Below are 228,256 nucleotides of genomic sequence, written 5' to 3'. Positions count from 1 at the left end.
CGGCGCGCTGGTCTCAAACAGTTCGCCCGGCAAGTCCTGAATCAGCACCTCCTGCCCGGCGGCCATCACCGTCAGCCAGCGGCAGGTATTCTCCAGCTGGCGCACGTTGCCCGGCCACGGCAGGCGGGTCAGCGCCGCCTCGGTTTCCGGGTGGAGGTTTTTCGCCTCCACGCCCAGCTCCTTGGCCGCGTCTTGCAGGAAGTAGCGCGCCAACCGTGGAATGTCCTCACGGCGCTCGCGCAGCGGTGGCAGATGGACACGGATGACGTTCAGGCGGTGGAACAGGTCATCACGGAACTTGCCCTCCTGCACGCGCAGCTCTAGGTTCTGGTGAGTGGCGGCGATGATGCGCACATCCACCTTGACCGGCGCATAGCCGCCGACCCGGTAAAATTGGCCATCTGCCAGCACGCGCAGCAAGCGGGTCTGCACATCCAGCGGCATATCGCCAATCTCATCGAGGAACAGGGTGCCGCCGTCCGCCTGTTCGAACCGCCCCTGGCGGATCTGGTTGGCACCGGTAAATGCCCCTTTCTCATGGCCAAACAGCTCGGACTCAATCAGATCCTTCGGGATGGCAGCCATGTTCAGCGCGATAAAGGGCGCCTTGGCGCGCGGGCTGTGGCGGTGTAGCGCGTGGGCCACCAGCTCTTTGCCGGTGCCGGACTCCCCGTTGATCAGCACGCTGATGGAGGAGCGCGACAGCCGGCCAATAATGCGGAAGACATCCTGCATCGCTGGCGCTTCGCCGATGATGTCGGCGGTCGGGCCACTGACCGGCTGGCTGCGCGGCGGTTGCTGCTGCTCCTGGTAGTGGCTGATGGCGCGCTCTACCAGCGCCACCGCCTCGTCGATGTCAAAGGGCTTGGGCAGGTAATCAAACGCCCCCTGCTGGTAGGCGCTGACCGCCGCGTCCAGGTCAGAGTGGGCGGTCATGATGATCACCGGCAGCATCGGGTGGCGCTGTTTAATCTGCTTTAGCAGCGCCAGCCCATCCATTCCCGGCATCCGAATATCTGACAGCAACACGTCAGGGGTTTGAGTGGCAATAGCATCCAGCACCTCACTGCCACTCTCAAAGGTGGAGCAGCTCAGGCCCGCCCCGGTGAGTGCACGTTCCAGCACCCAGCGGATGGAGCTATCATCATCGACGATCCAGACTATCCCTCGTTGCATAGCAAACCTCACTGGCGAATAGGCAGGTAAACCGAAAATTCGGTATGGCCCGGCCAACTGTTAAATTCAATTTTCCCTGAATTCTGATCGATCAGATTCCGTGCAATGGACAGGCCCAGGCCCGTCCCTCCTTCCCGGCCGCTCACCATGGGATAGAACAGCGTATCCTGCAACAGTGAGGGCACGCCCGGCCCGTCATCCTCAATATCGATCCGCGCGGCCAGACGATAACGTACGCCGTGCAGCGTGATCTGGAAGGCGGTGCGGGTTCTGATGGTAATGGTGCCACCCTGTTCACCCAGCGCCTGCAAGGCATTGCGGGTGATGTTCAGCAGCACCTGTTCAATCTGATCCGGATCGTGCGCCAGTTCCGGCAGGCTCGGGTCATAATCCTTGACCAGCGTGACATTCGCGGGTTTCTCCAGCGACACCAATTGGCAGACCCGTTCGGCCACCTGGTGGATGCTCTGGGTAATGTGCTGCCCGGGCCGCTGTGGCCCCAGCAGGCGATCCACCAGATTGCGCAGGCGGTCAGCCTGCTCAATGATCACCTTGGTGTACTCATTCAGCATCGGGTCGGGCAGCGCCTTTGACAGGAGCTGTGCCGCGCCGCGCAAACCGCCGAGGGGGTTTTTAATCTCATGGGCCAGCCCGCGCACCAGATCGCGCGCGGCGACCTGTTGGGCGTGCTGCAACTGCTCCTGGCTCAGGCGGCGGAGGTTATCCATCGGTGCCAGTTCCAGCAGAATAAATCCTTCCGGCAACGCCTGTGCGGTCAGGGAGAAGATGTGCGCGCGCCCATCCACCACCAGTGTCACTTCGTTGTCGGTAAAACCTTGCCCGGCATTGAGGCTCTCGCGCATCAGTCCGATATTCAGCGAAAAGTAGCCCAGCAGTTCGGGGAGGGGGGTGCCAAACAGCTTGCGCGAGCTTTGCGCCAGCAATTGCTGCGCGGCCGGGTTGGCATAGTGAACGGCGAGCTCCTCGTCCAGCAGCAGGATGCTGTTGATCAGGGAGTTCAGGATCTGCCCAGCATCGGGCAGCTTGCCAGTTGCCATAAAGCAGTCTCCTGCACCAGAGTGGTGCGAATTATCTGTCCTGGCGGTAATTATTACCGATTAGCGGAATATTGTAGGCAAGAGCGTGGAGAAAAAAGCCCATCCGAAGATGGGCTGAAAGTTTCCACGGCAACAAAAAATCGTCTGACCTGGGCGATTACACGCTGTAGTAGAGTTCGAACTCAACCGGGTGCGGCGTCATGCGCACGCGGTCCATCTCTTCTTTGCGCAGCGCGATGTAGGCATCGATGGAGTCATCGGTGAATACGCCGCCACGGGTCAGGAACTCGCGGTCTGCATCCAGGCAGGCCAGCGCTTCTTCCAGGGAACCGGCCACTTTTGGAATTTCTGCTTCTTCTTCCGGCGGCAGGTCATAGAGGTTTTTGTCCATCGCATCGCCCGGGTGGATCTTGTTGATGACGCCATCAAGGCCAGCCATCAGCAGGGCAGCGAACGCCAGGTACGGGTTGGCAGCCGGATCCGGGAAGCGGGCTTCAATGCGGCGCGCTTTCGGGCTTGCCACCACCGGGATACGGATGGAGGCGGAGCGGTTACGGGCGGAGTAAGCCAGCATGACCGGTGCTTCATAACCCGGGACCAGACGCTTATAGGAGTTGGTGGTCGGGTTGGCGTAGGCGTTGATCGCTTTCGCGTGTTTGATGATGCCGCCGATGTAGAACAGCGCCATTTCAGACAGGCCGCCGTACTTGTCGCCCGCAAACAGGTTGTTGCCGTTTTTGGACAGCGACATGTGGCAGTGCATACCGGAGCCGTTGTCACCGAACATCGGTTTCGGCATGAAGGTCGCGGTCTTGCCGAATGCGTGGGCCACGTTGTGTACCACGTATTTGTAGATCTGGATCTCGTCCGCTTTCTTGGTCATGGTGTTGAAGCGGGTTGCCACTTCGTTCTGACCGGCGGTCGCCACTTCGTGGTGGTGCGCTTCAACCACCAGGCCCATCTCTTCCATGGTCAGACACATGGTGGAGCGCAGGTCCTGGGAGGAGTCAACCGGCGGAACCGGGAAGTAGCCGCCTTTCACGGCCGGACGGTGGCCTTTGTTGCCGCCTTCGTATTTGGTGGAGGAGTTCCAGGCGCCTTCGATGTCATCGATGGCCACGTGGGAGCCGGCGATGCTGCTGCCGAAACGCACGTCGTCAAACAGGAAGAACTCCGGCTCTGGCCCGAACAGCACGGTGTCGGCGATGCCAGAGGAGCGCAGGAACTCTTCGGCGCGCTTGGCAATGGAACGCGGGTCGCGGTCATAGCCCTGCATGGTGCCCGGCTCAAGAATGTCGCAGCGAATAATCAGGGTTGACTCTTCGTAGAACGGGTCAAGCACCGCGGTGCTGGCATCCGGCATCAGCACCATGTCGGATTCGTTGATGCCTTTCCAGCCGCCGATGGAAGAACCATCAAACATTTTGCCTTCTTCGAAGAAGTCAGCGTTTACCTGGTGGGCAGGAATAGTGACGTGCTGCTCTTTACCTTTGGTATCAGTGAAACGCAGGTCAACGAATTTCACTTCATGCTCATTCAGCATCGTCAAAACATGTTCAGCGGACATACTAGTTTCTCCCGGATTTTTTTGTCGTCGTGGAACGAATTCCCGTTGCAGAGTAGCGGCTCGCCTTTTGCCAGGCGTTTCACCCTGATTCGCTTTTCGCTCTGTGTAGATATAAGCGAGAAGTGTGCCAACTTTTCGAAGCGCTGATTTATCCCTCTTTTCGTGCCTTTACTCCCCCACCAGTATGCACCAGTATGGGATTTTTGCACCAAAAAGGTGCGTACGGGCGAAAAGTGTGCGCTGTTTTGGTGCGCAAAAGGGCGAATTTGTAAACATTGCACCGTGAAAGGGATCACAAACTAACCGGAGTCATGTTGTTTTACGTTGTGCGATGTGATCTTGTTTAGAACCTCGATTAATACGTGTACAATAGCGCGCTATTTCTAATGCCTGAGGCAAAGCTGTGATCGAAAATTTGCGTAACATCGCCATTATTGCGCACGTTGACCATGGGAAGACCACCCTGGTTGATAAGTTGCTGCAACAGTCCGGTACTTTCGACGAACGTACTGAAGCAACCGAGCGTGTAATGGACTCCAACGATTTGGAGAAAGAGCGTGGGATTACCATCCTCGCAAAAAACACCGCCATTAACTGGAATGACTACCGCATCAACATCGTGGATACCCCAGGGCACGCCGACTTCGGCGGCGAGGTAGAGCGTGTGATGTCCATGGTAGACTCGGTGCTGCTGGTTGTTGACGCAATGGATGGCCCGATGCCGCAGACCCGTTTCGTGACCAAGAAGGCTTTCGCCAACGGTCTGAAACCTATCGTGGTCATCAACAAAGTTGACCGCCCGGGCGCGCGTCCGGACTGGGTTGTCGATCAGGTGTTCGACCTGTTCGTTAACCTGGATGCGACTGACGAGCAGCTCGACTTCCCGGTGATCTATGCTTCTGCGCTGCAGGGCATCGCGGGCACCGACCACAATGACATGGCGGAAGACATGACCCCGCTGTATCAGGCGATCGTTGACCACGTTTCTGCACCGAGCGTTGATCTTGACGGCCCGCTGCAGATGCAGATCTCCCAGCTGGACTACAACAACTACCTGGGCGTAATCGGCATCGGCCGCATCAAGCGCGGTAAAGTGAAGCCGAACCAGCAGGTTACGGTTATCGACAGCGAAGGCAAAACCCGTAACGGTAAAGTCGGTAAAGTACTGGGCCACCTGGGCCTGGAGCGTATCGACACCCAACTGGCTGAAGCTGGCGACATCGTTGCTATCACCGGCCTGGGCGAGCTGAACATCTCCGACACCATCTGCGACCCGCAGAGCGTGGAAGCGCTGCCAGCGCTGAGCGTGGATGAGCCGACCGTGACCATGTACTTCAACGTCAACACCTCGCCGTTCTGCGGTAAAGAAGGTAAGTACGTCACTTCCCGTCAGATTCTTGAGCGTCTGAACAAAGAGCTGGTGCACAACGTGGCACTGCGCGTGGAAGAGACCGAAGACGCTGACGCGTTCCGCGTTTCCGGCCGTGGCGAACTGCACCTGTCGGTGCTGATCGAAAACATGCGTCGTGAAGGCTTCGAGATGGCCGTATCCCGTCCGAAGGTTATCTACCGCAAAATCGACGGCCGCACGCAAGAGCCGTTCGAGAACGTGACGCTGGACATCGAAGAGCAGCACCAGGGTTCTGTGATGCAGGCGATGGGTGAGCGTAAGGGCGACGTCAAGGACATGATCCCTGACGGCAAGGGCCGTATCCGTCTGGATTACCTGATCCCGGCACGTGGCCTGATCGGCTTCCGTACCGAGTTCATGACCATGACCTCCGGTACTGGTTTGCTCTACTCCACCTTCAGCCACTACGACGACGTGCGTCCGGGTGAAATCGGCCAGCGCCAGAACGGCGTGCTGATCTCCAACGGCCAGGGCAAGGCAGTGGCATTCGCCCTGTTCAGCCTGCAGGATCGCGGCAAGCTGTTCCTGGGCCACGGTGCGGAAGTGTACGAAGGCCAGATCATCGGTATTCACTCCCGTTCCAACGACCTGACCGTGAACTGCCTGACCGGTAAGAAACTGACCAACATGCGTGCGTCCGGTACGGACGAAGCAACGGTTCTGGTTCCGCCGATCAAGATGTCCCTGGAGCAAGCTCTGGAGTTCATCGATGACGACGAACTGGTGGAAGTGACCCCAACCTCCATCCGTATCCGTAAGCGTCACCTGACCGAGAACGACCGTAAGCGTGCAAGCCGCGGCCCGAAAGAGGGTTAATCCTCCGCCGCCTCGCTGCATGAGACAAAAAGGACGCCTTAGGGCGTCCTTTTTTTATGCCCGTACTTCCCGTCTGGGATCTTTCCTGCATTTCCGTCCGCCTTTCACCCTGTTCAGGGCTAAATTTTCCCGCTACAGTGGAAAACCGCATCGCAAAATCAGGAGTGTGCCATGTTGTATATCTTTGATTTAGGGAATGTGATTGTTGATATCGACTTCCGGCGTGTACTGGGCGTGTGGAGCAACCTGAGCGGCGTGCCGCTGGCCGCCCTGAGCGCCGGATTCACCCAAGGGGATGCCTTCCACCGCCATGAGCGCGGCGAGATCAGTGATGAGGAGTTCGCCGCGCTGCTGTGTGACGAGCTGGGCATCGCGCTGAGCTATGAGCAATTCTCCGCCGGTTGGCAGGAGGTATTCGTTGGCCTGCGCAAAGAGGTGATCGCCATCATGCAGCGCCTGCGCCAGCAGGGGCACCGGGTAGTGGTGCTCTCTAACACCAACCGGCTGCACAGCACCTACTGGCCGGAACAGTACCCGGAGGTGCGCGCTGCCGCGGATGCCATCTACCTGTCGCAGGAGTTGGGTATGCGCAAGCCGGAGCCGCGTATCTACCAGCATGTGCTGCAACAGGAGGGGGTGAAGCCCGATCAGGCGGTCTTCTTTGATGACTCGCTGGACAATGTCGAGGGCGCGCGGGCATTAGGCATCGAAGGGGTGCTGGTGACCGACAGCCATACCGTGCCGGCCTACTTCTCCTGAGGCAGGGCCGGAAGGAGTCTGATTGCTTATGGTGAAGCTGACCTTTAGACCGGAGCGCACGCTGGCAATCTTCCGTTTCAGCGTGCGCTACCTGAAAATCCTGGTAAAGCGCGTCGACCACGACGGCCTGACCCTGCTGGCCGGCCACCTGGCCTATGTCTCGCTGCTGTCGCTGGTGCCGCTGGTTACCGTCGCCTTCTCCCTGCTCTCCATCTTTCCGGTCTTCTCGCAAATCAGCGCGCAGGTGCGGGGCTTTATCTTCAGCAACTTCATGCCAGCGGCCGGCAATAACCTTCAGCGCTATCTGGAGCAGTTTATGTCGAACACCAGCCAGATGACTGCTGTCGGCACCTGTGGGCTGATTGTCACCTCGCTGCTGTTGATTGCCGCCGTGGACAGCGTGCTGAACAAAATCTGGCGCAGCCAGAACAAACGGCCCTTCGTCTACTCCTTTGCCGTCTACTGGATGGTGCTGACGCTGGGGCCGCTGCTGGTGGGCGCCAGCGTGGCAATCAGCTCCTACCTGCTCTCGCTGAACTGGGCCAATACCCACGGGCTGCACAGCATGGTGGATCAGCTGTTGCGCGTGCTGCCGCTGCTGCTCTCCTGGATCTCCTTCTGGCTGCTCTACAGTCTGGTGCCGACGGTGCGCGTGCCGATGCGCGATGCGCTGGCCGGCGCGCTGGTGGCCGGGATACTGTTCGAGCTGAGCAAAAAGTTGTTCGCCCTCTACATCACGCTGTTTCCCTCCTACCAGTTGATCTATGGTGTCCTGGCAGTAATCCCGATATTGTTCCTATGGGTTTATGTCGGCTGGTGTATCGTGTTGCTGGGGGCGGAGATCACGGTCTCGCTCGGCGAGTACCGTACCCAACGCCGCCAGCGCCGTGCCGAAGCCATCGTCGCCAGATATGAGAGAAAAGAGCAATGATTGCATTGATTCAACGGGTACTGCAGGCCAGCGTCACGGTAGAGGGCGAGGTGTGCGGGGAGATTGGGCCGGGCCTGCTGGTGCTGCTGGGAGTGGAGCAGGGGGATGACGAGCAGAAAGCGACGCGCCTCTGTGAGCGGGTGCTGGGCTACCGCATTTTCAGCGATGAGAATGACAAAATGAACCTCAACGTCCAGCAGGCGGGTGGCAGCGTGCTGGTGGTGTCGCAGTTCACGCTGGCGGCAGATACGCAAAAAGGGATGCGCCCAAGCTTTTCGCGCGGAGCGGTGCCTGATGAAGCCAAACGGCTTTATGACTACTTTACCGGCCAGTGCCGGGAGCGCGGCATCGCCACGGAAACCGGCCGCTTCGCCGCCGACATGAAAGTGTCGCTGGTCAACGATGGGCCAGTGACCTTCTGGTTGCAGGTGTAGCCGGAAGCGTGCAAACCGGGCGCGGTGTCGGTGCTGACTGACCCATTCAACGAGAGACTTTTATGTATCACCTGCGAGTACCTGTGACTGAACAGGAGCTGAAAGCCTACTACCAGTTCCGCTGGGAGATGCTGCGCAAGCCGCTGCGCCAGCCCCTGGGATCGGAGAAAGATGCCTATGACGCCATGGCCCACCATCAGATGGTGGTGGATGAGCATGGCAAAACCGTCGCCATTGGCCGGCTCTACATCAATGCCGACAATGAGGCAGCCATCCGCTTTCTGGCGGTCGATCCGGCGGTGCAGGGCAAAGGGCTGGGCACACTGGTAGCGATGACGCTGGAGTCCGTGGCGCGCCAGGAGGGGGTTAAGCGGGTGGTGTGCAGCGCCCGTGAGGATGCCGTGGAGTTCTTCGCCAAATTGGGCTTCGTTAACCAAGGGGAGATTTTCGCCCCGCAGACCACGCCGGTGCGCCACTTCTTGATGATTAAACCGGTCGTGACGCTGGATGACATCCTGCACCGTCCTGACTGGTGCGGCCAACTCCAGCAGGCGTGGTATGAGCACATCCCGCTGAGCGAAAAGATGGGTGTGCGTATCAGCCAGTACACCGGCCAGCGCTTCGTCACCACCATGCCGGAGACCGGCAACCAGAACCCACACCACACGCTGTTCGCTGGCAGTCTCTTCTCGCTGGCGACCCTGACCGGCTGGGGGCTGATCTGGCTGCTGCTGCGCGAGCGCCACCTCGGCGGCACCATCATTCTGGCGGATGCCCACATCCGCTATAGCAAACCAGTGACCGGCCGTCCGCGGGCGGTGGCCGATCTCAGTTCCATCAGCGGCGACCTCGACCGGCTGGCGCGCGGCCGCAAGGCGCGGGTGCAGTTGGAGGTGGCGCTGTATGGCGATGAGGAGAAGGGTGCGGTGTTTGATGGCACCTACATTGTGCTGCCTGCGATGCCCTACGAACCGTTGGAGAAGGGCGGCTCCGAGCTGCGTGCCGAGTAGCACGGCGTTGGAAGGAGAACGGGTGGCCAAGGCCACCCGTTTTTTTTGCGCGTTTTAGGGCTGCGGGGAGGGCGCAGAAGGCGCGCTCTCCGTCGGGGCGGGCGTGGCTGGCTTAGGCGCGACCGGCGCGGCGATCACCTCGCCATTCGCCATCTCCTGCGTCACCTGCTGGCCTTCGGCATTGGTGGCGGTCAGGCGGCCCGTCAGGCCGTTTTTCAACGGGCTTCCGGCTGCCAGTTGCCCCTGCAACTGCACGCTCAGGGCACCACTGCCGTTGAGTGGCTGCACCGGCCAGCCCCAGTTCTGCACCAGCGGCAACGGCACGCCGCGCCCGGTCAGGGTGAGGCTGAAGGGACGCTGCGGCTGTTGACCGACGGTCGCCGTCGACTCCAGCAACCCCTCTTGGGTAAAGGCGCTCAACTCCGTGACGGCAATCTGGTTGTCATCGGCCGTCAGGGTCAGCGATGGGCGGCGCACGTCAATCTTATTGAAGGTGGCATCACTGGCGTTCAGGGTCAGCTTGCCGCCCCAGATGCCCCATTGGTGGTCGCGCGCCAGCACCAGATCCGTGCCGATGCCATCCACGGCGGTAATCTGGAACGGAAAGTCCGGCGTCACATCAATGATCAGGTTACGGTTGGCGGTCAGCTTGCTGACGCCGACCCCAGAGAGCCACGACGGCAGCGGCTGCATCCAGCGCTCGCGCCAGTTGGCAGGTAGGGTGTACTCCAGTGCCGCCACCACCAGTTCGTCCAGTTGCAGGCGCTGGTCGGCGCGCGCCCAGTGGCCGCTGGTGCGCAGCAGGCCGTTCTGCCAGCGGGTGCTGAGCTGCTTGAGGGTGATGCCCTGACTATCGAAAGCCAGATCGACAATCGGGTCGGTGAAGTGCAGATCGCCGTTGATCAGGTCGCTGGCATTAAAGGCGAGCGAGCCATCGTCGCTCTGCCAGTTGCCGTGATCGAAGGTGATCTCCTGCAACGTCAGGTCAAGGTCGTTGAAGGCCCAGTCCGGCCCCTGCACGCGCGCGTCAATTACATCCAGCCGTTTCAGGGTCATTTTCGGCAGCGCCTGAAAATCCTGCCAGAAGGTGGCGAGGGTATGCGGCGATTGCAGGCGGATATTGCTTAGGCGCAGGGCGTTGATGTTCCAGTTGCCCTCAGCGTCACGGCTGGCATTGGCGGTGAGTTGGCCGCGGGCGAAATCCGCGCCGACGGTATTCAGCAGCAACCGGTTTTGCTGGATACGCCCCTGAATTAGCACCTGCGAGGCGGGCATGTCGTTCAGCGTCAATGCACCGGCGCTCAACTGGAACTCGGCATCGTTACCCAGCGGCTGTGCAGCAGTAGGACGCCACGGGGTGACGCCCGCGTTGACCTGTTGGGCAGCGATGGCAAGGCGATCGACGTTGGCGTTCAGCCGCATATTGCTTAGCTGCAACAGATCCGCCTCCACCGGCAGTGCGCGTTGCCCACTGCCGAGGTTGAGGCTACCGTTGCGCAGCGTCAGGCGCTCAAAGTGGCCGGGCTGGGAGAGCTGGTGCCAATTAAACGCCACGCTCACTTCACCAGCGTCCAGCAGCGCGGGCTGGTTCGCCGGTGTCAGCCGCACATCATGCAGGGTCAGCGCCATGGGAGAGGACCACTCATGGTCAATCTTGCCAATCGCCAGCCGGTAATCACTGTTGGCGCTGATCCAGCGGCTGACCCAGCCGGCTGCCCACGGAGTCTGTAACACCAGATACCCTATCACCACGATCAGCACACACAGTAACAGCACGGTTGCCAGCACTTTCCCGAGAAATTTCATCGCTCTCACTACCCCTTACTCGTAAAGTAACCCTGTTTATGCCGCAATCAGCCCGCTATCACAATAGATAGGGCCAACACATTCCATAAAAAACGGCCAGTGTGTGATCACACTGGCCGCGGCAGGACAGGGGGAAAGGCGTTACTTCTCTTGCGGGAAGACCAGGTTCAGCACGATGGCGGTGATGCCACCGGCGGCGATGCCGGAAGAGAGCAGGTTCTTCACCCAGTCCGGGGCGAATTGCAGGATCAGCGGCTGCTGGGAGACGCCCAATCCTACGGCCAGCGACAGGGCAATAATCATGATCGCCCGGCGGTTTAGTGGCTCGCGCGACACAATGCGCACCCCGGAGGCGGCGATGGTGCCGAACATCACGATGGTCGCGCCGCCCAACACCGGCTCAGGGATGTGCTGCACCAGCGCACTGACGCCAGGGAACAGGCCGAGCACCACCAGCATCAGTGCCACCACAAAACCGACGTAGCGGCTGGCCACGCCGGTCAACTGGATCACGCCGTTGTTCTGGCCAAAGCAGGAGTTGGGGAAGGTGTTGAACACCGCCGAGATCAACGAGTTCAGGCCATTCGCCAGCACGCCGCCCTTGATGCGCTTCATGTAGAGCGGGCCAGCGACCGGCTGCTCCGAGACGTCAGAGGTGGCGGTGATGTCGCCGATGGTCTCCAGCGAGGTCACCATAAAGATCAGCATCAGCGGTAGCAGCAGGTTCCAGTCAAAGCCCAGCCCATAGTAGAGCGGCGTCGGCAGCATGATCCAGCTCTGCGAGGTGGCCCCGGCGGTGACGGGCAGCATATCCAGCGCCCAGGCCAGCAGGTAGCCGACCGCCATGGCGATCACCAGCGAGGCGACGCGCAGGTAGGGATTGCGCTGGCGATTCAGCACAATGATCACCACCAGCACCGAGGCGGCCAGCAGCAGGTTTTTCGGCGCGCCGAAGGTGTGATCGGCCATCGCGCCGTAGCCGCCGCCGATGGAGGTCAGTCCCACCTGAATCAGGGAGAGGCCAATGATCATCACCACAATGCCGGAGACCAGCGGGGTGATGATGCGGCGCGCCAGATGCAGGAAGCGCGACAGCACAATCTCAGTACAGGAGGCGACCATCAGCGTGCCGAACAGCGCCGCCATCATGGTCGGCACATCCGCACCACCGTTTTTCAACGCCATGCCGCCCATGATCAACGGGCTGACGAAGTTAAAGCTGGTGCCCTGAATGGAGAGCAGCCCAGACCCCACCGGCCCCCAGGTCTTGATTTGCAGGATGGAAGCCAGACCGGAGGCGAACAGCGACATGCTAATGATGTGCTGGGTGTCCTGCGCGGGCAGGCCGAGTGCCTGACAAATCAGCAGTGCCGGGGTGATCACCGCCACGAACATCGCCAGCAGATGCTGGCAGGCGGCAAACAGGGTTTGCGGCAGCGGCGGGCGATCCTCCAGGCGGTAGATCAATTCACTATTGTGGGGAGTGGCGGCAGTGCCAGACTCCCGCTCGGCGGTGTGTACGCTCATATCAGGGTTCCCGGGGCGGCAAAGGGGGCATTTTAATGAGCCTGCCAGCCCAAAAGCAAACGTTTGCGAATGCAGTCGATAAATTCTTTCACGCCCAGACGTGCCGCGCCGTTACGCTTAACCTTGCCTTTAGTAAGGTTTTGGGTTTTTAATTCGGATCGCCCGCCCCGCACAAGGGATTGGCATAAAAATAACCAATTGATCTTTTATATATTTTTATATTTTTTGGGGTGTTTTTATGATTGAACTCGATAACTTCGGCACGCTGGTCGCCGCAACACTGGTGCTGCTGCTGGGGCGCAAGTGCGTCCAGCGCATTCCCCTATTTAATCGCTACACCATCCCGGAGCCAGTGGCCGGTGGCCTGCTGGTGGCGCTGGGCCTGCTGCTGGTGAAGCAACTTTCCGGCTGGGAGATCCGTTTTGATGACACCATGAAAGAGCCACTGATGCTGGCCTTCTTCGCCACCATCGGCCTGAATGCGGATATCGGCAGCCTGCGTCAGGGTGGCCGCTCGCTGGTCGCCTTCCTGTTTGTGGTGGTGGGGCTGCTGGTGCTGCAAAACGTAATCGGCCTTGGGCTGGCCAGCATGATGGGGCTGAACCCGCTGACTGGCCTGCTCTCCGGCTCCATTACCCTGTCAGGCGGCCACGGCACTGGCGCGGCGTGGGGCAAGATGTTCAGTGAGCACTATGGGTTTAGCAGCGCCACTGAGGTGGCGATGGCCTGCGCCACCTTTGGTTTAGTGTTGGGGGGCTTGGTCGGCGGGCCAGTGGCGCGCTATCTGGTCAGGCACTCAATGACTCCGGAGGGGCGCCCAGAAGATCTGGAAACGCCCAGCGCCTTCGAGAAACCGCTGACCGGCCGGCTGATTACGCCGCTGGTGCTGATTGAAACCATCGCCATGATCGCCATCTGCCTCTCGGCTGGCAGTTTTCTGTCTGGGAAACTGCATGGCACCGCCTTCGAGCTGCCGACCTTTGTCTGCGTGCTGTTTGTCGGCGTAGTGCTCAGCAATATCTTGTCCGCCTCGGGCCTCTACCGGGTCTTTGACCGCGCGGTGTCGGTCGTCGGCAACGTCAGTTTGTCACTGTTTTTGGCGATGGCCTTAATGGGGCTAAAACTCTGGGAGCTGTCAGCGCTGGCACTGCCGATGTTGGTGATCCTGGCGGCGCAGACGCTGGCGATGGCGCTATATGCGGTGTTTGTGACCTACCGGGTGATGGGGGCGAACTACGATGCGGCGGTACTGGCGGCGGGGCATTGCGGGTTTGGGCTGGGGGCGACCCCCACGGCCATCGCCAATATGCAGGCGATCACCGGGCGTTTCGGCCCCTCCCATCTCGCCTTCTTGATTGTGCCGATGGTTGGGGCGTTCTTTATGGATATCGTCAACGCGCTGGTGATTAAGCTGTTCCTGCTGCTTCCAGCGTTCGCCCTGTAGAAGGCGTGTCAGGCATTGGTGTAGCGGGTGCGCTCCGGCAGCCAGCGCTCAATCAGCGCCCGGGCATGTTCCGGGTAGCGCTGGTGGATATGGCGTGCCACCCGCTGCACTTCTGGAATCATCGCCTGATCGCGTAGCAGATCGGCAACGCGGAACTCGGCGCTGCCGGTCTGGCGGGTGCCGAGCAACTCGCCCGGCCCACGGATCTCCAGATCCTGCTGGGCAATCACAAAGCCGTCATTGCTGTCACGTAGTACCTGAAGCCGCCGCTGCGCCGTTTTGCTCAGCGGCGTTTTGTAGAGCAGCACGCAGTGGGAAGCCACTGCGCCACGCCCGACGCGGCCACGCAACTGGTGAAGCTGCGCCAGCCCCAGCCGCTCCGGGTTTTCAATGATCATCAGGCTGGCGTTCGGTACATCCACGCCAACTTCAATCACCGTGGTGGCCACCAGCAACTGGATCTCCCCCTGCTTGAATGACTGCATCACCGCCTGCTTCTCCTGCGGTTTCATGCGGCCATGCACCAGCCCGATGTTCAGGCCGGGCAGCGCCTCCTTCAGCCCCTGCCAGGTCGCTTCCGCCGCCTGTGCCTCGAGCATGTCGGACTCCTCAATCAGGGTGCAGACCCAATAGGCCTGCCGCCCCTCCTGCTCGCAGGCATTTTTTACCCGCTGAATGATCTCCTCACGGCGGCTATCGGGAATCGCGACGGTGGTCACCGGGGTACGGCCCGGCGGCAGCTCATCAATCACAGAGGTGTCGAGATCGGCGTAGGCGGTCATCGCCAGCGTGCGCGGAATGGGGGTGGCGGTCATGATTAACTGGTGTGCGTGATAGCCCTGCACCAGCCCCTTCTCCCACAGCGCCAGCCGCTGGTGGACGCCAAAACGGTGCTGCTCATCGATGATCACCAGCGCCAGTCCGTTGAACTGTACCTGCTCCTGGAAGATGGCGTGGGTGCCGACCACCATGGAGACCTGGCCGCTGGCAATCGCCTCCTGCTGCGCCTGACGCGCCTTGCCCTTCTGTTTGCCGGCCAGCCAACCAACCTGGATGCCAAGCGGTTCAAACCATTGGCGGAAGTTATTGGCATGCTGCTCCGCCAGCAGTTCGGTTGGTGCCATCAGCCCCACCTGCTTGCCTTGGGCGATCACTTGCAATGCCGCCAGCGCCGCCACCAGCGTCTTGCCGGAGCCAACGTCGCCCTGCACCAGCCGCATCATTGGGAAGCCTTTCGCCAGATCCTGCTCAATCTCAGCCACTACCCGACGCTGTGCGCCGGTTGGCTGGAAGGGCAGGGAGGCGAGGAAACGGCCGGTCAGTTCAGTGTCATGGGGAATCGGCAGCGCCTGATAACTCTGGGTGCCGGCGCGCACATCCAGCATACTGAGGTTATGCGCCAGCAACTCCTCCATGATTAAGCGACGCTGTGCCGGGTGGCGCCCCTTCTCCAGATCCTCCAGCCGCACATCCGGTGGTGGGCGGTGCAAGAGATGCAGCGCCTGTGGCAGCGAGATCATGCCGCGCCGCAACTCCTCCGGTAGCAGCTCCTCAATGGGCACGGTATCCAGCAAATCGAGTGCCTGATCGGTCAGCTTGCGCAGCGTGGCCTGTCGAACTCCCTCGGTCGCCGGATAGACCGGCGTCAGGGACTCTTCCACCACCACCTCGCTGTGGTCGCCCTGTAGGCGATACTCCGGGTGGATGATCTCCGCGCCATGATGCCCACGCTTAATCTCACCATAGGCGGTGACGCGGCGGCCGGTGGCCAGGCTGTTTTTCATCGCGGCATTGAAGTTGAAGAAGCGCAGGGTAAGGACGCCGGTGCCGTCGCTGATCTGGCAGGTCATCATGCGCCGGCGGCCAAAACTGACATCCGTGCGCAACACTTCACCCTCTACCGTGGCGAAGATGCCCGGCAGAAGGTCATTGATTGGATAGAGGTGGGTGCGGTCTTCATAACGCAGCGGCAATTGCAGCAGCAGATCCTGAATGGTCTCCAGACCAAGCTTTGCTAGCTTGCCCGCCTGGCTGGCCCCAACCCCGGACAGTGACGTTAACGGAATGGCATCCAGCAGGCGTCCTTTCATTTAGCGCTCCATGGCTTGCATGGCGGCCCACCAGGTAGGCTCCGCCACAATCTGGCCTTGATCATCAATATGCGGGCGCGGCAGCCCTTTGCGCTTCGCGACATTCGCCAGCACCGGGTAGCCGCCCTCAAACAGCAGCCGTTGCTGCTCCTCATCATCGAGCATACAGGCATCACGGTAGTACATGCCGGCGTTTTGCCGCTGGCGCTGGGCTTCATATAGGATCAGCGCCGAGGCGACCGAGACGTTCAACGACTGCACCATGCCAGCCATCGGGATAATGATGTCCTGATCGGCCAGCGCCAGCGCCTCAGCGGTGATGCCGGTTTTCTCCTGCCCGAGCAGGATGCAGGTGGGCCGGGTGTAGTCGATCTCGCGGAAATCTACCGCCTTGTCAGAGAGATGGGTGGCGAGCACCTGCATCCCCTGCTGTTTCATGGCGCTGACCGCGTCAACGATGGTCTTATGGGTTTTGACCTGCACCCAGCTGTTGCTACCGGCCGCGGAGGAGACCAGGGTGCGCATACGGTTGGTGGGCCACACCGCATGAATTTGGTGGACGCCAACCGCATCGGCCGTGCGGATCACGGCCGAGACATTGTGGGGCTTGTGCACCTGCTCCATACATACCGTGAGATCCGGTTGTCTGGCAGTCAGCATTTCGCGGATTCGCGCGTAACGTTGTGGAGTCATCAGCCTTAGTTTCTGTTTCGGTTCACTCTGATCACATCCGGCATAATACGAATCTTACGCATTACGTTCGCCAGATGAATACGATCGCGCACGGTCAGGCGGATAAAGGTACTGTAGACCCGGCCATCGCGCTCTTCGGTGCTCAGGCTCTGGATGTTGGACTCCGCCGCGTTAATCGCCGCGGTCAGGTTGGCCAGCGCCCCCTGATGGTTGAACATGTCCACCTTGATTTCGGTGATGAACTCCTGATCCAGCCCATGGTCATCCCACTCCACCGCCATGAACTTCTCAGGCTCTTTCTGGTAGCCGCGGATGTTGCGGCAGGACTCATGGTGGATCACCAGACCCTTGCCGGGGCTGACGTGCGCGATAATTGGGTCGCCAGGGATCGGGCGGCAGCACTTGGCGAACGTGATCAGCACGCCATCTGCGCCTTTGATGGGCAAGTTGCGCATCCCGGAGGAGCCGATGGTGGCGTGATCGCCGAGCAGGTTGGTCGCGACTACTACGCTCATGGCGTTGCCGAGACCAATCTCCGCCAGCAGGTCATCCACGCTCGCCAATCTCATCCGGTCCAGCTCGCGCTGGATGTTCTCTTGCGGAATGTCCGCCAGCTTGCGGCCATTGCCAAACGCATGGTTCAGCAAACGACGGCCCAGCGACACCGAGTCATCACGCTTCAGGTTTTTCAGCATCTGGCGAATCTTGGCGCGCGCTTTGGAACTCACGACAAAGTTCAGCCAGGCGGCGTTTGGCCGTGCGCCCGGTGCGGTGATGATCTCCACCGTCTGGCCGCTGGTCAGCGGCTGCGAGAGCGGATAGGGCTGGCGATCGACGCGCGCGCCGACGCAGGCGTGGCCAATGTCAGTGTGAACCGCATAGGCGAAGTCAACCGGCGTGGCACCGGCCGGCAGTTCCACGATGCGCCCTTCCGGCGTAAAGACATAGATCTCATCCGGGAAGAGATCGGATTTCACGCTCTCGATGAATTCAAATGAGCTGCCGGCGCTCTGTTGCAGCTCCAGCAGGCTCTGCATCCAGCGCTGCGCACGAACCTGCGCCGTGGTGGTGCCGGACTCGCCATGCTCTTTATAAGCCCAGTGGGCGGCCACCCCCATCTCTGCCATCTGGTCCATATCCTCGGTGCGGATCTGGATCTCCACCGGCACGCCGTGCGGGCCGATAAGGGAGGTGTGCAGGGATTGATAGCCGTTGGCCTTGGGAATGGCGATGTAATCTTTGACCCTGCCCGGACGCGGCTTGTACAGGCTGTGCGCCTGACCCAGTACGCGGTAGCAGGTATCGACCTCTTTCACGATGACGCGGAACGCGTAGATATCCATGATGGAGTGGAAGCGCTGCTCTTTCAGGTGCATCTTGCAGTAGATCGAGTAGAGGTGCTTCTCACGTCCGCTGACCCGGCACTCAATGCCTGCCTCAGTCAGCCGTCCCTCAATCTCCGAGAGGATTTTCTGGATCATCTCTTTACGGTTGCCGCGGGCAGCTTTCACTACCTCTTTAATCACGCGGTAACGGTTGGGATAGAGGGCCTCAAAACCCAGCTCTTCCAGCTCGGTTTTCAGGTGATGGATACCCAGGCGGTGCGCCAGCGGGCTGTAGATCTCGAGCGTCTCGCGTGCAATGCGGCGGCGCTTGTCCGGCCGCAGCGAGCCAAGGGTACGCATATTGTGCGTACGGTCGGCCAGCTTGATCAAGATGACGCGGATATCCTGCACCATCGCCATGATCATTTTGCGGAAGTTTTCCGCCTGCGCTTCTTTCTTGTCACGGAATTTCAGCTTATCCAGCTTGGAGACGCCCTCAACCAGCTCAGCGACGCTTTTGCCGAACAACTGCTCCATATCTTGATAGGTCGCAGGTGTATCTTCGATGACGTCATGCAGCAGGGCCGCCATCAGCGTTTCGTGGTCGAGGCGCATCTCCGCCAGAATGCAGGCGACCGCCACAGGGTGAGTGATATAGGGCTCACCGCTGGAGCGGGTCTGACCTTCATGCGCGTCGCGCGCAACGAGGTATGCCTGTTTGAGGCGCTTGATCTGCTCCTCAGGCAGGTATTTTTGAATCAGCAGATTCAGGCTTTCAAACAGGTACAAGGTCTTTTTAAACTCTAATTAACGGCGGCCTTCAGCAATGGCGGTCACAGCCTGGATCTCGGCGGCTTCCTGCTCTTGCTGTTCCTGACGATCGCGCACATCGAGGATCTGGTTGTTGATCAGACCTTCTTCGATTTCACGCAGAGCGATAACGGTGTACTTATCGTTCTCTTCCGGAACCAGAGGATCCTTGCCGCCAACTTGCATCTGGCGTGCGCGACGAGCAGCGACCAACACCAGGTCAAAACGGTTACCAATTTTCTCTACAGCGTCTTGAACAGTTACGCGTGCCATATAAGTGCTACTCCACAGGTGACGAAATGACTGGGCATGATACTGAAAGTGACTTCAGTCTGCCAATAATTTGGTGATTAAAGCGTCATACTTGAGCTTTTGGCGGCCCAGACGCAGACGTTCCGCGCGAATGATGGTTTTTAAATCCAGCAGCGCCAGATCAAAGTCATCATTCACGATCAGGTAGTCGTACTCGGCGTAGTGGTTCATCTCTGCCACGGCTTGCGCCATGCGCTTGGCGATGACCTCTTCGCTGTCCTGGTTGCGGCCACGCAGACGGCGGTCCAGCTCATCCTTCGACGGAGGCAGGATAAAGATGCTGCGCGAGGCGGGCATCTTTTCGCGGATCTGCTTGGCGCCCTGCCAGTCGATATCCAGGAACACATCGACACCGGTTTTCAGCACCTTCTCAATGGCGGCACGGGAGGTGCCATAGTAGTTGCCAAACACCTGCGCATGTTCAAGAAAGTCCTCTTTCTCAATCATGTCGCAGAACTCAGCCTCTGACACAAAGTAGTAGTGCTCACCATGATTCTCACCTGGGCGCTTGGCGCGCGTGGTGTGGGAGATGGAGACTTGCGTGTCATAGAGCGGTTGCGTTTTCAGCAAAGCCTGAATCAGGCTGGATTTCCCTGCGCCGCTCGGTGCAGAGACAATGTATAACGTGCCTTGAGCCATAGATGATGTTTCAGCTGTAACGGTTGATATGTCGATGCGGAAGAGAACTTCTCCGCACAGTATACACGGCTACCCGCCTGGATGCAGCGTTCGCGTTTATTTCACCTGAAATTCAGCGCCTAAGCCATCTATTTCACCGATTGTTCGCGGAAGATTCCAAAGAAAATCTTTGCGTTGCAACCCCGCGTTTTTCCTTTCGATCCCGCTTCCAGAATCACGTTTTGCCCCTCGAATTTCCTCTTCTGGCGCGCTTAACTGCCGCCCAAAAAAGGAGGAGTTATGCGTGCACTCATTATCGTGGTGGGGCTGCTTCTATCAGGTTGCTCCCCAGCCTTGGCCTCAACCTCATGCCCAGACTGGGGCGCGTTGCGCCTGAAGCAGGAGATCGCGGCGCTGGCGCAGCGGCTGGAGGCGTGCGACCGGGCCTACTACCAACAGGGCGTCAGCCTGATGGAGGACGCACTCTACGACCAGCTACGCGCCACCCTCGGCCAGTGGCAGATGTGCGCGGGTGCGATAGCCGAGGAGCCGCTCCTGCCCGCCGGCAAGGTGGCCCACCCCGTTGCCCAGACTGGCCTGAAAAAGCTGGGCGATGAACGTGCGCTCGCTACCTGGATGGCGGGCAAAGGGCCGCTCTGGATCCAACCCAAGGTGGATGGCGTCGCGGTGACCCTGACCTACCGGACTGGGCGGCTCGCTTCAGCAATTAGCCGCGGCAATGGCCGGGTCGGGGAGGAGTGGACTGACGCGGTGCGGCAGATAACGTCGCTGCCAACGGTGCTGCCGAAGGAGAGCCGCTGGCAGGATGTGACCCTACAGGGGGAGTTGTTCCTGAAGATGAACGGTCATCAACAGAAACAGCAGGGCGGGCTGAATGCCCGCAACCGGGCCGCTGGCCTGTTGATGCGTCGTCAGCCCTCACCGGCATTGGATCAGCTTGGGCTGTTTGTCTGGGAGTGGCCGGACGGCCCCTCAGGGATGGCGGAGCGCCTTCAGGCCCTGACCATGCTCGGTTTCCCGCTGACAGCGCGCTACACCCTGCCGGTGACCACGCTGGCAGAGGTCGCTGCCCAGCGTGAGCGCTGGTTCAATGCGCCACTGCCGTTTGTCACGGATGGCGTAGTGGTGCGTGAAGAACAGAGTCCGGCAGGCAAGTTCTGGCGCAATACCCCGGCAAGCTGGGCGGTGGCTTGGAAATATGCCCCGGCGCAGCGGGTGGCGGAGGTAGAGAGCATCACTTTCACCGTTGGCCGCACCGGTAAAATTGCTCCGGTGCTGAACCTGCGTCCGATGAAACTGGATGATAAATGGGTGCGGCGCGTCAATGTCGGATCTGTGGAGCGGTTGAGGGCATGGGAGATTGCCGAGGGCGACCGCGTGGTGATCTCGCTGGCCGGTCAGGGCATTCCAAGGCTGGAGGAGGTGGCCTGGCGGGTGAAAGAGCGCAAGCCCATCGACTACCCTGACGCCAGCCAGTTTGATACGTTCAGTTGCCTGACCCTTACCCCAACCTGCCATTCACAGTTTTTGGCACGGCTGGTCTGGCTGGGTGGGCCGCAGGGCGTGCAGGTCAGCGGCATCGGGCCACAAGGCTGGCGTACATTAATCACGCAGGGCGGGCTGGACACCCTGACCGGCTGGCTCGCCTTCTCCTTGCCCCAGTTACAGGAGAAAATGGGCATTAGCCTGAAACAGGCGGAGAAGCTCTACGCCAGCCTGCAACTGGCGCGGCAGAAGGGCTTGAAACCGTGGCTAAGCGGGCTGGGCGTTCCGCCTTACGCCCTTGCAACGCTGAAAGATGAGCCGTGGCCGGTTATCCAGCAGCGCAGTGAGCAGCAGTGGAGCCAGTATGCTGGCATTGGTGCCAAGCGCGCGGCGCAACTGTGGGCGCTACTGCACCACCCAGCCATGCAGCGCATCGTTGACGACCTGCAACGCGGGCAGGTGCCTGCCTTTATGCCTGCGCACTCCAACAGTGGCGCGTAGCCGACCCCTGTAGAAAACCATCGGGCTGCTATGCTTTTCCCATTCATGGAGATAAGAGGCAGAACAGATGGTTGATCAAACACGTGTTGTTGTAGTGACGGGCGGAACGGCCGGCGTGGGTCGTGCCACTGCACGCCATTTTGCACAGAAGGGGTATCAAGTGGCGGTGCTTGCCCGCAGCGAGGAGGGGCTACAGGAGACCGTGACTGAATTGGAGGCTTTTGGCCACAAGGCGCTGGGGTTGCCAGTAGATGTCGCGGACGCCGAGCAGGTGGAGCAGGCCGCCGAGCTGATTGAGCAGACGCTGGGGCCGATTGAGGTCTGGGTGAACGTGGCGATGAACACCGTAGTGGCGCCCGTGGTGGAGACCACGGCGGAGGAGTACAAACGTGTCACCGAGGTGACCTATCTGGGGGCGGTGAACGGCACGCTGGCCGCGCTGAAACGGATGCGCGCCCGCAACCGTGGCACCATTGTGCAGACTGGCTCGGCGCTGGCCTACCGCTCCATCCCGCTGCAATCTGCCTATTGCGCGGCGAAGGCTGCCATTCGCGGCTTCACCGACTCACTGCGTAGCGAGCTGATCCATGACAAGAGCCGCATCCGCCTGAGCATGGTGCAACTGCCCGGCATCAACACCCCGCAGTTTGAGTGGTCGCGCAACAAATTGGATCACCGGGTGCAGCCAGTACCGCCCATCTACCAGCCCGAGGTGGCCGCCAGGGCAATCTTTGACGCCGCCCAGCGCGCGCCGCGCGAAATCTGGCTGGGCAAGGCGACGCTGCAATCCATCGTCGGCAATATGTTCTTCCCCGGCCTGTTGGATAAATTGCTAGCGAAACAGGCTTACAGCGGCCAAATGACCGAGGAGCCGGAAGATCAGGCTCGCCCGGACTACCTCTATGAGCCGGTGGACAATTTGCACCGCACCCACGGCCGCTTTAATGAAAATGCCAAACAGCGCGCCATTTCCGTCGACTCCAATCTGTTTGGCGTCGCCGCCGTCACTTTGCTCGGTGTCGGCATCGCCGCCCTGACCTGTGGCCGCAAACGCCGCCGCTGAGGCAATAAAAAAGCCCGCCTAAGGCGGGCTTCTTATTCACTGCGTCTTTCTTGGGGATCACTCAATATTCTGGATCTGCTCACGCATCTGCTCGATCAGCACCTTCAGCTCGATGGCGGAGGTGGTGACGTCGGCATTGATCGATTTTGATGCCAGGGTGTTCGACTCGCGGTTGAACTCCTGCATCATGAAGTCGAGGCGGCGGCCTACCGCTTCCTCTTTCTTCAGGATTTTGTGTGTCTCTTTCACGTGCGCTTCCAAGCGGTCCAGCTCTTCCGCCACGTCCACACGCTGTGCCATCAGCACCAGCTCCTGCTCCAGGCGGTTGTTTTCCAGTTGGACTTCCGCCTCTTCCAGTTTGCTGACCAGACGCTCGCGCTGCCATTGCAGGATGTTGGGCATCTGGGCGCGCACTTTGGTCACTTCGGCACTGACGCCGTTCAGGCGCTGCTCAATCAGGGCCTTCAGGGCGGCACCTTCGCTCTCGCGGGCGGCGATGAAATCATCCAGCGCGCCGTCCAGTGCTTTCAGCAGTTCAGCGCTGATGGCATCGAGATCCTGCTCCTCAGCGGACATCACGCCCGGCCAGCGCAGGATATCCATCGGGTTGATCTCGCCCTCGTCACTCTGCATCTTGACCCAATTGGCGGCTTCCACCAGCTGTTTGGCCAGCTTCTCGTTCAGCACCATGCTGCTCTGGGCGCTGGGGTCCAGCTCAAAGCGCAGGTTGCATTCGATTTTGCCGCGGGTCAGGCGTGCGCGGATACGTTCTCGAATGACAGGCTCCAGCCCGCGGAACTGCTCCGGCAGGCGGATGTAGGTCTCCAGATAGCGCTGGTTCACGGAACGAAGTTCCCAGGCGGCGCTGCCCCAGTTACCCTTGGTCTCACGCCGGGCGTAGGCGGTCATGCTGCGGATCATATGTGCGTTCCCATAAATGTAAAGATGGGGGGATTATAGCCGTGGCCCATCGCTCATGATAGGCATTACCTCGCGAAGCCCGTATAATGCGCAGCCAACTAAGATTTGCTAGCCGGAGATCAATCCATGCGTCCAGCAGGCCGTAATGCACAACAGGTGCGCCCCGTCATCCTTACCCGCCACTACACAAAACATGCCGAAGGTTCGGTACTGGTGGAGTTTGGTGAGACCAAAGTGCTGTGCACTGCCACTGTCGAAGAGGGCGTGCCACGCTTCCTGAAGGGTCAGGGCCAGGGTTGGATCACCGCCGAATATGGCATGTTGCCGCGCTCTACCCATACCCGTAACCCGCGTGAAGCGGCCAAGGGCAAGCAGGGCGGCCGTACGCTGGAGATCCAGCGCCTGATCGCCCGCTCCCTGCGCGCGGCGGTCGATTTGAAAAAACTGGGTGAGTTCACCATCACCCTGGACTGCGACGTGTTGCAGGCCGATGGCGGCACCCGTACCGCGTCCATTACCGGTGCCTGCGTGGCGCTGGCCGACGCGCTGAATGCGCTGGTGGCCGCTGGCAAGCTGAAAGCCAACCCGATGAAGGGCATGGTTGCCGCGGTGTCTGTGGGTATCGTGAAGGGTGAGGCGCTCTGCGATCTGGAATATGTGGAAGACTCCGCCGCAGAAACCGACATGAACGTCGTGATGACGGAAGATGGCCGCATGATCGAGGTGCAGGGCACCGCCGAGGGCGAGCCATTCAGCCATGAGGAGCTGCTCTCCCTGCTGGCGCTGGCGCGCGGAGGGATCGAAACCATTTTCGAGGCGCAGAAAGCGGCGCTGGGACAATAAATTTTTTAAGGCGACGATAAGTCGCCTTTTTTATGGGCCAATGGCCGGTACATGTGATCAGGAATTAACGAGGAGAGATCGATGAAAGCCTACCAGCGCAAGTTTATTGAGTTCGCGCTTAACAAGCAGGTATTGAAGTTCGGCGAATTTACCCTGAAATCGGGCCGCACCAGCCCCTACTTCTTTAACGCCGGCCTGTTCAATACCGGGCGCGATTTGGCGCTGTTGGGGCGTTTCTACGCGGAGGCGCTGGTGGACTCCGGCATCGAGTTCGATCTGCTGTTCGGCCCAGCCTATAAAGGCATCCCGATTGCCACCACCACGGCGATCGCGCTGTCAGAGCACCATGAGCGCGACGTGCCTTACTGCTTCAACCGCAAAGAGGCCAAGGATCATGGCGAGGGTGGTTCGCTGGTGGGCAGCCCGTTGCAGGGCCGGGTGATGCTGGTGGACGATGTGATCACCGCTGGCACTGCTATCCGTGAGTCGATGGAGATCATCGGCGCCCAGGGTGCCTCACTGGCAGGTGTGCTCATCTCCCTCGACCGTCAGGAGCGTGGCCGCGCCGAACTCTCCGCCATTCAGGAAGTGGAGCGCGACTACCAGTGCCACGTCATCTCCATCATTACCCTGCAAGATCTGGTCACCTATCTGGAAGAGAAGCCTGAAATGGCTGACCACCTGGCAGCGGTGCGTGCCTATCGCCAACAGTATGGCGTATAACGGCGGCAAATAAAAAAGGGCCATCAGGCCCTTTTTTATTGCAGTTGGCTGGCAATCAGCGGCCAACGGGTCTCGAAATCCTGCGTCGGACGGTAACGGAACTCCGAACGGACATAGCGGGAGAGCATCCCCTCGCAAAGCGCCAGAATCTGGCTCACCAACAGCGCCTCATCACTGCTGAAGGCCGTGCCCTCGCGCAATTTGCGCTCGCGCAGCACCTGACGCAGCTGGGTCTCAATGCGCTCAAACAGCTGGTTGATACGTCCCTGCAACCGATCCTGCTCAAACATCAGCGCGTGGCCAGTCATGATGCGGGTCAATCCTGGGTTACGTTCAGCAAAACCCAAAATTAAGAGCAAAATCAGACGAAGCCGATTAAATGTCTCTTTCTCATCCTGCAAAATGAGGTTGATGCGGCTCATCAGGGTATCTTCGATGAACTCGATCAGGCTATCGAACATTTTGGTTTTGCTGGGAAAGTGCCGGTAAAGCGCGGCTTCTGACACGCCGACAGTCGCGGCCAGCTTGGCGGTGGTGATGCGCTGGCTGCCATCGCTCGACTCCAGCATGTGGGCCAGTGCCTGCAATATCTCTTCGCGCCGGTTCCTTTTACTCTCTCTTGCTGCCATATCCTGATAGACCCTTGCTAACAACGGCGTAATAAACGAAAACCCACACCCGCGCCGGCTGGTGGGAAAAACCAGCGGCTTCGTAAAAACGACGAGTGCGAGTGGAGAAGTGTTTAGGTAAGGATCTGTGCAATATCGCGGTCGCCCGCGATGTTGAACAGGTTCTTATTGGCGTCCTGAATGTCCGAAACCGCCTTCGCCCCGCACACTGCTGTCAAACGACTCAACCAGATTGAACTCCGCCTGAACCACCGGCACAAACACCATCTGCGCCACGCGCTCGCCTGGCTCAATGGTGAAGGCGGTCTGGCTGCGGTTCCATACCGATACCATCAGCTGGCCCTGATAGTCAGAATCAATCAGGCCCACCAGATTGCCCAGCACCACGCCATGCTTATGGCCGAGGCCGGAGCGCGGCAGGATAACCGCCGCCAGCGAGGCATCAGCGATATGGATCGCCAGCCCGGTCGGCAACAGGGTGGTCTGGCCCGGTGCCAGCTCAATCGGGGCGTCCAGGCAGGCGCGCAGATCCAGGCCGGCAGAGCCGGAGGTCGCGTAGGCGGGCAGGGGGAACACGTCGCCAATGCGCGGATCAAGAATCTTTACGTCGATTTTTTTCATCATAACGGCTGACAATCTCGTCTAGTAAACGTTGGCCAAGGAGTGCCTTGTCGCTGTGCGGAAGACGCGTCTCCCCGTGCGGCCAGAAGAGGTGCAAGGCATTGGTATCGCTGTTGAAACCATGCCCGGCAAGTGAAACATCATTAGCGCAAATGAGGTCGAGATTTTTGCGGATCAATTTTTGCCGCGCGTATTCTTCCACATTCTGGGTTTCGGCGGCAAATCCGACGACAAAGGGCCGCTGCTCCGCCATCGCGGCCACGCCAGCCACGATATCCGGGTTCTTCACCATCTTGAGGGTCAGTTCGTCGCCAGACTGTTTCTTGATCTTCTCCGGCTCAATGTGCGCGGCCCGGTAATCTGCGACGGCGGCGCAGCCAATGAAAATCTGCTGTGTGGCGGCGCGCGCCATCACGGCCTGCTCCATCTCCAGCGCGCTGGTGACATCAATACGTGTCACACCGGCGGGTGTCGGCAGCGTGACCGGGCCAGAGACCAGTGTCACCTGTGCGCCGCGCGCCGCCGCCGCTGCCGCAATGGCGAAGCCCATTTTGCCTGAGCTGTGGTTGGTGATGAAACGGACGGGATCCAGCGCCTCGTGGGTCGGCCCGGCGGTGATCATTACCTTCAGGTGTTGCAGATCCTTGACAGCACTGAAGTGCTGTACGGCGCGCTCGACGATCTCCAGCGGATCCAGCATCCGGCCCGGCCCCACGTCGCCGCACGCCTGACTGCCGCTGTCTGGCCCCCACAGCATCACGCCGCGTCCGGCCAGCGTTGCCAGGTTAGCCTGCGTGGCTGCGGCACGGTACATCTGCTGGTTCATCGCGGGCGCGGCGGCCAGCGGGGCTGGCGTCGCCAGACAGACGGTGGTCAGCAGGTCATTGGCCATGCCGGCGGCCACGCGGGCCAGCAAATCGGCTGTGGCTGGTGCCATGATCACCAAATCGGCCCACTTGCCCAGCTCAATATGCCCCATCGCCGCCTCGGCAGCGGGATCAAGTAGATTGTCAGAGACCGGGTAGCCTGAGACTGCCTGCAGGCTCAGCGGGGTGATGAACGCCTTAGCCCCCTCGGTCAGCACCACCCGCACCTCTGCCCCACGGTCACGCAAGCGGCGCACCAGTTCAGGGGATTTATAGGCCGCGATGCCGCCGCTGACGCCAAGCACAATATGTTTACCGGAGAGTCCAGCCATCATGATTGTCCGATTTCTAACCATTCGAGCGCGCATTTTAGCATAACCGCCGCGCAGAACCGCTATGCCAGCGATGCCGCTGGCGGCAAAGTAAAAGTCTGGGAAGCCCTTCCCAAAACCGGCGCGATGCCGTCGCTTTTCCTCGCGCCATCGCTATGATGGCCGCCGGAGCACGCCAGAGGGAGAGGGCAATGGTATGGGGCGAGGGGCTGCGGCCGCGGGAGAAGCTGCTGAAATATGGCGCCGAGGTGCTGACAGACAACGAGTTGTTGATGATTTTTCTGCGGACGGGTTACCGTGGGGTGCCTGTCGCGGCGCTGGCGCAGCGGTTGCTGGATGAGTTTGGCTCACTGGCGGCACTGCTGGGGGCAGATTACCGTTCGCTGGCTGCCTGTGCGGGCATTGGCGAGGCCAAGTATGCCCAGCTCAGCGCCATTTTAGAACTGGCGCGCCGTGGTTCCATTCACCATCTGATGCGAGAGGACGCGCTGCAATCGCCCAAGGTGGTCAGGGAGTACCTGCAAAATTTGCTGAATGGCCGCGAACGGGAAATTTTTCTTGTTCTGTTTCTCGACAATCAACACCGGCTGATTCGCCATGAGGAGATGTTTGCTGGTACTATTGACAATGTCGAAGTCCATCCACGGGAAATTGTGCGCGAGGCGATAAAGGCGAATGCAGCCGCATTAATCCTTGCTCATAATCATCCGTCGGGTAAGGCTGAACCCAGCCAGGCCGACAGAATAATAACCGAACAGGTGATAAAAGCCTGCCAATTGCTGGAAATCCGCGTGCTGGACCATCTGGTAATCGGCAACGGCGAATCGGTCTCTTTTGCCGAGCGCGGGTGGATTTGAGGGCATTTTTTCGCGATCCTTCGGGATCTTTAGCTGTTCGGGACTTGAGCACATACGCTTCAGAGCGTATACTACGCCACCTTTGAGAATCTTGGGTTTGGCGTTAAGAGCCTATCTCAGCAGGTTTCGAACCTGATGAGGGTTTTTACACCTGATGATGACGAGTCTTCCCGGTGAAATTTGCTGAGATGGGCTCTAAAGCCTGACGAGGCGGCCAAATCCTATACGAAGCTCGAGCTGATTTGATTTTTGGAGAATAGACATGTCCCGAGTCTGCCAAGTTACTGGCAAGCGCCCGGTGAGCGGTAACAACCGTTCCCACGCAATGAACGCGACCAAACGCCGTTTTCTGCCGAACCTGCACTCTCACCGTTTTTGGGTTGAGGGCGAGAAGCGCTTTGTAACTCTGCGTGTATCTGCTAAAGGTATGCGTGTAATTGATAAGAAGGGTATCGAAGCGGTCCTGGCCGATCTGCGTGCCCGCGGTGAGAAGTATTAAGGAACTGAATCATGGCTAAAGGTGTTCGCGAGAAGATCAAGCTGGTTTCTTCTGCTGGTACTGGTCACTTCTATACCACCACGAAGAACAAGCGTACTAAGCCGGAAAAACTGGAACTGAAGAAATTCGATCCAGTTGTCCGTCAACACGTGATCTACAAAGAAGCTAAAATTAAATAATTTTAGTGGATTAATGAAAAACCCGGCTTTGGCCGGGTTTTTTGTTTTTATGAGGCCGCCACGGGCAGCGCCTGTGAGGGCGGCGCTTATCAGTTCAGTAAAAAGGGAGAGTCCATGCCTGAATTACCTGAAGTTGAAACCAGCCGCCGTGGTATTGAACCCTACCTGGCCGGCCACACCATTCTCCATGCCGTGGTACGCAACGGCCGCCTGCGCTGGCCGGTCTCCGACGAGATCCAAGCCCTCAGTGACCAACCGGTGCTCAGCGTGCAGCGCCGCGCCAAATACCTGCTGATTGAGCTGACGCGCGGTTGGATTATCGTCCACCTCGGCATGTCTGGCAGCCTGCGCGTTTTGCCGGAAGAGAGCGAGCCGGGCAAGCATGACCATGTCGATCTGGTGATGGACAGCGGCCACGTGCTGCGTTACACCGACCCACGCCGTTTTGGCGCCTGGCTATGGTGTGAAGATCTGGCGACCAGCAATGTGCTTGCCCACCTCGGGCCGGAGCCGCTGGATGATGCCTTCTCTACCGATTACCTGTTTGAAAAATCACGCAATAAGCGCACGTTGGTCAAACCCTGGTTGATGGACAATAAACTGGTGGTGGGCGTGGGGAATATCTATGCCAGCGAGTCGCTGTTTATGGCAGGTATTGCGCCAGACCGCGCGGCAGGTTCCCTGACGCAGGGCGAAGCGGCGTTGCTGGTAACCACCATTAAGGCAGTGTTGCAGCGATCGATTGAGCAGGGCGGCACCACGCTGCGTGACTTCCTGCAAAGCGACGGCAAGCCGGGCTATTTTGCCCAGGAGTTGCAGGTCTATGGCCGCGCCGGGGAGCCGTGCCGGGTGTGCGGCGGGCTGATTGAGTCTGCCCGCCACGGCCAGCGCAGCACCTTCTTCTGCCCGCGCTGCCAGCGTTAGTCAGGCGAGCTTCTGCGCCAGGGCATTGGCGATCGGCGCGGTCACGAATGGCGTAATGTCGCCGCCGTGGCGCGCCACCTCTTTGACCAGCGAGGAAGAGAGGAATGACCACTGCTCGGAGGGCATCAGGAAAACGCTCTCCAGCGTCGGCATCAAATGGCGGTTCATGGCCGCCAGCTGCTTCTCATACTCGAAATCGGTTACCGCCCGCAGGCCCCGGATCAGGATGGTGGCCTGCTGCTCATTGGCGAAGTGCGCCATTAAATTACTGAAACCGATCACCTCAACCTTTGGCAGGTGGGCCGTGGCCTGCTTCGCCAGTGCCACGCGCTCCTCCAGTGAGAAGAGCGGCTTTTTGCTGGGGTTGGCGGCAATCGCCAGCACCACCTGATCAAACATCAACGACGCACGGGCCAGCAGATCGAGGTGGCCGTTGGTCAGCGGATCAAAAGTACCGGGATAAATCGCTTTGGTGCTCATGGTCACTCGCCTGTTGGTTGGGTGTGGTGCAGCGCCCAGAGGGTCGCATACTTATTGAAGGTGTATTGTGCGTTGACCACCGCCAGTAGGAAACCCTGTTTCCCATCCAAAAAGCCGGCGCGCAGCAGCCAGGTCTTGCAGAAGGCGCCGGCCGTATGGCTCAGGATGGAGAAGAAACCGCAGCGCTTCCCTTGGCTGTAACGCTGTTGCGCCCAGTCGCGGGCGTAGCCGAGCTGCTTCTGCTGGAAGGTGTAGAGGTCACGGCAGGTCAGGTGCAACAGGTCGCCCGGCAGCGCCACGATGCGTGCGCCCTGCGTCTCCAGCGACTCATGCACCAGATGATCGTTGTACTGGTAGCGGCGCGCCTCGTAGAGGCGGTTGACGCGATCGGGATACCAGCCGCTGTGGCGCATAAAGCGGCCGAGGAACAGGTTACGGCGGCCAAGGCTGTAGACCGTGTTCTCCTGCGGCGCGTGCAGCACCTGCTCAATGGCCTGCCGCAATGGCGCACTGACGCGCTCATCCGCATCGATCATCAGGATGTAATCGCCGGTAGCGTAGGATTGCGCGCGTTGGCGTTGCTTGCCGAAGCCTTCCCACGTCTCGTGCTGGTAGACTTTGGCCCCCGCCTGCCGCGCGATGTCAGCGGTGGCATCGTGGCTGCCGGCGTCAAGCAGGACAATCTCATCGGCCCAGGCCACGGAGCGCAAGCACTCCGGCAGCAGTTCGGCCTCATTTTTGGCAATCAACACGACGGAGAGGCGTTTTCTGGCGCTCATCAATGGCTCCGTGGCGGCAGGTAAGGCTCAAGCAGTTGCAGCACTCGGTGCAGCGCGCCTTGGTTCTGGTGCAGCACTTCCACCGCATGGCGGCCGTAGTAGAGGCGGTAATCCTCATCGGTCAGCAGCGTAGTGATCTCTTTGACCAGTGAGTTGGCATCGGACACGGTAATCAGGCCATCGGCCGAACTCAGCTTGTTGCAGATGTCTGTGAAGTTGAAGGTGTGCGGCCCCATCAACACCGGAATGGCGTGCGCCGCTGCTTCCAGTGGGTTATGGCCACCGCGCTCCACCAGACTGCCGCCCACGAACGCCAGATCGGCAATGCCGTAGAGCAGCATCAGCTCGCCCATGGTGTCGCCGATGACCACTTGGGTATCGACGTTCGGGATGGCGCCGCTGCTACGCGAGGTAAAGGGCATACCGGCTTTCTGGGTCAGCTCTTTCGCGGTGTCAAAACGCTCCGGGTGGCGCGGCACCAGAATCAGCAACAGGTTAGGGAACTGGGTGAGCAGCTGGCGGTGAGCCTGCAACAGCACGCTCTCCTCGCCCTCATGGGTGCTGGTGGCGATCCACACCGGACGGTGCGGCGCCCACTGGCGGCGCAGGGAGACGGCGCGTGCGGCCAGCTCCGGCGTCACGGAGATATCAAACTTTAAACTGCCGGTAACGGCCAGTTGGGAGCGTTTCAGCCCAAGTTCGATAAAGCGCTCGCCATCCTCTTGGTTCTGCGCGGCAATCAGGGTGATGCGGCGCAGCAGCGTCTTCATAAAGCCGCCAATCTTCTGGTAGCCGGCGGCCGAACGCGCGGAGAGGCGGGCATTGGCGATCACCAGTGGGATCTCGCGCTGATGCAGGGCATTAATCAGGTTGGGCCACAACTCAGTCTCCATCACAATCACCAGCTTGGGGCTGACACTGTTCAGGAAGCGGTTGACCGCGCCGGGCAGATCGTAGGGCAGGTAGACGTGGTGCACATCCTTACCAAAAGCAGATTGCACTCGTTCTGAACCTGTCGGGGTCATGGTGGTCACAGTTATCGGCAGCGAGGGATAACGATGGCGCAGGGCGCGTACCAGCGGGATGGCCGCCAGTGTCTCACCGACTGAGACGGAGTGCAGCATGATGCCGCCGGGTGCGACTTTCCCCTCGCAGAAGCCATAGCGTTCTGCCCAGCGTTTACGGTAGGCCGGCGCTTTGCGGCTGCGCAACAGCAGGCGGATCCAGATGAGCGGTTGGATGAGGTAGAGTAATACCTGATATAAACGCAGCAACATTCTTTCAAATTCATTTATATGGGGTAGCGCGAATAGTATCATACCTGCCGACGAAAGGCGCTATCTCGCGCGAAGCGGCACTGTTCTGGGGCAGGCGAAAACTTTTCGCCCACGGGGTTACAATGAAAAATATATTGATTATCAGGCGTGATAATATCGGCGACCTGGTGTGCACCACACCATTAATTGAGGGAGTGAAAACCACCTATCCCCATGCCAATACCTATTTGCTGATCAATTCTGTCAGCAAGGATGTGGTAAAAAATAATCCTCATGTCGATCATCTTTTTATCTATAAAAAGGCCAAACACCGCGATAAAAACCAGACGGCGCTGGGCGTATATCTCGAGCGCTTTGCGATTATCATGAAATTGCGCCGGGTTAAGTTCGATGCGGTGATCCTGGCTAACCCCACCCCCTGTAAATATAGTCTGCAACTGGCACGGATGGTCGGCGCGAAAAATATCATCGGTGCGGATTTGGGGCGCAAGGAAATACGCCGTCCGTTCCGCAAAACGGATTTCAGCGGCAAACATCAGGTTGAGCATACGTTCAGCTACCTGAAAGCGCTCAGTGACACGCCGCCGCCGATTCCGGCGGTCAAGGTCTACCCAACCGCCGAGGAGCGCAGCCTGGCGGCGCAGCGCAAAACGGCCCTGTTGCCCGCAGCTGAAACGATTTATGGCGTGCATATCAGTAGCCGCAGCCCAAAACGGCGCTGGCCGGTGGAGCACTATGCGGAGATCATTAACCGCCTGCTGCAACAGCCCAATGCTGGTGTCCTGATATTCTGGTCACCGCAGGGCACCCTGTCGCCTGATGATATTGGCGATCAATCGCGAGCCGATCAGCTCATTCAGCGCTGTGACTCTGACCGCGTAGCGCTCTACCCTACGGCGTCAGTACGGGAATTAATTGGCGGTTTTGAGCTGTGTGATTTAATTCTCTGTAGCGATGGTGGACAAATGCACCTGGCCTCCGCGCTGGGGAAAAAAACCGTGGTCTTCTTCGGCGATACCAATAAAGAGCGCTGGCACCCTTGGTCTGGGGAATACCATATTCTTCAGGGGGAGTCAGGGGAGTGCAAGGATATTGGCGTGGAAGAGGTCTGGCAGGCGATTAAATCGGTTAAAGGTTGAAAGCAGGGCGGGGAAACCCGCCCTCTCTATTTACTCATTGACCAGTGATAAATAGCGCTGGCAGATGGCGCGGATGCCATATTTTTGCAGCGCCTCCTCGCGGATAGGGAGCGGCTGTAAAAAGCCCTCGCGCATCTTCTCCGCCAGTGAATGCTCATTCAACTCTGCCAGCCCGCGCGCCATGCCGGTGCTCTCTAAAATCTCATGCGGGCCGCCTGGGCAGTCGGTGCTGACCACGGGTGTGCCGCAGATCAGCGACTCCACCAACACGTTGCCGAAGCCCTCATTGTCAGAACTGAGCACCAGCAAAGCGGCATGCTTAATCAACGGGAAAGGGTTGGCCTGAAAGCCCATAAACACCACGCGATCGGCGATGCCAAGGGAGTCGGCCAGCGTTTTGAGTGCTGCCGTGCGCGTCTCGCTGCCGGTGCCTACCAGCATCAGCGGAGCCTGAAGGCCCGAGAGGGCATACGCCTTCAGCAGCCGATCATGGCGCTTCTGCTCGTGGAAGCGCCCGACGTGCACCAGATAGGGCTTGCCCGCCCACTCGCACGGCGCAGCGGCCAGCTGGCGGATGGCGTTGATATCAAACGGGTTATTGATCACCTTGCTCGCTTTGAGCTTCATCCCCATCTGTGTGATCAAATCATCAGCCACCGCCTGTGAGACAGAGACAACATTTTGATTACGATAGATACGCACCATCTTCCGTTGCTTTAGCCAGCGATCCAGACCGGTACGGCTGCCCAGATAGGTGTTGGAGAGCACGCCGTGGACGCAGAACCAGAGGCGATCGGGGCGCAACTCCCGGCTGCGGCGTGCGATGCGGTCGGTTTTATGCAGGTTGGAGATGGCGAGGTCGAAGCGGCCACGCTGCTTCTCCGCCGCCCGGATGGCGCGATCAAGCATCGCGGCGCGGCGTGACAGCTCGGTCAGCTTGCGCCACGGTGCACGGCTGTGGTCAGCCAGCACCTGATAGTGGACATTCGCTGGCAGGGCATAGTCACAGACATCGCGCAGGGAGAAGACCGTCACGTCGTGGCCCATCTGCTGCATCCCTTCGGCCAGCGTCAGTACCACCTTTTCAGCCCCGCCGCCGGCGAGGCCATCAATCATCATCAGTACGCGCATCTCAGTCCAGGAGCCTCGTGTAGAGTGAAATCAGTTGGGATGACAGGGCGGCCGGGGTGGCGGGCAGTATCTGTTGCCGTGCCGCCGCGCCCATCTCAGACCCCAGCGCGCTGGCGGGCAGGGCGCGGATCGCCGTGCGCAGTGCTGGCACATCCAGCGCGTCGCAGACAAAGCCATTCTCCCCCTGGCGGATAAACTCCGCGCCGCCGCAGGTGGTGCTGGTGATCACCGGCAGGCCGCAGGCCATCGCCTCAAGAATGACGTTCGGGAAGGGATCGTAGAGCGTTGGCAGTAGCAACGCATCCGCTGCCTGATAGAAGGGCAACGTCTGCTGCTGCACGCCAAGGAAGCGCAGGCGATGCAGGCAGCCAAGGGATTGCGCCAGCGCTTGATAGCGTTTCTCATCCTTATCCTTGCCGACCACCAGCAGGTAGCTGTCAGTGCCAGCCAGCGCCTCAATGGCAGCCGCCAGCCCTTTGCGCTCAAAGCCAGAGCCGACGAAGATCAAGCAGTGCGCGGTTGCCGGGATCGCGAGTTTCTGCCGCAACGCCAGCCGGGCCGCCTCTTCTGCCGGTACGAACCGCTGGCTGTCGATGGCGTTGTAGATCACGGTAATTTTCTCCGGCGGCACGCCAAAGTCCGCCACGATCTCTTGCTTAATCATCTCGGCGTTGCAGATCACCGCCTTCAGCTCTGGCGCGGCGTACATGGCGCGCTCTGCCGCCATCACGTAACGGTGGTAGCGATCCGCGAGCAGCAGCTTGCCACGCCAGGCGGGCAGCAGGCGGGCGCGTTGCTGCAACCAACGGTGGTGCACGCCGTCACCGGCGCGGTAGATGTCACAGCCAGCAATGCGCTCATGGCTCTGCACCAGATCAAACTTTTCCCGTTGCCACAGGGCGCGGGCGGCCTCGGCAAAGCCACGCTCGCGGCTGATGCGCCCCCACTTGTGCGGGTTACAGAGGTGAATATGCCACTCCGGGCGCGTCTCACCCTGCCACTCGCGGGTGATCACGTTCAAATCGAGGTTCTGGTTCTCCAGCGCCTCCAGGGCGCGGGCGACAAAACGTTCTGCACCGCCATCCGGGCGGTATTTTTGGCGTACGATCGCCAAACGAAAAGAGGTCATAGCAGTTCCCGCGCGGTGTGGATCACCACGTCTGTCGGAATAAGGTTCAGGTAGCGCTCATCGGTACGGGTATCGATCGCGTCCGGGTCGGGCAGCGTACCGTAATCGCCGGCCCAGATCACCTTGCCCTTGGCCTGCCATGGCCGCCAGAAGGTCAGTTTGGAGGGGCCGAACAGGGCGATGCAGGGGGTGCCAAGCGCCGCGGCCATATGCATCGGCACCGAGTCGACGCCAATAAACAGCATTGCCCGGTCAATCAGCGCCGCCAGCTGCGGCAGTGTCAGGCGGCCGGAGAGCGAGACAATGCCGGCCGCCGGGCAGAGCGCCAGGATCTGCGCCACCATCTTCTGCTCTTTGGCATCTGGCCCCGAGGTGAGCACGATGCGGTGGCCATCGGCCTGAAGCGCGTGCAGCGTCTCGGCCATCTTCTCTTCACTCCAGCACTTGAAGAACCAGCGTGAGGTAGGCTGCACCACAATGTACCGCTCTCCCACCTGCTGCTCCGCCAGCAAGCGGCCCACTGTCGCCGCATCCTCCGGCGTGTAGCCCATCGTCACCTGCGTGTTGAGCGGTGCGATGCCCAGCGGCGCGAGGATGGAGAGATTCTGCTCCACCGTGTGCATCGTCCGGTGGCCCTCAGTGGACGCCAGCACATTGTGGCAAGCGCGCCAGAGGGGATGGCGGCGCTTCGGGAAGTCGAAGCCCACTCGCAACGGTGCCCCGCTCAGGCGGGTGATCACCGCGCTGCGCCACTGATCCGCCAGGTTGATCACCAGATCATAGCGCCGCGCGCGGATCTGGCGGATCAGGCCGGCCTCTTTCAGCATGTGTCGGCGCGCGCCCAGCTTTTTCCACTGCCGGTCAATGCTCACTATCGCGTGGATGAACGGGTGCGCGGCCAGCATGTCGCGCGTCTCCTGATAGAGCAGGACATCAATCTCCGCCTGCGGGTAGTGGTCATGCAGGGTATTGATGACCGGGGTGGTCAGCAACATATCACCGTGGTGACGGAGCTTAATGATCAGGATGCGCCTGACCGGGGTCTGGGAGAGGAGAAGTGCCGCGTTGTTCATCTTGCGTCGCTAGTGAGGAAGCCAGTGGGTGATTCTAAATCAGCCCCCGCCATGTGGCTACACTTCAAGGTGTTAGCCCAGCTGTCAGCCGGATTTTCATTGCCATTTGCTCTAGATTGCTGGCCTGCGTAACATGGATACATCTGTATTCACCTAGCTGATTAATTATGACCAAACCTGCATTTCTCATCACCATCGACACCGAAGGCGACAACCTGTGGCAGAACCATGATCGGATTACCACGGAGAACACCCACTACCTTCCCCGTTTTCAGGCGCTGTGTGAGAAGTACGGCTTCAAGCCGGTGTACCTGACCAACTATGAGATGGCGATGGATGCAGGGTACGTTGAGTTTGCCCGTGATGTGATTGCGCGTGGTCAGGGCGAGGTGGGGATGCACCTGCACGCCTGGAACAACCCGCCCATCGTGGCACTGACCGAGGATGACTGGCGGCACAAGCCCTACCTGATTGAGTACCCGGCTGACCAGATCCGCGCCAAGGTCGATCATATGACCAAATTGCTCGAGGATAGTTTCCAGACCAAGATGCGCAGCCACCGCGCTGGCCGCTGGGCATTCAATGAGTTCTATGCCTCGCTGCTGCTGGAGTATGGCTATCAGGTGGACTGCTCGGTCACGCCGCGCGTCAACTGGCGCTTCTCCCCCGGCGACCCGGCTGGGCAGGGTGGCAGCGACTATCGCCACTTCCCGACCTCAGCCTATTTTATTGATCCGCAGGATATCTCCCGCCCCGGCCGCTCCACGCTGCTCGAGGTGCCGATGAGCATCCAGTACAAGCACTCCGGGGTGATGAATCGCCTTAAGCAGGGGTATGACGCCCTGCGCGGCAAGCAGCGTTCGCCGTCAGTGCACTGGCTGCGTCCCTCTGGCGGCAATTTAGCCACGATGAAAGCCGTAGCGGAACGGACGCTGGCTGAAGGGAGTGATTACGTGGAGTTTATGCTGCACTCCTCTGAATTCATGCCGGGCGGCAGCCCGACCTTCAAAAACGACGAAGAGATTGAGGGGCTGTATCGCGATCTGGAGGCGTTGTTTAGCTGGCTGAGCGAACGTACCCAGGGCATGACGCTGGCGGAGTATTACGACGCCACCTTGGGTAAGGTGCGGAACTGATCATGGCAAAGAAGTGGAAAACCACCCTGACGAACCTGTTCCTGCAAGGCTACGTGGCGGTGAGCCGTCGGCTGAAAGACCCCCGCACCCTGAGCGCTGACCAATCATTCCGTAGCATCGTCATCTACTCCACCACGGCGCTGGGCGACCTGATGTTCAACACCCCGGCAATCAGGGCCGTCAAGGCGCGCTATCCTGATGCCTTCATCACGCTGGTTTCCAGTGAAAAAAACCGTGGGCTGGTGGCAGAGAGCGACTATTTCGATGACGTGGTGTATTGGGATGAGAAGGTACGGGATATCTTCCGCGTGGTGAAGCAACTGCGTCGCCACCGGCCAGAACTGGCGATCATCCTGCATGCCAAACCGCCTTATGATGTGTTGAGCGCGGTACTGGCGGGCTGCGAATATATCCTGAAGGATATTTACGGCGGCAAGCCCTGTGGGCTGGAGCAGTGGCTGGCAAACCCATTTGTGCGTTATGACGGCCACCTGATCCAGCGCAAGCTTGAGCTGGTGCGACGCCTTGGCTGCGATGCCGATAACCACGAGATGGTGATTCCTGTGCCGTTCCCGACATTGGTGAGAACGCCCGGCAAAACCATCATTGGTTTCCAGATGGGCGCCTCTGGCGTGCTGCGTTGCTGGCCAGTGGAGCGCTTTATCGCACTGGCGAAACGGTTGATTGCCCTTGGCCCGGACTATCAGGTGGTGCTGATTGGTACTCAAAAAGAGTCGGAGCTGGAGCGGCAGTTCCTGGCTGGCTTGACCGCGCCGGAGCGGGAGCAGGTGGTCAGCCATATCAATAAAACTGGCCTGAAGGCGCTGCTGGGCATCATGCAGAATATGGATGTAATGGTAACTGGCGACACCGGCCCGTTGCATCTGGCGATAGCGCTGAAAACCCCGACCGTCAGCCTGTTCGTGACCGCCAACCCTGCCCATACCGGCCCCTATCAGGATCCGGCGTTGCACCGCGTAATCCAGGTGCCGTTGTCCACCAAAAACCTGACGCCAGCGCAGCAGCGCCAGCCGCTCTGTATCATCAGTGCCGATGAGGTGTTTGAGAAGGTTGCGGCATTGCTGCCGCAGAGGTAAGCATGGCGGGGCGCTGGGTGCGCCCCGTTTGGTCAGCCTTGGGCGGGATTAAGTAGCGCTGGCGTGCTACGCGGATTGGTCATCATCACCGCGTACGGGAACCAGAACAGATACCAGAACTCCCCTGGATTGCCGATATTGAACATCCCTTGGGAGAGATAGAAGATCAGCATGAACAAAAACATAGCTGCCTCTGGCCGCCTCTCCTCGCGGATGCAGCGCAATGCACAACGCAAACCATAACCCACCAGTAACAGCATCGTGATGAACCCGGCAATGCCCCCTTTCAACAGCGCCCCCAGATAAAGACTGTGGGTGGTGGTGATAAACTCACCGCTGTAGTTGGTGAAGTGCAGTTGCGCATCAAAACCATGCCCAAAGAGGGGGGCCTGGCTAATCAGGTGCAGGGAGTGGTGCCAGATGCTGAGCCGCAGATAGACCTGTACCGCCAGCTCCTCAAAGCGCTCCACCATCACCGCGCCCAGCCCGGTCAGGGCAAAGCCAGCCACCAGAATGGCCAGCAGTAGCCCACCAACCAGCATATTGCGGCGGGTGAAAATGCCCAGGTGGGAAGTCATCAGCAGGGATAGCCCCAACGCAATCAATGGCCCACGGCTTTGGGTCAGCATCAGCGCGACCAGCAGCACTAGCGTCAGCACCAGCACCGCATGGCGACCGGTATCGCGGAACACCATCAGCGAGAGCAGGACACCCACGGCAAAATAGCCGCCCACATCAATCACATTCTGCGGCCCCGGACTTTGCAGCGACATCAGCCGGTTGCTCATGATGTTCTGGTAGTCAATCCCCATCAAAAACAGCGCCAGCATGGTAAACCCGACACAGATAGCCAGGTAGCACTGCGTCCGGTAGCGGCCATTCAGCGTGGCTACGGCCATGCTTAAAAAGCACAGCATGTAGAAGCCATGCTTCAGCGTTGACTCAATATTGATCGGGTGGGTGGTCCACAGGTTGCTCAGGCTGTAATAGCCCAAATAGAGGGCCGCCATCACCAGCCCGGTTTTTAACCGTGGGTTGGCCCACAAATTCTGGCGAAACAGTGGCTGACGCCAAAGCATCAATAAGAAGCAGACGGCAGCCAGGTGAAACAGGTTGGTGACGCGGGTATAGCTGCAAAAAATGGCGCTAAAAAAGAGAAACGAGCCGAAAAAGGCAAAACATAGTCGCTCCAGGGAGAGACGGCTAGGTAAAGAGGACATGGTAATCAGCCTTTTCAAAGATGGTGCCATCAATGGCGCTGTTCAGTGAGAGATTTATCACCCGGGTTTGCCGCTGTTGCAGAACCTGACTGGCATGGGCCAACGCCGGCAGGATCAGGGTGGTCAGGCTGCTGGCCAGATAAGAGGGCTGCTTGTTCTCCTCCGTTTCATAGAACCGTGGCTGGTGGAAATTGTTCATATCCAGCCCAGCGATCAAAATCTCCTGGAATCCCAGATAGGCGGCGATCTGCAAGGCCCAGTACGCCACGGTGCCAGCGTCAAAAATACCGATGCGGATATCAGTGCTGAAGCCAATATCCGGGCGGCCCGGCGCAAAGTGGGCCGCGGGATGCGCGCCGTAGGCTGTTTGCAACGCATCAGCCTCAATTTTGGGCTGGTAGATTTTGAAGGCTGCATCCTCAATCAGCGCCAACGTGCAGCGCACCGCACTTAGGCCATGCCTATCCAGAATCCGCGCAATGCCGTGGGCGGTGGTAAACAGCGTCAACGCCGGGTCACGGATCACGTCAGCAATGATCTCCCGCTTCTGGTCAAAGAACCCCATGTCGACCACCACATAGAAGAGGAAGCCGACCTTCTCATGCAAGAAATACGCGCCGTTGACGCCCATTGCGGGCACTGGCGCGGGGGTTTTGAAGCGGATGTCGCGCACCGAGGGGCCAGTGGCCGTCAGCAGCAGCGAACCGCTGCAACTGGCGCGCAGGGCGCTGAGGTCGGCCAGCGGCACGCGCTGACCTTTATAGATCAATGAAGTAATGTCACCAGAGGCCGCCCGGCCTATCTTCATGTAGGGCCAAAGGTTTTCATTGTGGCGATAGGGACGGGGGCGGGTGTAGCGGTAGATCTGTTTAAAGAGGGTGCCCACTGATCAGCTGCTCCGTTTTCAGTTTTTCATACACCTGGGCGGCACTGATATCCGCCATGCTGTTGCCACTGGTGGGGCGGCAGGCGATCTGATTCTGGCCGTAGCCGCCAATCAGGCCGGGGTCGGTGGGGCCGTAGAGCGTGATGTTGGGGCGGTCGAGGGCGGCGGTCAGGTGGCTTAGGCCAGTATCGACCGAGACCACCGCGCGTGCGCCGGCCAGTACTTTCGCCACGTTCTCCAGCGTCAGCTTCGGCAGCACCTCCACGTGGGGGTAACCGGCGGCCAGCCGCTGGGCGCGCTGGTGCTCATGCTCCGCGCCCCACGGCAGTTTGATGCGCAGCCCGGTCGGCTCCATCAGGGCGATCAGCGCGCGCCAGTGCTCTTCGGGCCAGTGCTTGTCGTCACGGGTGGTGGCGTGCAGGAAGGCCAGATAGTGCCCGGCATCGGCGGGTTGCTCGCGCAGGAAGCGGGCGGCAATCGCGTAATCGCCCTGGCCCTGCGGCTGCGGATAGCCGAGGCTTTTGGCGAACAGCTCGCGCGTGCGCTCCACCGCGTGCTGGCGTTTGTTGATGTCGTGGCGTTGGTTGAAGAACCAGCTGGCGAACGGCTCGCGGGCGCTGGCGACGTCCTGCCCATGCTTCTCGCCATGTGCCAGACGGGTGATCAGCGCGGCACTCTTCATCAGCCCTTGGGCATCAATCACGGCGTCATAGTGGCGCAGTTGCAGCTCACGCTTGAAGTCGCAGCGCTGCTGGCGGGTCTCGGCGCCGAACCAGTTTTTACGCCAGCGGCGGATGGCGACCGGAATCACCCGATCTACCGCCGGATGCCAGGAGGGGATCTGGCTGAACGCCTCCTCCACCACCCAGTCAAACTGGATGCCGGGCAGCGCCGTCATGGCGTCGGTCAGGGCCGGAAGCGTATGCAGCACGTCCCCCATGGATGAGGTTTTAACAATCAAAACGTGCATTAACTCTCCTTGCCTGCGGTGAGCAGGGCATCCAGCTCGGCAAAGGCCCGCTCAGGCGTAATGTCGATCAAACTCTGGTGGTAGCCCTGTTCGGCATCTCCCTTACGCACCTTGTGGTAACCGGTGATCAGGCGGATAACCCTTGCCTGCTTGGAGAGGGGCGGCGTGAAGTCCGGGCTGCTGGGGCCGTAGAGCGCCACCAGCGGGCGGTCAAGCGCCGCCGCCACATGCATCAGGCCGGAGTCGTTGCTCACCACTGCCCGGCAGGCGGCAATCAGCACCACCGCCTGATCCAGCTGTGTCTTGCCGGCCAGGTTGAGGCAGTGCGACTGGGCCTGCTCGCCCAGCGTGGCGCGGATCTCCTCGCCCACGGCATGATCTTTGGCGGAGCCAAACAGCACCACCTGATAGCCCTCGGCCACCAGCTTCTCCGCCAGCGCCGCATAGTGGGTGTGCGGCCAGCGTTTTGCCGGGCCAAACTCCGCACCGGGGCAGAAGCCAATCAGCGGGCGGTCAGCCGGAATGTTGAAGGCGGCGCAGGCGGTGGCGATCTCATGGTCGGCCACCTGCAACCGCGGCCACAGCAGCGGCTGGGCCAGATCTTTCCAGCTCTGCACGCGCTTCGCCTCATAGGCCAGCGCCACGTAGCGCTGCACCATCAGTGGGAAGGCGGCCTTGTCCAGCGTGCGGATGTCGTTCAGCAGGCCGTAACGCATCTCACCGCGCCAGCCGATGCGCTGCGGAATGCGGGCGAAGAACGGCACCAGCGCCGACTTGAAGGAGTTGGGCAGCACATAGGCACGGTCATAGCCGCGATCGCGCAGCGACACGCCCAGCCGACGGCGCTCGCCAAGGGCCAGCGCCCCATGCCCAAGCGGCATCGCCAGCGCCTCGTTGACCTCTGGCATCCGCTCGAGCAGCGGACGGCACCACGCGGGCGCCATCACGTCAATCTGGGCGGAGGGATGATCGGCCTTGAGGGTACGGTAAAGGCTCTGCGACATCATCATGTCGCCTACCCAGGAGGGGCCGATAACCAGGATTTTCATACCGCGTCAGTTCCTTATGGCGGGGGCTTAGGCGCTGCGGTTCAGCCAGGCCATGTACTCGGTTACCCCTTCCGCCACGGTTTTGAACGGCTTGTCATAGCCAGCCGCGCGCAGCTTGGTCAGGTCTGCCTGAGTGAACGACTGGTAGCGCCCCTTCAGCTTCTCCGGGAACGGGATGTACTCGACGCCGCCAGCGTTGTGGTAGCCGACCACCGCGTCTGCCACGGCCTGGAAGGACTCGGCACGGCCGGTGCCGCAGTTGAAGATGCCAGAGACGCCGTTCTGCCAGAACCAGAGGTTGACCGCCGCCACGTCACCGACGTAGATGAAGTCACGCTGGAAGCCTTCACTGCCTTCGAACAGTTTCGGCGCGTCGCCAGCCTTGATCTGGTTGTTGAGGTGGAAGGCCACGCTCGCCATGCTACCTTTGTGCCCTTCGCGCGGCCCGTAGACGTTGAAGTAGCGGAAGCCGCAGATCTGGGAGCTGGCGTGCGGCAGGATCTCACGCACGTACTGGTCAAACAGGAACTTGGAGTAGCCGTAGACGTTCAACGGCTGCTCGTACTGGCGCTCTTCAATGAAGTTGCCATCGCGGCCGCCGTAGGTGGCGGCGGAGGAGGCGTAGAGGAACGGAATATCACGCTCCAGGCAGAAGTGCAGCAGGTCTTTCGAGTACTGATAGTTGTTGTCCATCATGTACTTGCCATCCCACTCAGTGGTGGAGGAGCAGGCACCCTCATGGAAAACGGCGTCGATATCGCCCATGTCATCACCGGCCAGCACGCTGGCGATGAAATCCTCTTTGTCCATGTAGTCGGCAATGTCCAGATCCACCAGGTTAACGAACTTGGTGCCATCTTTCAGGTTGTCCACCACCAGAATGTCCCGGTACCCCATATCATTCAGGGATTTAACGATGTTGCTGCCGATAAAGCCGGCGCCGCCAGTGACAATAATCATGGGGTTTACCTTTATGCGTCTTTCCGGCGGGGCACCATGCCCCGCGCTTTAATGGGCAATATCATAGCACTTCACTCCCCGGCAAGCAGCGGGTGAGCGGCCGAATCTGCCGGATTGCCTGCGGCCAACGGCGTGATTGCCGTGAACTATGCTGCAAAAGTGACATTTCCTGCCCCGGCTGCATCGTTATTCCACCAATCCGCCCGTAATATCACTTTAAAAATGGCCATTCCCGGAGATAACCGCATGTCGATATCTTTCTACCAGCAGTTGGAAGGGCAGCTCGCAGCCGCCCGGAACGAAGGGTTGTTCAAGAGCGAACGCATTATCACCAGCGCCCAGCAGGCGGAGATCACGCTGGCGGAGGGCGCGCCGCTCCTCAATTTCTGCGCCAATAACTACCTTGGGCTGGCGAACCACCCTGACCTGATTGCCGCTGCGCAGGCTGGCATGGCGAGCCACGGCTTCGGCATGGCCTCGGTGCGCTTTATCTGCGGCACCCAGGATCAGCACAAGGCGCTGGAGCAGCGGCTGGCGGCCTTCCTTGGCATGGAGGACGCGATTCTCTACTCCTCCTGTTTCGACGCCAACGGCGGGCTGTTCGAGACGCTGCTGGGGCCGGAGGATGCGGTGATCTCCGATGCGCTCAACCACGCCTCCATCATTGACGGGGTGAGGCTCTGCAAGGCGCGGCGCTACCGTTACGCCAACAATGACATGGCAGCGCTGCGCGACTGTCTGGAGCAGGCGCGGGCTGAGGGCGCACGCCATATCCTGATCGCCACCGACGGCGTGTTCTCAATGGATGGGGTGATCGCCAACCTGGCGGGCATCTGCGATTTGGCCGAGGAGTATCAGGCGCTGGTGATGGTCGATGACTCGCACGCCGTGGGCGTGGTCGGCCAGCAGGGGCGCGGCACCCATGAGTACTGCGGTGTGATGGGGCGGGTCGACATCATCACCGGCACGCTGGGCAAGGCACTGGGCGGGGCGTCTGGCGGCTACACCGCGGCGCGCCGGGAGGTGGTGGAGTGGCTGCGCCAGTGCTCGCGCCCCTATCTCTTCTCCAACTCGTTGGCCCCGGCGATTGTCGCCGCCTCACTGGAGGTGCTGACGATGCTGGAGCAGGGCAGCGCGCTGCGCGAGAGACTGTGGGCGAATGCGGCGCAGTTCCGCCAGCAGATGCAGGCGGCGGGCTTTACCCTGGCTGGGGCGGATCACGCCATCATCCCGGTGATGCTGGGCGAGGCGTCGCTGGCGCAGGCGTTCGCCACGGCATTGCAACAGGAGGGCATCTACGTCACCGGCTTCTTCTACCCGGTGGTGCCTAAGGGGCAGGCGCGCATTCGCACCCAGATGTCCGCGGCGCATACCCCCGAGCAGATTGAGCAGGCGGTGGCGGCGTTCACCCGCATCGGCCAGCAATTGGGCGTGATTCACTAAGGAGCGGTTATGAAAGCACTCGCCAAACTGAAAGCAGAGACCGGCATCTGGATGACCGACGCGCCGGAGCCGGTATTGGGCCATAACGACCTGATGATTAAAATCCGCAAGACCGCCATCTGCGGCACGGATGTGCACATCTACAACTGGGATGAGTGGTCGCAGAAGACCATCCCGGTGCCGATGGTGGTCGGGCATGAGTATGTAGGGGAGGTGGTGGCGATTGGGCAGGAGGTGCGCGGCTTCAGCCTCGGTGACCGCGTCTCCGGCGAGGGGCACATCACCTGCGGCCACTGTCGCAACTGCCGTGCCGGCCGCACCCACCTGTGCCGCAATGCGGTGGGCGTCGGCGTCAACCGCCCTGGCTGCTTTGCCGAGTATCTGGTGATCCCGGCCTTCAATGCCTTCAAAATTCCGGACAACATTCCCGATGAGCTGGCGGCGATCTTTGATCCCTTCGGCAATGCGGTGCACACCGCCCTGTCATTTGATCTGGTGGGCGAGGATGTGCTGATCACCGGCGCAGGGCCGATTGGTATTATGGCGGCGGCGGTCTGTCGGCACGTTGGTGCGCGCCATGTGGTGATCACTGATGTAAACGAGTACCGGCTGGCGCTGGCGCGCCAGATGGGCGTGACGCGGGCGGTAGACATCAGCCGCGAGAGCCTGCCGGAGGTGATGGCCGAGCTGGGCATGACCGAGGGCTTTGATGTCGGGTTGGAAATGTCTGGCGCGCCGCCCGCCTTCCGCTCGCTGTTGCAGGCGATGAACCACGGCGGGCGCATCGCGCTGCTCGGTATCCCGCCCTCGGAAATGTCCATCGACTGGAACCAGGTGATCTTCAAGGGGCTGTTTATCAAAGGGATCTATGGGCGTGAAATGTTCGAGACCTGGTACAAGATGGCGGCGCTGCTCCAGTCCGGGCTGGATCTTAGCCCCATCATTACCCACCAGTTCCCGATTGATGCCTTCCAACAGGGCTTCGACACCATGCGCTCCGGCCAATCTGGCAAAGTCATCCTGAATTGGGATTAATTCACCTTTCCTTGCCCCGCGGCAAACATCTGGCGCGGGGCATTTGATTTCTCCCCTCTGCTGCCTATATAGGAGCCTCATTTCCAGCAGGAGGGAGAGAAAACATCATGGAATTAAGCGTTTGTGTACTGACTTATAATTCGGAGCGATTAATTAGGGAAGTATTAACGCCCTTGCTAATGCTCTCCGATGACATTGTGATTGTGGATTCTGGCAGCAGCGACAACACCCTGGCCATTTGCCGCGAGCTGGGGTGCGAACCGCACTACGCCCCCTATGAGACGCATGGCCGACAGATGAATCTCGCCATCCAGCGCGCGCGCCACCCTTGGGTGCTGTGCATGGACAGCGATGAGATCATGGACGCGCAGGCCCTGTGCTGGCTACTGCACTTCAAACTCGTACCCAACCCAGACCCCCATACGGCCTGGCGGCTTTGCCGTCACTGGTTTGTGCTGGGCCAGCCGGTCAGGACGATCTACCCCGTCTCTTCCCCCGATTTTCCGGTTCGGCTGTTCCACCGCAACGTGGTGCTCTTCAACGACCAGCCGGTGGATGACGCCGCCGAGGGCTTTAGCCGCACGGAGATCATTCCGGGTTCCGTGCGCCACGATACCTTTTACTCCCTCCATGAGGTGTTCACTAAGGCGAACAGCTACACCACCCGGCTGGTGAAATATAAACCGGTCACGCCCTCTTTGTGGCGCGGCATCGCCAGCGCTATCGGGGCACTGTTTAAGTGGTATTTTTTCAGCGGGGCATGGCGGGCGGGAAAGGTGGGCGTGGTGACCGGCAGTTATGCGGTGCTCTACTCGTTTTTGAAATATTTGAAAGCGTGGTATGCCAGCACGGAAACCATGACCCTGGCTGACAAACTCAAACAGCAGTGGGAGCGAATCCGGCGGATCTACCCCGCCCCCTGATTGAGGGGGGCGGGGCAGGCATCAACGGTCGCCGGCGGTCTCTGGCGTCGCGTCCGGCACCAGATCCAGCGCCTGCCACTGCGCCCATTCGCGGTTGATAAAGCGCAGGGCGTCAGAGGTGATCAGGCTTTCGCCGATGGCTTTCAGCATCGCGTCAGCATAGACCGGCTGCGGCGGCTGTTTCACCCGGCACTGCCGCACGCCGTGGAACGGGTTGCGCGGCTCCGCTTTCGGTGGCGGGGCCACTTTCGGCGGCGCGGCGGCTGGCGACTGCCCAGCGGAGGCCGGTTCGTTCAGCAGATCGCTTGGGCGCACCAGCACAATGTCTTTGGGCAGCGTCGGCAACATCTGCTGGAGCACGCGGATGGTGGTGGGGTGCGGGTGGCCGATGGCAATCGCCGACCCGTTGCGGCGCGCCAGTTGCACCGCGCGTTCAAACTGGCGGCGCACCTCCGCTTCGCTCTGCACGTCATCCAGGAAGACCCGCCGCTTAATCACGCGGACGGAGGTGCCCGCCGCGGCGCGCGTCGCCTGGCTGCTGCCGATGGTCATGCTGTCGAGGAAAAACAGCCGGTAGCTGCTCAGCGCCTGCATCACGTTCTGCATCGCTGGCAGGCTGGAGGTCATGGCGCTGCCCATGTGGTTATTCATGCCGACGGCATAGGGCACGTTGGCCACCGCCTGACGAATGATACGCTGCACCTCATCGCGGCTCATGGAGGGTTGCAGGGTGTCGCGCTCCAGCGGCTGCTTGCTCAGCGGCGCCATCGGCATGTGGATAAGGATCTCGCGCCCCTGATTGTGCGCCCGCATCGCCATCTCATGGGAGTGCGGGGCGTTGGGCAGGATGGCGACCGTGACCGGTAGCGGCATCTGCAAGACCTGATTTTCGTTGTGGAGCCGGTAGCCGACGTCATCAATCACAATCGACAACTTCCCGGCGTGGGCGGAACATGCCAGCAGCAGGGTGCTCAAGGCTGCGGCGAGGTGACGTTTCTTACTCTTCCATACTCGTTCTACCACGACTTATCTTCCCAACCACGGCTGTGGGTTTACCGCCTGTCCCTGGCGTCGGATTTCAAAATAGAGCGCCGGCTGTCCTTGGCCGCCGCTGGTGCCGACCAGCGCAATCGGCTGCCCGGCCTTGACCTGTTGCCCGACATTGACCAGCGCACTCTGGTTGTAGCCATAGAGGCTCATGTCGCCTTTGCCGTGTTCGACCACCACCACCAAGCCATAGCCCTGCAGCCAGTCCGCCAGCAGCACGCGGCCATCGGCGACGGCCTTGACCTCGCTGCCTTCGGCGGCGGCGATCACCATCCCTTTCCAGCGCAGCTCGCCCTGGAGCGGCTCGCCAAAGCGGTGGATCACCCGCCCGCGTGCCGGCCAGAGCGCCTGCCCGGAGGGGCGACCCAGCCCGCCGGTACGTGCCATCAGCGAGCGCTCGCTCTCGGTGGGTTTGTAGCTGCTGCCGCGTTTCTTCGCCTGCTGCTCTTTGGCGCGTACCTTCTCGGCCTCGCGTGCCTCGCGCTCCGCACGGGCGCGGGCCTCACGCTCGGCGCGGGCGATCTGGTCGCGCAGACGGGTTTCGTTCTGCCGTAACTCCGCCAGCCGCGCCTGATCTTTCTCCAGCGACGCCTCCAGCGAGGTCAGGGTTTTCTGCCGCCCGACGCGCGCCTGCTCCAGCGTCTGCTGTTGTGTCTGCTGCTGGGCCAGCAACTGACTCTGCTGCTCCTGCTTGGCTTTCAGTGACTTGCGCTGATCAGCCAGATCGGAACGGGTCTTCGCCAGCGTGTTGATGGTCTTCTGGCGCGCCTCATTCAGGTAGCCAAAATAGGCCAGCACCCGCTCGCTGCGCTGGCTCTCCTCGCCGCTCAGGATCAGCTGCACGCCATTGTGCTGGCCGAGGCGGAAGGCGGCGTCGAGCTGCTGCGCCAGAATGGTCTGCTGGCTGGATTGCTGCTTTTGCAGGGTGCGGATGGAGGCGTTCAGCCCGGCAATCTCCTTCTCCAGCGCGCTCAGGACGCCCTGCGTCTCCCGCAGTTGCCGGCTGGCTTGGGCGATGATCTTCTCCTGCGCTCGCAGCTGGTCGAGCAGGGTGCTGCGCTGCTGTTTCTGCTGCTGAACCTGCTTCTCTTTCTCGGCAATGTCCTGCTGGAGGGACTTCAGCTGCTGCTTGTTGTCCTCGGCATGCAGCGCGGGTGACGCCAGCAACGCACCGGCCCACAACCCGGCGGCCAGCAGGCAGCGCAGCGTGCCCTGCGCAGGTCGGAAGGGGGGAAGGGGCGTCGGGCTGAAAGAGGGAGATTTACGCAAACTGTCGTCCATTATGTGAAAGCTGATTCGTCCTGTCAGGGCAAATCCCGTGGGTTATCCTAGCATCGATCAAGCGCCTGATGCACAACCAAAAGCCGTGCGCCAGCGACGGGCAATCTCTCTAGTATTTCGATTCCTGCCGGAAATGCCACCGCTGAAGTGTTAAAGTTTTCTTCTTATTTGCGCGATAAGCGGCAGGAGAGGCGGGAAGGGGGCCGACGCATCGCCGGCCCCGGAAGGTCACTTCAGCGTGAACAGCGGGGTGCCGCTCATCTCTGCCGGCACCGGCAGATCCATCAGGTGCAGCAGGGTCGGGGCGATGTCCGAGAGCTTGCCGCCCGCCGCCGCTTCCGCCGGCCGGCCAACGTAGATCAGCGGCACCGGCAGGCTGGTGTGGGCGGTGTGCGCCTGACCGGTGGTCTCATCGCGCATCTGCTCAGCATTGCCATGGTCTGCGGTGACCAGCAACTGGCCGCCAGCGGCCTGCACCGCTGCTGCCACCTGCCCAAGGCACCCATCCAGCGCCTCAATCGCCGCCACTGCCGCCGGATAGACGCCGGTATGGCCGACCATATCACCGTTGGGGTAGTTGCAGACGATCAGGTCATGGCGGCCGCTGCCGATGGCTGCCAGCAGTTTCTCCGTCAACTCTGGCGCACTCATCTCCGGTTGCAGGTCATAGGTCGCGACCTTGGGCGAGTTGACCAGAATGCGTTCTTCGCCAGCGAAAGGCGTCTCCACGCCGCCGTTGAAGAAGAAGGTGACGTGGGCGTACTTCTCGGTTTCAGAGATACGCAACTGGGTTTTGCCCTGCTTCATCAGCCACTCGCCAAGGGTGTTGTCCAGCGAGGCGGGCGGGTAGGCGCAGGCGGCCTGAATATCGGCGGCATACTCGGTCAGCATCACGAAGGAGGCGGAAGGCAGCACTCGTTGGCGCGGGAAGCCGCTGAAGTCCGGTTGGGTGAAGGCGCGGGTCAACTGGCGCGCGCGGTCGGCACGGAAGTTCATGAAGATCAGCGCGTCGCCCTGCTCCATCGCCGCCTCCGGCTCGCTCGCGGCGCGGATCACTGTGGGTTGCACGAACTCATCATTTTCGCCGCGCGCGTAGGCGGCCTCCAGCCCGGCCAGCGCATCGTCACAGCAGAATGCGCCGCGGGCGCCCGTCAGCAGGTCATAAGCCAGCTGCACCCGCTCCCAGCGGTTGTCGCGATCCATCGCGTAGTAGCGCCCGACCAGCGAGGCGATGCGCCCAACGCCCAGCTCGGCGCACTTCGCTGCCGCACGCGCCAGTGACGCCTGCGCGCTGCGCGGCGGGGTGTCGCGGCCATCCAAAAAGGCGTGCAGGTAGAGGCGGGTCGCGCCACGGCGTGCGGCCAGCTCCAGCATCGCCAGAATGTGCTCCTCATGGCTATGCACGCCACCGGCCGACAGCAGCCCCATCACGTGCACCGCCTTGCCGGCCTGCACTGCCCGGTCAACTGCCGCCGTCAGCACCGGATTCTGCGCAAAGTCACCGTCTTGGATCGCCTTGTCCAGCCGGGTCAAATCCTGATAGACGATGCGGCCCGCGCCGAGATTAACGTGCCCCACCTCCGAGTTGCCCATCTGCCCGTCAGGCAAACCGACATCAAGGCCAGAGGCACCAATCAGCGTGTGGGGGCAGTTCTGCCATAGGGCGTCCATCACTGGGGTGCGGGCATTGCTGATGGCGTTGTCTGCGGTGGGTTCGCGGTGGCCGTAACCATCCAGGATCACCAGTACGGTAGGTTTTTTCATGCTCGACATGGCATAGTCTCATCTGACAAAGGGAAGGCGGCGGATCTTAGCGGAATGGCGAAATGGCATAGCGCAGGAAGATCAAAGTTGCGGCGAGGGAGGGGTTAACTTTTGCCAGGCAACAGTGCTACTTTTCGTGCTGCGCCGCACTTTCTTCATGCGTGCGGGCTTCGTGGCTGTATTTGAAGCAACGCACAGGTATACTCTGAAGCCCTATTTTTATCCCCTAACTGACGGGAGCTGTTACACCCCATGCAAGACATTATGGAATTCGTTAGAGATCACCTCGTACTGAGCCTGGCCTGGGTGGCATTGCTGATTGCCGTGATCGTAACGACCTTCAAGAGCAGTTTTTCCAAGGTGCGTGAAATCACCCGTGGCGAAGCGACGCGCCTGATCAACAAAGAGGACGCCCTGGTGGTGGACGTGCGCCCGCGTGAAGAGTTCCGCAAGGGTCACATCACCAACTCCGTGAATGTGTTGGCCGCTGATATTAAAAACAACAATGTTGGTGAGCTGGCCAAGCACAAAGCACGCCCGGTCGTGGTGGTATGCGCCAACGGCGTAAACGCCCGCGCCTCCGCTGAAGCCCTGAACAAAGCGGGCTTTGAGAATGTCTCTATCCTGAAAGAGGGCATCGCAGGCTGGAGCGGCGAGAACCTGCCGCTGGCCCGTGGTAAATAATTGATTACGGAGGGTATCCATGGCTAAGATCGAGATGTACACCAAAGCAACTTGCCCTTTCTGCCATCGTGCAAAGGCGCTGCTGAATGCCAAAGGCGCGGCGTTTGCTGAAATCGCCATCGACGCGCATCCGGAAAAGCGCGAAGAGATGATCGCCCGCAGCGGCCGCACGACCGTGCCCCAGATTTTCATTGATGGCCAGCATATCGGCGGTTGTGATGATATTCATGCGCTTGATGCGCGCGGCGGCCTGGATCCGCTACTGTAACGGCCAAGGCGCAGCCTGCGGCAGGCGTCAATAAGGATTTTTAACACAAGGGTTTATCAACATGTCTGAACAAAACAACACCGAAATGGGTTTCCAGATCCAACGCATCTACACCAAAGATATCTCTTTCGAAGCGCCGAACGCGCCGCAGGTTTTCCAGAAAGAGTGGCAGCCGGAAGTGAAACTGGATCTGGACACTGCCTCCAGCCAGCTGGCTGACGATGTGTATGAAGTGGTGCTGCGCGTGACCGTAACCGCCTCCCTGGGTGATGAGACCGCGTTCCTGTGCGAAGTGCAGCAAGGCGGCATCTTCTCCATCGCGGGTCTGGAAGGCACCCAACTGGCACACTGCCTGGGCGCTTACTGCCCGAACATTCTGTTCCCGTATGCGCGTGAGTGCATCACCAGCCTGGTGTCCCGTGGCACCTTCCCGCAACTGAACCTGGCACCAGTCAACTTCGACGCGCTGTTCATGAACTACCTGCAACAGCAGGCCGACGGCGAAGGTGCTGCTCCGCATCAGGATGCCTGATGGATAAAATCAACGCGTCTATGACAGTCATCGGTGCCGGCTCGTACGGCACCGCTTTGGCCATTACCCTCGCGCGAAATGGCCATCAGGTAGTGTTGTGGGGGCATAATCCGCAACACATCCACGCCATGCAGCAGGCCCGCTGCAATCAGGCTTTCCTGCCTGATGTCTCCTTCCCTGACTCCCTGCACCTCGAACCCGATCTGGCGCGCGCGCTGGCTGCCAGCCGCGATGTGTTGGTGGTGGTGCCGAGCCATGTGTTTGGCGATGTGCTGCGTCAGGTGAAGCCGCATCTGCGCCCGGATGCCCGCATCGTGTGGGCGACCAAAGGGTTGGAGGCCGAAACCGGCCGCCTGTTGCAGGATGTGGCGCATGAGGCGCTGGGGGAGAATATCCCGCTGGCGGTGCTCTCCGGCCCGACCTTCGCCAAGGAGTTGGCCGCTGGCCTGCCGACCGCCATTGCGCTGGCTTCGCCGGATGCGCAATTCTCCGACGACCTGCAACGCCTGCTGCACTGCGGCAAGAGCTTCCGTGTCTATAGCAACCCGGATTTTATCGGCGTGCAGCTGGGTGGCGCGGTGAAGAACGTGATTGCCATCGGCGCGGGCATTTCAGACGGCATCGGCTTTGGCGCCAACGCCCGTACCGCCCTGATCACCCGTGGCCTGGCGGAGATGAGCCGCCTTGGTTCGGCGCTGGGCGCGGATCCGGCCACCTTTATGGGCATGGCCGGGCTGGGCGATCTGGTCCTGACCTGTACCGATAACCAATCCCGCAACCGCCGTTTCGGCATCATGCTGGGGCAGGGAAAAACGGTGCAGGAGGCGCAGGATGAGATAGGACAGGTGGTGGAAGGCTATCGCAACACCAAAGAGGTGCTGGCGCTGTCGCAACGTTATCAGGTTGAAATGCCGATAACTGAACAGATATATCAGGTACTGTACTGCAACAAAGATGCACGGGAAGCCGCCATAACACTCCTGGCCCGTACCAGGAAAGATGAATAAGGCTTAACCGGTTTCGTTATCCAGCCACGCTGCCGGGATCGGGCGTGGCTTCTTTACGCAAGGTAAAAGGGGAGTGGCAATGTCGTCTGAAGAGTTAGAACAGGTCTGGAATTACATCAAATCGGAAGCGCGGGCGCTGGCTGATTGTGAACCGATGCTGGCCAGTTTCTTCCATGCAACATTGCTCAAACATGAAAACCTGGGCGGCGCGCTCAGCTACATTCTGGCGAACAAACTCGGCAGCCCGATCATGCCAGCCATCGCCATCCGTGAAGTGGTGGAGGAGGCCTATCGCTCCGACACCCAGATGATTCTCTCCGCGGCGCGCGACATTCTGGCCGTGCGGCTGCGTGACCCGGCGGTGGATAAATACTCCACCCCGCTGCTCTACCTGAAGGGCTTCCATGCGTTGCAGGCGTACCGCATCGGCAACTGGCTGTGGAAGCAGAATCGCCAGGCGCTGGCCGTCTACTTCCAGAACCAAATCTCCGTGACCTTCGGCGTGGACATCCACCCGGCGGCGCGGATTGGCTGCGGCATCATGCTAGACCATGCCACCGGCATCGTGATTGGCGAGACGGCGGTGGTGGAGAATGACGTCTCCATCCTGCAATCCGTTACCCTTGGCGGTACTGGCAAGACCAGCGGCGACCGTCACCCGAAAATTCGTGAAGGGGTGATGATTGGTGCCGGGGCAAAAATCCTCGGCAACATCGAAGTGGGGCGCGGCGCGAAGATTGGCGCTGGCTCCGTGGTGCTGCGCTCCGTGCCGGCCCACACCACCGCCGCCGGGGTGCCGGCACGCATCGTGGGTCGGCCAGAGAGCGAGAAGCCCTCGCTGGACATGGATCAGCACTTCAGCGGCGACGGCTTCGAATACGGCGACGGCATCTGACCGACACCCCATCGGCCATAAAAAAGCAGGCATCCGCCTGCTTTTTTTGTGTCAGGGCATCAGGATTTGACCAGCGCCCCGGCGTAATCCAGTTGCCGCCACGCTTCATACACTACCACTGAGACCGCGTTCGACAGGTTCATGCTGCGGCTGTTGGGCTGCATCGGAATGCGGATCTTCTGCTCGGCGGGCAGGGCGTCCAGCACCGCGGGAGGCAGGCCACGGCTCTCTGGCCCAAACAGCAGGTAGTCGCCCGGCTGGTAATTCACTGCGCTATGCGCAGGCGTGCCTTTGGTGGTCAGCGCAAACAGGCGCGCCGGTTGCTCACGCTCAATAAATTGCGCGTAATCAGCATGTTTTTGGATGGAGGCGAACTCGTGGTAGTCCAGCCCCGCGCGGCGCAGGCGCTTGTCATCCCAGGTAAAGCCCAGAGGCTCTATCAGGTGCAGGCGAAAGCCGGTGTTGGCGCATAAGCGGATGATATTGCCGGTATTTGGCGGGATTTCAGGTTCAAACAGTACGATATTCAGCATACGCCCCCCAGAATTGAGGGGCGCAGAATACCAGAAACTTAACGCAGGTGCAGCGGCAGCCAGATGATCAGGCGCAGGCCGCCGAGCGGGCTGTCATCCGCCCTGACCCAACCACGGTGCTGCGAGACGGCAGTTTCCACAATCGCCAGCCCCAGCCCGGTGCCACCTGATTCGCGGTCACGCGCCTCATCGGTGCGGTAGAAGGGGCGGAAAATCTGCTCCCGGTCGGCCGGCGAGACGCCGGGGCCATCATCATCCACGGTGATGGTGATCCCCTCCTCATCACAGGCAAAGGCGACGGCGATGTGGTGGTGGGAGTAGCGCAGCGCATTGCGCACGATATTCTCCAACGCACTGTCCAGCGCGGCCGGGTTGCCAATCAGCGTCCACGGGCCGGGCGGTGCGGTGATCTCCAGCTTTTTCCCCACCTGCTCCGCCTCAAACTGGGCGTTCTCCAGCACATCCGCCCACAGCGTGTTGGCCTTCAGCGGTTCGCGCGCCAGCTCATTTTTATGCTGGCTACGCGACAGCACCAGCAGGTCGTTGATCATGCTGTCCAGCCGGTGCGCCTCGGTCTCAATGCGCTCCAGCTCCTTGCCCTCCCCGTGGCGACGACGCATCAACGCCGTCGCCAGTTGCAGGCGCGTCAGCGGGGTGCGCAGCTCGTGGGAGATGTCAGAGATCAGCCGTTGCTGGGCAGTCACCATCCGCTCCAGCGCGCTCACCATCTGGTTGAAGCTGGCACCGGTCGCCAGAAACTCCTGCGGGCCGGACTCCAGCTCTGGATGCTGTTTCAAATTGCCGCGCGCCACCTCATCCGCCGCATTCTTCAGCTTGCGCGCCGGTTTCGCCAGGCTCCACGCCAGCCAGAGCAGCAGCGGCGAACTGATCAGCATGGTGACGATCAGCAGCAGCAGCGGCCGGTCAAACATCAGGTTGATGAAGTCGGACTGCGGGCTGTTGGCCGGACGAATCAGATAGAGCTGGTAATTGTCTTCACCATCGCGCACGGAGAAGGGGCCGACCATCTCGACACGGCCATACTTCTTCTTCTTGGGCCGGTCGGAGTTATCAGACTGGCCGATGAAGTTGCGTACGATCTGCATCTCATTGCGCTGGGCGCCAATCACCCGCCCCTCGCTGGTCACCAGCAACAGCCGTTGGCCGGGCGGTGCCCACTTATCGATGGCGCGGAACAGCCGCCGCCACCACATCAGGTCATTGGCCGGGTCGCCTGCCAGCTCGGCCTCGACATGCTGCTCCAGCATCAGCCCCTGACGCTGCTCGCTTTCGAGCAGCGGCGTAAGCTGGCGGGAGTCCAGTTTCGGCACCATCAACACCAGCATCAGCACCAGCGCCAACGTAAACCAAAAGATGGCGAAGATTCGTGCTGTCAGGCTGTTGATCATGAGGCCGACACCATCAGGTAGCCGCGCCCACGCAGGGTTTTAAACCAAGGGTGCCCATCCTTACGCTCCGGAAGCTTGCGGCGTAGGTTGGAGATGTGCATATCGATGGCGCGGTCAAAGGGGGTCAGCCGCTTGCCGAGCACCTCCTGACTCAGGTGTTCCCGCGATACCACCTGGCCGAGATGCTGCGCCAGCAGGTAGAGCAGGGTGAACTCGGTGCCAGTCAGGTCGAGCACCTGGTTCTCAAAGCTGGCCTCCTGGCGGCCGGGGTTGAGTTGCAGGCAATCCACCTGGAGGGTGGGTGCGCCGCTGTCGCCACCCTGCTGCTGCTCGCTCCAGTGGGAACGGCGCAGAATGGCGCGAATGCGGGCCACCAGTTCACGATCGTTAAAGGGTTTGGGCAGGTAGTCATCCGCGCCCAGCTCTAGTCCCAGTACGCGATCCAGCTCGCTGCCGCGCGCCGTTAACATAATCACGGGTGTCTGGTGGTGCTGTCGCAGCTCTTTCAACGTGTCGATGCCATTCTTCTTCGGCATCATAATATCGAGCAGTAACAGATCTATACTGCTATCCAACTGCTCCAGTGCCTGCTCGCCATCGTGTGCCACCACGACATTGAACCCTTCCATGTCGAGCAGCTCTTTTAAAAGCGAAGTCAATTCGCGGTCATCATCAACTAACAGGATCTTATTCATCATCTTTACCTCTAGACGCAAAATACGTCATCAATTGTTGGCATTCCATGACTTTACGAAGTTTTACATGCCCTGACGCATGTTTGCAGCTGCACCTCTACACTGCTCTACATCGAACAACGAATCGTCAACTGCGTCAGGAGAGTTCATCGATGCATAAGGTCACCCCGTTAGTGTTAGCCACCCTGCTGCCGCTCTCCACTGGCATGGCATGGGGCGCTGAGACAGCGGCTGGGGAGCCTGCCTGGCATCATAACGACTCCCTGCTTAAGAACGGTTACGTTAATAATGAAATGATGTTTGATGGCGTCAGCCTGACGGAAGAGCAGCGCCAGCAAATGCGAGATTTAATGCATCAGGCACGGCGCGATCTGCCCCGTATCAATGTAGCTGAAATGGAAACCATGCATAGACTGATCATTGCGAAAGACTTTGATCAGAATGCAGTTCAGGCGCAGGCCGAAAAGATGGCGCGGGAGCAAGTCGCCCGCCAGGTTGAGATGGCTCGGGTGCGTAACCTGATGTACAACCTGCTGACCGATGACCAGAAAGCCGTACTGGCGCACCGCCACCAGCAACGGATGGACCAATTGCAGCAGATGCAACAAACACAGCAACACAACGCCCAACGAATGAGTGAGTTGCAACCGACTTCTGCCCAGAAGCTGAGTACCAAAGAGTAGTACCCTGTTTTTTCCTTGCCATAGACACCATCCCTGTCTTCCCCGCCTTCGGGCGGGTTTTTTTTATCCTTTTTTCATGAACCCGGTTAGGAAATATTCCCTATACAGGGGCGCATTAAACCGCCTGATTACTATGCAATACGGTCAGTGTGGGGTGCTTTTCAGGCTAGGATTAGTGCTATTCTTATAGCAACATCAAACCACAGAACAGGGTATGATACCCCTATTCCCCGCCTGTTCCCGGCGGGCGTTCAGTCCGGTTAGGCTACACATATCATGGTTTACATCCTGTCTGCAGCGATGCAGGCACGGCAAGGACGCCAAGAGAGATTAGCAAGTTTTTACCAGGAAAAGTTTTTGGGCGCTGGTTATGGCGAGCGAGAGAGCAGGCAGTGGGCCAACCCTGCCAGAGCGTGACCTGAATCAATTCAGCCTGGGCTTTTTGGTATACTATTCCTGACCCATGGTCCGTTCATTTTCTGTACGGCTCGGCGCGCGTATAATCAGCGAGATAAGATTTTTAAGAAATTGCATCTACAAGTTCAGAGGTAGTCATGATCAAAAAAATTGGTGTACTGACGAGTGGCGGCGACGCCCCAGGTATGAATGCTGCGATCCGTGGTGTTGTGCGTGCCGCATTGACCGAAGGGCTGGAAGTTTTCGGTATCTATGACGGCTACCTCGGCTTGTACGAAGATCGCATGGAAAAACTGGACCGTTATAGCGTCTCTGACATGATCAACCGTGGCGGCACCTTCCTGGGTTCCGCGCGCTTCCCGGAGTTCCGTGACGAGGCGGTGCGCGCCAAAGCCATTGAGAACATGAAAAAGCGCGGCCTTGACGCGCTGGTGGTCATCGGCGGTGACGGCTCCTACATGGGGGCAAAACGCCTGACCGAAATGGGCTTCCCCTGCATCGGCCTGCCGGGCACCATCGATAATGACGTGGCTGGCACCGACTACACCATCGGTTACTTTACCGCGCTGGAGACCGTGGTCGAGGCGATTGACCGCCTGCGCGACACCTCCTCCTCCCACCAGCGTATCTCCATCGTGGAAGTGATGGGCCGTTACTGTGGCGACCTGACGCTGGCGGCGGCAATTGCTGGCGGTTGCGAGTTCATCGTGCTGCCGGAAGTGGAGTTCACCCGTGACGATTTGGTGGCAGAGATCAAAGCTGGCATCGCCAAAGGGAAGAAACATGCCATCGTCGCCATCACCGAGCACATCTGTGACATCGACGAACTGGCGCGCCATATCGAAAGCGAAACCAAACGCGAAACCCGCGCGACGGTGCTGGGCCACATCCAGCGCGGTGGGGCACCGGTTGCCTACGACCGTATTCTGGCCTCGCGCATGGGTGCCTTCTCCATCGAACTGCTGTTGCAGGGATACGGCGGCCGCTGCGTCGGCGTCCAGAATGAGAAGCTGGTACACCATGACATCATCGATGCCATCGAGAACATGAAGCGTCCGTTCAAATCTGATTTGCTGGAAACGGCGAAAAAGCTCTACTGATCCCTTTCGTGTCATGAAACCTCCCGCCCGGGAGGTTTTTTTTCGCCTTTCAACTGCTTATTCCAAAAAAACATAGCGGCGATCTTTTTATTCTTTAATCCTGTCTGCGCTTTCTGGCAGGCTTGTCATCAGAATTCACACTTCGCGATGAGAGACTGGGAGAACGTGACAATGCGTAAATGGGGAGCAGGGCTAGTATTGATGCTGGCAGCAACAGGTGCGTTAGCGAAAGATATTCAATTGCTGAACGTCTCTTACGATCCCACGCGGGAGTTCTATCAGGAGTACAATCAGGCTTTCAGTAAGTACTGGCAGCAGAAGACCGGCGACCACGTGACCGTGCGTCAGTCCCACGGCGGCTCTGGCAAGCAGGCAACCTCGGTGATCAACGGGATTGAGGCGGACGTAGTGACGCTGGCGCTGGCCTATGACGTCGATGCCATCGCTGAGCGCGGCCGCATTGAGAAGGACTGGATCAAGCGCCTGCCGGACAACTCCGCCCCTTACACCTCGACCATCGTGTTCCTGGTGCGCAAGGGCAACCCGAAACAGATTCATGACTGGCCTGATTTGATCAAGCCGGGCGTGGCCGTCATCACCCCGAACCCGAAAACCTCTGGCGGTGCACGCTGGAACTACCTGGCCGCCTGGGGCTATGCCCTGCACCAGAACAACAATGACCAAGCCAAGGCGCAGGACTTTGTGCAGGCGCTGTATAAAAATGTGCAGGTGCTGGACTCCGGCGCACGCGGCGCGACCAACACCTTTGTGGAGCGCGGCATGGGGGATGTGCTGATCGCCTGGGAGAATGAGGCGCTGTTGGCGGTGAAGGAGCTGGGCACTGATCAGTTTGACATCGTGACGCCGAGCGAGTCGATTCTGGCTGAACCTACGGTTTCGGTGGTGGATCGCATCGTGGAGCGCCGCCAGACCCGCGAGGTGGCAGAGGGCTACCTGAAGTATCTCTACAGCCCAGAGGGTCAGACCATCGCGGCCCAGAACTACTATCGCCCGCGTGATCCGGCCGTGGCCGCCAAATTTGCCAATGAATTCCCGAAACTGAAACTGTTTACCGTGGATTCACTGGGCGGCTGGACGGCATTGCAGAAAGAGCACTTCGCCACGGGCGGTGTGTTTGACCAGATCACCCGTCGCTAAGCCAGACGCAAACCAAAAAAAACCCCGCCATGCGGGGTTTTTTTATGGGCGCGAGATAATTACGCGCGTTTGGCTTCTGCGGCGGCCTTAACGATCACCGCGAAGGCGTCGGCCTTCAGGGAAGCACCGCCAACCAGCGCACCATCGATGTCCGGCTGGGTGAACAGCTCAGCGGCGTTGCCCGCGTTGACGGAACCGCCGTACTGGATGATGACCTTGGCAGCCACGTCAGCGTCTTGCTTGGCGATGTGGTCACGGATGAACTTGTGGACGGCCTGCGCCTGCGCCGGGGTGGCGGATTTGCCGGTGCCGATGGCCCAGACTGGCTCATAGGCGATCACGGTGTTTTCGAAAGCTTGCGCGCCCAGGCTGTTCAGCACGGCGTCCAGCTGTTTGGCGCACACGGCTTCAGTTTCGCCGGCTTCGTTTTCCGCTTCGGTCTCACCGATGCAGAGTACCGGGATCAGGCCAGCTTCTTTCAGCACACCAAATTTCTTGGCGATAAACTCATCGCTCTCTTTGTGGTAAGTGCGACGCTCGGAGTGGCCGATGATGATGTACTGCGCGCCGATGTCTTTCAGCATCTCGGCAGAGGTTTCGCCAGTAAAGGCACCAGAGAGGTTCACGCCTACATCCTGTGCACCCAGGGCGATGCGGCTGCCAGCCAGCTGGTGGCGGGCCAGATCCAGGTAGAGTGCCGGAGGTGCAATCGCAACGCCGCAACCATCGACGTCGCTCAGCTCTTTACGCAGCCCTGCGATCAGTTCGTTAACCATCTGGGTACTGCCATTAAGTTTCCAGTTACCCATTACTAAGGGATGACGCATTGTTTAATCCTCCAAGCTGAGACACAAGATTCGACTAAAATGACTGCCTTACAGGCAATTTACCTGCCCACCAGTATAAAGACGATCGCCGCAAAAGGCTTTGCTTTTCGTCATGGCTGGCGGCTTCTTTACCCTTCTGCCAGCGCGAGTTTCACCGGTTCGACGGCGAAGGTCAGCCCCTTCTCGCCATTGTCTGACACCACATAGCGGATGGCGCCGACCTGATGCTGGTAGAACTGCTGCCCCTTGCCGGCCTCCAGCAGCTCCGCCACCCTGGCGGTGCTCTGCTCGACATTCAGCGTCGGCTCAAACTCCCGCATCAGCGCCGCCATGTAGTTGATGGCCGTGGCGCGCGCCGCTTTCTCCTCATTGCCCTGGATCGGCAGATAGGTGATTTGCAGGGTTTTGATCTTGCCGGATCCCTTCTCCAGCGCGGTCGAGGCGTAGAGATTCTCATTGATCTTGCTGGCGGCGCGCGTCAGCATCGCGTTCGGCTCGGTATCCGGGATGGAGCGGAATTCGGTGATCGGCAGCGACGGGTTCTGTGCGTTGTAGGTTTCGCGGAACTTCACCACCGTCATGTCAAAGGTGGGCGCGCCGTTGAGCAGATAGGGGGCTTTCGGCATCTCATTGCTGAGCGCGCTGCGGTCAGCGTCTGGCGGATCGGCCAGAACGCGTGGTGCGGCACTCAACGCCAGCACGGTGGCCAGCAGGGGGATCAGGGCTGTTTTCATGGCATCGCAAAAGGTGGCTGGACTCTGTGCCGATTAAACCGGGATTCAGGGGCAAATGTCAAAAAAGCCGCGCCGGGTTACACTGTCGGCTGGATGATAATGGGAGCGCAGCATGGGTATACAGGCGTGGGCCTTTTCTTTTCGTGGCCGGCTGGGACGGCGGGATTTCTGGGTGTGGCTGGTGCTCTGGCTGGTGGTGATGGCCGGGGCGTTTGCGGCGGCGTCGCGCGGGTGGCTGGCGATCCAGTCCGCGGCCTTTTTGATTGTATTCCTGCTCTGGCCGACGGCGGCGGTATTGGTGAAGCGGCTGCATGACCGCAACCGCGCTGGCAGTTGGGCGCTGCTGCTGATTCTGGCGTGGATGCTGGCCGCCGGCAATTGGCAGATGATGCCCGCGCTGGCGGCCTGGACGCTGGGCCGGCTGCTGCCAGCGGTGATTTTTGTGCTGATGCTGGTGGAGTGTGGTTTTCTGGCGGGCACGGCGGGCGATAACCGTTTCGGGCCGCCCGCCGTGCCCGTGCGCTACCGGTAGTTACCAGTAGTGCTCGCTGGTGATATGGCCGGGCTTGCGGCGCAGGTGCTTGCGCATCTCGCGGCTCTCTTTCAGCAGCTGCTGGGTATCACGCACCATCTGTGGGTTGCCGCACAGCATGATATGGCTGCTGTCGGCATCCATCGTCAGGCCGACCGCCGCCTCCAGCGCACCGCTCTCAATCAGCGCTGGCACCCGGCCCGTCAGGGAGCCGGGCACCGTCTCGCGGCTGACCACCGTCTGGATCTTTAGCTTGCCGTTGAACTGGCGCTGTAGCTGCTGCATCAGCGGCAGGTAGCTCAGATCGCGGGCGTAGCGCGCGGCATGTACCAGCACGATGTGGTCGAAGCGCGCCAAATCACGCCCCTCCTGCAAAATCGAGAGGTAGGGGCCGATGGCGGTGCCGGTCGCCAGCATCCAGAGCGTGCGGCACTCGGGAATCTCCTCCAGCACAAAGAACCCGGCCGCCTCTTTGGTCACCATCAGCTCGTCGCCGGGTTGCAGGGCGGCCAGACGCGGGCTGAGCTTGCCCTCTGGCACCGTCACCAGATAGAACTCCAGATTGTCGTCGCTGGGCGCATTAACGTAGGAGTAGGCACGCTGCACGCGCTCGCCCTCAATCTCCAGCGCCAGCTTGGCGAACTGCCCGGCGGTGAAGGGATCGACCGGCGCATTGACGATGAGGCTGAAGAGACCGTCTGTCCAGCGTTCTACCCGTGTGACCTTTCCTGTTACCCACTCAGCCATGGTGTCATTGCTCCTCATTATCTGGCGGCCGTGTCCGACGCGCTGTTAAGCGTTTGATTCAATTCCTGCCTCTGGTGGATCGATGTTAGGTGATCTTGCCGCGAACAATTATCGATTAAATGGGATGGGCCTACCTTGCCAGCAGGCGCGTACAACCTGCTTTACAGGGCTGGAGAGGCGGCCTGACAGCGGCAGAAAAGACAAATGCGCCGGAGGTTTTAACATTTCGCCGCCTTTTGGTAGCGTGTGCGCCCAATTTCCGGCCTTTGCTGATGCTCACCTGCTGATTGACAATGAAAAACCTCGAAAACCTGCCATTGATGGCGATGCTGATTTTACTGGTGGCCGTCGGCCAGATGGCACAGACCATCTATGTACCCACTATCGCCGACATGGCGCAGAGCCTGAGCGTGCCTGCCGGCGCGGTGCAGCGCGTGATGGCGGCCTATCTGGTGACCTATGGTTTCTCCCAGCTGATTTATGGGCCGCTCTCAGATCGCCTTGGCCGTCGGCCGGTGATCTTCGCCGGGATGCTGATTTTCCTGCTTGGCGCGGCGGGCGCGATGCTGGCCCCCAGCCTGAACCTGCTGATCGCCGCCGCGGCGGTTCAGGGGATGGGCACCGGCGTGGCCGGGGTGATGGCGCGCACCATGCCGCGCGATCTCTATGCGGGTAGCGCTCTGCGGCAGGCCAACAGCCTGCTGAACATGGGGATTCTGGTCAGCCCGCTGCTCGCGCCGCTGATTGGCGGGGCGCTGGCGGACGCCTTTGGCTGGCGCGCCTGTTTCGCCTTCCTGCTGCTGCTGTGCAGCGGCGTGGCGATCTGCATCTGGCGCGGTATGCCGGAGACCCGTCCGGCGGGGCAGGCACCGCGCGCGCTGTTCAGCGCGTTCCGGCCGCTGCTGGCGGATGGCACCTTCAGCCGCTATCTGGTGATGCTGGTGGGCGCGCTGGCGGGCATCGCGGTGTTTGAGGCGAGCTGCGGCGTGCTGATGGGCGGCGTGCTGGGGCTGAGCAGTCTGGCCGTCAGCCTGCTGTTCATCCTGCCGCTACCGGCGGCCTTTTTCGGTGCATGGTTTGCTGGCAAGTCCGACGCGCCCTTCCACCAGTTGATGTGGTACGCAGTGCTGAGCTGTCTGGCGGCTGGCGCGTTGATGTGGTTGCCCGGCTGGTTTGGCATGATGAATGTTTGGACGCTGATCGTGCCAGCGGCGCTGTTCTTCTTCGGCGCGGGGATGCTGTTCCCGCTGGCGACCACTGGCGCGATGGAGCCGTTTCCCTATCTGGCTGGCGCGGCCGGGGCGCTGCTGGGCGGCGTACAGAATATGGGATCGGGGCTAGTGGCGTGGCTGTCGGCGCTGTTGCCACAGGGCGGCCAGTTCAGCCTTGGGCTGCTGATGTTTGCGATGGGTGTGCTGATGCTGCTCTGCTGGTGGCCGATGGCTGACCGGGCGCAGGAAGCGGGCGACGCCGCCTGATGCCGGGCCGGCAGGGGCAACCCCCGCCGGCCGGGAAGGTTACAGGATGTAGGGGTGCAGCGCCGGGTCTTTGCGCTCCAGATAGTGGGTCGAGGTGATGCGGCGGATGGTGCGCGACTTGCCACGGATCAGCAGGGTTTCAGTGGTCGCCATCGTGCCCTTGCGGCGGATGCCCGCCAGCAGATCGCCCTCGGTGATGCCGGTTGCGGCAAAGATCACGTTATCATTGCGCGCCATCTCATCCAGCGGCAGTACCCGGTTGGCCTCAATGCCCATCTCCTGACAGCGCGCCAGCTCCTGCTCGCCGATGCGGCGGTTCTCTTCATTCTCCCCCTTCACCTGATGGCGCGGCAGCAGCCGGCCCTGCATGTCGCCATCCAGCGCGCGGATCACCGCCGCCGAAATCACGCCCTCCGGCGCGCCGCCGATGCCATACATCACATCCACTTCGCTCTCCGGCATACAGGTGAGAATGGAGGCCGCCACGTCACCGTCTGGGATGGCAAACACCTTCACCCCCAGTTGCTGCAATTGGGCGATCGTCTGGTCATGGCGCGGCTTCGCCAGAATCACCACCGTCAGGTCAGCCAGTGGCTTGTTGAGCGCCGTGGCAACGTTGCGCAGGTTTTGCTCCAGCGGCAATGCGAGATCGATGCAGCCGCGCGCGCCGGGGCCAACCACCAGCTTCTCCATGTACATGTCCGGCGCGTGCAGGAAGGTGCCGCGATCGCCCACCGCCAGCACTGCCAACGCATTGGCCTGACCCATCGCGGTCATGCGCGTGCCCTCAATCGGGTCAACGGCGATGTCCACCGCGTCGCCACGGCCGGTGCCGACCTGCTCACCGATATAGAGCATCGGTGCCTCGTCGATCTCTCCCTCGCCGATGACAATCCGGCCATCAATCTCCACGTTATTCAGCATGATGCGCATGGCATGGACGGCCGCGCCGTCGGCGGCATTTTTGTCGCCGCGGCCCAGCCATTTATAGCCGGCAAGGGCGGCGGCTTCGGTGACGCGGGAAAACTCGATGGCTAATTCACGTTTCATGGCAAACCTGTTGTGCTGGGGAAAAGATGCGCAGCAGTGTAGCACAGGGGGAGGGGGCAAAAAGCAGACTCCCCGAGGCGGGGAGTCTGGTGGGCAGGTTACTCGTCGTGCTCTTCCCAGGACTGGGCGCGGGCGACCGCCTTTTTCCAGCCAGCGTAGCGGTAGTTGCGCTCGGTGGTTTCGATGCTTGGGCGGAACTCGCGCTCCACCACCGATTTGGCGCGTACCTCCTCCAGATCTTTCCAGAAGCCAACCGCCAGGCCCGCCAGATAGGCCGCGCCGAGGGCCGTCACCTCACGCACTTCCGGGCGCTCCACCCGCGTGCCGAGAATGTCAGACTGGAACTGCATCAGGAAATTATTCGCCACCGCGCCGCCATCCACGCGCAGGGTTTGCAGGCGGGTGCCAGCGTCTGCCTGCATCGCTTCCAGCACGTCGCGGGTCTGGTAGGCGATCGACTCCAGCGTGGCGCGGATGATGTGGTTGGCATTGGCGCCACGCGTCAGGCCGAACAGCGCCCCGCGCGCATAGGGGTCCCAGTAGGGCGCGCCAAGGCCGGTGAAGGCTGGCACCATGTAGACGCCGTTGCTGTCTTTCACCTTCAGGGCGAAGTATTCGGAGTCCGCCGAGTCGCTGATCAGCTTCATCTCGTCACGTAGCCACTGGATGGCCGCGCCGCCGATAAACACCGCGCCCTCCAGGGCGTAGTTCACCTCGCCGCGCGGGCCGCAAGCAATGGTGGTCAGCAGGCCGTGGGTGGAGGTCACCGCCTCGGTGCCGGTATTCATCAGCATGAAGCAGCCGGTGCCGTAGGTGTTTTTCGCCATGCCCGGTTGGACGCAGAGTTGGCCATACAGCGCCGCCTGCTGGTCACCGGCGATGCCGGCAATCGGGATGCGGGTGCCGCCCTTGCCGCCAATGTTGGTCTGGCCGTAGATCTCGGAGGAGGATTTCACCTCCGGCAGCATCTCACGCGGGATGTCCAGAATGTCCAGCATACGCTGGTCCCACTCCAGTTTGTGGATGTTGAACATCATAGTGCGCGAGGCGTTGGTGTAATCGGTGATGTGCACCCGGCCTTGGGTCATTTTCCATACCAGCCAGGTGTCGACGGTGCCGAACAGCAGTTCGCCGCGCTTGGCGCGTTCGCGCGCGCCCTCGACGTGGTCGAGGATCCACTTCACCTTGGTGCCGGAGAAGTAGGGGTTAATCACCAGCCCGGTGGTGTGCTGGATGTACTCCTCCAGCCCCTCTTTTTTCAGCCGGGCGCAGTAGTCCGCGGTGCGCGGGTCTTGCCAGACGATGGCGTTGTAGATCGGCTTGCCGCTCTCTTTGTCCCAGACGATGGCGGTTTCACGCTGGTTGGTGATACCGAGTGCAGCAATCTGGTCGGAACGGATGTCAGCGTGCGCCAGCACCTCCACCAGCGTGGAACTCTGTGATGCCCAGATGTCCATCGGGTCGTGCTCAACCCAGCCGGCTTTAGGATAGATTTGGGTAAACTCACGTTGTGAGACCGCTACGATATTGGCGTCATGATCGAGAACCACTGCGCGGGAGCTGGTTGTGCCCTGATCCAGAGCGACAATGTATTTCTTTTCTGGCGTCATCATAATTATCCTGCAAAAAGTTAACCGGGAACGCGTTATCGTTACGCTTTGCGCTGTGTCGTCGGGGACGGCGGTGCCGCTTCGGCGTCTGGCTCGCAAATCTCACACGGCAGGTGGCGGCCAATCAGCGCACGGTAACCGAATGCACCGAGGGATGCGCCCACCAGCGGGCCAAAGATCGGCACCAGACAGTAGGGAATGCTCATGCCGCCAGTCAGGGCCACTTTGCCCCAGCCGGCAAAAAAGGCAAACAGTTTCGGGCCGAAGTCACGCGCCGGGTTGAGGGCAAAACCGGTCAGCGGGCCCATCGAACCGCCGATCACCGCAATCAGCAGGCCAATCAACAGCGGGGCCAGCGGGCCGCGCGGCACACCGTTGCCATCATCGGTCAGCGCCATGATCAGGCAGACCAGAATGGCGGTGATCACTGTCTCCACCAGAAACGCCTGCATGATGGAGATGTGCGGGTTCGGGTAGGTGGAGAAGATGCCAGCCAGGTCGAGGCTCTCGACGCTGCCGCGCACCATATTGTGGCCCTGCTCATAGACAAAGAACAGGTTGTAGTAGAGGCCGTAGACCAACGCGGCGGCGCAGAAGGCCCCCAGCAGCTGGGCGACAATGTAGGGGGCCACCTTGCGGCCATCGAAGCAGGCGAACAGCCAGAGCGCGATGGTGATGGCCGGATTGAGGTGCGCGCCAGAGATGGCGGCAGTCATGTAGACCGCCATGGCGACGCCCAGGCCCCAGATGACGCTGATCTCCCACTGGCCGAAACTGGCGCCGGCCAGCTTCATCGCCGCCACACAGCCGGCGCCGAAGAAGATGATCAGGCCGGTGCCGAGGAACTCAGCGATGCATTGGCCTTTTAGGGTAGTGCTGGTTAACTGGCTCATAGTGAAGTCCTACGGAGGGTAAGGGTCATTGGTTATTGTTAGTTCGCTGCGGTGTAACAAAGGTTAATCGAAATAGGTGCTCATTCTATAAATGAGTGCATATTGTGAATTTATCGTTAACGAGCAGAAACGAGAAATAGCGAACTTAAAATGTGTGTGGTGTGTCATAAAAATGAGCGAATTCGAGTGATTTTATCGCCAATTCACCCCATTCGCGCATCGGTAAACCGGTCACCTGAAGCCGCTTCGCTTTTCTGTGGGGCGCCCCGTGCCCTGCTTTTGGCCCGCACGGGTTTCTGGCTGCAGACAAAATGTTCGGCTCACCCCGCTTTACGCCGGGATGCGGCTAGACAGGGGCAGGGTAGCTACATACAATCGTTTTTATTCAAGCGGCGCGCCGAGCTGATTCAGCCGCAGCGTTTCGAAAAGGGCGCTTGTTTTTGAAAGCAAACCCGTTTGCTGCCTCTGCATCCGACGGAGTGGACGACACGACAAGATGTACGCCTTACGAACATAAGAGGATTTAAGAATGTCATTTGAAGTTTTTGAGAAATTAGAAGCGAAAGTCCAGCAGGCGATTGACACTATCACCCTGCTGCAAATGGAAATTGAAGAACTGAAAGAGAAGAACAACTCGCTTTCTCAAGAAGTTCAACATGCAGGCCACCACCGTGAATCGCTGGTGCGTGAGAACGAGCAGCTGAAAGAAGAGCAGCACGTCTGGCAGGAACGCCTGCGGGCGCTGCTGGGAAAAATGGAGGAGGTCTGATCTCCTCGCACCCGACGACTGCCGTTGAGGTGTAAAGTCAGAACAAAAAAGGCGCTCCGGGAGCGCCTTTTTGTTGCCTGTCATACCTCACTCGAGGTCGAGCGGGTCTTCGGACAGGATAATGCCGGTGTTGTCGGCATAGAGATGATCGCCGGAGAAGAAGGTGACGCCGCCGAAGTTGACTCGGATGTCGCTCTCGCCGATGCCCTCGCTGGCCGCGCCAGCCGGGATGGCCGCCATCGCCTGAATGCCGATGTCCAGCTCCTCAAGGTCATCCACCTGGCGCACCGCGCCGTAGACCACAATGCCTTCCCACTCGTTCTGGGTCGCCAGTCGCGCCAGCTCCGCATTGATCAGCGCCCGGCGTACCGAACCCCCGCCATCCACCAGCAGCACACGGCCACGGCCATTCTCTTCCAACAGGTCATAGAGCAGCCCGTTATCTTCGAAGCATTTCACGGTGGTGATCTGCCCGCCAAATGAAGTACGTCCACCAAAATTGGAGAACAGTGGTTCAACGACATTCACCTCTTCATGATAAATATCGCACAGTTCGGAAGTATCGTATTTCATAGGATTAACGTCTGGTTGATGCAGGAATTTTTAGTATATCCCTTTCTGGCGAATGTTGGCAAAATCATCAATTGTTAACCATGTCTTAAGCCAGAATTAAATGCTCAGCACCACACCGAGGGCAAACAGCACATTGGCCAGCAGGGCGGTTTTCACCATCTGCTCCAGCATCGGCCGCATCGCCTCTGCCTGCGGTTGCTGCAACACATCGCGGCCGTGCGTCCACAGGCGCGGCAACGCCAGCACAAACAGCCAGCCCCACGGGCTGTGCAGGTAGAAGAGGGCGAACAGCGCGAAGCAGAGCGCTGACCCCGCCAACAGCAGCGCGTGGTAGAGCCGCCCCTTGCGCGCGCCGAGCCGCACCGCCAGCGTGTGCTTGCCGTTGGCCGCATCGCTCTCAATGTCGCGCAAATTATTGATGTTTAATACCGCTGCCGCCAGCAGGCCGCAGGCGGTGGCGGGCAGGAAGACCACGCCATCCAGCTGGTGGGCTTGCAGGTAGTAGGTGCCAGCGACGCTGATCCAGCCAAAGAAGATCAGCACCGACAGGTCGCCCAGCCCGCGATAGCCGTAGGGCTTGGAGCCGACGGTGTAAGTGATGGCTGCGCCGATGGAGAGCAGGCCGAGCAGCACGAAGCCCAGCACGTCCTGCGGCGAGCGGCAGGCCACGGCAATCAGCGCAATGCCGGAGGCGAGTGACAGCAGCACCGCCAGCAGCAGCGCGCGCCGCATCTGCGCCGCCGAGATCAGCCCCTTCTGCATCCCGCGCAACGGCCCGAGGCGATCGGGCGTGTCGCTGCCCTTGGCTGCGTCGCCATAATCATTCGCCAGATTGGAGAGAATTTGCAGTAGGCCGGCGGTCAGCAGCGCCAGCAGCGCGGTCGGGAAGTCAAAATGGTGGTGCCAGGCGGCGAGGGCCGAACCGGCAACGATGGAGGAGAAGGCCAGCGGAAGGGTGCGGGGACGCAAGCTTTCCAGCCAGGCTTTCGCCGGGGTGGTGTGGAAGTATTCGTTCATTATTCGCTTCTGCCAAAAGGGGAACCCCATACAACTCAGGGAGGCCGAAGCCTCCCTGATTCAGGATGGGACAGTTGGCGCGAATTATAGGATAAAGCGGCTCAAATCTTCATCTGCTACCAGCTGATCCAGGTGTTTCCCGACATATTCCGCATCAATTGCGAAGCTTTCGCCGCTTTTCTCGCTCGCATCGTAGGAGATATCTTCCATCAGACGCTCCAGCACGGTGTGCAGGCGGCGCGCACCGATGTTCTCGGTAGTCTCGTTCACCTGCCAGGCCGCTTCCGCGATACGGCGGATGCCGTCTTGGGTGAACTCAACCTTCACGCCCTCGGTCGCCATCAGCGCCTTGTACTGCTCGGTCAGCGAGGCACTCGGCTCAGTCAGGATGCGCTCAAAATCGCCGGTCGACAGCGCCTGCAACTCTACGCGAATCGGCAGGCGGCCCTGCAGTTCCGGGATCAGGTCGGACGGGTTGGCGGTCTGGAACGCGCCGGAGGCGATGAACAGGATGTGGTCAGTCTTCACCATGCCATGCTTGGTGGAGACGGTGCAGCCCTCAACCAGCGGCAGCAGGTCGCGCTGGACACCCTCGCGGGAGACGTCCGGGCCGGAGGTCTGGCCGCGCTTACAGATTTTGTCGATCTCGTCGATGAACACGATACCGTGCTGCTCCACCGCTTCAATCGCCTGCTCTTTCAGCTCTTCTGGATTCACCAGCTTCGCCGCTTCCTCTTCGATCAGCAGCTTCATCGCTTCTTTGATCTTGATTTTACGCGGTTTATGCTTCTGCCCGGCCAGGTTCTGGAACATGGACTGGAGCTGGTTGGTCATCTCCTCCATGCCCGGTGGGGCCATGATCTCCATGCCCTGCGGGGCGGCGGCCAGATCGATCTCGATCTCTTTGTCATCCAGCTGGCCTTCACGCAGCTTTTTGCGGAAGGATTGACGGGCCGCGGACGGCTCCTCTTTCTCATCCGGCACGCCCCAGTTGTTTTTGGCGCGCGGCACCAGCACGTCCAGAATGCGCTCTTCTGCCAGTTCTTCCGCACGGTAGCGGTTTTTGTCGATGGATTGCAGGCGCACCATCTTCACGGCGGCGTCCGTCAGGTCACGGATGATGGAGTCCACTTCCTTGCCGACGTAGCCCACTTCGGTGAACTTGGTCGCTTCTACCTTGATGAACGGCGCGTTGGCGAGTTTTGCCAGACGGCGGGCAATCTCGGTCTTGCCGACGCCGGTCGGGCCGATCATCAGAATGTTTTTCGGGGTAACTTCATGGCGCAGCGCCTCATCGAGCTGCATCCGGCGCCAGCGGTTACGTAAGGCGATGGCGACGGCGCGCTTCGCTTTGTCCTGGCCGATGATGTAGCTGTCTAATTCGCTGACAATCTCGCGCGGGGTCATTTCAGACATGGTATTCGGTCCTTACGCTTTGGAAGGCAATTCTTCGATGGTATGGAACTGGTTGGTGTAGATGCAGATATCACCTGCAATCCCCAGTGACTTTTCGACGATCTCACGGGCGCTCAGCTCGGTGTTCTCCAGCAGGGCGCGGGCGGCGGATTGAGCATACGGGCCGCCGGAGCCGATGGCGATCAGGTCATTCTCTGGCTGTACCACGTCGCCGTTGCCGGTGATGATCAGCGAGGCGTTCTCGTCCGCCACGGCCAGCAGGGCCTCAAGGCGGCGCAGCATACGGTCGGTACGCCAATCTTTCGCCAGTTCCACGGCGGCCTTGACCAGGTGGCCCTGATGCATCTCCAACTTGCGCTCAAACAGTTCGAACAGGGTGAAGGCATCTGCCGTGCCCCCGGCGAAACCGGCAATCACTTTGTCATTATAGAGACGGCGGACTTTGCGCACGTTGCCCTTCATGACGGTGTTTCCCAGGGTTGCCTGGCCATCGCCACCAATTACCACTTGGCCATTACGGCGCACACTTACAATTGTTGTCACGAGCAAACCCTCGTTGCAGTCGAAAAAGGCCCCCAGGAGAGGGATTCACCGATCTCCTGGGGCATATTGAAAATATAGATGGGGGGGGATTGGGGCTTTTCAACCCCCGGCAGCGAGGGGAATGCAGCCGGACATACCGGCGGCGCGCAGCCGTTGCAGGGATTTGTCCGCCGCCGCGCGGGTGCTGTATGGCCCCAGCACTACGCGGTTCCAGCCGCCGCTGGCGGTGATGCGGCTCTCGATGCCCTCAAAGGCGAGCTGGGCCTGTACCGACTCCGCCTGCCCACCGGTGCGGAAGGAGCCGCACTGTACCATCCAGCGTTGGGCCTTCTCTTTCGGCTTCTCTGGCTTGGTCTGGGCCGTCACCGGCGCGCTGGCTGGCGCCTGCGCCTGCGGCTTCGGTTGGCTCTTCGGCTGCGTCGGCTGCGGCTGCACCGTTTGCTGGCGCGGCAGGCTGTTGGCAACCGGCGGCAACGCCTGGGATTTCATGTGGGCCTGCGGCTGCACCGGATCGTTGTACGGCACCTCTGACAGCTGGGTCGGCTGCTGGCGCATGTCGGCCTGCATCTGCTCCAGCAACTGGCGCTGCTCCGGCGTCAGTTCGGTCTGTGACTTCACCTCGCCGCCAGCGGAAGGCTCGGTGGGCGACAGCACGCCAATCTGCCGGTTCTCCAGCTCCTTGATATAGCGCCAGCGCTCCTCCGGCTTCGGCGGCAAGCCGTTGCCCGGATGGGTGGTGTGCGCCGGTAGCAGCGGGGCCGCGTCATCGGATTTATTGTGGGTGATGAAGTAGAGGCCGCCGACAAAGGTCACCACGACCGCAACGGCCAGCGCCACCATGGTTTTGGAGATTCCACTGGAACTCTTTTTCTTTCGGCCGGGGGCTTTCCGCCGCGCTCCTGCGCGCCCGCGACCTACATAGTCTCTCTGTGCCACTCTCGTTTCGCTGTGTCGTGATGGTGAATGAAGTCGGTCATGTTACTGAACCCTAAAATGTTTGACTAGCGCTTAGGCACTGCAGTGCTGCCACGCACCACCAATTCGCTGTCGAGCAGCCGGGAGCCGCTCTGCACCGCGTGGCCCTGCAACTGCTCCAACAGCAGCAGCATCGCCTGACGGCCGAGCTGGAAGCGCGGCTGGGCGACGGTGGTGAGCGGCGGGTCGCTGTACTGGCAGAGGCGGATGTCATCAAAGCCCACCAGCGACACATCATAGGGCACGCGCAGCCCCATTTTTTTCGCCTGCGAGAGTGCGCCAATCGCCATCATATCGTTGTGGCAGAAGATGGCAGTCGGCGGCTGCGGCAGCGCCATCAGGGTGGCGAGCGCCTGCGCGCCGGCCTCATAGCTGAAGTCGCCGCGCACCACGTAGTGGCTCTCCACCGACAGGTTATTGCGGCGCAGCGCCTGCACATACCCTTGCAGGCGGTAGTGGCAGAGCGGCATGGTCTCCGGCCCGGCGATGCAGGCGATGCGCTGGTGCCCGAGCCGGTGCAGGTAGTGCACGGCCTCAAAGGCGGCGGTGAGGTTGTCGATGTGCACCGTCGGCAGCTCCAGCTCCGGCGCGAACTCATTTGCCATCACCATTGGCGGCAGGTTGCGCTGCTCCTCCTTGCTGGCGTCAAACGGCAGGTTGGAGCCGAGCAGCAACATCCCATCAATCTGCTTGGTGATGATCAAATTGATGAAGGTCTTCTCCTCCTGCTGCTGCTGGGCGCAGTCGCCAATCAGCACCAGATAGCCATGCTCGGCGGCGGTGCGCTCAATGCCCTGGATGACGTCGGCGAAGAAGGGATCGCTGATGTCCGGCACAATCACCAGAATGGTGCGGGACTCGCTGCGTTTGATATTGCGGGAGAGGGCATGGGGGGAGTACCCAACGGCCAGCACCGCCTGCTCAACCTTCTGCCGGGTCAGGGCGGAGACCTTTTCAGGATTCATGAGAGCGCGGGAGACGGTCGCGGTGGAGACCCCGGCCCGCTCCGCCACATCCTTCATGGTTGCCATCGGGACTTCTTTCTTCACTTCCAACGCGTCTCTCCTTGCACCGGCGGCAGGCCAGCGCGACTACCTGAAAAATCATGCTGCCGCGCCATGGTGGGCGGGCAACGTCTCATTTTGTGGCTCATGCCCGGTTCCCTTAGGCTGAAAGTGTCACGGCAGGGTGGTGACATCACCCCATTCTAAACAGTTTGCGGCTGAGATTTATTACCTAATTTGCATGAAAAGTGTGACGAGTGAATACTTTTACGACGCACCCCGCAACTTTTATGGTGTTAATCCCTGCGCTGTCAACCATCGATGGGATCGACATCCACAGACCATTTCACCTTACGCGACGCTGGCAGGGCGGCGATCTGCGGCGCGGTGTGCGCCATCAGCTGTTGCAAGGCACGGCGTGTCGGATGCTGCAACAGCAGTTGCCAGCGGAAGCGCCCGCCGCGCTTGGGTTGCAGCGCTGGCACCGGGCCAAGCACCCACAGCGACTCATCGCGCAGCGGGCTGGCTTCGAACAGGGCGCGCAACGCCTGCAGGAACTCTGCCGCCTGCTGGTTATCGTGATCTTCGGCGCGGATCAGGATATGGCTGGTAAAAGGCGGCAAAAAGACGCTTTTGCGCTCGGCCAGCGTCTGGCGCGCAAAGGCGTCATACCCCTGCTGGAGCAGAATCTGCAACAGCGGGTGCTCCGGGTGGTGGGTTTGCAGAATCACCTCGCCCTGCTTGCCAGCGCGCCCGGCGCGGCCAGAGACCTGGGTGTAGAGCTGGGCGAAGCGCTCGGCGGAGTGGAAGTCGCCGGAGAAGAGCGCGCCATCCACATCCAGCAGCGACACCAGCGTCACGTCCGGGAAGTGGTGGCCCTTCGCCAGCATCTGGGTGCCGATCAAAATGCGCGCGCCGCCACGGTGGACATCGGCCAGGTGCTGCTCCAGCGCACCCTTGCGGCTGGTGGTGTCGCGGTCGATGCGCGTGATGGGCGTCAGCGGGAACATCTCCGTCAGCTCATGCTCCAGCTGTTCGGTGCCGACGCCTACCGGCACCAACTGGGTGGAGCCGCACTGCGGGCACTGGTAGGGCACGCGGCGCTGGCTGTCGCAGTGGTGGCAGCGCAACTGGCGCAGGTGCTGGTGCAGGGTATAGTAGTGGTCGCAGCGCTGGCACTCGGCGATCCAGCCGCACTCGTGGCAGAGCAGCGCCGGGGCGTAGCCGCGTCGGTTGAGGAACAGCATCACCTGATTGCCAGCCGCCAGATGCTCGCCCATGCGCTTGAGCAGTGGCTGGGAGAGGCCGGACTTCAGCGGCAGCCCCTTTAGGTCGAGCAGGTGCTGCGCCGCCGGTCGGGCGTTACCGGCGCGACGGGCGAGGGTGAGCTGGCGGTACTTGCCGCTCTGCACGTTGTGCAGCGTCTCCAGCGCGGGCGTGGCGGAGCCAAGCACAATCGGCACGTTTTCGGCGTGCGCGCGCCACACCGCCAGGTCACGCGCATGGTAGCGCCACCCCTCCTGCTGCTTGTAGGAGCTGTCATGCTCCTCATCAATAATGATGATGCCCAGCCGGGCAAAGGGGGTAAAGAGGGCGGAGCGGGTGCCGATGACAATTGCCGCCTCACCGCTGCGTGCACGCACCCAGGCCGCCAGCCGCTCATTGTCATTCAACCCGGAGTGCAGCACCTCCACCGGCGCGCTGAAACGCTCGCGGAAGCGGGCGATGGTCTGCGGCGTCAGGCCGATCTCCGGCACCAGCACCAGCGCCTGTTTGCCAGCGGCGAGGATATTCTCCAGCACGCTCAAATAGACTTCGGTCTTGCCGGAGCCGGTCACGCCAGCCAGCAGCCAGCCGGTGAAGTGCTCATCCTCGCTGCGGATCGCGCCGACCGCGGTGGCCTGCTCGGTGTTCAGCCGCAGCCGCTCGCCCAGCACCTGGAAGCCGGGCCGCCAGTCTGCCACCCCTGCCGCCACGGCGCGCAGGTCGGCCAGCCCCTTGGCGCGCAGTGCCTGCAACGCTGGCTCGGTCACGCCCGCCTCCGCCACCTGATCGCGCCATACCGGCCCTTGCAGCAGTGCCGCCAGCGCCTGCTGCTGCTTGGGCGCGCGCTTGATGCTCTCCGGGGGCGTCTGCTGGCCGCTCTCGGTGGCGAACCACTGCCAGCGCGGCGGCAGTTCCGCCTCCTTGCCCTGACGCAACAGCACTGGCAGGGCGTGGGACAGCACCTCGCCAATCGGGAAGTGGTAGTAGCCGGCGGCCCAATGCAGCATCCGCCACATCTGTGGGCTGAACAGGCTGCCGTGATCCAGCACCGCCTGCACCGGCTTGAGCTGCTCACGCGGCAGTTCGCTCTTTTCGCTGACGCCGACCGCAATCCCTACCGCCTGCCGCTTGCCAAAGGGCACCAGCACGCGCGCCCCGGCGACGACGGGCGGCATATCGTCAGGCAACAGATAGTCAAAGGTGCGGTTGAGGGGAACGGGCAGGGCAGTATGAACGACAGGCATCAGGTGTCCGGACTGTTAAAAAATGTCGAGATAGTGTACACTGTGTCCCTCAAAATGTGTGGGTGCGATTGCATCGGCCGGTCACTTTCTGTATGATTCGCCGCCTTTGATACATTTTGATGTTATCAAAACCTAATTTTATCCACTACGCGTGGTGTCTGGCGAAACAGGGCTGGATAGCGACGCGGCCTTAACTGAGGTTTTCCCATGAAACAAGGTATTCACCCGAAATACGAAGCCGTTACCATCACTTGCACCTGTGGTAACGTCATCAAAACCCGCTCTACCATGAGCCACGACCTGAACCTGGACGTGTGCAGCGCATGCCACCCGTTCTACACTGGTAAGCAACGTGACGTGGCTACCGGTGGTCGTGTTGACCGCTTCAACAAGCGTTTCAGCGTACCGGGCGTTAAGAAGTAAGTTCTGCCCGTACGACGAAAAAGGCGCCCTTGGGCGCCTTTTTGCATTTCTGAGGCCAGCGACGCTGGCAGCACGGCAGGCCAGGCCCGCCGTGTGGCTCAATATTCCCAGGTATCCGGGTCCACGCCCAGTTCACGCATCATCACTTTCGCTTCTTCCGGGATCTCATCGCTGCGCTCTTTGCGCAGGTCATCATCATTCGGCAGCGGTTGGCCGGTAAAGGCGTGAAGGAAGGCCTCGCACAACAGCTCACTGTTGGTGGCGTGGCGCAGGTTGTTCACCTGGCGACGGGTGCGTTCATCCGTCAGGATCTTCAGCACTTTCAGCGGGATGGACACCGTGATTTTTTTGACTTGCTCGCTTTTTTTACCGTGTTCAGCGTAAGGGCTGACATATTCGCCGTTCCACTCAGCCATGGGACACCTTAAATTTGTCGGAAAAATATAAAATTCTAAAAACCGGCTGATTATGCCCGATCTTCACTGTTCTCACTAAACCAATCTTGATAAAAATCGCCGCAATCTGGCGCTACATCACTGTTGCGCCGCCGACCGAATGAAACCTGCCTGTCATGCCACGCACATTTGAAAACGCTATAATTTTAGCGGTTATTCCTGCTCTGCTCAATCTATACGCAAAGAAGTTTAGATGTCCAGATGTATTGACGTCTATTGCGCCTGCGATTAATCTTTAGGCCCTATCTTTCAGCATCCCGTCAGGGAGAGACCACATGACGCATAAGCAAGCAACCATCGCAGTACGCAGCGGCCTGAACGATGACGAGCAATATGGCTGCGTTGTCCCGCCCATCCATCTGTCCAGCACCTACAACTTCACCGACTTCAATGAGCCACGCGCCCATGACTACTCTCGCCGCGGCAACCCGTCGCGCGATGTGGTGCAGCGCGCGCTGGCGGGACTGGAGGGCGGCGCGGGCGCGGTGATGACCAGCAGCGGCATGTCGGCAATCCACCTGGTGTGCACCGTCTTCCTGAAGCCCGGCGATCTGCTGGTGGCCCCGCACGACTGCTACGGCGGCAGCTATCGCCTGTTTGACAGCCTGAGCAAGCGCGGCGCGTACCGGGTGCGTTTTGTGGATCAGGGTGATGAGGCGGCGCTGGCGGAAGCGTTGCAGGAGCAGCCGAAACTGGTGCTGATTGAGACCCCAAGCAACCCGCTGCTGCGCGTGGTAGACATCGAGGCGATTTGCCGTGCCGCCCACGCGGCTGGCGCGTTGACGGTGGTGGACAACACCTTCCTCAGCCCGGCGCTGCAACAGCCGCTGGCGCTGGGTGCGGATCTGGTGGTGCACTCCTGCACCAAATACCTGAACGGCCACTCTGACGTGGTGGCGGGTGCGGTAGTCGCCAAAGATCCGGCGCTGGCCACCGAGCTGGCGTGGTGGGCCAACAACATTGGCGTCACCGGCGCGGCCTTCGACAGCTATTTGTTGCTGCGCGGTATCCGTACCCTGTCGCCGCGTATCAAGCAGCAACAGGCCAACGCGCAGGCGATCGTTGACTATTTAGCCCAGCAACCGCTGGTGAAAAAGCTGTATCATCCCTCCCTGCCGGAGAATGCCGGGCATGAGATCGCCTGCCGCCAGCAGTCGGGCTTTGGCGCGATGCTAAGCTTCGAGCTGGATGGCGACGAGCCAACGCTGCGCCGCTTCCTGAAAGCGCTGCAGCTGTTCACGCTGGCCGAGTCGCTGGGCGGGGTCGAGAGCCTGATCTCCCATACCGCGACCATGACCCACGCTGGCATGGCGCCAGAAGCGCGTAAAGCGGCCGGGATCTCTGACAGCTTGCTGCGCGTCTCCGTGGGGCTGGAAGACAGTGAAGATTTGATTGCCGATCTGGAACAGGCCTTCCAGGCGGCGGCAACGAGGTAAACATGAATGCAATTGCGGTAGCAGCGCCGGCCGGAAGCCGGCAGTTACACAAATTTGGTGGCAGCAGCCTGGCGGATGCGAAGTGTTACCTGCGCGTCGCCGGGATCATGACGGAGTATGCGCAGCTGGGCGACATAATGGTGGTATCGGCAGCGGGCAGTACCACCAACCAGCTGATTAGCTGGCTGAAACTCAGCCAGAGCGATCGGCTCTCCGCCCATCAGGTGCAGCAGGCGTTGCGCCGTTACCAGAGCGAGCTGATCGCTGGCCTGTTGCCGCCAGCACAGGCCGAGGCGCTGACGGCGCAATTCATTCATGATCTGGAGCGTCTGGCGGGGTTGCTGGATGGCACCATCACCGAGGCGGTCTATGCCGAAGTGGTCGGCCACGGCGAGATCTGGTCGGCCCGCCTGATGGCGGCGGTGCTCAACACGCTGGATCACCCCGCCGCCTGGCTGGACGCGCGCGATTTCCTGCGCGCCGAGCGGGCGGCACAGCCACAGGTGGACGAGGGGCGCTCCTACCCGCTGCTGCAACAGTTGCTGGTGCAGCACCCGAACCAGTATCTGGTGGTGACCGGCTTTATCTGCCGCAATGACGCGGGCGAAACCGTGCTGCTTGGCCGCAACGGCAGTGACTACTCTGCCACGCAGATTGGCGCGCTGGCTGGCGTCAGCCGGGTGACCATCTGGAGCGACGTGGCTGGCGTCTACAGCGCCGACCCGCGCAAGGTAAAGGATGCCTGCCTGCTGCCGCTGCTGCGATTGGATGAGGCGAGCGAACTGGCACGCCTGGCCGCGCCAGTGCTGCACACCCGTACCCTACAGCCGGTCTCCGGCAGCGACATCGACCTGCAACTGCGCTGTAGCTACCAGCCGGAGCAGGGTTCGACCCGCATTGAGCGCGTGCTGGCCTCCGGCACGGGCGCAAAGATTGTCACCAGCCATGATGATATCTGTCTGGTGGAGTTCCAGGTGCCGCCGCAGCATGACTTTGCGCTGGCGCAGCGGGAACTGGATCTGGTGCTCAAGCGTGCGCAGATCAAGCCGCTGGCCACCGGCCTGCACCCGGATCGCAATCTGGTGCAGCTCTGTTACACCTCCGAGGTGGTAAATAGCGCCCTGCGCGTGCTGGAGGATGCTGGCCTGCCGGGCCAACTGCACCTGCGTGAGGGACTGGCGCTGGTGGCGCTGGTGGGGGCGGGCGTCTGCAAGAACCCGCTGCACAGCCACCGCTTCTATCAGGAGCTGAAAGACCAGCCAGTGGAGTTTGTCTGGCAGGCGGAGGATGGCATCAGTCTGGTGGCGGTACTGCGCGTCGGCCCGACCGAACACCTGATTCAGGGGCTGCACCACTCGCTGTTCCGTGCCGAGAAGCAAATCGGCCTGATGCTGTTTGGCAAAGGCAACATCGGGTCGCGCTGGCTGGAGCTGTTCGCGCGGGAGCAGAAGAATATCTCCGCCCGCAGCGGCTATGAGTTTGTGCTGGCTGGCGTGGTGGACAGCCGCCGCAGCCTGCTGAGCTACGACGGGCTGGACGCCAGCCGCGCGCTGGCCTTCTTTGATGATGAGGCGCGCGAGCACGATGAGGAGTCGCTGTTCCTCTGGATGCGCGCCCACCCCTACGACGATCTGGTGGTGCTGGATGTCACCGCCAGCGAGAACCTCGCCAACCAGTACCTGGACTTCGCTAGCTACGGCTTCCACGTCATCAGCGCCAACAAACTGGCTGGTGCGTCATGCAGCGACAACTATCGCCAGATCCGCGATGCCTTCGCCAAGACCGGCAGCCGCTGGCTTTACAACGCCACGGTCGGCGCTGGCCTGCCGGTCAACCACACGGTGCGTGACCTGCGTGACAGCGGCGACTCCATTCTGGCGCTCAGCGGCATCTTCTCTGGCACGCTGTCGTGGCTGTTCCTGCAATTTGATGGCACCGTGCCCTTCACCGAGCTGGTGGATCAGGCGTGGCAGCAGGGGCTGACCGAGCCAGACCCGCGTGACGATCTCTCGGGTCAGGACGTGATGCGCAAGCTGGTGATTCTGGCGCGTGAGGCGGGCTATGACATCGAGCCGAATCAAGTGCGCGTGGAGTCGCTGGTGCCGCCCCACTGCGCCGTTGGCAGCGTGGATCAGTTCTTTGAGAACGGCGACGCGCTGAATGAGCAGATGGTGCAGCGTCTGGAAGCCGCCAATGAGATGGGGCTGGTGCTGCGCTACGTCGCCCGCTTCGATGCCAACGGCAAGGCGCGCGTCGGCGTGGAAGCGGTGCGCCCGGAGCACCCGCTGGCCGCGCTGCTGCCGTGCGATAATGTGTTCGCGATTGAGAGCCGCTGGTATCGCGATAACCCGCTGGTGATCCGCGGGCCGGGCGCGGGCCGTGACGTCACCGCCGGGGCCATCCAGTCGGATCTCAACCGCCTCGCACGACTTCTCTAATTGATTCAACGCCTTCTGCCAGCGCGGTAGAAGGCGTTTTCTCCCCCAGCCCATTTCCCCTTGAATTTTTTTCACTTTGCGTGAAGATTAATCACGGAAACTACACATTATTCAGTTGACTCTTTGAGCAATCTCCGTCATTTTCTATCCATCCGTTTAGACGTCTAGACGCTTATGACGCTAACGATGAGAGAGCGGTGACAACGACAACGCAGTGATTGATGAGGTAGGGGCATGAGTTTTTTCCACGCAAACCAACGGGACGCGCTGAACCAAAGCCTGTCGGAGCTTCAGGGCCAATTTAATGTTTCCTTTGAGTTCTTCCCGCCGCGTACCAGCGAGATGGAAGAGACGTTGTGGAGCTCCATCGACCGCCTCAGCAGCCTGAAACCGAAATTCGTCTCCGTCACCTACGGCGCCAACTCCGGCGAGCGCGATCGCACCCACAGCATCATCAAAGGGATCAAGGATCGCACCGGGCTGGAAGCCGCCCCGCACCTGACCTGCATCGACGCCAGCCGTGACGAGTTGCGCCAGATCGCCCGCGACTACTGGGAGAGCGGCATCCGCCACATTGTGGCCCTGCGCGGCGACCTGCCCCCGCACGGCGGCAAGCCGGAGATGTACGCGACCGATCTGGTGGCGCTGCTGAAAGAGGTGGGGGACTTCGACATCTCGGTGGCCGCCTACCCGGAAGTGCACCCGGAGGCAAAAAGCGCACAGGCGGATTTGATCAACCTGAAGCGTAAAATCGACGCCGGTGCCAGCCGCGCCATCACCCAATTCTTCTTTGACGTGGAGAGCTACCTGCGCTTCCGTGACCGCTGCGTCACCGCCGGCATTGACGTAGAGATTGTGCCGGGCATCCTGCCGGTCTCCAATTTCAAGCAATTGCAGCGCTTCGCCACCATGACCAACGTGCGGGTGCCGCAGTGGATGACCCACATGTTCGAGGGGCTGGATGATGACCCGGAGACGCGCAAGCTGGTGGGCGCCAACATCGCGATGGACATGGTGAAGATCCTCAGCCGTGAGGGCGTGAAGGATTTTCACTTCTACACCCTGAACCGCGCCGAGATGAGCTACGCCATCTGCCACACGCTGGGCATTCGCCCGGCGGTGCCTGTCCACGCTTGATTCCCGCTTGCCACCGGGGCCGCCATGCGCGGCCCCGGCTGTTTTTGGCGCATAAAAAAGGACGCCCGCAGGCGTCCTGTGCCGTTCACTCGCCGGTTTAACCGGTGTTGCGCATCCCGGCGGCGACGCCCGCGATGGTGACCATCAGTGCCAGTTCCACTTGCGGATCGGACTCCTCCTGCTGGCGCAGGCGGTGCAGCAACTCCGCCTGCAACACGTTCAGCGGGTCGGTGTAGACGTTGCGCAGCGCGATGGATTCGGCAATCCACGGCAGGTCAGCCATCAGGTGATCGTCATTGGCGATGGTCAGCACCACGTTGATGTCGCTGGCCAGCTGGTCACGCAACTGCTTGCCGAGCGGCCAGAGTGACTTGTCCACCAGCCGCTGGTCGTAGTACTCCGCCAGCCACAGGTCAGCCTTGGCGAACACCATCTCCAGCATCCCGATGCGCGTGGAGAAGAAGGGCCAGTCGCGGCACATGGTCTCCAGCTCATCCTGGTTGCCCTCTTCCACCGCTTTTTGCAGCGCCGCGCCCGCGCCCAGCCAGGCCGGTAGCATCAGGCGGTTCTGCGTCCAGGCGAAGATCCACGGGATGGCGCGCAGGCTCTCCACGCCGCCATTCGGACGACGCTTGGCCGGGCGCGAGCCGAGCGGCAGTTTGCCCAGCTCCAGCTCCGGCGTGGCGGCACGGAAGTAGGGCACGAAGTCGGGGTTTTCCCGCACGTAGCCGCGGTACATGGTGCAGGAGACGTCAGAGAGCAGATCCATGACACGCCGCCACTCTGGTTTTGGCTCCGGCGGCGGCAGCAGGTTGGCCTCCAGAATCGCCCCGGTATAGAGCGCCAGGCTACTGATGGTTACTTCTGGCAGGCCGAATTTGAAGCGGATCATCTCGCCCTGTTCGGTCACGCGCAGGCCGCCCTTCAGGCTGCCTGGCGGCTGGGAGAGCAGGGCGGCATGGGCCGGTGCGCCGCCACGGCCAATCGAGCCGCCGCGTCCGTGGAACAGGGTGAGCGCCACACCCGCTTTTTCGCAGGTGTTGAGCAACGCCTCTTGCGCGCGGTACTGCGCCCAGGAGGCAGCCATCACGCCAGCGTCCTTGGCCGAGTCGGAGTAGCCAATCATCACCATCTGCTTGCCCTGAATGTAGCCGCGATACCAGTCGATGTTCAGCAACTGGGTCATTACCGTGTCGGCGTTGTTCAGGTCATCCAGCGTCTCAAACAGCGGCGCGACCGGGATTTGGAACGGGCAGCCCGCCTCTTTGAGCAGCAGTTGCACCGCCAGCACGTCCGACGGGGTGCGCGCCATTGAGATGACATAGGCGGCGATGGAGCCTTGCGGTGCCTCGGCGATCACCTTGCAGGTCTCCAGCACTTCCAGCGTCTCGGCGCTTGGCTCCCACTGGCGCGGCACCAGCGGGCGCTTGGAGTTCAGTTCGCGAATCAGGAAGGCCTGCTTGTCCGCCTCTGACCAGCTTTCGTAGTCGCCCAGCCCCAGATAGCGGGTGATCTCAGCGATCGCCTCGGTGTGGCGGGTGCTCTCCTGACGTACGTCGATGCGCACCAGCGGCACGCCGAAACAGCGGATGCGGCGCAGGGTGTCCAGCAACTGGCCGTTGGCGATGATGCCCATGCCGCAGGCGTGCAGCGACTGGTAGCAGGCGTAGAGCGGCTCCCACAGCTGTTCGTTCTGCACCAGCAGGTCATGCGGACGCACCGCGTGCTCGCCCTTGAGGCGCGCCTCGAGGTAGGTCTGAGTTTTGGTGAGCTGGCTACGCACGCCCTTGACGATCTCGCGGTACGGCTCCAGCACCTCATCGCCGCCAGCGCGGGCGCGCAGTTCTGGCGTGCATTCGGACATCGACAGCTCCGACACCAGCACCGCGATGTCACGCAGGAACAGGTCAGCGGCTTTCCAGCGGCTCAGCAGCAGGGCGCGGCGGGTGATCTCGGCGGTCACGTTCGGGTTGCCGTCGCGGTCGCCACCCATCCAGGAGGTGAAGCGCACCGGGTTGGCCTCCACCGGCAGTTGGTAGCCGATGGCGCTCTCCAGTTGCTCATTCAGTTCGCGCAGGAAGGCCGGCACGCCCTCCCACAGGCTGTTCTCCACCACCGCAAAGCCCCACTTGGCCTCATCAATCGGCGACGGGCGGTGTTTGCGGATCTCATCGGTGTGCCAGGACTGGGCGATCAGCTGGCGCAGGCGACGCATGATTTTGTTGCGCTCGTAGTCGGCCAGATCGTTGTGGTCGAGCTGGCTCAGGCAGGTGTTCACCTCAACCATCTTGTGGATCAGGGTGCGGCGGGTGATCTCGGTCGGGTGCGCGGTCAGCACCAGTTCAATGGAGAGGTTGTCCACCGCATCGCGCAGCTGATCCTGCGTGACGCTGTTCTCTTTCAGGCGCGTGAGCAAACGGGCCAGCGCCTCCGGGTTGCTGGCGGCCTCGCCATTCGGCGAGATGCTGTGGTACTGCTCCGCCGTGTTGGTCAGGTTAAGGAACTGGCTGAAGGCGCGGGCGACCGGTAACAACTCCTCATTGGAGAGGTTTTGCAGGGTGGAGAGCAGTTTCTGGCGATGCTCCTCATTGCCCGCGCGGGATGACTTGGAGAGCTTACGGATGGTTTCGACGCGATCCAGAATGTGTTCGCCCAGTGTTTCCTTAATGGTTTCACCGAGCAGTTTGCCGAGCATACTGACATTACTTCGCATTGCAGAATATTGTTCGTTCATAGACCCTGACCTGTTTCTCTCGTTTCTTGTTTTGTAAGTAACTTTCACCCGTAAGGCCTCGCCCGTGCATCACGCCATCGGCCGCGCAGCCTACCCCTATATGTACCTTAAAAGCGGCGTTTCCCTTACTCCTAAAACGCCGTTTGGCGGCAAATCTGTTGAAATTTAATTACAGCGCGCCGGTTATCAGCCTGACTAATCTGCGCGCCATGCCGTGGCGGTCAGCCGTGGCAGAAGTGGTGGATCACCTGGGTCAGCAGCGTGCGCGTCGGCTGGATGAAGCCCATGTCCAGGTACTCATCCGGCTGGTGTGCCTGCTCAATGGAGCCGGGGCCGAGCACCAGCGTCGGGCAGATCTGCTGGATGAAGGGTGCCTCGGTGCAGTAGTTGACGATCTCGGTGCGCGTGCCGAGCAGTTTCTCCACCACCTTGACCAGCGGGTGCTCCGCCGGGCACTCGTAGCCCGGCACTGGCGGGTGCAATTCGGTGACGGTCAGCCGCCCCGGCCAGCGCTGGCTGACTGGCTCGAGCGCCAGGTTCAGCATCTCATTCAGGTCTGACAGCGTCAGCCCCGGCAGCGGGCGCATGTCCATGTGCAGTTCGCAGCAGGCGCAGATGCGGTTGGAGGCGTCGCCGCCGTGGATATGGCCGAAGTTCATCGTCGGGTAGGGAATGACGAAGCCGTCGTGGTGGTAGCGCTCTTTCAGCGCGTTGCGCAGCCCCATCAGTTGGGTGATGGACTCATGCATCAGTTCGATGGCGTTGACGCCGCGCGACGGGTCGCTGGAGTGGCCCGACTGGCCGGTGATGCGGATGGCGCTTGACATGTGCCCCTTGTGGGCGCGCACCGGCTTCAGCGAGGTGGGTTCGCCGATAATGGCGCACTCCGGCCGCAGCGTGGTGGAGCGGGCAAAATAGCTCGCGCCAGCCATGGTGGTCTCTTCATCCGCCGTCGCCAGGATATAGAGCGGCTTATTCAGTTTGCTCAGGTCGATGTCGCGCAGCGCATCAAGGATAAAGGCGAAGAAACCCTTCATATCGGCGGTGCCGAGGCCATAGAGGCGGTTTTCATGCTCAGTCAGGGTGAAGGGGTCGCGCGTCCAGCGGCCATCGTCAAAGGGCACGGTGTCAGTGTGGCCGGCCAGCAGCAGGCCGCCACTGCCACTGCCGATGCTGGCTATCATGTTGAATTTATTGTGCGTATCCGGCACCGGCTGGATGTCTACCTCAAAGCCCAAATCGCGAAACCAACCAGCAAGCAGAGTGATTAACCCCTCATTGCTCTGGTCGAGGGCGCTGTCGGTGGCGCTGATGGATGGCGTGGCGATCAGCGCCCGGTATAGCTCAATAAAAGGAGGTAATTTCATCTTCACTGTTGACAGCCCTTTGTTAGGATAGTATCAATATTCATGCATTTATTTTGAATAAAAATACAGTAAGCCTGAGCGGAAAGAAACCGGTAACGGCCCGGTTAAAAAACCGCCGGCTCAACACCACGGGTGAACGGCAACAGAGTGCTGGCAACCCGCTACCCTGTATTAACGTCTGACGTGCTGCGTCAGCCATCCATCACTAAGAAGGTGAACGGTCCTCATGTTGAATACGCTGATTGTTGGAGCCAGTGGTTATGCCGGAGCGGAACTCGCGACCTACTTGAATCGTCATCCGCATATGAACATAACCGGTTTGATGGTTTCAGCGCAAAGTGCAGATGCAGGAAAATTGCTCTCTGAGTTGCACCCGCAGCTGAAGGGCATCATCGATCTGCCGGTGCAGCCGCTGGAGGATGTCGCCGCCGCCGCACAGGGCGTGGACGTGGTGTTCCTCGCCACCGCCCATGCGGTCAGCCACGATCTGGCCCCGCAGTTTTTGGCCGCGGGCTGTGTGGTCTTCGACCTCTCCGGTGCCTATCGCGTACAAGACCCGGCCTTCTACAGTGAATTCTATGGCTTTGAGCACCAGCATCTCGACTGGCTGGAAAAGGCGGTTTATGGCCTGGCGGAGTGGAACACCGAGGCATTGAAAGATGCCCAGCTGATCGCGGTGCCGGGCTGCTACCCGACGGCGGCGCAGCTGTCGCTGAAGCCGCTGATCGACAACGACCTGCTCGACCTGGCGCAGTGGCCGGTGATCAACGCCACCAGCGGCGTCAGCGGCGCGGGACGCAAGGCCAGCCTTGCCAGCAGCGTCTGTGAGACCAGCCTCCAGCCCTACGGCATCTTTACCCATCGTCACCAGCCCGAGATCGCCAGCCACCTTGGCCGGCAGGTGATCTTCACGCCGCATTTGGGCAACTTCCCGCGCGGCATTCTGGAGACCATCACCTGCCGCCTGAAACCGGGTGTCACGGCGCAGGATGTGGCGGAAGCGTTCCACACGGCCTACCACCACAAGCCGCTGGTGCGCCTCTATGAGAAAGGGGTGCCGGCGCTGAAGGATGTGGTCGGCCTGCCGTTCTGCGATATCGGCTTTGCCGTGCAGGGCGAGCACCTGATTGTCGTTGCCACGGAGGACAACCTGTTGAAAGGGGCCTCTGCCCAGGCAGTGCAGTGCCTGAACCTGCGCTTCGGCTTCCCGGAGACCCAGTCGCTGCTGTAATTCCCAGTGGTGCCGCATGGCGGCGCCCGGACACATTGGATAAAAAGATTTCAACAGGTTAAGGGGCGAACGATGAATCCATTAATTATCAAACTCGGTGGCGTGCTGCTGGACAGCGAAGAGGCGCTGGAGCGCCTGTTTGGCGCGCTGGTGGCCTACCGGCAAGCGCACCAGCGCCCGCTGGTGATCGTCCACGGCGGCGGCTGTCTGGTGGATGAGCTGATGAAGAAGCTCTCCCTGCCGGTGGTGAAGAAGCAGGGGCTGCGCGTCACGCCAGCTGACCAGATCGACATCATCACCGGTGCGCTGGCTGGTACCGCCAACAAAACCCTGCTGGCCTGGGCGCTGAAAAACAACATCAATGCCGTGGGCCTGAGCCTCGCCGACGGCAACGCGGTCAGTGTGACCCCGCTGGATGAGGCGCTGGGCCACGTCGGCAAGGCCGCGCCCGGCAACCCTGACCTGCTCAACACCCTGCTGGCGGCCGGCTACCTGCCGATTGTCAGCTCCATCGGTATCACCGCAAGCGGCGAGCTGATGAACGTCAATGCCGATCAGGCGGCGACCGCGCTGGCGGAAACGCTGGGCGCAGATCTGATTCTGCTCTCCGACGTCAGCGGCATTTTGGATGGCAAAGGACAGCGCATCGCTGAGATGACCGCAGAAAAAGCGGAGCAGCTGATCGCTCAGGGCATCATCACCGACGGCATGGTGGTGAAAGTGAATGCCGCGCTGGACGCGGCGCGCACCCTGGGCCGCCCGGTAGATATCGCCAGCTGGCGCAACACCGAAAAGCTGCCGGCCCTGTTTAACGGCGTGGCCATCGGCACCCGCATCCTGGCTTAATCCGGGCTTATAACGAATATATCGACTCTGTTTCAAGGAAATCATCATGCAAACCAAAGGCATCAAAAAAATCGTTCTGGCCTACTCCGGCGGTCTGGACACCTCTGCAATCATTCCGTGGCTGAAAGAGAACTACGATTGCGAAGTGGTGGCGTTCGTCGCTGATATCGGCCAGGAGCGCGGCGATCTGGAAGGGATTGAGAAAAAAGCCCTGCGTACCGGTGCCTCTGAGTGCCATGTGGTGGATCTGCGTGAAGAGTTCATCAAGGATTACGTCTACCCGGTGCTGCAAACCGGCGCCCTGTACGAAGGGAGCTACCTGCTGGGTACTTCCATGGCGCGTCCGCTGATCGCCAAGGCGCAGGTGGAACTGGCACTGAAAGTGGGCGCGGACGCCCTGTGCCACGGCGCAACTGGCAAGGGCAACGATCAGGTGCGTTTCGAAACCACCTACACCGCACTGGCCCCGCAGCTGCAAGTAGTGGCACCGTGGCGTGAGTGGGATCTGCGCTCCCGTGAGGCGCTGCTGGCCTACCTGAAAGAGCGTGATATCCCGACCACCGCGTCGCTGGAGAAGATCTACAGCCGTGACGAGAACGCCTGGCACATCTCCACCGAAGGTGGCGTGCTGGAAAGCCCGTGGAACGCGGCCAACAAAGATTGCTGGGCCTGGACAGTTGACCCGGAAGAGGCACCGGATCAGCCGGAGCTGGTGACCGTCAAGGTTGAGAAGGGCTGCGTGGTGGCAGTAAACGGCCAAGCGTTAAGCCCGTTCAAGTGTCTGGAAGCGCTGAACGAGCTGGGCGTGAAGCACGGCGTCGGCCGTATCGACATCGTCGAGAACCGTCTGGTGGGCATCAAGTCCCGCGGCTGCTACGAAACCCCAGGGGGCACCATCATGATGGCAGCCCTGCGTGGCGTTGAGCAGCTGGTGCTGGACCGCGACAGCTTCAAATGGCGTGAGCAGCTGGGCCATGAGATGTCCTATGTAGTGTATGACGGCCGCTGGTTCGCCCCGCTGCGTCAGTCCATTCAGGCGGCGGCAGAAGCGCTGGCAGAAGAGGTGAATGGCGAAGTGGTAGTGAAACTCTACAAGGGCACCGCCACCGCCATCCAGAAGCAGTCTGCCAACAGCCTCTACTCTGAAGAGTTCGCCACCTTTGGTGAAGATGAGGTGTACGACCACAGCCACGCCGGCGGCTTCATCCGTCTCTTCTCGCTCTCTTCCCGCATCCGTGCGCTGAACGCGAAGAAGCAGTAATCGTCAGGGGCCGGCAGCGGCCCTTGTCAGCCAATTTTCAACAGGGCGCCACGGCGCCCTGTCAGTCACAGCATGAAACAGAAGGACGGACACTATGGCACTTTGGGGCGGGCGTTTTACCCAAGCAGCAGACCAACGGTTCAAACAACTCAATGACTCCCTGCGCTTTGATTACCGGCTGGCCGAGCAGGATATTGTCGGCTCGGTCGCGTGGTCGAAGGCGCTGGTGACGGTCAACGTGCTGACGCAGGATGAGCAGCAGCGACTGGAGGAGGCATTGACGTTCCTGCTGGAGGAGGTGCGCGCCAACCCAGAAGCCATCGTGCAGAGCGATGCCGAGGATATCCACAGTTGGGTAGAGCAGAAGCTGATCAACAAGGTGGGCGATCTCGGCAAAAAGCTGCACACCGGCCGGAGCCGTAACGATCAGGTCGCTACCGACCTGAAGCTGTGGTGCAAGGCGCAGATCGCCGAACTGCTGCTGTCGTTGCAGAACTTGCAACAGGCGCTGGTGGCGACGGCAGAAGCCAATCAGGACGCGGTAATGCCGGGCTATACCCACCTGCAACGCGCCCAGCCGGTGACGTTCGCCCACTGGTGCATGGCCTACGTGGAGATGCTGGCGCGTGACGAGAGCCGCCTGCATGACACCCTGAAGCGCCTCGACGTTAGCCCGCTGGGCTGTGGCGCGCTGGCCGGTACTGCCTACCCGATTGACCGTGAGCAACTGGCTGGCTGGCTCGGTTTCGCCTCGGCGACCCGCAACAGCCTGGACAGCGTCTCTGACCGCGATCACGTGATGGAGCTGCTCTCCAACGCGGCCATCAGCATGGTGCACCTGTCGCGCTTCGCGGAAGACCTGATCTTCTTCAACACTGGCGAGGCGGGCTTTGTTGAGCTGTCAGACCGCGTGACCTCTGGCTCGTCATTGATGCCGCAGAAGAAAAACCCCGACGCGCTGGAGCTGATCCGTGGCAAGTGCGGGCGGGTGCAGGGTGCGCTGGCTGGCATCATGATGACCATGAAAGGACTGCCGCTGGCCTATAACAAGGACATGCAGGAGGACAAGGAGGGGCTGTTCGATGCGCTCGAAACCTGGTTCGACTGCCTGAACATGGCGGCGCTGGTGCTGGATGGCATCAAAGTCAAACGCGCCCGCACGCAGGAAGCAGCGGAGCAGGGTTACGCCAACGCCACCGAGCTGGCGGATTATCTGGTCGCAAAAGGGATTCCGTTCCGCGAGGCGCACCACATCGTGGGTGAGGCAGTGGTGGAAGCGATCGCCCAAGGCGTAGCGCTGGAGGCATTGCCGCTCTCAACGTTGCAGACGTTCAGCAGTGTGATTGGTGAGGATGTCTACCCGATCCTGTCATTGCAATCCTGCCTGGACAAGCGTGACGCCAAAGGTGGGGTGTCGCCGCATCAGGTGGCGAATGCTATTACTGAGGCGAAGCAGCGGCTGGCATAGGCAGCCATACAATAAAAAAGCCATCCCTGACAGGATGGCTTTTTACTTATTAGCGCTAGCCCGTTATTTGGCGGGATGATAAATATCAAATTCCTGTGCAGGATCGTTTTCTTTACAGGTGCTGATCTTCACAAATCCATCATTGCCGACAGTCATGCAACGTTGTTCACCTTTCATCAATGATCTGAACTTATTATTTTCCCAAGCCCAGCTCTGATTCGGGTTTTTATCAGATGCGTCATGGCAGCTATATGAAATAACCGCTACACCCTCTTTGTTATAACCGTACTGCGCGTCCAGACATTTGTCGGTATCGTCAATCACCAACTGCTGATTAATGCCGCTAAATGTAAAGATCTGATTAGGTCTACCCGTACATTCGTAAGTCATCAAACGATCAGCATCGCGCATTTTCCCGTACTGAATATCCAGGCATAGGTTATTTTTACGCGATTTATAGATGCCAGTGACGGCCTCTTCAGCGGTAGAGGTAAACGGTGCAAAGATTTTGCTGTAGGCGTACATCGGTGCCTGTTCCGGCGTCATGCCGCTGTGCTCCGGGCTGACCTGTTTAGGCACGCCCGGCTGGTCACGCGCCATCGACCAAATACCAATCATGCCCATGTTACGCTCTTGCGCCTGTTCCATGACCATTTCGGCGTCAGAGAGGTAGAACACCTCGCCCTGTACGTCGTTATAGCCAATCATCGGCGTGGTGCCCATCATGGCGTTGATCTGTGCGTCAGATTTTTCCGGCCAAATCGTTTTCAGCTGTTTGAACAGGTTGTCGATGGCGGAGGTGGCGCACTGGCCGTGGATGTTCTGGCCTTCGGTATCAGCAGACTGGCAGATGGAGTTGCCGTAGTCCATGGTCATGACGTTCACGCCAGAGAGTTCCACGCCCTTGGCGCGTGCATCTTCCAGCACATACAACCCTTCAGCGGTCAGGCCGGTCGGCAGGATCGGCAGGGTGTACCACAGTGCCACCGTGCGTTTTTCTGCTTTCCACTGATCTTGAACCGCTTTCACCGCTTCGTTGCGGCGCTGGATCGAGTCATGGTCAGCAACCCAGGTGCCTTCGATGTCGAAGTCGAGCACGTTCAGGTTCAGGTTATCAACGATGTCGTAGTAGAGCTTCTGCAGGTCATCCGGGTTCTTACAGGCAGCCGCCAGCGGGGCGTTGTTTGCGCCGCCAATGGAGACCATGACGTCGCCGCCTGCTTCACGCAGTGCCTTGATTTTGCTGTACTGCGCATAGTCGCGCATGTTGTAGGCAGTATCCCAAGTCGGCTGACAGGTCTCTGCGTTTTTCGCGACCACGAACGCCAGGGTGAAGTGGTTGATGTTCTGCTCGCGCGCCAGCGTCGCCAGATCTGGGATGGTGTTCAGAGTGAAGTCAACGTAAGGGGCGTAGACGTGGGCCGGCCACGGGGAGTTCGCTTTGCCTACGCGCTCTTTGGTGCCGCTCCAGTCGTTATAGATTGCCCACTGGTTCTCATCAGTCGGTGAGACGGCCTGTACGGTACTCTGGGAGACATACGGCTGGCCTTGGAATTGAACCAGCTGGCCGGCATTGTAACGCGTGCTGGCGTTAAATTGCGGCGCGTTTTTCAGCTCTTGCTCGCTGTAGGTCTTGGTTGGGCCAAGCGGTTTCCACGGACGGCCGTTGTTGCCGTTCGGGTTCTGGTTGCCAGCCACGGACGGGTTGTCACCGATGGTGTAGAACAGCGCTTCATAGCTTTGGCCATCCATGGTCACCACATCACCTTTGTTATAGGTTTTGCTGGCGCTCCAGGTTTCGGTTGCTTTGTAGAGCTGCCACGGGCTGCCAGCACCTGGCGTGAAGGAGTAAGCCCCCATCGTGCCTTTTGCCTGCCAGGTCGCATCCTGCCAAATTACGATATCCCCTTCAGCATAGCTTTTTTCAACGCTGAAGTTCTCATAGGTAGGGGTTTCACCGCCGCTGATATCACAGGAGGTCGGGTTACCATACTGCGCAATCTCTGCGGCAGTGGCGTCACGCAGGTAACGCCACGGGTTGTTTGCTTCGTCATTGCTGGCATCTTTCGGACAATTAGAGGCGCTGACCCACCAGGCATTGGTGTAGACATCGCCGTCAAAAATTACCTCATAAGTGGTGCCGCCCTCTTGGCCATTCCAGGACTCTAAGGCAAAAGCGTTGACCGCACAGGCACCCATTCCGAGCGCAATGAGCGATTTGGAAATAACATTCAGTTTCATAATAATTCCATTTTATATATATTGAAGTGAAGGCTTGTTGAAGCGGAATTGATAATAACAAACTAAAAATTTATTTTTATTTAAAAATGATTTTAAAGGGTGTGATGCGTTTTATTATATATTGATAATTAACGAATTATTAAATCCAAAACATTCATATATTTTTATATTTTATGACGGGCAGTTTTTTGGTTATTGTGTGCGGCGTTAAATATTGATGGCTAATGTGAAAACAATATGGCGGGTGTTAATGATGACGCATAATTAAGACGAAAAATAGAAATATAAAAACCGGGCGCATTGGCCCGGTTTTTATATGATAAAAAATTATTCGCCAGGACAGCGCTGGCAGCGCTCAATTTCATCATTGCCAAGACGCAATTTGGCATTCAGGTCACGCAGTGCGGTACGCAACCCCTCTTCAATGACCGGATGGTAGAACGGCATATCCAGCATCTGGCTGATGGTCATCTGCTGCTGGTGCGCCCAAGCCAGCAGGTGTGCCAGATGCTCGGCGTCCGGCCCCATCATCTCGGCACCCAGGAAGCGGCCGCTGCCCTGTTCACCATAGACGCGCAGCACGCCTTGGTTGCGTAGCATGACGCGGGAACGGCCCTGATTCTCAAATGAAACTTCGCCGATGGCAAAGCAGTTGCAGTCGCCCAGCGCGCTGTTCAGCTCACGGTAGGAGGCGCCGACCATCGCGATCTGCGGGTCGGAGAAGACCACCGACAGGGTGCTGCGGCGCAGGCCGGGGGTCACTTCCGGGAATGCGCCCGCGTTATGGCCGGCAATACGCGCTTGATCGCTTGCCTCATGCAGCAACGGCAGCTGGTTGCTGGCGTCGCCGGCAATGAAGATGTGCGGCACGCTGGTCTGCATGGTCAGGCGGTCAGCCACCGGCACGCCGCGCGCATCCAGTGCCAGCGAGGTGTTCTCCAGACCAATCCGGTCGGTGTTCGGGCGGCGGCCAGTGGCGGCCAGCACGTAATCCACCATGATCTCCTGCGGCTGGCCCTGCTTGTCGAGATAGCGGATGAAGACGCGGTCGCCCTCACGCTGCATCATCTCTACCTTCACGTCCGCATCAAGCGGGAACTCGCTGCCCAGCGTCTGGGCGGCATATTCACGCACCCGCGGGTCCGTCAGCGGGCCGACCGCGCCACCCACGCCGAAGACATTGACCTGCACGCCGAGGCGGTGCAGCGCCTGCCCCAGCTCCAGACCAATCACGCCAGGGCCGAACACCGCCACGGCGGCCGGCAGGTCGTCCCAGTTGAAGACGTCATCATTGATGATCAGGCGATCGCCTAGCGCGTCCCATGCCGCCGGCCAGGTGGGGCGGGAGCCGGTGGCGATCACGATACGCTGCGCGACGATGCGGGTGTGGTCGTCTACCATCAGCGTGTTGTCATCGATGAAGCGGGCATAGCCAGCGATTTTGTCACGCGCCGGGATGCTCTCCACTCCCTCCAGCACGAAACCGACAAAGCGGTCGCGCTCACGTTTGACGCGATCCATCACTTCGCGGCCATTGATCAGGGTTTCACCCTGCGGATGCACGCCGAAGCCCGGCGCACGTTCAATCTGGTGGACGGCTTCCGCCGCCGCAATCAGCAGTTTGGAGGGCATACAGCCTACCCGCGCGCAGGTAGTACCAAACGGGCCGCCCTCAATCATCACCACGCTGGGGGTGGAGAGTTTCGCGGCGCGGTAAGCACCCAGGCCAGCAGTCCCGCCGCCAATGACGGCAACGTCTACGTTCAGTTGTTTCATGTGATGCCTCTTTTGCTGTTGCTGTATAAAACGCGATGGTCGAACCGGAAAGAAAAAAGGCGGGCCGTAGCCCGCCAAACTTCACGTTGGCTTTTCTTATTGTTAATACGCAGGGATGGCTTATCTCTTACGCGATCTTAGGCAGTCAGGAACACTTCCAGGTCATCGCTGCCGCCGATGTGGCGACCGCCGATGAAGACCTGCGGAACCGTGGCACGGCCGGAGACAGCACGCAGGCTGACGGTGGTCGCGTCTTTGCCCAGCACGATCTCTTCATACTGGATGCCGCGGTCTTGCAGCATCTGCTTGGCTTTGGCGCAGAACGGGCAGCCCGGCTTGGTGAAGACCGAGACCGACTCCTGGATTTTGAACTCAGGGGCCAGGTACTTCAGCATGGTGTCCGCGTCAGAGACTTCAAACGGGTCGCCCGGTTTGTTCGGCTCAACGAACATCTTCTCAACCACGCCGTTGCGTACCAGCATGGAGTAACGCCAGGAGCGGGGGCCAAAGCCCAGGTCAGCTTTCTCGACCAGCATCTCCATGCCCTTGGTGAACTCGCCGTTACCGTCTGGGATGAAGGTGATGTTTTCTGCGCGCTGCTCAGATTTCCAGGCGTTCATCACAAAGGTGTCGTTCACGGAGACACACAGGATGCTGTCCACGCCGTGCTGGCGGAACACGCTGGCCAGCTCGTTGTAACGCGGCAGGTGGCTGGAGGAGCAGGTTGGGGTGAAGGCGCCCGGCAGCGAGAATACGATGACGGTTTTGTTTTTGAACAGATCGTCAGTAGACACATCTACCCACTGGTCGCCTTGACGGGTATGGAATACTACCTGTGGTACTTGCTTACCTTCTTGGCTTGCGAACATCGATAACCTCTTAAAAAGAATTGATAATTTTTTATTGCTGCGGGTGTCTTCGCTTGTTGGTGTACATTATTCATGCTGGGACTTGATAGTTCTAATCGTTGATTGCTATCTTATTCATTGCCATGAGCTATCATGGGGTCGGAGGAATTTAATGAACATTCGCGATTTAGAGTATTTGGTTGCCCTGGCGGAATTCCGTCACTTTCGGCGTGCGGCAGATGCCTGCCACGTCAGCCAGCCCACCCTGAGCGGCCAGATCCGCAAGCTAGAGGATGAGCTGGGCGTGATGCTGCTGGAGCGTACCAGCCGTAAGGTGCTGTTTACCCAGGCCGGGCTATTGCTGGTGGAGCAGGCACGCACGGTACTGCGAGAGGTGAAAGTGTTGAAGGAGATGGCGAGCCAGCAGGGCGAAACCATGTCCGGGCCGCTGCATATCGGGCTTATCCCGACGCTTGGCCCCTATCTATTGCCGCACATCATCCCGATGCTGCATCAGACCTTCCCGAAGCTGGAGATGTACCTGCATGAGGCACAGACCCACCAGTTGCTGGCGCAGCTCGACAGCGGCAAGCTGGATTGTGCCATTCTGGCGCTGGTGAAGGAGTCGGAGGCCTTTATCGAGGTGCCGCTGTTTGATGAGCCAATGAAGCTGGCGGTCTATAGCGATCACCCGTGGGCCGGGCGCGATCGCGTGGCGATGGCGGAGCTGTCCGGTGAAAAGTTGCTGATGCTGGAGGATGGGCACTGCCTGCGCGATCAGGCGATGGGCTTCTGCTTCCAGGCCGGCGCGGACGAGGACACCCACTTCCGCGCCACCAGCCTTGAGACGCTGCGCAACATGGTGGCCGCCGGTAGCGGCATCACCCTGCTGCCGTCACTGGCGGTGCCGAATGAGCGCCAGCGTGATGGCGTGAGTTACATGCAGTGCATCAAGCCGGAGCCGAAGCGTACCGTGGCCTTGGTCTACCGCCCCGGCTCCCCCCTGCGCGGCCGCTATGAGCAGCTGGCAGAGTCCATCAAAGATCACATGCAGACGCTGTTCACCGCTGGCTTAAAACAGGCGGTTTAAGCCGTTTAACGCCGCCACGCGGTAGGCTTCCGCCATCGTGGGGTAGTTGAAGGTGGTATTGACGAAATACTCGATGGTATTGCCTTCCCCCTTCTGTTCCATGATGGCCTGGCCGATGTGGATGATCTCCGCCGCGCGCTCGCCAAAGCAGTGAATCCCCAAGATCTGCTTGGTCTCGCGGTGGAACAGCAGCTTCAGGCTGCCCACGCTCATCCCGGCAATCTGCGCACGAGCCAGATGCTTGAACTGCGCGCGACCCACCTCGTACGGCACTTTCATTGCCGTCAGCTCCTGCTCGGTTTTGCCAACCGCACTGATCTCCGGGATGGTGTAGATGCCGCTCGGGATGTTTTCAATCAAATGCACCTTCGATTCGCCCTGAATCATCGCCTGCGCGGCGATGCGCCCCTGATCGTAGGCGGCGGACGCCAGACTCGGATAGCCAATCACGTCGCCCACCGCATAGATATGCGACAACGCGGTCTGGTACATGCTGTTCACTTTCAGCAGGCCACGGCTGTCAGCCTGGAGGCCAATGTTCTCCAGCCCCAGCCCATCGGTGTTGCCGGTGCGGCCGTTGGCGTAGAGCAGGCAGTCAGCCTTCACCTTCTTGCCAGATTTCAGATGGACAATCACGCCATCCTCCACCCCTTCGATCTTCTCGTACTCTTCGTTATGGCGAATCACCACGCCATTGTTCCAGAAGTGGTAGGAGAGGGCGTCTGACATCTCCTGATCGAGGAAGGCCAGCAGACGGTCACGGGTGTTGATCAGGTCAACCTTGACGTTCAGCCCGCGGAAGATCGAGGCATATTCGCAGCCGATCACCCCGGCACCATAGATCAGCACGTGGCGTGGCGCGTGGTCCAGTTGCAGGATCGAGTCGCTGTCATAGACGCGCGGGTGGTTGAAATCGACGTTCGCCGGGCGATAGGGGCGGGAGCCGCAGGCGATCACAATCTGCCCGGCGGTTAACTCGTCATGGGTGCCGTCCGGGTAGCGCACGCGCACGGTGTTGGTGTCGAGGAAGCTGGCATCACCGGAGAAAAGCTGGCACTGGTTGCGCTCATAGAAACTCTGGCGCATACGCGTCTGCTGGTTAATTACGGAGTCGGCATGGCGCAGGATGTCGGGGAAAGTGGAGCTGAGAGACCGGGAGGTGGTGTCACTGTAGAGCGGGTTTTGATTGAATTCGATAATGCGGCTGACCGCGTGGCGGAGGGCTTTGGAGGGGATGGTGCCCCAGTGGGTACAGCCGCCGCCGACGTTGTTGAAGCGTTCTATCACCGCAACCCGTGCGCCCTGTTTCACCAAACCCATTGCGGCTCCCTCGCCGCCAGGGCCGGAACCGATGACGATGGCATCAAAATGGAAGTGCTGTTGCATGTCGAAGACACCTATTCTTATACAAAAATACAACGAGATTGTAACATCATAGGCGCGAATCCCCAATTTACCGTAGTCATTTCGTGGGGCGGTGGCATTTTTTCACCGTCATTGACTGTTGCATGTTTGTAGAAGCATGCTACCGAAAAAGTTTGATATAGTGCGGTGATGGCCGGCAAATCGTTTGTCTGGACACTTTTTGGGAAGGGTTATGGGCGTAAGAGCACAACAGAAGGAACGCACCCGGCGCTCGTTGATTGAGGCGGCGTTCAGCCAGCTCAGCGCGGAGCGGAGCTTTGCCAGCCTGAGCCTGCGGGAGGTCTCCCGCGAGGCCGGGATCGCGCCCACCTCCTTCTATCGCCACTTCCGTGATGTGGATGAACTGGGGCTGACAATGGTGGACGAAAGCGGCCTGATGTTGCGCCAGCTGATGCGTCAGGCGCGCCAGCGCATCGCCAAGGGCGGTAGCGTGATCCGCACGTCGGTCTCGACCTTTATGGAGTTCATTGGCAATAACCCCAACGCCTTCCGGCTGCTGCTGCGGGAGCGCTCTGGCACTTCCGCCGCGTTCCGTGCCGCCGTCGCCCGTGAGATCCAGCACTTCATCGCGGAACTGGCCGACTACCTGGAGCAGGAGAGCCACATGCCGCGCAGTTTTACCGAGGCGCAGGCTGATGCGATGGTCACCATTGTCTTTAGCGCTGGTGCCGAGGCGCTGGATGTCGGCCCCGAGCAGCGTCGGCAGCTGGAGGAGCGGCTGGTACTGCAACTCCGCATGATTTCCAAGGGCGCATACTACTGGTATCGCCGTGAGCAGGAGCGGATGGCGCTGTCGCAGAACTGACGCCCACCCACTTCCTACGTTTTCCTTTAAACCCACGACAGATAGGTAAAAAAGATGACAGAACACCCGCGCCGCGAAAATGGCACCCTGATTCTCGCCCTGATCGCTGGCTTATCCATCAGCGGCTCCTTTACCGCGCTCTTCAGCTCGGTGGTGCCGTTCTCCATTTTCCCATTGATTGCCTTGGTGCTGGCCGTCTACTGCCTGCACCAGCGTTACCTGAACCGGGCGATGCCGAAGGGGATGCCGTCACTGGCCGCCGCCTGCTTTATGCTCGGCCTGCTGCTCTATAGCACCATTGTCCGCGCCGAATACCCGCAGATTGGCTCCAACTTCCTGCCGGCAATCCTCTCCGTGGCACTGGTCTTCTGGATTGGCGTGAAGGTCAAGGCGCGCAAGACGGCGACCAACCCGGAAGTGTAAGTCATCCGGCGATAAAAAAAGGCCCTCAAATGAGGGCCTTTTTTATGGTGAAGATCAGGCGTCACGCCGCTCCAGCAGCACACCGCACTCCATATGGTGGGTGTAGGGGAACTGGTCAAACAGCGCCAGTTTGGTCACGTTGTGGGTCTGGTGCAGGGTATGCAGGTTGTCGCACAGCGTCTTCGGGTTGCAGGAGATATAGAGGATGCGCGGATAGCCCTGTACCAGCTTGACGGTTTCATCATCCAGGCCACTGCGCGGCGGATCGACAAAGATGGTTTCGCACTGGTAGCTGCTCAGGTCGATGCCCTTCAGGCGATTGAACTCGCGCACGCCATTCATCGCCTGAGTGAAATCCTCGGCGGCCATGCGGATGATCTGCACGTTGTCGATCTGGTTGGCCGCAATGTTGTACTGCGCCGCCGCCACCGAAGGCTTGGCAATCTCGGTCGCCAGCACTCGGCGGAAGTTCCGCGCCAGCGCCAGCGAGAAGTTGCCATTGCCGCAGTACAGCTCCAGCAGATCGCCTTGCGAACCGCGCGTGACATCCAGCGCCCACTCCAGCATCTGCACGTTCATCGCGGCGTTCGGCTGGGTAAAGCTGTTCTCTACCTGGCGGTAGATCATCTCTTTGCCCGCCACCGGCAGGCACTCGTCCACATAGTCCTGATCCAGCATGATTTTGGTTTTCGAGGCGCGGCCAATCAGTTGCAGGTCAAAGCCCTGCGCCCGCAGGCGGTCACGCATCGCCGTCGCGGCCTGCTGCCACGCCTCATCGAGCTTACGGTGGTAGAGCAGGGAGGCGATAATCTTGCCGCTCTGGGTAGAGAGGTAATCAATTTGGAACAGCTTGCGGCGCAACAGTGGCTGCGGCTTCAGCTCGTCGATCAGCGCGATCATCAGGCGGTTGATCAGCTCGCTGGCAGCCGGGAACTGATCCACGCGGATACGCTGCTTGGTCTGCTGATCAAAGATGATATGGAAAAGATCGTCCTCGTCGTGCCAGACGCGGAACTCTGCCCGCATACGGTAGTGCTGTTTCGGCGAGCGGAACACCTCCGGCTCCGGCGCGGCAAAGGGCGACATCAGCGTCTTGAGACGGGCGGTCTTTTCCGCCAGTTGGTCGTCATACTGTTCAATTGGCAGAATGTCAGGGGTCATGGCATCTCTCGTCTGGATCGGGGGAAAAAGCGTGTTTTGCGGGGATTGTAGGGAAAGTGCGGGTTAAGTCCAGTTTTGTTGCGTTTATTCCGGGCACCGAGGGTGGAAGTCTAGACTTCCATATGGGTTGATCGTAGCATTGCGATCCGGCCTCAATCAATGGGTTAAAAGGGAATCCGGTGTAAATCCGGAACTGACGCGCAGCGGTAAGGGGAAGTCACGGCGTAGCAAGTAGACACTGCCTGTTAGGTGGGAAGTCATCGCCCGGCGTATGGAGCAGGCTCCATACGGATCCCAAGTCCGAAGACCTGCCGGAGTATCCGTCGCACTACTCATCCCCGTCGCGTATACGTGGATGGCTCCCTGCGGCATCCTGCCAATTTTTGGATGCGTTTCGCATGACAATGAAAAAATCCTTGCTGTGGACTTCGCTGTTCGCCACGGCCTCTTCTGCCTGGGCGCAAGCATCGCCGGCAAATAATAACGATACCCTGGTCGTCACCGCTAACCGCTTCGCACAGCCGGTCTCCTCCGTGTTGGCACCGACCACGGTCGTGACGCGCGATGAGATCGATCGCTGGCAATCCACCACGTTGCTTGATGTGATGCGCCGCCTGCCGGGTGTGGATGTCGCGCAGAGCGGTGGCATGGGACAGCTCAGCTCGCTGTTCATCCGCGGCACCAACTTCAGCCATGTGCTGGTGCTGATGGATGGCATCCGCCTCAATCAGGCCGGTGTCAGCGGAGCCACCGACCTCAGCCAGATCCCGCTTTCGCTGGTGCAACGCATTGAGTATGTCCGTGGGCCGCGCTCCGCCGTTTATGGCTCCGATGCCCTCGGCGGCGTGGTCAACATCATCACCACCCGTGAGAAGAGCGGCACCACGCTCAACGCGGGCCTTGGCTCCAATGGCTACCAGTCCTACGATGCCGCCACCCAGCAGCAACTGGGCGAAGACACCATTGGCACGCTGGCTGGCAACTACACCTATACCAAAGGGTATGACGTGGTCGCCTACGGCAACACCGGCGCGCAGAGCCAGCAGGATCGCGATGGCTACCTGAGCAAAACCCTCTTCGGCTCGCTCCAGCATCAGTTCAATGAGAGCGTCAGTGGCTTTTTACGCGGCTATGGCTATGACAACCGCACCGACTATGACGCCTACTACACCGCGGCCACCGATCCGCTGGTGGACACCCGCCAGCTCTATAACCAGACTTGGGATGCTGGCCTGCGCTATCAGGAAGGGATCTACGCCACGCAACTGATCGGCAGCTATAGCCATACCAAGGACTATAACTACGATCCGCGTCAGGGGCGTTATGCCGCCTCCGCCTCACTGGATGACTCCCAGCAGTACAACCTGCAATGGGGTAATACCTTCCAACTGGGGCTGGGTTCCGTCAACGCCGGGCTGGACTGGCAGAAGCTGACCACCGAGCCGGGCACCAACTATCTGGCCAATGGCTATAACCAGCGCAACACCGGCCTCTACCTGACGGCGCAACAGCAGATCAGCGATGTCACGCTCGAGGGTGCCATTCGTGGGGATGACAACTCCCAATTTGGCTGGCACTCCACCTGGCAAACCAGCGCTGCATGGGAGTTCATCGACGGCTACCGTCTGATCGCCTCCTACGGCACCGCCTTCAAGGCTCCCAACCTCGGCCAACTCTACAGCGGCTATGGTGGCAACCCAGACCTGAACCCGGAAGAGAGTAAAGAGTGGGAAGGGGGCGTGGAGGGGCTAACTGGCCCGCTGAGTTGGCGCCTCTCCGCTTATCGTAATGACATCGACCAGATGATCGATTACGAAAACAACCGCTACTACAATGTCGGCAAGGTGCGAATCAAGGGTGTGGAGTGGACCGGCTCGCTGGAGACTGGCCCACTGCAGCACCAGTTGACGCTGGAGTATCTTGACCCGCGTGATGCCGATACCAATGAAGTGCTGGCGCGCCGTGCGAAACAGCAGGTGAAGTATCAGCTTGATTGGCAGGTGGAGGAGCTGGATTGGTCACTGACCTACCACTACCTCGGTAAGCGCTATGATACTGACTTCAGTACCTATGAGCGAAAACGTCTGGGTGGCGTCAGCCTGTGGGATCTCGCGGCCTCCTATCCGGTTACATCGCACCTGACCGTTCGTGGTAGAATTGCCAACCTGTTTGATAAAGATTATGAGACGGTTTATGGCTACGAAACACCAGGACGTGAATACTACCTCACTGGCAGCTATACCTTCTGACACCCTTTCAATAACCCCCCGGCCAACCGCCCTGGTCTTTGACTCCGGCGTCGGGGGGCTGTCGGTCTATCAGGAGATTCGGCAACTGCTGCCGGATCTCCACTATATCTATGCCTTCGACAATGTAGCTTTTCCCTATGGGGAGAAGTCAGAGGAGTTTATTGTCGAACGTGTGGTGGCCATTACCTCCGCGATCGCCCAGCGCCATCCCCTCTCTATTATTGTCGTGGCCTGCAATACCGCCAGCACCGTTACCCTGCCAGCCCTGCGGGAGCGTTTTAGCTGCCCGGTCGTGGGCGTGGTGCCCGCCATCAAGCCTGCCGCCAAGCTGACCCGCAACGGCGTGGTCGGGCTATTGGCGACCCGCGCCACTGTGCAACGCCCCTATACGCACGATCTGGTGGCGCGCTTCGCCACGGATTGCGAAATCCTGATGCTGGGATCAGCGGAGCTGGTGGAGATGGCGGAAGCGAAGCTGCATGGCGAAGAGGTATCGCTGGAGGCGCTGAAGAAGATTGTGCGGCCGTGGCTGCGTCGCCCGGAGCCGCCAGATACCGTGGTATTGGGCTGCACCCACTTTCCTCTATTAGCAGACGAGCTGAAACAGGTCATGCCGGATGGCACCCGGCTGGTGGATTCTGGCGCGGCTATCGCCCGGCGAACTGCCTGGCTGCTGGCCAATCAAGAAAATGCCTCTTTATCAGGAGAAGAGAACCTGGCGTACTGCATGGCGTTCACCGCAGAAATTGACTCGCTGCGGCCGGTTTTGGCCGATTATGGTTTCAAAAGCATCAAAAAATTGTCACTTTAGCAGCGTGTTGATTATTTGTTGAGCGGTTGAATAATTTTTTAAAATTAGGGGTTGCGGCCTGCCGAGAACTCCCTATAATGCGCCTCCACTGACCGGGAACAACGACCAACACGTCGCCGGGTCAGCGGAGAGGCCCTCGGCGGAGACGCTGAAAACACTAGAAAATAGTGCTTGACTCTCCGGTGGGAAAGCGTAATATGTGCCTCCCACGTTACCGAAACGAAACGGTAACGACTGCTCTTTAACAATTTATCAGACAATCTGTGTGGGCACTCACAAGACGATATCAAGCATCTTCGGATGCACAAAATATTAAGTCTTGAAGAGTGACTAACTGAAGTAAAATTCAAACAGTAACCTTTGAGCATCGCTACCTTGTGTAGCACATCAAGCTTTTAATTGAAGAGTTTGATCATGGCTCAGATTGAACGCTGGCGGCAGGCCTAACACATGCAAGTCGAGCGGCAGCGGGAAGTAGCTTGCTACTTTGCCGGCGAGCGGCGGACGGGTGAGTAATGTCTGGGGATCTGCCTGATGGAGGGGGATAACTACTGGAAACGGTAGCTAATACCGCATAACGTCGCAAGACCAAAGCGGGGACCTTCGGGCCTCGCGCCATCAGATGAACCCAGATGGGATTAGCTAGTAGGTGGGGTAATGGCTCACCTAGGCGACGATCCCTAGCTGGTCTGAGAGGATGACCAGCCACACTGGAACTGAGACACGGTCCAGACTCCTACGGGAGGCAGCAGTGGGGAATATTGCACAATGGGGGAAACCCTGATGCAGCCATGCCGCGTGTATGAAGAAGGCCTTCGGGTTGTAAAGTACTTTCAGCGAGGAGGAAGGCGGTAAGGTTAATAACCTTACCGATTGACGTTACTCGCAGAAGAAGCACCGGCTAACTCCGTGCCAGCAGCCGCGGTAATACGGAGGGTGCAAGCGTTAATCGGAATTACTGGGCGTAAAGCGCACGCAGGCGGTTTGTTAAGTCAGATGTGAAATCCCCGAGCTTAACTTGGGAACTGCATTTGAAACTGGCAAGCTAGAGTCTCGTAGAGGGGGTAGAATTCCAGGTGTAGCGGTGAAATGCGTAGAGATCTGGAGGAATACCGGTGGCGAAGGCGGCCCCCTGGACGAAGACTGACGCTCAGGTGCGAAAGCGTGGGGAGCAAACAGGATTAGATACCCTGGTAGTCCACGCTGTAAACGATGTCGATTTGGAGGTTGTGCCCTTGAGGCGTGGCTTCCGGAGCTAACGCGTTAAATCGACCGCCTGGGGAGTACGGCCGCAAGGTTAAAACTCAAATGAATTGACGGGGGCCCGCACAAGCGGTGGAGCATGTGGTTTAATTCGATGCAACGCGAAGAACCTTACCTACTCTTGACATCCAGAGAACTTGGCAGAGATGCCTTGGTGCCTTCGGGAACTCTGAGACAGGTGCTGCATGGCTGTCGTCAGCTCGTGTTGTGAAATGTTGGGTTAAGTCCCGCAACGAGCGCAACCCTTATCCTTTGTTGCCAGCGATTCGGTCGGGAACTCAAAGGAGACTGCCGGTGATAAACCGGAGGAAGGTGGGGATGACGTCAAGTCATCATGGCCCTTACGAGTAGGGCTACACACGTGCTACAATGGCGCATACAAAGAGAAGCGAACTCGCGAGAGCAAGCGGACCTCATAAAGTGCGTCGTAGTCCGGATTGGAGTCTGCAACTCGACTCCATGAAGTCGGAATCGCTAGTAATCGTGGATCAGAATGCCACGGTGAATACGTTCCCGGGCCTTGTACACACCGCCCGTCACACCATGGGAGTGGGTTGCAAAAGAAGTAGGTAGCTTAACCTTCGGGAGGGCGCTTACCACTTTGTGATTCATGACTGGGGTGAAGTCGTAACAAGGTAACCGTAGGGGAACCTGCGGTTGGATCACCTCCTTACCTAGAGATATTTGACTGTGCAGTGCTCACACAGATTGTCTGATGAAATTCGAGCAGAAATACCTTTATAGGCTTGTAGCTCAGGTGGTTAGAGCGCACCCCTGATAAGGGTGAGGTCGGTGGTTCAAGTCCACTCAGGCCTACCACAAAGGTATCTTAAGACTGCACGGGGCTATAGCTCAGCTGGGAGAGCGCCTGCCTTGCACGCAGGAGGTCAGCGGTTCGATCCCGCTTAGCTCCACCATCTCGTACGGTCTGAATAATAGTTCTGAGTATACTGGCAACAGTATGCTGTGAAGTATTTGCTCTTTAACAATCTGGAACAAGCTGAAAATTGAAACCTTACAGCCCTGTCTCTCTCCGTAGAAGTTCTGAGAGATGGCGCATGTAAGAGAGTCTCTCAAATAATCACATCCTGATGGAAACATCTTCGGGTTGTGAGGTTAAGCGACTAAGCGTACACGGTGGATGCCTAGGCAGTCAGAGGCGATGAAGGGCGTGCTAATCTGCGATAAGCGTCGGTAAGCTGATATGAAGCGTTATACCCGACGATACCCGAATGGGGAAACCCAGTGTGATACGTCACACTATCTCTGCATGAATACATAGTGCAGTGAGGCGAACCGGGGGAACTGAAACATCTAAGTACCCCGAGGAAAAGAAATCAACCGAGATTCCCCCAGTAGCGGCGAGCGAACGGGGAACAGCCCAGAACCTGAATCAGTTTGTGTGTTAGTGGAAGCGTCTGGAAAGTCGCACAGTAAAGGGTGATAGTCCCGTACACAAAAATACACAGGCTGTGAGTTCGATGAGTAGGGCGGGACACGTGACATCCTGTCTGAATATGGGGGGACCATCCTCCAAGGCTAAATACTCCTGACTGACCGATAGTGAACCAGTACCGTGAGGGAAAGGCGAAAAGAACCCCGGCGAGGGGAGTGAAATAGAACCTGAAACCGTGTACGTACAAGCAGTGGGAGCCTTGATTTATCAGGGTGACTGCGTACCTTTTGTATAATGGGTCAGCGACTTATATTTTGTAGCAAGGTTAACCGAATAGGGGAGCCGTAGGGAAACCGAGTCTTAACTGGGCGTCTAGTTGCAAGGTATAGACCCGAAACCCGGTGATCTAGCCATGGGCAGGTTGAAGGTTGGGTAACACTAACTGGAGGACCGAACCGACTAATGTTGAAAAATTAGCGGATGACTTGTGGCTGGGGGTGAAAGGCCAATCAAACCGGGAGATAGCTGGTTCTCCCCGAAAGCTATTTAGGTAGCGCCTCGTGAATTTATCTTCGGGGGTAGAGCACTGTTTCGGCTAGGGGGCCACCCCGGCTTACCAACCCGATGCAAACTGCGAATACCGAAGAATATTATCACGGGAGACACACGGCGGGTGCTAACGTCCGTCGTGAAGAGGGAAACAACCCAGACCGCCAGCTAAGGTCCCAAAGTCATGGTTAAGTGGGAAACGATGTGGGAAGGCATAGACAGCCAGGATGTTGGCTTAGAAGCAGCCATCATTTAAAGAAAGCGTAATAGCTCACTGGTCGAGTCGGCCTGCGCGGAAGATGTAACGGGGCTAAACCATGCACCGAAGCTGCGGCAGCGACGCTTAGGCGTTGTTGGGTAGGGGAGCGTTCTGTAAGCCTGCGAAGGTGGACTGTGAGGTCTGCTGGAGGTATCAGAAGTGCGAATGCTGACATAAGTAACGATAAAGCGGGTGAAAAGCCCGCTCGCCGGAAGACCAAGGGTTCCTGTCCAACGTTAATCGGGGCAGGGTGAGTCGACCCCTAAGGCGAGGCTGAAAAGCGTAGTCGATGGGAAACAGGTTAATATTCCTGTACTTGGTGTTACTGCGAAGGGGGACGGAGAAGGCTAGGCTGGCCAGGCGACGGTTGTCCTGGTTTAAGCGTGTAGGGGGAGAAGGCAGGTAAATCCGCTTTCTTATTAACCCTGAGGCGCAATGACGAGCCACTACGGTGGTGAAGTAGCTGATGCCCTGCTTCCAGGAAAAGCCTCTAAGCTCCAGGTAACACGAAATCGTACCCCAAACCGACACAGGTGGTCAGGTAGAGAATACTCAGGCGCTTGAGAGAACTCGGGTGAAGGAACTAGGCAAAATGGTGCCGTAACTTCGGGAGAAGGCACGCTGGCACGTAGGTGAAGGGACTTGCTCCCGGAGCTGAAGCCAGTCGCAGATACCAGCTGGCTGCAACTGTTTAATAAAAACACAGCACTGTGCAAACACGAAAGTGGACGTATACGGTGTGACGCCTGCCCGGTGCCGGAAGGTTAATTGATGGGGTTAGCGGCAACGCGAAGCTCTTGATCGAAGCCCCGGTAAACGGCGGCCGTAACTATAACGGTCCTAAGGTAGCGAAATTCCTTGTCGGGTAAGTTCCGACCTGCACGAATGGCGTAATGATGGCCAGGCTGTCTCCACCCGAGACTCAGTGAAATTGAACTCGCTGTGAAGATGCAGTGTACCCGCGGCAAGACGGAAAGACCCCGTGAACCTTTACTATAGCTTGACACTGAACATTGAGCCTTGATGTGTAGGATAGGTGGGAGGCTTTGAAGTGTGGACGCCAGTCTGCATGGAGCCAACCTTGAAATACCACCCTTTAATGTTTGATGTTCTAACTCGGCCCCGTTATCCGGGGTGAGGACAGTGTCTGGTGGGTAGTTTGACTGGGGCGGTCTCCTCCTAAAGAGTAACGGAGGAGCACGAAGGTTAGCTAATCACGGTCGGACATCGTGAGGTTAGTGCAAAGGCATAAGCTAGCTTGACTGCGAGAGTGACGGCTCGAGCAGGTGCGAAAGCAGGTCTTAGTGATCCGGTGGTTCTGAATGGAAGGGCCATCGCTCAACGGATAAAAGGTACTCCGGGGATAACAGGCTGATACCGCCCAAGAGTTCATATCGACGGCGGTGTTTGGCACCTCGATGTCGGCTCATCACATCCTGGGGCTGAAGTAGGTCCCAAGGGTACGGCTGTTCGCCGTTTAAAGTGGTACGCGAGCTGGGTTTAGAACGTCGTGAGACAGTTCGGTCCCTATCTGCCGTGGGCGTTGGAAGATTGAGAGGGGTTGCTCCTAGTACGAGAGGACCGGAGTGAACGCACCACTGGTGTTCGGGTTGTCATGCCAATGGCACTGCCCGGTAGCTAAGTGCGGAAAAGATAAGCGCTGAAAGCATCTAAGCGCGAAACTTGCCTCAAGATGAGTCTTCCCTGGGGCCTTGAGCCCCTGAAGGGACGTTTAAGACGAAGACGTTGATAGGCCGGATGTGTAAGTGCAGCGATGCATTGAGCTAACCGGTACTAATGACCCGTGAGGCTTAACCTTACAACACCGAAGGTGTTTTTAGAGACACGATATTCAGCTTGGTTCAGATATCTGATGGCCCAGTGGGCGGTCAGAGCACAGAATTTGCCTGGCGGCACGAGCGCGGTGGTCCCACCTGACCCCATGCCGAACTCAGAAGTGAAACGCCGTAGCGCCGATGGTAGTGTGGGGTCTCCCCATGCGAGAGTAGGGAACAGCCAGGCATCCAATTTAGCGTCTGTCGACAGACAGACCAGTGACACCGGTTAACAGAATGACCTCTCTGTTAACGTAAAAGAATCGGTGGTGCGGTAGTTCAGTCGGTTAGAATACCGGCCTGTCACGCCGGGGGTCGCGGGTTCGAGTCCCGTCCGCACCGCCACCCTATTTAGGGGCGTAGTTCAATTGGTAGAGCACCGGTCTCCAAAACCGGGTGTTGGGAGTTCGAGTCTCTCCGCCCCTGCCAGATAAAAACCCTTCGCTAACGCGAAGGGTTTTTTTTCGTCTGTCGATCGACAATAGGATCGCGCCTTTTTCATTTCTCTTCCTTCACTCTCTTCTCTTTTTACTTTCTCCGCTCATCTTCTCCGCACATTGCTTCATTCTTATTCATTCCACTCTTTTGCCGCGTACGGTATCGTTCCCTTTGTAGCCTGTTTTTGCTGAAGATATGTACAAACCGATTGTTCTATAGGGATGTGATCCTGCTCATTATTCATTTCTCACAATGTACTAGAACTAATCATCATCCTGAGTCAGTGCGCCTTTGGAAACGGGATCCTCGCCCGTTTTTCCGGCCTGACGCGACAGCGCCAGACCTTGCTGAGCGATGAATATCTGATGTACCCAACACCATGATAAACAGCGTAGCCAAAGACTACCCGCAAGGAGAAAAATATGTACAGGCGATTACTGATAGCGGCTGCGGTAGCATCCGCGCTTTGTGGTACCGCACAAGCGGAAAAACTGGTGGTAGGTTTTTCCCAAATAGGATCTGAATCTGGATGGCGTTCTGCCGAGACTAAAGTCTCCAAGCTGGAAGCGGAGAAGCGTGGCATCACGTTAAAGATCGCGGATGCCCAACAAAAGCAAGAGAACCAGATTAAAGCGGTGCGCTCCTTCATTGCCCAGGGCGTTGACGCCATTTTCATCGCGCCCGTGGTGGCGACAGGCTGGGCGCCAGTACTTACCGAAGCCAAAGAGGCCAATATCCCGGTCTTCCTGCTGGATCGTACCATTGAAGTTAGCGATCCCTCCCTGTACACCGCAGCCATCGCCTCTGACAGCGTCCACGAAGGCGAAGTGGCAGGCCAATGGCTGGTGAAAGAGGTGGCTGGCAAGCCCTGTAATGTGGTCGAACTGCAAGGCACCGTGGGTGCCAGCGTAGCGATTAACCGCAAGAAAGGGTTTGCCGAAGGCATCGCTTCCGCGCCAGACATCAAGATTATTCGCTCCCAATCCGGCGACTTTACCCGCAGTAAGGGGAAAGAGGTGATGGAGAGCTTTATCAAAGCCGAGCAGAACGGCAAGAACATCTGCGCGGTGTATGCGCATAACGACGACATGGCAATTGGTGCCATTCAGGCCATCAAAGAGGCGGGTCTGAAGCCCGGTTCACAGATCAAAGTGGTGTCGATTGATGGCGTGCCAGACATCTACAAAGCCATGCTGAATGGCGAGGCCAATGCTTCGGTGGAACTTACCCCCAATATGGCGGGGCCAGCCTTTGACGCGCTGCTGGCGCTGAAAGAGAAGGGTACCCAGCCGCCCAAATTTATCCAGACCGCTTCTACCCTGATGCTGCCCGATACCGCGCAAAAAGAGTATGACCTGAAAAAGGACATGGGCTACTGATGGGTTGCCGGCATGGCCGACCATGCCGGCACCTTTGACCTCATTTGCACCAACACCAGGGGGAAGCATGGCGAATCCTCAACATGAGCTTTTACTGGAGGTTCGCGGCTTATCCGTTGAATTTCCGGGCGTCAAAGCCCTGCAACAGGTTGATTTCAGTTTGAGGCGTGGGGAGATCGTCGCCCTGCTGGGAGAGAATGGCGCGGGGAAATCAACCCTCATCAAAGCCCTGACCGGTGTCTACCGTCGCTCGGAGGGCACTATCCTCCTGGAAGGCGAGCCGGTGGAACCGCTCAGCACCGCGCAGGCACAGGCGCTAGGCATAGGTACGGTCTATCAGGAGGTGAATTTGCTGCCGAACATTTCGGTGGCTGCCAATCTGTTTATTGGCCGCGAGCCAACCCGCTTCGGCATGGTCAATCAGGGAAAAATGGAGCGCCAGGCGCGTGAACTACTGACGGGTTATGGCCTGCATCTTGACGTCAGCCAGCCGCTCTCCACCTACTCGATTGCCATCCAACAAATCGTGGCGATTGCCCGGGCGGTGGATCTCTCCGCCAAGGTACTGATTCTGGATGAACCGACCGCCAGCCTGGATGCCAAAGAGGTCACCATGCTGCTGGGGATCCTGGCACAACTTCGCGATCGCGGCCTGGCGATGATTTTTGTGACGCACTTTCTCGATCAGGTCTACCGCATCAGCGATCGCATCACGGTGCTGCGCAATGGCTCGCTGGTCGGCACCCGCGATACGGCGGAACTGCCGCGGCTGGAACTGGTACAGATGATGCTGGGGCACAGCTTTGATGAATCACTGCTTAAGCGTGGTGAGCATGATGCCGTACAGGGCGAGCCGTTGGTGGAGTTTAGCCAGTATGGCCGTCGCGGTTTGATAGAGAATTTTGATCTGGCGGTACGGCCGGGGGAAATTGTTGGTCTGGCTGGCCTGCTTGGGTCAGGGCGTACCGAAACCGCCCAACTGATTTTCGGCATCAAAAAGCATGACTCCGGCCACGCCAAGGTGAAGGGGCGGGCCGTGCGGGTCACGACCCCGCGTAAGGCCGCGCGGCTGGGCTTTGGTTACTGTCCGGAGGATCGCAAGACCGATGGCATCATTGGCGCGGCTACGGTTCGTGAGAACATCATTCTGGCGCTTCAGGCGCAGCGCGGTTGGCTGCGACCCATCCCCCTCAAAGAGCAGCAGCAACTGGCGACGCACTTCATTAAGTTGTTGGGCATCCGTACCCCCGGCCCGGAACAGGAGATCCAGTATCTCTCTGGCGGCAACCAGCAAAAGGTGCTGCTCTCACGCTGGCTGGCGACCCAACCCAAATTCCTGATCCTGGATGAGCCAACGCGCGGCATTGACGTTGGCGCCCATGCCGAGATTATCCGGCTGATTGAAAAGCTGTGCGCCGACGGGCTGGCGCTGCTGGTGATCTCCTCAGAGCTAGAGGAACTGGCTGGCTATGCAGACCGTATTGTAGTCCTGCGTGACCGCCGCCACATTACCCAGCTGGAACAGCGAGACATTAGCGTCCCGGCCATCATGCAAGCCATTGCCGTCCAGTAAGGAGCCTACCATGAGCCACAGGAGCGTACTGATGACCGGCAATCCTCGCAAAATACGCTGGGTACTGCCCAAAGGCGCGACGCAGTTTGGGGCGCTGGCCATCATCCTATTGATTGATAGCCTGGTTGCGCCGCACTTTTTCTCTATCCATATTCAGGATGGCCGCCTGTTTGGCAGTCTGGTGGACATCTTCAACCGTGGCGCGCCGGTGGCGTTGCTGGCACTGGGCATGACGCTGGTGATCGCCACCGGCGGCATTGACCTCTCGGTCGGGGCAGTGATGGCGATCGCTGGTGCTACTGCCGCCACCCTTACCAGCCACGGTTACCCGCTCGGCATGGTGTTGCCTGCGGCGCTGGCGGTCGGGGCAATCTGCGGGCTATGGAACGGCTTTCTGGTGGCGGTACTGCAAATCCAGCCGATTGTCGCCACCCTGATGCTGATGGTGGCGGGCCGGGGCATCGCCCAGCTGATCACCGAAGGGCAAATTGTCACCTTTGAGAGCGGCGCGCTCTCGCACCTCGGCAGTGGGGCGCTGTTCTACCTGCCGATGCCGATCATCATCGCATTCGCCATGCTGATCGCCGTCTGGGTACTGACGCGCAAAACCGCGCTGGGGCTGTTTATTGAGTCGGTCGGCATCAACTTACGCTCGGCCTACAATGCTGGCGTCAATACCCGGCTGGTGTTGGTGGCCGTGTATGTGATCTGCGGTATCTGTGCCGCCGTGGCCGGGGTGATTGTCACGGCAGATATCCGTGGTGCGGATGCCAATAACGCCGGCCTGTGGCTGGAATTAGACGCCATCCTGGCGGTGGTGATTGGCGGCGGCTCGCTATTGGGTGGCCGCTTCAACCTGCTGCTGTCGGTGATTGGCGCGCTGATCATCCAAGGGATGAATACCGGGATCTTACTCTCCGGCTTCAAACCGGAATTCAATCTGGTGCTGAAAGCGTTGGTGGTGCTGGCGGTACTGGTAGTGCAGTCACCGCGTGTCTCCCTACGCAACCTGTTACGGAGAAAGCCCTGATGCTCAAGCGCAACTTTCCCCTGCTGATCACGATTGTGGTCTTTGTTCTTGGCTATGCCTACTGCCTGAGCCAGTTCCCGGGCTTCGCCTCCACGCGCGTCATTGGCGACCTGCTGACAGACAACGCCTTCCTCGGCATCGTGGCGGTGGGCATGACCTTTGTCATTCTCTCTGGCGGCATCGATCTCTCTGTTGGCTCCGTGATCGCCTTTACCGGTGTCCTGCTGGCCAAACTGATTGGTGATATGGGCATCAACCCCTTCGTCGCCTTCGGCATGGTCTTGGTGATGGGGGCGATGTTTGGCGGCCTGATGGGGTGGATCATCGACACCCTGAAACTGCCTGCCTTTATCATCACGCTGGCGGGCATGTTCTTTATCCGCGGCATGAGTTTTATCGTCTCCGAGGAGTCACTGCCTATCGATCACCCAGCCTATAGCGCACTGGCGAGCTTTGCCTGGAAGATGCCCGGCGGTGGACGTTTTACGCTGCTGGCGCTGGTGATGCTGCTTGTCGTGGCGATCGGCATTGTGCTGGCGCACCGCACCCGGTTCGGCAACAACGTCTACGCCATCGGCGGCAATGCGCTGTCGGCGGCGCTGATGGGCGTGCCGGTCAGAAAGACCACCATCTATATCTACATGCTCTCCAGCACGCTGGCGGTGCTCTCTGGCATTGTCTTCTCGCTCTATACCTCGGCGGGCTATGCGCTGGCGGCCAGCGGCGTTGAATTAGATGCCATCGCGGCGGTGGTGATTGGTGGCACGCTGTTGAGCGGCGGGGTGGGCACGGTACTGGGCAGCCTGTTCGGTGTGATGATTCAGGGCCTGATCCAGACCTATATCACCTTTGACGGCACGCTCAGCTCCTGGTGGACCAAAATTGTCATTGGCATTCTGCTGTTTGCCTTTATCGGCTTGCAGAAGGGGCTAAGCGTCTTTTGGGCGGCGCGGCGGGCAAAACCCCGCCATCCCCGGCCCAAGGCCGCCACGCCCTAGACTTCGGTTTTCACCGGGCTTTTGAGCAAAAGGCGGATCAGCGCATGTTGGTCACTGTTCTGCAACCAGACAGCGTAGAGCGGGCGCACCAGCGTCGGCACGTCGTCATTGATCTCCAGCCGTGGGTAGAGTCTGGCCCAGTGGCTCGGCAGGAAGGCGCAGCCGCCGTTGCTCTCCAGCAACTGGCGGGTCAGGTGGGCCGAGGTGGTGGTCAGCATCGGCTCCTGATCATTGGAGATAATCCGATTTTCATGCTGGGTGAAGTCCGCGCCCCACTCCAAACGGATGTAGTGCTTGCGCGCCAGCGGACCGCTCTGCGCGCCGGTGAACAGGCGCAAGGAAAAGTTGCCCAGCAGCTGGCTGGATAGCTCATCCATCTTCGGCTGCTCGGTCGTAATCAGCAGATCCAATTCCCGCTCATGCAACTGCTTCACCAGTGAATGGCGCAAGGCAACGCGCGCTTCCAGCTGGAGGGAGTTGTGCGCCTGATAGAGGGTTTGCAGCCAGGAGGTAAGGAACGCCTCCCACAGCGAGGCCGTGGCGCCAATGGAGAGCTCCGCATGGTGCAGCGAACGCACCACCTCTTTCTTGGCCTGCTGCCAGGTACTCATCAGGCTCTCTGCATAGGGCAGCAGCCGTTCGCCGGCGGGCGTCAGACGGATGTTATTGCGGTGGCGGGTAAACAGATTCGCGCCGAGCTGATTTTCCAGCTGGCGAATGCGAAAACTGACCGCTGACTGGGTTAGATAGAGAGATTCCGCCGCCCGACCAAAATGGCGAGTTCTACTGACCTCCAGAAAGGTTTTCAGTAATTCCGTGTCCACACCCATCTCCAATATTTTTTGTCGTATAGATTTAAATGTTTTGTTTTACAGGATGTCAAGCCTAACTAATACTCCGCGCCATAAACAGCACGGCCATGAGAGAATTAGGAGCGTGTCAGATGGCGGAAAGCTTCACCACGACAAATCGATTTTTTGATAACAAACACTACCCGCGCGGGTTCTCCCGCCACGGCGATTTCACCATTAAAGAGGCGCAATTGCTAGAACGCCACGGCCATGCTTTCAACGAGCTGGACCTGGGGAGCCGCGATCCAGTCACTGACGAAGAGGTGCAATTTGTCGCAGTGTGCCGCGGCGAGCGTGAGCCGACGTCAGAAGCTGAAAAGGTGTGGACGAAATACGTGACCCGTATCCGGCGTCCGAAGCGTTTCCATACGCTGTCTGGCGGTAAACCGCAAATGGATACCGTCGAAGACTACACCGAAAGCGACGACTAAGCATCAACGGGGCCAGTGGCCCCGTTTTTTTATGCGCTCTGTTGGTGCAGGGTTAAGAGTAGTCGATCCATGCAGCGATAGCTGAGCGCCTCAGCCAGATGTGTGCGAGCGATCGCGGGCAGCCCCTCCAAATCGGCCAGCGTGCGAGCCACCTTCAAGATGCGGTGCCAGGCGCGCACGGAAAGCCCGAGTTTATTGAGCACCCCCTCAAGAAACGCGGCATCCGCCGCAGGCAGCATACAGTCGCGATCAATCTCGCGGTTGCCCAGCAGGGCGTTGATCTTGCCAGCCCGCGCCAGTTGACGCTCACGGGCCGCCAGCACCCGCTGGCGCACCTCCTGACTGCTGGCCCCCACCGGCCGCTGGCCGCTCAAGGTGCCGGGCGGCAACAGTGGCACCTCAATCGACAGGTCGAAGCGGTCGAGGAAGGGGCCAGAGAGCTGGCCCAGATAGCGCAACACCTGCTGCGAGGACGTCCGGTGATGGATGCCCTGATAGTGGCCGGTCGGGCTGGGGTTCATGGCGGCAATCAGCTGTACGCGGGCCGGGAAGCAGATTTTTGCCCGCGCCCGCGAAATTACGATTTCCCCAGACTCCAGCGGCTCGCGCAGCGCATCCAGTACCCGGCGCTCAAATTCCGGCAGTTCATCCAGAAACAGCACGCCATTGTGGGCCAGTGAGATCTCGCCGGGACGCGGCAGGGAGCCACCCCCGACCAGCGCTGCCGCCGAGGCGCTATGGTGCGGCGCACGGAACGGGCGCACTCGCCAGTTGTGGGCGGTATGGGGGCTGCCCACCAGACTGGCGATGGCGCTGCTCTCCAGTGCCTCGCTTTCGGTTAAGGGCGGCAGCAGTCCTGCCAGCCTGGCCGCCAGCATACTTTTGCCGGTGCCGGGCGGCCCCAGCAGCAGCAAGTTATGGCCGCCCGCGGCCGCGATCTCCAGCGCCCGCTTGGCTTGCTCCTGCCCGATGATCTCATTGAGATCCGGCGCACCGGGTGGGCTTTCTGGCAGGGCCGACGGCTGCACGGCGGGCAGGGTGGTGCTCCCTTGCAGGAAGTGGCACACCTGCAACAGGGAGGTTGCCACCAGCGCGCTCCCTTCGGCCAGCAGCGCCATCTCTGCCCCGTTGTCAGCTGGCAGGATCAGCTGCCGGCCAGCCTTTACCCCTGCCAGTGCCGCCGGAATGGCGCCGTTCACGCCGCGTAAGTCACCGGAGAGCGCCAGCTCCCCAAGGAACTCATAGTGCGCCAGCCGCTCAGCCTTAAGCTGCTCCGAGGCAATCAGGATGGCCAGGGCAATCGGCAGATCGTAGCGACCGCCCTCCTTAGGCAGGTCAGCTGGCGCGAGGTTGACGGTGATGCGCCGGGCCGGGAACTCAAACCCGCTGTTGATGAGCGCGCTACGTACCCGGTCACGCGCCTCCTTGACGGTGGTCTCCGGCAGGCCCACCAGCGTCAGGGCGGGCAGGCCGTTGCTGATGTGCACCTCGATCGTCACCTCCGGGGCCTGAATGCCAAGCGTGGCGCGGGTCGCGACAATGGCCAGGGTCATGTTGCCTCCTTGCAGAAAAGCGCATCATGCCGACCCAATGGGCGCAAGCCAAGCCACCTATCTTCGTGTTGGGAAGTGTTTTCCAGCAAAGCGTTGCGGGTTGCTGCATTACCAAACGTTTTGCGAGCCTGCTCCCAGCACCAGCCACTTTCTACAAGGCGAATACCCTGAGATCTTCATAAAACTGCCTTCGTCCTGATCGATGCCGTTACTTGCCTTATGCTGACATTTATCCGCTTTTTTTGGCGCGAGTGGCTGACTTGCTTCTATCGGGTAGTGGCTTGCCAGTTTCTCGCCACGGCTCACAGGCGATTTACCTGTAAATCCTACACGTTCAGCGAAATTTGGTTATCTTTCCACGCTGTTGGCGACACTATTTTGCCACTTGCTGGCCTTCTCTTTGTGGACGTGCGCGGGGGCAATGGTGTGTGCTATTGCAAACACGCCATTCCTGATTGCGCTTGTGCCTTCTCCGGCAGCATTCTGGTAATGATGAGCAAAGATGCAAAAAATTCATCTGCGAAAAGTGCGTCAATTAAGCAGCAGGCTAATGTTTGATTTCATTAGAGATTATTAAGATGTTAACTAATGTTTGATTAATGGTAACGCAAAAAAAGTATTGTCAGGCGGCCGAAGGCTGTGATAACTCTGTAGACATTAATTCGACAGATAAGAGTGTCAGACCCGTTTATGAAAGCCCTATTCCAAGTGGTTAGCCTAGTCGTGATTAGCGTGGTGGTGATTATTATCCCACCGTGCGGGGCTGCACTTGGACGAAGAAAGGCTTAGAAAACAAGTCTGAAACGAAAGAGAACCCCCGCACCTCACGGTCCGGGGGTTTTTTTATGGCCGGTGTAAAGAGCAATCAGTGAAGCGAGGACAGAAGATGAACAACAGCATAATATTCTGCGCTTCCCGCACAAAGGCGGGGGAATAACCATGAATGGTGCACAGTGGGTTGTACAAGCGTTGCGCGCACAGGGAGTGAACACGGTATTCGGCTACCCAGGTGGCGCGATCATGCCGGTATACGATGCGCTGTATGACGGCGGTGTCGAGCACCTGCTGTGCCGCCATGAGCAGGGTGCGGCGATGGCTGCCATCGGTTATGCCCGTGCCACCGGCAAAGTGGGCGTCTGCATCGCCACCTCTGGCCCCGGCGCCACCAACCTGATCACCGGCCTGGCGGATGCCCTGTTGGATTCAGTGCCGATCGTCGCTATCACCGGCCAGGTCGGTTCAGCGCTGATCGGCACTGACGCCTTCCAGGAGATTGACGTCCTCGGCCTGTCACTGGCCTGCACCAAACACAGCTTCCTGGTGGAGTCGCTGGAGGCGTTGCCCGGCATTATGGCTGAGGCCTTTGCCATCGCCGCCAGCGGCCGCCCCGGCCCGGTTCTGATCGACATCCCGAAAGATATCCAGCTGGCGGTGGGTGATTTGGCCCCGCATCTGGTGCCGGTAGAAGAGCAGACCGCTCACCCGGCCGCCGAGCTGGAGCAGGCGCGCGCGCTGTTGGCGCAGGCGCGCCAGCCGATCCTCTACGTGGGTGGCGGCGTGGGCATGGCGCAGGCCGTGCCAGCGCTGCGTGATTTCATCGCCACAACTGATATCCCTACCGTCGCTACCCTGAAAGGGCTGGGCGCGCCAGATGCCACCCACCCCTGCTATTTGGGGATGCTGGGGATGCACGGCACCAAGGCCGCCAACCTGGCGGTGCAGTCCTGCGATCTGCTGATCGCCGTCGGCGCGCGCTTTGATGACCGGGTGACCGGCAAGCTGAACGCCTTCGCCCCCCACGCCAAGGTGATCCACATGGACATTGACCCGGCGGAGATGAACAAGCTGCGTCAGGCGCATGTGGCGTTGCAGGGTGACCTGAAAACCCTGCTGCCAGCGCTGCAACAGCCGCTGGCGATCGACGGCTGGCGGCACGAGGTGATGGCACTGAAAGCGGCCAACGGCTGGCGCTATGACCACCCCGGCGAGGCGATCTACGCGCCGCTGTTCCTGAAACAGCTCTCTGACCGGATGCCAGCCAACACCGTGGTGACCACCGACGTCGGCCAGCACCAGATGTGGACGGCACAGCACATGACCTTTGACCGCCCGGAGAACTTCATCACCTCCAGCGGCCTCGGCACTATGGGCTTCGGTGTGCCGGCGGCGGTGGGCGCACAGGTGGCGCGCCCGGATGACATGGTGATCTGCGTCTCTGGCGACGGCTCCTTCATGATGAACGTGCAGGAGCTGGGCACCATCAAGCGCAAGCAGCTGCCGCTGAAGATCGTGCTGCTGGACAACCAGCGCCTCGGCATGGTGCGCCAGTGGCAGGAGCTGTTCTTCGATGGCCGCTTCAGCGAGACCAACCTGTCCGACAACCCTGATTTCCTGACGCTGGCCTCTGCCTTCGGCATTCCGGGGCAGCGTATCAGCCGTAAAGAGGAGGTCGATGCCGCCCTGGATGCCCTCTACCAGAACACCGGCCCCTATCTGCTCCAGGTTTCCATCGACGAAAACGAGAACGTCTGGCCGCTGGTGCCGCCAGGCGCAGGCAACGAATCTATGTTGGAGAAAATGTCATGATGCAGCATCAGGTTTCCATCCAAGCCCGCTTCCGCCCAGAGATGTTAGAACGTGTCCTGCGCGTGGTGCGCCACCGCGGTTTTCAGGTTTGCGCGATGAACATGGACCAGAGCGCGAACAGCGACAACATTAATATTGAATTGACCGTTGCCAGCCAACGGCCGGTGGATTTACTGTCTAGTCAGTTAAGCAAACTGATGGATGTCGCCCGCGTCGAGATCCAACAACACACATCACAACAAATACGCGCCTAAGGCGTACGAAAGGAAGAGAAGCATGACGAAGAAAGCGGATTATATTTGGTTCAATGGCAAGATGGTGAAGTGGGAAGAGGCCAAGGTTCACGTGATGTCCCATGCGCTGCACTACGGCACCTCTGTCTTTGAGGGTGTGCGTTGCTATCAGTCCCACCTCGGCCCGGTGGTGTTCCGCCACCGCGAGCACATGCAGCGTCTGCGTGACTCCGCCAAAATCTACCGTTTCCCGGTCTCCCAGAGCGTGGATGAGCTGATGGAAGCCTGCCGCGAAACCCTGCGTAAAAACAACCTGACCAGCGCCTACATCCGTCCGCTGGTGTTCGTGGGCGACGTGGGCATGGGCGTCAACCCGCCGGCCGGTTACACCACTGACGTCATCATCGCCGCCTTCCCGTGGGGCGCGTACCTGGGTGAAGAGGCGCTGGAGCAGGGCATCGACGCCATGGTCTCCTCCTGGAACCGCGTGGCAGCCAACACCATCCCGACCGGCGCGAAAGCAGGCGGTAACTACCTCTCCTCCCTGCTGGTGGGCAGCGAAGCGCGCCGTCAGGGTTATCAGGAGGGCATAGCGCTGGACGTCCACGGCTATGTTTCTGAGGGCGCGGGCGAAAACCTGTTCGAAGTGAAAGACGGCATCCTGTTCACCCCGCCGTTCACCTCCTCTGCGCTGCCGGGCATCACCCGTGACGCCATCATCAAGCTGGCGAAAGATCTGGGCATCGAAGTGCGTGAGCAGGTGCTGTCACGCGAATCCCTCTACCTGGCGGACGAAGTGTTCATGTCCGGCACCGCGGCAGAGATCACCCCGGTACGCAGCGTGGATGACATCCAGGTAGGCATCGGCAAGTGTGGCCCGGTCACCAAGCGCATCCAGCAAGCGTTCTTCGGCCTGTTCACCGGCGAGACAGAAGACAAATACGGCTGGCTGGATCCAGTGAACCCACAATAAGCAGACAGACACGGCAGGCGGCCGTTCCCCGCCTGCTTTTCAGCATAATTGGAGTAAATGAGCATGCCTAAGTACCGTTCCGCTACTACCACCCACGGCCGCAACATGGCCGGCGCCCGCGCGCTGTGGCGCGCCACCGGGATGACCGACGACGATTTCGGCAAGCCGATCATCGCGGTGGTCAACTCCTTCACGCAGTTTGTGCCGGGCCACGTCCACCTGCGCGATCTGGGCAAGCTGGTGGCGGAACAGATTGAAGCCGCCGGCGGCGTGGCGAAAGAGTTCAACACCATCGCCGTTGATGACGGCATCGCCATGGGCCACGGTGGCATGCTCTACTCGCTGCCTTCACGTGAGTTGATCGCCGACTCCGTGGAGTACATGGTGAATGCGCACTGCGCCGACGCCATGGTCTGTATCTCCAACTGCGACAAGATCACCCCCGGAATGCTGATGGCCTCACTGCGCCTTAACATCCCGGTGATCTTTGTTTCGGGCGGCCCGATGGAAGCCGGGAAAACCAAGCTCTCCGACAAAATCATCAAGCTCGACCTGATTGACGCCATGATCCAGGGTGCCAACCCGAAGGTGTCCGATGAGGAGAGCAACCAGATTGAGCGTTCCGCCTGCCCGACTTGCGGCTCCTGCTCTGGGATGTTTACCGCCAACTCAATGAACTGCCTGACCGAGGCGCTCGGCCTCTCCCAGCCGGGCAACGGCTCGCTGCTGGCGACCCACGCCGACCGCAAGGATCTGTTCATCAACGCTGGCAAACGCATCGTCGGTCTGGCGAAACGCTATTACGAACAGGACGATGAGAGCGTGCTGCCGCGCAACATTGCCAACAAGGCGGCGTTTGAGAACGCCATGACGCTGGATATCGCGATGGGCGGCTCCACCAACACCGTGCTGCACCTGCTGGCGGCGGCGCAGGAGGGCGAGGTGGACTTCACCATGTCCGACATCGATCGCCTGTCGCGCAAGGTGCCGCACCTCTGTAAGGTCGCGCCGAGCACCCAGAAGTACCACATGGAGGATGTGCACCGCGCCGGCGGCGTGATTGGCATCCTCGGCGAGCTGGATCGCGCTGGTCTGCTGAACCGCGAAGTGAACAACGTCCTGATGCAGACCCTGCCGCAGACGCTGGCGGAGTATGACGTGATGGTCACCGACAACGACGCGGTGAAAAAGATGTTCTCCGCAGGCCCAGCGGGCATCCGCACCACACAGGCCTTCTCTCAGGATTGCCGCTGGGAGTCGCTGGACACCGACCGCCAGGAGGGTTGCATCCGCACCCGTGAGCACGCCTACAGTCAGGATGGCGGGCTGGCGGTACTCTACGGCAACGTGGCGGAAGATGGCTGCATCGTCAAAACCGCTGGCGTGGACAAAGAGAGCCTGACCTTCCGTGGCCCGGCCAAGGTCTACGAGAGCCAGGACGATGCGGTTGAGGCGATCCTCGGCGGCAAAGTGGTGGCGGGCGACGTGGTGGTGATCCGCTACGAGGGGCCGAAAGGCGGGCCGGGGATGCAGGAGATGCTCTACCCGACCACCTACCTGAAGTCGATGGGCCTCGGCAAGAGCTGCGCGCTGATCACTGATGGCCGCTTCTCCGGCGGCACCTCCGGCCTCTCCATCGGCCACGTCTCGCCAGAGGCGGCCAACGGCGGCCTGATCGGTCTGGTGAAGGATGGCGACATCATCGACATCAACATCCCGAACCGTGGCATCGTGCTGGATGTGGCCGACAGCGAACTGGCCGCCCGTCGCGAAACCGAGCTGGCACGGGGCGATCAGGCCTGGACGCCGCAGGCGCGTGAGCGTCAGGTCTCCTTCGCGCTGCGCGCTTACGCCACGCTGGCCACCAGCGCCGACAAGGGCGCGGTACGCGACAAGAGCAAGCTGGGAGGCTAAGGCTGATGGCGGAATCACAACCCCTTTCCGGCACCCCGTGCGGTGCCGAGTACCTACGGGCGGTGCTGCGTGCGCCGGTCTACGAGGTGGCACAGGTCACCCCGTTGCAGGCGATGGACAAACTCTCCGCCCGGCTGGGCAATACCGTGCTGGTGAAGCGCGAGGATCGCCAGCCGGTACACAGCTTCAAGCTGCGCGGAGCCTACGCGATGATCGCCAGCCTCACTGAGGAGCAGAAAGCCCGCGGCGTGGTGACCGCCTCGGCGGGCAACCACGCGCAGGGGGTGGCGCTCTCCGCCACGCGCGGCAACATCAAGTCGCTGATCGTGATGCCAGTGGCGACCGCCGACATCAAGGTGGACGCGGTGCGCAACTTCGGCGGCGAGGTGCTGCTGCACGGGGCGAACTTTGATGAGGCCAAGGCGCGGGCGATTGAGCTGTCTGAACAGCAGGGCATGACCTTCGTGCCGCCCTTTGACCACCCGGCGGTGATCGCCGGGCAGGGCACGCTGGCACTGGAGCTGTTGCAACAGGACGCGCACCTTGACCGGGTGTTCGTGCCGGTGGGCGGCGGCGGGCTGGCGGCCGGGGTGGCGGTGCTGATCAAGCAGCTGATGCCGCAGATCAAGGTGATTGGCGTAGAGGCGGAAGATTCTGCCTGCCTGCGCGCGGCGCTGGATGCCGGCGAGCCGGTTGACCTGCCGCGCGTCGGGCTGTTCGCTGAGGGCGTGGCGGTAAAGCGCATCGGCAACGAGACCTTCCGCCTCTGCCGTGAGTACCTGGATGATGTGATTACCGTCGACAGCGATGCCATCTGCGCCGCAGTCAAGGATCTGTTTGAGGATGTGCGGGCGATCGCCGAACCCTCCGGCGCGCTGGCGCTGGCGGGTATGAAGAAGTATGTGCAGCAGCATAACATTCGTGGCGAGCGGCTGGCGCACGTGCTCTCCGGCGCCAACCTCAACTTCCACGGGTTGCGCTACGTTTCGGAGCGCTGCGAGCTGGGCGAGCAGCGTGAGGCGCTGCTGGCGGTTACCATCCCGGAGCAGAAGGGCAGCTTCCTGACCTTCTGCCAGTTGCTGGGCGGCCGTGCGGTAACGGAGTTCAACTACCGCTACGCCGATGCTGACAACGCCAATATCTTTGTCGGCGTGCGGCTGACGCGCGGCCACAGCGAGCGGCGCGAGATCATCGACGAGCTGGTGGCCGGTGGCTATCAGGTGATGGATCTCTCCGACGATGAGATGGCCAAGCTGCACGTGCGCTACATGGTGGGCGGCCGTCCCAGCAAGCCACTGCGCGAGCGGCTGTTCAGCTTTGAGTTCCCGGAGTCGCCGGGCGCGCTGCTCAAGTTCCTGCACACCCTCGGCACCCACTGGAACATCTCGCTGTTCCACTACCGCAGCCACGGCACCGACTATGGCCGGGTGCTGGCGGCGTTTGAGCTGGGCGAGCGTGAGCCGGAGTTTGACCGCCACCTGACGGCGCTCGGCTACGTCTGCCATGACGAAACCGACAACCCGGCGTTCCGCTTCTTCCTCGCCGGCTGACCTGTGGGGCCGCCGCCGCGGCCCCTGCTTTCGCTACAGCAAACTCCAGAATGCCTCAATCAGCGTCTCGCTCAGGCGCTTCTTCTGCACGCACACCCCCAGTTCAAACGGCGCGACCAGCGAAATGTGGTCCAGCACCGAGATGCGGCTACGCATCGACTCGGGGCTGTTCTCCAGCACCACTCCCGGAATCAGCGCGATGCCGCACCCCAGCGCGACCATCGAGACAATCGCCTCATGGCCGGAGACGGTGGCATAGATCTGCGGGTTGCTGATGCGGTGGCGGCGGAACCAAGCGTCGATGCGCCGCCGCGTCGGGCCGTGCTCTGGCAAGATAAACGGAATGTCAGACCAGACCGGCTGCGGCGCGATCGCCTGGCTGCGTACCGGGCAGGGCAGCGCCGGGGCGATCAGCACCAGCGGGATCTCGCCGATTTTGGTAAAGCCGATGCTGGTCGGCAAAGACTCCGGCCGCCCGGCGATGCCTAGATCCGCCTCGTTGGACTGCACCTTCTGCACCGCGTCCGCCGCGTCGCCGGTGGTCAGCTTGATCTCCACCAGCGGATGCTGGGCGCGGAAGCGGTCAAGGATGGCGGGCAGGTGGCTGTAGGCCGCCGTTACCGAACAGAACAGGCGCAGTTCGCCGGTCAGCGACGGCCCCTTCTGCCCTAGCGCGTGGCGCAACTGCTGGTATTGCAGCAGCGTATGCTGGGCAAAACCGCGCACCTGTTCGCCGGCGTCGGTCAGTTGCACGGTGCGGTTGTCGCGCAAAAACAGCGGCTGGCCGATGCTCTCCTCCAGGCGCTGGATCTGGCGCGACAGGGTGGAGGGGCTGACGTGCATCGCCTTGGCGGTGCGGCCAAAGTGGCGGCTTTCGGTCAGGTGCAGGAACAGTTTCAGATCGCGGATATCCATCAGGCGGCGCTCTCAACAATGACGGGGTTCACATTGCATTTTATGCAATGACAGATTCTCAATATATCAATTTAAGCAATGCCACGCATAGCATATAGTGGATTCAACGACGCCTCCCCAGAGAGGGTGGGCAGTGAAAATAACAGCGAACACAACATCGACGGAGTCCCACCATGGCTAACTACTTCAACACCCTGAACCTGCGCCAGCAGCTGGCACAATTGGGCAAATGTCGCTTCATGTCCCGCGACGAATTCGCTGACGAAGCTGGCTACCTGAAAGGGAAAAAGGTGGTGATTGTCGGCTGTGGCGCGCAGGGCCTGAACCAAGGGCTGAACATGCGTGACTCCGGCCTGGATATCGCCTATGCGCTGCGCAAAGAGGCAATCGACGAGAAACGCGCCTCCTGGCGCAAGGCGACCGAGAACGGCTTTAAGGTGGGCACTTACGAAGAGCTGGTGCCGCAGGCGGATCTGGTGGTGAACCTGACCCCAGACAAACAGCACAGCGCCGTGGTACAGGCAGTGCAGCCGCTGATGAAAGATGGCGCGGCGCTGGGTTACTCCCACGGCTTCAACATCGTGGAAGTGGGCGAGCAGATCCGCAAAGACATCACCGTGGTGATGGTGGCGCCGAAGTGCCCAGGCACCGAAGTGCGTGAAGAGTACAAACGCGGCTTTGGCGTACCGACACTGATCGCGGTACACCCGGAGAACGATCCGAAGGGTGAAGGCATGGCCATCGCCAAGGCATGGGCAGCGGCCACCGGCGGCCACCGTGCTGGCGTACTGGAGTCCTCGTTCGTGGCCGAGGTGAAGTCTGACCTGATGGGTGAACAGACCATCCTGTGCGGCATGTTGCAGGCCGGTTCGCTGCTCTGTTTCGACAAGCTGGTGGCTGACGGCGCGGATCCAGCCTACGCGGAAAAACTGATTCAGTTCGGCTGGGAGACCATCACCGAGGCGCTGAAGCAGGGCGGCATCACCCTGATGATGGATCGCCTCTCCAACCCGGCGAAACTGCGTGCCAACGCGCTCTCCGAGCAGCTGAAAGGCATCATGGCACCGCTGTTCCAGAAACATATGGATGACATTATCTCCGGCGCCTTCTCCAGCGGCATGATGGCTGACTGGGCAGAGGATGACGTGAAACTGCTGACCTGGCGTGAAGAGACCGGCGCGACCGCGTTTGAGAACGCGCCGCAGCAGGAGGGCAAAATCGCTGAGCAGGAGTACTTTGACCACGGCGTGCTGATGATTGCGATGGTGAAGGCCGGGGTGGAACTGGCATTCGAAACCATGGTGGACTCCGGCATCATCGAAGAATCAGCCTACTACGAATCGCTGCATGAGCTGCCGCTGATCGCCAACACCATCGCCCGTAAGCGTCTGTATGAGATGAACGTGGTCATCTCTGACACTGCGGAGTACGGCAACTACCTGTTCGCCAATGCGGCGGTGCCGTTGCTGCAAGAAGCCTTCATGGCCTCGCTGCAAACCGGTGACTTGGGCAAGGCCATCACCGGCACGGCGGTAGACAACGCCCAGCTGCGTGACGTCAACGAAGCGATCCGCAACCACCCGATTGAGGCGGTGGGTCGCAAGCTGCGTGGCTACATGACTGACATGAAACGCATCGCGGTCGCGGGCTAACCGGTCGGGATAAAAAGAAGGGCACCCCACGGGGTGCCCTTTTTGCTGCCTGGCGGCCATCAGTTGCGGTAAAGCACCTTGATGATGTGGTAGCCAAACTGGGTCTTCACTGGCCCATAAGGTTTCAGCAATTCACAGCTGAAGACAGCCTTGTCAAAGGACGGCACCATGTCGCCCTTGCGGAACTCGCCCAGCGAGCCGCCGGAGCGCTTGGAGGGGCACGTGGAGTGCTTGCGTGCCATCTCCTGGAAATCAGCGCCCTTCGCCAGTTTGTCCAGAATCTCTTTGGCCTGCTGCTCGGTATCCACCAGGATATGCAGCGCCGATGCGGTATTCGCCATAATAGAACCCTTCATAAATGTGTCCGCGCTACTCTACCACCCGGCACGCCGGATGTAGACCCGGCAGGGCAAATTGAAAGGTAAAGGCGGTCAATCTCCGTCCGCCTTTCTGATACAATCGCCGCCCGTCATCCCAGTGAGCAAAAAAGCGCCATGCGATTAAACCCCAGCCAACAACACGCCGTCGAATTCGTTACCGGGCCTTGCCTCGTGCTGGCCGGGGCGGGATCGGGCAAGACCCGCGTCATCACCAACAAAATTGCCCACCTGATCCGCCAGTGCGGCTATCAGGCGCGCCACATCGCCGCCGTGACCTTCACCAACAAGGCGGCGCGTGAGATGAAGGAGCGCGTGGCGCAGACGTTGGGACGTAAAGAGGCGCGGGGGCTGATGATCTCCACCTTCCACACGCTGGGGCTGGATATCATCAAGCGCGAGTACGCCGCCCTCGGCATGAAGTCCAACTTCTCGCTGTTCGATGACCAGGACCAGCTCGCGCTGCTGAAAGAGCTGACAGAGAAGTGGCTGGAGAATGACAAGACGCTGCTCCAGCAGTTGATCTCGACGATCTCCAACTGGAAAAACGATCTGGTGGATCCGCAGGGCGCGGCAACGCGTGCGCGATCCGAGCGGGAGAAGCTGTTCGCCCACTGCTACGGGCTGTACCACGACCACCTGCGCGCCTGCAACGTGCTCGACTTTGACGACCTGATCCTGCTGCCGACGCTGCTGCTGCAACGCAACGCCGAGGTGCGCGAACGCTGGCAGAACCGTATCCGCTACCTGCTGGTGGATGAGTATCAGGACACCAACACCAGCCAGTATGAGCTGGTGAAGCTGCTGGTCGGCGCGCGGGCGCGCTTTACCGTGGTGGGCGATGACGACCAATCCATCTACTCCTGGCGCGGCGCGCGGCCACAGAATCTGGTGCTGCTGAAAGAGGATTTCCCGGCGTTGCAGGTGATCAAGCTGGAGCAGAACTACCGCTCCACCGGCCGCATCCTGAAGGCCGCCAACATCCTGATCGCCAACAACCCGCACGTGTTTGAGAAGCGCCTCTTCTCCGAGCTGGGTTATGGCGAGGCGCTGAAAGTGGTGACCGCCAACAACGAAGACCACGAGGCGGAACGGGTGGTCGGCGAGCTGATCGCCCACCGCTTCGTGAAGAAGACCCAGTACAGCGACTACGCCATCCTCTACCGCGGCAACCACCAGTCACGCCTGTTTGAGAAGATGCTGATGCAGAACCGCATCCCGTACCGCATCTCCGGCGGCACCTCTTTCTTCTCACGGCCAGAGATCAAGGATCTGCTCGCCTACCTGCGCGTGCTGACCAACGAGGGGGATGACAGCGCCTTCCTGCGCATCGTCAACACGCCAAAGCGCGAAATCGGCCCAGCGACGCTGCAGAAGCTGGGTGAGTGGGCCAACCAGCGCAACAAGAGCCTGTTCGCCGCCAGCTTTGATCTGGGGCTGGGCCAGTACCTGACCGGCCGCGGGCTGGAGGCGTTGCAGCGTTTCACCCACTGGCTGAAAGGGGTGGCCGATCTGGCGGAGCGCAACCCGGTGGCGGCAGTGCGGGATCTGATCCACGGCATCGACTACGAGAGCTGGCTGTATGAGACCTCACCGAGCGCCAAGGCGGCGGAGATGCGGATGAAGAACGTCAACCAGCTGTTTAGCTGGATGACCGAGATGCTCGAGGGCAACGATCTGGACGAGCCGATGACGCTGGCGCAGGTGGTCACCCGCTTCACGCTGCGTGACATGATGGAGCGCGGCGAGAGCGAGGAGGAGCTGGATCAGGTGCAACTGATGACGCTGCACGCCTCCAAGGGGCTGGAGTTCCCCTATGTGTTTCTGGTTGGCATGGAGGAGGGGCTGTTGCCGCATCAGAGCAGCATCGATGAGGATAACATTGAGGAGGAACGCCGGCTGGCCTACGTTGGCATCACCCGCGCCCAGCGTGAGATGATCTTCACCCTCTGCCGCGAGCGCCGCCAGTATGGCGAGTTGGTACGGCCGGAGCCGAGCCGCTTCCTGCTGGAACTGCCGCAGGACGATCTGGCGTGGGAGACGGAGCGCAAGGTGGTCAGCCCGCAGGAGCGGATGCAGAAGGGCCAGAGCAATCTGGCGAGCATCCGTGAGATGCTGGCGAAGGCGCGCGGCAGTTGATGCCCGCATAAAAAAAGGCCGGTTAAACCGGCCTTTTTTATTGGATGCTACGCCTCTTTGACTTCCAGCGGCCAGTGGACATAACTCTGCCAGTGGCTCTCGTGCTCCAGCTCTTCGGCCCGCAGCGGGTGCTGCTCCAGCCAGCCGGGCGGCAGCGTCACCGTCAGCACGTCATCGTTGGCACGCAGCCGTACCGCTGGCAGGGTGTCATCGCGGCGGCGGCTGGCGAAGATGATTGCCAGACGTAACAGGCGGCAAAGACGTTGGGCCTGACGGGGCGGCAGGGCGTTCTGTTGGCTGAGCAGCGCCAGATCAATGGTGTTGTTCTGGTTTTGCAGCAGGGTCGCCAGCAGCTTTTTCTGCGCCGGGGTAAAGCCGGGCAGATCCAGGTGACGCACCAGATAGGCAGCATGTTGGGGAGCCTGACGGAAATCGACGCTGAGGCCAATCTCATGGATCAGGCAGGCGCTGCGGAGCAGTTCGCGGCTAAGCGCATCCAGTTGCCAGACTTCCGCCACCTGCCCGGCGAAATTCTCGGCCAGTTGCGCCACGCGCTGGGCCTGCTCGCCATCCAGCAGATAGCGGCGTTGCAGGTTACGTAGGGTGCGATGGCGGATCTCCTGCTCGACCGGCAGGTGCAGCATACCGTAGACCAGCCCTTCGCGTAGCGCGCCGCCTGCCAGCGTCATGCCCTCAATCTGTAGCTCTTTGAAGATGGCAATAAGGATCGACAGCCCGCTCGGGAAGACCAGCGCGCGCTCCAGCGTCAGCCCCTCAATTTCTAGCTCCTCCAGCTTGCCGCACTGGATGGCACGGCGGCGCAGCTGCTCCAGCTTCAGCAGGGTGATGCGCTCATCCATGCCCTGCGCCACCATGATCTCCTGCAACGCTTGCACGGTGCCAGAGGCACCCACGCAGATCTGCCAGCCCTTCTCCATCAGCGCCGCGGCCACCGGGCGGATCATCTCCCGCGCCGCCAGCTCAGCCTGGTCAAAATTCTGCTGGCCAAGGTTGCGGTCGGTAAAGTAGCGCTCCAGCCAGGTGACGCAGCCCATCGGCAAACTGAACAACGCGGTGGATTGCGCACCGGTGCCGGTCACCAGTTCGGTGCTGCCGCCGCCGATGTCCACCACCAGCCGCTGATCAGGGCCGCCGGTGGTGTGCGCCACGCCGTGGTAGATCAGGCGCGCTTCCTCTTCACCGCTGATCACCTGGATGGGGCAGCCGAGGATTGTCTGTGCCGTGCCGAGGAACTCATCGCTGTTGCGGGCCAGCCGCAGGGTGGCGGTCGCCACTACCCGCACCTGATCGCGCGGGATGTCCTGCAAACGCTCCGAAAAGAGCCGCAGGCACTGCCAGCCGCGCTGCATCGCCTCGTGTGACAGGTGGTTGTCTTTGTCCAGCCCGGCTGCCAGCCGGACTTTGCGCTTGATGCGCGCCAGGGTCTGAATACTGCCGGCCACCTCACGTACCACCAACATATGGAAGCTGTTGGAGCCAAGATCGATGGCGGCGTAGAGTGAGGAGCCGAGCATAGTTATCAGCCTGAACGTTTGCGGTTGGTGCGTGGCGCCCCGCTGTTGCGGCGCGGCGCGGAGCTATTGCGGCGCGGGCCACTGCCGGTGCGGGTACGGGTCAGGCGTTTCGGCGGCGGCAGCTCGTTCAGCAGCGCGTCGCTGTTGTACTTGCTGACCGGGATGCTGTGGCCGGTGTAGGCCTCAATCGCCGGCAGGTTCAGCGCGTACTCTTCACAGGCCAGGCTGATGGAGTGGCCGCTGGCGCCGGCACGGCCAGTACGGCCAATGCGGTGCACGTAGTCTTCGCAGTCATCCGGCAGGTCATAGTTGAACACGTGGGTCACGGCCGGGATGTGCAGGCCACGGGCCGCCACATCGGTCGCCACCAGGATGTCCAGGTTGCCCTGGGTGAAATCCTCCAGGATGCGCAGGCGTTTTTTCTGCGCCACATCGCCGGTCAGCAGGCCAACGCGGTGGCCATCGGCGGCCAGGTGGCCCCAGATGTCTTCGCAGCGGTGCTTGGTGTTGGCGAAAATGATGCAGCGATCCGGCCACTCCTCTTCGAGCAGCGTCTGCAGCAGGCGCATCTTCTCTTCATTGGAGGGGTAGAACAGCTCTTCCTTAATACGGTGGCCAGTCTTCTGCTCCGGTTCCACCTCAATGGACTCGGCATTGTTCATGTGCTCGAATGCCAGCTCCTTCACGCGGTAGGAGAGGGTGGCGGAGAACAGCATGTTCAGGCGCTGAGCGGCTGGCGGCATCCGGCGGAACAGCCAGCGGATATCTTTGATGAAGCCCAGATCGAACATGCGGTCGGCTTCATCCAGCACCACCACCTGGATAGCGCCCAGGTTAATGTGGTTCTGCTTGGCGTAGTCAATCAGACGGCCAGTGGTGCCGATCAGGATGTCAACGCCGCTCTCCAGCACCTTGAGCTGTTTGTCGTAACCGTCACCGCCGTAGGCCAGGCCGAGTTTCAGGCCGGTCGTCTGTGACAGCGCTTCCGCGTCGGCATGGATCTGCACGGCCAGCTCGCGGGTTGGCGCCATGATCAGCGCGCGCGGCTGGTTGATTTGGCGGTTGGCGTTAGCGGGGTGGGAGAGTAAATAGTGGAAAGTGGACGCCAGAAACGCCAGCGTCTTGCCGGTACCAGTTTGCGCCTGACCCGCCACATCCCGTCCGGAGACCGTGATCGGCAGGGCTAATGCCTGAATAGGCGTACAGTTATGAAACCCTTTATTTTCAAGAGCTTCAATAACGAGAGGGTGCAGGGCGAAGTCGGCAAACTTCTGTTCGGTTAAGTGTGTTTTGCTCATAGTGTGGTAGAATATCAGCTAACTATTGCTTTACGAAAGCGTATCCGGTGAAATAAAGTCAACCTAATGTTGGTTAATGCTACATCAACTAGGTAGACATAATCCTTTGGAGTAAAACATGAGCGATAAAATTATTCACCTGACTGATGACAGTTTCGATACCGATGTACTGAAAGCCGAAGGGCCAGTGCTGGTCGATTTCTGGGCTGAGTGGTGTGGTCCTTGTAAGATGATTGCTCCGATTCTGGATGAAATTGCGCAAGAATTTGACGGCAAACTGACCATCACTAAGCTGAACATCGATGACAACCCGGGCACCGCGCCGAAATATGGCATTCGCGGTATCCCTACTCTGTTGCTGTTCAAGAACGGTGAAGTCGCTGCCACCAAGGTGGGCGCGCTGTCTAAAGGTCAGCTGAAAGAGTTCCTGACCGCCAATATGTAATCGGCACGGATGTCCGATAAGTCGGGTGTTTAGCGGGGAATGTGAAATTCACGTTGGCCGCTAGACGCCTGCCACGAAGCGTGTTAAGTTTACCTCTACTGCATATAGAACTTACCTGTAGTTTGAATCCTAAAAACAGCGTGAATCCTGGCGAATACCCTTCCAGCTTCGCTCTGTGTTAAAAGCATCGCTTTCCTGCACGGCACAATCACCGCACGTTATTTTTCAAAGCGGCACGATTTACGATGCGTTTGACAGTCATACGGTTTTGCTAAAATCATTTAGGCATTTTCGTTCTCAGTCTGCCAAATTTTCATGAATACCGTAATGCTCACGGTCTCTCTTCTGATGAATGCACTGAGATTGAATGCCAGTAAACAGGCACGGAATACGCTGCCATACCATTCACGACAAGTTCGAGACATACCCCGAGTTTAAGAACCCACCACTATGAATCTTACCGAATTAAAGAACACGCCGGTTTCTGAGCTGATTACTCTCGGCGAAAACATGGGGCTGGAAAACCTGGCCCGTATGCGCAAGCAAGATATCATCTTCTCCATTCTCAAGCAGCATGCGAAGAGTGGTGAGGATATCTTCGGCGATGGCGTACTGGAGATATTGCAGGATGGCTTCGGCTTCCTCCGCTCTGCAGACAGCTCCTACCTCGCCGGCCCTGATGACATCTACGTTTCCCCCAGCCAAATCCGCCGCTTCAACCTTCGTACCGGTGACACCATTTCCGGTAAGATTCGTCCCCCGAAAGAGGGTGAGCGTTACTTTGCGCTGCTGAAAGTTAACGAAGTCAACTACGACAAGCCTGAAAACGCCCGCAACAAGATCCTGTTCGAAAACCTCACCCCGCTGCATGCCAACTCCCGTCTGCGTATGGAACGCGGCAACGGTTCTACCGAAGACATCACCGCCCGCGTTCTGGATCTGGCCTCCCCGATTGGCCGTGGCCAGCGTGGCCTGATCGTCGCACCGCCGAAAGCCGGTAAGACCATGCTGCTGCAAAACATCGCGCAGAGCATTGCCTACAACCACCCGGATTGCGTGCTGATGGTGCTGCTGATTGACGAGCGTCCGGAAGAGGTGACCGAGATGCAGCGTCTGGTGAAGGGTGAAGTGGTCGCGTCGACCTTCGACGAACCGGCTTCCCGTCACGTGCAGGTGGCAGAGATGGTGATCGAGAAGGCGAAGCGCCTGGTCGAACACAAGAAAGACGTCATCATCCTGCTGGACTCCATTACCCGTCTGGCGCGTGCTTACAACACCGTGGTGCCGGCCTCTGGCAAGGTACTGACCGGTGGTGTGGACGCCAACGCCCTGCACCGTCCGAAGCGCTTCTTCGGTGCCGCGCGTAACGTGGAAGAGGGCGGCAGCCTGACCATCATCGCCACCGCGCTGGTCGATACCGGCTCGAAGATGGACGAGGTGATCTACGAAGAGTTCAAGGGTACAGGTAACATGGAACTGCACCTGGCACGTAAGATTGCGGAAAAACGCGTCTTCCCGGCAATTGACTACAACCGCTCCGGTACTCGTAAGGAGGAGCTGCTGACCTCCCAGGAAGAGCTGCAGAAGATGTGGATCCTGCGCAAGATTATCCACCCGATGGGTGAAATCGACGCGATGGAGTTCCTCATCAATAAGCTGGCAATGACCAAAACGAATGATGAATTCTTCGATATGATGAAGCGCTCATAATTCTTTAAAACTCGGGGAACGCCACGCTAAGTCGTGGCGTTTTTCGCTTTTGGCCGCTACGATAGCGCCAAAAAAGATCCATATTTACAACATTCAGATAATAGCGGATGGCATTCGGGGAGATGTTTTCCTAAGTTAGTTAACACCCGGGTGAGCACGCAGCATAATCCGCGAAGGTTTTTTGACACGCGATAACCATAACTGTCACCATAGGATAGGACTATAAGGCTGCGAGGGTTTATGACACTGCCAGGTTACAAACCGGATTGCCTTATCTTTATGCAGAGAGCTGTTAACTGTGAATCTACTCACTATGAGTAATGATCTTCTCTTTATCTTCCTGTTTTCCTTCTGTTTCTTATTTGCTGCCCGCAAAGTCGCAAAGAAAATTGGCTTAGTTGACAGACCCAACTACCGCAAGCGCCATCAGGGGTTGATCCCACTGGTCGGCGGCATTTCCGTCTTTGCCGGCATCTGTTTCACCTTCCTGATCTCGGATTTCCATATTCCCCACTCGGCGCTCTATCTGACCTGCGCCGGGGTGCTGGTGTTGGTCGGCGCGCTGGATGACCGTTTTGACATCAGCGTCAAAATCCGCGCGCTGGTGCAGGCGCTGGTCGGCATCTCGATGATGGTGTTCGCTGGCCTGACCCTCAAGAGCCTCGGTTACATTCTGGGGCCGTGGGAGATGGTGCTGGGGCCATTCGGCTATCTGGTGACGCTGTTCGCCGTGTGGGCGGCCATTAACGCCTTTAATATGGTGGATGGCATCGACGGCCTGCTTGGCGGCCTGTCGTGCGTCTCCTTTGGGGCGATGGGCATTCTGGTCTATCAGGCCGGGCACATCGACCTGGCGCTCTGGTGCTTTGCCATGATCGCCGCCATCATCCCCTACATCCTGCTCAATCTGGGCGTGCTGGGCCGGCGCTACAAGGTATTTATGGGCGATGCCGGCAGTACGCTGATCGGCTTCACCGCCATCTGGATCCTGATGCAGAGCACCCAAGGCCCAACGCCGCCGATGAACCCGGTCACCGCGCTGTGGCTGATCGCCATCCCGCTGATGGACATGATTGCCATCATGTACCGCCGGCTGCGCAAGGGGATGAGCCCCTTCTCGCCTGACCGCCAGCACATCCACCACCTGATCATGCGCGCCGGTTTCTCCTCCCGGCAGGCCTTCGTGCTGATTACGCTGGCGGCGGCGCTGCTGGCGGCGATTGGCGTAATAGGCGAACGGCTGGTGTTTATGCCGGAGTGGATGATGCTGGTGCTGTTCCTGCTGGCATTTTTGCTCTACGGCTACTGTATCAAGCGCGCTTGGCGCGTCGCCCGGTTTATCAAACGTATCAAGCGCCGTATGCGCCGCTCGACCATCAATAAACACGTATCCTAATCCGAGGTGTTCTGGCAGTGATGAAATCTGAGACGTCCCCAACCCCCAGCCGTCAATCTGTGGAAAATGAGCTTGATATCCGTGGCCTGTGCTGCGCCCTGTGGCGTGGCAAAGGCTGGATTGTTGGGCTGGGTTTACTCTCTGCGGCCGCGGCGCTGGGCGCCTCCGCGCTGATGGAGCAGAAGTGGAGCGCCACAGCGATCACTGACCGGCCAACGGTCAACAACCTTGGCGGCTACTACTCGCAGGCGCAGTTCCTGCGCAACCTCGATAGCCTGATAAACAACGCGGCTGACCATGACCAGCCCTCGATTTCAGATGACGCCTATAATGAGTTCATTATGCAACTGGCGGCCTACGATACGCGCCGCGACTTCTGGTTGCAGACTGACTATTACAAGCAGCGTCAGGAAGGTGATGTCAAAGCAGATGCGGCGTTACTGGATAAACTGATCGGCAATATTCAGTTCACCCCGCATGATGATAAAAAATTCCTGAATGACAACGTGAAGCTGACGGCGGAGCGCGCTGCGGACGCCAACCAGCTGCTGCGCCGCTACGTGGCATTCGCCAGCTTGCGGGCGGTGCAGCACCTGAATGATGAGCTGCAAGGCGCGTGGGCGGCGCGTACCGTGTCGATGCTGGCGCAGGTCAAGCGCCAGGAGGCGGTGGCGGCGGCGGTTTACAAGCGTGCGCTGACCGGCGTCGGGCAGGCGCTGAAGATCGCGCGCCAGCAGAACATCAGCCGCAGCCAGACCACCACGCCAGCGGAGCAGTTGCCAGACTCTGACATGTTCCTGCTGGGCACGCCGATGTTGCAGGCGCGGCTGGAAGCGCTGCAGGCATCTGGCCCGAGCTATGACATCAGCTACGACCAGAACCGGGCGATGCTCTCGACCCTCAAGGTGGGGCCGGTGCTGGATGCGAAGTTCCAGACCTACCGCTACCTGCGCACCCCGGAGGAGCCGGTCACGCGGGACAGCCCGCGCCGCACGCTGCTGATGGTGATGTGGGGCGCAGTGGGCGCATTGATCGGCGCGGGCGTGGCTCTGGCGCGCCGTCGGGCTTAACTTGATTTATGGGGGTCTGGGCTTGCGGGCGGGCACCCCCTCACGACTTAAAAGAGATTCGCTGTGAAAGTGTTGACTGTTTTCGGCACCCGACCGGAGGCCATCAAGATGGCCCCGCTGGTACACGCCCTGGCTCAGGATGCGTCCTTTGAGGCAAAGGTCTGCGTAACGGCTCAACATCGCGAGATGTTGGATCAGGTTTTGCGCCTGTTTGATATTGAGCCGGACTTTGACCTCAACATCATGCGCCCCGGTCAGGGACTGACGGAGGTCACCTGCCGCATTCTGGAGGGGCTGAAGCCGGTGCTGGAGTCATTTCGGCCGGACGTGGTGCTGGTGCATGGTGACACCACCACCACCATGGCCACTAGCCTCGCGGCCTTCTACCAGCGTATCCCGGTTGGCCACGTGGAGGCCGGTCTGCGCACCGGCGATCTCTTCTCTCCTTGGCCGGAGGAGGCCAACCGCAAGATGACCGGCGCGCTCGCCACCTGGCACTTTGCGCCGACGGAGAACGCCCGCCGCAACCTGCTGGCAGAGTCAACGCCGGATCGCCAGATCACCGTCACCGGCAATACGGTGATTGACGCGCTGCTGTGGGTGCGTGACCGCATCCGCACCAACCCGCCGCTGGTGGAGCGCCTCGGCCAGGAGTACGCCTTCCTGGATGAGAGCAAAAAGATGATTCTGGTCACCGGCCACCGGCGCGAGAGCTTCGGCGGCGGCTTTGAGCGCATCTGCACCGCGCTGGCGGAGATCGCCCGCCGCCACCCGGAGGTGCAGGTGGTCTACCCGGTGCACCTCAACCCGAATGTCAGCGAGCCGGTGAACCGCATCCTCAGCGGCATCGAGAACATCATCCTGATTGAACCGCAGGACTACCTGCCGTTTGTCTATCTGATGGATCGCGCCTACCTGATCCTCACCGACTCCGGCGGCATCCAGGAGGAGGCCCCCTCCCTTGGCAAGCCGGTGCTGGTGATGCGTGATACGACCGAACGCCCGGAGGCGGTGGACGCCGGCACCGTGCGGCTGGTCGGCACCGACATGGCCAAAATTGTGCAGGAGGTCACCGGCCTGCTGAATAGCGACGACGAATACCATGCCATGAGTCGCGCACATAACCCTTACGGCGATGGACATGCCTGTCAGCGTATTCTTCACGCATTAAAGAACCATCAGGTGAAGCTATGAGTTTTGCAACTATCTCTGTGATCGGACTGGGCTACATCGGCCTGCCGACGGCCGCGGCCTTTGCCTCGCGCCAGAAAAACGTCATCGGTGTGGACATCAACCCGCACGCGGTAGAGACCATTAACCGGGGCGACATCCACATTGTCGAGCCGGATCTGGATGTGGTGGTCAAACAGGCGGTGGAGGCGGGCTACCTGCGCGCGGTAACCACACCACAGGCAGCGGATGCCTTCCTGATCGCCGTCCCCACGCCGTTCAAGGGCGATTACCAGCCCGATCTGGCCTACGTGGAAGCGGCGGCGCGCGCCATTGCGCCGGTGCTGAAACGGGGCGATCTGGTGATTTTGGAGTCCACCTCGCCAGTGGGTGCCACCGAGCAGATGGCCGGTTGGCTGGCGGCTGAGCGCCCCGATCTCACCTTCCCGCAGCAGGCGGGCGAGCAGGCGGATATCCACATCGCCTACTGCCCGGAGCGGGTGCTGCCGGGGCAGGTGATGGTGGAGCTGATCAAGAATGACCGGGTGATCGGCGGCATGACGCCCGCCTGCTCCGCGCGCGCGCGCGCGCTGTATGAGATCTTCCTGGAGGGCGAGTGCGTGCTCACCAACGCCCGCACCGCTGAGATGTGCAAGCTGACCGAAAACAGTTTCCGCGACGTCAATATCGCCTTCGCCAATGAGCTGTCGCTGATCTGCGCCGAGCAGCAGATCAACGTCTGGGAGCTGATCCGGCTGGCGAACCGCCACCCGCGCGTCAATATCCTGCAACCCGGCCCCGGCGTGGGCGGCCACTGCATCGCCGTGGATCCGTGGTTTATCGTGGCGCAGAACCCAGAGCTGGCACGCCTGATCCGCACCGCGCGGGAAGTGAATGACAGCAAGCCGCACTGGGTGGTGAATCAGGTGAAGGCCGCCGTCGCTGACTGCCTGGCCGCCAGCGATCGCCGCGCCGCAGACGTGACCATCGCCTGCTTCGGGCTGGCGTTCAAACCCAATATTGATGACCTGCGCGAAAGCCCGGCGGTGGAGGTGGCGCACATGATCGCCGACTGGCACCGTGGCGACACGCTGGTGGTCGAGCCGCACGTCACCAGCCTGCCGCCGTCGCTGGCGGGCCATGCCCGGCTGGTGGAGATTGACGAGGCGTTGCAGCAGGCGGATGTGGTGGTGATGCTGGTGGATCACCAGCGCTTCAAGGCCATCCCGGCGGCGCAGATCCGCCAGCCGTGGGTGGTGGATACCAAAGGCGTGTGGCGCTAGCCATGAACCCAGGCGCGTCGCCCAGCGGGCGGCGCGACAGGAGAAACAATGAAAGGCATTATCCTGGCGGGCGGCTCCGGCTCCCGCCTGCACCCCCTCACCCTTGGGGTCTCCAAGCAACTGCTGCCCATCTATGACAAGCCGATGATCTACTATCCGCTGTCGGTGCTGATGCTGGCCGGCATCCGGGACATCCTGATTATTACCACCCCCGATGACCGCGCCTCCTTCCAGCGGCTGCTTGGCAATGGCGACGAGTTCGGCATTCGCCTGCACTATGAGGTGCAGGCGCACCCGGACGGGCTGGCTCAGGCCTTCCTGATCGCGGAGCGCTTCATCGATGGCGATCCGGTCTGTCTGGCGTTGGGTGACAATATCCACTTTGGGCAGGGCTTCAGCCCGAAATTGCAGCGCGTGGCCGCGCGGACGCAGGGCGCGACCCTGTTCGGCTACCAAGTGATGGACCCGGAGCGCTTCGGTGTGGTGGAGTTTGATGACGATTTCCGCGCACTGTCGATTGAGGAGAAGCCAGCCCAGCCGCGCTCCAACTGGGCGGTGACCGGCCTCTATTTCTATGACGCGCAGGTGGTGGAGTTCGCCCGGCAGGTGAAACCCTCCAGCCGGGGCGAGCTGGAGATCACCAGCATCAACCAGATGTATCTGGATCGGGGCGAGCTGAACGTCGAACTGCTGGGGCGCGGCTTCGCCTGGCTCGACACCGGCACCCACGAGAGCCTGATGGAGGCGAGCAGTTTCGTACAGGTGGTGGAGAAGCGGCAGGGCTTTAAGATCGCCTGTCTGGAGGAGATTGGCTGGCGCAACGGCTGGCTGGATGATGCCACGCTGGCGCGCGCCGGTCAGGCGCTGGGCAAAACCGGCTACGGCCAATACTTACTGGATCTGCTCCATGCGCGTCCACGCCAATATTGAGTCGCTGCGCTGGGAGAGTGACTTCTTCCAGTTGCCGAGCGCCAAACTCGACTTCTCCGCTGAAGCCGCCCCGTTGACCCCGGCGCGGCTTCAGCCCTATCAGGTGGTACAGGCGAAAATCGCGGCGGACGCGCTGCCGCTGGCGGATGGGCTGGCGGCGCTCGGCTTCCGGCTGGCGGAGGGCGAGGTGGATTTCACCTTGCCGATCGCCGCTGAGGTGGCCTCGCCAGCCTTACAGGTGCGCGTGGCCGACGCATCGGATATTCCCGCCTTGCAACAGGCGGCGGCATCCGCCTTCGCCCTGAGCCGCTTTCGCGCGCCGTGGTATCCGCCGCAGGCGAGCGGGCGTTTCTACGCCCAGTGGATAGCCAACGCCGTCCACGGCAGCTTCGACCACCTCTGCCTGCTGCTGGAGGCGGAGGGGGTGCCGCAGGGCTTTGTCACCCTGCGCCGTTTGGCGTCAGGCGAGGCGCGCATTGGCCTGCTGGCGGCCTGGCCGGGTGCGGGTGGGCGCGGCGTGGGCAAACAGTTGATGCAGGCCGCCCGCCACTGGTGCCGCGATGAGCAGGTGACCCGCCTGCACGTGGCGACACAAGTGGGCAACGTGGCGGCGCAGCGTCTCTACATTGGCAGTGGCGCGTCGGTGACGGCCACTTCATTTTGGTTGTACAGGTGATCCTATGATTCCATTTAACGCGCCACCGGTGGTGGGCACTGAAATCGACTACATGCAATCCGCGATGAGCAGCGGCAAGCTGTGCGGCGACGGCGGCTACACCCGCCGCTGCCAGCAGTGGATTGAACAGAACTTTGGCTGCCCGAAAGTGCTGCTGACCCCCTCCTGCACCGCCTCGCTGGAGATGGCGGCGCTGCTGCTCGACATCAAGGCCGGCGACGAGGTGATCATGCCGAGCTACACCTTCGTCTCAACCGCCAACGCCTTTGTGCTGCGCGGCGCGAAGGTGGTGTTCGTCGATCTGCGTCCAGACACCATGAACATCGATGAGACCAAAATCGAGGCGGCCATCACCGACAAAACCCGTGCCATCGTGCCGGTGCACTACGCGGGCGTCGCCTGTGAGATGGACACCATCATGGCGCTGGCGGAGAAGTACAAGCTGTTCGTGGTGGAGGATGCCGCGCAGGGCGTGATGTCCCGCTATAAGGGGCGCGCGCTTGGCACCATCGGCCACATTGGCTGCTTCAGCTTCCATGAAACCAAAAACTACACCGCCGGCGGCGAGGGTGGGGCGACGCTGATCAACGACCGCTCGCTGATTGAGCGTGCGGAGATCATCCGTGAGAAGGGCACCAACCGCAGCCAGTTCTTCCGGGGCCAAGTGGACAAATACACCTGGCGCGACCTTGGCTCCAGCTTCCTGATGTCTGACTTGCAGGCCGCCTATCTCTGGGCGCAGCTGGAGGCGGCTGACCGCATCAACCAGCGCCGTCTGCTGCTGTGGACCAACTACTATGAGGCGCTCTCCCGGCTGGCGCAGCAGGGGCGCATTGACCTGCCAGCCATCCCCGCGGACTGTGTGCACAACGCCCACATGTTCTACATCCGGCTGCGCGACATCGCGGAGCGTGACGCCTTCATCGCCTACATGAAAGAGGCGGAGATCATGACGGTGTTCCACTACATCCCGCTGCACGCCTGCCCGGCCGGTGAGCACTTCGGCCGCTTCGCCGGCGAAGACCGCTTCACCACCCGCGAGAGCGAGCGTCTGGTGCGCCTGCCGCTGTTCTTCAACCTGCCTGACGTCAACCAACGCACGGTCATCAACACCATCCTGAGTTTCTTTGCCTGATATGTCACTGGCCAAAGCATCCGTCTGGACCGCTGGCTCGACGCTGATCAAAATCAGCGTCGGGCTGCTGGTGGTCAAACTGCTTGCCGTCGCCTACGGCCCCAGCGGGGTCGGGCAGGCGGGCAATTTCCGTCAACTGGTGACCGTGCTCGGGGTGCTCTCCGGCGCGGGCATCTTCAATGGCGTCACCAAATATGTGGCGGAGCACCGGCAGGATGGCCCGCAACTGCGGGCAGTGCTCGGCACCGCCTCGACGCTGATTCTCGGCTTCTCCACCCTGCTGGCGCTGCTGTTTTTGCTGGCCGCCGCGCCCATCAGTCAGGGGCTGTTCGGCCATGACCGCTACCAGAATGTGGTGCGCGGCGTGGCGCTGGTGCAGATGGGCATCGCCTACGCCAACTTCTTTCTGGCGATCCTGAAGGGCTACCGCGACGCGCTGGGCAATGCGCTGGCGATTGCCGGTGGCAGCCTGATTGGATTGGTGGCCTACTTCCTCTGTTTCCGCCTCGGCGGCTACGAGGGGCGCTGCTGGGGCTGGCGCTGGTGCCCGCGCTGGCGGCCCTGCCGGCCGGGCTGATGCTGGCGCGCCGCCAACCGGTGTCGCTGCGTGACCTGAAGCCGGGTTGGGATCGCGTGCTGGCCGGGCAGTACGCCAAGTTCACCCTGATGGCGCTGATGACCGCCGTCACCCTGCCGGTGGCCTATATCATGATGCGCAACTTGCTGGCGGCGCATGATGGCTGGGACGCCGTCGGCATCTGGCAGGGGGTGAGCAGCATCTCTGACGCCTACCTGCAATTCATTACCGCATCGTTCAGCGTCTACCTGTTGCCGACGCTGTCGCGGCTGAAAGAGAGAGCGGCGGTCACGCGTGAGATTGGCCGCTCGCTGGCCTTTGTGCTGCCAGCGGTGGCGACGGTCAGCCTGGCGGTCTGGCTGCTGCGCGATGTGGCGATCTGGCTGCTCTTCTCGGAAAAATTCACGGCGATGCGCGATCTGTTCGCCTGGCAACTGGTGGGGGACGTGCTGAAGGTCGGCGCCTATGTCTATGGCTATCTGGTGATTGCCCGGGCATCGCTGCGCTTCTACCTGCTCACCGAACTCAGCCAGTTCCTGCTGCTGATTGGCTTCGCCCACTGGCTCATCCCGGTGCATGGCGCGCTGGGGGCGGCACAAGCCTATATGGCGACCTATATTGTCTATTTCGTGCTCTGTAGCACTGTTTTCCTGATCTATCGTAGGCGGGCATGACCACACTTATTCACGTTCTGGGATCGGACATCCCACACCACAACCTGACCGTACTGCGCTTCTTCAATGATGAGCTGTCGGCGCGCGCGCCAGCCGGGCAGAGCCGCCACTTTATGGTGGTGGCGGCGGATGCGTCCGCCTTCGCGCCCTTTACCCAGTTGCAGATTGAGACCTTCGCCGACAAGGCCACGCTGGCGCAGGCGGTGATTGCGCGGGCGCAGCAGTCGCGGCAGACCCGCTTCTTCCTGCATGGGCAGTTCAACCCCACGCTGTGGCTGGCGCTGCTCCAGCGCAAGATCCAGCCGCAGCAGGTGAGCTGGCACATCTGGGGCGCGGATCTCTATGAGGAGGCGAAGGGCTGGAAGTACCGGCTGTTCTACTTGATGCGTCGGCTGGCGCAGGGGCGCGTCGGGCAGGTGTTCGCCACCCGTGGCGACCTCCAGCACTTCCGCCAGCGCCACCCACGGGTGCCAGCCTCGCTGCTCTACTTCCCGACCCGCATGGACCCGGCGCTGAATGACGCGCCGCGCCCGCCGCACGGCGACCGCCCGCTGACCATTCTGCTGGGCAACTCCGGCGATCGCACCAACCGCCACATTGAGGCGTTGCAGGCGATCCACCGGCAGTTTGGCGCTAATGTGCGGGTGGTGGTGCCGCTCGGTTACCCGGCCAACAACGAGGCGTGGATTGCGCAGATCCGCGCGGCCGGTGAGGCGCTGTTCCCGGCCGGGCATCTGCAGCTGCTGACCGAGCAACTGGCCTTCCCTGACTACCTTGAGTTGCTGCGGCAGTGTGACCTCGGCTACTTCATCTTCAACCGCCAGCAGGGCATTGGTACGCTCTGCCTGCTGATCCAGTTCGGCATTCCCTTTGTACTGAGCCGCCAGAACCCCTTTTGGCAGGATCTGGCGGAGCAGCATTTGCCGGTGCTGTTCTACGGCGACACGCTCGACGAGACGGTGGTGCGTGAGGCGCAACGGCAACTGGCGCTGGTGGACAAGCGAGAGATCGCCTTCTTCCGCCCCAACTATCTGGATGGTTGGCTGCACGCGCTGGCGCTGGCCGCCGGGGAGGCCGCATGAGCCTGACCGAGTTCGCCGGGCTGGCGGTGGTCTACGCCGCCTCGCTGCTGTTTATCCTGACGCTCGCCTACCGCGAGTTCCGCCGCGTGCGCTTCAACTTCAACGTCTTCTTCACGTTGCTCTACCTGCTGACCTTCTATTTCGGCTTTCCGCTCACCTGCGCGCTGGTGTTCGGTTTTGACGTGGAGGTGGTGCCGCCAGCCTACCTGTTGCAGGCGCTGCTCTCCGCCACCTGCTTCTACGCCATCTACTATGTCGCCTACAAAACGCGGCTGCGCGCGGCCAACGCCCCGCCGCGCCGGCCAGTCTTCACCCTGAACCGGGTGGAGGCGCACCTCACCTGGATGATGCTGGCGCTGATTGCCCTCGGCACAGTGACCGTGTTTTTCATGCACAACGGCTTCCTGCTGTTTAAGCTCAGCGCCTACAACCAGATCTTCTCCAGTGAGGTTTCAGGGGTGGCGCTCAAGCGCTTCTTCTACTTCTTCATCCCGGCGATGCTGGTGGTCTACTTCCTGCGGCAGGATCTGCGCGCCTGGCTGTTCTTCCTGGTGAGCACGGTGGCGTTTGGCATCCTGACCTATATGATTGTCGGCGGCACGCGCGCCAACATCATCATCGCCTTCGCGCTGTTCCTGTTCATCGGCATCGTGCGCGGCTGGATCACGCTGTGGATGCTGGCCGCCGCTGGCCTGTTCGGCATCGTCGGCATGTTCTGGCTGGCGCTGAAACGCTATAGCCTGGACGTCAGTGGGGCGGAGGCGTTCTACACCTTCCTCTACCTGACACGTGACACCTTCTCGCCGTGGGAAAACCTGGCGCTGCTGTTGCAGAACTACGATAAGATCGATTTCCAGGGGCTGGCCCCGATGGCCCGTGACTTCTACGTCTTTATCCCGAGCTGGCTCTGGCCGGGAAGGCCGAGCGAGGTGCTCAACTCCGCCAACTACTTCACTTGGGAGGTGTTGGACAACCACTCGGGGCTGGCGATTTCGCCGACGCTGATTGGCTCGCTGGTGGTGATGGGCGGCGCGTGGTTCATCCCGCTGGGCGCGGTGGCGGTCGGCGGCATCATCAAGTGGTTCGACTGGCTGTATGAGCAGGGCAAGGCGGAGGGCAACCGCTATAAGTCGGCGGTGTTGCAGGCGTTTTGCTTCGGCGCGGTGTTCAATATGATTGTGCTGGCGCGGGAAGGGGCTGATGCCTTTGGCTCGCGCGTGGTGTTCTTCTGTCTGGTGTTCGGCGCCTGTCTGGTGGCGGCGAAGCTGTTGTACTGGATGTTCGACGCCAGCGGCCTGATCCGGCCGCGCGGCTGCCGGGCCATCTCCACCGGCGAGCCGCCTGCGGCGGACGGTATCCTGTAAGGAAACTCATGGACTCATTACGCTCTGTTCCCCAGTACCGCATCCGTGGCCTGGATATCTGGGGATTCAAACATCAGGCGCAGTTTCTCGATCACTTGTTCACGGGCGGCCGGGTCAAAACCGGCACGCTGGTGGCGATCAACGCCGAAAAGGTGCTGGCCAGCGAGCGCGACGCCTCGCTGCACGCGCTGATCAACGGCGTGGAGTATAAGTACGCCGACGGCATCAGCATCGTGCGCTCCATCCGTCGTAAATACCCCGGCGCTGAGGTGTCACGCATCGCTGGCGCCGATCTGTGGGAGGCACTGATGCAGCGCGCCGGGCAGGAGGGCACGCCGGTGTTCCTGATTGGCGGCAAGCCAGAGATTCTGGCGCAGACCGAGGAGAAGCTGCGCGCGCTGTGGAACGTCAACATCGTCGGCAGCCAGGATGGCTACTTCACACCCGAGCAGCGGACGTCGCTGTTTGAGCGGGTGAAGGCCAGCGGCGCGGCAATTGTTACGGTGGCGATGGGCTCGCCGCGGCAGGAGGTGCTGATGCGCGACTGCCGCGCGCTCCATCCGCAGGCGCTCTACATGGGCGTCGGCGGCACCTATGACGTCTTTACCGGCCATGTGCGCCGTGCGCCGAAATTCTGGCAGAACAGCGGGCTGGAGTGGCTCTACCGTCTCCTGCTGCAACCCAGCCGGCTGCGTCGCCAGCTTAAACTGCTGAAATACCTGCGCTACCACTACACCAACCAACTCTGATGCTTTCGACGCCCCGCTTCGCGGGGCGTTTTTGGCAAAAAAAGCGGTCGCCCCATTGCAACGCTTGCAAATTCTGGTTTGCTTCTGACAGGAAAATACGGAACCATAGCGCCCGGTAACTCCCCCGGTAGCTGGGCCGCTTTTCCGCCTGAATCCTTTCTGTAGGAAATCCCCCGCTGCTGACCGCTTACCCCCGGTGGCGTCCTGCCGCCGTTGTCACAGACATAGTCAACCAAAAAAATAACATTCCAGCGGGCTGGAAGGCATACACAACACGCGAGAAACAGAGGAATTATGGCGAGTCACGAAGAGAAGAAAGGATTGCAGCGAGGGTTGGAGGCCCGGCATATCGAGCTGATAGCGCTCGGCGGCACCATCGGTGTCGGGTTGTTCATGGGCGCGGGCAGTACGTTGAAGTGGGCAGGGCCGTCAGTACTACTGGCCTACATTGTCGCCGGTCTGTTTGTGTTTTTCATTATGCGCGCGATGGGCGAGATGTTGCACCTGGAGCCGGTGGCTGGCTCCTTTGCGGTCTATGCGCATAAGTACCTCAGTCCTTACTTCGGCTACCTGACCGCCTGGAGCTACTGGTTCATGTGGATAGCCGTGGGGATCTCGGAGATCACCGCCGTGGGCGTCTATGTGCAGTACTGGTTCCCGGAGCTGCCCCAGTGGGTACCAGCGCTGGCGGCGATTGCGTTGGTGGCGCTGGCCAACCTAGCGGCGGTGAAGCTGTATGGCGAGTTTGAGTTCTGGTTCGCGCTGATCAAGGTCACCACCATCATCGTGATGATTGTCGCCGGGCTGGGGGTCATCTTCTTCGGCTTTGGCAACCACGGCCAGGCGCTGGGCTTTGAGAACCTGACCGTCCACGGCGGCTTCTTCGCCGGCGGCTGGAAGGGCTTCCTGTTTGCGCTCTGTATCGTGGTGGCCTCCTACCAAGGGGTCGAGCTGGTGGGCATCACCGCTGGCGAAGCCAAGAACCCGCAGGTAACGCTGAAGCGCGCCATCAACAACATCCTGTGGCGCATCCTGATCTTCTACGTGGGCGCAATCTTCGTCATCATCACCATCTACCCGTGGAATGAGATTGGCTCGCACGGCAGCCCGTTCGTGCTGACCTTCGCCAAGATCGGCATCGCCGCCGCGGCAGGCATCATCAACTTCGTGGTACTGACGGCGGCGCTCTCCGGCTGCAACAGCGGCATGTATAGCTGTGGCCGTATGCTCTACGCCCTGGCGAAAAACCGCCAACTGCCGTCGTTCCTGGCAAAAGTCTCCAAAGGCGGTGTGCCGGTCTACGGCATTGCCGTCACCATCTTCTGCCTGCTGGCTGGCTCCTGCCTGAACTACATCATCCCGAATCCAGAGAAGGTGTTCGTCTATGTCTACAGCGCCAGCGTGCTGCCGGGTATGGTGCCGTGGTTCGTGGTGCTGGTGAGCCAGCTTAAGTTCCGCGTGGTGCATAAGCAGGCGCTGAAAAGCCATCCGTTTAAGTCGATAATGTTCCCCTACGTCAACTACCTGACCATCGCATTCCTGCTTTGTGTGCTGGTAGGCATGGGAATCAACCCAGACACGCGGATTTCGCTGCTGGTAGGGGCCATTTTCATTGCCGGTGTCTCGCTGATCTACGCGGGCCTGGGTATGTATAAACGCAAACCTACGGTGCAAAACCCGGTAGAATAAGGGCTTAGTCACGGGGCAGGGCGGGAGAAGTGGTCACTTTTAGGACGAAATGAGCAAAGCGTAAGCAAACGCAATATTTCTTCTAAAAAGCACTAGACAGCATGGCACTAAAGCCGTAATATCCCGCCCCGCAACGGCGCTACGCGCCCGTAGCTCAGCTGGATAGAGCGCTGCCCTCCGGAGGCAGAGGTCTCAGGTTCGAATCCTGTCGGGCGCGCCATTAAGTTTGTGCGCAAGAGCTGCGGTGGTACTCTTTCTTAGAAAAGAACATACCGCGTGAAGTAGAAGTAACTTTGGTGGCTATAGCTCAGTTGGTAGAGCCCTGGATTGTGATTCCAGTTGTCGTGGGTTCGAGTCCCATTAGCCACCCCAAATTTTGTGACGATGCGAAGGTGGCGGAATTGGTAGACGCGCTAGCTTCAGGTGTTAGTGTCCTTACGGACGTGAGGGTTCAAGTCCCTCTCTTCGCACCACACAAACAGCATCTTTGATGTTGTTGTAGTTAAAGCAGTAGAAAAAATCGGCGAGTAGCGCAGCTTGGTAGCGCAACTGGTTTGGGACCAGTGGGTCGGAGGTTCGAATCCTCTCTCGCCGACCACTTTCAGAATAACCCCGCTCTGCGGGGTTTTTCGCTTTCTGGCGTCCGGGATTTCCTGCAAAGCACCCATCTCTATCTCTCCTCACTTCTTTCCGTTCAGGCACTGCCACCCATACCGTTATTCAATTGTCGTTTTTCCGCTACATCACGCGATCTGGCTGTCGTGAAAAAGTGACATCTATCCTCATGATCTCTATAGATAATTAACGCCATACGGCAGGCTGTCGTCTGAGGACGACAAAACGGCGAGTGGATATCACGCCAAGGCATAACAATGCCCTACTTACAGCCGCCGCACATAAGTTTTTCACTCATTAAAACAACAGGATAAATTTAAACACCGGTCGCGGGTAGATTCTGGCACGGCGTGTGCAATACTAATGGGGTAGATGCTCATTCCCCTTGTTATGACTGCCTTTGGCTTCATAAAACCCTGAATGATGCAGAGCCAATTTCGGTACCTAATGTCCACCTTATCGATAACCTGGTTATCAGCAAGCGGGCATAACGTTGAGTGAGGTACCCCCTGTTGTCCAAGACCTGAATTTGCTTGTTTAAACACTTGTCCCGGCGGCAGGTGTTTTTTTTTGCCTGCCATTTCGCGGGCATAAAAAAGGCCCCCGAGGGGGCCTTTCTATTTCTCGTTACGCATTACACGTCCGGGCGTTGCAGGGTCAGCAACAGGCCCTCACGGCGCAGCTGCGCGGCTTCGTCCGGTTTATGCAGCTTGTCCAGCGTGTCTGCCAGCCAGGCATAATCATGCCCATCCGGACGCACTGCCAGCGCCGCGCGGAAGCACTCGCTGGCCGCCTGCCACTCACCATGCTTCATCAGCAACTGGCCCAGCGTGCTGCTCAGCAGCGGCGTCGCGCCATTCTGCTTGATCTGCTGGCGCAGGGCTTTCTCCAGCTGTTCTGGGTTGCCCGACTTCAGGCGCGGCATCAGCAGCACCAGACGCTCATCGAAGTTGCGTTTCAGGCCATCCAACAGCACCTCCTGCGCCATGTCGTGATCGTCACAGGCGATCAGATTCTCCACCATCGCCACCTGCAGGGTGGCATCGTGGCGGGTTTTGCGCTTCTGATCTTTCCACCAGCGTTTCAGGCCGTCGCTGCCCTCTTTGGCCATCGCTTCGTTCATCAGGCCGACGTAGGCCTGTTCACGCAGCGCCTGCAAGTGCGGCTCGTCATACAGATGGATTTTCGCCATCGACGGGATGATCTCCAGCAGGGCGTCATAGGCACCGCTGCGCAGGTAGGCCTGCTCCGCCAGTCGCAAGACTTCCGGGTGGCGCGGGGCCTGACCAACCAAATTATCCACACCGTGGCGCGCCGCATGGATCTCGCCCTGTGCCAGCTGGATGCGCACGCGGGTGATGTCCACTGGCAGCTGGTCGCGATCGGCGATCTCGGCGGCGCGCTCCAGATACTGGTTGGTGCGGAAGCTGTCACCGCGCTGCTGCGCGGCCTCGGCGGCCAGCAGATAGTTCACCACCGGCTGCTCGGCGTGGTCGGCATGGCGGGTCAGCAGCTTCTCAGCCTGCTGGTGATCGCCCTCTGCCAGTTTCACCAGCGCCTCTTTGGTCTGCTTGCGCGCCTTGGAGCGTTTGCGGCCGCTGAACCAGCGGCGGGTACGCGCACCGGTACGGAACAGGCGGCGCAGGATCCACTCCACGATAAACAGGGCGACAAACAGCACAATCGCCATGATCACCAGACCTGTGACGCTGGTCTCCACGTTATAGTTGTCCGTCTGGATCAGGACATAGCCCTGATGGCCCGCCAGCATTGGCCCGACGACCACGCCAGCAATCAGGAGCAGGAAGAGGACTAACACGCGAATCATATTCAGCCCTCCTGGTTGGCGGCAGCCGGCGACTGCGCCAGCAGGTTACGGACGCGGGTCTGCATCAGTTTCTCCAGCATCGGCTGGCTCTTCAGCTGCTCCGGCACATCCACCGAGATGCTCTGCTGGCTCAAGGTGTCCAGATCGTCGAGGAAGGCCTTGGTCGCCGGATCGTTGGCGTCAAAGTAGGAGCGCACCCAGCCGGAGACCGTCTCCAGCGACTGCTTGTAGACCTCATTCTGGTGGCGCGGCACCGCTTGTGCGGCCACCAGCAAGCGCGAGCGGATATTCTCACGCAGGTAGACATCCTGATTCGGCGCCAGCAGCGGCTCGGCGGCGGTGTCACGGCGGCGGATGGTGATGAAGTCATCCATAAAGTTGTGCCAGCTCTTGACCAGATTCTGCCGCCACTCGCCAATAGAGGCGGAAAGCTCGCCGCTGTCCTCGTCCATCGGCGAGTCGTCGGTGTTGTCATCCGCCAGACGCAGATTGTCCACCTGATTAGAGAGCTGGTTCACCTTCAGGATGATGCCGTCGAAATCGACCTGCGCCACCACGGAGAGCGTGCTGACGTCCTCGGTAATCGCGCGGCGCACCTCCAGCAGGCTCGGATCGTTCATGTCCGCCAGACTGGCGTCGGCGCTCTTGAGCAGCGCGGCGGCGGTGGTGATGTCCTGATCGCTCCACAGCTTGCGGCCAGCCAGTTTGACCAGAAAGTCAGCCTGCGCCAGCAGCCAGGTTTTGGCATCGCTGCCGGAGATGGTCGCCACCTTCTCCTGCAACTCATTGAGCTGGCGGTTCAGGCTCGCCTGCTGCTGGTCGGCGTTTTTCAGCGCCTCGCCCTGCTGCTGCCACAGGGTGCCTTGCTGCTGCTTCTCCTGCTGCTGGCTCTGTTGCAGCGCGGCAATTTCCGCGCGCAGCGACTGGTTTTCTGCCAACTGCGCCTTGGCCTGTTGTTGCCCGTGTAGGTAGAGCCCGGCACCGAGGGCCAGCGCCAGCGCAATGGCGACAGCGCCCAGCACCAGTCCGGTGCGGCTCTCTTTGCGGGAATCAACGGCTGGCCGGAGGGGCGTCTCCACCGCTGGGGTGATCTCTTCGTCCGAAGCGGATGGGGTTTTTTGTTCCGTCATGTTGGCACATCCCATAGTCAGGTTATCGTAGCGCGCGGATCAGCGCGTCATTATCTGCATTGTCGGCCACCCCGACGCTCTGCCAGCCAAGCTGGCGCGCCAGAGTTGCCAGGCGTTCACTCACCACTATCAGGTTGCAGCGCAGCAACCATGAAGTCCGATAGTAATCAGGAACTAAATTATAGAGCTGTTGTAACATTTCACCGCTGGTGACCACCAGCCTGTTCACGCCGAGACGGTGCCAGTGGGCGCTCTGCTCACTGCCGTCATAGTGGATGGCGCGCCGCTGGTAGCACTCACAGTAGTCGATGGTGGCGCCGCGTGCCGCCAGCGTCTCAGCCAGCAGTTCACGGCCACCGTTGCCGCGCAGGATCAGCGCCCGCTTGCCGCTGACCTGTTGCAGGTCAGGCAGGCAGAGCAGGGTTTCGCTGGTCTCGCTGTCGGGGGGGTAGCTGACCGGGCGGCCGCTCAAGGTGTGCAGTTTCAGCCCGGTGGTGCGGCCGATGGCATAGTAGTGGAGATCGGCGCGCCAGGGCGGCGAGCAGGCCGCCAAAGCGTGGTGCGCGTAATCCACCGCATGTTGGGAGAGGGCAAACACCAGATCGCCGGGCAGGCAGGCGGCCAGGCGGGCCGGCAGGGTGGCCACGTCCCTCCCCGGTGCGAACTCAATCAGCGGCGCGTGGTACGCGGCCAGCCCAAGCTGGCGCAACCGGCTGACCAACTGTTCGCCTGACGGGGAAGGGCGGGTCACCAGAATGGTCATGCGGGAGGGTTTCCCTGATAGACCTCGGCAAGGATCTCGCGCGCGCCGCGCGACAGCAGCTCCTCAGCCAGCGCCACGCCCATCTGCTCCGCCTGATCGGCTGAACCGTGGCGTTCACCGCGCACGATGACGCTGCCATCCGGCGCGCCCACCAGCGCCCGCAGCCAGAGGCGATCGCCCTCCAGCACCGCGTAGCTGCCGATTGGCACCTGACAGCCGCCCTCGAGGCGGGTGTTCATCGCCCGCTCGGCACGCACGCGCACCGCCGTCTCATGGTGGTTCAGCGGCGCGAGCAGTTCACGCGTCACGCTGTCATCCAGTCGGCACTCAATGCCGACCGCACCCTGCCCAACCGCTGGCAGGCACTCCTCTGGCGAGAGCGGGTTACGGATGCGTGACTCAAGGCCGAGGCGTTTCAGCCCGGCGACCGCCAAAATAATGGCGTCGTACTGGCCGTTGTCGAGCTTGCTCAGGCGGGTGCCGACGTTGCCGCGCAGGTCGCGCACCACCAGATCCGGGCGCTGCTCGCGCAGCTGGCACTGGCGGCGCAGGCTGGAAGTACCGACCACGCTCCCCGGCGGCAGGTGGGCGAGGCTCTCAAAGTTGGGCGAGACAAAGGCATCACGCGGATCTTCGCGCTCGCAGATGGTGACCAGCCCCAGCCCCTCGGGAAATTCCACCGGCACATCCTTCATGGAGTGAACGGCGATGTCCGCGCGGTTCTCCAGCAGCGCCAGCTCCAGCTCCTTGACGAACAGCCCCTTGCCGCCCACTTTTGCCAGCGGGGTATCAAGGATGATGTCGCCGCGCGTGACCATAGGCACCAGCTCAACGCGCAGGCCCGGATGGCTCTCCTCCAGGCGGTGTTGAACATAATGTGCCTGCCACAACGCCAGGGGACTTTGGCGGGTGGCAATACGGATAATTTTGTCTACCATGCTTGTTACCGTTTTACGAGTTCGCCCCATCCTACCATTTACCGGGGAAAGCTGTCAGCGTAAGAAGCCCCGGCAGCGCGGGGGAAACCGGGCCAAAACGGCGCGTTCGACAGGTTTTACATGACATGGCCGGGAGAGAGGAGTATACAAAGGGACCAGAGTAAGTCTGGTGCTATACTTTCTTTACGGTCAATCAGCAAGGTGTTAAATTGATCACGTTTCCAGCAATTATCTGCTAAATATTCGTCTAAACACAGGCAGGTTTGGAAAACGGGTTTTTTTATAGGCACTGGGATAAATCAGGCGAAACGTCTTGTACCTCTACATTGAGACACTCAAGCAGAGACTGGATGCGATCAACCAACTGCGTGTCGATCGTGCCCTGGCGGCCTCTGGGCCGGCTTTCCAACAGGTCTACAGTCTACTGCCGATCTTATTGCACTATCATCATCCACTGATGCCGGGTTACCTGGGCGGTAACGTGCCGGGCGGCATCTGCCTGTTCACGCCCGATGAAAAGCAATCTCGTTATCTTGCTGATTTAGAAGAAAAAATTGGCAAGCCCCTCGACAAAGCCCCTCACGGCGAACTGCCGATCACTGGCCTCTACAGCATGGGCAGTACCTCCTCCATTGGCCAGAGCGAAAGCTCTGACCTGGATATTTGGGTCTGCCACCAATCCTGGCTGGACAACGAGGAGCGCCAGCGGCTGCAGCAGAAGTGCACGCTGCTGGAGGAGTGGGCGGCGTCGCTGGGCGTTGAGGTCAGCTTCTTCCTGATCGACGAAAACCGCTTCCGCCACAATGAGAGCGGCAGCCTCGGCGGCGAGGATTGCGGCTCCACCCAGCACATCCTGTTGCTGGATGAGTTCTACCGCAGCGCCGTGCGTCTGGCGGGCAAACGCATCCTGTGGAACATGGTGCCGGGTGAAGAGGAGCCGCACTACGACGAGTATGTGATGTCGCTCTACGCGCAGGGCGCGCTGACGCCCAATGAGTGGCTCGATCTCGGTGGCCTCGGCACGCTGTCGGCGGAAGAGTATTTCGGTGCCAGCCTGTGGCAGCTCTATAAGAGCATCGACTCCCCCTATAAAGCGGTGTTGAAAACCCTGCTGCTGGAGGCCTACTCCTGGGAGTACCCGGAGACCCAGCTGCTGGCGATGGACATCAAGCGCCGCCTGCATGATGGCGAGATCGTCTCCTTCGGGCTGGACGCCTACTGCATGATGCTGGCGCGTGTCACCCGCTACCTGACGGCGATTGAGGATGAGACGCGGCTGGATCTGGTGCGCCGCTGCTTCTACCTGAAGGTGCGCGAGAAGCTGTCACAGGGGCGCGACTGCGTTGGCTGGCGGCGGGAGATTTTGTCGCAACTGGTGCAGGAGTGGGGCTGGAGCAGTGAGAAGCTGGCGATCCTCGACAACCGCAACAACTGGAAGATTGAGCGGGTGCGCGAGGCGCACAATGAGCTGCTGGATGCGATGATGCAGAGCTATCGCAACCTGATCCGCTTCGCCCGCCGCAATAACCTGAGCGTCAGTGCCAGTCCGCAGGACATCGGCGTGCTGACCCGCAAACTCTACGCCGCCTTTGAGGCGCTGCCAGGCAAAGTGACGCTGGTGAACCCGCAGATCTCGCCCGACCTGTCGGAAAATGACCTGACCTTTATCCATGTGCCGATTGGCCGCGCCAACCGCACCGGCTGGTATCTGTACAATCAGGCGCCGTCGATGGACGCCATCATTAGCCACCAGCCGCTGGAGTATAACCGCTACCTGAATAAGCTGGTGGCGTGGGCCTACTTCAACGGCCTGCTCACCGCGCGCACCCGCCTGCATATCAAGGGCGGCGGCCTGTGCGATCTTGCCAAGTTGCAGGAGCTGGTGGCGGATGTCTCGCAGCACTTCCCGCTGCGCCTGCCAGCGCCGACGCCCAAGGCGCTCTACAGCCCGTGTGAGATCCGCCATCTGGCGATTATCGTCAATCTGGAGCATGACCCGACGGCGGCCTTCCGCAATCAGGTGGTGCACTTCGATTTCCGCAAGCTGGATGTCTTCAGCTTCGGCCAGCAACAGCAGTGTCTGGTCGGCAGCATCGATCTGCTCTACCGTAACTCGTGGAATGAGGTGCGCACCCTGCACTTCAGCGGCGAGCAGGCGGTACTGGAGGCGCTGAAGACCATCCTCGGCAAAATGCACCAAGACGCCGCGCCGCCGGAGTCGGTCGAGGTGTTCTGCTACAGCCAGCACCTGCGCGGCCTGATTGGTACGCGCGTCCAGCAGCTGGTGTCGGAGTGCATTGAGTTGCGCCTCTCCAGCACCCGTCAGGATCCGGGCCGCTTCAAGGCGGTACGCGTCTCTGGCCAGACCTGGGGGCTGTTCTTCGAGCGCCTGAGCGTTTCGGTGCAGAAGCTGGAGAATGCGGTGGAGTTCTACGGTGCCATCTCCAACAACAAGCTGCATGGCCTGTCGGTGAAGGTGGAGTCGGATCAGGTGCACTTGCCGGCGGTGGTCGATGGCTACGCCAGCGAGGGGATCATCCAATTCTTCTTTGAGGACTCGCCGGATGACCGCGGCTTCAACATCTATATTCTCGATGAGTCGAACCGGGTGGAGGTGTTCCACCACTGCGAGGGCAGCAAAGAGGAGCTGGTGAAGGATGTCAGCCGCTTCTACTCCTCCTCCCATGACCGCTTTACCTACGGCTCGAGCTTCATCAACTTCAACCTGCCGCAGTTCTACCAGATTGTGGTGCTGGATGGCCGCAAACAGGTGATTCCGTTCCGCAGCAAGGCGCTGACCGCCCTCAACCTGGCGGTGAACAGCGAGGCACTGCCGCCGGGCCTGAAACAGTTCTACCAATTGCATTGACCGCGTGGCCGGGCGACCCGGCTGCGCGCCTTCACGCTTTGGCCTTTTTCCCCCAGCCGCCAGCCTGGCCCCGGACGTAATTCCTATTGCTTTTCATGATCCACCTGCGATTATAGAGAGCTTGGACGCACGCAATACAGGCAGAACAGATGAAAAAAGAATTACGTTGGGCAGCGGCCGCCTTGATGTTACTGGGGCTTTCCGGTTGTGGCCTGAAAGGCCCGCTCTACTTCCCACCGGAAGACAAACCGGCCGTGACCACTGCGCCGCCTGACTCCACCAACGACGTGCAGCGCAACCAACAATCGACTTCTGGCAATCAGGGCGGCACCACCGCAGACCCTGCGGGCCTGTAACGGATAGCAGCCCTGCGGTTTGTGCCGGCAGGATCACATCAGGCGTCCGGGATAGCCGGCAGCCAGCGGAGTAAAATATGCAGTTCTCCAAAATGCATGGGTTAGGCAACGACTTTATGGTGGTCGATGCCGTTACGCAGAACGTCTACTTCTCGCCTGAGCTGATCCGGCGCTTGTCCGATCGCCATACCGGCGTGGGGTTTGACCAGATGCTGGTGGTGGAGCCGCCTTACGATCCCGATCTCGATTTCCACTACCGTATCTTCAACGCCGACGGCAGCGAAGTGGCGCAGTGCGGCAACGGCGCGCGCTGCTTCGCCCGCTTCGTGCGCCTGAAGGGGCTGACCAACAAACGCGACATCCGCGTCAGTACCCAGACCGGCCGCATGGTGCTAAGCGTCACGGAGAATGATGACGTCTGTGTCAACATGGGCGAGCCGATCTTCGAGCCGCAGCAGGTGCCGTTCCGCGCCGCCAAGGCGGAGAAGACCTACATCCTGCGGGCGGCGGAGAAAACCGTGCTATGCGGCGTGGTTTCGATGGGCAACCCGCACTGCGTGTTGCAGGTGGAGGATGTGCAGACCGCCGAGGTGGAGACGCTGGGGCCGGTACTGGAGAGCCACGAGCGCTTCCCGGAGCGCGCCAACATCGGCTTTATGCAGATTGTCAGCCGTGACCACATCAAACTGCGCGTCTTCGAACGGGGCGCGGGCGAAACCCAGGCCTGCGGCAGCGGCGCCTGTGGGGCGGTGGCGGTCGGCATCCTGCAAGAGAACCTGGCTGAAAATGTGCGCGTCGATCTGCCGGGCGGCAGCCTCGACATCCGCTGGAAGGGGCCAGGGCATCCGCTCTACATGACCGGCCCGGCCACCCACGTCTACGATGGATTCATTCATTTATGAGTAATATAGAGGAGCCAGTGGCCGCCGTCGCTGAACTGGACGATGAGCAGGTGCTCAGTTACCTGCTGCAACATCCCGACTTCTTTATCCGCAACTCCCGTGCCGTAGAGCCGATCCGTGTGCCGCACCCGGTGCGCGGCTCGGTGTCGCTGGTGGAGTGGCAGATGGCGCGCCAGCGCAATCGCATCCAGCTGCTGGAGGAGGAGATCACCCTGCTGATGGAGCAGGCGGCGGTCAACCAGTCGCTGTTCAGCCGGCTGATCCAGTTGCAGGCCGAGCTGGCCGAGGCCAGCAGCCTGCAAGAGATGCTGGATCGCTTGCACCGCTGGGCGCGTAGCCTCGGGCTGGCGGGCGCGCACATCCGCCTGTTCGCCGACAGCTGGAAAATCGGTGCCCCCTCTGACTTCACCCACCTCGGGCTGGCGCGCACGGCGTTTGAGTCGTTCCGCATCCCGCGTATGGGCGAAGATAACCACTTTCTCGGCGGCCTGACCGGCCCGGAACTGCTGCTGCTGTTGCCGCAGGCGAAGCAGGTCGGCTCGGTGGCGCTGTCACTGATGGGTGCGCAAGGCGAGCTGGGGATGGTGATCTTCAGCAGCCGCGACGCCCAGCACTACCACCCCGGCATGGGCACCGTGCTGCTTGACCAACTGGCGCGGATGCTGCCCGGCCTGCTGGAACGCTGGATCGAACGCGCATGACCGCCCCTGACGCCGCCCTGCCGCTGGCGCTCACCGTGCCGGTGGAGCGCTTTTTGCGCCATCTCCAGCATGAGCGGCGGCTCAGCCCGCTGACAGTCAAAAACTATCGCCACCAGCTGGCGGCACTGATGGCGCTGGCAGCCAAGGGCGGCCTTGCCGATTGGGCGCAGCTCGACCCAACGCGGGTGCGCGCGCTGGTGGCCAACAGCAAGCGCGGCGGGCTGGAGAGCGCCAGCCTGGCACTACGGATGTCGGCGTTGCGCAGTTTCCTCGACTGGCTGGTGAGCCAGGGCGAACTGCCGGCCAACCCGGCCAAAGGGATCTCGACGCCGCGCACCGCGCGCCACCTGCCGAAAAATATGGATGTGGATGAGGTGGATCAACTGCTGGGCATCGATCTCAGCGATCCCCTGGCGATCCGCGACCGGGCGATGCTGGAACTCATGTACGGGGCCGGGCTGCGTCTGGCGGAAACCGTCGGCATCGACTGCCGCCACATTGATTGGGTGGGCGGCGAAGTGTGGGTACTGGGCAAGGGCAGCAAGGAGCGCAAGGTGCCATTCGGCCAGACCGCGCTGCGCTGGCTGGAGCAGTGGCGCGCGCTGCGTGACCAGTTCAACCCGCAGGATGACGCGCTGTTCCTCTCCAAGCTGGGCAAGCGCATCTCGGCGCGCAACGTGCAGAAGCGCTTTGCCGAGTGGGGCATCAAGCAGGGGGTGAACAGCCATATCCACCCGCACAAACTGCGCCACTCCTTCGCCACCCACATGCTGGAGTCGAGCGGCGACCTGCGCGCGGTGCAGGAGCTGCTGGGCCACGCCAACCTCTCCACCACCCAAATCTATACCCACCTCGACTTCCAGCATCTGGCGTCGGTCTATGACGCGGCGCACCCGCGAGCCAAACGAGGAAAATCCTGATGATTGTCTATCGTCCGCTGAAGGCCATTGCGGCCCTGACCTTTGATTTGGATGACACCCTGTATGACAACGGGCCTGTGATCCGCCGTACCGAGCAGGAGTCGCTGAAGTTTCTGCGCGCCTATCACCCGCTGCTGGCGGAAGTGGAATCGGCCCACTTCCAGCAGTTGCGGGCCGAGCTGCGCCGGCAGGAGCCGGAGATCTACCACGACGTCACCCAGTGGCGCTGGCGCGCCCTGCACCTCGGCCTCTCCCGGCTGGGGCTAAGCGAGGCGGAAGCCAGCGCCGGCGCGGATGAGGCGATGAGCCACTTTGCCCACTGGCGCAGCCAGATTGAGGTGCCGCAGGAGACCCACGACACCCTGAAGGCGCTCGGCGAGCGCTGGCCGCTGGTGGCCGTCACCAACGGCAACGCCGATCCCGCGCTGTTTGGCCTCGGTGACGCCTTCCAGTTTGTGCTGCGCGCTGGCCCGCATGGCCGCGCCAAGCCGTATGAGGATCTCTACCACCGCGCCGCGCAACAGCTTGATCTGCCGCTGGGCAGCATCCTGCACGTCGGCGACGACCTGACCACCGACGTCGCGGGCGCGGTGCGTTGTGGTATGCAGGCGTGCTGGATCAACCTGCGGCAGGCGAACCTGATGACCCACCCCGAGGCTCGCCTGTTGCCGCATATCGAGATTTCGCGGTTGGCATCGCTGACAGCATTGCTATAATCCTCTGCAACTACTCTGTATATATCTCCAGTGAAATGCCGCGCCGCGAGGCCCGGCCTTTCCCGCTGACCAGACCCGACGGTGCCTATGGACGTTTCTGACCTGCTCGACAGCCTCAATGATAAACAACGCGAAGCCGTGGCGGCGCCACGCAGCAACCTGTTGGTGCTGGCCGGTGCGGGCAGCGGCAAAACGCGGGTGCTGGTGCACCGGATCGCCTGGTTGCTCTCCGTGGAGAACTGCTCGCCTTACTCCATTATGGCGGTGACTTTCACCAACAAGGCGGCGGCGGAGATGCGCCACCGTATCGAACACCTGATCGGCACTAGCCAGGGCGGCATGTGGATCGGGACCTTCCACGGGCTGGCCCACCGCCTGCTGCGCGCCCACCACATGGACGCCAACCTGCCGCAGGATTTCCAGATTCTCGACAGCGAAGACCAGCTGCGCCTGCTGAAGCGGCTGATCAAGGCGATGAATCTGGATGACAAGCAGTGGCCGGCGCGTCAGGCGATGTGGTACATCAACGGCAAGAAAGATGATGGCCTGCGCCCGCAGCACATTGAGAGCTATGGCAATCCGGTGGAGCAGACCTGGCTGCGCGTCTATCAGGCGTACCAGGAGGCGTGCGACCGCGCCGGGCTGGTGGACTTCGCCGAACTGCTGCTGCGCGCCCATGAGCTGTGGCTCAATAAGCCGCACATCCTTAACCACTACCGCGACCGCTTCACCAACATTCTGGTGGATGAGTTCCAGGATACCAACCGTATCCAGTACGCCTGGATCCGCCTGCTGGCGGGCGATCAGGCCAACGTGATGATCGTCGGTGACGATGACCAGTCGATCTATGGCTGGCGCGGCGCGCAGGTGGAGAATATCCAGCGCTTCTTGCAGGACTTCCCGAAGGCAGAGACCATCCGCCTCGAGCAGAACTACCGCTCCACCAGCAATATCCTGTCGGCGGCCAACGCCCTGATCGCCAATAACAACGGCCGCATGGGCAAAAACCTCTGGACAGAGGACGCCGAGGGCGAGCGCATCTCGCTCTACTGCGCCTTCAATGAGCTGGATGAGTCGCGCTTTGTGGTCAACCGCATCAAGACCTGGCAGGAGAATGGCGGCGCGCTGAATGATTGCGCCATCCTCTACCGCAGCAACGCCCAGTCGCGCGTGCTGGAAGAGGCGCTGTTGCAGGTGTCGATGCCCTACCGCATCTACGGTGGGATGCGCTTCTTCGAGCGGCAGGAGATCAAGGACTCGCTGGCCTATCTGCGCCTGATCGCCAACCGCAATGATGACGCCGCCTTTGAGCGCGTGGTCAACACGCCGACGCGTGGCATTGGCGACCGCACCATTGACGTGGTGCGCCAGACCGCGCGGGAGCGCCAACTGACGCTGTGGCAATCCTGCCGCCTGCTGTTGCAGGAGAGGGCGCTGGCGGGCCGTGCCGCCTCGTCGCTGCAACGCTTCCTTGAGCTGGTGGATGCGCTGGCGCATGAAACCAGCGAGATGCCGCTGCATGTGCAGGCTGACCGGGTGATCAAGGACTCCGGCCTGTGGATGATGTATGAGCAGGAAAAAGGCGAGAAGGGGCAGGCGCGCATCGAAAACTTGGAGGAGCTGGTCAACGCCACCCGGCAGTACAGCTACCAGGATGAGGATGAGGATTTAATGCCGTTGCAGGCGTTCCTCTCTCACGCCGCGCTCGAGGCGGGCGAGGGGCAGGCGGACGCCTATCAGGACGCGGTACAGCTGATGACCCTCCACTCCGCCAAGGGGCTGGAGTTCCGGCAGGTGTTCATTGTCGGCATGGAGGAGGGGATGTTCCCCAGCCAGATGGCGCTCGACGAGGGCGGTCGGCTGGAGGAGGAGCGCCGGCTGGCCTACGTCGGCGTGACGCGCGCGATGCAGAAGCTGACCCTGACCTACGCCGAGACGCGCCGCCTGTATGGCAAAGAGGTGTTCCACCGGCCGTCGCGTTTCATCGCCGAGCTGCCGGAGAACTGCGTGGAAGAGGTGCGGCTGCGCGCCAGCGTCTCCCGCCCGGTCAATACCCGCCGCATGGGCGCGCCGGTGGCGCAGAGTGACAGCGGCTACAGCCTCGGCCAGCGCGTGCGCCACCCGAAATTTGGCGAGGGCACCATCATCAACCTCGAGGGCAGCGGCGATCACAGCCGTTTGCAGATCGCCTTCAATGGCGAAGGGGTGAAGTGGCTGGTGGCGGCCTACGCCCGGCTCGAGACAGTCTAAGCCCACGCCCGCCCGCCGTTGCGCAGGCGGGCGAGTGCCGCCTTTTTCACCCGCCGCACGTTGTTGCTTTGTTGCACATTAACTGGGGTGCGGCGGTTGACAGACTTTTTCGTCTCAGCGTAACATGCGCGCACTATTCTTAAATGAGGACCTTTGCCTTGGACACACCCAGTAGATACTGGCTCATGAACCTGTTCATTAGGTACAACTTCTAAGGCTATCCTCCTTGCTGATGGCCTTCGTGGTTGTCAGCGACCTCCTGTTTGTCGCACTGAGTCAGGCCCTATGGCGGTTTGAAACACGCCGGTGCCTCATCGCCCACTCTGTTTCCGTGTTCCATTGCGAACCTCTGCTTGTCATCACAAGGGAGCCATCGCCTATGCTGAGCGCATTCAAATTAGATAACAGCCGCTTATCCCGTTTAGAGTTGGATGACTCGAACGACCTCACCACATCGCTTTGGGTTGATTTGATTGAACCCGACGTGGAGGAGCGCGACAAAGTCCATACTGAGCTGGGGCAGAATCTCGCCACCCGCCCGGAGCTGGATGACATCGAGGCTTCCGCGCGTTTCTTCGAAGATGAGGATGGCCTGCATATCCACTCCTTCTTCTATTATGAGGATGCCGAGGATCACGGCGGCAACTCCACCGTCGCCTTTACCGTCCGCGACGGGCGTCTCTACACCCTGCGTGAGCGCGAGCTGCCAGCGTTCCGGCTCTACCGGATGCGCGCCCGCAACCAGATGCTGATCGACGGCAACGCCTACGAGCTGCTGCTCGACCTGTTCGAAACCAAAATTGAGCAGCTGGCGGATGAGATTGAGAACATCTACAGCGACCTGGAGAAGCTGAGCCGGGTGATCATGGAGGGGCAGCAGGGCGACGAGTATGACGAGGCGCTCTCCACCCTGGCGGTGCTGGAAGATACCGGCTGGAAGGTGCGGCTCTGCCTGATGGACACCCAGCGCGCGCTGAACTTCCTGGTGCGCAAGGCACGCCTGCCAGCCGGCCAGCTGGAGCAGGCGCGTGAGGTGCTGCGCGACATCGAATCGCTGCTGCCGCACAACGAGTCACTGTTCCAGAAGGTCAACTTCCTGATGCAGGCGGCGATGGGCTTCATCAACATCGAGCAGAACCGCATCATCAAGATCTTCTCGGTGGTCTCTGTGGTGTTCCTGCCGCCGACGCTGGTGGCCTCCAGCTACGGCATGAACTTTGAGTTTATGCCGGAGCTGAAGTGGTCATTCGGCTATCCGGGCGCCATCGGCCTGATGATCCTGGCCGGATTGGCCCCTTACCTCTACTTTAAGCGCAAAAACTGGCTCTGACGCCTCCGCACTCCCCGCCACGGCGGGGAGGCCCTCCCGCCATAGTGTGATTTTCCGCACGCTTTCTTCCCCTTTTTGTCCATAACCGACGTAGAATAGTGACTCGGTTGTTAACAAATTGTAGAGAAGTCATGTTGCTGAAACGCATCTCTCCCGCGAGTCAGTGGGGCCTGCTGCTGCTGCTCTCCCTGATACTGGGCTTCGGCCTGCAAGCCTTCCACCTGCCAGCGGCGCTGCTACTGGGGCCGATGATTGTTGGCGTGGTGATGGGGCTGGGCGGCGCGTCTATCCGTATTCCCTCCCTCTGTTTCAAACTCTCCCAAGGCGTGCTGGGCTGCATGATTGCCCAAAGCCTGTCGCCCGGCATCCTGACGCCGCTGCTGGCGGACTGGCCGATTGTGATCGGCGCGCTGGTGGCCACGCTGCTGGCGAGCGGCCTCTCCGGCTGGCTGTTGGTGCGTTTCAGCGCCCTGCCGGGGCCGACCGGTGCCTGGGGCTCCTCGCCCGGCGGCGCGTCGGCAATGGTGGCGATGGCCGGTGACTTTGGCGCGGACGTGCGGCTGGTGGCCTTTATGCAGTACCTGCGTGTGCTGTTCGTCGCCACCGCTGCCGCCGTGGTGGCGCGCATCGGGCTGGGGGATGAGGCTGGTCAACACGCGGCGGCGCTGGTCTGGTTCCCGTCGCTGGATTGGCGCTTCCTTGGCACGCTGGCGATCGCGCTGGCGGGCATTGTGCTGGCCCCCCGGCTGCGCATCCCCTCTGGCGCACTGCTGGTGCCAGCATTAATGGGCGCGGGCGTGCACTCCAGCGGGCTGATGACCCTCCAGATCCCAGAGTGGCTACTGGCGATAGCCTACGCGCTGATTGGTTGGACGGTGGGGCTGCGCTTCACGCGTGACATCGTGCTGCTGGCGCTGCGCACCCTGCCGCAGATGCTGGTGTCAATTATTGGGCTGATGGTGGTATGCGGCGTGATGGCATGGGGGATGACCAAGGTACTGCCGGTTGATCTGATGTCGGCCTATCTGGCCACCAGCCCCGGCGGGCTGGATACCGTGGCGATCATCGCCGCCGGCACCAAGGTGGATATGTCATTCGTGATGGCGATGCAGACGCTGCGGCTACTCACCATCCTGTTCACCGGCCCGGCGATGGCGCGCTTCATCTCGCGCCACGCCGGCAAGCCGCCAAAACAGGCGCTACGTTAACGCAGCTTGCGCTGGGTGTAGAGTGCGTCGAGGGTGAACAGCAACAGGCCGCTCCAGATAAAGGCGAAGGTGACCAGCTTGTCATTGCCGATGTGCTCGCCGTAGAAGGTCACCGCCAGCACGAACATCAGCGTCGGGCCGAGGTACTGGAAGAAACCGAGCGTCGAGAGGCGCAGGCGGGTGGCGGCGGCGGTGAAGAACAGCAGCGGCACGGTAGTGACCACGCCCGCCGCCACCAGCAGCAGGTTGAGCGACATGGGGTTGGCGGTCAGGTGGCTGGTGGGGGTGTCGGCGATGCCGAACAGGTAGATCACCGCCGCTGGCAGCAGCCACAGGGTCTCCACCAACATCCCGGTCTGGGCGTCAATGCCGATCTTCTTGCGCAGCAGGCCATACAGCGCGAAGCTGAAGGCCAGCCCCAGCGCAATCACCGGCAGCGAGCCAAACTGCCACAGCTGCACCAACACCCCACAGATCGCCAGCGCCACCGCCAGCCACTGCATTCGGCGGAAGCGCTCTCCCAGAAACAGCATCCCAAGCAGCACATTTACCAGCGGGTTGATAAAGTAGCCGAGGCTGGCCTCCAGGATATGGTGGTTATTCACCGCCCAGATAAACAGCAGCCAGTTGCAGCCCACCAGCAGCGCGGTCAACGCCAGCATCAGCAGCCGCTTCGGCTGGTGCATCACGGCCCGCACCTTGCCCCAGTTGCGGCTGACGGAGAGCAGGATCAGCATAAAGAAGAAAGACCAGACAATGCGGTGGGTGAGGATTTCACCCGGCGTCACCTGTTGCAGCAGTTTGAAGTAGGCCGGGGCGATGCCCCAGATAAAGTAGGCACCGAGGGCAAAGAGAATGCCCTGGCGGGTCTGTTTCGCATCCATGTTATTAACCTAAAAAAAGAAAACAGCGAGTGTACCGGAGTGGCAGGCGCTTTTCCTGACGGCGCGCAACCTTGCGGCATCAGCCAATCAGGTAGGTGGCGGTGGCGCTGGCAATGTGCAGATCCGCTTGGTTATGCAGCTCCACGCGGGCGACCGCCACCTTGTTGCCAGCGCGCAACAGGGTGCTGGTGGCGCGGAACTGCTCGCCGCGTCCGGGGCGCAGGTAGTCGACCCGCAGGTCGATGGTGCCCATTTTGGCGAGCCGTTGGCGCAGTGCGGTTTCGCTCTGGTTCTCGTGGCGCAGCAGCACGCTGCCAACGCAGCACAGCCCGGCGGCCACATCCAGCACCGAGGCGATAACGCCGCCATGCAGAATATGTTGTGCCGCGTTGCCCACCAGTCGCGTCTGGTTGGCGAAGGTCAGCACCACCTGCTCTTCATCAAAGCAGGCCAGCTCCAGCCCCAGCTCGCGATTGAAGGGCATGTCATACACAAAGATGTTGCCAATCAGCCGGCGGGCGGCCTCGGGCGTCAGGGGCAGATCAGACATACAGGTTCCTTGGTCAGCGCCGGAATGCGGCGCGGTTAGGTTAATTTATTGTGGATTTTATGCTTCGCATTTGTTGCTTTCCAGCCCGGCGCGGATAAATCGAAACACCGCTGATCGCCGCCGTGATTTGTGTGTAAAATGGCCTGCCTTTTTGTTGGCGGTCTATTTTAGGATTTTTTTGGAGGGGTTATGCGCGGTTATTGGGGAATCGGGATGGCGCTGCTGGCAGCACCGGCCCTGGTTCAGGCGGAAGAAGCGACAGTTAAACAGATCCATGATTACCCCACTGTGCGTGGCAGCGTCATTGCCAGCATGTTGCAGGAACATGATAACCCGTTTACGCTCTATCCTTACGAAACGAACTATCTGTTGTATACCTATACCGATAAGATAAACACCAAGGCCATTCAGACCTACGACTGGGCAGACAACGCCCGCAAAGATGAGGTAGAGTTCCAGCTTAGCCTGGGCTTCCCGATCTGGCGCGGCATTGCCGGGGACAACTCGCTGCTGGCGGCCTCCTACACCCAGCGCTCATTCTGGCAGCTCTCCAACAGTAGTGAATCGTCACCGTTCCGTGAAACCAACTATGAGCCGCAAGTGTTCGTGGCCTGGGCGACGGACTACTCCTTCGCCGGCTGGACACTGCGTGAGGTGGAGACCGGCTTCAACCATGACTCCAATGGCCGCTCCGATCCCACTTCGCGCAGCTGGAACCGTATCTACGCGCGCTTTATGGCGCAGCACGGCAACTGGCAGGTGGATCTCAAGCCTTGGTATCGCATCCCGGAGAGCGACAGCAATGACGATAACCCGGACATCACCAAATACATGGGCCACTACCGCCTGAAGGTGGCGTATGCCTGGGGCGACAGCGTATTCAGCATCAACGGCCGCTACAACTGGAACACCGGTTACGGCGGGGCGGAGGCCGGGTGGAGCTACCCGCTCACCCGCCATGTGCGCTTCTATACGCAGGTCTTCAGCGGCTATGGCGAATCGCTGATTGACTACAACTACAAGCAGACGCGCGTCGGTGTCGGCATCATGCTGAACGATATTTTGTAAAACGCGCGTGCGCATCATCACCGGCCGGCAGGCTTCCTGCCGGCTCGCAGAACGTTGGGGAAACGAGTGTCTACGGCGGCAGTAATCAACAAAGCGTTGCTGGCAGAGCAGGTGTTGCGTGACACCTTCGGCTACCAGCAATTCCGTCCGGGTCAGCAAACCATCATCAACACCGCGCTCGAAGGGCGCGACTGTCTGGTGGTCATGCCCACCGGGGGCGGCAAATCCCTGTGTTACCAAATCCCTGCCTTGGTTATGGATGGCCTGACGCTGGTGGTCTCGCCGCTGATCTCTCTGATGAAAGATCAGGTGGACCAGCTGCTGGCCAACGGCGTGGCGGCGGCGTGCCTCAACTCCAGCCAGACGCGGGAGCAGCAGTATGAGGTGATGACCGGCTGCCGCAACGGGCAGATCAAGATGCTCTACATCGCGCCAGAGCGGCTGATGATGGACAACTTCCTCGACCAGTTGCCGCAGCTTAACCCGGCGCTTTTGGCGGTTGACGAAGCGCACTGTATTTCCCAGTGGGGGCATGATTTCCGCCCCGAATACCGTGCGCTTGGGCAACTGAAGGCGCGTTACCCGAATCTGCCGGTCATCGCCCTGACAGCGACGGCCGACGAAGCCACGCGCAATGACATCGTGCGCGGGCTGGCGCTCCACGATCCGCTGGTGCAGATCAGCAGCTTTGACCGTCCCAACATCCGCTACACGCTGGTAGAGAAGTACAAGCCCCTCGACCAGCTGTGGCGCTTTGTGCAGGATCAGCGTGGCAAGAGCGGCATCATCTACTGCAACAGCCGGGCGAAGGTGGAAGACACCGCCGCCCGCCTGCAAGCGCGCGGCCTCAGCGTGGGGGCTTATCACGCCGGGCTGGAGAGCGAGCGGCGCGCGCAGGTGCAGGACGCCTTCCAGCGCGATGACTTGCAAGTGGTGGTGGCGACCGTGGCGTTCGGCATGGGTATCAACAAGCCCAACGTGCGCTTTGTGGTGCACTTTGACATTCCGCGCACCATCGAGGCCTACTACCAAGAAACCGGCCGCGCCGGACGTGACGGCCTGCCAGCCGAGGCGATTTTGCTCTATGACCCGGCCGATATGGCCTGGCTGCGCCGCTGTCTGGAGGAGAAACCCGCCGGGCCGCAGCAGGACGTGGAGCGCCACAAGCTGAACGCGATGGGCGCTTTCGCCGAGGCGCAGACCTGCCGCCGGCTGGTGCTGCTCAACTACTTTGGCGAGGGGCGGCAGACGCCATGCGGCAACTGCGACATCTGCCTCGATCCGCCGAAGCGCTATGACGGCCTGCTCGATGCGCAAAAGGCGCTCTCCGCCGTGGCGCGCGTCGGCCAGCGCTTTGGTATCGGCTATGTGGTGGAGGTGCTGCGTGGGGCCAATAACCTGCGTATCCGTGAAAACGGCCATGACAAGCTGACGATCTATGGTATGGGCCGTGACCAGACCACCGAGCATTGGGTCAGCGTCTATCGCCAGCTGATTCACCTCGGCCTGATCAGCCAAAACATCGCGCTGCACTCGGCGCTGCAACTCACCGAGGCGGCACGTCCGGTGCTGCGCGGTGAGACGCCGCTGCAACTGGCGGTGCCGCGCATTCAGGCACCGAAGGCGCGCAGCAGCACGCCGAAAAGCTACAGCGGCAACTATGACCGTAAGTTGTTCGCCAAACTGCGCAAGCTGCGCAAATCGATCGCTGACGAGGCCAACGTGCCGCCCTATGTGGTGTTCAACGACGCCACGCTGCTGGAGATGGCCGAGCAGATGCCAGCCTCGCCGGGCGAGCTGCTCAGCGTCAACGGCGTCGGCCAGCGCAAGCTAGAGCGCTTTGGCGCGCCCTTCCTGCAGATGATCCGCGACCATATCGACAACGACGACGAATGACCCCTCGAGGACGATGGCGGGAACCTCCGCCATCGCCTATGATGGCGCGATATTTCCGCCTATCTGGGAGTTGTACTGATGTTCATGCTGTTTTTCACTGTTGCGCTGGTGCATCTGGTGGCCCTGATCAGCCCCGGCCCGGACTTCTTCTTTGTTTCCCAAACCGCGGCCAGCCGCTCACGCCGTGAGGCGATGATGGGGGTGATTGGCATCACCCTGGGCATCGTGATCTGGGCAGGGGTGGCGCTGATGGGACTGCACCTGTTGCTGGAGCGGATGGCCTGGCTGCATCAGGTAATCACCGTCGGCGGCGGCCTCTACCTGCTGTGGATGGGCTGGCAACTGCTGCGCGCCGCCCGCGCCCGGCAGGGGAACCCGCCGCGGAGGCACCCGTCGCCTTGCCGGCGCGCGGCCGCACCTTTATGCGCGGCTTTCTGACCAACCTCTCCAACCCGAAAGCGGTGATCTACTTCGGCAGCGTCTTCTCGCTGTTTGTCAGTGACAGCGTTGGCAGCGCCGAGCGCTGGGGGCTGTTCGTGATGATCATTGCCGAGACGTTCGCCTGGTTCTCCATCGTGGCGATGGTGTTTGCCCTGCCGATGATGCGCCGCGGCTACCAGCGGCTGGCCAAATGGATCGATGGCGTCGCGGGCGTGCTGTTTGCCGGTTTCGGCATCCATCTGATCATCTCCCGTTAACCTTTCGCGGTTAGCATCCATAAAAAAGGCAGGCGCATGGCCTGCCTTTTTTCCAACGGGGCGTTTACGCCTGACGCGCGGTAGTCAGCAGCGCCGCAACCAGCACAAACAGCGAGCCGAAAATGCGGTTGAGCAGCGCCATCTGCCTGGGCGACTTGAGCCAGCCAGCGATGCGGCGGGCGAGGGTGGCGTAACCAATCATCACGATGATGTCCACTGCCACAGTCGTGACGCCAAGGATCAGGTACTGCGCGGCCTGCGGCTGGTGCGGCACAATGAACTGCGGGAAGAGGGCGGCGAGGAACACGATGCTCTTTGGGTTGGTGAGGTTGACCAGCACCGCCCGGCGGAACAGCTGGCGGCGCGGCATACTGCCGGCCAGCGCGTGCAGATCCATCGCGCCCGCGGCGCGCCACTGTTGGATGCCCAGCCACACCAGATAGGCGGCACCGAGCCACTTCAGCAGCTCAAAGGCCAGCAGCGACTGCGACAGCAGCGCGCCAAGGCCCACGCCCACCAGCAGGATGTGGCTGGCCAGCCCCAGTTGCAGGCCGGCGATCGAGGCGGCGGCCCCGCGGTAGCCGTGGCTGATGCTGGTACTCATGGTGTTGATCGCTCCCGAGCCGGGCGATAGGCTGAGGATAAGGGTTGTTAGCAGGTAGGTTAACCACCACTCCAAGGTCATCGGCAATGCTCCCTGATTGCGCTGTTTTGTGCCACAATACGCTATTGCCGGAGGTTAAGCTATGGCCGTTGAACGGCGCGTTTCATTGCACCATGAGTGGCTACGGACAGACGCTATGTCACACATCAAACAGAGCTGGCTGACACGTGAATTGGGCTTCGCGGCGTTCTCGACCGGCCCCCTGCTCGATTTCTGGCGACACCGCCAGGAGGGGGAGTTTACCGGCGTCAACGGCGTGCCGATTCGCTATGTGCGTTTCCATGCGCCGCACCATGATCAGGTGGTGGTGGTGTCGCCCGGCCGCATCGAAAGCTACATGAAGTACCCCGAGGTGGCGTACGACCTTTTCCATTGCGGCTATGACGTGATGATCCTTGACCATCGCGGGCAGGGGCGATCCGGGCGAATGCTGGAGGATAGCCACCGTGGGCATGTCCATCTGTTCGACGACTATGTGGATGACCTCGCTACCTTCTGCGAAGAGGTGGTGGCACCGCTCGGCTACCGGCAAAAATATGCGCTGGCGCACTCGATGGGTGGGGCGATTCTGGCGCTCTATCTGGCGCGCCGCCGGCCAGCGGATACGCCGCCCTTCTTTGCCGCCGCGACGCTCTGTGCGCCGATGACCGGCATCACCCTGCCGATGCCGGGCTGGATGGTGCGCCGCATCCTAAACTGGGCGGAGGGCAACCCGGCACGACGCGATTTCTACGCCATCGGCACCGGCCACTGGCAGCCACTGCCCTTTTTGGTCAACCGGTTAACCCACAGCCGTGAGCGCTACCAGCGTACCCTGCGCTACTACGCCGACTACCCGGAGCTGCGGGTGGGTGGGCCAACCTACCACTGGGTGCGGGAGGGCGTGCTGGCGGGCGAGCAGGTGCTGGCGAAGGCCAAAGATATTGATACTCCCCTGTTGCTGTTGCAGGCCAGTGAGGACCGGGTGGTGGATAACCGCTCGCAGCAGGCATTTTGTCAGGCGATGACGCAAGCGGGGCGGCCCTGCGAAGGGGGCAAGCCGCTGGTCATCAAGGGGGCGCGCCATGAGATCCTGTTTGAACGGGACGCCCTGCGCGCCCAGGCGCTGGACGCCACCCTGCGCTTTTTTGCGCGACACTCCCAATCTGGCGGCGCAGCTGCCCTTCATACCATCAGAGGTTAAAACAGACGCTATGTACCATGTTGTCGCATCCGATTTAGACGGCACGCTGCTCTCCCCGGACCACACCCTGACCCCGTACGCCAAGGAGACGCTGAAGCTGCTGACCCGCAAGGGCATCCACTTCGTTTTCGCCACTGGCCGCCACCATGTGGACGTGGGCCAGATCCGGGATAACCTGGAGATCAGCGCCTTTATGATCACCTCCAACGGCGCACGCGTACACAATACCGAAGGCGAGCTGATCTTCTCCCACAATCTGGACGGCGATATCGCCCGCGATCTCTACGGCATCGTGCACGATAACCCGGCGATCCTGACCAATGTCTACCGCAACGATGACTGGTTCATGAACCGTGACCGCCCGGATCAGGATGAGTTTTTCCAAGAGTCGGTGTTCAAATACACGCTGTTCGAACCGAGCCTGCTGGAGACCGACGGCATCTGTAAGGTCTACTTCACCAGTGAGGATCACGACGAACTGCTGCGGCTGGAGACGGAGATCAACAACCGCTGGGGCGAGCGGGTGAACGTCAGCTTCTCCTTCCCGACCTGTCTGGAGGTGATGGCGGGCGGCGTCTCCAAAGGCCATGCACTGGAGCAGGTGGCGGCGCTGGCGGGCTATTCGTTGGCGGACTGCATCGCCTTTGGTGACGGCATGAATGATTTCGAGATGCTGTCGGTGGCGGGCAAGGGCTGCCTGATGCGCAACGCGCACCAGCGCCTGAAAGATCAACTGCCGCATCTGGAGGTGATTGGCTCCAACGTCGATGACGCGGTGCCGCACTACCTGCGGGCGATGTACCTCGCCGAAGGGCAGTAAAAAAACAGGGCGCTCAGCGCCCTTTTTTATGGGGATCAGGTGATGCCCAGATGCGCCCAGAGATCGGCCAGCGTCATCTGCGCCAGCGCGATGCACTGGTCGGCCGCACCGTAGTAGATCTTCAACTGGTCACCCTCAATCAGCGCGCCGCAGGTGAACACCACATTGCCGAAGAAGCCGTGCACCTCATACTCCGCCTCTGGCTGCAACAGCGGGGTAGCGGATTTCGCCAGAATGCGCATCGGGTCATCCCGGTCGAGCAGCAGCGCGCCGAGGCAGTAGCGCTGCTGCTGATCCACGCCGTGATAGATCTGCAACCAGCCATGCTCCGTCTCCAGCAGCGGCGCGCCGCCGCCGAGCTTCAGCGCGTCCCAGTCGCTGTCCGAGCCAGCGGGCAGGCGGCGGTGGTTGCCCCAGTGCAGCAGGTCTGGTGAGGCACTGAGCCAGATCTCCGGCTTGCCGAAATACTTGGGCGAGGGGCGCGTCAGCGCCAGATATTCGCCATTGACGCGGCGCGGGAAGAAGCAGACGTCGCGGTTGTCTGGGCAGAGTATGACGCCGAGCCGCCGCACCTCGGTGAAATCTGCCGTCACTGCCAGCGCGGTGGCGATGCCGTAGGGCGACACCGCCGAGTAGTTGATGTAGTACAAGCCGTCGATCAGGCTGATGCGCGGATCTTCACAGCCAAACTGCTCATATTCGTTCTCCGGGAAGAGGAACGGCGCGTCATCAATATCAAAGTGCACGCCGTCACGGCTGCGCGCCAGCCGCAGGTGGGAGAGCGAGGTCAGCAGGGTCTCCGTGGGATCGGCCTTCAGCACGATGGCGCGCGGATCGCTGAACTCATAGCGCGGGTCGTGGCGGTTGAACGCCACGGTGTGCGGCCGCCAAACGCCCTCCTCATTCACCAGCCGCGGCACACAGATCTCATCCGGGTGCGAGGGGATAACGCTCTCGGCCACCCGTAGCAGCAGCAGCGTCTCCTCGCCGCGGCGCATTACGCCAGCATTAAACACACACTCGACCTTCATGCCCGGCCGGGTCGGCGACACATCTTTCGGGGTAATCAGCGGATTAGCGGGATTGCGGATGATGTTCATGGCATACCTTTTTAATCAGAACGGAATTTTTTTCCAACAGGCGACAGTCGGTGCCAAACAGTACCTGCTTGCCGTCGCCCCAGCTGGGGTTGGGCAGCGGGTCGCCGAAGTTGATGAAGATGTGCAGTATCTCCGTGCGGTGCGCCCGGCAGAGCATCAGGCAGTCGCCGTGCCGCGCCAGCCGTAAATATTCGCCACTCTGGAGCGCCGGGTGGCGGTTGCGCAGCGCAATCAGCGTCCGGTAACGCTTGAGGATGGAGCCGCGCTGGCGGCGCAGCGCGCTGACCTGCGTGGTTGCGGCGTTGCGGTGCACCGGCATCCAGGGGGTGACCGGCGAAAAGCCCGCGTGGGGGCGGCTGTCCCACTGCATGGGCGAACGTGAGGCGTCACGGGAGTGGGCGACCGCCTCCGCCAGCGCCTCCGGGTGCGTTAGCCCGGCCGCCCGCGCCTGCTGGTAGTGGGTGATGCCCTGAACGTCCCGCAACTGGTCGAACGTCTCCGGCACAAAATCGGTCATGCCGATCTCCTCGCCGTTATAGATAAACGGCACCCCTTTGGCGCTGATTTGCAGCGCGAACAGCGCGACGGCGCGATCGAGATCCTGCTCATGCTCGCCGAAGCGGCTGATCATGCGTGACATATCGTGGCTGGAGAAAAACAGCGTCGGCACGCCGGGCTGTTGCGTCTCCATCGCCACCAGTTGCTGGTGGATGTCGTGGACGCTGAAGGTCTTGAGGCTGCCGAGGTTGAAGTTGAACACCACATCCAGCAGGTCGCCACCTTGGTAGCGGCACAGCTCCTCCAGCTTCTCGCTGCCCACCTCACCAATCAGGAACGCCTCCTTGCGCTGGCGGATGTAGCGGCATAGCCGCGCGATCGCGGCCGTCACCCCCGGCTGGTTGATGTCATGCTCATGGCGCTGCTCCCCCTCGCCCGCGGGGTTGTCGGGGCCGATGCCGTCGGTGGTGAGGAAGTTGATCACATCGAAGCGGAAGCCATCCACGCCGCGCGCCAGCCAGAAGTCGATCACCTGCTCAATCTCGCGCTCCACCTGCGGGTTGGCCCAGTTGAGATCCACCTGCTGCGGCGAAAACTTGTGGTAGTAGAAGGCATCGCCAGCGGGCGTGCGGCTCCACGCCGGGCCGCCAAAGAAGGAGTGCCAGTTGTTCGGTTGCGGCCTGAAGAAGAAGTACTCCCGGTAGCGGCTCTGCGGGTCGCTTAGCGCCTGCTGGAACCACGGGTGCGCGCTGGAGACGTGGTTGATCACCAGATCGATGATCACCCGGATATGGCGCTGGTGGCACGCCTCCACCAGTTGGCTGAACAGCGCCAGATCGCCAAAGCGCGCATCGACGTTGCAGTAGTCGGAGATGTCATAGCCGTTGTCCACCAGCGGCGACGGGTAGAAGGGGGTGATCCAGATGCCAGCGATGCCCAGCTCCGCCAGATAGTCCAGCTTGCTCAGCAGACCGTGGAAATCCCCCAGCCCGTCGCCATTGCCGTCACAGAAGGAGGGCAGGTAGATCTGGTAAAACACCCCCCTGCGCCACCACTTCACACGCTTATGCATCACTGCCTCCTTACTTGAGCGTCAGCGCCATCCCTTGCAGGAAGTGCCGCCGGAACAGAATGAACAGGGTGACAATCGGCAGGGTCTGCACCACTGCGCCAGCCATCACCGGGCCAAGATAGATGCTGTAGGACTTGCTGAAAGTGGCAAGCAGCACCGAGAGCGGCATTTTCTGCGCGTCCTGCACCACCACCAGCGGCCAGAGGAAGTTGTCCCAGGCGGCGGTGAAGGTGAAGAGCGCGACAATCGCCAGAATCGACTTATTCAGCGGCACCATGATGTGCAGCAGGATCTTCGGGATCGAGGCGTGATCCAGCCGCGCGGCGTAAAGGTAGTCATTCGGCGTGCCTTGGAAGCTCTGAGCCACCATGAAAATGCCCCAGGCATTCATCACGAACGGCAGGATCAGCGCGCCGTAGCTATTCATCAGCCCCAGTTCACGCATCAGCACAAAGTGCGGGATGATGAACATGAACGCCGGGAAGACTATCTGCAAAATCAGCAGGTTCTTGAACGCCGCCCGGCCGGGGAAGGGCATTTTTGCCAGCGCGTACCCCACCAGCGCCGAGCTGACGGTGACGCAGGCGGTGATGCTCAGGGTGATGAACAGCGAGTTGAGTAGGGTGCGCAGGAAGGGTTTCTCCGCCTGCGCGGTGTCATCAAACAGGAAGCGGTAGTTATCAAAGGAGAAGTGGCCGCCGAGCAGGCTGGTAGTGTAGATGTCGGCGGTATCCTTCAGCGATGAAAACAGCATCCAGAGGTAGGGGTAGAGCCAGGAGAGCGCCAGCAGCAGCATCACGGCGTGCAGCAGCAGGGAGGCGGGCGACAGGGCAGTCAGGCATTTTTTCATGGTCACACCTTCTCGATGTTTTTTTCCAGCAGCCGGCGCAGCAGCCAGATCAGGCCAAAGCTGACCAGCGCAACGATAATCGACATCATCGCCGCCCAGCCGGGACGCAAACGCCGGAAGGCCGCCTCATACATCACCACCATCGGCGTGGTGGTGCTGTCGAGCGGGCCACCGCCGGTGATCAGGTAGGGTTCGGTGAATAGCGCGAAGGCCACGGAAATGGCAAGCACCAGCACCATCACGATCTGCGCGTTCATCATCGGCAGCGTCACGTAAAACAGCCGCTTGCAGGGGCCAGCGTGATCGAGGGCGGCGGCGTCCTCAATCTCCTTGGGCAGGGTGATCAGGCCGGAGTAGAAGATCAGCCCGTAGTACCCGACGAACTTCCAGGTAACGATCAGCGCAATCGACAGCATGGCGACGTCCGGCGAAGTGAACCACGGCACGCTGACGCCACACAGTTGCTGCAACAGCGCGTTGATGGGGCCGGACTCGCTGAAGAGTTTCGAGAACACCACCGAGTAGGCGACGCTGGAGGAGACATTCGCCAGCAGGAAACTCAGGGCGATAAACGCCTTGCCGTAACGGATCTTTTTCAGCCCAAAGGCAAACAGCAGCGAGGCGCTGAATACCACTGGCAGGTAGTAGAGCAGGAAATGAAACACGTTGCGCATCGCCCGCCAGAATAACGGGTCATGCAGCACCGCCAGAAAATTGCGCAGCCCGCTGAAAGTGGGCAGGCCAATAAATTTCCAGTCAGTGACGCTCAATACGCACAGCCAAAAAATCGGGTAGAACCAAAACAACAGCGAATAGCCAAGATAGCTGGAGGCCACCAGGCCCCCCAGCGTGGACTCTTTCAGGGCGAATTTCATATCACTGCGCCAAAATAGGAGCGACTTCCTCTGCCGACTGTTTTAAGGCGGCGGCAGGTGTCTGGTTGCTGAATATTGTCCGCTCAATCATTTGCGTCATGCTGCGCTGGACATCCACGGTATGAATAATGGCGGCGGGCGGTGTGGCGCGATCAATATAATTAACGATCTCTTTCGCCAGCGGATTATTGTCAAAATAGGCGCTGAATTGTGGATTGGTCAGCAGGTCGTCACGTGCTGGCGGCATATTGGTTAATTCCAGCCAGCGCAAATCATATTTCGGGTTGCTGTAGACCCATTGGATAAATTTCCACGCCGCCTCTTTTTTATCCGAGCTATTAAATAGCACCAGCCCTTTGCTGTCGGCCATGGTGGCCGGGTTGGGCTGGCTGCTGGCGGTCAGCATCGGCCCGATGCGGATGGTTTTCAGCACCTCAGGATAGTTGTCACGGTAGCGGATGATGTCCCACGGGCCGCGCACCGCACCAATCACCGCGCCGGTCAGCAGCGGGTCGTCAGCGGTGGTGAAGTCGTAGCTCGACCACTTGTTCAGGAACATGGTCTGGATGAAGGTCAGGGCCTGCAAGCCAGCCTCATTGTTGTACTGGGCGCGGTTGTCCGCCAGATAGGGCGTGCCACCGGAGGCGGCGTAGTAGAGCGGAATGAAGTCACACCAGCGATCCCACCAGTTCTTGCCAGCGGTCACCTGCATTGAGTAGCCCCGCCCCTGCGCGGCGTAGCGCTGTGACAGCCCGTAGACCTGCTCGTAGGTGGTCGGCACCTTGTCGAATCCCTGTTGCGCCAGGATGTCGCCGCGCCACCAGTAGACAATCGGGCTGACGTAGATCGGGATAACGTTCTGTTTGCCGTCGATTTTCCAGTTCGCCAGTGCAGGCTCCATCCGGCGCGCCTTCACCAGCGCGTCATAGCCCGTCAGCGTAGAGAAGTCAGTGAGCTGGCCCAGTTCGGTGAGTTGCGCGGCAAAGCCGATGAAAATGTTGGTGGAGATGTCCGGCTCAGTGCCGGAGGCCAGCGCGTTCATGATCGCCTCCTCCGAACTGCCAGCCGCCGGGATGGCGGAGAACTCAATGGGCGTATTGCCGGGAATGGCGTTCCAGTCGCGGATCACCTCGCCCCAGAATTGCTCCTGTGTGCGGTTGGGCGCCACCCACATCTTCAGCGGCTCGCTGGCCTGCTCCTCCTGCCCGCAGCCGCCAAGAAATAATAGAGCCGCGGACAGGGCGGCGTATTTTATTGCTGTGCGCAACATATATACTCCTTTAATAATAACTAAGTGACTATATATTTATCTTTTTTATATTTAACGCCGGCGGGCCGCGCGTCTCTTTTTTTACGCTAGCATGCGGCTATTTAACTTTGGCGTTAAACCTGTCACAGAATTCATTTTGTTTATCGTTAAACTTTGCGGCGATAAATAAACGGTAATTCAGGCTGAATTGCCGTTGCTCCCCAAGATATGAAAGGTGACCTGTATGACGAATAAGAAAAAGGTGACGCTAAAATCCCTCGCTAAAGATCTGGGCGTTACCCATACCACGGTCTCCAATGCGTTTAACCGGCCGCACAAATTATCACCGGCGCTGCTTGAGCGCGTGCTGGCCCACGCGGCGGCAAACCACTACCACACGCCAGACCATCTTGGCCGCGCGCTGCGGACAGGCAAATCCGGCGCGATTGGCGTGATCTTCAATGACGCCCTGAGCTATGTCTTCACCGACCAGCATGATGTGCACCTGATGAACGGCATCGCCAATGCCTGCGAAAAGCAGGGAGCGAATATCGTGCTGATCCCGCTGAAACACAAAAGCCGGGCGAAGCTGTACTCGCTGAATGCGGCGGTAGATGGCTATATCCTCAATGCCACCTTCAACAATGACCGGATTATTGAGAAGGCGCTCAATAGGGGCCTGCCGATTGTCACCACCGATTTCCTCCTGCCGCCGCACAGCTGCGTCTCCATCGACAACCACGAGGCGATGCGCCAGCTCTGCCTGCACCTGCTGGAGTGCGGCCACCGTCAGGTCGGCATCATCTCCTTCCCGTCACAGCAGGGGCGGCAGGGGCTTTCCACGCTCGACGCGCCGCTGGCGGGCGACAACACCCTGATGCTGACGCGGGTGAACGCCTGCCGACGCACGCTGGTGGCGCACGGCATCGATCTCACCGCCTGTTGGCTGTATGAGACGGAGCATGACGAAGCGCACGGCGCGCTGGCGGCACAGGTGCTGATGGCGCAGTCACCGCGCCCGACCGCGCTCATCTGCCTGTCGGATCGCTTTGCCGTCGGCGCGGCCCGCGCCTGCCAGCAGGCCGGGCTGGCCATCCCAGAGCAGATGGCGATCACCGGCTTCGACAACAACGCGCCAGCGGGCACGCATCCCGGCCTGACCACCATCGCCCAGGATGCCGTCAAAAAGGGGGAGATGGCCGCCCGCCTGCTGTTGGAGGGGAAAAAAGGAGTGCGCCACACGCTGGAGTTTGAGCTGATTGTGCGTGAGTCAACCCGCCCCAACGCGCGCCCTCTCTGAGCCGCTACGCATCGCCGGCGCGCGGTGCCGGCCGTTTTACAAGGATTTCACTATGTCAGGCGTCATACTGGATCGCGTCACCAAGTGCTACCAGAAGAGCACGGTGATTGAGGCACTCTCCCTTACCGTGCAGTCCGGCGAGTTTCTGGTGCTGGTCGGCCCCTCTGGCTGCGGCAAATCCACCCTGTTGCGGATGATTGCCGGGCTGGAGGCGCTGACCTCTGGCGCGGTGTTCATCAATGGCAACGAGGTAACCCACCTGCCCGCCGGTCAGCGCGGGCTGTCGATGGTCTTCCAATCCTACGCGCTCTACCCGCACATGACGGTGAGGCAAAACCTCTCCTTCGGCCTGAAAAACCTGCACACCCCGGCGGCGGAGATTGAGCGCCGCGTGCAGGAGGCCACGCAGATGCTGGGGCTGGAGGCGGTGCTGGATCGCCTGCCGCAGCAGCTCTCCGGCGGGCAGCGGCAGCGGGTGGCGATTGGCCGCTCCATCGTGCAGCAACCGGCGGTGTTCCTGTTTGATGAGCCGCTCTCCAACCTCGACGCCGCGTTGCGGGTGCAGATGCGCCAGGAGATCAGCCGCCTGCACGCCCGGCTGAAAAACACCATGATCTACGTGACCCACGATCAGGTGGAGGCGATGACGCTGGCCGACCGCATCGTGCTGCTCAACAAGGGGAAAGTGGAGCAAATAGGCACGCCGATTGAGCTGTATAACCGGCCGCAGAACACTTTTGTGGCGGAGTTCATCGGCACGCCGAAAATCAACCTGCTGCCAGCCCACTGGCGCGACGGGCAGGTGCGGATCGACGGCCAGTCGCCGTTTACGCTGCGCCAGCCGCCGGCAGGCTTGCAGGCGGATCAGCGGCTGTGGGTCGGCATCCGGCCAGAGCATTTGCGGCTGGAGGGGGCGCACGATCTCACGCTGGCGGTGGAGGTGGAGTTCACCGAGTTGCAGGGGGATGCCACGCTGGTCTATGCCCGCGCGGGCGAACTGGCGCTGAAACTCAAGACGCCACAGCAGGTGCGTTTCCCGGCGGGTACGCCGCTACAGGTGGGTGCGGAGGAGACGAGCCTGTTGCTGTTTGATGAGGCGGGGGAGCGGCTGGAGTAAGCCAAAAAGAAGGGCGGGGAGATCCCCGCCCTGATGCACTGGGTGTCGTGTTACTTGAATTTCAGTGTATTGATGATCTGCTCTGCCTGACCCTGTGCCTGCTGCTGGTCATCCGCCGGCAGGGTGATTTGCAGCGTCATCAGGTGGCTGTCCACTTTCGCCAGCAGCACGGAGGAGTAAGCCTTCTTGCCGCTGGTGGAGATCACGCTGTCAAGCTGCTGGACGGGCTGCCCGTCCACCGTGATGCTCTTGTTGGTGACCACCTGCAAGTCCGGATCACGGGAGCGTTGCTGCTCCTCCAGACGTTTTGACAGCGCGTCCAGCGCGTCCGGACTGTTGTCGCTCAACAGCACGATGATCGCCTTCTGCCCACTCTCATCGGCATAGACATGCATGTTGTTGGCCTGGGTGCCCATCTTGCCGCTCTGGTCGCTCATGTCACCCGGCATGGTGAAGGTGACGTTGCCGTTCAGCAGCGAAACCTGCTGGCCGGCCGCGGTCTGGGTAGTGGTCTGGTCGGCATCCGGCGCCGCGCTGGCTTTCTCATCGCTGTTGCCATCACAGGCCGCGAGGCCCGTCACCAACAGGCCGATACCGACATATTTTACGAGTTTACGCATAGGGCTTCCTTCTTAATCATGAGTCCATGACTTTCGGCCCTTATCGCACCTGATTCAGTACCGAAAAGCAAGTCAGACTTTTGCGCAAACTGCCTGATAATCAATGCGCCCGCACATACTGCTGACCGCCGCTACGGCTCAGACGCTTCAGCAGCGTATTCAGCAGCATCCCGTACATCGGCAGGAAGAAGACCAGACAGATCAGCACCTTGAAACTATAGTCCACCAGCGCGATCTCCACCCAGTGATCCGCCATAAAGGCGTCGCTGCTTTTGTAAAACGCGATGAAGAAGAAGGCCAGGGTGTCGCTGATGTTGCCGAAGAACATCGACGCCGCCGGGGCAATCCACCAGCTGTGGCGCTGGCGCAGGCGGTTGAAGACGTAGACGTCCAGAATCTGCCCGAGCACATAGGCCATAAAGCTGGCGATGGCGATGCGCGCCACGAACAGGTTGAAGTCGGTCACCGCATTCAGTCCCTGCCAGTTGCCTTGGTAGAAGACCACCGAGATGAGGTAGGAGATAAGCAGCGCCGGCACCATCACCGCGAGGATAATCCGTCGCGCCAGCGGCGCGCCAAAGATGCGCACAGTCAGGTCAGTCGCCAGAAAGATGAACGGGAAGGTGAACGCACCCCAGGTGGTGTGGAAGCCGAAAATGTCGATCGGCAGCTGCACCAGATAGTTGCTGGAGGTAATGATCAGGATGTGGAACAGGGAGAGCCAAACCAGCGCGCGATGACGCTGCTGGAGGGTAAAGTCGTACATAAATGTCGCCTTTTTAGTGATGGGGTGAGGGAACCCAGTATTCATGCCCGGCCAGCCAATCAGGCCAGACGCTCGTGCTACCGTCACAGGATGTCGCGGCGCGGCGCGCATATTACCTGTTTGCGCAACTGATGCAAGTGGTTAAATTCCGCGCAATCGTTCACGCAGCTTGCACCAGATTTTTGCCGGGGTAAACTGTTTGCCTTGCCGATCGCGGCCTGACGCCGCATCCCGCCCGCTGTAATTGAGAGAAACCCATGACAGATGCATTTACCCAGGCCGATAAGACGCTGGACGCGCTGGGCCTGCGCTGCCCGGAACCGGTAATGATGGTGCGCAAAGCGGTGCGCCATATGGAAGAGGGCCAAACCCTGCTGATTATCGCTGACGATCCGGCCACCACCCGTGACATTCCAGGCTTCTGCCGGTTTATGGAGCACACCCTGCTGGCGTCGGAGACGGAGAGCCTGCCCTACCGCTATCTGTTGCGAAAGGGCGCGGCGTAAGGAGGGGGCCTGCCGCCGTACGGCAGGCCAGGGTATTACAGCACCATTGAACGCACGATCATGAAGTGGCCGCCAAAGTAGCAGGCGGCCACCAGCGCATCCGCCGCGCGGAAGTTCCAGCGGAAGCGGTGCACCAGCCAGAGGATGGTGGAGAGCAGCAGCAGCGAGGTGCCGACCAGCACCGAGAAGCTGAAATCATTGCTGCGCATGTAGTACTGCTCGCCCGCCAGCCACACCATCAGCAGCGTCATCGCCACAAAGGTGGAGACCGGCCAGCGCAGCTCCTCCAGCCGCGTCCAGATCACCGCCAGCAGGATCACCCCGATTGCCACCAGCGCCAGCGGCAGCGGCCAGAACAGCGTGATGGTCATCTGGGTGGCGAAACTCAGGGTGTAGAAGAGGTGGGAGAGGAAGAACGCCCCCAGCGCATACATCACGCGCGCCTTCGGCAGCTGCATCAGCGCGTCGCCCGCCAGCGTGGCGATCAGCCCCATGATAATCAGGTAGCCGTAGACCGACAGGATTGGCGTCTGCAACGCCAGCAGTAACAGCAACAGCAGCGTGACCGGCTTAAACAGCCAGCGTTGCCAGTCCGGGCCGCGATAACTGGCATCTACATACAGCCAGGCCGAAAAAAATACCGCAAGTAAAGGCCAACTCATTTGCTTCCCTCTTAACGTTTATGTTTTTTCACCTCACAGCCGCGCCGGGCGACTGCATTTCCCTCTGCCGGATAAGTGTAGGGGAAAGCGCCACGGGCGGACAATCGGATTCCCGGATGTTTCCTGCACAGGGCTTCGTGCTATGTTACGGAAAGTGAAAAATTTCCGGCGCGGCGCGTACCGGCCAGTGCAGGCGAGGTGAGAGCATGAGTGAACAGCAACCGCTATACCGCATCCAGTTCATGAACAACGGCAAAAACTACCAGCTCTACGTGCGTGAGGTGGTGCAGGGTACGCTGTTTGGCTTTATTGAGATCGGCGGGTTCGTATTTGACAGCCACTCCACGCTGCTGGTGGATCCGTCAACGGAGCGGCTGAAGACCGAGTTCAGTGGCGTCAACCGCAGCTACATCCCGTTGCAGGCAGTGATCCGCATTGATGCGGTCACCGAGCGGGGCAGCGCCCGCATCTCGGAGCTGGGCGACAACGTCGCCCCCTTCCCGATCCTGCCGGGGAAAAAGTAAGCGCGTTACTTCTTTTTCGGCAGGGCAGGCTGCTTCTTCTGCCAGGCCAGCAGTTCAAACACCCCGAACAGGAAAATGCGGAATTGCTGCGCCTTGCCAATTGCCGGGCCATCTTTCGGCTGCGTGGATTTCAGCAGCGTCAGCTGCAACCCATGCATCAGGATCATGAAGATCATCGCCACATTCAGGAAAATGTTCAGCGGCTTGGGGAAGGGGTGGATCACGTTGGACAACAAAAACGCCCACACGCACAGCATCAGCACGCGGCCAATATTAATCAACATCTGCATACTCCTCTGGGGCCAGTGACGCGCCGGGCGTCTGGCGAACATAGAGCCGGTAGGCGACCTGCCCGGCAATCTTCTCACGGTGCAACTGCCAGTCAGCGGGCACATCCAGGGCCTCGCCCTCCGCTTCGGCCTCAATATAGATCCACGCCTCCTCTGCCAGCCAGCCCTGTTCCGCCAGCAGGGTGACGGTCTGCGCCAGAATGCCCTTGCGGAACGGCGGATCGAGGAACACCACATCGTAGGGCGTGCCGTTCTGCGCCAGCCAGGTGAGGGCGTTGGTGTTCACCACCTGTGCCTCCTCCGCCCGCAGCAGTGCCAGGTTCTTCTCCAGTTGCTGCGCCACCGGGCGCTCAAACTCCAGCAGGGTGGCGTGGCCGGCATAGCGCGAGAGCGCCTCCAGCCCCAGCGCGCCGCTACCGGCGAAGCAGTCGAGGCAGCGCGCGCCCCGGATCACCGGTGCCAGCCAGTTGAACAGCGTTTCACGCACGCGGTCGGTGGTCGGGCGCAGGCCGGGGCTATGCGGGACAGGAAGTTTGCGGCCACGCCACTGTCCGCCAATGATGCGGATTTGCCCGGCCGGTGCGGATTGCGGTTTCTTTGCCATATCTCGTTTCAATTTTCAGCGGCCGAAGTGGCGTCGCTCACATACAGTTGGGTGGGCTATTCTACCGGTGTGAAGGTTTAGGGCAAATGTTTCGCCGTGCCGGCCAAATCCGCCGGATTGCCGCGCCGGGAGCGTGTTGCTGTGAAAAGAAAGTGTTAGACTGCCGGGTTTATAACTTTTTAATGTCCTGACGCCCTGCAACAACGGCGAGGAGTGAAGTCGAAAAATGGCAAAAGAGAAAAAACGCGGGTTTTTCTCCTGGTTTGGTCGCAACCGTCAGGAAGAGAAAACCGAGCAGGAAGAGGCCGTCGCCTCCCAGGAAGCACAGGCTGAATCCGAAGCGGTCACGCCAGAGGCTGACGCCCCGGTAACCACGCCCGAAGCGCCCGTTGCCGAACCAGAGGCGCCGGTAGCGGAGCCAGAGGCAGCGGTTGAGAAGGCGGAGCGCGTCGAGCCGACGCCGCGAGAGGAGGCCCCGGAGGCCGTGGCCGCAGAGCCAGCCCCGGAAGAGGCATTGGCGCAGGAGATTGTGGCGATCACCGAGCAGGTGGCCGCTGAGCAGGAGGTCGCCCACCAGCCAGTGGAGGAGACCGAGGCGGCGATCCCGGCCCTGGCGGAAGATCGTGGTGAGCCGCTGACCGAGGCGCAGATCGAAGAGGATCAAGCCCCGCTGACGCTCGCGCCGATCGTGCCAGCGGACGTGGTGCCGCAGGAGCAGGAGCGCCCGACCAAAGAGGGCTTCTTCGCGCGCCTGAAACGCAGCTTGGTGAAAACCCGCCAGAACCTCGGCTCCGGCTTTATGGGCCTGTTCCGTGGCAAAAAGATTGATGACGACCTGTTCGAGGAGCTGGAAGAGCAGCTGCTGATCGCGGACGTGGGCGTGGAGACCACCCGCCGCATCATCACCTCCCTGACCCAGCACGCCAGCCGCAAGGAGCTGAAAGATGCCGAGCAGCTCTACGGCAAGCTGAAAGAGGAGATGGCGGAGATCCTGGCGAAGGTTGATCAGCCGCTGGATGTCACCTCGCACACGCCGTTCGTGATCCTGATGGTCGGCGTCAACGGCGTCGGCAAAACCACCACCATCGGCAAGCTGGCGCGCCAGTTTGAGGCACAGGGCAAGTCGGTGATGCTGGCGGCGGGCGATACCTTCCGCGCGGCGGCGGTGGAGCAGCTTCAGGTGTGGGGCCAGCGCAACAATATCCCGGTGGTGGCGCAGCACACCGGCGCGGACTCCGCCTCGGTGATCTTCGACGCCCTGCAAGCGGCCAAGGCGCGCAAAATCGACGTGCTGATTGCCGACACCGCGGGCCGTCTGCAGAATAAAGCGCACCTGATGGAAGAGTTGAAGAAGATTGTCCGCGTCATGAAAAAGCTGGACGAGAACGCGCCCCACGAGGTTATGCTCACGCTGGACGCCAGCACCGGGCAGAATGCCGTCAGCCAGGCGAAGCTGTTCAACGAGGCCGTTGGCCTGACCGGCATCACCCTGACCAAACTGGATGGGACGGCGAAGGGTGGGGTGATCTTCTCCATCGCCGACCAGTTCGGCATTCCGATCCGCTACATCGGCGTCGGTGAGAGCATTGAGGATTTGCGGCCCTTCAAGGCCGACGATTTTATTGAGGCACTTTTTGCCCGAGAGGATTAATACGGATGATTCGCTTTGAACAGGTCAGTAAAGCCTATCTCGGCGGCCGGCAAGCGTTGCAGGGGGTGGATTTCCACCTCCGTCCGGCGGAGATGGCGTTCCTCACCGGCCACTCCGGGGCCGGCAAGAGCACGCTGCTCAAGCTGATTTGCGGCATTGAGCGGCCCAGCGCGGGCCATATCTGGTTCAGCGGGCATGACATCAGCCGCCTCAAGGCGCGCGAGGTGCCCTTCCTGCGCCGCCAGATCGGCATGATTTTCCAGGATCACCACCTGCTGATGGATCGCACGGTGTATGACAATGTGGCGATGCCGCTGATCATCGCCGGCGCCAGCAGCGAGGACATCCGCCGCCGCGTCTCTGCGGCGCTGGACAAGGTCGGGCTGCTGGACAAAGCGAAAAACTTCCCCATCCAACTCTCCGGCGGTGAGCAGCAGCGCGTCGGCATTGCCCGCGCGGTGGTCAACAAGCCGGCGGTGCTGCTGGCGGATGAGCCAACCGGCAACCTGGATGAGGCGCTCTCCGAAGGCATTTTGCGCCTGTTCGAGGAGTTCAACCGGGTGGGCGTGACGGTACTGATGGCGACCCACGATATGGGGCTAATCGCCCGCCGCAACTATCGCATCCTGACCCTGACGCAGGGGCGGATGCACGGGGGGCCGCACCATGGCGAGTAATCCAAAGGGCACCGGCGGCGTGAAAAGCGCCGAGGCGGCACGCAGCGCCAAGAGCAAATCCCTGCGCGGCGGCTGGCATGAGCAGTGGCGCTACGCGTGGGCCAATGCGCTGTCAGACATGCTGCGCCAGCCGCTGGCGACGCTGCTGACCATCATGGTGATCGCCATCTCGCTGACGCTGCCGAGCGTCTGCTATCTGGTGTGGAAGAACGTCAGCACCGCGGCGGAACAGTGGTATCCGACGCCGCAACTGACGGTCTACCTCGACAAGGCGCTGGATGATGACGCGGCCGAGAGCGTGATCAAGGCGCTGAAAGCCGAGGGCGGCGTGGAGAAGGTGAACTACCTGACGCGTGACGAGGCGATGGGCGAGTTCCGCAACTGGTCAGGCTTCGGCGGCGCGCTGGACATGCTGGAGGAGAACCCGCTGCCGGCGGTGGCCATCATCACGCCGAAACTCAACTTCCAGAGCCAGGAGACGCTCAACACCCTGCGTGACCGCGTGGCGGCGGTGCAGGGCGTGGATGAGGTGCGGATGGATGACAGCTGGTTCGCCCGGCTGGCGGCCCTGACCGGGCTGGTGGGCCAGGTGGCAGCGATGATCGGCATCCTGATGATCGTGGCGGTGTTCCTGGTGATCGGCAACAGCGTGCGGCTCAGCATCTTCAGCCGCCGCGACACCATCAACGTGATGAAGCTGATTGGCGCAACCGACGGCTTTATCCTGCGCCCGTTCCTCAACGGCGGGGCGCTGCTCGGCCTCTTCGGCGCGCTGCTCTCGCTCGGCCTCTCTGAGGCGCTGGTGCTGCGGCTGGAGAGCGTAGTGGTGCATGTGGCGTCGGTGTTCGGCACCACCTTTACCCTGCATGGCCTGAGCTGGGATGAGGGTCTGCTGCTGCTGTTGATCGCCGCGATGATCGGCTGGATCGCCGCGTGGTTAGCCACCGTGCAACATTTACGCCGTTTTACACCACAATAGTGATTTTTTGATATACTCTTCCCCTGCTGCTCTGATCGTGCAGGCAGGGGAAGCGCCTTCGGGTTCCTAACCTTTCCGGCATTTCCCTTCGCACGTTTTCCCTATCTATCCTTTACGCCATCACGTATGGTCTGTTATCTGAAGAGGATCTTCAGGGAACTTGTGACCTGGATCACGGTCAAAAAGAGAGCAAATGTAAGGGTGCCCGTCTGCGGCGACGTAAAGCGAACAATAAAGCCCGGCGGCCAATCAACCTGCATGAACGTTCTAATTAAGAGAGGGTTTGAATGACCAAAGAGATGCAAACTTTAGCCTTAATTCCCCAAGGTAGCCTGGAAGCCTATGTGCGGGCCGCCAATGCTTTCCCGATGCTGACGGCAGAGGAAGAGCGGGAGCTGGCTGAACGGCTGCATTATCAGGGCGACTTGGAAGCAGCGAAGCAGCTTATCCTGTCTCACCTGCGCTTTGTCGCTCACATTGCTCGTAACTATTCAGGATACGGTTTGCCGCAGGCTGACCTTATCCAGGAAGGCAACATCGGCCTGATGAAGGCAGTGCGCCGTTTCAACCCAGAGGTGGGCGTGCGGCTGGTGTCGTTCGCGGTCCACTGGATCAAGGCGGAGATCCACGAGTACGTGCTGCGCAACTGGCGCATCGTGAAAGTGGCGACCACCAAGGCGCAGCGCAAGCTGTTCTTCAACCTGCGCAAAACCAAGCAGCGTCTGGGCTGGTTCAATCAGGATGAAGTGGAACTGGTGGCGCGCGAGCTAGGTGTCTCCAGCAAAGACGTGCTGGAGATGGAGTCCCGCATGGCGGCGCAGGACATGACCTTCGACCCGACGCCGGATGACGAAGCGCGCGACGGCCAGCCGATGGCACCGATGCTCTACCTGCAAGACAAAAGTTCTGACTTTGCCGAGGGCATCGAAGAGGATAACTGGGAGAGCAACGCGGCCGACAAACTCAGCTATGCGCTGGAGGGGTTGGATGAGCGTTCCCAGGACATTATCCGTGCCCGCTGGCTGGACGACGACAACAAGTCCACGTTGCAGGAGCTGGCCGACAAGTACGGCGTCTCCGCCGAGCGTGTGCGCCAGCTGGAGAAGAACGCCATGAAGAAACTGAAGATGGCGATCGAGGCCTGACGCCTGCCAGAAACAAAAAAGCCCGGCTTGCCGGGCTTTTTTATTACCGTTTTTCAGGCCGCTGGGGCAGTGGGATCACGCGCCCAGCCATCGCCCTCCGCCCGGAAGCCGCAGGCCAGCATAAACGCCTGCATCGCCGCCTCCCCACTCGCTCCCTCTACCCGCCAGTGGCGCACCGCCGGCAGTTGCCGCTGCACCTCTTCCAGCAGGTAGCGCCCGACGCCGCGCCGCCGGGTGACCTCACGCACGCAGAGATCGCGCATCACGCCGCGATCGCCCGTCCACTCCACCTTCACCGCCGCCAGCAGCCGCGCATTGAAGCGGGCGGCGAACAGCGCACCCGCTGCCTGCCACTGCTCTGGCGTCTGGTGCGGCCAAATTTTGGCTAAATCGAGCCGATCCTGCTGGCTCAATGGGCCAATCCGTTCAATGCTTAATCTCATGCTCTCCCACCCCTGAAAGTGCCGTGGCTGCTCAATGACAATGCTGTACAAAAACTGCGCATTACGTTTTTTTCTGTGCGCATTTTCGGAGTTATAGATCACCGCCTGCGGCAAAAGCCAGCATAAGCGACCATACTGATCGCAAGGTGCGCGAATTTACTTCGAATTTTATTCTGTTTATACCGCTTGTTTCTGAATGCTCGATTTGATTTGCAGAAGAAAATTCCTGTTTAATGGCATGAAAAATAAAGTCTTATTACAAAAAGATGCCGAAAAAAACACTAAATCCTTCATCCGTATAGATAAATGATACGAGTGCAGTGTCTTTCGGCGGCAAACACAACGGTGAGATCACAAGGGGTAGTTCGGATGAAATTGACCAAAACGGGCAAGGCAGTGCTGGCAGGATGCATGGCAATGGCAATGACACAGGCCGCGCTGGCGGAAGACATTAAGGTGGCGATCGTCGGGGCGCTCTCCGGCCCGGTCGCGCAGTATGGCGACATGGAGTTCACCGGCGCGCGCCAGGCGATTGCCGACATCAACGCCAAGGGCGGGGTGAAGGGCGATAAGCTGGTGGGCGTGGAGTATGACGACGCCTGCGACCCGAAACAGGCGGTGGCGGTCGCCAACAAGGTGATCAACGACGGCATCCGTTATGTCATCGGCCACCTCTGCTCCTCCTCCACCCAGCCCGCCTCGGACATCTACGAGGATGAGGGCATCATCATGATCACACCGGCGGCGACCAACGCTGACCTGACGACGCGCGGCTACAAGATGATCATGCGTACCACCGGCCTGGACTCCGATCAGGGGCCGACGGCGGCGAAGTACATCGTCGACACCATCAAGCCGCAGCGCATCGCCGTGGTGCATGACAAGCAGCAGTATGGCGAGGGGTTGGCGCGCTCGGTGCAGGATAGCCTGAAGAAGGCCGGTGCCAACATCGTGCTGTTTGAGGGGGTCACCGCCGGTGACAAAGACTTCTCCACGCTGGTAGCGCGCCTGAAAAAAGAGAACGTCGATTTTGTCTACTTTGGCGGCTACTACCCGGAGATGGGCCAGATCCTGCGCCAGTCCCGGCAGGCCGGGCTGAACGCCAAGTTCATGGGGCCAGAAGGGGTAGGCAACGCCTCGCTGTCGAACATCGCGGGCGCGGCGTCCGAAGGGATGCTGGTGACCCTGCCGAAACGCTATGACCAGGTGCCGACCAACCAGCCGATCGTGGACGCGCTGAAGGCGAAGAAACTCGACCCGACGGGCCCGTTCGTCTGGACCACCTACGCGGCGCTGCAATCGCTGACCACCGGCATGGAGCGCAGCGGCAGCCGCGAGCCAGAGGATATCGTCAAGGATCTGAAAGCCAAGCCGGTTGATACGGTAATGGGTTCGCTGAGCTGGGATGAGAAGGGCGACCTGAAAGGGTTCGAATTCGGCATCTTCCAGTGGCACGCGGACGGCACGTCTACCCCAGTTAAATAAGCCCCGTTATCGCTGGATGCGGCGGGCAGGCAGGCCAGGGAGGGGCGCGGCGAACCGCGCCCCTCTTGCCTCTGCCGCCTGTGGCACGCCAGCTAAGGTCAGAGTATGTCAGAGCAGTTTCTCTACTTCTTGCAACAGATGTTCAACGGCGTGACGTTGGGCAGCACCTACGCGCTGATCGCCATCGGCTACACCATGGTCTATGGCATCATCGGCATGATCAACTTCGCCCACGGCGAGGTCTACATGATCGGCAGCTACGTCTCCTTTATCGTGATCGCCGCGTTGATGATGATGGGCATTGATACCGGCTGGCTGCTGATTGGCGCGGGCTTTATCGTCGCCATCGTCATCGCCAGCACCTACGGCTGGGGCATTGAGCGCGTCGCCTACAAACCGGTGCGTAACTCCAAGCGCCTGATCGCGCTGATCTCCGCCATCGGCATGTCGATCTTCCTGCAAAACTACGTCAGTCTGACGCAAGGCTCGCGGGATCTGGCGCTGCCTAGCATCGTCACCGGCAAGTGGACGCTGGGCGAGAGCAATGGCTTTGCCGCTACCATCAGCGCGATGCAGATCATCATCTGGGTGGTGACCTTCCTCGCCATGCTGGCGCTGACGCTGTTCATCCGCTACTCGCGCATGGGGCGCGCCTGCCGTGCCTGCGCCGAGGATTTGAAGATGGCCAGCCTGCTGGGCATCAGCACCGACCGCGTCATCTCGCTCACCTTCGTGATTGGCGCAGCAATGGCGGCGGTGGCCGGCGTGCTGCTCGGCCAGTTCTATGGCGTGATTAATCCCTATATCGGTTTTATGGCTGGCATGAAGGCCTTCACCGCCGCGGTACTCGGCGGCATCGGCAGCATCCCTGGCGCGATGATTGGCGGGCTGATCCTTGGCATCGCCGAGGCGCTCACCTCCGCCTACCTGAGCACGGAGTACAAGGATGTGGTCTCCTTTGCGCTGTTGATTGTGGTGCTGCTGGTGATGCCAACCGGCATCCTTGGCCGCCCGGAGGTTGAGAAAGTATGAAGAACCTCAATCTGGTCAATGCGCTGGTCTCCACGCTGGCGCTGCTGGTGATGGCTTCGCTGCTGATGGGGCTGCAACTGAGCCTCGATGGCACGCGGCTGGTGGTCAATGGCGCGTCGGACGTGCGCTGGGAGTGGATCGGCATCGGCTGCGCCGTGGTGTTCCTGTTCCAGCTGTTCCGCCCGCTGCTGAGCCGTGGCATGAAGCGCGGCAACGCGCCCGGCTTTGTGCTGCCAAGCTTTGATGGCTCTACGCCGAAACAGAAAGCGCTGGCGCTGCTGCTGCTGCTGGCGACCATCGCCTGGCCGTTTTTGGTGTCACGCGGCACGGTGGACATCGCCACCCTGACGCTGATCTACGTGATGCTCGGGCTGGGCCTTAACGTGGTGGTCGGCCTGTCGGGCCTGCTGGTGCTCGGCTATGGCGGCTTCTACGCCATCGGGGCCTACACCTATGCGCTGCTGAACCACTACTACGGGCTGGGCTTCTGGCAGAGCCTGCCGCTGGCGGGGCTGATCAGCGCCGGTTTCGGCTTCCTGCTCGGCTTCCCGGTGCTGCGGCTGCGCGGCGACTATCTGGCGATCGTCACCCTCGGCTTCGGCGAGATCGTGCGCATCCTGCTGCTGAACAACACCGAGATCACCGGCGGGCCGAACGGCATCAGCCAGATCCCGAAACCGACGCTGTTTGGGCTGGAGTTCAGCCGCACGGCGCGCGACGGCGGCTGGGACACTTTCAGCAACTTCTTCGGCCTGCGCTATGACCCCAGCGATCGCATCATCTTCCTCTACATGGTGGCGCTGCTGCTGGTGGTGCTGACGCTGTTTGTCATCAACCGCCTGCTGCGGATGCCGCTGGGGCGCGCGTGGGAAGCGCTGCGTGAGGATGAGATCGCCTGCCGCTCGCTCGGGCTTAGCCCGACGCGCATCAAGCTGACCGCCTTCACCATCAGCGCCGCCTTCGCGGGCTTCGCGGGCACGCTGTTTGCGGCGCGGCAGGGCTTCGTCAGCCCGGAGTCCTTCACCTTCGCCGAGTCGGCCTTTGTGCTGGCGATTGTGGTGCTGGGCGGCATGGGCTCGCAGTTTGCGGTGATTCTGGCGGCCATCCTGCTGGTGGTGTCACGCGAGCTGATGCGCGATTTGAATGAGTACAGCATGTTGGTGCTGGGTGCCTTGATGGTGCTGATGATGATCTGGCGGCCACAGGGGCTGCTGCCGATGAAACGGCCACAGTTGAAGATGAAGGCGACGGCGCTGCAACAGGCGGCGCAGGCCGGTGAAAAGGGAGAGCGGGCATGAGCGGCCAACCTTTACTGCAAGTGGATGGGCTGATGATGCGTTTTGGCGGCCTGTTGGCGGTCAACAACGTGGCGCTGACCCTCAATCAGGGCGAGATCGTGTCATTGATCGGGCCGAACGGCGCGGGCAAAACCACGGTGTTCAACTGCCTGACCGGCTTCTACCGCCCGACCGGCGGCACCATCCGGCTGCGCGACCAGCAACTAGCGGGGCTGCCGGGGCAGAAGATCGCCCGCATGGGCATCGTGCGCACCTTCCAGCATGTGCGGCTGTTCCGTGAGATGACGGTGATTGAGAACCTGCTGGTGGCACAGCACCAGCACCTGAAGAGTGGCGTGCTGGCCGGGCTGTTGAAGACCCCCAGCTTCCGCCGTGCCGAGGCCGAGGCGCAGGAGCGCGCCGCCGTCTGGCTGGAGCGCGTCGGCCTGCTGGATCTGGCGAACCGCCAGGCTGGCAATCTGGCCTACGGCCAGCAGCGGCGGCTAGAGATCGCCCGCTGCATGGTGACGCGGCCAGAGGTGCTGATGCTGGATGAACCCGCCGCTGGCCTCAACCCCAAAGAGACCGACGAGCTGGATGAGCTGATCGCCGAGCTGCGCAACCACCACAACGTCTCCGTGCTACTGATTGAGCACGACATGAAGCTGGTGATGGGCATCTCCGACCGCATCTACGTGGTCAACCAAGGGACGCCGCTGGCGCAGGGCACCCCGGCTGAGGTGCGCAACAACCCGGATGTGATCCGGGCCTATCTGGGCGAAGCCTAAGGGCGAGGAAGAGAGAACATGCTGTCGTTAAACCAAGTTTCCGCCCACTACGGCAAGATTCAGGCACTGCACAACGTCAGCCTGCATATTGAGAAGGGTGAGATCGTCACGCTGATTGGCGCGAACGGCGCCGGCAAAACCACACTGCTCGGCACATTGTGCGGCGAGCCACGCGCCAGCACCGGCCGCATCCTGTTTGAGGGCAAGGACATCACTGATTGGCAGACCGCGCAGATCATGCGCGAGGCCATCGCCATCGTGCCGGAGGGGCGGCGCGTCTTCTCCCGCATGACGGTGGAGGAGAACCTGGCGATGGGCGGCTTTTTTGTCGCCCGTGAGCACTACCGCGAGCGGCTGGCGCGCGTCTACGCGCTCTTTCCGCGCTTACAGGAGCGGCAGGCGCAGCGCGCTGGCACCATGTCCGGCGGCGAGCAGCAGATGCTGGCGATTGGCCGCGCGCTGATGAGCCAGCCGAAGCTGCTGCTGCTAGATGAGCCGTCGCTGGGGCTGGCACCGATCATCATCCAGCAGATCTTTGACACCATCCAGCAACTGCGCGAGGAGGGGATGACCATCTTCCTGGTGGAGCAGAACGCCAATCAGGCGCTGAAGCTGGCCGATCGCGGCTATGTGCTGGAGAACGGCCACGTGGTGCTCGAAGATAGCGGCGACGCACTGCTGGCCAATGAGGCGGTGCGCAGCGCTTACCTCGGCGGCTAACTGCACGCCATTCACCGGGGGCTACTGGCCCCCTTTTTTCTGCCCTCCCGTCACGCCCTTTTCCCGCCGCGCTGCCATCTAACCGTCACCCGCACTTCACTCGTCTGTCACTTTATCGTCATTTATTGGTTATTTTTCTGTCATTTTACCGTGTCATGTTAGCTCCGGTTAAAAAAATATGTCAGCGCATGAGGGGCTTAGCGCGCCCAGCGCACACCGACCTTTTCAGGAGACAGGCATGTTCATTTCCCTCACGTTTTCCCGCCGTATCAAAACCGCCGCCCTTGCCACCGCCGTGTCACTGGCTTGTAGCGCCAACGCGCTGGCCGTTACCACCATCCCATTCTGGCACTCCATGGAGGGCGAATTGGGCGTGGAGGTGGACTCGCTGGCAGACCGCTTCAACCAGTCCCACCCCGAGGTGAAGATCGTCCCGGTCTACAAGGGGAACTATGAGCAGAGCCTGGCGGCCGGCATCGCTGCGTTCCGCTCCGGCAACGCGCCCGCCATCCTCCAGGTGTATGAGGTCGGCACCGCCACCATGATGGCCAGCAAGGCGATTAAACCGGTATACCAGGTCTTCAGTGACGCTGGCGTGCCCTTCGATGAGACAGTGTTCGTGCCGACCGTCTCCGGCTACTACACCGACGCCAAGAGCGGCCACCTGCTCTCCCAGCCGTTCAACAGCTCCACCCCGGTGCTCTACTACAACAAAGATGCCTTCAAAAAAGCCGGGCTGGACCCGGAGCAGCCGCCGAAAACCTGGCAGCAACTGGCTGAGTACACCGCCAAACTGCGCGCCGCCGGTATGCAGTGCGGTTACGCCAGCGGCTGGCAGGGCTGGATCCAGATTGAGAACTTCAGCGCCTGGCACGGCCTGCCGGTGGCCTCCAAGAACAATGGCTTCGACGGCACCGACGCCGTGCTGGAGTTCAACAAGCCGGAGCAGGTCAAGCACATCCAGATGCTGGCTGACCTGAACAAATCGGGCGGCTTCACCTATTACGGCCGCAAGGATGAGCCCACCGCCAAGTTCTACAACGGCGACTGCGCCATCACCACCGCCTCCTCTGGCTCGCTGGCGGACATCCGCCACTACGCCAAATTTAACTACGGCGTCGGCATGATGCCGTATGACGCCGACGTCAAGGGCGCGCCGCAGAATGCCATCATTGGCGGGGCCAGCCTGTGGGTGATGAATGGCAAGGATGACGCCACTTACAAGGGCGTGGCGCAGTTCATGCAGTTCCTGACCCAGCCAGAGATCGCCGCCGAGTGGCACCAGAAGACCGGCTACCTGCCGATCACCACCGCTGCCTACGATCTGACCCGCCAGCAGGGCTTCTATGACAAGAACCCCGGCGCGGACATCGCCACCCGCCAGATGCTGAACAAGCCGCCGTTGCCGTTCACCCGTGGCCTGCGTCTCGGCAACATGCCGCAGATCCGCACCATCGTGGATGAGGAGCTGGAGAGCGTCTGGACCGGCAAGAAAACCTCGCAGCAGGCACTGGATAGCGCCGTGCAGCGTGGCAACGTGCTGTTGCGTCGCTTTGAAGCCTCCACCAAGTAACGCAAGGAGAGGCTGATGGCGCCGTCCCGTCCCGGCTTTAGCTGTAGCTGGCTGCCCTATGTGCTGGTACTGCCGCAACTGCTGATCACCGCGGTATTTTTCCTCTGGCCGGCGGGGGAGGCGCTTTGGTACTCGGTACAGCGCCTCGATCCGTTTGGCCTCTCCAGCGAGTTTGTCGGGCTGGAGAACTTCAGCGCGCTGTGGCAGGACGACACCTACCTCGCCTCCTTCTCCACCACCCTGATCTTCAGCGGGCTGGTGGCGGTGAGTGGGCTGGTGGTGTCGCTGCTGCTGGCGGCGATGGTGGATCGCGTGGTGCGGGGGCGGCGTCTCTACCAGACGCTGTTCATCCTGCCCTACGCCGTGGCGCCAGCGGTGGCGGCGGTGCTCTGGATGTTCCTGTTCAACCCCGGCATGGGGTTGATTGAGCATCTGCTGCGCACCTGGGGCTACGACTGGAACCACGCCCAGCACAGTGGGCAGGCGATGTTTTTGGTGGTGCTGGCCTCGGTCTGGAAGCAGGTGAGCTACAACTTCCTCTTCTTCCTGGCGGCGCTGCAATCCATCCCGCGCTCGCTGGTGGAGGCGGCGGCGATTGATGGCGCAGGCCCGGTGCGGCGCTTCTTCAATCTGGTGCTGCCGTTGATCTCGCCGGTCAGCTTCTTCCTGCTGGTGGTGAATTTGGTCTACGCCTTCTTCGACACCTTCCCGGTGATTGACGCCGCCACCGGCGGTGGCCCGGTGCAGGCGACCACCACGCTCATCTACAAGATCTACCGCGAAGGCTTCGCCGGGTTGGATCTGGCTAGCTCCGCCGCGCAATCCGTGGTGCTGATGCTGCTGGTGATTGGCCTGACCATCCTTCAGTTCCGCTTTGTTGAGCGTAAGGTGCGTTACCAATGATCGAAAACCGCAAGGGGCTGGATCTCTTCTGCCATGTGATGCTGGCGCTCGGCGTGCTGGTGGTGCTGTTCCCGCTCTATGTGGCCTTTGTCGCCGCCACGCTGGATGACAGCGCGGTGTTCCAGGTGCCGATGACGCTGCTGCCCGGCAGCCACCTGTGGGAGAACGTCAGCACCATCTGGCAGCAGGGCGTCAGCCGCCACAGCGCGCCCTTTAGCCTGATGCTGCTCAACAGCGTGATCATGGCGCTGGCGATTACCCTCGGCAAGATTGGCGTCTCGATCCTGTCGGCCTACGCCATCGTCTATTTCCGCTTTCCGCTGCGCAACCTGTTCTTCTGGGTGATCTTCCTCACCCTGATGCTGCCGGTGGAGGTGCGGATCTTCCCAACCGTTGAGGTGATGGCCGGGCTGCACCTGATGGACAGCTACACCGGCCTGACGCTGCCGCTGATGGCCTCGGCGACCGCCACCTTCCTGTTCCGCCAGTTCTTTATGACCCTGCCGGATGAGTTGCTGGAGGCGGCGCGCATTGATGGCGCCGGGCCGATGCGCTTCTTCTGGGACGTGGTGCTGCCGCTGTCGAAAACCAATCTGGCGGCGCTGTTTGTCATCACCTTTATCTACGGCTGGAACCAATATTTGTGGCCGATTCTGATTACCAATGATGCCTCGATGGGCACCGCCGTGGCTGGCATCAAAAGCATGATTGCCAGCGGCGAGGGCACCACCCAGTGGAACCGGGTGATGGCGGCGATGCTGCTGACCCTGCTGCCGCCGCTGCTGGTGGTATTGGGCATGCAGCGCTGGTTTGTGCGCGGTCTGGTTGACAGTGAGAAGTGAGTTATGGCGAATCTGAAATTGCAGGCCGTCAGCAAGAGTTATGACGGCAAGACGCCGGTGATCCGGCAGATTGACCTGGATGTCGCCGACGGCGAGTTCATCGTGATGGTTGGCCCCTCCGGCTGTGGCAAATCGACCCTGCTGCGCATGGTGGCGGGGCTGGAGCGCACCAGCGGCGGCGACATCTACATCGGCAACCGGCGGGTGACCGACCTGGAGCCGAAGGATCGCGGCATCGCGATGGTATTCCAGAACTATGCGCTCTACCCGCACATGAGCGTGTTTGACAACATGGCCTATGGCCTGAAGATCCGGGGGTTTGGCAAGGCGCAGATCGCCGAGCGGGTGGAGGAGGCAGCGCGCATCCTGGAGTTGCAGCCGCTGCTCAAACGCAAACCGCGCGAGCTGTCGGGCGGCCAGCGCCAGCGGGTGGCGATGGGGCGCGCCATCGTGCGTGAGCCAGCGGTGTTCCTGTTCGATGAGCCGCTCTCCAACCTCGACGCCAAGCTGCGGGTGCAGATGCGGCTGGAGCTGCAACAGCTGCACCGCCGCCTGCGTACCACCAGCCTCTACGTCACCCACGATCAGGTGGAGGCGATGACGCTGGCACAGCGGGTGATTGTGATGAACAGAGGGGTGGCCGAGCAGATTGGCACGCCGGAGGAGATCTACCAGCGGCCCGCGACGCGTTTTGTCGCGGGCTTTATGGGTTCGCCAGCGATGAACCTGCTGGCGGGCACCGTCGATGCCGAGGGCGCGCGCTGCGGCTGGCGGATGGCACGCTGCTGCCGCTGCCCGTGCCGCGTCCGGCGTGGCAGGGGCGGGAGTTGACCGTTGGCATCCGGCCGGAGCATATTCAGTGGGTGGAGCCGGGCGCGCGGGGCATCCCGCTGACGGTGCTGACCCTCGAGCGGCTGGGCGCAGATAACCTGGCGCATGGCCGCTGGGGCGATCAGGGCGTGGTGGTACGCCTCTCCCATGAGCACTGCCCGGCGGTCGGCTCCCAGCTCAATCTGGTGCTGCCGCCCACGGCGCTGCACGTTTTTGACACGGCTGACGGAGTACGGATGGAGTGATGGAGACAACAGACTGGCCCTACCCACGCATTGTCGCGCACCGCGGCGGCGGCTCGCTGGCACCGGAAAACACGCTGGCGGCGATTGATACCGGCGCGCGCCACGGCCACACCATGATCGAGTTTGACGCCAAGCTGGCGCAGGATGGGAAGATCTTCCTGCTGCATGATGACACCCTGGATCGCACCAGCAATGGCTGGGGCGTGGCGGGCAACCTGCCGTGGAAACAGCTGGTGACGCTTGACGCTGGCAGTTGGTACAGCAGCGCTTTCCGCGATGAGCGGCTGCCGCTGCTCTCCGAGGTGGCGGCGCGCTGCGCGCAGCACGGGCTGATGGCGAACATTGAGATCAAGCCGACCACCGGCACCGACGAGGAGAGCGGCAAGGTGATTGCCTCCGCCGCCCGGCTGCTGTGGCAGGGGCAGACACCGCCGCTGCTCTCCTCCTTCTCGGTGGTGGCGCTGGCGGCGGCGCAACAGGCCGCGCCGGAGCTGCCGCGCGGGCTGTTGCTGGAGGCCTGGGATGAGGAGTGGCGCGCGCTGACCCAGCAATTGGGCTGCGTGTCGCTGCACATTGACCATCAGGCGCTGACCGCGGAGCGGGTGGCGCAGATCAAGGCCGCCGGTTTGCGTATTCTGGTCTATACCGTCAATAGCCCGGAGCGCGCGCGATTGTTGCTCAACTGGGGCGTTGACTGCATCTGCACCGACCGGATAGATTTACTCGGCGCGGACTTCTCTTAGCAGGCTTATTATCTGCCGGGCGGGCCGCTGACCCTGTTGCCCGGCGGCAATCTACGGCGCCGGCTGTTGATGCAAGGAGCGCTATGCCTGCCTTTATCCTCTCCCTCTGGCACCAAATCCTGCTGTCGGTGCCGCTGTTTATCCTGATTGTGCTGGGCTACGGTCTGATCCGCTGGGGCAAGTGGCCGTCGTCACTGACCGATGGCCTGACGCGGCTGGTCTTCTCCGTGGCGCTGCCCGCCATGCTGTTCCGCATGATGTGTGACTTCAGCCAGCGGCCCGTGGTGGACGCCCGGCTGCTGATCGCCTTCTTCGGCAGCTGCCTGATTGTGTTCGTGTTGGGCCGCCTGCTGGCGCGCCACCTGTTCCGGCTGGATGGGGTGGCTGGCTCGGTGTTTGCGTTAGGCGGCATCTTCTCCAATAACGTGATGCTGGGCCTGCCAATTGCCACCGTGATGCTCGGCGAGGCGGCGGTGCCCTCGGTGGCGCTGGTGCTGGTGTTCAACGGGCTGATCCTCTGGACGTTGGTCACGGTGTCCGTGGAGTGGGCGCGCAATGGCTCGCTGACGCTCAAGGGCTTCACCAAGACCGCCCGCAGCGTGCTGACCAACCCGTTGATCATCGGCATCCTCAGCGGCACGATATTTAGCCTGACCGGCCTGCCGCTGCCTGAGATGATCGACAAACCGGTGTCGATGCTGGGGCAGATGGCCTCGCCGCTGGCGCTGGTGGTGCTGGGCATGGGGCTAGCGGAGTACCGCATCCGCGATGGCTGGCGGCTAAGCAGCGCCATCTGCGTGATGAAGCTGCTGGTGCAGCCGCTGGTGATCTGGTTGCTGGCGTTGGCGCTGCATCTGCCGGAGATGGAGACGCGCGTGGTGGTGCTGCTCGGCTCGATGGCCGTGGGGGTGAATGTCTATCTGGTGTCGCGCCAGTTCAATACGCTGGGCGGCCCAGCGGCGGCCAGCCTGGTGATGTCCACCGCGCTGTCGGGCATCACCACGCCGCTGATTCTGACGCTGCTGGGCGTGCGAATCTAAATCAGGTCAGCGGTTGCCCGGCTGGCTCTGCTGGACGCGCTGCCGGTCAGTCTGCATCTGGCTGCGCAACTGCTGGTTCTGCTGCTGGGTGGCGCTGCGGCGATCCAGCTCCAACTGCCGCTGCTGAACCCGCTGGTTGGTCTGCATCCGCTGCTGGGTGCTGCGTTGCGCCGGGTTGTCCAGCATCCGTTGCTGGGTCTGCTGTGGTGTCAGCGCGCGGGAGTCCGCTGCCGCATGGCCAGCCATCAGGCCGAGCGCCAGCAAGCAGGCGAGTGGGGTCAGGGTTTTCATTGTCTCCTCCGTTGCCCGGAACGGGCTTTTGGCTTCCTCATCCTTAAGTTTACGCCAGCCTGGCCGGGGAGGCGGTAAATCCCTGTCTGTTTGTGTAAATAATAAACAGACGTCAACCACCTTTGCTGAATTTTTCTCCTGCTGTTCCGTTACAATTCCCTTTTCCCTTTAAAGCGACGATCACTGTGTTTTTACTGATTATCACCACCATTTTATGGGCGTTCTCCTTTAGCCTGATTGGCGAGTACCTGGCCGGTCAGGTGGACAGTGTCTTCTCGGTACTGGTGCGGCTGGTGCTGGCGACGCTGGTGTTCCTGCCGTTCCTGCGCTGGCGCGGCTATAAGGTGACGACCCTGCTGCTCTATATGGCAGTCGGGGCGATGCAGCTTGGCATCATGTACCTGATCAGCTTTCAGGCGTACCTCTACCTGACGGTGCCGGAGTTCCTGCTGTTTACCGTGATGACGCCGCTCTACGTGACGCTGATCTATGACCTGATCAGCGGCCGCGGCGTGCGCATCGGCTACGCCCTCAGCGCGCTGCTGGCGGTGGCGGGCGCGGCCATCATCCGCTATGACCACATCAGCGAGCACTTTGTGATTGGCCTGCTGCTGGTACAGGCGGCCAACCTCTGCTTCGCCATCGGGCAGGTGGGCTACAAACGGCTGATGGAGACGCGCCCGATGCCGCAGCACAGCGCTTTCTCCTGGTTCTATCTGGGGGCGGTGCTCTGCGCGGTGGTGGCCTGGGTGCTGTTCGGCAACCCGAATAAGCTGCCGACCACCACCCTACAGTGGGGCGTGCTGGTGTGGCTGGGCGTGGGTGCCTCCGCACTCGGCTACTTCATGTGGAACGTTGGGGCGACGCAGGTGGATGCGGGAACGCTGGGGATCATGAACAACTTCCACGTCCCGGCCGGGCTGCTGGTTAACCTGGCGATCTGGCAACAGCAGCCCCACTGGCCGAGCTTTATTCTGGGTGCTGCAGTGATAATGGCATCGCTTTGGGTGCACCGGCGCTGGGTCGTGCAGCGTCCTTTACAAACGGCAGGTGATCGCACGCGTGCTGGCGCGCCGAACGAATAAAGTCCTCCGTCACCGGTTGGCGCTGCTCGCCCTCGCGCACGGCGGCGTACAACCGGCTCCATAACCCCTCGCCCAGGGTCTTGGTCACCACCAGCCCCTGGCGCTCAAAACTCTCCACCACCCAGTGCGGCAGCGCGGCAATGCCCATGCGTGCCGCCACCATCTGGATCAGCAGCAGGGTATTGTCCACGCTCTTTAGCGCCGGGCTGACACCGGCCGGTTGCAGGAAGTGCCGCCAGATATCCAGCCGCTGGCGTTGCACCGGGTAGATCATCAGCGTCTCATCGCCCAGATCCTCCGGCTCAATCTGCGCCTTGCGCGCCAGCGGATGATCCGGGGCCAGCACCAGCCGCACCTCGAAATCAAACATCGGCGAGTAGTGCAGGCCGCTGCGCGGCAAGATGTCTGAGGTCAGCACCACGTCCAGTTCGCCCTGTTGCAGCGCCGGCTGCGGGTCAAAGGTGACGCCCGACTTGAAGTCCATGATCACCTGCGGGAAGCGCTGGCGGAAGTTATCGAGCGCTGGCGTCAGCCACTGGATGCAGCTATGGCACTCAATGGCGATGCGCAGCGTGGTCTGCTGTGGCTCATGACACGCCTGAAGCGCCTGCTGGATCTGCGGCAGCACCTGCTCGGCCAGTTGCAGCAAAATCTCCCCCTGTGGGGTAAAGCGCAGCGGCTGGCTCTTACGGACAAACAGGCGAAAGCCGAGCCGTTGCTCCAGATCGCTGAACTGGTGCGACAACGCGGACTGTGTCTGGTGGAGCTGGGCAGCGGCAGCGGCCAGAGAGCCGGTATTGCGCAGCGCTTGCAGCGTCCGTAAGTGTTTGAGTTCGATCATGAGAGTCCTTCACAGTGACAGTGAACATTTTGCGCTTGTGGATCATACAGTACCTGCGGAATATGGATGTGTAAACATCTGGACGGCTAAATGAGGGTTTTGACCATGGCAATTCTGAACCATACTCTGGGTTTTCCGCGCGTAGGGCTGCATCGTGAGCTGAAAAAAGCCCAGGAGAGTTACTGGGCAGGCGAGATGACGCAGGAGGCGCTGCTGGCGGTAGGGCGTGAATTGCGCGCCCGCCATTGGCAACAGCAGCGTGACGCCGGGGTGGATCTGCTGCCAGTCGGCGACTTCGCATGGTATGACCATGTGCTAGCCACCAGCCTGCTGCTCGGCAATGTGCCGCCGCGCCACCAAAATGCCTCCGGCACGGTGGATCTGGATACCCTGTTCCGCATTGCCCGTGGTCGCGCGCCAACCGGCGAGCCAGCCGCCGCCGCCGAGATGACCAAATGGTTCAACACCAACTACCACTACATTGTGCCGGAGTTCCATCAGGGCCAGCGCTTCACGCTGGCCTGGCCCCAATTGCTGGATGAGGTGGATGAGGCGCTGGCGCTCGGTCACCGGGTGAAGCCGGTGCTGCTCGGCCCGGTCACCTACCTCTGGCTGGGCAAGGTGAAGGGCGAGCCGTTCGACCGCCTCTCGCTGCTCAATGACCTCCTGCCGGTCTACCAGCAGGTGCTGGCGGAACTGGCAAAACGCGGCATTGAGTGGGTGCAGATTGACGAGCCAGCGCTGGTGCTGGAGCTGCCGCCAGCGTGGCAGGCGGCCTTCAAGCCTGCCTACGCCGCGCTGAATGGTCAGACCAAGCTGCTGTTGACCACCTATTTCGACAGCATCGGCCATCACCTCGACACCATTCGCACGCTGGACGTGCAGGGCCTGCACGTCGATCTGGTAGCGGGCCGCGATGATCCCCACACGTTGGCAGCGGCCCTGCCGGCGGAGTGGGTGCTCTCGCTGGGCGTAATTAATGGCCGCAATGTCTGGCGCGCTGACCTCAGTACCTGGCTCAACCGCCTGCAACCGCTGGCGGCGCAGGCGCGCACCCTGTGGCTGGGTAGCTCCTGCTCCCTGCTGCACAGCCCGATCGACCTGAGCGTCGAGAGCCGTCTGGATGAGGAGGTGAAGAGTTGGTTCGCCTTCGCGCTGCAAAAATGCGCCGAGCTGGCGCTGCTCAGCGACGCCCTGAACCACGGCGACCCGCAGATCCTGAAAAAAATCACCGACTACAGCGCGCCGATCCGCGCTCGCCGCGACTCCGGCCGCGTGCACAATGCGGCCGTCAGTACGCGCCTGACCGCCATCACCGCGCAGGAGTGCGAGCGCCAGCACCCTTATCCGGTGCGGGCCGAGAAGCAGCGCGGCAAATTCCCGCTGCCAGCCTGGCCGACCACCACCATCGGCTCCTTCCCGCAGACCCCCGAGATCCGCGGCCTGCGCTTGGCGTTTAAACAGGGCCGGCTGGATGGCAGCCGCTACCGCACCGGCATCAGTGAACACATCAGGCACGCCATCGCGGAGCAGGAGCGCCTCGGGCTGGACGTGCTGGTGCATGGCGAGGCGGAGCGCAATGACATGGTGGAGTACTTCGGCGAGCATTTGGACGGCTTCGTCTTCACCCAGAATGGCTGGGTGCAGAGCTACGGCTCCCGCTGCGTGAAGCCGCCGGTGATCATCGGGGATGTCAGCCGCCCACAGGCCATCACCGTCGAGTGGGCGAAGTATGCCCAGTCGCTGACCGACAAACCGGTGAAAGGGATGCTGACCGGCCCGGTGACTATTCTCTGCTGGTCTTTCCCGCGGGAAGATGTCAGCCGTGAGGTGATTGCCAGACAGATCGCGCTGGCGCTGCGTGATGAGGTGCAGGAGTTGGAGCAAGCGGGCATTGGCATCATCCAGATTGATGAGCCAGCCCTGCGCGAGGGGCTGCCGCTCCGCCGCAGCGAGTGGCAAGCCTATCTGGAGTGGGCGGTCGGGGCCTTCAAGCTGAACGCCGCCGTTGCCCGCGACGACACGCAGATCCACACCCACATGTGCTACTGCGAGTTCAACGACATCATGGAGGCCATCGCCGCGCTGGATGCCGACGTGATCACCATCGAAACCTCCCGTTCCGATATGGATCTGCTGGAAGCCTTCAAGGCGTTCGACTACCCGAACAGCATCGGCCCCGGCGTCTATGACATCCACTCGCCAAACGTCCCGAGCGTGGAGTGGATCGAGGCGCTGCTACGCAAGGCGGCCGAAAATATCCCGGCGGAGCGTTTGTGGGTCAACCCGGACTGTGGCCTGAAGACCCGCGGCTGGCCGGAGACGCGTCAGGCCCTCGCCAACATGGTGACGGCGGCGCAGCGCCTGCGTACTGAATAGGCCTGATCGGAAAGGGCAAAACAGGGCGCGCCCGCGCCCATAACGCTTACACCACGCCAGCCAGACCACAACGGCGGAACCACGCCAGCATCCGTTGCCAGCCATCGGCAGCCGCTTCCGGGTGGTAGCTGGGACGGTAATCCGCATTGAACGCGTGACCGGCCTCCGGGTAGACCACTATCTCAGCCTCCGCGTTGGCGGCACGCAGCGCCTGACGCATGGTCTCCACCGTCGCTTGGGGAATGCTGTGATCCTGGCCGCCATACAGCCCAAGCACCGGGGCGTTGAGATCGACGGCAATGTCCACCGGATGCTTCGGCTGGTTAAGGGATTTGTCGCCCACCAGCTTGCCATACCACGCCACCGCCGCCTTGAGCTGCGGATTGTGGGCGGCATAGAGCCAGGCAATGCGGCCGCCCCAGCAGAAGCCGGTCACCGCCAGTTGGTTGGCCGCGCCGCCATTGCGGGTCGCCCAGTGGGCAGTGTGATCCAGATCGGCCAGCACCTGCTGGTCTGGCACCTTGCTGACCAACTGGCTAAAGAGTTCATCAATGCTTTGGTACTGCTGCGGATCGCCCTGACGGAAGTAGAGTTCCGGCGCGATCGCCAGATAGCCCTCTTTCGCCAGTCGGCGGCAGAGATCGCGGATGTGCTCATGCACGCCGAAAATCTCCTGCACCACCAGAACCACCGGCAATGGGCCAGCGGCGGCGGCCGGGCGCGCCATGTAGGCTGGCATACTCTCACCCTGCGTCGGGATGGTGGTTTCGCTGGTGTACAGATCCTGTTCATCCGTATGGCGGGTGGTGGAGGCAATCGGCGCAACGGCGGGGGCAAAACCGTCGCTGGCCTGCGTGTTCAGGGGTTCATCATGTTTCATGGCGGTCTCCGCATCGTCGTAGGGTAGCGCTGTGCAGCATTAACTATAGGAAATAAAACCAGAACGGGCAGGGAGGAGACGAGCAGGGTGGGCGATGGGGGAAAAACTCCGCGCCTAAGGGCGCGGAGGGAGGGACATTACTTGAAGCTGCCTTGGATGCCGATGTGGCCGACGTAGCCTTCCATATCGTTATCCATGCCTTTGCGGTACTGCACATCGGCGTAGATCCAGGTGTTCTCCGCCAGACGGGTGGTCATGCCCGCGCCAGACTGCCACCAGGTGGTGCTGAGGTCAGCCTGCACGTCGCTGTTGGCTACCCGCACGCTCGGGGCATCGGTGAAGTTGTGCAACACGTCCGCCGTCAGGTAAGGCTTGAAGGTTTCTTGCTCTTTGTTCTCCTGCTGGTCGCGGAACAACCGCACCCCGACGCGGCCGGTCAGCGCGCTCTCATTGACGCCAGAGACGGTAGAGATCGCATCGCCAAAGTCTTCGCTGATCAGATATTGGTAAACCAGCTGGCCCTGCGGCTCAATTTTCCAGTTCTCGCTGAGCGCGTATGGCTTGCCGCCTTCCACGGAGAGCAGGGTGCCAAAGCTGTTCTGGCGGGCATCGTAACGGCTCTCATATTTGTTGCGGTAGTAGGTGAACTGACCCACCAGATCGACGTAGCTGCCATCCTGCGCATAGCGGGTGTAGTAGCCGCCCACGCTGTAGGCATCCGTATGCAGCGAGCCGGTCTCTACCTGCTTGTCGCCGTACCGGCGTGCCTGATCCTGGTTGTCAGAGTTCTGGTAGCCGAGGGTCACCATCACCCCGCCATGCACGCGGGTGCCGTTGTCCGTCTCATCCTGATAGAGGTCAGTACCGAACTGGGCAAACCAGGAGTCGGTGTCATAACCGAAGTAGCCAGCATTGAAGGAGGTGCTGTTGCCGCCGGTACGCGCCCAGGCGAGGTTGTTGTAGTTACGTGCGTACTGCTCGGCATCACCCATGCGCTCATGCAGGGTACCGACCGTTTGCAGGCCGTAGTAGAGGTTCAGGTAAGGAGCGACCGCGTAGCCGGGCACCTCTTCACGGTACGGTTTCACATTGGAAGGAACACCGTTGTCATCACCGCCGTTGTCGCCGCCGTTGTCGCCGCCGTTGTTGCCGCCGTTGTCGCCGCCGTTGTTGCCGCCGTTATCGCCGCCGTTGTTGCCGCCGTTGTCGTCGTCGCTGTTGGCATCCGGATCGTTATATTGAGCACGCAGATACCAGTCGTTGGTATCGGCCGAGCCTTCGGCATCCCCCTCAAACAGGTAGTAATCATAGGCACCGATACTGACCGTATTCCCCAGCGCGAAAGTCGCGTGGCTTTGATCCTGAACCTCCACCACCTCGATGCCATTGCCCTCGGTGGCGGCACCATTGCCCCGGCCATTGATATACAGGGTGAAATTGCTGCCGCTGGCGGCATTGGCGGCGATGATCTTGTCACTCTGGCTGTTGGCACCGCCCTCATTCAGCTCGGTATTGAGGTAGAAGCTGCCACTGCCCGACAGCGACTGGGTGGTCAGGGTTTTGTAGTCGCCCTCTGGCGCGAAGTGGACGCTGCTTTGGTCCATCGCCAGTGAGTTGACCGTGGAGCTGGCGCTCATGTTCCAGGTGCTGTTATTGGCCGTCAGGTCGATATTGCCTTGGGATGCGCCATTGAAGGTGGAGTCTAGCAGCCCCATGGTGAGCTGGTTCGCCAGATTGTTCTGCGCTTCCACCACCACGTTGCCGGTCACGGTGCTGCTATTTTCCGCCGTGAAGTTCAGTTTGGCGGACTGGGCCTGCAACTCGGCGCTTTTTGCGGCGTCGGCTTGGTTAGCGACATAGATCGCCTGACCCTGACCCGCGTTCAGGTCAGTATGGTCAAAATCCACTGTCCAGTTGCCGCCATCCGCGGCCAGTGCCGGGGAAGATTGGTGACTGGTCAGGCTCGATTGGGTGAGGTTGAGGGCGCCGCCCTGCTGGCTGGCGGCCGCACCGGTGTGCTGTTGCAGCACAATGGCGGCGCTGTTTTCAGACTGGTGATCAATATTCAGCTGGTCGCCGGTGACGGTGGCTTGGGTATCAATTTCGATGGAGTGGCTGTTGGTGCCGAGCGTGGTGAGTGTAGCAGCCTGCGTGGTGCCCGCTAGAGAGACGCTACTGCCGCCGTGCGCCTGCACGGTCAGGCTGTCAGCGCCGGCGCTGGAGAGGGCGCTATCTGTCAGCGTGACTGCGGCTTTTTGGTCAACGGCGATAGCCGAGGCACCCTTGCCAGTGGTGGAGAGTGAGGCGCTGGTAGCAGTGAGGGTGCTCCCTTCGCCATTGGCGGTCACCGCATGGCTCCCTGTCCCGCCGGTTTTGACGCTCAGTTTCCCGGTGGCCACGCTGTTTTTTTCGCCGTTGAGATTGATGCCAGCGCTGTTGTCGCCTGCGGTGGTGACCGACATATCCGCCATAAGGCTGAAGGTATTATTATCACCCTCTAAATAAACACCGTCTGAATTAATATTATTGGTTTTAATTGTCAGTGGGCTCAATAATTCCACGGTGCTACCATTTTGAGAATAAATACCTTTGGCATTCTCACCGGTGGTGGAAATGCTGGTGGTCGTTCCCCTCATGGTACCGTTATCGTCAATTGTTTTGATTTTTTCTTCAAAGACTCTTCCACCATCACGGACATAAATACTGTGTGAATTATTGCCAGTAGTAACAATAGATAAATCACCTGGGTAGATAGTTAAACTATGCGGGCTATCCGCACTGCCGCCACTGATATTAATGGGTGAGGCATTATCATTGCCGCCATCATTGATTTCAGTCGCCTGGCTAGTAGCGCTAAAGCCGCCGGTAATAGCCAGCATCATAGGCAAAGCTTTAAGGATATTTAGGGCGAGGGGATTGGGCGTTGTGTTAAGATTTTTCAATTTTTTCCATCCTTGTTTGGAGTCTGTCGTGCATAGAGTGGGAAAAATGCGCAGCCAGAAATTCTAATTCCTAAAAAAATAGGGAAATATTTATTTGTCATTTAATTTCCATTAAGTATTTTTAATTTTTAACTTAATGATTTAAAAGGCTATTTATTAGATTCAAATGAATTAAATTCTAATTATTTAATTCTGGACGTAACCTTGAGGTGCGCCGAGTAAGGACATTGCTGTTTATCTCCCGCTACGGGTTCAGTGGGCTTATGTACGTGCGATACTTTTAGCCATTGGAGAAGGGTAGGTGGGATGGCAGGCACTGGTATGGAAGCAGAAAAGGGTGCGATAATGGCGTTAGTGTGAATCTTGTCACATTAATTTGGCAACTTGTGCATGCGTGTTGCATTGGCAGTGATGGTTATCACAAAAAATTAACTGATTTTTCAGTACACTCTCTCTTTATTCCCGGCAAAGCGTTGTTAACAGGAGTTTCCTATGTCTAAGTCTGATGTTTTCCACCTTGGCCTGACCAAGGCTGACCTGCAGGGTGCCACCCTGGCGATCGTACCCGGTGACCCGGAGCGCGTAGAGAAGATTGCCCGCCTGATGGAGAACCCGGTCAAGCTGGCGTCCCATCGTGAGTTTACGTCATGGCGCGCCGAGCTGGACGGCAAGGCCGTGGTGGTCTGCTCGACCGGCATCGGTGGCCCCTCCACCTCCATCGCAGTGGAAGAACTGGCACAACTGGGCGTGCGTACTTTCCTGCGCATCGGCACCACCGGCGCCATCCAGAACCACATTAACGTCGGCGACGTGCTGGTCACCACCGCGGCCGTACGCCTTGATGGCGCCAGCCTGCACTTCGCGCCGATGGAGTTCCCGGCCGTGGCCGATTTCGCCTGTACCACTGCGCTGGTAGAGGCCGCGAAGGCGGTGGGCGCGACCACCCATATCGGCGTCACCGCCTCCTCCGACACCTTCTACCCCGGCCAGGAGCGTTATGACACCTTCTCCGGCCGCGTGGTGAACCGCTTCAAAGGCTCCATGGAAGAGTGGCAGGCAATGGGCGTGATGAACTACGAAATGGAGTCCGCCACGCTGCTGACCATGTGCGCAAGCCAGGGGCTGCGTGCGGGCATGGTGGCAGGGGTGATCGTCAACCGCACCCAGCAAGAGATCCCGAATGCCGAAACCATGAAGCAGACCGAGAGTCACGCGGTGAAAATCGTGGTCGAAGCGGCGCGCCGTCTGGTGTGATAGCGTTGCCAAAAATGAACAGGGCGCTACGGCGCCCTTTTTTATGGCGGCAACTTTGCATAACTAAAGGCTTGTTTACCCAAGGTTACAGGCAGGATGGCCGCCGGGCAGGTATTCTGATGGGTCTGCCCGTTTATCAGATGGAGTGACCTGTGACAATTGCCAGCATCGTGGCCGATACCCTGGAGCTGGTGCGCCAGCATGAGCAGTGGGCCGCGCCCGTGGTCTTCCTACTGGCATTCGCCGAATCGATGGCGTTTCTCTCGCTGCTGGTGCCCGCCACCCTCATCTTGCTGGGCGTTGGCGCACTGATTGCCGAGGCCGGGCTGGCCTTCTGGCCGATCTGGGCGGCCGCCGCCATCGGCGCGTTTTTGGGGGATTGGATCTCCTTCTGGATTGGCGACCGCTACCAGCATCAGGTCAGTCAACTCTGGCCCTTTACCCGCCAACCGCAGTTGTTGGCGCGCGGCCACGACTTCTTCGCCCGCTGGGGGGTGATGGGGGCCTTTTTCGGCCGCTTCATCGGCCCCTTGCGGGCGGTGGTGCCGCTGGTGGCGGGCATGTGCGGGATGCGCCAGCAGCACTTCCAACTGGCGAACGGCGTGTCGGCGCTGATCTGGGCCAGCCTAATGCTGATGCCGGGGGCTTTTGGCATCGACTGGCTGCGCGGGCTGTTCTGACAGGGGTCGCCACAATCTTTGCGAGCCGGGTTCCGGCGCAAGAATGCGTTCTGGACAGGCTCCGCCACTTTCCTTAACGTGGCAGGTTCACGGTGATTGAGGGCGAAACCGGCATGGAGATCAGCATCCTTTACATCCTGCTGGCGGCAGTGGCGGGCCTCGGCGGCGGTTGGCTATGCGCAGCCATGCGCCACCAGCAGCGGCAGGCCCGGCACGGCGCCGCGCTGCAACTGGCAGAGCAGGCACTGGCGCAGGAGCGGCAGGCGTGCCAGACGCTCGCCACCCAGGAGCAGCGCACCCGCCAGCAACTGCGAGACAGCGAACTGGAGTTGCGGACGCTCTATGGCGAGGTGGCCGCCGGGCAGGAGCGGCTCCAGCAACTGGCGCACTGGCGCGCGGAGTGTGAGCAACTCAACCAGGAGCTGCGCGCCCAGCGTGAAATCAACAGCATGCAGGAGGCGGAGCTGCGGGAGGTGACCATCCGGCTGGAGGAGACCCGGCTGGCAGCCGAGGAGAAGCAGCGCCTGCTGATGAACAGTGAGCAGCGCCTCAGCACCCAGTTCGAGCAACTCGCCCACCGGGTATTTGAGCAGACTGGCCGGCGGGTGGATGAGCAGAACCGCCAGAGTTTGGACCGGCTGTTGCTGCCGCTGCGCGAGCAACTCGACGGTTTCCGCCGCCAGGTACAGGAGGGCTTCGGCCAGGAGGCGCGTGAACGGCACACCCTCGCCCATGAGATCAAAAACCTGCAACAGCTTAATGCCCAAATGGCGCAGGAGGCGCTCAACCTCACCCGCGCGCTGAAGGGCGATAACAAACTCCAGGGCAACTGGGGGGAGCTGGTGCTCAGCCGGGTGCTGGAGGCGTCTGGGCTGCGCGAAGGGCATGAGTATGAGACACAGGTCAGCATCCGCCTCGACGGCAACAGCCGGATGCAGCCGGATGTGATTGTCCGCCTGCCGCAGGAGAAGGACGTGGTCATCGACGCCAAAATGTCGCTGGTGGCCTACGAGCGCTACTTCAACAGCGTTAACGACGCCGAGCGGGAAGCGGCGCTCAATGAGCATCTCGCCTCCCTGCGGGGCCATATCCGGCAGCTGGGCCGTAAGGATTACCAGCAACTGCCCGGCCTGCGCTGCCTCGATTACGTGCTGATGTTCATCCCGGTGGAGCCAGCCTTCCTGCTGGCGATTGACCGCGAGCCAGAGCTGATCAACGAGGCGCTGCGCCACAATATCATGCTGGTCAGCCCCACCACGCTGCTGGTGGCGCTGCGTACCATCTCCAACCTCTGGCGCTACGAGCAGCAGAGCCAAAATGCACAACGCATCGCCGAACGCGCCGCACGCCTGTATGACAAGCTACGCTTATTTGTGGATGACATGGAATCGATGGGCCAGAGCCTCGACAAAGCGCAGCTAAGTTATCGGCTGGCAATGAACAAACTGACACAAGGGCGTGGTAACCTTATAGGACAGGTTGAAGGTTTCCGGGCCATGGGCGTTGAAGTAAAACGGCCTATCAGCCCATCACTGGCCGCCGTCGCCCGGGCGGAAGAGACGCCGGACGGCGTATGGCCAGAGCCGGAGGTGCCGCAGGAGGATCAGCGGCCCGGCTACCCGCTGCCAGAGGGGCAACCCCCAATCAGCAGCAGACGTAATAATTGGCACCATAATGAAGCGACCCCGGGTGTGACCACGGGGACACCGGCGGGGTTTGGTGATCCTCACCCCCATGAGATTGACTGAAAAACGGGCAGAAAAACATGGTAGATCAGAACCAGGAAACCACACACTTCGGTTTCCGCACCGTGGCGAAAGATGAAAAAGCGGGCATGGTGGCAGAGGTATTCCACTCGGTGGCAGCGAAATATGACTTGATGAACGACCTGATGTCGTTCGGCATCCACCGCATCTGGAAACGTTTCACCATCGATTGCAGCGGCGTGCGCCGCGGCCAACGGGTGCTGGACCTGGCCGGTGGCACCGGCGACCTGACGGCGAAGTTCTCCCGTCTGGTGGGTGACACCGGTGAAGTGGTACTGGCAGATATCAATGACTCCATGCTGAAAATGGGCCGCGAGAAGCTGCGCAATCTGGGCGTGGTCGGCAACGTCAGCTACGTGCAGGCCAACGCCGAGGCACTGCCCTTCCCGGACAACTACTTTGATTGCATCACCATCTCCTTCGGCCTGCGCAACGTCACCGAAAAAGAGAAGGCGCTGCGCTCCATGTTCCGCGTGCTGAAGCCGGGCGGCCGCCTGCTGGTGCTGGAGTTCTCCAAGCCCGTGCTGGAGCCGCTGAACAAGGCCTATGACGCCTACTCCTTCCACCTGCTGCCGCGCATCGGTGAGCTGGTGGCGCAGGATGCGGAGAGCTACCGCTACCTGGCGGAGTCAATCCGTATGCACCCCGATCAGGAGACCCTGAAAGGGATGATGAGCGACGCTGGCTTTGATCACGTCAGCTACCACAACCTCACTGGAGGCATTGTTGCCTTACATCGCGGTTTCAAATTCTGACGGGGGGATGCCATGTTGTTGACCCCGTTAATCACGGCGGCGCTGGAGACCGGCCTTAACCGGCTGCTCTACCGCGAACCGAGCATGAAAGCGGCACGGCTGCGGCTGGCTGGCAAGATCCTGCGCATTCGCCTGCAAGAGCTGGATACCCCGATCACGCTGGTGTTCAGCGAGCGTCAGGTGGATGTGGTGGGAGAGTGGGCCGGCGACGCCGACTGTACGGTCACCACCCGCCTGGGTGTGCTGCGCAAACTGCGCGACCGCACGCAACTCTCGCCACTGATGCGCGCGGGCGAACTGGTGGTGGAGGGCGACTTGCAGGTCGTCCAGCGACTGGTCGCGCTGCTGGATATGGCCGAGTGGGAACCCGCTGACCTGTTGGCACCCTACGTCGGCGACATCGCCGCGCAAGGGCTGTCACAGGCGGCGCGCAAGGGCTTCTCATTTTTCACCTCCTCTTTCGTGCGCCAGCAGGGGCACCTGAGTGAGGCGCTGACCGAAGAGTGGCGCCTGGCGCCCGGCCCGCTGGAAGTGGTCTGGTTCAATGAAGAGGCCGACGCGCTGGCGCGCCAGCTGGAGGCGCTCGACGCCCGTCTGAATACCCTGGAGGCGAAGTCATGACCCCTGGTGAACTCCGCCGCCTCTACCTGATTGTCCGCGTCTTCCTGAGCTACGGTTTGGATGAGCTCATTCCCCGGATGCGCCTGACGCTGCCGCTGCGCTTTGGCCGGCGGCTGCTGTTCTGGATGCCCAACCGCCACAAAGACAAGCAGCTGGGCGTGCGTTTGCGTCTGGCCATGCAGGAGTTGGGGCCGGTCTGGATCAAGTTTGGGCAGATGATGTCCACCCGCCGCGACCTGTTCCCGCCGCTGATCGCCGATGAGCTGGCACTGTTGCAGGATCGGGTGCCGCCTTTTGATGGCCGCCGCGCCCGCCGCCACATTGAAGAGGCGCTGGGTGGCCCGCTGGAGACCTGGTTTGAGGACTTCGACGAGAAGGCCCTGGCCTCCGCCTCCATCGCGCAGGTGCACACCGCCCGCCTGAAGGAGAATGGCAAAGAGGTGGTAGTGAAGGTGATCCGCCCGGACATCCTGCCGGTGATCAAGGCCGATATGCGCCTGATGAACCGTTTGGCCGGCTGGTTGCCGAAACTGCTGCCCGATGGCCGCCGCCTGCGGCCGATTGAGGTGGTGCGCGAGTATGAGAAGACCCTGCTCGATGAGTTGAACCTGCTGCGCGAGGCGGCCAACTCCATCCAACTGCGCCGCAACTTTGACGGCAGCAACATGCTCTACGTGCCGGAGGTCTACTCCGACTACTGCCGCGAAACGGTGCTGGTGCTGGAGCGCATCTACGGCATCCCGGTATCGGACGTGCCGACCCTACTGGCGCAGGGCACCAACATGAAGCTGCTGGCGGAGCGTGGGGTGCAGGTCTTCTTCACCCAGGTGTTCCGTGACAGCTTCTTCCATGCGGACATGCACCCCGGCAACATCTTTGTCAGCTATGAACACCCAAACGATCCGCTCTATATCGGCATCGACTGCGGCATTGTCGGTTCGTTGAACAAGGCGGACAAACGCTATCTGGCGGAGAACTTTATCGCCTTCTTCAACCGCGACTACCGCCGGGTGGCAGAGCTACACGTGGACTCCGGCTGGGTGCCGCCAGATACCAACGTTGAAGATTTCGAGTTCGCCATCCGCACGGTGTGTGAGCCAATCTTTGAGAAGCCGCTGGCTGATATCTCCTTCGGGAATGTGCTGCTTAACCTGTTTAACACCGCCCGCCGGTTTAATATGGAAGTGCAGCCGCAACTGGTGCTGTTGCAAAAGACCCTGCTCTACGTGGAGGGGCTGGGCCGCCAGCTCTACCCACAGCTGGATCTCTGGACTACCGCCAAGCCCTTCCTGGAGAATTGGCTGCATGATCAGGTCGGCCTGCCAGCGATGGTTCGCGCCTTCAAGCAGAAAGCGCCGTTCTGGGCCGAGAAGCTGCCTGAGCTGCCGGATCTGGTGTACGAGAACCTGCAACGCAATCGTCAGCTGCACCACAGCGTGGAGAAGATCTCCGCCGAGCTGCGTGAACACCGGGTGCGTAACGGCCAGTCGCGCTATCTGTTTGGCATTGGCGCGACGCTGCTGTTGAGCGGCACCATCATGCTGGTGGGCGATCAGGAGACCTACCCGGCCTGGCTGATGGTCGGCGGTGTCATTGCCTGGCTGCTTGGCTGGCAGCGCGCCGGCAAGTGAATTTAGCAGGAAAGCTTACAAAGCTGCCGTATAATGCGGCAGTATGATTTTTTCCCAGACTCTGAGAGGTGAATACGATGGGTGGCATTAGCATTTGGCAGTTACTGATTATCGCAGTGATCGTGGTTTTGCTGTTTGGTACCAACAAACTGCGTAACCTGGGTTCAGACTTGGGGACGTCAATCAAGGGCTTTAAGAAAGCCATGGGCGATGACCAAACTCCTGCGGCAAAATCTGAACACTCCTCCAATGACGCTGACTTTACCAAAACCCTGACTGACAAACCGACGCAGGTGAAGTCAGACGAGGCCAAGAGCAAAGACAAAGAGCAGGTGTAAACCGTGTTCGATATTGGATTTAGTGAACTGTTGCTGGTGCTGGTGATTGGTCTGGTGGTGCTTGGGCCAGAACGGTTGCCGGTGGCAGTCAGAACAGTGGCGGGATGGATCCGCACCTTGCGTTCGCTGGCAGCCTCTGTCCAGAACGAGTTGTCGCAGGAGCTGAAGTTGCAGGAGCTGCAGGACAGCCTAAAGAAGGCTGAAGAGGCTGGGCTGAAGAACCTCACCCCAGAGCTGAAGACGTCGATGGAGGAGCTGAAAGAGGCGGCCGAATCGATGAGGCGCGGGTACAAAGAGGGCGTGGACGAGGTAGCGCAGACCATCCACAATCCGGTGCTGACCGATCCGGAAGCCATCCATGATGGCGTGACGCCTGCGGAGGCAGCGACCGTCGCCAGCGCCCCGGCGAAAGCGCCCGCCCCAGCGGCACCGGTTACCCTGACCAAGGCTGACGCGCCGGCTCCAGCAACCAAACCTGAAGTCAACGCGCCAGCCCCAGCGGCGACACCGGCCGAGCCGGCCTCTTCTCCTCAACCAACGGGCGATCGTTAAAACATGGCTGTTGAAGATACCCAGCCGCTTATCAGCCACCTGATTGAGCTGCGTAAGCGCCTGCTGAACTGCATCATTGCTGTACTGGTTGTATTTCTGGCATTGGCCTATTTCTCCAATGACATTTACCAATTAGTTTCCGCACCATTAATTAAACAGATGCCGAATGGCGCCAGTATGATCGCAACAGATGTGGCTTCGCCCTTCTTTACGCCGATCAAGCTGACCATGATCGTGTCGGTGTTTCTCTCCGCCCCGATCATCCTGTATCAGGTGTGGGCCTTTATCGCGCCGGCGCTCTATAAGCACGAGCGCCGCCTGATGATGCCGTTGCTGTTCTCCAGCACCCTGTTGTTCTATATGGGGATGGCATTTGCCTACTTTATCGTCTTCCCGCTGGCGTTTGGCTTCTTCGCCAAAACCGCGCCAGCTGGCGTCCTGATTGCTACTGACATCAATAACTACCTCGATTTTGTCATGGCGCTGTTTATGGCGTTTGGGGTGTCGTTTGAGGTGCCGATTGCGATTGTCCTGCTCTGTTGGAGCGGGGTGACCACGCCGGAAGACCTGAAGGCCAAGCGCCCCTACGTGCTGGTGGGTGCCTTTGTGGTGGGGATGCTGCTGACGCCGCCGGATGTCTTTTCCCAGACGCTGTTGGCGATCCCGATGTATTTGCTGTTTGAGATCGGCGTATTCTTTGGCCGCTACTACGTGGGCAAACGCCGCGATCCCCTTGATGATGAGTCAGACTCCTCATCCAGCGCGCCGTAAGGCGCTGACGATTGACCAGGCCGCCCTTACAGGGCGGCTTCTGTTTTGGACACCCTGATGTTTGATATTGGCGTCAACCTGACCAGTTCACAGTTTGCCAAGGATCGCCTGGACGTGGTGGCCCGCGCCCGCGCTGCTGGCCTGCACGGTATGCTGATTACCGGCACTAATGCCGAAGAGAGCGCCGAGGCCGCCGCGCTGGCGGCGGAGCACCCAGGCTTCTGCTGGGCCACGGCAGGCGTGCATCCGCACGCGGCCTCTGGCTGGGGCGAGGCAACGGCCGACCGGCTGCGTGAGCTGGCTGCCCTGCCGCAGGTGGCGGCGATTGGCGAGTGCGGGCTGGACTTCAACCGCAACTTCTCCGACCCGGCCAGCCAGGAGCGCGCCTTCACCGCCCAGCTGGCACTGGCCGCCGAGTTGCAAAAGCCGGTGTTCCTGCACTGCCGTGACGCCCACGAGCGTTTTATCGCCCTGCTGGTGCCGTGGGTGCCGCAGTTGCCCGGCGTGGTGGTGCACTGTTTCACTGGCACCCAAGCGGAGCTGGAAGCGTGTCTGGCGTTGGGCGTCTCCATCGGCATCACCGGCTGGGTATGCGATGAGCGCCGCGGGCTGGCGTTGCGGGCGCTGCTGCCGCTGATCCCGGCGGATCGCCTGCTGCTGGAGACGGACGCCCCCTATCTGTTGCCCCGGGATTTAACCCCCAAACCTGCATCCCGCCGCAACGAACCCTGTTTTCTGCCCCATATCGTTCAGCAGGTCGCCATCTGGCGCCAGGAAGACCCTAAATGGCTCGGTGAGAAAACTGATGATAATGCCCGTCGGCTGTTCCGACTGGCCTGAGTAGGAGAAATACGATGAGCTATGCATTTCCGGGCACCTTTCCGGGTCGCCGTATGCGCCGTGTGCGCCGCCATGATTTCAGCCGCCGTCTGGTGGCCGAGAATCAGCTGACGGTCAACGACCTGATCTATCCGGTGTTCGTCATGGAAGGAAGCAACCGCCGTCAGGCCGTTCCCTCCATGCCGGGCGTGGAGCGCATGACGATTGACGAGCTGGTGAAAGAGGCGGAAGCCATCGCCAAGCTTGGCGTGCCGGTGCTCTCCCTGTTCCCGGTGATTGAGGGTGACCTGAAGTCACTCCATGCGGAAGAGGCTTACAACCCCAATGGTCTGGTGCAGCGCACTATTCGGGCGGTGAAAGACGCGGTGCCGGAGCTGGGCATCCTGACGGACGTGGCGCTGGATCCCTACACCACCCACGGTCAGGACGGCATTATTGATGCCGATGGCTACGTCATCAATGACGTGACCAAAGAGATTCTGGTGCGTCAGGCGCTCTCCCACGCCGAAGCCGGTGCAGAGATTATCGCGCCAAGCGACATGATGGACGGCCGCATCGGTGCCATCCGTGACCAGTTGGAGGCGCAGGGCCTGATCAATACCCAGATCATGGCCTACTCGGCGAAATATGCCTCCTGCTACTACGGCCCGTTCCGTGATGCGGTCGGTTCCAGCAGCAACCTGAAGGGCGGCAACAAAAAGACCTACCAGATGGACCCGGCCAACAGCGATGAGGCGTTGCAGGAGATTGCTCAAGACCTGCAAGAGGGGGCGGATATGGTGATGGTGAAGCCGGGGATGCCGTACCTGGATATCATCCACCGCGTGAAACACACCTTTGGTGTGCCGACCTTCGCCTATCAGGTCTCCGGCGAGTACGCGATGCACATGGCTGCCTTCCAGAATGGCTGGTTGCAGGAGAAGCCTGCGGTGCTGGAGTCCCTGATGTGCTTCAAGCGCGCTGGCTCCGATGGCGTGTTGACCTACTTTGCCAAGCGTGTTGCCCAGTGGCTGCATGACGCAGAGATGCAGCGCTAAACCGCACGATCAAAAAAGGCACGCTCCGGCGTGCCTTTTTTATTGCCTGAATATCGTTACAGCTTATGGAACTGGCGGTTGTCGAGGCTTTGGTGCACCTGTTTATTGAGCAGCGTTAGCAGCAGCATCGAACGGGCCTCGCCATCCGGCTCGGTATAGATGGCCCGAAGCCCCTCAAACACGCCATCGGTGATCAGCACCTTGTCGCCGGGCTGCGGCATGTCAGGGTCAGTGACCGTTTGCGTCGGCTGGCGCGCCAGTTCGCCAATCACCGTCGGGCTGACAATCACCGGCTGGTTACCGAAACGGATAAAGTGGCTGACGCCACGCGTTGCACTGATGGTGGTCGTGTGAATGCGCGCCGGGTCAAACTCGACGAACATGTAGTTTGGGAAGAGCGGCTCACTGACGGCGGTACGGCGTCCTCTGACCATCTTTTCGAGGGTGATCATTGGGCTGAGGCAATTGACGGCCTGCCGTTCCAAGTGCGCTTTCGCGCGCAGGAGCTGTCCGCGCTTGCAATACAATAAGTACCAAGATTCCATAGGTTCACACGCCTTTCTGCTATGGAAGCAAGCATAGCAAAAGCCATGGCGGATAAATAGCAGCGGCCGGATGTGGCACGGCACGCGTCGTTGATCGCGGCAGGGTGCGGCGTGGGGCGATTTCCATTAACGTAGGGAGAACCGGCCGGGCAGGCGCACCTTTCCAAGGAGTGGCCCTCTGCACGGCTCTCTTGCTGTCACGATTGATAAGATGAGGGCGATGAAAATGGAGCTGTTTCTGCTGAGCAATGGAAAATTGGCTGGGGATGACCGGCTGCTGGGTTATGCGCATGAGCGGTTGGCGGAGATGATTGCCCGCCGGGGCGTGGAGTCGGCCATCCTGATCCCGTATGCGCTGATCCGGGGCAACTACAGCCAGCGGGCGCAGGAGTTGGAGGCGGCGCTCGGCATCCGCGTCAGCAGCATCCACCACGCGGGCAGCCCGGCCGAGGCACTCAGCCACGCCCAGTGCATCATTGTCTGCGGCGGCAACACCTGGATGCTGAACCAGATGCTGCATGAGCACAGCCTGATCGTGCCGATCCAGCAGGCGGTGCGCGAGCGCGGCACCCCTTACATCGGCTGGAGCGCTGGCTGCAACGTGGCGACCCCCTCCATCCGCACCACCAATGACATGCCAGTGCGCAACAACGTGGTGCTGCCATCGTTGGGGCTGTTCCCGGTGCAGATCAACCCGCACTACACCGATATCCACCCCGAGGGGCATATGGGCGAGACGCGCGATGAGCGCATCGCGGAGTTCTGCGCCGTCAACCCGTCAGAGAGCGTCATCGGCCTGCGCGAGGGGAGTCTGCTGCAGGTGAGCGGCAACCGTCTGGAGTACTTCAGCGCGCGTGGCGAGGGTTACAAACTGTTCCGCCACGGCTGCGCCGTCACCGAACACCATGACGCACAGGCGTTGGCCGGGCTGGTGCCCTTCGGCTGCTGACGGCCGACGGGGCGGGGGATGCTGCAACAAAATTGCAGCATCCCCCCTCGATAGCGCCTATAATGCCCTCTCACTGACGACAATAATTATCAGTATCAAATACTGTGGATCAGCATGAAATACCGGGATTTACGTGACTTTATCGCCTTGCTCGAGCAGCGCGGCGAACTCAAACGCATCAGCCAGCCCATCGACCCCTACCTGGAAATGACCGAGATTGCCGATCGCACCCTGCGTGCCGGTGGCCCGGCGCTGTTATTCGAGAACCCGAAGGGCTACCAGATGCCAGTACTGTGCAATCTGTTCGGCACGCCGAAGCGGGTGGCGTTGGGCATGGGGCAAGAGGAGGTCAGCGCGCTGCGTGAAGTCGGTAAGTTGCTGGCATTCTTGAAAGAGCCGGAGCCGCCGAAGGGCTTCCGCGACCTGTTCGACAAGGTGCCGAAGTTCAAACAGGTGCTGAACATGCCGACCAAGCGCCAGGGCAACGCGCCCTGCCAGGAGCAGGTGTGGGAGGGCGATGAGGTCGATCTGAGCCGCATCCCGGTAATGCACTGCTGGCCGGAGGATGCCGCGCCGCTGGTGACCTGGGGGTTGACCGTCACCCGTGGCCCGCATAAGGAGCGCCAGAACCTCGGCATCTATCGCCAGCAGGTGCTGGGCCGCAACAAGCTGATCATGCGTTGGCTCTCCCACCGGGGCGGCGCGCTCGATTTCCAGGAGTGGTGCCAAGCCAACCCCGGCCAGCGTTTTCCGGTGTCAGTGGCGCTGGGCGCCGATCCGGCCACCATTCTGGGCGCAGTGACGCCAGTACCGGATACCCTCTCTGAATATGCCTTTGCCGGGCTGCTGCGCGGCAACAAGACCGAAGTGGTGAAGTGCCTCTCCAACGATTTGGAAGTGCCGGCCAGCGCCGAGATTGTGCTGGAAGGGTATATCGATCCGCAGGAGCTGGCGCCCGAAGGGCCGTATGGCGACCACACCGGCTACTACAATGAGGTCGATCACTTCCCGGTCTTCACCGTCACCCACATCACCCAGCGCAAGAATGCCATCTACCACTCGACCTACACCGGCCGCCCGCCGGATGAGCCGGCGGTGCTGGGCGTGGCGCTGAATGAAGTGTTCGTGCCGATCCTGCAAAAACAGTTCCCGGAGATCGTCGATTTCTACCTGCCGCCGGAGGGGTGCTCCTACCGCATGGCGGTGGTGACGATGAAAAAACAGTACGCTGGCCATGCCAAGCGCGTAATGATGGGTGTATGGTCGTTTTTACGGCAGTTTATGTACACCAAGTTTGTTATCGTGTGTGACGATGATGTTAATGCCCGCGACTGGAATGATGTGATCTGGGCCATCACCACCCGCATGGACCCAGCGCGTGATACGGTGCTGGTGGAGAACACCCCCATCGACTATCTCGATTTCGCCTCACCGGTGTCGGGCCTCGGCTCGAAGATGGGCCTTGACGCCACCAACAAGTGGCCAGGCGAAACCCAGCGCGAGTGGGGCCGCCCCATCGTCAAGGACCCGGCGGTGACCGCCCGCGTAGATGCCATCTGGGACGAGCTGGCGATTTTCAGTGACAGGAAGCCGGGGCGCTAGGCCGGGCTCTCCTTAGTGTTGCACTATTGACCCGACAGAGGGAACGCATGACGATATTAAGCTGTACAGTGGCCTCCGTAGAGGCCATTACCGATACCGTATACCGGGTCAGGCTGGTGCCTGAAACGCCGGTGACTTTCCGCGCCGGGCAATATTTGATGGTGGTGATGGATGAGCGTGACAAGCGCCCGTTCTCCATCGCGTCTACCCCGGCGGAAAACGCCTATATTGAGTTGCACATCGGCGCATCCGAGCTGAACCTGTATGCGATGGCGGTGATGGATCGCATCCTGCAAGAGCGCGCCATTAACGTGGACATTCCGCACGGCGATGCTTGGCTGCGCGACGACAGCACCCGCCCGCTGATCCTGATCGCTGGCGGCACCGGCTTCTCCTATGCGCGCTCGATCCTGATCACCGCGCTCGAGCAGCAGCCGGGGCGCGACATCTCCATCTACTGGGGCGGGCGCGAGCTGTCACATTTGTATGACCTGAACGAGCTGGAAGCGCTGAGCGTGCAGTACCCGAACCTGAATGTCATTCCGGTAGTGGAGCAGCCTGCCGAGGATTGGCAGGGGCGCACCGGCACCGTGCTGAGCGCGGTGTTGCAGGATCACGCCTCGCTGGCTGGCCACGACATCTACATTGCGGGCCGCTTTGAGATGGCGAAAATCGCCCGTGAGCGCTTCTGCAATGAGCGCGGGGCCGTCGCGGCCCAGATGTTTGGCGATGCCTTCTCCTTCCTCTGATTGCGCGCCATAAAAAAAACCGCCCACTTGGGCGGTTTTTTTTCGTCTGCCGTCAGGCCAGCCGTTCAAACACCGTCGCGATCCCCTGTCCCAGCCCGATGCACATGGTGGCCACGCCAAATTGCACGTCACGATCTTCCATCAGGTGCAGCAGGGTCGTGGAGATGCGTGCGCCAGAGCACCCCAGCGGGTGGCCGAGGGCAATTGCGCCGCCATTCAGGTTCACCTTCTCATCCAGCTGCTCCAACAGGCCGAGATCCTTGATGCACGGCAGCGTCTGGGCGGCAAATGCCTCATTCAGTTCGAACAGGCCGATGTCCCCCACGCTCAGCCCGGCGCGTTTCAGCGCCAATTGGGTGGCTGGCACCGGGCCATAGCCCATGATCGAGGGATCGCAGCCCACCACCGCCATTGCGCGGATGCGCGCCCGCGGGGCCAGTCCCAGCGCACGGGCGCGGGACTCGCTCATGACCAGCATCGCGGCCGCGCCGTCCGAAAGGGCAGAGGCACTGCCGGCGGTGACTGTGCCGTTAGCCGGATCGAACGCCGGTTTCAGCGCCGCCAGCGCCGCCACATTGGTCTCCGGCCGGATCACCTCGTCATAGTCGAGGCGGAACAGCACGCCATCGGCATCATGGCCGCCGGTGGGCGCGATCTCACGCTTGAAGCGGCCAGCCACCGTGGCAGCATGGGCGCGCTGGTGGGAGCGGGCAGCAAACTCATCCTGCATCTCGCGGCTGATGTGGTGCATCTTCGCCAGCATCTCTGCCGTCAGCCCCATCATGCCCGCTGCCTTGGCGACGGTGCGGCTCAGGCCAGGGTGGAAATCCACACCGTGGTGCATCGGCACGTGGCCCATGTGCTCGACGCCGCCAATCAGGCTCACCTGCGCGTCGCCGACCATAATGGCGCGGGCGGCGTCATGCAGCGCCTGCATGGAGGAGCCGCACAGCCGGTTGACCGTCACGGCTGGCACGCGGTGCGGGATCTCCGCCAGCAGCGCGGCGTTGCGGGCGATGTTGAAACCTTGCTCCAGCGTCTGCTGCACGCAGCCCCAGTGGATGTCATCTATTTCGCCCGGATCCAGCGCCGGATTGCGGTTCAGCAGCGCCCGCATCAGGTGCGCCGAGAGATCTTCCGCCCGCACCTGACGGAAGGCACCGCCCTTGGAGCGGCCCATCGGCGTGCGGAGTGCATCTACGATTACGACATTTTCCATCATTCACCTCATGCCGGCGTGCCGGCGGCGATATCCACCGGCGGCGTGGTTTCAGGGTAGTAGCGGCCATTGCTCTCCGCCTTGGCGCGCAGCCCGGCTGGCACCTGGTAGAGCGGCCCCAGCGCGGCGTAGCGCTCGGCCAGTGCCACATAGTGGCGGCTGCCCAGTGTGTCCAGGTAGCGGAATACCCCGCCGTGGAAGGGAGGGAAGCCCAGACCGTAGACCAGCGCGATGTCCGCCTCGGCCGGGCTGGCGATAATCCGCTCCTCCAGACAGCGCACCACTTCGTTGATCATCGGGATCATCATGCGCGCGATAATCTCCTCGCCGCTAAAATCACGATCCGCGCCGCGCACCGCCGCCAGCAGCGGATCAACCGCCTCATCCGGCGTTTTGCGCGGCTTGCCTTTGCTGTCTTCACTGCAACGGTAGAAGCCCGCGCCACTCTTCTGGCCGAAGCGCTGCTGTTCAAACAGCACGTCCACCGCATCGCGGTAATCTTTGCCCATCCGATCCGGGAAGCCTTGCGCCATCACGGCCTGCGCGTGGTGGGCAGTGTCGAGGCCGACCACATCCAGCAGGTAAGCCGGCCCCATCGGCCAGCCAAACTGTTTCTCCATCACCTTATCGACCTGGCGGAAGTCCGCGCCATCGCGCAGCAGCAGGCTGAAACCGGCCAGATAGGGGAACAGCACGCGGTTGACGAAGAAGCCGGGGCAGTCATTCACCACTACTGGCGTCTTGCCCATCTGGAGGGCGTAGGCCACCACCGTCGCCAGCGTGCGGTCAGAGGTCTGCTCGCCGCGCACCACTTCGACCAGCGGCATCCGGTGCACCGGGTTGAAAAAGTGCATACCGCAGAAGTTTTCCGGCCGCTTCAGCGCCTGCGCCAGCTGGCTAATGGGGATGGTGGAGGTATTGGAGGCCAGCACGCACTGTGCGTCCAGTTGCGCCTCGGCTTCGGCTAGCACCGCGGCTTTGACTTTCGGGTTCTCTACTACCGCTTCCACCACCACCTGCACCTGATCCAGACCGGCGTAGGCCAGCGTCGGCTGGATAGCGGCGAGGGTTTTCGCTAGCCCCAGCCCATCCAGCTTGCCGCGCTCCAGTTGCTTGTTGAGCAATTTGCCAGCTTCATTCATGCCGAGCGTCAGGGACTTCTCATTAATATCCTTCATCAGCACCGGCACGCCTTTCAGCGCTGACTGGTAAGCGATGCCGCCGCCCATGATGCCAGCGCCCAGCACTGCCGCTTTGGTCGGTGCCTGAGTCTGCTTAGCCCGCTTTTTCGCCTCGCCCTTCACATACTGGTCGTTGAGGAAGATGCCCACCAGCGCGCGCGCCTGAGGCGAGCCAGCCAGCGGCACAAAGGCGGCGGTCTCCAGCTTCAGCGCCTCCTCCC

At 60.7% G+C, this 228,256-nt stretch carries 201 protein-coding genes, 8 tRNA genes, 3 rRNA genes, 4 pseudogenes and 1 riboswitch (2 of these 217 only partly in view); of the genes and pseudogenes, 133 read left to right on the top strand and 83 right to left on the bottom strand.

Annotated elements, in window-relative coordinates; all coding sequences use genetic code 11:
• From glnG to glnA, 3 genes are all read right to left on the bottom strand, one after another.
• A protein-coding gene (gene glnG, locus ACK3SD_RS17490; RefSeq protein WP_481126316.1) for a nitrogen regulation protein NR(I) crosses the window boundary here: on the bottom strand, positions 1–1,176 show its 5' portion. It extends 237 nt beyond the left edge of the window; the window shows 1,176 of its 1,413 coding nt (coding positions 1–1,176); the start codon lies at positions 1,174–1,176; its stop codon lies off the left edge, out of view.
• Between the two features lie 8 nt (positions 1,177–1,184).
• Entirely contained in the window at positions 1,185–2,234 is a 1,050-nt protein-coding gene (gene glnL / locus ACK3SD_RS17485; protein WP_137764796.1) for a nitrogen regulation protein NR(II), read from the bottom strand.
• A 157-nt stretch (positions 2,235–2,391) separates the two neighbouring features.
• Positions 2,392–3,801 carry a glutamate--ammonia ligase gene (glnA, locus tag ACK3SD_RS17480; RefSeq protein ID WP_137764795.1) on the bottom strand — a complete coding sequence of 470 codons (1,410 nt, stop codon included), beginning with the start codon at positions 3,799–3,801 and terminating at the stop codon, positions 2,392–2,394.
• 403 nt (positions 3,802–4,204) lie between these two features.
• On the opposite strand from glnA, the gene typA reads away from it, so the two are divergent.
• The 5 genes from typA to fabY all read left to right on the top strand — a co-directional run bounded on the left by typA (position 4,205) and on the right by fabY (position 9,162).
• Positions 4,205–6,028, top strand: a complete 1,824-nt coding sequence (gene typA / locus ACK3SD_RS17475) for a ribosome-dependent GTPase TypA (RefSeq protein ID WP_481126315.1) — start codon at positions 4,205–4,207, stop codon at positions 6,026–6,028.
• Positions 6,029–6,199: 171 nt separating this feature from the next.
• Positions 6,200–6,787: a glucose-1-phosphatase gene (gene yihX, locus ACK3SD_RS17470; protein WP_137764793.1), complete on the top strand. Its 588-nt coding sequence runs from the start codon at positions 6,200–6,202 to the stop codon at positions 6,785–6,787.
• 28 nt (positions 6,788–6,815) lie between these two features.
• A complete protein-coding gene (locus tag ACK3SD_RS17465) occupies positions 6,816–7,718 on the top strand; it encodes a virulence factor BrkB family protein (RefSeq protein ID WP_481126314.1) in 903 nt (300 codons plus the stop codon).
• The gene (gene dtd / locus ACK3SD_RS17460) at positions 7,715–8,152 is read left to right on the top strand and encodes a D-aminoacyl-tRNA deacylase (protein WP_137764791.1); all 438 of its coding nucleotides are present in this window, start codon (positions 7,715–7,717) and stop codon (positions 8,150–8,152) included. The genes ACK3SD_RS17465 and dtd overlap by 4 nt, the downstream gene beginning before the upstream one ends.
• A gap of 62 nt (positions 8,153–8,214) precedes the next feature.
• A complete protein-coding gene (gene fabY, locus ACK3SD_RS17455; RefSeq protein WP_137764790.1) occupies positions 8,215–9,162 on the top strand; it encodes a fatty acid biosynthesis protein FabY in 948 nt (315 codons plus the stop codon).
• A 54-nt stretch (positions 9,163–9,216) separates the two neighbouring features.
• Here fabY and ACK3SD_RS17450 read toward each other — a convergent pair whose 3' ends face one another.
• Positions 9,217–10,968, bottom strand: coding sequence for an AsmA family protein (locus ACK3SD_RS17450; protein ID WP_481126313.1), 1,752 nt, complete (start codon positions 10,966–10,968; stop codon positions 9,217–9,219).
• Between the two features lie 141 nt (positions 10,969–11,109).
• On the bottom strand, positions 11,110–12,495 hold the full coding sequence (locus ACK3SD_RS17445; protein ID WP_481126312.1) for a nucleobase:cation symporter-2 family protein: 1,386 nt from the start codon (positions 12,493–12,495) through the stop codon (positions 11,110–11,112).
• 238 nt (positions 12,496–12,733) lie between these two features.
• On the opposite strand from ACK3SD_RS17445, the gene gltS reads away from it, so the two are divergent.
• Positions 12,734–13,939 carry a sodium/glutamate symporter gene (gltS, locus tag ACK3SD_RS17440; RefSeq protein WP_481126311.1) on the top strand — a complete coding sequence of 402 codons (1,206 nt, stop codon included), beginning with the start codon at positions 12,734–12,736 and terminating at the stop codon, positions 13,937–13,939.
• Positions 13,940–13,947: 8 nt separating this feature from the next.
• Here the strand turns inward: gltS and recG are convergent, their stop codons facing one another.
• The 5 genes from recG to gmk are packed head-to-tail and all read right to left on the bottom strand — an operon-like array spanning position 13,948 to position 19,808.
• Positions 13,948–16,029 carry an ATP-dependent DNA helicase RecG gene (gene recG / locus ACK3SD_RS17435; protein ID WP_481126310.1) on the bottom strand — a complete coding sequence of 694 codons (2,082 nt, stop codon included), beginning with the start codon at positions 16,027–16,029 and terminating at the stop codon, positions 13,948–13,950.
• On the bottom strand, positions 16,030–16,722 hold the full coding sequence (gene trmH, locus ACK3SD_RS17430) for a tRNA (guanosine(18)-2'-O)-methyltransferase TrmH (protein WP_481126309.1): 693 nt from the start codon (positions 16,720–16,722) through the stop codon (positions 16,030–16,032).
• A 5-nt stretch (positions 16,723–16,727) separates the two neighbouring features.
• Positions 16,728–18,836 carry a bifunctional GTP diphosphokinase/guanosine-3',5'-bis pyrophosphate 3'-pyrophosphohydrolase gene (gene spoT, locus ACK3SD_RS17425; RefSeq protein WP_137764784.1) on the bottom strand — a complete coding sequence of 703 codons (2,109 nt, stop codon included), beginning with the start codon at positions 18,834–18,836 and terminating at the stop codon, positions 16,728–16,730.
• Positions 18,837–18,854: 18 nt separating this feature from the next.
• Positions 18,855–19,130, bottom strand: coding sequence for a DNA-directed RNA polymerase subunit omega (rpoZ, locus tag ACK3SD_RS17420; protein ID WP_137764783.1), 276 nt, complete (start codon positions 19,128–19,130; stop codon positions 18,855–18,857).
• Positions 19,131–19,184: 54 nt separating this feature from the next.
• Positions 19,185–19,808 carry a guanylate kinase gene (gmk, locus tag ACK3SD_RS17415; protein WP_137764782.1) on the bottom strand — a complete coding sequence of 208 codons (624 nt, stop codon included), beginning with the start codon at positions 19,806–19,808 and terminating at the stop codon, positions 19,185–19,187.
• A 279-nt stretch (positions 19,809–20,087) separates the two neighbouring features.
• Here gmk and ligB point away from each other — a divergent pair, with 279 nt between their 5' ends.
• Positions 20,088–21,794 carry an NAD-dependent DNA ligase LigB gene (gene ligB, locus ACK3SD_RS17410; RefSeq protein ID WP_481126308.1) on the top strand — a complete coding sequence of 569 codons (1,707 nt, stop codon included), beginning with the start codon at positions 20,088–20,090 and terminating at the stop codon, positions 21,792–21,794.
• Between the two features lie 67 nt (positions 21,795–21,861).
• On the top strand, positions 21,862–22,857 hold the full coding sequence (locus ACK3SD_RS17405) for an SDR family oxidoreductase (RefSeq protein ID WP_481126307.1): 996 nt from the start codon (positions 21,862–21,864) through the stop codon (positions 22,855–22,857).
• 57 nt (positions 22,858–22,914) lie between these two features.
• On the opposite strand, the gene ACK3SD_RS17400 is transcribed toward ACK3SD_RS17405, so the two are convergent.
• The gene (locus ACK3SD_RS17400; RefSeq protein ID WP_481126306.1) at positions 22,915–23,778 is read right to left on the bottom strand and encodes a YicC/YloC family endoribonuclease; all 864 of its coding nucleotides are present in this window, start codon (positions 23,776–23,778) and stop codon (positions 22,915–22,917) included.
• A 126-nt stretch (positions 23,779–23,904) separates the two neighbouring features.
• On the opposite strand from ACK3SD_RS17400, the gene rph reads away from it, so the two are divergent.
• Positions 23,905–24,621 (top strand): ribonuclease PH, encoded by a 717-nt coding sequence (gene rph, locus ACK3SD_RS17395; protein ID WP_481126305.1) that lies wholly within the window; start codon positions 23,905–23,907, stop codon positions 24,619–24,621.
• 81 nt (positions 24,622–24,702) lie between these two features.
• Positions 24,703–25,344, top strand: coding sequence for an orotate phosphoribosyltransferase (gene pyrE, locus ACK3SD_RS17390; protein WP_481126304.1), 642 nt, complete (start codon positions 24,703–24,705; stop codon positions 25,342–25,344).
• Between the two features lie 35 nt (positions 25,345–25,379).
• Here pyrE and slmA read toward each other — a convergent pair whose 3' ends face one another.
• From slmA to coaBC, 3 genes are all read right to left on the bottom strand, one after another.
• Positions 25,380–25,973 carry a nucleoid occlusion factor SlmA gene (gene slmA, locus ACK3SD_RS17385; protein WP_137764767.1) on the bottom strand — a complete coding sequence of 198 codons (594 nt, stop codon included), beginning with the start codon at positions 25,971–25,973 and terminating at the stop codon, positions 25,380–25,382.
• Between the two features lie 165 nt (positions 25,974–26,138).
• Positions 26,139–26,597, bottom strand: a complete 459-nt coding sequence (gene dut / locus ACK3SD_RS17380) for a dUTP diphosphatase (protein WP_168195876.1) — start codon at positions 26,595–26,597, stop codon at positions 26,139–26,141.
• Entirely contained in the window at positions 26,566–27,795 is a 1,230-nt protein-coding gene (gene coaBC, locus ACK3SD_RS17375; protein WP_481126303.1) for a bifunctional phosphopantothenoylcysteine decarboxylase/phosphopantothenate--cysteine ligase CoaBC, read from the bottom strand. The genes dut and coaBC overlap by 32 nt, the downstream gene beginning before the upstream one ends.
• A 188-nt stretch (positions 27,796–27,983) precedes the next feature.
• Between coaBC and radC the strand changes: the two genes are divergently transcribed.
• The 4 genes from radC (at position 27,984) to mutM (ending at position 30,251) form a co-directional block, all read left to right on the top strand.
• A complete protein-coding gene (radC, locus tag ACK3SD_RS17370) occupies positions 27,984–28,649 on the top strand; it encodes a RadC family protein (protein ID WP_481126302.1) in 666 nt (221 codons plus the stop codon).
• Between the two features lie 262 nt (positions 28,650–28,911).
• Positions 28,912–29,148, top strand: a complete 237-nt coding sequence (gene rpmB, locus ACK3SD_RS17365; RefSeq protein ID WP_137764765.1) for a 50S ribosomal protein L28 — start codon at positions 28,912–28,914, stop codon at positions 29,146–29,148.
• 11 nt (positions 29,149–29,159) lie between these two features.
• Entirely contained in the window at positions 29,160–29,327 is a 168-nt protein-coding gene (gene rpmG / locus ACK3SD_RS17360) for a 50S ribosomal protein L33 (protein WP_004392084.1), read from the top strand.
• A gap of 114 nt (positions 29,328–29,441) precedes the next feature.
• Positions 29,442–30,251, top strand: coding sequence for a bifunctional DNA-formamidopyrimidine glycosylase/DNA-(apurinic or apyrimidinic site) lyase (mutM, locus tag ACK3SD_RS17355; protein ID WP_481126301.1), 810 nt, complete (start codon positions 29,442–29,444; stop codon positions 30,249–30,251).
• Here the strand turns inward: mutM and coaD are convergent, their stop codons facing one another.
• The 3 genes from coaD to waaA are packed head-to-tail and all read right to left on the bottom strand — an operon-like array spanning position 30,252 to position 32,787.
• Positions 30,252–30,731, bottom strand: a complete 480-nt coding sequence (gene coaD / locus ACK3SD_RS17350) for a pantetheine-phosphate adenylyltransferase (protein ID WP_481126300.1) — start codon at positions 30,729–30,731, stop codon at positions 30,252–30,254.
• A gap of 2 nt (positions 30,732–30,733) precedes the next feature.
• Positions 30,734–31,510 carry a glycosyltransferase family 2 protein gene (locus ACK3SD_RS17345; RefSeq protein ID WP_137764762.1) on the bottom strand — a complete coding sequence of 259 codons (777 nt, stop codon included), beginning with the start codon at positions 31,508–31,510 and terminating at the stop codon, positions 30,734–30,736.
• Entirely contained in the window at positions 31,510–32,787 is a 1,278-nt protein-coding gene (gene waaA / locus ACK3SD_RS17340) for a lipid IV(A) 3-deoxy-D-manno-octulosonic acid transferase (RefSeq protein ID WP_481126299.1), read from the bottom strand. The genes ACK3SD_RS17345 and waaA overlap by 1 nt, the downstream gene beginning before the upstream one ends.
• 122 nt (positions 32,788–32,909) lie before the next feature.
• Between waaA and ACK3SD_RS17335 the strand changes: the two genes are divergently transcribed.
• Positions 32,910–33,926: a glycosyltransferase family 9 protein gene (locus ACK3SD_RS17335; protein WP_481126298.1), complete on the top strand. Its 1,017-nt coding sequence runs from the start codon at positions 32,910–32,912 to the stop codon at positions 33,924–33,926.
• Positions 33,927–33,956: 30 nt separating this feature from the next.
• On the opposite strand, the gene ACK3SD_RS17330 is transcribed toward ACK3SD_RS17335, so the two are convergent.
• The 3 genes from ACK3SD_RS17330 to rfaQ are packed head-to-tail and all read right to left on the bottom strand — an operon-like array spanning position 33,957 to position 37,259.
• Positions 33,957–35,057: a glycosyltransferase gene (locus tag ACK3SD_RS17330; RefSeq protein ID WP_481126297.1), complete on the bottom strand. Its 1,101-nt coding sequence runs from the start codon at positions 35,055–35,057 to the stop codon at positions 33,957–33,959.
• A gap of 1 nt (position 35,058) precedes the next feature.
• The gene (locus ACK3SD_RS17325; RefSeq protein ID WP_481126296.1) at positions 35,059–36,186 is read right to left on the bottom strand and encodes a glycosyltransferase family 4 protein; all 1,128 of its coding nucleotides are present in this window, start codon (positions 36,184–36,186) and stop codon (positions 35,059–35,061) included.
• On the bottom strand, positions 36,183–37,259 hold the full coding sequence (rfaQ, locus tag ACK3SD_RS17320; RefSeq protein WP_481126295.1) for a putative lipopolysaccharide heptosyltransferase III: 1,077 nt from the start codon (positions 37,257–37,259) through the stop codon (positions 36,183–36,185). Before rfaQ ends, ACK3SD_RS17325 begins: the two co-directional genes overlap by 4 nt.
• Positions 37,260–37,426: 167 nt before the next feature.
• Here rfaQ and ACK3SD_RS17315 point away from each other — a divergent pair, with 167 nt between their 5' ends.
• Together ACK3SD_RS17315 and ACK3SD_RS17310 are read left to right on the top strand one after the other, a co-directional pair.
• A complete protein-coding gene (locus ACK3SD_RS17315; protein ID WP_481126294.1) occupies positions 37,427–38,395 on the top strand; it encodes a polysaccharide deacetylase family protein in 969 nt (322 codons plus the stop codon).
• A gap of 2 nt (positions 38,396–38,397) precedes the next feature.
• Positions 38,398–39,492, top strand: coding sequence for a glycosyltransferase family 9 protein (locus ACK3SD_RS17310; protein ID WP_481126293.1), 1,095 nt, complete (start codon positions 38,398–38,400; stop codon positions 39,490–39,492).
• Between the two features lie 32 nt (positions 39,493–39,524).
• Here the strand turns inward: ACK3SD_RS17310 and ACK3SD_RS17305 are convergent, their stop codons facing one another.
• Genes ACK3SD_RS17305 through rfaD form a run of 5 tightly spaced genes read right to left on the bottom strand, consistent with a single transcriptional unit; the run spans position 39,525 to position 44,577 of the window.
• Positions 39,525–40,712 carry an O-antigen ligase family protein gene (locus ACK3SD_RS17305; RefSeq protein ID WP_481126292.1) on the bottom strand — a complete coding sequence of 396 codons (1,188 nt, stop codon included), beginning with the start codon at positions 40,710–40,712 and terminating at the stop codon, positions 39,525–39,527.
• Positions 40,696–41,598, bottom strand: a complete 903-nt coding sequence (locus ACK3SD_RS17300) for a sugar glycosyltransferase (protein WP_481126291.1) — start codon at positions 41,596–41,598, stop codon at positions 40,696–40,698. The genes ACK3SD_RS17305 and ACK3SD_RS17300 overlap by 17 nt, the downstream gene beginning before the upstream one ends.
• A complete protein-coding gene (gene rfaC, locus ACK3SD_RS17295) occupies positions 41,582–42,568 on the bottom strand; it encodes a lipopolysaccharide heptosyltransferase RfaC (RefSeq protein ID WP_481126290.1) in 987 nt (328 codons plus the stop codon). Before rfaC ends, ACK3SD_RS17300 begins: the two co-directional genes overlap by 17 nt.
• Positions 42,568–43,617: an ADP-heptose--LPS heptosyltransferase RfaF gene (gene rfaF / locus ACK3SD_RS17290; RefSeq protein WP_481126289.1), complete on the bottom strand. Its 1,050-nt coding sequence runs from the start codon at positions 43,615–43,617 to the stop codon at positions 42,568–42,570. The genes rfaC and rfaF overlap by 1 nt, the downstream gene beginning before the upstream one ends.
• A gap of 27 nt (positions 43,618–43,644) precedes the next feature.
• Positions 43,645–44,577: an ADP-glyceromanno-heptose 6-epimerase gene (gene rfaD, locus ACK3SD_RS17285; protein WP_481126288.1), complete on the bottom strand. Its 933-nt coding sequence runs from the start codon at positions 44,575–44,577 to the stop codon at positions 43,645–43,647.
• Positions 44,578–44,823: 246 nt separating this feature from the next.
• Between rfaD and kbl the strand changes: the two genes are divergently transcribed.
• The 3 genes from kbl (at position 44,824) to ACK3SD_RS17270 (ending at position 47,978) form a co-directional block, all read left to right on the top strand.
• Positions 44,824–46,020: a glycine C-acetyltransferase gene (gene kbl / locus ACK3SD_RS17280; RefSeq protein WP_481126287.1), complete on the top strand. Its 1,197-nt coding sequence runs from the start codon at positions 44,824–44,826 to the stop codon at positions 46,018–46,020.
• A gap of 9 nt (positions 46,021–46,029) precedes the next feature.
• Positions 46,030–47,055: an L-threonine 3-dehydrogenase gene (gene tdh, locus ACK3SD_RS17275; protein WP_481126286.1), complete on the top strand. Its 1,026-nt coding sequence runs from the start codon at positions 46,030–46,032 to the stop codon at positions 47,053–47,055.
• Between the two features lie 104 nt (positions 47,056–47,159).
• Positions 47,160–47,978: a glycosyltransferase family 2 protein gene (locus ACK3SD_RS17270; protein ID WP_481127579.1), complete on the top strand. Its 819-nt coding sequence runs from the start codon at positions 47,160–47,162 to the stop codon at positions 47,976–47,978.
• 21 nt (positions 47,979–47,999) lie between these two features.
• Here ACK3SD_RS17270 and ACK3SD_RS17265 read toward each other — a convergent pair whose 3' ends face one another.
• From ACK3SD_RS17265 to gpmM, 3 genes are all read right to left on the bottom strand, one after another.
• Positions 48,000–48,953 carry a divergent polysaccharide deacetylase family protein gene (locus ACK3SD_RS17265; RefSeq protein ID WP_481127578.1) on the bottom strand — a complete coding sequence of 318 codons (954 nt, stop codon included), beginning with the start codon at positions 48,951–48,953 and terminating at the stop codon, positions 48,000–48,002.
• Between the two features lie 51 nt (positions 48,954–49,004).
• Entirely contained in the window at positions 49,005–50,306 is a 1,302-nt protein-coding gene (gene envC / locus ACK3SD_RS17260) for a murein hydrolase activator EnvC (RefSeq protein WP_481126285.1), read from the bottom strand.
• Between the two features lie 228 nt (positions 50,307–50,534).
• A complete protein-coding gene (gene gpmM, locus ACK3SD_RS17255) occupies positions 50,535–52,079 on the bottom strand; it encodes a 2,3-bisphosphoglycerate-independent phosphoglycerate mutase (protein WP_481126284.1) in 1,545 nt (514 codons plus the stop codon).
• A 243-nt stretch (positions 52,080–52,322) separates the two neighbouring features.
• On the opposite strand from gpmM, the gene ACK3SD_RS17250 reads away from it, so the two are divergent.
• From ACK3SD_RS17250 to cysE, 5 genes are all read left to right on the top strand, one after another.
• On the top strand, positions 52,323–52,754 hold the full coding sequence (locus ACK3SD_RS17250) for a rhodanese-like domain-containing protein (RefSeq protein WP_481126283.1): 432 nt from the start codon (positions 52,323–52,325) through the stop codon (positions 52,752–52,754).
• A 19-nt stretch (positions 52,755–52,773) separates the two neighbouring features.
• The gene (grxC, locus tag ACK3SD_RS17245; protein ID WP_137764743.1) at positions 52,774–53,022 is read left to right on the top strand and encodes a glutaredoxin 3; all 249 of its coding nucleotides are present in this window, start codon (positions 52,774–52,776) and stop codon (positions 53,020–53,022) included.
• A 61-nt stretch (positions 53,023–53,083) separates the two neighbouring features.
• The gene (gene secB, locus ACK3SD_RS17240) at positions 53,084–53,554 is read left to right on the top strand and encodes a protein-export chaperone SecB (protein WP_137764742.1); all 471 of its coding nucleotides are present in this window, start codon (positions 53,084–53,086) and stop codon (positions 53,552–53,554) included.
• Positions 53,554–54,561, top strand: coding sequence for an NAD(P)H-dependent glycerol-3-phosphate dehydrogenase (gpsA, locus tag ACK3SD_RS17235; protein ID WP_481126282.1), 1,008 nt, complete (start codon positions 53,554–53,556; stop codon positions 54,559–54,561). Before secB ends, gpsA begins: the two co-directional genes overlap by 1 nt.
• Positions 54,562–54,640: 79 nt before the next feature.
• On the top strand, positions 54,641–55,456 hold the full coding sequence (gene cysE / locus ACK3SD_RS17230) for a serine O-acetyltransferase (RefSeq protein ID WP_137764740.1): 816 nt from the start codon (positions 54,641–54,643) through the stop codon (positions 55,454–55,456).
• A gap of 59 nt (positions 55,457–55,515) precedes the next feature.
• Here cysE and trmL read toward each other — a convergent pair whose 3' ends face one another.
• The 3 genes from trmL to cpxR are packed head-to-tail and all read right to left on the bottom strand — an operon-like array spanning position 55,516 to position 58,093.
• Positions 55,516–55,989 carry a tRNA (uridine(34)/cytosine(34)/5-carboxymethylaminomethyluridine(34)-2'-O)-methyltransferase TrmL gene (gene trmL, locus ACK3SD_RS17225; RefSeq protein WP_481126281.1) on the bottom strand — a complete coding sequence of 158 codons (474 nt, stop codon included), beginning with the start codon at positions 55,987–55,989 and terminating at the stop codon, positions 55,516–55,518.
• Between the two features lie 38 nt (positions 55,990–56,027).
• A complete protein-coding gene (gene cpxA / locus ACK3SD_RS17220) occupies positions 56,028–57,398 on the bottom strand; it encodes an envelope stress sensor histidine kinase CpxA (protein WP_137764738.1) in 1,371 nt (456 codons plus the stop codon).
• The gene (cpxR, locus tag ACK3SD_RS17215) at positions 57,395–58,093 is read right to left on the bottom strand and encodes an envelope stress response regulator transcription factor CpxR (protein WP_481127577.1); all 699 of its coding nucleotides are present in this window, start codon (positions 58,091–58,093) and stop codon (positions 57,395–57,397) included. Before cpxR ends, cpxA begins: the two co-directional genes overlap by 4 nt.
• A 152-nt stretch (positions 58,094–58,245) precedes the next feature.
• On the opposite strand from cpxR, the gene cpxP reads away from it, so the two are divergent.
• The 3 genes from cpxP (at position 58,246) to ACK3SD_RS17200 (ending at position 61,451) form a co-directional block, all read left to right on the top strand.
• Positions 58,246–58,776: a cell-envelope stress modulator CpxP gene (gene cpxP / locus ACK3SD_RS17210; protein WP_137764737.1), complete on the top strand. Its 531-nt coding sequence runs from the start codon at positions 58,246–58,248 to the stop codon at positions 58,774–58,776.
• 554 nt (positions 58,777–59,330) lie between these two features.
• On the top strand, positions 59,331–60,293 hold the full coding sequence (pfkA, locus tag ACK3SD_RS17205; RefSeq protein WP_481126280.1) for a 6-phosphofructokinase: 963 nt from the start codon (positions 59,331–59,333) through the stop codon (positions 60,291–60,293).
• A gap of 171 nt (positions 60,294–60,464) precedes the next feature.
• Positions 60,465–61,451, top strand: coding sequence for a sulfate ABC transporter substrate-binding protein (locus ACK3SD_RS17200; RefSeq protein WP_481126279.1), 987 nt, complete (start codon positions 60,465–60,467; stop codon positions 61,449–61,451).
• Positions 61,452–61,510: 59 nt separating this feature from the next.
• On the opposite strand, the gene tpiA is transcribed toward ACK3SD_RS17200, so the two are convergent.
• Together tpiA and ACK3SD_RS17190 are read right to left on the bottom strand one after the other, a co-directional pair.
• Entirely contained in the window at positions 61,511–62,278 is a 768-nt protein-coding gene (gene tpiA, locus ACK3SD_RS17195) for a triose-phosphate isomerase (protein ID WP_137764734.1), read from the bottom strand.
• A 128-nt stretch (positions 62,279–62,406) separates the two neighbouring features.
• A complete protein-coding gene (locus ACK3SD_RS17190; protein ID WP_137764733.1) occupies positions 62,407–63,012 on the bottom strand; it encodes a DUF1454 family protein in 606 nt (201 codons plus the stop codon).
• A gap of 112 nt (positions 63,013–63,124) precedes the next feature.
• Here ACK3SD_RS17190 and ACK3SD_RS17185 point away from each other — a divergent pair, with 112 nt between their 5' ends.
• Positions 63,125–63,544, top strand: a complete 420-nt coding sequence (locus ACK3SD_RS17185) for a DUF805 domain-containing protein (protein ID WP_481126278.1) — start codon at positions 63,125–63,127, stop codon at positions 63,542–63,544.
• Here the strand turns inward: ACK3SD_RS17185 and fpr are convergent, their stop codons facing one another.
• Positions 63,545–64,291 (bottom strand): ferredoxin--NADP(+) reductase, encoded by a 747-nt coding sequence (fpr, locus tag ACK3SD_RS17180; protein WP_481126277.1) that lies wholly within the window; start codon positions 64,289–64,291, stop codon positions 63,545–63,547.
• Positions 64,292–64,584: 293 nt separating this feature from the next.
• Between fpr and emrD the strand changes: the two genes are divergently transcribed.
• Positions 64,585–65,769 carry a multidrug efflux MFS transporter EmrD gene (gene emrD, locus ACK3SD_RS17175; protein WP_481126276.1) on the top strand — a complete coding sequence of 395 codons (1,185 nt, stop codon included), beginning with the start codon at positions 64,585–64,587 and terminating at the stop codon, positions 65,767–65,769.
• Positions 65,770–65,808: 39 nt separating this feature from the next.
• On the opposite strand, the gene glpX is transcribed toward emrD, so the two are convergent.
• From glpX to ACK3SD_RS17160, 3 genes are all read right to left on the bottom strand, one after another.
• The gene (glpX, locus tag ACK3SD_RS17170; protein WP_137764729.1) at positions 65,809–66,819 is read right to left on the bottom strand and encodes a class II fructose-bisphosphatase; all 1,011 of its coding nucleotides are present in this window, start codon (positions 66,817–66,819) and stop codon (positions 65,809–65,811) included.
• A 98-nt stretch (positions 66,820–66,917) separates the two neighbouring features.
• The gene (glpK, locus tag ACK3SD_RS17165) at positions 66,918–68,432 is read right to left on the bottom strand and encodes a glycerol kinase GlpK (protein ID WP_137764728.1); all 1,515 of its coding nucleotides are present in this window, start codon (positions 68,430–68,432) and stop codon (positions 66,918–66,920) included.
• Between the two features lie 38 nt (positions 68,433–68,470).
• A complete protein-coding gene (locus ACK3SD_RS17160) occupies positions 68,471–69,322 on the bottom strand; it encodes an MIP/aquaporin family protein (RefSeq protein WP_481126275.1) in 852 nt (283 codons plus the stop codon).
• Positions 69,323–69,851: 529 nt separating this feature from the next.
• Here ACK3SD_RS17160 and zapB point away from each other — a divergent pair.
• A complete protein-coding gene (gene zapB / locus ACK3SD_RS17155) occupies positions 69,852–70,091 on the top strand; it encodes a septal ring assembly protein ZapB (RefSeq protein ID WP_137764726.1) in 240 nt (79 codons plus the stop codon).
• A gap of 87 nt (positions 70,092–70,178) precedes the next feature.
• Here zapB and rraA read toward each other — a convergent pair whose 3' ends face one another.
• The 7 genes from rraA to priA form a co-directional block, all read right to left on the bottom strand.
• Positions 70,179–70,664: a ribonuclease E activity regulator RraA gene (gene rraA, locus ACK3SD_RS17150; RefSeq protein ID WP_137764725.1), complete on the bottom strand. Its 486-nt coding sequence runs from the start codon at positions 70,662–70,664 to the stop codon at positions 70,179–70,181.
• Positions 70,665–70,760: 96 nt separating this feature from the next.
• Complete coding sequence (locus ACK3SD_RS17145; protein ID WP_481126274.1) at positions 70,761–71,681, bottom strand: 1,4-dihydroxy-2-naphthoate polyprenyltransferase; 921 nt, start codon at positions 71,679–71,681, stop codon at positions 70,761–70,763.
• 84 nt (positions 71,682–71,765) lie between these two features.
• Positions 71,766–73,097 carry an HslU--HslV peptidase ATPase subunit gene (hslU, locus tag ACK3SD_RS17140; protein WP_481126273.1) on the bottom strand — a complete coding sequence of 444 codons (1,332 nt, stop codon included), beginning with the start codon at positions 73,095–73,097 and terminating at the stop codon, positions 71,766–71,768.
• Between the two features lie 12 nt (positions 73,098–73,109).
• Positions 73,110–73,640, bottom strand: a complete 531-nt coding sequence (gene hslV, locus ACK3SD_RS17135) for an ATP-dependent protease subunit HslV (RefSeq protein ID WP_137764722.1) — start codon at positions 73,638–73,640, stop codon at positions 73,110–73,112.
• A gap of 99 nt (positions 73,641–73,739) precedes the next feature.
• A complete protein-coding gene (gene ftsN, locus ACK3SD_RS17130) occupies positions 73,740–74,576 on the bottom strand; it encodes a cell division protein FtsN (protein WP_481126272.1) in 837 nt (278 codons plus the stop codon).
• A 65-nt stretch (positions 74,577–74,641) separates the two neighbouring features.
• Positions 74,642–75,670, bottom strand: a complete 1,029-nt coding sequence (gene cytR / locus ACK3SD_RS17125) for a DNA-binding transcriptional regulator CytR (protein WP_481126271.1) — start codon at positions 75,668–75,670, stop codon at positions 74,642–74,644.
• A gap of 260 nt (positions 75,671–75,930) precedes the next feature.
• On the bottom strand, positions 75,931–78,129 hold the full coding sequence (gene priA / locus ACK3SD_RS17120; protein WP_481126270.1) for a primosomal protein N': 2,199 nt from the start codon (positions 78,127–78,129) through the stop codon (positions 75,931–75,933).
• Positions 78,130–78,336: 207 nt separating this feature from the next.
• On the opposite strand from priA, the gene rpmE reads away from it, so the two are divergent.
• On the top strand, positions 78,337–78,552 hold the full coding sequence (gene rpmE / locus ACK3SD_RS17115; RefSeq protein ID WP_137764718.1) for a 50S ribosomal protein L31: 216 nt from the start codon (positions 78,337–78,339) through the stop codon (positions 78,550–78,552).
• 98 nt (positions 78,553–78,650) lie between these two features.
• Here the strand turns inward: rpmE and metJ are convergent, their stop codons facing one another.
• Complete coding sequence (gene metJ, locus ACK3SD_RS17110; RefSeq protein ID WP_137764717.1) at positions 78,651–78,968, bottom strand: met regulon transcriptional regulator MetJ; 318 nt, start codon at positions 78,966–78,968, stop codon at positions 78,651–78,653.
• 123 nt (positions 78,969–79,091) lie between these two features.
• Between metJ and ACK3SD_RS17105 the strand changes: the two genes are divergently transcribed.
• The 4 genes from ACK3SD_RS17105 to metF all read left to right on the top strand — a co-directional run bounded on the left by ACK3SD_RS17105 (position 79,092) and on the right by metF (position 84,018).
• The gene (locus ACK3SD_RS17105) at positions 79,092–79,151 is read left to right on the top strand and encodes a hypothetical protein (RefSeq protein WP_370465602.1); all 60 of its coding nucleotides are present in this window, start codon (positions 79,092–79,094) and stop codon (positions 79,149–79,151) included.
• Between the two features lie 131 nt (positions 79,152–79,282).
• Positions 79,283–80,443, top strand: a complete 1,161-nt coding sequence (gene metB, locus ACK3SD_RS17100; RefSeq protein ID WP_137764716.1) for a cystathionine gamma-synthase — start codon at positions 79,283–79,285, stop codon at positions 80,441–80,443.
• A 2-nt stretch (positions 80,444–80,445) separates the two neighbouring features.
• On the top strand, positions 80,446–82,881 hold the full coding sequence (locus ACK3SD_RS17095; RefSeq protein WP_481126269.1) for a bifunctional aspartate kinase/homoserine dehydrogenase II: 2,436 nt from the start codon (positions 80,446–80,448) through the stop codon (positions 82,879–82,881).
• A gap of 234 nt (positions 82,882–83,115) precedes the next feature.
• The gene (gene metF / locus ACK3SD_RS17090) at positions 83,116–84,018 is read left to right on the top strand and encodes a methylenetetrahydrofolate reductase (protein WP_481126268.1); all 903 of its coding nucleotides are present in this window, start codon (positions 83,116–83,118) and stop codon (positions 84,016–84,018) included.
• A 97-nt stretch (positions 84,019–84,115) separates the two neighbouring features.
• Here metF and ppc read toward each other — a convergent pair whose 3' ends face one another.
• Together ppc and argE are read right to left on the bottom strand one after the other, a co-directional pair.
• Complete coding sequence (gene ppc, locus ACK3SD_RS17085) at positions 84,116–86,752, bottom strand: phosphoenolpyruvate carboxylase (protein WP_481126267.1); 2,637 nt, start codon at positions 86,750–86,752, stop codon at positions 84,116–84,118.
• 221 nt (positions 86,753–86,973) lie between these two features.
• Entirely contained in the window at positions 86,974–88,125 is a 1,152-nt protein-coding gene (gene argE / locus ACK3SD_RS17080; protein WP_137764712.1) for an acetylornithine deacetylase, read from the bottom strand.
• A 220-nt stretch (positions 88,126–88,345) separates the two neighbouring features.
• Here argE and argC point away from each other — a divergent pair, with 220 nt between their 5' ends.
• The 4 genes from argC (at position 88,346) to argH (ending at position 92,925) form a co-directional block, all read left to right on the top strand.
• The gene (gene argC, locus ACK3SD_RS17075; RefSeq protein WP_481126266.1) at positions 88,346–89,350 is read left to right on the top strand and encodes an N-acetyl-gamma-glutamyl-phosphate reductase; all 1,005 of its coding nucleotides are present in this window, start codon (positions 88,346–88,348) and stop codon (positions 89,348–89,350) included.
• A 72-nt stretch (positions 89,351–89,422) separates the two neighbouring features.
• Positions 89,423–90,196, top strand: coding sequence for an acetylglutamate kinase (argB, locus tag ACK3SD_RS17070; RefSeq protein ID WP_481126265.1), 774 nt, complete (start codon positions 89,423–89,425; stop codon positions 90,194–90,196).
• A 46-nt stretch (positions 90,197–90,242) separates the two neighbouring features.
• On the top strand, positions 90,243–91,457 hold the full coding sequence (locus tag ACK3SD_RS17065) for an argininosuccinate synthase (protein ID WP_481126264.1): 1,215 nt from the start codon (positions 90,243–90,245) through the stop codon (positions 91,455–91,457).
• A gap of 94 nt (positions 91,458–91,551) precedes the next feature.
• Positions 91,552–92,925, top strand: coding sequence for an argininosuccinate lyase (gene argH / locus ACK3SD_RS17060; RefSeq protein ID WP_481126263.1), 1,374 nt, complete (start codon positions 91,552–91,554; stop codon positions 92,923–92,925).
• A gap of 63 nt (positions 92,926–92,988) precedes the next feature.
• On the opposite strand, the gene ACK3SD_RS17055 is transcribed toward argH, so the two are convergent.
• From ACK3SD_RS17055 to ACK3SD_RS17045, 3 genes are all read right to left on the bottom strand, one after another.
• Positions 92,989–95,166, bottom strand: a complete 2,178-nt coding sequence (locus tag ACK3SD_RS17055; protein ID WP_481126262.1) for a ricin-type beta-trefoil lectin domain protein — start codon at positions 95,164–95,166, stop codon at positions 92,989–92,991.
• 327 nt (positions 95,167–95,493) lie between these two features.
• Positions 95,494–96,942, bottom strand: coding sequence for a dihydrolipoyl dehydrogenase (locus ACK3SD_RS17050; RefSeq protein WP_481126261.1), 1,449 nt, complete (start codon positions 96,940–96,942; stop codon positions 95,494–95,496).
• 137 nt (positions 96,943–97,079) lie between these two features.
• Entirely contained in the window at positions 97,080–97,811 is a 732-nt protein-coding gene (locus ACK3SD_RS17045) for a glutathione peroxidase (protein ID WP_137764705.1), read from the bottom strand.
• Between the two features lie 151 nt (positions 97,812–97,962).
• On the opposite strand from ACK3SD_RS17045, the gene oxyR reads away from it, so the two are divergent.
• Positions 97,963–98,880 (top strand): DNA-binding transcriptional regulator OxyR, encoded by a 918-nt coding sequence (gene oxyR, locus ACK3SD_RS17040; RefSeq protein ID WP_137764704.1) that lies wholly within the window; start codon positions 97,963–97,965, stop codon positions 98,878–98,880.
• On the opposite strand, the gene sthA is transcribed toward oxyR, so the two are convergent.
• The gene (gene sthA, locus ACK3SD_RS17035) at positions 98,863–100,266 is read right to left on the bottom strand and encodes a Si-specific NAD(P)(+) transhydrogenase (protein WP_481126260.1); all 1,404 of its coding nucleotides are present in this window, start codon (positions 100,264–100,266) and stop codon (positions 98,863–98,865) included. The two genes, oxyR and sthA, sit on opposite strands and share 18 nt — an antisense overlap.
• 211 nt (positions 100,267–100,477) lie before the next feature.
• Here sthA and fabR point away from each other — a divergent pair, with 211 nt between their 5' ends.
• Entirely contained in the window at positions 100,478–101,110 is a 633-nt protein-coding gene (gene fabR, locus ACK3SD_RS17030) for an HTH-type transcriptional repressor FabR (RefSeq protein WP_168195874.1), read from the top strand.
• 54 nt (positions 101,111–101,164) lie between these two features.
• Positions 101,165–101,533 (top strand): YijD family membrane protein, encoded by a 369-nt coding sequence (locus tag ACK3SD_RS17025; protein WP_481126259.1) that lies wholly within the window; start codon positions 101,165–101,167, stop codon positions 101,531–101,533.
• Positions 101,534–101,587: 54 nt separating this feature from the next.
• Here ACK3SD_RS17025 and trmA read toward each other — a convergent pair whose 3' ends face one another.
• Positions 101,588–102,694: a tRNA (uridine(54)-C5)-methyltransferase TrmA gene (gene trmA / locus ACK3SD_RS17020; protein ID WP_481126258.1), complete on the bottom strand. Its 1,107-nt coding sequence runs from the start codon at positions 102,692–102,694 to the stop codon at positions 101,588–101,590.
• Between the two features lie 130 nt (positions 102,695–102,824).
• A riboswitch (cobalamin riboswitch) is annotated at positions 102,825–103,024 on the top strand.
• Positions 103,025–103,092: 68 nt separating this feature from the next.
• Between trmA and btuB the strand changes: the two genes are divergently transcribed.
• The 13 genes from btuB (at position 103,093) to yjfF (ending at position 116,474) form a co-directional block, all read left to right on the top strand.
• Entirely contained in the window at positions 103,093–104,943 is a 1,851-nt protein-coding gene (btuB, locus tag ACK3SD_RS17015; protein WP_481126257.1) for a TonB-dependent vitamin B12 receptor BtuB, read from the top strand.
• Positions 104,888–105,754 carry a glutamate racemase gene (gene murI, locus ACK3SD_RS17010; RefSeq protein ID WP_481126256.1) on the top strand — a complete coding sequence of 289 codons (867 nt, stop codon included), beginning with the start codon at positions 104,888–104,890 and terminating at the stop codon, positions 105,752–105,754. The genes btuB and murI overlap by 56 nt, the downstream gene beginning before the upstream one ends.
• 396 nt (positions 105,755–106,150) lie before the next feature.
• Positions 106,151–107,690 (top strand): 16S ribosomal RNA (locus tag ACK3SD_RS17005).
• 69 nt (positions 107,691–107,759) lie between these two features.
• Positions 107,760–107,836: transfer RNA gene (locus ACK3SD_RS17000), tRNA-Ile, on the top strand.
• Positions 107,837–107,858: 22 nt separating this feature from the next.
• Positions 107,859–107,934: transfer RNA gene (locus ACK3SD_RS16995), tRNA-Ala, on the top strand.
• Between the two features lie 197 nt (positions 107,935–108,131).
• Positions 108,132–111,040: ribosomal RNA gene (locus ACK3SD_RS16990) — 23S ribosomal RNA — on the top strand.
• Between the two features lie 87 nt (positions 111,041–111,127).
• Positions 111,128–111,243 (top strand): 5S ribosomal RNA (rrf, locus tag ACK3SD_RS16985).
• The 16S, 23S and 5S rRNA genes sit together here with 4 tRNA genes alongside, the layout of an rRNA operon.
• Before the next feature lie 81 nt (positions 111,244–111,324).
• A tRNA-Asp gene (locus ACK3SD_RS16980) sits at positions 111,325–111,401 on the top strand.
• Between the two features lie 8 nt (positions 111,402–111,409).
• Positions 111,410–111,485: transfer RNA gene (locus tag ACK3SD_RS16975), tRNA-Trp, on the top strand.
• Positions 111,486–111,916: 431 nt separating this feature from the next.
• The gene (ytfQ, locus tag ACK3SD_RS16970; protein ID WP_137764697.1) at positions 111,917–112,873 is read left to right on the top strand and encodes a galactofuranose ABC transporter, galactofuranose-binding protein YtfQ; all 957 of its coding nucleotides are present in this window, start codon (positions 111,917–111,919) and stop codon (positions 112,871–112,873) included.
• 67 nt (positions 112,874–112,940) lie between these two features.
• Positions 112,941–114,446, top strand: coding sequence for a galactofuranose ABC transporter, ATP-binding protein YtfR (ytfR, locus tag ACK3SD_RS16965; RefSeq protein ID WP_481126255.1), 1,506 nt, complete (start codon positions 112,941–112,943; stop codon positions 114,444–114,446).
• Positions 114,447–114,456: 10 nt separating this feature from the next.
• Positions 114,457–115,476: a galactofuranose ABC transporter, ATP-binding protein YtfT gene (gene ytfT, locus ACK3SD_RS16960; RefSeq protein WP_481126254.1), complete on the top strand. Its 1,020-nt coding sequence runs from the start codon at positions 114,457–114,459 to the stop codon at positions 115,474–115,476.
• A complete protein-coding gene (yjfF, locus tag ACK3SD_RS16955; protein WP_481126253.1) occupies positions 115,476–116,474 on the top strand; it encodes a galactofuranose ABC transporter, permease protein YjfF in 999 nt (332 codons plus the stop codon). The genes ytfT and yjfF overlap by 1 nt, the downstream gene beginning before the upstream one ends.
• On the opposite strand, the gene hdfR is transcribed toward yjfF, so the two are convergent.
• On the bottom strand, positions 116,471–117,298 hold the full coding sequence (hdfR, locus tag ACK3SD_RS16950; protein ID WP_481126252.1) for an HTH-type transcriptional regulator HdfR: 828 nt from the start codon (positions 117,296–117,298) through the stop codon (positions 116,471–116,473). The two genes, yjfF and hdfR, sit on opposite strands and share 4 nt — an antisense overlap.
• Positions 117,299–117,417: 119 nt before the next feature.
• Here hdfR and ACK3SD_RS16945 point away from each other — a divergent pair, with 119 nt between their 5' ends.
• Positions 117,418–117,756: a MaoP family protein gene (locus ACK3SD_RS16945; protein WP_137764692.1), complete on the top strand. Its 339-nt coding sequence runs from the start codon at positions 117,418–117,420 to the stop codon at positions 117,754–117,756.
• 29 nt (positions 117,757–117,785) lie between these two features.
• Here ACK3SD_RS16945 and ACK3SD_RS16940 read toward each other — a convergent pair whose 3' ends face one another.
• Complete coding sequence (locus ACK3SD_RS16940) at positions 117,786–119,309, bottom strand: YifB family Mg chelatase-like AAA ATPase (RefSeq protein ID WP_481126251.1); 1,524 nt, start codon at positions 119,307–119,309, stop codon at positions 117,786–117,788.
• A gap of 219 nt (positions 119,310–119,528) precedes the next feature.
• Here ACK3SD_RS16940 and ACK3SD_RS16935 point away from each other — a divergent pair, with 219 nt between their 5' ends.
• The 7 genes from ACK3SD_RS16935 (at position 119,529) to ilvA (ending at position 126,565) form a co-directional block, all read left to right on the top strand.
• The gene (locus tag ACK3SD_RS16935; RefSeq protein ID WP_481126250.1) at positions 119,529–119,867 is read left to right on the top strand and encodes a hypothetical protein; all 339 of its coding nucleotides are present in this window, start codon (positions 119,529–119,531) and stop codon (positions 119,865–119,867) included.
• A 132-nt stretch (positions 119,868–119,999) separates the two neighbouring features.
• The gene (gene ilvL / locus ACK3SD_RS16930; protein ID WP_072931242.1) at positions 120,000–120,098 is read left to right on the top strand and encodes an ilv operon leader peptide; all 99 of its coding nucleotides are present in this window, start codon (positions 120,000–120,002) and stop codon (positions 120,096–120,098) included.
• Between the two features lie 150 nt (positions 120,099–120,248).
• Positions 120,249–121,895, top strand: coding sequence for an acetolactate synthase 2 catalytic subunit (ilvG, locus tag ACK3SD_RS16925; protein ID WP_481126249.1), 1,647 nt, complete (start codon positions 120,249–120,251; stop codon positions 121,893–121,895).
• On the top strand, positions 121,892–122,149 hold the full coding sequence (gene ilvM, locus ACK3SD_RS16920) for an acetolactate synthase 2 small subunit (protein WP_481126248.1): 258 nt from the start codon (positions 121,892–121,894) through the stop codon (positions 122,147–122,149). Before ilvG ends, ilvM begins: the two co-directional genes overlap by 4 nt.
• Positions 122,150–122,171: 22 nt before the next feature.
• The gene (locus ACK3SD_RS16915; RefSeq protein WP_481126247.1) at positions 122,172–123,101 is read left to right on the top strand and encodes a branched-chain amino acid transaminase; all 930 of its coding nucleotides are present in this window, start codon (positions 122,172–122,174) and stop codon (positions 123,099–123,101) included.
• A 63-nt stretch (positions 123,102–123,164) separates the two neighbouring features.
• The gene (gene ilvD / locus ACK3SD_RS16910) at positions 123,165–125,015 is read left to right on the top strand and encodes a dihydroxy-acid dehydratase (protein ID WP_481126246.1); all 1,851 of its coding nucleotides are present in this window, start codon (positions 123,165–123,167) and stop codon (positions 125,013–125,015) included.
• Between the two features lie 2 nt (positions 125,016–125,017).
• Positions 125,018–126,565 carry a threonine ammonia-lyase, biosynthetic gene (gene ilvA, locus ACK3SD_RS16905; RefSeq protein ID WP_481127576.1) on the top strand — a complete coding sequence of 516 codons (1,548 nt, stop codon included), beginning with the start codon at positions 125,018–125,020 and terminating at the stop codon, positions 126,563–126,565.
• Between the two features lie 33 nt (positions 126,566–126,598).
• Here ilvA and ilvY read toward each other — a convergent pair whose 3' ends face one another.
• Positions 126,599–127,480: an HTH-type transcriptional activator IlvY gene (ilvY, locus tag ACK3SD_RS16900; RefSeq protein ID WP_481126245.1), complete on the bottom strand. Its 882-nt coding sequence runs from the start codon at positions 127,478–127,480 to the stop codon at positions 126,599–126,601.
• 173 nt (positions 127,481–127,653) lie between these two features.
• On the opposite strand from ilvY, the gene ilvC reads away from it, so the two are divergent.
• A complete protein-coding gene (gene ilvC / locus ACK3SD_RS16895; protein ID WP_481126244.1) occupies positions 127,654–129,132 on the top strand; it encodes a ketol-acid reductoisomerase in 1,479 nt (492 codons plus the stop codon).
• Between the two features lie 59 nt (positions 129,133–129,191).
• On the opposite strand, the gene ppiC is transcribed toward ilvC, so the two are convergent.
• Positions 129,192–129,473, bottom strand: a complete 282-nt coding sequence (gene ppiC / locus ACK3SD_RS16890) for a peptidylprolyl isomerase PpiC (protein ID WP_137764683.1) — start codon at positions 129,471–129,473, stop codon at positions 129,192–129,194.
• Between the two features lie 153 nt (positions 129,474–129,626).
• Between ppiC and rep the strand changes: the two genes are divergently transcribed.
• Positions 129,627–131,648 carry a DNA helicase Rep gene (rep, locus tag ACK3SD_RS16885; protein ID WP_481126243.1) on the top strand — a complete coding sequence of 674 codons (2,022 nt, stop codon included), beginning with the start codon at positions 129,627–129,629 and terminating at the stop codon, positions 131,646–131,648.
• A 47-nt stretch (positions 131,649–131,695) separates the two neighbouring features.
• Here rep and gppA read toward each other — a convergent pair whose 3' ends face one another.
• Together gppA and rhlB are read right to left on the bottom strand one after the other, a co-directional pair.
• A complete protein-coding gene (gene gppA / locus ACK3SD_RS16880) occupies positions 131,696–133,183 on the bottom strand; it encodes a guanosine-5'-triphosphate,3'-diphosphate diphosphatase (RefSeq protein WP_481126242.1) in 1,488 nt (495 codons plus the stop codon).
• A gap of 5 nt (positions 133,184–133,188) precedes the next feature.
• Complete coding sequence (rhlB, locus tag ACK3SD_RS16875) at positions 133,189–134,481, bottom strand: ATP-dependent RNA helicase RhlB (protein ID WP_481126241.1); 1,293 nt, start codon at positions 134,479–134,481, stop codon at positions 133,189–133,191.
• A gap of 118 nt (positions 134,482–134,599) precedes the next feature.
• Between rhlB and trxA the strand changes: the two genes are divergently transcribed.
• The 18 genes and pseudogenes from trxA to ACK3SD_RS16785 all read left to right on the top strand — a co-directional run bounded on the left by trxA (position 134,600) and on the right by ACK3SD_RS16785 (position 151,029).
• Complete coding sequence (gene trxA / locus ACK3SD_RS16870) at positions 134,600–134,926, top strand: thioredoxin TrxA (RefSeq protein ID WP_137764679.1); 327 nt, start codon at positions 134,600–134,602, stop codon at positions 134,924–134,926.
• Between the two features lie 450 nt (positions 134,927–135,376).
• Complete coding sequence (gene rho, locus ACK3SD_RS16865; protein WP_137764678.1) at positions 135,377–136,636, top strand: transcription termination factor Rho; 1,260 nt, start codon at positions 135,377–135,379, stop codon at positions 136,634–136,636.
• 298 nt (positions 136,637–136,934) lie between these two features.
• On the top strand, positions 136,935–138,032 hold the full coding sequence (gene wecA, locus ACK3SD_RS16860) for a UDP-N-acetylglucosamine--undecaprenyl-phosphate N-acetylglucosaminephosphotransferase (RefSeq protein WP_481126240.1): 1,098 nt from the start codon (positions 136,935–136,937) through the stop codon (positions 138,030–138,032).
• A gap of 20 nt (positions 138,033–138,052) precedes the next feature.
• The gene (gene wzzE, locus ACK3SD_RS16855; RefSeq protein WP_481126239.1) at positions 138,053–139,102 is read left to right on the top strand and encodes an ECA polysaccharide chain length modulation protein; all 1,050 of its coding nucleotides are present in this window, start codon (positions 138,053–138,055) and stop codon (positions 139,100–139,102) included.
• 63 nt (positions 139,103–139,165) lie between these two features.
• Complete coding sequence (gene wecB / locus ACK3SD_RS16850) at positions 139,166–140,296, top strand: non-hydrolyzing UDP-N-acetylglucosamine 2-epimerase (RefSeq protein WP_481126238.1); 1,131 nt, start codon at positions 139,166–139,168, stop codon at positions 140,294–140,296.
• Positions 140,293–141,555 (top strand): UDP-N-acetyl-D-mannosamine dehydrogenase, encoded by a 1,263-nt coding sequence (wecC, locus tag ACK3SD_RS16845; RefSeq protein ID WP_481126237.1) that lies wholly within the window; start codon positions 140,293–140,295, stop codon positions 141,553–141,555. Before wecB ends, wecC begins: the two co-directional genes overlap by 4 nt.
• Positions 141,556–141,603: 48 nt before the next feature.
• Positions 141,604–142,485 (top strand): glucose-1-phosphate thymidylyltransferase RfbA, encoded by an 882-nt coding sequence (rfbA, locus tag ACK3SD_RS16840; protein WP_481126236.1) that lies wholly within the window; start codon positions 141,604–141,606, stop codon positions 142,483–142,485.
• Positions 142,463–143,161, top strand: a complete 699-nt coding sequence (rffC, locus tag ACK3SD_RS16835) for a dTDP-4-amino-4,6-dideoxy-D-galactose acyltransferase (protein ID WP_481126235.1) — start codon at positions 142,463–142,465, stop codon at positions 143,159–143,161. The genes rfbA and rffC overlap by 23 nt, the downstream gene beginning before the upstream one ends.
• Before the next feature lie 4 nt (positions 143,162–143,165).
• A complete protein-coding gene (gene rffA / locus ACK3SD_RS16830; protein ID WP_481126234.1) occupies positions 143,166–144,296 on the top strand; it encodes a dTDP-4-amino-4,6-dideoxygalactose transaminase in 1,131 nt (376 codons plus the stop codon).
• Position 144,297: 1 nt separating this feature from the next.
• Positions 144,298–145,547: pseudogene (wzxE, locus tag ACK3SD_RS16825) on the top strand (lipid III flippase WzxE).
• Positions 145,544–146,629 (top strand): TDP-N-acetylfucosamine:lipid II N-acetylfucosaminyltransferase, encoded by a 1,086-nt coding sequence (locus tag ACK3SD_RS16820; RefSeq protein ID WP_481126233.1) that lies wholly within the window; start codon positions 145,544–145,546, stop codon positions 146,627–146,629. The pseudogene wzxE and the gene ACK3SD_RS16820 overlap by 4 nt, the downstream one beginning before the upstream one ends.
• Positions 146,626–147,993: an ECA oligosaccharide polymerase gene (gene wzyE, locus ACK3SD_RS16815; protein ID WP_481126232.1), complete on the top strand. Its 1,368-nt coding sequence runs from the start codon at positions 146,626–146,628 to the stop codon at positions 147,991–147,993. Before ACK3SD_RS16820 ends, wzyE begins: the two co-directional genes overlap by 4 nt.
• Before the next feature lie 8 nt (positions 147,994–148,001).
• Positions 148,002–148,742 carry a lipopolysaccharide N-acetylmannosaminouronosyltransferase gene (gene wecG / locus ACK3SD_RS16810; RefSeq protein WP_137764669.1) on the top strand — a complete coding sequence of 247 codons (741 nt, stop codon included), beginning with the start codon at positions 148,002–148,004 and terminating at the stop codon, positions 148,740–148,742.
• Between the two features lie 294 nt (positions 148,743–149,036).
• The gene (gene thrP, locus ACK3SD_RS16805; protein WP_481126231.1) at positions 149,037–150,431 is read left to right on the top strand and encodes a bifunctional threonine/serine APC transporter ThrP; all 1,395 of its coding nucleotides are present in this window, start codon (positions 149,037–149,039) and stop codon (positions 150,429–150,431) included.
• Between the two features lie 143 nt (positions 150,432–150,574).
• A tRNA-Arg gene (locus ACK3SD_RS16800) sits at positions 150,575–150,651 on the top strand.
• 76 nt (positions 150,652–150,727) lie between these two features.
• A tRNA-His gene (locus ACK3SD_RS16795) sits at positions 150,728–150,803 on the top strand.
• 14 nt (positions 150,804–150,817) lie between these two features.
• Positions 150,818–150,904: transfer RNA gene (locus tag ACK3SD_RS16790), tRNA-Leu, on the top strand.
• A gap of 48 nt (positions 150,905–150,952) precedes the next feature.
• Positions 150,953–151,029, top strand: a tRNA-Pro gene (locus ACK3SD_RS16785).
• Between the two features lie 651 nt (positions 151,030–151,680).
• On the opposite strand, the gene hemY is transcribed toward ACK3SD_RS16785, so the two are convergent.
• From hemY to hemC, 4 genes are read right to left on the bottom strand one after another with little or no spacing between them, the layout of a single operon-like run.
• Positions 151,681–152,874 (bottom strand): protoheme IX biogenesis protein HemY, encoded by a 1,194-nt coding sequence (gene hemY / locus ACK3SD_RS16780; protein WP_481126230.1) that lies wholly within the window; start codon positions 152,872–152,874, stop codon positions 151,681–151,683.
• 2 nt (positions 152,875–152,876) lie between these two features.
• Positions 152,877–154,004, bottom strand: a complete 1,128-nt coding sequence (gene hemX, locus ACK3SD_RS16775; RefSeq protein WP_137764666.1) for a uroporphyrinogen-III C-methyltransferase — start codon at positions 154,002–154,004, stop codon at positions 152,877–152,879.
• A 22-nt stretch (positions 154,005–154,026) separates the two neighbouring features.
• Positions 154,027–154,767 carry a uroporphyrinogen-III synthase gene (gene hemD / locus ACK3SD_RS16770; RefSeq protein ID WP_481126229.1) on the bottom strand — a complete coding sequence of 247 codons (741 nt, stop codon included), beginning with the start codon at positions 154,765–154,767 and terminating at the stop codon, positions 154,027–154,029.
• Positions 154,764–155,705 (bottom strand): hydroxymethylbilane synthase, encoded by a 942-nt coding sequence (hemC, locus tag ACK3SD_RS16765; RefSeq protein WP_137764664.1) that lies wholly within the window; start codon positions 155,703–155,705, stop codon positions 154,764–154,766. The genes hemD and hemC overlap by 4 nt, the downstream gene beginning before the upstream one ends.
• Before the next feature lie 313 nt (positions 155,706–156,018).
• Here hemC and ACK3SD_RS16760 point away from each other — a divergent pair, with 313 nt between their 5' ends.
• The 9 genes from ACK3SD_RS16760 (at position 156,019) to ACK3SD_RS16720 (ending at position 166,957) form a co-directional block, all read left to right on the top strand.
• Positions 156,019–158,574, top strand: coding sequence for a class I adenylate cyclase (locus tag ACK3SD_RS16760; RefSeq protein ID WP_481126228.1), 2,556 nt, complete (start codon positions 156,019–156,021; stop codon positions 158,572–158,574).
• Positions 158,575–158,723: 149 nt separating this feature from the next.
• Positions 158,724–158,930: an LPS translocon maturation chaperone LptM gene (gene lptM / locus ACK3SD_RS16755; RefSeq protein ID WP_481126227.1), complete on the top strand. Its 207-nt coding sequence runs from the start codon at positions 158,724–158,726 to the stop codon at positions 158,928–158,930.
• A 77-nt stretch (positions 158,931–159,007) separates the two neighbouring features.
• On the top strand, positions 159,008–159,832 hold the full coding sequence (gene dapF, locus ACK3SD_RS16750) for a diaminopimelate epimerase (protein ID WP_481126226.1): 825 nt from the start codon (positions 159,008–159,010) through the stop codon (positions 159,830–159,832).
• A complete protein-coding gene (locus tag ACK3SD_RS16745; protein ID WP_137764660.1) occupies positions 159,829–160,533 on the top strand; it encodes a DUF484 domain-containing protein in 705 nt (234 codons plus the stop codon). Before dapF ends, ACK3SD_RS16745 begins: the two co-directional genes overlap by 4 nt.
• Positions 160,530–161,453 carry a tyrosine recombinase XerC gene (xerC, locus tag ACK3SD_RS16740; RefSeq protein ID WP_481126225.1) on the top strand — a complete coding sequence of 308 codons (924 nt, stop codon included), beginning with the start codon at positions 160,530–160,532 and terminating at the stop codon, positions 161,451–161,453. Before ACK3SD_RS16745 ends, xerC begins: the two co-directional genes overlap by 4 nt.
• A complete protein-coding gene (gene yigB, locus ACK3SD_RS16735; RefSeq protein ID WP_481126224.1) occupies positions 161,453–162,169 on the top strand; it encodes a 5-amino-6-(5-phospho-D-ribitylamino)uracil phosphatase YigB in 717 nt (238 codons plus the stop codon). Before xerC ends, yigB begins: the two co-directional genes overlap by 1 nt.
• An 87-nt stretch (positions 162,170–162,256) precedes the next feature.
• Entirely contained in the window at positions 162,257–164,419 is a 2,163-nt protein-coding gene (gene uvrD, locus ACK3SD_RS16730; protein ID WP_481126223.1) for a DNA helicase II, read from the top strand.
• A gap of 379 nt (positions 164,420–164,798) precedes the next feature.
• A complete protein-coding gene (gene corA, locus ACK3SD_RS16725) occupies positions 164,799–165,749 on the top strand; it encodes a magnesium/cobalt transporter CorA (RefSeq protein ID WP_137764656.1) in 951 nt (316 codons plus the stop codon).
• Between the two features lie 131 nt (positions 165,750–165,880).
• The gene (locus tag ACK3SD_RS16720) at positions 165,881–166,957 is read left to right on the top strand and encodes an AbrB family transcriptional regulator (RefSeq protein WP_481126222.1); all 1,077 of its coding nucleotides are present in this window, start codon (positions 165,881–165,883) and stop codon (positions 166,955–166,957) included.
• Here ACK3SD_RS16720 and rarD read toward each other — a convergent pair.
• Both rarD and ACK3SD_RS16710 read right to left on the bottom strand, forming a co-directional pair.
• Positions 166,954–167,841 carry an EamA family transporter RarD gene (rarD, locus tag ACK3SD_RS16715; RefSeq protein WP_481126221.1) on the bottom strand — a complete coding sequence of 296 codons (888 nt, stop codon included), beginning with the start codon at positions 167,839–167,841 and terminating at the stop codon, positions 166,954–166,956. The two genes, ACK3SD_RS16720 and rarD, sit on opposite strands and share 4 nt — an antisense overlap.
• 79 nt (positions 167,842–167,920) lie before the next feature.
• Positions 167,921–168,391 carry a thioesterase family protein gene (locus ACK3SD_RS16710; RefSeq protein WP_481126220.1) on the bottom strand — a complete coding sequence of 157 codons (471 nt, stop codon included), beginning with the start codon at positions 168,389–168,391 and terminating at the stop codon, positions 167,921–167,923.
• A gap of 189 nt (positions 168,392–168,580) precedes the next feature.
• Here ACK3SD_RS16710 and pldA point away from each other — a divergent pair, with 189 nt between their 5' ends.
• From pldA to rhtC, 3 genes and pseudogenes are all read left to right on the top strand, one after another.
• A complete protein-coding gene (gene pldA / locus ACK3SD_RS16705; protein ID WP_481126219.1) occupies positions 168,581–169,459 on the top strand; it encodes a phospholipase A in 879 nt (292 codons plus the stop codon).
• A gap of 66 nt (positions 169,460–169,525) precedes the next feature.
• Entirely contained in the window at positions 169,526–171,355 is a 1,830-nt protein-coding gene (gene recQ / locus ACK3SD_RS16700; protein ID WP_481126218.1) for an ATP-dependent DNA helicase RecQ, read from the top strand.
• Between the two features lie 78 nt (positions 171,356–171,433).
• Positions 171,434–172,053 (top strand): annotated as a pseudogene (rhtC, locus tag ACK3SD_RS16695) (threonine export protein RhtC).
• 64 nt (positions 172,054–172,117) lie between these two features.
• Here rhtC and rhtB read toward each other — a convergent pair.
• Positions 172,118–172,738, bottom strand: a complete 621-nt coding sequence (rhtB, locus tag ACK3SD_RS16690; RefSeq protein WP_481126217.1) for a homoserine/homoserine lactone efflux protein — start codon at positions 172,736–172,738, stop codon at positions 172,118–172,120.
• A 115-nt stretch (positions 172,739–172,853) separates the two neighbouring features.
• Here rhtB and pldB point away from each other — a divergent pair, with 115 nt between their 5' ends.
• On the top strand, positions 172,854–173,900 hold the full coding sequence (gene pldB / locus ACK3SD_RS16685; RefSeq protein WP_137764649.1) for a lysophospholipase L2: 1,047 nt from the start codon (positions 172,854–172,856) through the stop codon (positions 173,898–173,900).
• Positions 173,901–173,910: 10 nt separating this feature from the next.
• On the top strand, positions 173,911–174,720 hold the full coding sequence (gene yigL / locus ACK3SD_RS16680) for a sugar/pyridoxal phosphate phosphatase YigL (RefSeq protein WP_481126216.1): 810 nt from the start codon (positions 173,911–173,913) through the stop codon (positions 174,718–174,720).
• Positions 174,721–174,755: 35 nt separating this feature from the next.
• Here yigL and ACK3SD_RS16675 read toward each other — a convergent pair whose 3' ends face one another.
• The 5 genes from ACK3SD_RS16675 to ACK3SD_RS16655 are packed head-to-tail and all read right to left on the bottom strand — an operon-like array spanning position 174,756 to position 180,385.
• Complete coding sequence (locus tag ACK3SD_RS16675; protein WP_481127575.1) at positions 174,756–175,814, bottom strand: glycoside hydrolase family 130 protein; 1,059 nt, start codon at positions 175,812–175,814, stop codon at positions 174,756–174,758.
• Complete coding sequence (locus tag ACK3SD_RS16670; protein ID WP_481126215.1) at positions 175,795–177,390, bottom strand: alpha-amylase family glycosyl hydrolase; 1,596 nt, start codon at positions 177,388–177,390, stop codon at positions 175,795–175,797. Before ACK3SD_RS16670 ends, ACK3SD_RS16675 begins: the two co-directional genes overlap by 20 nt.
• Positions 177,391–177,400: 10 nt before the next feature.
• A complete protein-coding gene (locus tag ACK3SD_RS16665) occupies positions 177,401–178,240 on the bottom strand; it encodes a carbohydrate ABC transporter permease (protein ID WP_137764646.1) in 840 nt (279 codons plus the stop codon).
• 2 nt (positions 178,241–178,242) lie between these two features.
• Positions 178,243–179,115: a carbohydrate ABC transporter permease gene (locus ACK3SD_RS16660; RefSeq protein ID WP_481126214.1), complete on the bottom strand. Its 873-nt coding sequence runs from the start codon at positions 179,113–179,115 to the stop codon at positions 178,243–178,245.
• Position 179,116: 1 nt separating this feature from the next.
• Positions 179,117–180,385: an ABC transporter substrate-binding protein gene (locus ACK3SD_RS16655; protein WP_481126213.1), complete on the bottom strand. Its 1,269-nt coding sequence runs from the start codon at positions 180,383–180,385 to the stop codon at positions 179,117–179,119.
• A gap of 223 nt (positions 180,386–180,608) precedes the next feature.
• Between ACK3SD_RS16655 and ACK3SD_RS16650 the strand changes: the two genes are divergently transcribed.
• On the top strand, positions 180,609–181,664 hold the full coding sequence (locus ACK3SD_RS16650; RefSeq protein ID WP_481126212.1) for a LacI family DNA-binding transcriptional regulator: 1,056 nt from the start codon (positions 180,609–180,611) through the stop codon (positions 181,662–181,664).
• Between the two features lie 52 nt (positions 181,665–181,716).
• The gene (locus ACK3SD_RS16645) at positions 181,717–182,781 is read left to right on the top strand and encodes an ABC transporter ATP-binding protein (protein WP_481126211.1); all 1,065 of its coding nucleotides are present in this window, start codon (positions 181,717–181,719) and stop codon (positions 182,779–182,781) included.
• A gap of 50 nt (positions 182,782–182,831) precedes the next feature.
• On the opposite strand, the gene ACK3SD_RS16640 is transcribed toward ACK3SD_RS16645, so the two are convergent.
• Both ACK3SD_RS16640 and ACK3SD_RS16635 read right to left on the bottom strand, forming a co-directional pair.
• Positions 182,832–183,401 (bottom strand): DcrB family lipoprotein, encoded by a 570-nt coding sequence (locus ACK3SD_RS16640; RefSeq protein WP_137764641.1) that lies wholly within the window; start codon positions 183,399–183,401, stop codon positions 182,832–182,834.
• 100 nt (positions 183,402–183,501) lie between these two features.
• Entirely contained in the window at positions 183,502–184,167 is a 666-nt protein-coding gene (locus tag ACK3SD_RS16635) for a 7-cyano-7-deazaguanine/7-aminomethyl-7-deazaguanine transporter (protein ID WP_137764640.1), read from the bottom strand.
• A gap of 257 nt (positions 184,168–184,424) precedes the next feature.
• Between ACK3SD_RS16635 and tusA the strand changes: the two genes are divergently transcribed.
• Entirely contained in the window at positions 184,425–184,673 is a 249-nt protein-coding gene (gene tusA, locus ACK3SD_RS16630; RefSeq protein WP_137764639.1) for a sulfurtransferase TusA, read from the top strand.
• Between the two features lie 35 nt (positions 184,674–184,708).
• Here the strand turns inward: tusA and ACK3SD_RS16625 are convergent, their stop codons facing one another.
• The gene (locus ACK3SD_RS16625; RefSeq protein ID WP_137764638.1) at positions 184,709–185,335 is read right to left on the bottom strand and encodes a lysoplasmalogenase; all 627 of its coding nucleotides are present in this window, start codon (positions 185,333–185,335) and stop codon (positions 184,709–184,711) included.
• Positions 185,336–185,541: 206 nt separating this feature from the next.
• On the opposite strand from ACK3SD_RS16625, the gene ACK3SD_RS16620 reads away from it, so the two are divergent.
• Positions 185,542–185,859 carry a DUF1820 family protein gene (locus ACK3SD_RS16620; RefSeq protein ID WP_137764637.1) on the top strand — a complete coding sequence of 106 codons (318 nt, stop codon included), beginning with the start codon at positions 185,542–185,544 and terminating at the stop codon, positions 185,857–185,859.
• A gap of 5 nt (positions 185,860–185,864) precedes the next feature.
• On the opposite strand, the gene ACK3SD_RS16615 is transcribed toward ACK3SD_RS16620, so the two are convergent.
• Both ACK3SD_RS16615 and rsmD read right to left on the bottom strand, forming a co-directional pair.
• Entirely contained in the window at positions 185,865–186,143 is a 279-nt protein-coding gene (locus tag ACK3SD_RS16615) for a DUF1145 family protein (RefSeq protein ID WP_137764636.1), read from the bottom strand.
• Positions 186,133–186,753 (bottom strand): 16S rRNA (guanine(966)-N(2))-methyltransferase, encoded by a 621-nt coding sequence (gene rsmD, locus ACK3SD_RS16610; protein WP_481126210.1) that lies wholly within the window; start codon positions 186,751–186,753, stop codon positions 186,133–186,135. Before rsmD ends, ACK3SD_RS16615 begins: the two co-directional genes overlap by 11 nt.
• Before the next feature lie 226 nt (positions 186,754–186,979).
• Here rsmD and ftsY point away from each other — a divergent pair, with 226 nt between their 5' ends.
• The 4 genes from ftsY (at position 186,980) to rpoH (ending at position 191,205) form a co-directional block, all read left to right on the top strand.
• Positions 186,980–188,404 carry a signal recognition particle-docking protein FtsY gene (gene ftsY / locus ACK3SD_RS16605; RefSeq protein WP_481126209.1) on the top strand — a complete coding sequence of 475 codons (1,425 nt, stop codon included), beginning with the start codon at positions 186,980–186,982 and terminating at the stop codon, positions 188,402–188,404.
• A 5-nt stretch (positions 188,405–188,409) separates the two neighbouring features.
• Positions 188,410–189,081, top strand: a complete 672-nt coding sequence (gene ftsE, locus ACK3SD_RS16600) for a cell division ATP-binding protein FtsE (RefSeq protein ID WP_481126208.1) — start codon at positions 188,410–188,412, stop codon at positions 189,079–189,081.
• Positions 189,071–190,060 carry a permease-like cell division protein FtsX gene (ftsX, locus tag ACK3SD_RS16595; RefSeq protein WP_137764632.1) on the top strand — a complete coding sequence of 330 codons (990 nt, stop codon included), beginning with the start codon at positions 189,071–189,073 and terminating at the stop codon, positions 190,058–190,060. Before ftsE ends, ftsX begins: the two co-directional genes overlap by 11 nt.
• Positions 190,061–190,347: 287 nt before the next feature.
• Positions 190,348–191,205 carry an RNA polymerase sigma factor RpoH gene (rpoH, locus tag ACK3SD_RS16590; protein ID WP_137764631.1) on the top strand — a complete coding sequence of 286 codons (858 nt, stop codon included), beginning with the start codon at positions 190,348–190,350 and terminating at the stop codon, positions 191,203–191,205.
• Between the two features lie 53 nt (positions 191,206–191,258).
• Here rpoH and panM read toward each other — a convergent pair whose 3' ends face one another.
• Positions 191,259–191,648, bottom strand: coding sequence for an aspartate 1-decarboxylase autocleavage activator PanM (gene panM, locus ACK3SD_RS16585; RefSeq protein WP_481126207.1), 390 nt, complete (start codon positions 191,646–191,648; stop codon positions 191,259–191,261).
• A 369-nt stretch (positions 191,649–192,017) separates the two neighbouring features.
• On the opposite strand from panM, the gene ACK3SD_RS16580 reads away from it, so the two are divergent.
• From ACK3SD_RS16580 to ACK3SD_RS16530, 11 genes and pseudogenes are all read left to right on the top strand, one after another.
• Positions 192,018–193,133 carry a branched-chain amino acid ABC transporter substrate-binding protein gene (locus tag ACK3SD_RS16580; RefSeq protein ID WP_481126206.1) on the top strand — a complete coding sequence of 372 codons (1,116 nt, stop codon included), beginning with the start codon at positions 192,018–192,020 and terminating at the stop codon, positions 193,131–193,133.
• A gap of 105 nt (positions 193,134–193,238) precedes the next feature.
• Positions 193,239–194,165: a high-affinity branched-chain amino acid ABC transporter permease LivH gene (livH, locus tag ACK3SD_RS16575; RefSeq protein WP_137764628.1), complete on the top strand. Its 927-nt coding sequence runs from the start codon at positions 193,239–193,241 to the stop codon at positions 194,163–194,165.
• The gene (locus ACK3SD_RS16570; protein ID WP_481126205.1) at positions 194,162–195,463 is read left to right on the top strand and encodes a high-affinity branched-chain amino acid ABC transporter permease LivM; all 1,302 of its coding nucleotides are present in this window, start codon (positions 194,162–194,164) and stop codon (positions 195,461–195,463) included. The genes livH and ACK3SD_RS16570 overlap by 4 nt, the downstream gene beginning before the upstream one ends.
• Positions 195,460–196,230 carry a high-affinity branched-chain amino acid ABC transporter ATP-binding protein LivG gene (gene livG / locus ACK3SD_RS16565; protein ID WP_137764626.1) on the top strand — a complete coding sequence of 257 codons (771 nt, stop codon included), beginning with the start codon at positions 195,460–195,462 and terminating at the stop codon, positions 196,228–196,230. Before ACK3SD_RS16570 ends, livG begins: the two co-directional genes overlap by 4 nt.
• A gap of 18 nt (positions 196,231–196,248) precedes the next feature.
• Positions 196,249–196,950, top strand: coding sequence for a high-affinity branched-chain amino acid ABC transporter ATP-binding protein LivF (gene livF / locus ACK3SD_RS16560; protein ID WP_137764625.1), 702 nt, complete (start codon positions 196,249–196,251; stop codon positions 196,948–196,950).
• A 238-nt stretch (positions 196,951–197,188) separates the two neighbouring features.
• Positions 197,189–198,523 (top strand): sn-glycerol-3-phosphate ABC transporter substrate-binding protein UgpB, encoded by a 1,335-nt coding sequence (gene ugpB, locus ACK3SD_RS16555; protein WP_481126204.1) that lies wholly within the window; start codon positions 197,189–197,191, stop codon positions 198,521–198,523.
• 15 nt (positions 198,524–198,538) lie between these two features.
• Positions 198,539–199,426, top strand: coding sequence for a sn-glycerol-3-phosphate ABC transporter permease UgpA (gene ugpA / locus ACK3SD_RS16550; RefSeq protein WP_481126203.1), 888 nt, complete (start codon positions 198,539–198,541; stop codon positions 199,424–199,426).
• Entirely contained in the window at positions 199,423–200,268 is an 846-nt protein-coding gene (gene ugpE, locus ACK3SD_RS16545; protein ID WP_481126202.1) for a sn-glycerol-3-phosphate ABC transporter permease UgpE, read from the top strand. The genes ugpA and ugpE overlap by 4 nt, the downstream gene beginning before the upstream one ends.
• Positions 200,269–200,271: 3 nt before the next feature.
• Positions 200,272–201,344 (top strand): annotated as a pseudogene (locus ACK3SD_RS16540) (sn-glycerol-3-phosphate import ATP-binding protein UgpC).
• Positions 201,344–202,087: a glycerophosphodiester phosphodiesterase gene (ugpQ, locus tag ACK3SD_RS16535; RefSeq protein WP_481126201.1), complete on the top strand. Its 744-nt coding sequence runs from the start codon at positions 201,344–201,346 to the stop codon at positions 202,085–202,087. Before ACK3SD_RS16540 ends, ugpQ begins: the two are co-directional and overlap by 1 nt.
• Positions 202,088–202,170: 83 nt before the next feature.
• The gene (locus ACK3SD_RS16530; RefSeq protein ID WP_481126200.1) at positions 202,171–203,127 is read left to right on the top strand and encodes an AEC family transporter; all 957 of its coding nucleotides are present in this window, start codon (positions 202,171–202,173) and stop codon (positions 203,125–203,127) included.
• Positions 203,128–203,133: 6 nt separating this feature from the next.
• On the opposite strand, the gene ACK3SD_RS16525 is transcribed toward ACK3SD_RS16530, so the two are convergent.
• Positions 203,134–203,418: a DUF2756 domain-containing protein gene (locus ACK3SD_RS16525; protein ID WP_481126199.1), complete on the bottom strand. Its 285-nt coding sequence runs from the start codon at positions 203,416–203,418 to the stop codon at positions 203,134–203,136.
• A 185-nt stretch (positions 203,419–203,603) separates the two neighbouring features.
• Between ACK3SD_RS16525 and ACK3SD_RS16520 the strand changes: the two genes are divergently transcribed.
• Positions 203,604–204,503, top strand: a complete 900-nt coding sequence (locus ACK3SD_RS16520) for a carboxylate/amino acid/amine transporter (protein ID WP_481126198.1) — start codon at positions 203,604–203,606, stop codon at positions 204,501–204,503.
• Here the strand turns inward: ACK3SD_RS16520 and metR are convergent.
• On the bottom strand, positions 204,388–205,344 hold the full coding sequence (metR, locus tag ACK3SD_RS16515) for an HTH-type transcriptional regulator MetR (protein ID WP_481126197.1): 957 nt from the start codon (positions 205,342–205,344) through the stop codon (positions 204,388–204,390). The two genes, ACK3SD_RS16520 and metR, sit on opposite strands and share 116 nt — an antisense overlap.
• 105 nt (positions 205,345–205,449) lie before the next feature.
• Between metR and metE the strand changes: the two genes are divergently transcribed.
• Positions 205,450–207,723: a 5-methyltetrahydropteroyltriglutamate--homocysteine S-methyltransferase gene (gene metE, locus ACK3SD_RS16510; protein WP_481126196.1), complete on the top strand. Its 2,274-nt coding sequence runs from the start codon at positions 205,450–205,452 to the stop codon at positions 207,721–207,723.
• Between the two features lie 46 nt (positions 207,724–207,769).
• Here metE and ACK3SD_RS16505 read toward each other — a convergent pair whose 3' ends face one another.
• Both ACK3SD_RS16505 and ACK3SD_RS16500 read right to left on the bottom strand, forming a co-directional pair.
• Positions 207,770–208,603, bottom strand: a complete 834-nt coding sequence (locus tag ACK3SD_RS16505; protein ID WP_481126195.1) for a dienelactone hydrolase family protein — start codon at positions 208,601–208,603, stop codon at positions 207,770–207,772.
• Between the two features lie 137 nt (positions 208,604–208,740).
• On the bottom strand, positions 208,741–211,065 hold the full coding sequence (locus tag ACK3SD_RS16500) for an autotransporter family protein (RefSeq protein WP_481126194.1): 2,325 nt from the start codon (positions 211,063–211,065) through the stop codon (positions 208,741–208,743).
• Between the two features lie 972 nt (positions 211,066–212,037).
• Here ACK3SD_RS16500 and udp point away from each other — a divergent pair.
• The 11 genes and pseudogenes from udp (at position 212,038) to hemB (ending at position 221,790) form a co-directional block, all read left to right on the top strand.
• Positions 212,038–212,799, top strand: a complete 762-nt coding sequence (udp, locus tag ACK3SD_RS16495; protein WP_137764612.1) for a uridine phosphorylase — start codon at positions 212,038–212,040, stop codon at positions 212,797–212,799.
• 152 nt (positions 212,800–212,951) lie between these two features.
• Positions 212,952–213,479 (top strand): DedA family protein, encoded by a 528-nt coding sequence (locus tag ACK3SD_RS16490; RefSeq protein ID WP_481126193.1) that lies wholly within the window; start codon positions 212,952–212,954, stop codon positions 213,477–213,479.
• Between the two features lie 113 nt (positions 213,480–213,592).
• Positions 213,593–215,050 (top strand): annotated as a pseudogene (gene rmuC, locus ACK3SD_RS16485) (DNA recombination protein RmuC); the annotation flags it as partial.
• Positions 215,051–215,244: 194 nt separating this feature from the next.
• Complete coding sequence (gene ubiE, locus ACK3SD_RS16480; protein WP_137764610.1) at positions 215,245–216,000, top strand: bifunctional demethylmenaquinone methyltransferase/2-methoxy-6-polyprenyl-1,4-benzoquinol methylase UbiE; 756 nt, start codon at positions 215,245–215,247, stop codon at positions 215,998–216,000.
• Positions 216,001–216,012: 12 nt separating this feature from the next.
• Complete coding sequence (gene ubiJ, locus ACK3SD_RS16475) at positions 216,013–216,621, top strand: ubiquinone biosynthesis protein UbiJ (protein WP_481126192.1); 609 nt, start codon at positions 216,013–216,015, stop codon at positions 216,619–216,621.
• Complete coding sequence (ubiB, locus tag ACK3SD_RS16470) at positions 216,618–218,252, top strand: ubiquinone biosynthesis regulatory protein kinase UbiB (protein ID WP_481126191.1); 1,635 nt, start codon at positions 216,618–216,620, stop codon at positions 218,250–218,252. The genes ubiJ and ubiB overlap by 4 nt, the downstream gene beginning before the upstream one ends.
• 77 nt (positions 218,253–218,329) lie before the next feature.
• On the top strand, positions 218,330–218,590 hold the full coding sequence (gene tatA, locus ACK3SD_RS16465; RefSeq protein WP_137764607.1) for a Sec-independent protein translocase subunit TatA: 261 nt from the start codon (positions 218,330–218,332) through the stop codon (positions 218,588–218,590).
• Between the two features lie 3 nt (positions 218,591–218,593).
• Positions 218,594–219,142, top strand: coding sequence for a Sec-independent protein translocase protein TatB (gene tatB, locus ACK3SD_RS16460; RefSeq protein ID WP_481126190.1), 549 nt, complete (start codon positions 218,594–218,596; stop codon positions 219,140–219,142).
• A 3-nt stretch (positions 219,143–219,145) separates the two neighbouring features.
• On the top strand, positions 219,146–219,913 hold the full coding sequence (tatC, locus tag ACK3SD_RS16455; RefSeq protein ID WP_137764605.1) for a Sec-independent protein translocase subunit TatC: 768 nt from the start codon (positions 219,146–219,148) through the stop codon (positions 219,911–219,913).
• Between the two features lie 57 nt (positions 219,914–219,970).
• Positions 219,971–220,753, top strand: coding sequence for a 3'-5' ssDNA/RNA exonuclease TatD (tatD, locus tag ACK3SD_RS16450; protein ID WP_481126189.1), 783 nt, complete (start codon positions 219,971–219,973; stop codon positions 220,751–220,753).
• A gap of 14 nt (positions 220,754–220,767) precedes the next feature.
• A complete protein-coding gene (hemB, locus tag ACK3SD_RS16445; protein WP_137764603.1) occupies positions 220,768–221,790 on the top strand; it encodes a porphobilinogen synthase in 1,023 nt (340 codons plus the stop codon).
• Between the two features lie 56 nt (positions 221,791–221,846).
• Here the strand turns inward: hemB and rfaH are convergent, their stop codons facing one another.
• Entirely contained in the window at positions 221,847–222,335 is a 489-nt protein-coding gene (rfaH, locus tag ACK3SD_RS16440; RefSeq protein WP_481126188.1) for a transcription/translation regulatory transformer protein RfaH, read from the bottom strand.
• Positions 222,336–222,561: 226 nt separating this feature from the next.
• Here rfaH and pepE point away from each other — a divergent pair, with 226 nt between their 5' ends.
• The 3 genes from pepE to fre all read left to right on the top strand — a co-directional run bounded on the left by pepE (position 222,562) and on the right by fre (position 225,635).
• Positions 222,562–223,284 carry a dipeptidase PepE gene (gene pepE, locus ACK3SD_RS16435; protein ID WP_481126187.1) on the top strand — a complete coding sequence of 241 codons (723 nt, stop codon included), beginning with the start codon at positions 222,562–222,564 and terminating at the stop codon, positions 223,282–223,284.
• 114 nt (positions 223,285–223,398) lie between these two features.
• Positions 223,399–224,886, top strand: coding sequence for a 4-hydroxy-3-polyprenylbenzoate decarboxylase (ubiD, locus tag ACK3SD_RS16430; RefSeq protein WP_481126186.1), 1,488 nt, complete (start codon positions 223,399–223,401; stop codon positions 224,884–224,886).
• A 47-nt stretch (positions 224,887–224,933) separates the two neighbouring features.
• Positions 224,934–225,635: an NAD(P)H-flavin reductase gene (gene fre / locus ACK3SD_RS16425; protein WP_481126185.1), complete on the top strand. Its 702-nt coding sequence runs from the start codon at positions 224,934–224,936 to the stop codon at positions 225,633–225,635.
• A gap of 52 nt (positions 225,636–225,687) precedes the next feature.
• On the opposite strand, the gene fadA is transcribed toward fre, so the two are convergent.
• Together fadA and fadB are read right to left on the bottom strand one after the other, a co-directional pair.
• Positions 225,688–226,854: an acetyl-CoA C-acyltransferase FadA gene (fadA, locus tag ACK3SD_RS16420; protein WP_481126184.1), complete on the bottom strand. Its 1,167-nt coding sequence runs from the start codon at positions 226,852–226,854 to the stop codon at positions 225,688–225,690.
• A gap of 8 nt (positions 226,855–226,862) precedes the next feature.
• Positions 226,863–228,256: the 3' portion of a fatty acid oxidation complex subunit alpha FadB gene (gene fadB / locus ACK3SD_RS16415; protein WP_481126183.1), read on the bottom strand. Its footprint extends 796 nt past the window's final position; only the last 1,394 of its 2,190 coding nucleotides appear in the window; the start codon falls outside the window, past its right edge — the gene reads right to left on this strand; the stop codon is at positions 226,863–226,865.

It is taken from the genome of Chimaeribacter sp. YP20170169 (assembly GCF_056739715.1).
The sequence above is the reverse complement of the archived record's forward strand: the minus strand, read 5'-3'. Positions and strand labels throughout refer to the sequence as shown.

Coding starts and splice junctions, on each gene's coding strand:
- ACK3SD_RS17465 (WP_481126314.1), top strand. CDS start 6,816: ATGGTGAAGCTGACCTTTAGACCGGAGCGCACGCTGGCAATCTTCCGT.
- ACK3SD_RS16640 (WP_137764641.1), bottom strand. CDS start 183,401: ATGCGTAAACTCGTAAAATATGTCGGTATCGGCCTGTTGGTGACGGGC.
- ACK3SD_RS16820 (WP_481126233.1), top strand. CDS start 145,544: ATGACCACACTTATTCACGTTCTGGGATCGGACATCCCACACCACAAC.
- trxA (WP_137764679.1), top strand. CDS start 134,600: ATGAGCGATAAAATTATTCACCTGACTGATGACAGTTTCGATACCGAT.
- hslU (WP_481126273.1), bottom strand. CDS start 73,097: ATGTCTGAAATGACCCCGCGCGAGATTGTCAGCGAATTAGACAGCTAC.
- glnL (WP_137764796.1), bottom strand. CDS start 2,234: ATGGCAACTGGCAAGCTGCCCGATGCTGGGCAGATCCTGAACTCCCTG.
- tatC (WP_137764605.1), top strand. CDS start 219,146: ATGGCTGTTGAAGATACCCAGCCGCTTATCAGCCACCTGATTGAGCTG.
- ACK3SD_RS17325 (WP_481126296.1), bottom strand. CDS start 36,186: ATGACCTCTTTTCGTTTGGCGATCGTACGCCAAAAATACCGCCCGGAT.
- ugpQ (WP_481126201.1), top strand. CDS start 201,344: ATGGAGACAACAGACTGGCCCTACCCACGCATTGTCGCGCACCGCGGC.
- ugpA (WP_481126203.1), top strand. CDS start 198,539: ATGGCGCCGTCCCGTCCCGGCTTTAGCTGTAGCTGGCTGCCCTATGTG.
- cpxR (WP_481127577.1), bottom strand. CDS start 58,093: ATGAATAAGATCCTGTTAGTTGATGATGACCGCGAATTGACTTCGCTT.
- thrP (WP_481126231.1), top strand. CDS start 149,037: ATGGCGAGTCACGAAGAGAAGAAAGGATTGCAGCGAGGGTTGGAGGCC.
- rhlB (WP_481126241.1), bottom strand. CDS start 134,481: ATGAGCAAAACACACTTAACCGAACAGAAGTTTGCCGACTTCGCCCTG.
- corA (WP_137764656.1), top strand. CDS start 164,799: ATGCTGAGCGCATTCAAATTAGATAACAGCCGCTTATCCCGTTTAGAG.
- radC (WP_481126302.1), top strand. CDS start 27,984: ATGGTATGGGGCGAGGGGCTGCGGCCGCGGGAGAAGCTGCTGAAATAT.
- ppc (WP_481126267.1), bottom strand. CDS start 86,752: ATGAACGAACAATATTCTGCAATGCGAAGTAATGTCAGTATGCTCGGC.
- rarD (WP_481126221.1), bottom strand. CDS start 167,841: ATGGATGCGAAACAGACCCGCCAGGGCATTCTCTTTGCCCTCGGTGCC.
- ubiB (WP_481126191.1), top strand. CDS start 216,618: ATGACCCCTGGTGAACTCCGCCGCCTCTACCTGATTGTCCGCGTCTTC.
- rep (WP_481126243.1), top strand. CDS start 129,627: ATGCGATTAAACCCCAGCCAACAACACGCCGTCGAATTCGTTACCGGG.
- rfaC (WP_481126290.1), bottom strand. CDS start 42,568: ATGCACGTTTTGATTGTTAAAACCTCATCCATGGGGGACGTGCTGCAT.
- hemD (WP_481126229.1), bottom strand. CDS start 154,767: ATGACCATTCTGGTGACCCGCCCTTCCCCGTCAGGCGAACAGTTGGTC.
- ACK3SD_RS16945 (WP_137764692.1), top strand. CDS start 117,418: ATGGCGGAAAGCTTCACCACGACAAATCGATTTTTTGATAACAAACAC.
- slmA (WP_137764767.1), bottom strand. CDS start 25,973: ATGGCAGCAAGAGAGAGTAAAAGGAACCGGCGCGAAGAGATATTGCAG.
- recG (WP_481126310.1), bottom strand. CDS start 16,029: ATGAAAGGACGCCTGCTGGATGCCATTCCGTTAACGTCACTGTCCGGG.
- ACK3SD_RS16655 (WP_481126213.1), bottom strand. CDS start 180,385: ATGTTGCGCACAGCAATAAAATACGCCGCCCTGTCCGCGGCTCTATTA.
- tpiA (WP_137764734.1), bottom strand. CDS start 62,278: ATGCGTCATCCCTTAGTAATGGGTAACTGGAAACTTAATGGCAGTACC.
- secB (WP_137764742.1), top strand. CDS start 53,084: ATGTCTGAACAAAACAACACCGAAATGGGTTTCCAGATCCAACGCATC.
- rfaD (WP_481126288.1), bottom strand. CDS start 44,577: ATGATTATTGTCACTGGCGGCGCCGGCTTTATCGGCAGCAACATCGTT.
- pfkA (WP_481126280.1), top strand. CDS start 59,331: ATGATCAAAAAAATTGGTGTACTGACGAGTGGCGGCGACGCCCCAGGT.
- lptM (WP_481126227.1), top strand. CDS start 158,724: ATGAAAAAAGAATTACGTTGGGCAGCGGCCGCCTTGATGTTACTGGGG.
- oxyR (WP_137764704.1), top strand. CDS start 97,963: ATGAACATTCGCGATTTAGAGTATTTGGTTGCCCTGGCGGAATTCCGT.
- cysE (WP_137764740.1), top strand. CDS start 54,641: ATGTCGTCTGAAGAGTTAGAACAGGTCTGGAATTACATCAAATCGGAA.
- ACK3SD_RS17315 (WP_481126294.1), top strand. CDS start 37,427: ATGACCAAACCTGCATTTCTCATCACCATCGACACCGAAGGCGACAAC.
- tdh (WP_481126286.1), top strand. CDS start 46,030: ATGAAAGCACTCGCCAAACTGAAAGCAGAGACCGGCATCTGGATGACC.
- gmk (WP_137764782.1), bottom strand. CDS start 19,808: ATGGCTCAAGGCACGTTATACATTGTCTCTGCACCGAGCGGCGCAGGG.
- wecG (WP_137764669.1), top strand. CDS start 148,002: ATGGACTCATTACGCTCTGTTCCCCAGTACCGCATCCGTGGCCTGGAT.
- rpoZ (WP_137764783.1), bottom strand. CDS start 19,130: ATGGCACGCGTAACTGTTCAAGACGCTGTAGAGAAAATTGGTAACCGT.
- ilvD (WP_481126246.1), top strand. CDS start 123,165: ATGCCTAAGTACCGTTCCGCTACTACCACCCACGGCCGCAACATGGCC.
- rpmB (WP_137764765.1), top strand. CDS start 28,912: ATGTCCCGAGTCTGCCAAGTTACTGGCAAGCGCCCGGTGAGCGGTAAC.
- ACK3SD_RS17095 (WP_481126269.1), top strand. CDS start 80,446: ATGAATGCAATTGCGGTAGCAGCGCCGGCCGGAAGCCGGCAGTTACAC.
- ppiC (WP_137764683.1), bottom strand. CDS start 129,473: ATGGCGAATACCGCATCGGCGCTGCATATCCTGGTGGATACCGAGCAG.
- rph (WP_481126305.1), top strand. CDS start 23,905: ATGCGTCCAGCAGGCCGTAATGCACAACAGGTGCGCCCCGTCATCCTT.
- xerC (WP_481126225.1), top strand. CDS start 160,530: ATGACCGCCCCTGACGCCGCCCTGCCGCTGGCGCTCACCGTGCCGGTG.
- rfaH (WP_481126188.1), bottom strand. CDS start 222,335: ATGGAATCTTGGTACTTATTGTATTGCAAGCGCGGACAGCTCCTGCGC.
- glpK (WP_137764728.1), bottom strand. CDS start 68,432: ATGATGACGCCAGAAAAGAAATACATTGTCGCTCTGGATCAGGGCACA.
- ACK3SD_RS16935 (WP_481126250.1), top strand. CDS start 119,529: ATGCTGACATTTATCCGCTTTTTTTGGCGCGAGTGGCTGACTTGCTTC.
- ACK3SD_RS16670 (WP_481126215.1), bottom strand. CDS start 177,390: ATGCATAAGCGTGTGAAGTGGTGGCGCAGGGGGGTGTTTTACCAGATC.
- metB (WP_137764716.1), top strand. CDS start 79,283: ATGACGCATAAGCAAGCAACCATCGCAGTACGCAGCGGCCTGAACGAT.
- fre (WP_481126185.1), top strand. CDS start 224,934: ATGACGATATTAAGCTGTACAGTGGCCTCCGTAGAGGCCATTACCGAT.
- argB (WP_481126265.1), top strand. CDS start 89,423: ATGAATCCATTAATTATCAAACTCGGTGGCGTGCTGCTGGACAGCGAA.
- fadA (WP_481126184.1), bottom strand. CDS start 226,854: ATGGAAAATGTCGTAATCGTAGATGCACTCCGCACGCCGATGGGCCGC.
- gltS (WP_481126311.1), top strand. CDS start 12,734: ATGATTGAACTCGATAACTTCGGCACGCTGGTCGCCGCAACACTGGTG.
- yigL (WP_481126216.1), top strand. CDS start 173,911: ATGTACCATGTTGTCGCATCCGATTTAGACGGCACGCTGCTCTCCCCG.
- tusA (WP_137764639.1), top strand. CDS start 184,425: ATGACAGATGCATTTACCCAGGCCGATAAGACGCTGGACGCGCTGGGC.
- tatD (WP_481126189.1), top strand. CDS start 219,971: ATGTTTGATATTGGCGTCAACCTGACCAGTTCACAGTTTGCCAAGGAT.
- dapF (WP_481126226.1), top strand. CDS start 159,008: ATGCAGTTCTCCAAAATGCATGGGTTAGGCAACGACTTTATGGTGGTC.
- priA (WP_481126270.1), bottom strand. CDS start 78,129: ATGCCTGTCGTTCATACTGCCCTGCCCGTTCCCCTCAACCGCACCTTT.
- ACK3SD_RS16745 (WP_137764660.1), top strand. CDS start 159,829: ATGAGTAATATAGAGGAGCCAGTGGCCGCCGTCGCTGAACTGGACGAT.
- ilvY (WP_481126245.1), bottom strand. CDS start 127,480: ATGGATATCCGCGATCTGAAACTGTTCCTGCACCTGACCGAAAGCCGC.
- ACK3SD_RS16615 (WP_137764636.1), bottom strand. CDS start 186,143: ATGTTGATTAATATTGGCCGCGTGCTGATGCTGTGCGTGTGGGCGTTT.
- ACK3SD_RS17305 (WP_481126292.1), bottom strand. CDS start 40,712: ATGTCCTCTTTACCTAGCCGTCTCTCCCTGGAGCGACTATGTTTTGCC.
- ACK3SD_RS17310 (WP_481126293.1), top strand. CDS start 38,398: ATGGCAAAGAAGTGGAAAACCACCCTGACGAACCTGTTCCTGCAAGGC.
- ftsX (WP_137764632.1), top strand. CDS start 189,071: ATGGCGAGTAATCCAAAGGGCACCGGCGGCGTGAAAAGCGCCGAGGCG.
- rpmE (WP_137764718.1), top strand. CDS start 78,337: ATGAAACAAGGTATTCACCCGAAATACGAAGCCGTTACCATCACTTGC.
- ACK3SD_RS16525 (WP_481126199.1), bottom strand. CDS start 203,418: ATGAAAACCCTGACCCCACTCGCCTGCTTGCTGGCGCTCGGCCTGATG.
- sthA (WP_481126260.1), bottom strand. CDS start 100,266: ATGCAACAGCACTTCCATTTTGATGCCATCGTCATCGGTTCCGGCCCT.
- yjfF (WP_481126253.1), top strand. CDS start 115,476: ATGCTCAAGCGCAACTTTCCCCTGCTGATCACGATTGTGGTCTTTGTT.
- tatA (WP_137764607.1), top strand. CDS start 218,330: ATGGGTGGCATTAGCATTTGGCAGTTACTGATTATCGCAGTGATCGTG.
- mutM (WP_481126301.1), top strand. CDS start 29,442: ATGCCTGAATTACCTGAAGTTGAAACCAGCCGCCGTGGTATTGAACCC.
- ACK3SD_RS17250 (WP_481126283.1), top strand. CDS start 52,323: ATGCAAGACATTATGGAATTCGTTAGAGATCACCTCGTACTGAGCCTG.
- hemC (WP_137764664.1), bottom strand. CDS start 155,705: ATGGTAGACAAAATTATCCGTATTGCCACCCGCCAAAGTCCCCTGGCG.
- dut (WP_168195876.1), bottom strand. CDS start 26,597: ATGATGAAAAAAATCGACGTAAAGATTCTTGATCCGCGCATTGGCGAC.
- emrD (WP_481126276.1), top strand. CDS start 64,585: ATGAAAAACCTCGAAAACCTGCCATTGATGGCGATGCTGATTTTACTG.
- waaA (WP_481126299.1), bottom strand. CDS start 32,787: ATGTTGCTGCGTTTATATCAGGTATTACTCTACCTCATCCAACCGCTC.
- fabR (WP_168195874.1), top strand. CDS start 100,478: ATGGGCGTAAGAGCACAACAGAAGGAACGCACCCGGCGCTCGTTGATT.
- ACK3SD_RS17200 (WP_481126279.1), top strand. CDS start 60,465: ATGCGTAAATGGGGAGCAGGGCTAGTATTGATGCTGGCAGCAACAGGT.
- ACK3SD_RS17445 (WP_481126312.1), bottom strand. CDS start 12,495: ATGAGCGTACACACCGCCGAGCGGGAGTCTGGCACTGCCGCCACTCCC.
- kbl (WP_481126287.1), top strand. CDS start 44,824: ATGTCGATATCTTTCTACCAGCAGTTGGAAGGGCAGCTCGCAGCCGCC.
- panM (WP_481126207.1), bottom strand. CDS start 191,648: ATGAGATTAAGCATTGAACGGATTGGCCCATTGAGCCAGCAGGATCGG.
- rho (WP_137764678.1), top strand. CDS start 135,377: ATGAATCTTACCGAATTAAAGAACACGCCGGTTTCTGAGCTGATTACT.
- livG (WP_137764626.1), top strand. CDS start 195,460: ATGAGCGGCCAACCTTTACTGCAAGTGGATGGGCTGATGATGCGTTTT.
- ACK3SD_RS16650 (WP_481126212.1), top strand. CDS start 180,609: ATGACGAATAAGAAAAAGGTGACGCTAAAATCCCTCGCTAAAGATCTG.
- ACK3SD_RS17450 (WP_481126313.1), bottom strand. CDS start 10,968: ATGAAATTTCTCGGGAAAGTGCTGGCAACCGTGCTGTTACTGTGTGTG.
- ACK3SD_RS17160 (WP_481126275.1), bottom strand. CDS start 69,322: ATGAGCCAGTTAACCAGCACTACCCTAAAAGGCCAATGCATCGCTGAG.
- ACK3SD_RS17050 (WP_481126261.1), bottom strand. CDS start 96,942: ATGAAACAACTGAACGTAGACGTTGCCGTCATTGGCGGCGGGACTGCT.
- metE (WP_481126196.1), top strand. CDS start 205,450: ATGGCAATTCTGAACCATACTCTGGGTTTTCCGCGCGTAGGGCTGCAT.
- wzzE (WP_481126239.1), top strand. CDS start 138,053: ATGAAATCTGAGACGTCCCCAACCCCCAGCCGTCAATCTGTGGAAAAT.
- ilvG (WP_481126249.1), top strand. CDS start 120,249: ATGAATGGTGCACAGTGGGTTGTACAAGCGTTGCGCGCACAGGGAGTG.
- metJ (WP_137764717.1), bottom strand. CDS start 78,968: ATGGCTGAGTGGAACGGCGAATATGTCAGCCCTTACGCTGAACACGGT.
- ACK3SD_RS16660 (WP_481126214.1), bottom strand. CDS start 179,115: ATGAAATTCGCCCTGAAAGAGTCCACGCTGGGGGGCCTGGTGGCCTCC.
- ACK3SD_RS17145 (WP_481126274.1), bottom strand. CDS start 71,681: ATGAACGAATACTTCCACACCACCCCGGCGAAAGCCTGGCTGGAAAGC.
- ACK3SD_RS16635 (WP_137764640.1), bottom strand. CDS start 184,167: ATGTACGACTTTACCCTCCAGCAGCGTCATCGCGCGCTGGTTTGGCTC.
- fpr (WP_481126277.1), bottom strand. CDS start 64,291: ATGGCTGAGTGGGTAACAGGAAAGGTCACACGGGTAGAACGCTGGACA.
- pyrE (WP_481126304.1), top strand. CDS start 24,703: ATGAAAGCCTACCAGCGCAAGTTTATTGAGTTCGCGCTTAACAAGCAG.
- pldB (WP_137764649.1), top strand. CDS start 172,854: ATGTCACACATCAAACAGAGCTGGCTGACACGTGAATTGGGCTTCGCG.
- rhtB (WP_481126217.1), bottom strand. CDS start 172,738: ATGACCTTGGAGTGGTGGTTAACCTACCTGCTAACAACCCTTATCCTC.
- pldA (WP_481126219.1), top strand. CDS start 168,581: ATGCGCGGTTATTGGGGAATCGGGATGGCGCTGCTGGCAGCACCGGCC.
- livF (WP_137764625.1), top strand. CDS start 196,249: ATGCTGTCGTTAAACCAAGTTTCCGCCCACTACGGCAAGATTCAGGCA.
- ACK3SD_RS17335 (WP_481126298.1), top strand. CDS start 32,910: ATGAAAAATATATTGATTATCAGGCGTGATAATATCGGCGACCTGGTG.
- argC (WP_481126266.1), top strand. CDS start 88,346: ATGTTGAATACGCTGATTGTTGGAGCCAGTGGTTATGCCGGAGCGGAA.
- ACK3SD_RS16645 (WP_481126211.1), top strand. CDS start 181,717: ATGTCAGGCGTCATACTGGATCGCGTCACCAAGTGCTACCAGAAGAGC.
- ytfT (WP_481126254.1), top strand. CDS start 114,457: ATGAGCCACAGGAGCGTACTGATGACCGGCAATCCTCGCAAAATACGC.
- ugpB (WP_481126204.1), top strand. CDS start 197,189: ATGTTCATTTCCCTCACGTTTTCCCGCCGTATCAAAACCGCCGCCCTT.
- rffC (WP_481126235.1), top strand. CDS start 142,463: ATGCGCGTCCACGCCAATATTGAGTCGCTGCGCTGGGAGAGTGACTTC.
- ubiD (WP_481126186.1), top strand. CDS start 223,399: ATGAAATACCGGGATTTACGTGACTTTATCGCCTTGCTCGAGCAGCGC.
- ilvM (WP_481126248.1), top strand. CDS start 121,892: ATGATGCAGCATCAGGTTTCCATCCAAGCCCGCTTCCGCCCAGAGATG.
- ACK3SD_RS17405 (WP_481126307.1), top strand. CDS start 21,862: ATGGTTGATCAAACACGTGTTGTTGTAGTGACGGGCGGAACGGCCGGC.
- rfaF (WP_481126289.1), bottom strand. CDS start 43,617: ATGAAAATCCTGGTTATCGGCCCCTCCTGGGTAGGCGACATGATGATG.
- metR (WP_481126197.1), bottom strand. CDS start 205,344: ATGATCGAACTCAAACACTTACGGACGCTGCAAGCGCTGCGCAATACC.
- gpsA (WP_481126282.1), top strand. CDS start 53,554: ATGGATAAAATCAACGCGTCTATGACAGTCATCGGTGCCGGCTCGTAC.
- gpmM (WP_481126284.1), bottom strand. CDS start 52,079: ATGTCGAGCATGAAAAAACCTACCGTACTGGTGATCCTGGATGGTTAC.
- ytfQ (WP_137764697.1), top strand. CDS start 111,917: ATGTACAGGCGATTACTGATAGCGGCTGCGGTAGCATCCGCGCTTTGT.
- ACK3SD_RS16500 (WP_481126194.1), bottom strand. CDS start 211,065: ATGTCGGTCACCACCGCAGGCGACAACAGCGCTGGCATCAATCTCAAC.
- wecC (WP_481126237.1), top strand. CDS start 140,293: ATGAGTTTTGCAACTATCTCTGTGATCGGACTGGGCTACATCGGCCTG.
- btuB (WP_481126257.1), top strand. CDS start 103,093: ATGACAATGAAAAAATCCTTGCTGTGGACTTCGCTGTTCGCCACGGCC.
- ACK3SD_RS16530 (WP_481126200.1), top strand. CDS start 202,171: ATGCCTGCCTTTATCCTCTCCCTCTGGCACCAAATCCTGCTGTCGGTG.
- yigB (WP_481126224.1), top strand. CDS start 161,453: ATGATTGTCTATCGTCCGCTGAAGGCCATTGCGGCCCTGACCTTTGAT.
- zapB (WP_137764726.1), top strand. CDS start 69,852: ATGTCATTTGAAGTTTTTGAGAAATTAGAAGCGAAAGTCCAGCAGGCG.
- ACK3SD_RS17065 (WP_481126264.1), top strand. CDS start 90,243: ATGCAAACCAAAGGCATCAAAAAAATCGTTCTGGCCTACTCCGGCGGT.
- trmA (WP_481126258.1), bottom strand. CDS start 102,694: ATGACCCCTGACATTCTGCCAATTGAACAGTATGACGACCAACTGGCG.
- ACK3SD_RS17045 (WP_137764705.1), bottom strand. CDS start 97,811: ATGTTCGCAAGCCAAGAAGGTAAGCAAGTACCACAGGTAGTATTCCAT.
- ACK3SD_RS16665 (WP_137764646.1), bottom strand. CDS start 178,240: ATGAAAAAATGCCTGACTGCCCTGTCGCCCGCCTCCCTGCTGCTGCAC.
- fabY (WP_137764790.1), top strand. CDS start 8,215: ATGTATCACCTGCGAGTACCTGTGACTGAACAGGAGCTGAAAGCCTAC.
- yihX (WP_137764793.1), top strand. CDS start 6,200: ATGTTGTATATCTTTGATTTAGGGAATGTGATTGTTGATATCGACTTC.
- rsmD (WP_481126210.1), bottom strand. CDS start 186,753: ATGGCAAAGAAACCGCAATCCGCACCGGCCGGGCAAATCCGCATCATT.
- ytfR (WP_481126255.1), top strand. CDS start 112,941: ATGGCGAATCCTCAACATGAGCTTTTACTGGAGGTTCGCGGCTTATCC.
- dtd (WP_137764791.1), top strand. CDS start 7,715: ATGATTGCATTGATTCAACGGGTACTGCAGGCCAGCGTCACGGTAGAG.
- livH (WP_137764628.1), top strand. CDS start 193,239: ATGTCAGAGCAGTTTCTCTACTTCTTGCAACAGATGTTCAACGGCGTG.
- ACK3SD_RS17025 (WP_481126259.1), top strand. CDS start 101,165: ATGACAGAACACCCGCGCCGCGAAAATGGCACCCTGATTCTCGCCCTG.
- ubiE (WP_137764610.1), top strand. CDS start 215,245: ATGGTAGATCAGAACCAGGAAACCACACACTTCGGTTTCCGCACCGTG.
- ACK3SD_RS16720 (WP_481126222.1), top strand. CDS start 165,881: ATGTTGCTGAAACGCATCTCTCCCGCGAGTCAGTGGGGCCTGCTGCTG.
- hemB (WP_137764603.1), top strand. CDS start 220,768: ATGAGCTATGCATTTCCGGGCACCTTTCCGGGTCGCCGTATGCGCCGT.
- pepE (WP_481126187.1), top strand. CDS start 222,562: ATGGAGCTGTTTCTGCTGAGCAATGGAAAATTGGCTGGGGATGACCGG.
- cpxP (WP_137764737.1), top strand. CDS start 58,246: ATGCATAAGGTCACCCCGTTAGTGTTAGCCACCCTGCTGCCGCTCTCC.
- glnA (WP_137764795.1), bottom strand. CDS start 3,801: ATGTCCGCTGAACATGTTTTGACGATGCTGAATGAGCATGAAGTGAAA.
- ACK3SD_RS17190 (WP_137764733.1), bottom strand. CDS start 63,012: ATGAAAACAGCCCTGATCCCCCTGCTGGCCACCGTGCTGGCGTTGAGT.
- ACK3SD_RS16940 (WP_481126251.1), bottom strand. CDS start 119,309: ATGACCCTGGCCATTGTCGCGACCCGCGCCACGCTTGGCATTCAGGCC.
- grxC (WP_137764743.1), top strand. CDS start 52,774: ATGGCTAAGATCGAGATGTACACCAAAGCAACTTGCCCTTTCTGCCAT.
- ACK3SD_RS16580 (WP_481126206.1), top strand. CDS start 192,018: ATGAAATTGACCAAAACGGGCAAGGCAGTGCTGGCAGGATGCATGGCA.
- ilvC (WP_481126244.1), top strand. CDS start 127,654: ATGGCTAACTACTTCAACACCCTGAACCTGCGCCAGCAGCTGGCACAA.
- ACK3SD_RS16625 (WP_137764638.1), bottom strand. CDS start 185,335: ATGAGTTGGCCTTTACTTGCGGTATTTTTTTCGGCCTGGCTGTATGTA.
- hemX (WP_137764666.1), bottom strand. CDS start 154,004: ATGACGGAACAAAAAACCCCATCCGCTTCGGACGAAGAGATCACCCCA.
- udp (WP_137764612.1), top strand. CDS start 212,038: ATGTCTAAGTCTGATGTTTTCCACCTTGGCCTGACCAAGGCTGACCTG.
- rpmG (WP_004392084.1), top strand. CDS start 29,160: ATGGCTAAAGGTGTTCGCGAGAAGATCAAGCTGGTTTCTTCTGCTGGT.
- ACK3SD_RS17330 (WP_481126297.1), bottom strand. CDS start 35,057: ATGCGCGTACTGATGATGATTGATGGCCTCGCCGGCGGCGGGGCTGAA.
- ugpE (WP_481126202.1), top strand. CDS start 199,423: ATGATCGAAAACCGCAAGGGGCTGGATCTCTTCTGCCATGTGATGCTG.
- rfbA (WP_481126236.1), top strand. CDS start 141,604: ATGAAAGGCATTATCCTGGCGGGCGGCTCCGGCTCCCGCCTGCACCCC.
- ACK3SD_RS16915 (WP_481126247.1), top strand. CDS start 122,172: ATGACGAAGAAAGCGGATTATATTTGGTTCAATGGCAAGATGGTGAAG.
- wzyE (WP_481126232.1), top strand. CDS start 146,626: ATGAGCCTGACCGAGTTCGCCGGGCTGGCGGTGGTCTACGCCGCCTCG.
- argH (WP_481126263.1), top strand. CDS start 91,552: ATGGCACTTTGGGGCGGGCGTTTTACCCAAGCAGCAGACCAACGGTTC.
- ACK3SD_RS16620 (WP_137764637.1), top strand. CDS start 185,542: ATGAGTGAACAGCAACCGCTATACCGCATCCAGTTCATGAACAACGGC.
- rpoH (WP_137764631.1), top strand. CDS start 190,348: ATGACCAAAGAGATGCAAACTTTAGCCTTAATTCCCCAAGGTAGCCTG.
- coaD (WP_481126300.1), bottom strand. CDS start 30,731: ATGAGCACCAAAGCGATTTATCCCGGTACTTTTGATCCGCTGACCAAC.
- cpxA (WP_137764738.1), bottom strand. CDS start 57,398: ATGATCAACAGCCTGACAGCACGAATCTTCGCCATCTTTTGGTTTACG.
- ACK3SD_RS16505 (WP_481126195.1), bottom strand. CDS start 208,603: ATGAAACATGATGAACCCCTGAACACGCAGGCCAGCGACGGTTTTGCC.
- ACK3SD_RS17185 (WP_481126278.1), top strand. CDS start 63,125: ATGGGTATACAGGCGTGGGCCTTTTCTTTTCGTGGCCGGCTGGGACGG.
- envC (WP_481126285.1), bottom strand. CDS start 50,306: ATGGACGACAGTTTGCGTAAATCTCCCTCTTTCAGCCCGACGCCCCTT.
- glpX (WP_137764729.1), bottom strand. CDS start 66,819: ATGAAACGTGAATTAGCCATCGAGTTTTCCCGCGTCACCGAAGCCGCC.
- trmL (WP_481126281.1), bottom strand. CDS start 55,989: ATGCTGAATATCGTACTGTTTGAACCTGAAATCCCGCCAAATACCGGC.
- trmH (WP_481126309.1), bottom strand. CDS start 16,722: ATGACTCCACAACGTTACGCGCGAATCCGCGAAATGCTGACTGCCAGA.
- rffA (WP_481126234.1), top strand. CDS start 143,166: ATGATTCCATTTAACGCGCCACCGGTGGTGGGCACTGAAATCGACTAC.
- hemY (WP_481126230.1), bottom strand. CDS start 152,874: ATGATTCGCGTGTTAGTCCTCTTCCTGCTCCTGATTGCTGGCGTGGTC.
- ligB (WP_481126308.1), top strand. CDS start 20,088: ATGCGTGCACTCATTATCGTGGTGGGGCTGCTTCTATCAGGTTGCTCC.
- ACK3SD_RS17400 (WP_481126306.1), bottom strand. CDS start 23,778: ATGATCCGCAGCATGACCGCCTACGCCCGGCGTGAGACCAAGGGTAAC.
- ACK3SD_RS17345 (WP_137764762.1), bottom strand. CDS start 31,510: ATGAGCGCCAGAAAACGCCTCTCCGTCGTGTTGATTGCCAAAAATGAG.
- ftsE (WP_481126208.1), top strand. CDS start 188,410: ATGATTCGCTTTGAACAGGTCAGTAAAGCCTATCTCGGCGGCCGGCAA.
- rfaQ (WP_481126295.1), bottom strand. CDS start 37,259: ATGAACAACGCGGCACTTCTCCTCTCCCAGACCCCGGTCAGGCGCATC.
- gppA (WP_481126242.1), bottom strand. CDS start 133,183: ATGCTCGGCTCCTCACTCTACGCCGCCATCGATCTTGGCTCCAACAGC.
- metF (WP_481126268.1), top strand. CDS start 83,116: ATGAGTTTTTTCCACGCAAACCAACGGGACGCGCTGAACCAAAGCCTG.
- murI (WP_481126256.1), top strand. CDS start 104,888: ATGGCTACGAAACACCAGGACGTGAATACTACCTCACTGGCAGCTATA.
- ftsY (WP_481126209.1), top strand. CDS start 186,980: ATGGCAAAAGAGAAAAAACGCGGGTTTTTCTCCTGGTTTGGTCGCAAC.
- ACK3SD_RS16710 (WP_481126220.1), bottom strand. CDS start 168,391: ATGTCTGATCTGCCCCTGACGCCCGAGGCCGCCCGCCGGCTGATTGGC.
- uvrD (WP_481126223.1), top strand. CDS start 162,257: ATGGACGTTTCTGACCTGCTCGACAGCCTCAATGATAAACAACGCGAA.
- ACK3SD_RS17055 (WP_481126262.1), bottom strand. CDS start 95,166: ATGAAACTGAATGTTATTTCCAAATCGCTCATTGCGCTCGGAATGGGT.
- ACK3SD_RS16570 (WP_481126205.1), top strand. CDS start 194,162: ATGAAGAACCTCAATCTGGTCAATGCGCTGGTCTCCACGCTGGCGCTG.
- rraA (WP_137764725.1), bottom strand. CDS start 70,664: ATGAAATACGATACTTCCGAACTGTGCGATATTTATCATGAAGAGGTG.
- ilvL (WP_072931242.1), top strand. CDS start 120,000: ATGAAAGCCCTATTCCAAGTGGTTAGCCTAGTCGTGATTAGCGTGGTG.
- ubiJ (WP_481126192.1), top strand. CDS start 216,013: ATGTTGTTGACCCCGTTAATCACGGCGGCGCTGGAGACCGGCCTTAAC.
- coaBC (WP_481126303.1), bottom strand. CDS start 27,795: ATGATGGCTGGACTCTCCGGTAAACATATTGTGCTTGGCGTCAGCGGC.